213 protein-coding genes and 1 pseudogene are annotated in these 218,417 nt (G+C 65.0%); 112 read left to right on the forward strand and 102 right to left on the reverse strand.

Annotated features, from left to right (window positions below; translation table 11 throughout):
- Positions 1-27: 27 nt before the first annotated feature.
- Positions 28-2,193, reverse strand: coding sequence for a thiamine pyrophosphate-dependent enzyme (locus AO057_RS07280; RefSeq protein ID WP_057675002.1), 2,166 nt, complete (start codon positions 2,191-2,193; stop codon positions 28-30).
- Positions 2,194-2,288: 95 nt separating this feature from the next.
- On the opposite strand from AO057_RS07280, the gene AO057_RS07285 reads away from it, so the two are divergent.
- On the forward strand, positions 2,289-3,197 hold the full coding sequence (locus AO057_RS07285) for a LysR family transcriptional regulator (protein ID WP_057675003.1): 909 nt from the start codon (positions 2,289-2,291) through the stop codon (positions 3,195-3,197).
- Positions 3,198-3,237: 40 nt separating this feature from the next.
- Positions 3,238-3,813, forward strand: a complete 576-nt coding sequence (gene dcd, locus AO057_RS07290; RefSeq protein ID WP_057675004.1) for a dCTP deaminase — start codon at positions 3,238-3,240, stop codon at positions 3,811-3,813.
- A 6-nt stretch (positions 3,814-3,819) separates the two neighbouring features.
- Here the strand turns inward: dcd and AO057_RS07295 are convergent, their stop codons facing one another.
- Positions 3,820-4,728 (reverse strand): delta(1)-pyrroline-2-carboxylate reductase family protein, encoded by a 909-nt coding sequence (locus tag AO057_RS07295; protein ID WP_057675005.1) that lies wholly within the window; start codon positions 4,726-4,728, stop codon positions 3,820-3,822.
- A gap of 189 nt (positions 4,729-4,917) precedes the next feature.
- Between AO057_RS07295 and AO057_RS07300 the strand changes: the two genes are divergently transcribed.
- The gene (locus tag AO057_RS07300) at positions 4,918-6,354 is read left to right on the forward strand and encodes a DEAD/DEAH box helicase (protein ID WP_057677205.1); all 1,437 of its coding nucleotides are present in this window, start codon (positions 4,918-4,920) and stop codon (positions 6,352-6,354) included.
- A gap of 6 nt (positions 6,355-6,360) precedes the next feature.
- Here AO057_RS07300 and AO057_RS07305 read toward each other — a convergent pair whose 3' ends face one another.
- Positions 6,361-7,212 (reverse strand): symmetrical bis(5'-nucleosyl)-tetraphosphatase, encoded by an 852-nt coding sequence (locus tag AO057_RS07305; RefSeq protein WP_057675006.1) that lies wholly within the window; start codon positions 7,210-7,212, stop codon positions 6,361-6,363.
- Between the two features lie 170 nt (positions 7,213-7,382).
- Here AO057_RS07305 and AO057_RS07310 point away from each other — a divergent pair, with 170 nt between their 5' ends.
- Together AO057_RS07310 and AO057_RS07315 are read left to right on the forward strand one after the other, a co-directional pair.
- Positions 7,383-9,995, forward strand: coding sequence for a CHASE2 domain-containing serine/threonine-protein kinase (locus AO057_RS07310; RefSeq protein ID WP_082605449.1), 2,613 nt, complete (start codon positions 7,383-7,385; stop codon positions 9,993-9,995).
- Positions 9,996-10,038: 43 nt separating this feature from the next.
- Positions 10,039-11,334: a hemolysin family protein gene (locus tag AO057_RS07315; protein ID WP_057675007.1), complete on the forward strand. Its 1,296-nt coding sequence runs from the start codon at positions 10,039-10,041 to the stop codon at positions 11,332-11,334.
- Here the strand turns inward: AO057_RS07315 and AO057_RS07320 are convergent.
- The 3 genes from AO057_RS07320 to AO057_RS07330 form a co-directional block, all read right to left on the reverse strand.
- The gene (locus tag AO057_RS07320; protein WP_156404491.1) at positions 11,321-12,925 is read right to left on the reverse strand and encodes a GGDEF domain-containing response regulator; all 1,605 of its coding nucleotides are present in this window, start codon (positions 12,923-12,925) and stop codon (positions 11,321-11,323) included. The genes AO057_RS07315 and AO057_RS07320 overlap by 14 nt on opposite strands.
- 165 nt (positions 12,926-13,090) lie before the next feature.
- Complete coding sequence (locus AO057_RS07325) at positions 13,091-13,552, reverse strand: hypothetical protein (RefSeq protein ID WP_057675008.1); 462 nt, start codon at positions 13,550-13,552, stop codon at positions 13,091-13,093.
- Between the two features lie 61 nt (positions 13,553-13,613).
- A complete protein-coding gene (locus tag AO057_RS07330; protein ID WP_057675009.1) occupies positions 13,614-14,381 on the reverse strand; it encodes a YdcF family protein in 768 nt (255 codons plus the stop codon).
- Positions 14,382-14,414: 33 nt separating this feature from the next.
- Between AO057_RS07330 and chrA the strand changes: the two genes are divergently transcribed.
- The 5 genes from chrA to AO057_RS07355 all read left to right on the forward strand — a co-directional run bounded on the left by chrA (position 14,415) and on the right by AO057_RS07355 (position 19,842).
- Complete coding sequence (chrA, locus tag AO057_RS07335) at positions 14,415-15,764, forward strand: chromate efflux transporter (RefSeq protein ID WP_057677207.1); 1,350 nt, start codon at positions 14,415-14,417, stop codon at positions 15,762-15,764.
- A gap of 202 nt (positions 15,765-15,966) precedes the next feature.
- A complete protein-coding gene (gene ahpC / locus AO057_RS07340) occupies positions 15,967-16,530 on the forward strand; it encodes an alkyl hydroperoxide reductase subunit C (RefSeq protein WP_057675010.1) in 564 nt (187 codons plus the stop codon).
- A 103-nt stretch (positions 16,531-16,633) separates the two neighbouring features.
- Entirely contained in the window at positions 16,634-18,211 is a 1,578-nt protein-coding gene (ahpF, locus tag AO057_RS07345) for an alkyl hydroperoxide reductase subunit F (RefSeq protein WP_057675011.1), read from the forward strand.
- A 120-nt stretch (positions 18,212-18,331) separates the two neighbouring features.
- Entirely contained in the window at positions 18,332-18,907 is a 576-nt protein-coding gene (locus AO057_RS07350; protein ID WP_057675012.1) for a LemA family protein, read from the forward strand.
- Positions 18,908-18,942: 35 nt separating this feature from the next.
- Positions 18,943-19,842 (forward strand): GIDE domain-containing protein, encoded by a 900-nt coding sequence (locus AO057_RS07355; RefSeq protein ID WP_057675013.1) that lies wholly within the window; start codon positions 18,943-18,945, stop codon positions 19,840-19,842.
- A gap of 7 nt (positions 19,843-19,849) precedes the next feature.
- Here the strand turns inward: AO057_RS07355 and AO057_RS18010 are convergent, their stop codons facing one another.
- Positions 19,850-20,011 carry a hypothetical protein gene (locus AO057_RS18010; protein WP_168163356.1) on the reverse strand — a complete coding sequence of 54 codons (162 nt, stop codon included), beginning with the start codon at positions 20,009-20,011 and terminating at the stop codon, positions 19,850-19,852.
- Positions 20,012-20,148: 137 nt separating this feature from the next.
- Here AO057_RS18010 and AO057_RS07360 point away from each other — a divergent pair, with 137 nt between their 5' ends.
- The 3 genes from AO057_RS07360 to AO057_RS07370 are packed head-to-tail and all read left to right on the forward strand — an operon-like array spanning position 20,149 to position 23,838.
- Positions 20,149-21,531, forward strand: coding sequence for a phosphomannomutase/phosphoglucomutase (locus AO057_RS07360; protein WP_057675014.1), 1,383 nt, complete (start codon positions 20,149-20,151; stop codon positions 21,529-21,531).
- Between the two features lie 19 nt (positions 21,532-21,550).
- On the forward strand, positions 21,551-22,564 hold the full coding sequence (waaC, locus tag AO057_RS07365) for a lipopolysaccharide heptosyltransferase I (RefSeq protein ID WP_057675015.1): 1,014 nt from the start codon (positions 21,551-21,553) through the stop codon (positions 22,562-22,564).
- Positions 22,564-23,838 carry a 3-deoxy-D-manno-octulosonic acid transferase gene (locus tag AO057_RS07370; RefSeq protein WP_057675016.1) on the forward strand — a complete coding sequence of 425 codons (1,275 nt, stop codon included), beginning with the start codon at positions 22,564-22,566 and terminating at the stop codon, positions 23,836-23,838. Before waaC ends, AO057_RS07370 begins: the two co-directional genes overlap by 1 nt.
- Here the strand turns inward: AO057_RS07370 and AO057_RS07375 are convergent.
- From AO057_RS07375 to AO057_RS07400, 6 genes are read right to left on the reverse strand one after another with little or no spacing between them, the layout of a single operon-like run.
- Positions 23,826-25,211 (reverse strand): TolC family outer membrane protein, encoded by a 1,386-nt coding sequence (locus AO057_RS07375; protein WP_156404493.1) that lies wholly within the window; start codon positions 25,209-25,211, stop codon positions 23,826-23,828. The two genes, AO057_RS07370 and AO057_RS07375, sit on opposite strands and share 13 nt — an antisense overlap.
- Before the next feature lie 44 nt (positions 25,212-25,255).
- Complete coding sequence (locus AO057_RS07380; protein ID WP_057675017.1) at positions 25,256-25,600, reverse strand: rhodanese-like domain-containing protein; 345 nt, start codon at positions 25,598-25,600, stop codon at positions 25,256-25,258.
- Between the two features lie 23 nt (positions 25,601-25,623).
- Positions 25,624-26,289 carry a protein-L-isoaspartate O-methyltransferase family protein gene (locus tag AO057_RS07385; protein ID WP_057675018.1) on the reverse strand — a complete coding sequence of 222 codons (666 nt, stop codon included), beginning with the start codon at positions 26,287-26,289 and terminating at the stop codon, positions 25,624-25,626.
- Between the two features lie 42 nt (positions 26,290-26,331).
- Positions 26,332-29,478 carry an efflux RND transporter permease subunit gene (locus tag AO057_RS07390; RefSeq protein ID WP_057675019.1) on the reverse strand — a complete coding sequence of 1,049 codons (3,147 nt, stop codon included), beginning with the start codon at positions 29,476-29,478 and terminating at the stop codon, positions 26,332-26,334.
- 3 nt (positions 29,479-29,481) lie between these two features.
- Entirely contained in the window at positions 29,482-30,636 is a 1,155-nt protein-coding gene (locus AO057_RS07395; protein WP_057675020.1) for an efflux RND transporter periplasmic adaptor subunit, read from the reverse strand.
- A gap of 6 nt (positions 30,637-30,642) precedes the next feature.
- Positions 30,643-31,335: a TetR/AcrR family transcriptional regulator gene (locus AO057_RS07400; RefSeq protein ID WP_057675021.1), complete on the reverse strand. Its 693-nt coding sequence runs from the start codon at positions 31,333-31,335 to the stop codon at positions 30,643-30,645.
- Positions 31,336-31,507: 172 nt separating this feature from the next.
- Between AO057_RS07400 and msrA the strand changes: the two genes are divergently transcribed.
- The 7 genes from msrA to AO057_RS07435 all read left to right on the forward strand — a co-directional run bounded on the left by msrA (position 31,508) and on the right by AO057_RS07435 (position 38,459).
- On the forward strand, positions 31,508-32,062 hold the full coding sequence (msrA, locus tag AO057_RS07405) for a peptide-methionine (S)-S-oxide reductase MsrA (RefSeq protein ID WP_057675022.1): 555 nt from the start codon (positions 31,508-31,510) through the stop codon (positions 32,060-32,062).
- The gene (locus tag AO057_RS07410; protein WP_057675023.1) at positions 32,059-32,715 is read left to right on the forward strand and encodes an ABC transporter ATP-binding protein; all 657 of its coding nucleotides are present in this window, start codon (positions 32,059-32,061) and stop codon (positions 32,713-32,715) included. Before msrA ends, AO057_RS07410 begins: the two co-directional genes overlap by 4 nt.
- Entirely contained in the window at positions 32,712-33,923 is a 1,212-nt protein-coding gene (locus AO057_RS07415; RefSeq protein ID WP_057675024.1) for an FtsX-like permease family protein, read from the forward strand. Before AO057_RS07410 ends, AO057_RS07415 begins: the two co-directional genes overlap by 4 nt.
- Before the next feature lie 3 nt (positions 33,924-33,926).
- Entirely contained in the window at positions 33,927-34,430 is a 504-nt protein-coding gene (locus tag AO057_RS07420; protein ID WP_057675025.1) for a DUF3299 domain-containing protein, read from the forward strand.
- Positions 34,431-34,453: 23 nt separating this feature from the next.
- Positions 34,454-34,831 carry a hypothetical protein gene (locus AO057_RS07425; RefSeq protein WP_205630003.1) on the forward strand — a complete coding sequence of 126 codons (378 nt, stop codon included), beginning with the start codon at positions 34,454-34,456 and terminating at the stop codon, positions 34,829-34,831.
- Between the two features lie 72 nt (positions 34,832-34,903).
- Entirely contained in the window at positions 34,904-36,919 is a 2,016-nt protein-coding gene (locus tag AO057_RS07430) for a TonB-dependent receptor (RefSeq protein ID WP_057675027.1), read from the forward strand.
- 601 nt (positions 36,920-37,520) lie between these two features.
- The gene (locus AO057_RS07435; RefSeq protein WP_057675028.1) at positions 37,521-38,459 is read left to right on the forward strand and encodes an AEC family transporter; all 939 of its coding nucleotides are present in this window, start codon (positions 37,521-37,523) and stop codon (positions 38,457-38,459) included.
- A gap of 9 nt (positions 38,460-38,468) precedes the next feature.
- On the opposite strand, the gene pdxH is transcribed toward AO057_RS07435, so the two are convergent.
- Positions 38,469-39,107 (reverse strand): pyridoxamine 5'-phosphate oxidase, encoded by a 639-nt coding sequence (gene pdxH, locus AO057_RS07440; RefSeq protein ID WP_057675029.1) that lies wholly within the window; start codon positions 39,105-39,107, stop codon positions 38,469-38,471.
- A gap of 190 nt (positions 39,108-39,297) precedes the next feature.
- On the opposite strand from pdxH, the gene AO057_RS07445 reads away from it, so the two are divergent.
- The 3 genes from AO057_RS07445 to AO057_RS07455 are packed head-to-tail and all read left to right on the forward strand — an operon-like array spanning position 39,298 to position 42,946.
- Complete coding sequence (locus AO057_RS07445) at positions 39,298-39,765, forward strand: (2Fe-2S)-binding protein (RefSeq protein ID WP_057675030.1); 468 nt, start codon at positions 39,298-39,300, stop codon at positions 39,763-39,765.
- An 11-nt stretch (positions 39,766-39,776) separates the two neighbouring features.
- Positions 39,777-41,915 carry a xanthine dehydrogenase family protein molybdopterin-binding subunit gene (locus AO057_RS07450; protein ID WP_057675031.1) on the forward strand — a complete coding sequence of 713 codons (2,139 nt, stop codon included), beginning with the start codon at positions 39,777-39,779 and terminating at the stop codon, positions 41,913-41,915.
- 29 nt (positions 41,916-41,944) lie between these two features.
- Entirely contained in the window at positions 41,945-42,946 is a 1,002-nt protein-coding gene (locus tag AO057_RS07455; protein WP_057675032.1) for an XdhC family protein, read from the forward strand.
- A gap of 16 nt (positions 42,947-42,962) precedes the next feature.
- Here AO057_RS07455 and AO057_RS07460 read toward each other — a convergent pair whose 3' ends face one another.
- From AO057_RS07460 to gloA, 3 genes are all read right to left on the reverse strand, one after another.
- Positions 42,963-43,523, reverse strand: a complete 561-nt coding sequence (locus AO057_RS07460; protein WP_057675033.1) for a gamma-glutamylcyclotransferase — start codon at positions 43,521-43,523, stop codon at positions 42,963-42,965.
- Between the two features lie 44 nt (positions 43,524-43,567).
- A complete protein-coding gene (locus AO057_RS07465) occupies positions 43,568-45,526 on the reverse strand; it encodes a putative bifunctional diguanylate cyclase/phosphodiesterase (RefSeq protein ID WP_082605634.1) in 1,959 nt (652 codons plus the stop codon).
- Between the two features lie 186 nt (positions 45,527-45,712).
- Positions 45,713-46,099 carry a lactoylglutathione lyase gene (gloA, locus tag AO057_RS07470; RefSeq protein WP_082605450.1) on the reverse strand — a complete coding sequence of 129 codons (387 nt, stop codon included), beginning with the start codon at positions 46,097-46,099 and terminating at the stop codon, positions 45,713-45,715.
- 105 nt (positions 46,100-46,204) lie between these two features.
- Between gloA and AO057_RS07475 the strand changes: the two genes are divergently transcribed.
- Entirely contained in the window at positions 46,205-46,588 is a 384-nt protein-coding gene (locus AO057_RS07475) for a cupin domain-containing protein (protein WP_057675036.1), read from the forward strand.
- Between the two features lie 58 nt (positions 46,589-46,646).
- On the opposite strand, the gene AO057_RS07480 is transcribed toward AO057_RS07475, so the two are convergent.
- Positions 46,647-48,323, reverse strand: coding sequence for a DEAD/DEAH box helicase (locus tag AO057_RS07480; protein ID WP_057677208.1), 1,677 nt, complete (start codon positions 48,321-48,323; stop codon positions 46,647-46,649).
- A gap of 351 nt (positions 48,324-48,674) precedes the next feature.
- Here AO057_RS07480 and AO057_RS07485 point away from each other — a divergent pair, with 351 nt between their 5' ends.
- Genes AO057_RS07485 through AO057_RS07495 form a run of 3 tightly spaced genes read left to right on the forward strand, consistent with a single transcriptional unit; the run spans position 48,675 to position 54,872 of the window.
- On the forward strand, positions 48,675-50,960 hold the full coding sequence (locus tag AO057_RS07485) for a DUF1631 family protein (protein WP_057675037.1): 2,286 nt from the start codon (positions 48,675-48,677) through the stop codon (positions 50,958-50,960).
- 55 nt (positions 50,961-51,015) lie between these two features.
- Positions 51,016-52,677, forward strand: a complete 1,662-nt coding sequence (gene ettA / locus AO057_RS07490) for an energy-dependent translational throttle protein EttA (RefSeq protein WP_057675038.1) — start codon at positions 51,016-51,018, stop codon at positions 52,675-52,677.
- 41 nt (positions 52,678-52,718) lie between these two features.
- The gene (locus AO057_RS07495; protein WP_057675039.1) at positions 52,719-54,872 is read left to right on the forward strand and encodes a DUF1631 family protein; all 2,154 of its coding nucleotides are present in this window, start codon (positions 52,719-52,721) and stop codon (positions 54,870-54,872) included.
- A 155-nt stretch (positions 54,873-55,027) separates the two neighbouring features.
- On the opposite strand, the gene AO057_RS07500 is transcribed toward AO057_RS07495, so the two are convergent.
- From AO057_RS07500 to AO057_RS07515, 4 genes are all read right to left on the reverse strand, one after another.
- On the reverse strand, positions 55,028-56,338 hold the full coding sequence (locus tag AO057_RS07500; protein ID WP_057675040.1) for a TAXI family TRAP transporter solute-binding subunit: 1,311 nt from the start codon (positions 56,336-56,338) through the stop codon (positions 55,028-55,030).
- A gap of 13 nt (positions 56,339-56,351) precedes the next feature.
- Positions 56,352-57,356, reverse strand: coding sequence for a P1 family peptidase (locus AO057_RS07505; protein ID WP_057675041.1), 1,005 nt, complete (start codon positions 57,354-57,356; stop codon positions 56,352-56,354).
- A 32-nt stretch (positions 57,357-57,388) separates the two neighbouring features.
- Positions 57,389-57,826, reverse strand: coding sequence for a septal ring lytic transglycosylase RlpA family protein (locus AO057_RS07510; RefSeq protein WP_082605451.1), 438 nt, complete (start codon positions 57,824-57,826; stop codon positions 57,389-57,391).
- A gap of 132 nt (positions 57,827-57,958) precedes the next feature.
- Complete coding sequence (locus tag AO057_RS07515) at positions 57,959-58,336, reverse strand: diacylglycerol kinase family protein (protein ID WP_057675042.1); 378 nt, start codon at positions 58,334-58,336, stop codon at positions 57,959-57,961.
- A 145-nt stretch (positions 58,337-58,481) separates the two neighbouring features.
- Between AO057_RS07515 and AO057_RS07520 the strand changes: the two genes are divergently transcribed.
- A complete protein-coding gene (locus AO057_RS07520) occupies positions 58,482-59,570 on the forward strand; it encodes a PA0069 family radical SAM protein (protein WP_057675043.1) in 1,089 nt (362 codons plus the stop codon).
- 16 nt (positions 59,571-59,586) lie between these two features.
- Here the strand turns inward: AO057_RS07520 and AO057_RS07525 are convergent, their stop codons facing one another.
- The 7 genes from AO057_RS07525 to AO057_RS07555 all read right to left on the reverse strand — a co-directional run bounded on the left by AO057_RS07525 (position 59,587) and on the right by AO057_RS07555 (position 64,510).
- Positions 59,587-59,943: a copper-binding protein gene (locus AO057_RS07525; protein WP_082605452.1), complete on the reverse strand. Its 357-nt coding sequence runs from the start codon at positions 59,941-59,943 to the stop codon at positions 59,587-59,589.
- A gap of 28 nt (positions 59,944-59,971) precedes the next feature.
- Complete coding sequence (locus AO057_RS07530; protein ID WP_057675044.1) at positions 59,972-60,445, reverse strand: DUF411 domain-containing protein; 474 nt, start codon at positions 60,443-60,445, stop codon at positions 59,972-59,974.
- Between the two features lie 12 nt (positions 60,446-60,457).
- Positions 60,458-60,943, reverse strand: a complete 486-nt coding sequence (locus AO057_RS07535) for a cupredoxin domain-containing protein (RefSeq protein ID WP_057675045.1) — start codon at positions 60,941-60,943, stop codon at positions 60,458-60,460.
- A 7-nt stretch (positions 60,944-60,950) separates the two neighbouring features.
- Positions 60,951-62,333, reverse strand: a complete 1,383-nt coding sequence (locus tag AO057_RS07540; RefSeq protein ID WP_057675046.1) for a multicopper oxidase family protein — start codon at positions 62,331-62,333, stop codon at positions 60,951-60,953.
- A 2-nt stretch (positions 62,334-62,335) separates the two neighbouring features.
- The gene (locus AO057_RS07545; protein ID WP_057675047.1) at positions 62,336-63,754 is read right to left on the reverse strand and encodes a TolC family protein; all 1,419 of its coding nucleotides are present in this window, start codon (positions 63,752-63,754) and stop codon (positions 62,336-62,338) included.
- The gene (locus tag AO057_RS07550) at positions 63,751-64,044 is read right to left on the reverse strand and encodes a hypothetical protein (RefSeq protein WP_057675048.1); all 294 of its coding nucleotides are present in this window, start codon (positions 64,042-64,044) and stop codon (positions 63,751-63,753) included. The genes AO057_RS07545 and AO057_RS07550 overlap by 4 nt, the downstream gene beginning before the upstream one ends.
- 88 nt (positions 64,045-64,132) lie before the next feature.
- Positions 64,133-64,510 carry a hypothetical protein gene (locus tag AO057_RS07555; protein ID WP_156404496.1) on the reverse strand — a complete coding sequence of 126 codons (378 nt, stop codon included), beginning with the start codon at positions 64,508-64,510 and terminating at the stop codon, positions 64,133-64,135.
- 237 nt (positions 64,511-64,747) lie between these two features.
- On the opposite strand from AO057_RS07555, the gene AO057_RS18455 reads away from it, so the two are divergent.
- Entirely contained in the window at positions 64,748-66,361 is a 1,614-nt protein-coding gene (locus AO057_RS18455) for a methyl-accepting chemotaxis protein (RefSeq protein ID WP_057675050.1), read from the forward strand.
- Here the strand turns inward: AO057_RS18455 and AO057_RS07565 are convergent.
- The 12 genes from AO057_RS07565 to AO057_RS07620 all read right to left on the reverse strand — a co-directional run bounded on the left by AO057_RS07565 (position 66,358) and on the right by AO057_RS07620 (position 77,629).
- Complete coding sequence (locus tag AO057_RS07565) at positions 66,358-69,126, reverse strand: bifunctional diguanylate cyclase/phosphodiesterase (RefSeq protein WP_057675051.1); 2,769 nt, start codon at positions 69,124-69,126, stop codon at positions 66,358-66,360. The two genes, AO057_RS18455 and AO057_RS07565, sit on opposite strands and share 4 nt — an antisense overlap.
- Before the next feature lie 34 nt (positions 69,127-69,160).
- A complete protein-coding gene (soxA, locus tag AO057_RS07570; protein WP_057675052.1) occupies positions 69,161-69,925 on the reverse strand; it encodes a sulfur oxidation c-type cytochrome SoxA in 765 nt (254 codons plus the stop codon).
- Positions 69,922-70,245: a thiosulfate oxidation carrier complex protein SoxZ gene (locus AO057_RS07575; protein WP_057675053.1), complete on the reverse strand. Its 324-nt coding sequence runs from the start codon at positions 70,243-70,245 to the stop codon at positions 69,922-69,924. The genes soxA and AO057_RS07575 overlap by 4 nt, the downstream gene beginning before the upstream one ends.
- Entirely contained in the window at positions 70,242-70,697 is a 456-nt protein-coding gene (locus AO057_RS07580) for a SoxY-related AACIE arm protein (RefSeq protein ID WP_057675054.1), read from the reverse strand. The genes AO057_RS07575 and AO057_RS07580 overlap by 4 nt, the downstream gene beginning before the upstream one ends.
- A 1-nt stretch (position 70,698) precedes the next feature.
- Complete coding sequence (gene soxX / locus AO057_RS07585) at positions 70,699-71,127, reverse strand: sulfur oxidation c-type cytochrome SoxX (protein WP_156404497.1); 429 nt, start codon at positions 71,125-71,127, stop codon at positions 70,699-70,701.
- Positions 71,124-73,325, reverse strand: coding sequence for a xanthine dehydrogenase family protein molybdopterin-binding subunit (locus AO057_RS07590; RefSeq protein WP_057675055.1), 2,202 nt, complete (start codon positions 73,323-73,325; stop codon positions 71,124-71,126). Before AO057_RS07590 ends, soxX begins: the two co-directional genes overlap by 4 nt.
- On the reverse strand, positions 73,322-73,825 hold the full coding sequence (locus tag AO057_RS07595; protein ID WP_057675056.1) for a (2Fe-2S)-binding protein: 504 nt from the start codon (positions 73,823-73,825) through the stop codon (positions 73,322-73,324). Before AO057_RS07595 ends, AO057_RS07590 begins: the two co-directional genes overlap by 4 nt.
- A gap of 110 nt (positions 73,826-73,935) precedes the next feature.
- On the reverse strand, positions 73,936-74,385 hold the full coding sequence (locus tag AO057_RS07600; protein WP_057675057.1) for an RrF2 family transcriptional regulator: 450 nt from the start codon (positions 74,383-74,385) through the stop codon (positions 73,936-73,938).
- Between the two features lie 106 nt (positions 74,386-74,491).
- Positions 74,492-75,721 (reverse strand): NnrS family protein, encoded by a 1,230-nt coding sequence (locus tag AO057_RS07605; protein ID WP_057675058.1) that lies wholly within the window; start codon positions 75,719-75,721, stop codon positions 74,492-74,494.
- Positions 75,718-76,128 carry a group III truncated hemoglobin gene (locus tag AO057_RS07610; protein WP_057675059.1) on the reverse strand — a complete coding sequence of 137 codons (411 nt, stop codon included), beginning with the start codon at positions 76,126-76,128 and terminating at the stop codon, positions 75,718-75,720. Before AO057_RS07610 ends, AO057_RS07605 begins: the two co-directional genes overlap by 4 nt.
- Before the next feature lie 83 nt (positions 76,129-76,211).
- The gene (locus AO057_RS07615; protein WP_057675060.1) at positions 76,212-76,607 is read right to left on the reverse strand and encodes a hypothetical protein; all 396 of its coding nucleotides are present in this window, start codon (positions 76,605-76,607) and stop codon (positions 76,212-76,214) included.
- A 59-nt stretch (positions 76,608-76,666) separates the two neighbouring features.
- Positions 76,667-77,629, reverse strand: coding sequence for a Bug family tripartite tricarboxylate transporter substrate binding protein (locus AO057_RS07620; RefSeq protein WP_057675061.1), 963 nt, complete (start codon positions 77,627-77,629; stop codon positions 76,667-76,669).
- Positions 77,630-77,840: 211 nt separating this feature from the next.
- On the opposite strand from AO057_RS07620, the gene AO057_RS07625 reads away from it, so the two are divergent.
- The 5 genes from AO057_RS07625 to AO057_RS07645 all read left to right on the forward strand — a co-directional run bounded on the left by AO057_RS07625 (position 77,841) and on the right by AO057_RS07645 (position 82,314).
- A complete protein-coding gene (locus tag AO057_RS07625; RefSeq protein WP_057675062.1) occupies positions 77,841-79,547 on the forward strand; it encodes a long-chain fatty acid--CoA ligase in 1,707 nt (568 codons plus the stop codon).
- Positions 79,548-79,562: 15 nt separating this feature from the next.
- A complete protein-coding gene (locus AO057_RS07630) occupies positions 79,563-80,456 on the forward strand; it encodes an ion transporter (protein ID WP_057675063.1) in 894 nt (297 codons plus the stop codon).
- Positions 80,457-80,551: 95 nt separating this feature from the next.
- The gene (locus AO057_RS18460; RefSeq protein WP_057675064.1) at positions 80,552-81,052 is read left to right on the forward strand and encodes a pilin; all 501 of its coding nucleotides are present in this window, start codon (positions 80,552-80,554) and stop codon (positions 81,050-81,052) included.
- Positions 81,053-81,107: 55 nt separating this feature from the next.
- Positions 81,108-81,857, forward strand: coding sequence for a 2OG-Fe dioxygenase family protein (locus tag AO057_RS07640; protein WP_057675065.1), 750 nt, complete (start codon positions 81,108-81,110; stop codon positions 81,855-81,857).
- A gap of 19 nt (positions 81,858-81,876) precedes the next feature.
- Positions 81,877-82,314 carry a universal stress protein gene (locus AO057_RS07645; RefSeq protein ID WP_057675066.1) on the forward strand — a complete coding sequence of 146 codons (438 nt, stop codon included), beginning with the start codon at positions 81,877-81,879 and terminating at the stop codon, positions 82,312-82,314.
- A gap of 214 nt (positions 82,315-82,528) precedes the next feature.
- Here the strand turns inward: AO057_RS07645 and AO057_RS07650 are convergent, their stop codons facing one another.
- From AO057_RS07650 to AO057_RS07705, 12 genes are all read right to left on the reverse strand, one after another.
- Complete coding sequence (locus AO057_RS07650) at positions 82,529-83,068, reverse strand: hemerythrin domain-containing protein (protein WP_057675067.1); 540 nt, start codon at positions 83,066-83,068, stop codon at positions 82,529-82,531.
- 4 nt (positions 83,069-83,072) lie between these two features.
- On the reverse strand, positions 83,073-83,519 hold the full coding sequence (locus AO057_RS07655) for a PAS domain-containing protein (RefSeq protein ID WP_057675068.1): 447 nt from the start codon (positions 83,517-83,519) through the stop codon (positions 83,073-83,075).
- Positions 83,520-83,658: 139 nt separating this feature from the next.
- Positions 83,659-85,491, reverse strand: a complete 1,833-nt coding sequence (locus tag AO057_RS07660) for a tannase/feruloyl esterase family alpha/beta hydrolase (protein WP_057675069.1) — start codon at positions 85,489-85,491, stop codon at positions 83,659-83,661.
- A gap of 38 nt (positions 85,492-85,529) precedes the next feature.
- Positions 85,530-86,435, reverse strand: a complete 906-nt coding sequence (locus AO057_RS07665) for a sugar phosphate isomerase/epimerase family protein (RefSeq protein WP_082605453.1) — start codon at positions 86,433-86,435, stop codon at positions 85,530-85,532.
- Entirely contained in the window at positions 86,432-87,352 is a 921-nt protein-coding gene (locus AO057_RS07670) for a VOC family protein (RefSeq protein ID WP_057675070.1), read from the reverse strand. The genes AO057_RS07665 and AO057_RS07670 overlap by 4 nt, the downstream gene beginning before the upstream one ends.
- Before the next feature lie 21 nt (positions 87,353-87,373).
- Positions 87,374-88,207, reverse strand: coding sequence for a shikimate dehydrogenase family protein (locus AO057_RS07675; RefSeq protein WP_057677213.1), 834 nt, complete (start codon positions 88,205-88,207; stop codon positions 87,374-87,376).
- 46 nt (positions 88,208-88,253) lie between these two features.
- Positions 88,254-89,252, reverse strand: coding sequence for a TRAP transporter substrate-binding protein (locus AO057_RS07680; protein WP_057675071.1), 999 nt, complete (start codon positions 89,250-89,252; stop codon positions 88,254-88,256).
- Between the two features lie 83 nt (positions 89,253-89,335).
- Entirely contained in the window at positions 89,336-90,613 is a 1,278-nt protein-coding gene (locus tag AO057_RS07685) for a TRAP transporter large permease subunit (RefSeq protein WP_057675072.1), read from the reverse strand.
- Positions 90,610-91,173: a TRAP transporter small permease gene (locus AO057_RS07690; RefSeq protein WP_057675073.1), complete on the reverse strand. Its 564-nt coding sequence runs from the start codon at positions 91,171-91,173 to the stop codon at positions 90,610-90,612. Before AO057_RS07690 ends, AO057_RS07685 begins: the two co-directional genes overlap by 4 nt.
- Before the next feature lie 92 nt (positions 91,174-91,265).
- Entirely contained in the window at positions 91,266-91,955 is a 690-nt protein-coding gene (locus AO057_RS07695) for a TetR/AcrR family transcriptional regulator (protein WP_057675074.1), read from the reverse strand.
- Between the two features lie 79 nt (positions 91,956-92,034).
- Positions 92,035-92,499 (reverse strand): type II 3-dehydroquinate dehydratase, encoded by a 465-nt coding sequence (locus AO057_RS07700; RefSeq protein ID WP_057675075.1) that lies wholly within the window; start codon positions 92,497-92,499, stop codon positions 92,035-92,037.
- Positions 92,496-93,503, reverse strand: a complete 1,008-nt coding sequence (locus tag AO057_RS07705) for a TRAP transporter substrate-binding protein (RefSeq protein WP_371258266.1) — start codon at positions 93,501-93,503, stop codon at positions 92,496-92,498. Before AO057_RS07705 ends, AO057_RS07700 begins: the two co-directional genes overlap by 4 nt.
- 100 nt (positions 93,504-93,603) lie before the next feature.
- Between AO057_RS07705 and AO057_RS07710 the strand changes: the two genes are divergently transcribed.
- The 12 genes from AO057_RS07710 to AO057_RS07755 all read left to right on the forward strand — a co-directional run bounded on the left by AO057_RS07710 (position 93,604) and on the right by AO057_RS07755 (position 101,844).
- Positions 93,604-94,413, forward strand: a complete 810-nt coding sequence (locus AO057_RS07710; RefSeq protein ID WP_057677215.1) for an IclR family transcriptional regulator — start codon at positions 93,604-93,606, stop codon at positions 94,411-94,413.
- Positions 94,414-94,458: 45 nt separating this feature from the next.
- A complete protein-coding gene (locus AO057_RS17735) occupies positions 94,459-94,626 on the forward strand; it encodes a hypothetical protein (RefSeq protein ID WP_156404498.1) in 168 nt (55 codons plus the stop codon).
- 73 nt (positions 94,627-94,699) lie between these two features.
- Positions 94,700-95,191 (forward strand): DUF6036 family nucleotidyltransferase, encoded by a 492-nt coding sequence (locus tag AO057_RS17740; protein WP_156404499.1) that lies wholly within the window; start codon positions 94,700-94,702, stop codon positions 95,189-95,191.
- A 118-nt stretch (positions 95,192-95,309) separates the two neighbouring features.
- Entirely contained in the window at positions 95,310-96,194 is an 885-nt protein-coding gene (locus AO057_RS07715; protein WP_057675076.1) for a DUF2167 domain-containing protein, read from the forward strand.
- A 23-nt stretch (positions 96,195-96,217) separates the two neighbouring features.
- Positions 96,218-96,919 carry a hypothetical protein gene (locus AO057_RS18015; protein ID WP_057675077.1) on the forward strand — a complete coding sequence of 234 codons (702 nt, stop codon included), beginning with the start codon at positions 96,218-96,220 and terminating at the stop codon, positions 96,917-96,919.
- Positions 96,916-97,263: a J domain-containing protein gene (locus tag AO057_RS18020; protein ID WP_168163357.1), complete on the forward strand. Its 348-nt coding sequence runs from the start codon at positions 96,916-96,918 to the stop codon at positions 97,261-97,263. The genes AO057_RS18015 and AO057_RS18020 overlap by 4 nt, the downstream gene beginning before the upstream one ends.
- Positions 97,260-97,955 (forward strand): site-2 protease family protein, encoded by a 696-nt coding sequence (locus AO057_RS07730; protein WP_057675079.1) that lies wholly within the window; start codon positions 97,260-97,262, stop codon positions 97,953-97,955. The genes AO057_RS18020 and AO057_RS07730 overlap by 4 nt, the downstream gene beginning before the upstream one ends.
- Before the next feature lie 556 nt (positions 97,956-98,511).
- Positions 98,512-98,940 (forward strand): helix-turn-helix domain-containing protein, encoded by a 429-nt coding sequence (locus AO057_RS07735; RefSeq protein WP_057675080.1) that lies wholly within the window; start codon positions 98,512-98,514, stop codon positions 98,938-98,940.
- 32 nt (positions 98,941-98,972) lie between these two features.
- The gene (locus tag AO057_RS07740; RefSeq protein ID WP_057675081.1) at positions 98,973-99,461 is read left to right on the forward strand and encodes a thermonuclease family protein; all 489 of its coding nucleotides are present in this window, start codon (positions 98,973-98,975) and stop codon (positions 99,459-99,461) included.
- Between the two features lie 241 nt (positions 99,462-99,702).
- On the forward strand, positions 99,703-100,203 hold the full coding sequence (locus tag AO057_RS07745) for a helix-turn-helix transcriptional regulator (protein ID WP_240480749.1): 501 nt from the start codon (positions 99,703-99,705) through the stop codon (positions 100,201-100,203).
- Positions 100,204-100,616: 413 nt separating this feature from the next.
- The gene (locus tag AO057_RS07750) at positions 100,617-101,666 is read left to right on the forward strand and encodes a hypothetical protein (protein ID WP_057675082.1); all 1,050 of its coding nucleotides are present in this window, start codon (positions 100,617-100,619) and stop codon (positions 101,664-101,666) included.
- On the forward strand, positions 101,659-101,844 hold the full coding sequence (locus tag AO057_RS07755) for a hypothetical protein (RefSeq protein ID WP_057675083.1): 186 nt from the start codon (positions 101,659-101,661) through the stop codon (positions 101,842-101,844). The genes AO057_RS07750 and AO057_RS07755 overlap by 8 nt, the downstream gene beginning before the upstream one ends.
- 222 nt (positions 101,845-102,066) lie before the next feature.
- Here the strand turns inward: AO057_RS07755 and AO057_RS07760 are convergent, their stop codons facing one another.
- On the reverse strand, positions 102,067-102,363 hold the full coding sequence (locus AO057_RS07760; protein ID WP_082605454.1) for a transposase: 297 nt from the start codon (positions 102,361-102,363) through the stop codon (positions 102,067-102,069).
- 689 nt (positions 102,364-103,052) lie between these two features.
- Here AO057_RS07760 and AO057_RS18025 point away from each other — a divergent pair.
- On the forward strand, positions 103,053-103,820 hold the full coding sequence (locus AO057_RS18025; protein ID WP_168163358.1) for a hypothetical protein: 768 nt from the start codon (positions 103,053-103,055) through the stop codon (positions 103,818-103,820).
- 394 nt (positions 103,821-104,214) lie between these two features.
- On the opposite strand, the gene AO057_RS07765 is transcribed toward AO057_RS18025, so the two are convergent.
- Positions 104,215-105,024 carry a metallophosphoesterase gene (locus AO057_RS07765; protein ID WP_057675085.1) on the reverse strand — a complete coding sequence of 270 codons (810 nt, stop codon included), beginning with the start codon at positions 105,022-105,024 and terminating at the stop codon, positions 104,215-104,217.
- A gap of 266 nt (positions 105,025-105,290) precedes the next feature.
- Here AO057_RS07765 and AO057_RS07770 point away from each other — a divergent pair, with 266 nt between their 5' ends.
- From AO057_RS07770 to AO057_RS07780, 3 genes are all read left to right on the forward strand, one after another.
- On the forward strand, positions 105,291-105,737 hold the full coding sequence (locus AO057_RS07770; protein WP_057675086.1) for a helix-turn-helix domain-containing protein: 447 nt from the start codon (positions 105,291-105,293) through the stop codon (positions 105,735-105,737).
- A 168-nt stretch (positions 105,738-105,905) separates the two neighbouring features.
- Entirely contained in the window at positions 105,906-107,633 is a 1,728-nt protein-coding gene (locus tag AO057_RS07775; protein ID WP_057675087.1) for an ATP-dependent nuclease, read from the forward strand.
- Positions 107,623-109,035, forward strand: a complete 1,413-nt coding sequence (locus AO057_RS07780; RefSeq protein ID WP_057675088.1) for a UvrD-helicase domain-containing protein — start codon at positions 107,623-107,625, stop codon at positions 109,033-109,035. Before AO057_RS07775 ends, AO057_RS07780 begins: the two co-directional genes overlap by 11 nt.
- A 250-nt stretch (positions 109,036-109,285) precedes the next feature.
- Here the strand turns inward: AO057_RS07780 and AO057_RS07785 are convergent, their stop codons facing one another.
- The 5 genes from AO057_RS07785 to AO057_RS07805 form a co-directional block, all read right to left on the reverse strand.
- The gene (locus AO057_RS07785; RefSeq protein ID WP_057675089.1) at positions 109,286-110,926 is read right to left on the reverse strand and encodes a TniQ family protein; all 1,641 of its coding nucleotides are present in this window, start codon (positions 110,924-110,926) and stop codon (positions 109,286-109,288) included.
- A 1-nt stretch (position 110,927) separates the two neighbouring features.
- A complete protein-coding gene (locus AO057_RS07790; RefSeq protein WP_057675090.1) occupies positions 110,928-111,962 on the reverse strand; it encodes a TniB family NTP-binding protein in 1,035 nt (344 codons plus the stop codon).
- Between the two features lie 212 nt (positions 111,963-112,174).
- Positions 112,175-114,226, reverse strand: coding sequence for a Mu transposase C-terminal domain-containing protein (locus tag AO057_RS07795; RefSeq protein ID WP_057675091.1), 2,052 nt, complete (start codon positions 114,224-114,226; stop codon positions 112,175-112,177).
- Entirely contained in the window at positions 114,226-114,786 is a 561-nt protein-coding gene (locus AO057_RS07800; protein ID WP_156404502.1) for a TnsA endonuclease N-terminal domain-containing protein, read from the reverse strand. Before AO057_RS07800 ends, AO057_RS07795 begins: the two co-directional genes overlap by 1 nt.
- Positions 114,787-115,418: 632 nt before the next feature.
- On the reverse strand, positions 115,419-115,742 hold the full coding sequence (locus AO057_RS07805) for a hypothetical protein (RefSeq protein ID WP_156404503.1): 324 nt from the start codon (positions 115,740-115,742) through the stop codon (positions 115,419-115,421).
- A gap of 38 nt (positions 115,743-115,780) precedes the next feature.
- Between AO057_RS07805 and AO057_RS07810 the strand changes: the two genes are divergently transcribed.
- Positions 115,781-116,560 (forward strand): hypothetical protein, encoded by a 780-nt coding sequence (locus AO057_RS07810; RefSeq protein WP_057675094.1) that lies wholly within the window; start codon positions 115,781-115,783, stop codon positions 116,558-116,560.
- 234 nt (positions 116,561-116,794) lie between these two features.
- Here the strand turns inward: AO057_RS07810 and cadR are convergent, their stop codons facing one another.
- Complete coding sequence (gene cadR / locus AO057_RS07815; RefSeq protein WP_057675095.1) at positions 116,795-117,262, reverse strand: Cd(II)/Pb(II)-responsive transcriptional regulator; 468 nt, start codon at positions 117,260-117,262, stop codon at positions 116,795-116,797.
- 108 nt (positions 117,263-117,370) lie between these two features.
- On the opposite strand from cadR, the gene AO057_RS07820 reads away from it, so the two are divergent.
- From AO057_RS07820 to AO057_RS07860, 9 genes and pseudogenes are all read left to right on the forward strand, one after another.
- Positions 117,371-119,578 (forward strand): heavy metal translocating P-type ATPase, encoded by a 2,208-nt coding sequence (locus tag AO057_RS07820; RefSeq protein WP_156404504.1) that lies wholly within the window; start codon positions 117,371-117,373, stop codon positions 119,576-119,578.
- 26 nt (positions 119,579-119,604) lie between these two features.
- Positions 119,605-120,096, forward strand: a pseudogene (gene lspA, locus AO057_RS07825) (signal peptidase II); the annotation flags it as partial.
- 114 nt (positions 120,097-120,210) lie between these two features.
- Positions 120,211-120,702, forward strand: coding sequence for a DUF2059 domain-containing protein (locus AO057_RS07830; protein WP_057675098.1), 492 nt, complete (start codon positions 120,211-120,213; stop codon positions 120,700-120,702).
- A 75-nt stretch (positions 120,703-120,777) separates the two neighbouring features.
- A complete protein-coding gene (gene czcI / locus AO057_RS07835) occupies positions 120,778-121,131 on the forward strand; it encodes a cation efflux protein, CzcI family (RefSeq protein ID WP_057675099.1) in 354 nt (117 codons plus the stop codon).
- A gap of 129 nt (positions 121,132-121,260) precedes the next feature.
- Positions 121,261-122,631 carry a TolC family protein gene (locus AO057_RS07840; RefSeq protein WP_082605457.1) on the forward strand — a complete coding sequence of 457 codons (1,371 nt, stop codon included), beginning with the start codon at positions 121,261-121,263 and terminating at the stop codon, positions 122,629-122,631.
- Positions 122,632-122,644: 13 nt separating this feature from the next.
- Positions 122,645-123,196 (forward strand): hypothetical protein, encoded by a 552-nt coding sequence (locus AO057_RS07845; RefSeq protein WP_057675101.1) that lies wholly within the window; start codon positions 122,645-122,647, stop codon positions 123,194-123,196.
- Entirely contained in the window at positions 123,193-124,314 is a 1,122-nt protein-coding gene (locus AO057_RS07850) for an efflux RND transporter periplasmic adaptor subunit (RefSeq protein WP_082605458.1), read from the forward strand. The genes AO057_RS07845 and AO057_RS07850 overlap by 4 nt, the downstream gene beginning before the upstream one ends.
- Positions 124,315-124,330: 16 nt before the next feature.
- A complete protein-coding gene (locus tag AO057_RS07855) occupies positions 124,331-127,450 on the forward strand; it encodes an efflux RND transporter permease subunit (protein WP_057675102.1) in 3,120 nt (1,039 codons plus the stop codon).
- A gap of 54 nt (positions 127,451-127,504) precedes the next feature.
- Complete coding sequence (locus AO057_RS07860; protein WP_057675103.1) at positions 127,505-127,888, forward strand: hypothetical protein; 384 nt, start codon at positions 127,505-127,507, stop codon at positions 127,886-127,888.
- Between the two features lie 289 nt (positions 127,889-128,177).
- On the opposite strand, the gene AO057_RS07865 is transcribed toward AO057_RS07860, so the two are convergent.
- The 3 genes from AO057_RS07865 to AO057_RS07875 all read right to left on the reverse strand — a co-directional run bounded on the left by AO057_RS07865 (position 128,178) and on the right by AO057_RS07875 (position 130,708).
- A complete protein-coding gene (locus AO057_RS07865; protein WP_057677217.1) occupies positions 128,178-128,471 on the reverse strand; it encodes a CopK family periplasmic copper-binding protein in 294 nt (97 codons plus the stop codon).
- Between the two features lie 167 nt (positions 128,472-128,638).
- Positions 128,639-130,024, reverse strand: a complete 1,386-nt coding sequence (locus tag AO057_RS07870; RefSeq protein WP_057675104.1) for a heavy metal sensor histidine kinase — start codon at positions 130,022-130,024, stop codon at positions 128,639-128,641.
- A complete protein-coding gene (locus AO057_RS07875) occupies positions 130,025-130,708 on the reverse strand; it encodes a heavy metal response regulator transcription factor (protein WP_057675105.1) in 684 nt (227 codons plus the stop codon). It lies immediately after the preceding gene.
- Positions 130,709-130,861: 153 nt separating this feature from the next.
- Between AO057_RS07875 and AO057_RS17440 the strand changes: the two genes are divergently transcribed.
- The 9 genes from AO057_RS17440 to AO057_RS07910 all read left to right on the forward strand — a co-directional run bounded on the left by AO057_RS17440 (position 130,862) and on the right by AO057_RS07910 (position 136,828).
- Positions 130,862-131,188: a hypothetical protein gene (locus AO057_RS17440; RefSeq protein ID WP_082605459.1), complete on the forward strand. Its 327-nt coding sequence runs from the start codon at positions 130,862-130,864 to the stop codon at positions 131,186-131,188.
- Positions 131,185-132,618 carry a TolC family protein gene (locus tag AO057_RS07880; RefSeq protein WP_057675106.1) on the forward strand — a complete coding sequence of 478 codons (1,434 nt, stop codon included), beginning with the start codon at positions 131,185-131,187 and terminating at the stop codon, positions 132,616-132,618. The genes AO057_RS17440 and AO057_RS07880 overlap by 4 nt, the downstream gene beginning before the upstream one ends.
- A gap of 17 nt (positions 132,619-132,635) precedes the next feature.
- Positions 132,636-134,048, forward strand: a complete 1,413-nt coding sequence (locus AO057_RS07885) for a multicopper oxidase family protein (protein ID WP_057675107.1) — start codon at positions 132,636-132,638, stop codon at positions 134,046-134,048.
- A 23-nt stretch (positions 134,049-134,071) separates the two neighbouring features.
- Positions 134,072-134,566 (forward strand): cupredoxin domain-containing protein, encoded by a 495-nt coding sequence (locus tag AO057_RS07890; protein ID WP_057675108.1) that lies wholly within the window; start codon positions 134,072-134,074, stop codon positions 134,564-134,566.
- 98 nt (positions 134,567-134,664) lie between these two features.
- Positions 134,665-135,009, forward strand: a complete 345-nt coding sequence (locus tag AO057_RS07895) for a copper-binding protein (RefSeq protein ID WP_057677218.1) — start codon at positions 134,665-134,667, stop codon at positions 135,007-135,009.
- Positions 135,010-135,051: 42 nt separating this feature from the next.
- On the forward strand, positions 135,052-135,279 hold the full coding sequence (locus tag AO057_RS07900; RefSeq protein ID WP_240480750.1) for an SHOCT domain-containing protein: 228 nt from the start codon (positions 135,052-135,054) through the stop codon (positions 135,277-135,279).
- Between the two features lie 125 nt (positions 135,280-135,404).
- Entirely contained in the window at positions 135,405-135,917 is a 513-nt protein-coding gene (locus AO057_RS07905) for a hypothetical protein (RefSeq protein ID WP_057675109.1), read from the forward strand.
- Between the two features lie 12 nt (positions 135,918-135,929).
- Positions 135,930-136,199 (forward strand): DUF2933 domain-containing protein, encoded by a 270-nt coding sequence (locus AO057_RS17445; protein ID WP_082605460.1) that lies wholly within the window; start codon positions 135,930-135,932, stop codon positions 136,197-136,199.
- Positions 136,196-136,828: a methyltransferase family protein gene (locus AO057_RS07910; RefSeq protein ID WP_057675110.1), complete on the forward strand. Its 633-nt coding sequence runs from the start codon at positions 136,196-136,198 to the stop codon at positions 136,826-136,828. The genes AO057_RS17445 and AO057_RS07910 overlap by 4 nt, the downstream gene beginning before the upstream one ends.
- 12 nt (positions 136,829-136,840) lie before the next feature.
- Here AO057_RS07910 and merR read toward each other — a convergent pair whose 3' ends face one another.
- Positions 136,841-137,260 carry an Hg(II)-responsive transcriptional regulator gene (gene merR / locus AO057_RS07915; RefSeq protein ID WP_057675111.1) on the reverse strand — a complete coding sequence of 140 codons (420 nt, stop codon included), beginning with the start codon at positions 137,258-137,260 and terminating at the stop codon, positions 136,841-136,843.
- 42 nt (positions 137,261-137,302) lie between these two features.
- On the opposite strand from merR, the gene merT reads away from it, so the two are divergent.
- The 11 genes from merT (at position 137,303) to AO057_RS17760 (ending at position 148,539) form a co-directional block, all read left to right on the forward strand.
- Entirely contained in the window at positions 137,303-137,674 is a 372-nt protein-coding gene (gene merT, locus AO057_RS07920; protein ID WP_057675112.1) for a mercuric ion transporter MerT, read from the forward strand.
- Positions 137,675-137,692: 18 nt separating this feature from the next.
- The gene (gene merP, locus AO057_RS07925; protein ID WP_057677220.1) at positions 137,693-137,977 is read left to right on the forward strand and encodes a mercury resistance system periplasmic binding protein MerP; all 285 of its coding nucleotides are present in this window, start codon (positions 137,693-137,695) and stop codon (positions 137,975-137,977) included.
- On the forward strand, positions 137,974-138,195 hold the full coding sequence (locus AO057_RS18235; RefSeq protein WP_082605461.1) for a GDCCVxC domain-containing (seleno)protein: 222 nt from the start codon (positions 137,974-137,976) through the stop codon (positions 138,193-138,195). The genes merP and AO057_RS18235 overlap by 4 nt, the downstream gene beginning before the upstream one ends.
- 256 nt (positions 138,196-138,451) lie before the next feature.
- Positions 138,452-139,723: a TolC family protein gene (locus AO057_RS07930; RefSeq protein WP_240480751.1), complete on the forward strand. Its 1,272-nt coding sequence runs from the start codon at positions 138,452-138,454 to the stop codon at positions 139,721-139,723.
- Positions 139,720-141,348, forward strand: coding sequence for an efflux RND transporter periplasmic adaptor subunit (locus tag AO057_RS07935; RefSeq protein WP_057675114.1), 1,629 nt, complete (start codon positions 139,720-139,722; stop codon positions 141,346-141,348). Before AO057_RS07930 ends, AO057_RS07935 begins: the two co-directional genes overlap by 4 nt.
- Before the next feature lie 11 nt (positions 141,349-141,359).
- Positions 141,360-144,521, forward strand: coding sequence for an efflux RND transporter permease subunit (locus AO057_RS07940; RefSeq protein WP_057675115.1), 3,162 nt, complete (start codon positions 141,360-141,362; stop codon positions 144,519-144,521).
- A 106-nt stretch (positions 144,522-144,627) separates the two neighbouring features.
- Positions 144,628-144,945, forward strand: a complete 318-nt coding sequence (locus AO057_RS17455) for a heavy-metal-associated domain-containing protein (RefSeq protein WP_082605462.1) — start codon at positions 144,628-144,630, stop codon at positions 144,943-144,945.
- Between the two features lie 52 nt (positions 144,946-144,997).
- Entirely contained in the window at positions 144,998-147,343 is a 2,346-nt protein-coding gene (locus AO057_RS07945; RefSeq protein ID WP_082605463.1) for a heavy metal translocating P-type ATPase, read from the forward strand.
- Complete coding sequence (locus AO057_RS07950) at positions 147,340-147,828, forward strand: hypothetical protein (RefSeq protein ID WP_057675117.1); 489 nt, start codon at positions 147,340-147,342, stop codon at positions 147,826-147,828. The genes AO057_RS07945 and AO057_RS07950 overlap by 4 nt, the downstream gene beginning before the upstream one ends.
- A gap of 1 nt (position 147,829) precedes the next feature.
- Positions 147,830-148,072, forward strand: a complete 243-nt coding sequence (locus AO057_RS07955; protein ID WP_057675118.1) for a DUF2789 domain-containing protein — start codon at positions 147,830-147,832, stop codon at positions 148,070-148,072.
- A gap of 239 nt (positions 148,073-148,311) precedes the next feature.
- The gene (locus AO057_RS17760; RefSeq protein ID WP_205630004.1) at positions 148,312-148,539 is read left to right on the forward strand and encodes a hypothetical protein; all 228 of its coding nucleotides are present in this window, start codon (positions 148,312-148,314) and stop codon (positions 148,537-148,539) included.
- A gap of 9 nt (positions 148,540-148,548) precedes the next feature.
- Here the strand turns inward: AO057_RS17760 and AO057_RS07960 are convergent, their stop codons facing one another.
- Both AO057_RS07960 and AO057_RS07965 read right to left on the reverse strand, forming a co-directional pair.
- Positions 148,549-149,217, reverse strand: a complete 669-nt coding sequence (locus AO057_RS07960) for a hypothetical protein (RefSeq protein ID WP_057675119.1) — start codon at positions 149,215-149,217, stop codon at positions 148,549-148,551.
- Positions 149,214-152,285, reverse strand: coding sequence for an N-6 DNA methylase (locus AO057_RS07965; RefSeq protein ID WP_057675120.1), 3,072 nt, complete (start codon positions 152,283-152,285; stop codon positions 149,214-149,216). Before AO057_RS07965 ends, AO057_RS07960 begins: the two co-directional genes overlap by 4 nt.
- A 124-nt stretch (positions 152,286-152,409) precedes the next feature.
- On the opposite strand from AO057_RS07965, the gene AO057_RS07970 reads away from it, so the two are divergent.
- Together AO057_RS07970 and AO057_RS17460 are read left to right on the forward strand one after the other, a co-directional pair.
- Positions 152,410-153,303, forward strand: coding sequence for a WYL domain-containing protein (locus AO057_RS07970; RefSeq protein WP_057675121.1), 894 nt, complete (start codon positions 152,410-152,412; stop codon positions 153,301-153,303).
- Positions 153,304-153,878: 575 nt separating this feature from the next.
- Positions 153,879-157,025 (forward strand): class I SAM-dependent DNA methyltransferase, encoded by a 3,147-nt coding sequence (locus AO057_RS17460; protein WP_205630005.1) that lies wholly within the window; start codon positions 153,879-153,881, stop codon positions 157,023-157,025.
- 236 nt (positions 157,026-157,261) lie between these two features.
- Here the strand turns inward: AO057_RS17460 and AO057_RS07975 are convergent, their stop codons facing one another.
- Complete coding sequence (locus tag AO057_RS07975; RefSeq protein ID WP_057675122.1) at positions 157,262-160,162, reverse strand: adenosylcobalamin-dependent ribonucleoside-diphosphate reductase; 2,901 nt, start codon at positions 160,160-160,162, stop codon at positions 157,262-157,264.
- Positions 160,163-160,311: 149 nt separating this feature from the next.
- Here AO057_RS07975 and AO057_RS07980 point away from each other — a divergent pair, with 149 nt between their 5' ends.
- Positions 160,312-160,716, forward strand: coding sequence for a hypothetical protein (locus AO057_RS07980; protein ID WP_057675123.1), 405 nt, complete (start codon positions 160,312-160,314; stop codon positions 160,714-160,716).
- 21 nt (positions 160,717-160,737) lie between these two features.
- On the opposite strand, the gene AO057_RS07985 is transcribed toward AO057_RS07980, so the two are convergent.
- Positions 160,738-161,769, reverse strand: coding sequence for an integron integrase (locus tag AO057_RS07985; RefSeq protein WP_057675124.1), 1,032 nt, complete (start codon positions 161,767-161,769; stop codon positions 160,738-160,740).
- Between the two features lie 1,078 nt (positions 161,770-162,847).
- Here AO057_RS07985 and AO057_RS07995 point away from each other — a divergent pair.
- The 7 genes from AO057_RS07995 to AO057_RS08025 all read left to right on the forward strand — a co-directional run bounded on the left by AO057_RS07995 (position 162,848) and on the right by AO057_RS08025 (position 166,754).
- Positions 162,848-163,339, forward strand: coding sequence for a DUF695 domain-containing protein (locus AO057_RS07995; RefSeq protein WP_082605466.1), 492 nt, complete (start codon positions 162,848-162,850; stop codon positions 163,337-163,339).
- Positions 163,340-163,455: 116 nt separating this feature from the next.
- Complete coding sequence (locus AO057_RS08000; RefSeq protein WP_057675127.1) at positions 163,456-163,785, forward strand: DHCW motif cupin fold protein; 330 nt, start codon at positions 163,456-163,458, stop codon at positions 163,783-163,785.
- Between the two features lie 171 nt (positions 163,786-163,956).
- Entirely contained in the window at positions 163,957-164,493 is a 537-nt protein-coding gene (locus AO057_RS08005) for a hypothetical protein (protein WP_156404508.1), read from the forward strand.
- A 286-nt stretch (positions 164,494-164,779) separates the two neighbouring features.
- Positions 164,780-165,181: a methyltransferase family protein gene (locus tag AO057_RS08010; RefSeq protein ID WP_240480752.1), complete on the forward strand. Its 402-nt coding sequence runs from the start codon at positions 164,780-164,782 to the stop codon at positions 165,179-165,181.
- Between the two features lie 35 nt (positions 165,182-165,216).
- Positions 165,217-165,741, forward strand: coding sequence for a DUF7482 domain-containing protein (locus tag AO057_RS08015; protein WP_082605467.1), 525 nt, complete (start codon positions 165,217-165,219; stop codon positions 165,739-165,741).
- 115 nt (positions 165,742-165,856) lie between these two features.
- Positions 165,857-166,303, forward strand: a complete 447-nt coding sequence (locus AO057_RS08020) for an SRPBCC family protein (protein ID WP_057675130.1) — start codon at positions 165,857-165,859, stop codon at positions 166,301-166,303.
- A 34-nt stretch (positions 166,304-166,337) separates the two neighbouring features.
- Positions 166,338-166,754 (forward strand): PaaI family thioesterase, encoded by a 417-nt coding sequence (locus AO057_RS08025; protein ID WP_057675131.1) that lies wholly within the window; start codon positions 166,338-166,340, stop codon positions 166,752-166,754.
- On the opposite strand, the gene AO057_RS08030 is transcribed toward AO057_RS08025, so the two are convergent.
- Genes AO057_RS08030 through AO057_RS08040 form a run of 3 tightly spaced genes read right to left on the reverse strand, consistent with a single transcriptional unit; the run spans position 166,755 to position 167,797 of the window.
- Positions 166,755-167,036, reverse strand: a complete 282-nt coding sequence (locus AO057_RS08030) for a YqjK family protein (RefSeq protein ID WP_205630006.1) — start codon at positions 167,034-167,036, stop codon at positions 166,755-166,757.
- A 49-nt stretch (positions 167,037-167,085) separates the two neighbouring features.
- The gene (locus AO057_RS08035; protein WP_057675133.1) at positions 167,086-167,472 is read right to left on the reverse strand and encodes a phage holin family protein; all 387 of its coding nucleotides are present in this window, start codon (positions 167,470-167,472) and stop codon (positions 167,086-167,088) included.
- A 13-nt stretch (positions 167,473-167,485) separates the two neighbouring features.
- Positions 167,486-167,797, reverse strand: coding sequence for an ElaB/YgaM/YqjD family protein (locus tag AO057_RS08040; protein WP_057675134.1), 312 nt, complete (start codon positions 167,795-167,797; stop codon positions 167,486-167,488).
- Positions 167,798-167,992: 195 nt separating this feature from the next.
- On the opposite strand from AO057_RS08040, the gene AO057_RS08045 reads away from it, so the two are divergent.
- Together AO057_RS08045 and AO057_RS08050 are read left to right on the forward strand one after the other, a co-directional pair.
- Entirely contained in the window at positions 167,993-168,445 is a 453-nt protein-coding gene (locus AO057_RS08045; RefSeq protein WP_057675135.1) for a rhodanese-like domain-containing protein, read from the forward strand.
- Positions 168,446-168,472: 27 nt separating this feature from the next.
- Positions 168,473-168,877 carry a hypothetical protein gene (locus AO057_RS08050; protein WP_156404509.1) on the forward strand — a complete coding sequence of 135 codons (405 nt, stop codon included), beginning with the start codon at positions 168,473-168,475 and terminating at the stop codon, positions 168,875-168,877.
- Positions 168,878-168,894: 17 nt separating this feature from the next.
- Here AO057_RS08050 and AO057_RS08055 read toward each other — a convergent pair whose 3' ends face one another.
- From AO057_RS08055 to AO057_RS08125, 16 genes are all read right to left on the reverse strand, one after another.
- Entirely contained in the window at positions 168,895-170,202 is a 1,308-nt protein-coding gene (locus AO057_RS08055) for an NnrS family protein (protein WP_057675137.1), read from the reverse strand.
- Between the two features lie 16 nt (positions 170,203-170,218).
- Positions 170,219-171,442 (reverse strand): NAD(P)H-dependent flavin oxidoreductase, encoded by a 1,224-nt coding sequence (locus AO057_RS08060; protein ID WP_057675138.1) that lies wholly within the window; start codon positions 171,440-171,442, stop codon positions 170,219-170,221.
- 90 nt (positions 171,443-171,532) lie between these two features.
- Positions 171,533-173,074: a methyl-accepting chemotaxis protein gene (locus AO057_RS08065; RefSeq protein ID WP_057675139.1), complete on the reverse strand. Its 1,542-nt coding sequence runs from the start codon at positions 173,072-173,074 to the stop codon at positions 171,533-171,535.
- 126 nt (positions 173,075-173,200) lie between these two features.
- Complete coding sequence (locus tag AO057_RS08070) at positions 173,201-173,626, reverse strand: bacteriohemerythrin (RefSeq protein WP_057675140.1); 426 nt, start codon at positions 173,624-173,626, stop codon at positions 173,201-173,203.
- A 12-nt stretch (positions 173,627-173,638) separates the two neighbouring features.
- Positions 173,639-175,243 carry a methyl-accepting chemotaxis protein gene (locus AO057_RS08075; RefSeq protein ID WP_057675141.1) on the reverse strand — a complete coding sequence of 535 codons (1,605 nt, stop codon included), beginning with the start codon at positions 175,241-175,243 and terminating at the stop codon, positions 173,639-173,641.
- Between the two features lie 18 nt (positions 175,244-175,261).
- Positions 175,262-176,038 (reverse strand): carbonic anhydrase, encoded by a 777-nt coding sequence (locus tag AO057_RS08080; protein WP_057675142.1) that lies wholly within the window; start codon positions 176,036-176,038, stop codon positions 175,262-175,264.
- A 15-nt stretch (positions 176,039-176,053) separates the two neighbouring features.
- Positions 176,054-176,881, reverse strand: a complete 828-nt coding sequence (locus AO057_RS08085; protein ID WP_057675143.1) for a peptidylprolyl isomerase — start codon at positions 176,879-176,881, stop codon at positions 176,054-176,056.
- Positions 176,878-177,612, reverse strand: a complete 735-nt coding sequence (gene narI / locus AO057_RS08090) for a respiratory nitrate reductase subunit gamma (RefSeq protein WP_057675144.1) — start codon at positions 177,610-177,612, stop codon at positions 176,878-176,880. The genes AO057_RS08085 and narI overlap by 4 nt, the downstream gene beginning before the upstream one ends.
- A 2-nt stretch (positions 177,613-177,614) precedes the next feature.
- Complete coding sequence (gene narJ / locus AO057_RS08095; RefSeq protein ID WP_057675145.1) at positions 177,615-178,295, reverse strand: nitrate reductase molybdenum cofactor assembly chaperone; 681 nt, start codon at positions 178,293-178,295, stop codon at positions 177,615-177,617.
- Between the two features lie 2 nt (positions 178,296-178,297).
- Positions 178,298-179,821 (reverse strand): nitrate reductase subunit beta, encoded by a 1,524-nt coding sequence (narH, locus tag AO057_RS08100; protein ID WP_057675146.1) that lies wholly within the window; start codon positions 179,819-179,821, stop codon positions 178,298-178,300.
- A gap of 10 nt (positions 179,822-179,831) precedes the next feature.
- Positions 179,832-183,632 (reverse strand): nitrate reductase subunit alpha, encoded by a 3,801-nt coding sequence (locus tag AO057_RS08105; protein WP_057675147.1) that lies wholly within the window; start codon positions 183,630-183,632, stop codon positions 179,832-179,834.
- Between the two features lie 42 nt (positions 183,633-183,674).
- Entirely contained in the window at positions 183,675-185,318 is a 1,644-nt protein-coding gene (locus AO057_RS08110; protein WP_057675148.1) for an MFS transporter, read from the reverse strand.
- 28 nt (positions 185,319-185,346) lie between these two features.
- Entirely contained in the window at positions 185,347-186,603 is a 1,257-nt protein-coding gene (locus tag AO057_RS08115; RefSeq protein WP_057675149.1) for an MFS transporter, read from the reverse strand.
- 290 nt (positions 186,604-186,893) lie between these two features.
- Complete coding sequence (locus AO057_RS17765) at positions 186,894-187,343, reverse strand: hypothetical protein (protein WP_156404510.1); 450 nt, start codon at positions 187,341-187,343, stop codon at positions 186,894-186,896.
- 2 nt (positions 187,344-187,345) lie between these two features.
- Entirely contained in the window at positions 187,346-188,023 is a 678-nt protein-coding gene (locus AO057_RS08120; protein WP_057675150.1) for a response regulator, read from the reverse strand.
- A complete protein-coding gene (locus AO057_RS08125) occupies positions 188,013-189,947 on the reverse strand; it encodes a type IV pili methyl-accepting chemotaxis transducer N-terminal domain-containing protein (protein WP_057677222.1) in 1,935 nt (644 codons plus the stop codon). Before AO057_RS08125 ends, AO057_RS08120 begins: the two co-directional genes overlap by 11 nt.
- Before the next feature lie 134 nt (positions 189,948-190,081).
- Here AO057_RS08125 and AO057_RS08130 point away from each other — a divergent pair, with 134 nt between their 5' ends.
- Positions 190,082-190,519: a universal stress protein gene (locus tag AO057_RS08130; protein WP_057675151.1), complete on the forward strand. Its 438-nt coding sequence runs from the start codon at positions 190,082-190,084 to the stop codon at positions 190,517-190,519.
- Here AO057_RS08130 and AO057_RS08135 read toward each other — a convergent pair.
- The 4 genes from AO057_RS08135 to AO057_RS08150 are packed head-to-tail and all read right to left on the reverse strand — an operon-like array spanning position 190,516 to position 194,953.
- A complete protein-coding gene (locus AO057_RS08135) occupies positions 190,516-191,271 on the reverse strand; it encodes an SDR family NAD(P)-dependent oxidoreductase (protein WP_057677223.1) in 756 nt (251 codons plus the stop codon). The genes AO057_RS08130 and AO057_RS08135 overlap by 4 nt on opposite strands.
- Before the next feature lie 17 nt (positions 191,272-191,288).
- Positions 191,289-191,954, reverse strand: coding sequence for an RluA family pseudouridine synthase (locus AO057_RS08140; protein WP_057675152.1), 666 nt, complete (start codon positions 191,952-191,954; stop codon positions 191,289-191,291).
- The gene (locus AO057_RS08145) at positions 191,938-194,013 is read right to left on the reverse strand and encodes a PAS domain-containing hybrid sensor histidine kinase/response regulator (RefSeq protein WP_057675153.1); all 2,076 of its coding nucleotides are present in this window, start codon (positions 194,011-194,013) and stop codon (positions 191,938-191,940) included. The genes AO057_RS08140 and AO057_RS08145 overlap by 17 nt, the downstream gene beginning before the upstream one ends.
- A gap of 22 nt (positions 194,014-194,035) precedes the next feature.
- Entirely contained in the window at positions 194,036-194,953 is a 918-nt protein-coding gene (locus AO057_RS08150) for an adenylate/guanylate cyclase domain-containing protein (RefSeq protein WP_057675154.1), read from the reverse strand.
- Between the two features lie 276 nt (positions 194,954-195,229).
- Between AO057_RS08150 and AO057_RS08155 the strand changes: the two genes are divergently transcribed.
- Entirely contained in the window at positions 195,230-195,775 is a 546-nt protein-coding gene (locus AO057_RS08155) for a cyclic nucleotide-binding domain-containing protein (protein ID WP_057675155.1), read from the forward strand.
- A gap of 170 nt (positions 195,776-195,945) precedes the next feature.
- Here AO057_RS08155 and AO057_RS08160 read toward each other — a convergent pair whose 3' ends face one another.
- Positions 195,946-196,878 carry a MerR family transcriptional regulator gene (locus AO057_RS08160; protein WP_057675156.1) on the reverse strand — a complete coding sequence of 311 codons (933 nt, stop codon included), beginning with the start codon at positions 196,876-196,878 and terminating at the stop codon, positions 195,946-195,948.
- 193 nt (positions 196,879-197,071) lie between these two features.
- On the opposite strand from AO057_RS08160, the gene AO057_RS08165 reads away from it, so the two are divergent.
- From AO057_RS08165 to AO057_RS08200, 8 genes are read left to right on the forward strand one after another with little or no spacing between them, the layout of a single operon-like run.
- Positions 197,072-198,367, forward strand: coding sequence for an NAD(P)/FAD-dependent oxidoreductase (locus tag AO057_RS08165; protein ID WP_057675157.1), 1,296 nt, complete (start codon positions 197,072-197,074; stop codon positions 198,365-198,367).
- Positions 198,364-199,164, forward strand: a complete 801-nt coding sequence (locus AO057_RS08170) for a DUF1365 domain-containing protein (RefSeq protein WP_057675158.1) — start codon at positions 198,364-198,366, stop codon at positions 199,162-199,164. Before AO057_RS08165 ends, AO057_RS08170 begins: the two co-directional genes overlap by 4 nt.
- Positions 199,161-200,384, forward strand: a complete 1,224-nt coding sequence (locus tag AO057_RS08175; RefSeq protein WP_057675159.1) for an SAM-dependent methyltransferase — start codon at positions 199,161-199,163, stop codon at positions 200,382-200,384. The genes AO057_RS08170 and AO057_RS08175 overlap by 4 nt, the downstream gene beginning before the upstream one ends.
- 56 nt (positions 200,385-200,440) lie before the next feature.
- Positions 200,441-200,929 carry a chalcone isomerase family protein gene (locus AO057_RS08180; protein WP_240480753.1) on the forward strand — a complete coding sequence of 163 codons (489 nt, stop codon included), beginning with the start codon at positions 200,441-200,443 and terminating at the stop codon, positions 200,927-200,929.
- A 13-nt stretch (positions 200,930-200,942) separates the two neighbouring features.
- On the forward strand, positions 200,943-202,214 hold the full coding sequence (locus tag AO057_RS08185; RefSeq protein WP_057675160.1) for an MFS transporter: 1,272 nt from the start codon (positions 200,943-200,945) through the stop codon (positions 202,212-202,214).
- Positions 202,211-202,771, forward strand: a complete 561-nt coding sequence (locus AO057_RS08190; protein ID WP_057675161.1) for a DUF3833 family protein — start codon at positions 202,211-202,213, stop codon at positions 202,769-202,771. The genes AO057_RS08185 and AO057_RS08190 overlap by 4 nt, the downstream gene beginning before the upstream one ends.
- 3 nt (positions 202,772-202,774) lie before the next feature.
- Positions 202,775-203,581 carry an SDR family NAD(P)-dependent oxidoreductase gene (locus AO057_RS08195; protein WP_057675162.1) on the forward strand — a complete coding sequence of 269 codons (807 nt, stop codon included), beginning with the start codon at positions 202,775-202,777 and terminating at the stop codon, positions 203,579-203,581.
- The gene (locus tag AO057_RS08200; RefSeq protein ID WP_057675163.1) at positions 203,578-204,006 is read left to right on the forward strand and encodes a nuclear transport factor 2 family protein; all 429 of its coding nucleotides are present in this window, start codon (positions 203,578-203,580) and stop codon (positions 204,004-204,006) included. The genes AO057_RS08195 and AO057_RS08200 overlap by 4 nt, the downstream gene beginning before the upstream one ends.
- A gap of 1 nt (position 204,007) precedes the next feature.
- Here AO057_RS08200 and AO057_RS08205 read toward each other — a convergent pair whose 3' ends face one another.
- Positions 204,008-204,880: an NUDIX hydrolase gene (locus AO057_RS08205; protein ID WP_057675164.1), complete on the reverse strand. Its 873-nt coding sequence runs from the start codon at positions 204,878-204,880 to the stop codon at positions 204,008-204,010.
- Positions 204,881-204,959: 79 nt separating this feature from the next.
- Between AO057_RS08205 and AO057_RS08210 the strand changes: the two genes are divergently transcribed.
- Positions 204,960-205,871 (forward strand): SDR family NAD(P)-dependent oxidoreductase, encoded by a 912-nt coding sequence (locus AO057_RS08210; protein ID WP_057675165.1) that lies wholly within the window; start codon positions 204,960-204,962, stop codon positions 205,869-205,871.
- A 49-nt stretch (positions 205,872-205,920) separates the two neighbouring features.
- Here AO057_RS08210 and AO057_RS08215 read toward each other — a convergent pair whose 3' ends face one another.
- Positions 205,921-206,178, reverse strand: a complete 258-nt coding sequence (locus AO057_RS08215; protein ID WP_057675166.1) for a DUF1294 domain-containing protein — start codon at positions 206,176-206,178, stop codon at positions 205,921-205,923.
- A 49-nt stretch (positions 206,179-206,227) separates the two neighbouring features.
- Positions 206,228-206,455: an oxidoreductase-like domain-containing protein gene (locus tag AO057_RS08220; protein WP_082605471.1), complete on the reverse strand. Its 228-nt coding sequence runs from the start codon at positions 206,453-206,455 to the stop codon at positions 206,228-206,230.
- Between the two features lie 100 nt (positions 206,456-206,555).
- On the opposite strand from AO057_RS08220, the gene gshA reads away from it, so the two are divergent.
- Positions 206,556-208,112, forward strand: a complete 1,557-nt coding sequence (gshA, locus tag AO057_RS08225; RefSeq protein ID WP_057675167.1) for a glutamate--cysteine ligase — start codon at positions 206,556-206,558, stop codon at positions 208,110-208,112.
- Here the strand turns inward: gshA and AO057_RS08230 are convergent.
- Positions 208,074-208,307, reverse strand: coding sequence for a hypothetical protein (locus AO057_RS08230; RefSeq protein ID WP_057675168.1), 234 nt, complete (start codon positions 208,305-208,307; stop codon positions 208,074-208,076). The two genes, gshA and AO057_RS08230, sit on opposite strands and share 39 nt — an antisense overlap.
- A 22-nt stretch (positions 208,308-208,329) precedes the next feature.
- Positions 208,330-208,521 (reverse strand): hypothetical protein, encoded by a 192-nt coding sequence (locus AO057_RS17770; RefSeq protein WP_156404511.1) that lies wholly within the window; start codon positions 208,519-208,521, stop codon positions 208,330-208,332.
- A gap of 452 nt (positions 208,522-208,973) precedes the next feature.
- Between AO057_RS17770 and ylqF the strand changes: the two genes are divergently transcribed.
- The 3 genes from ylqF to AO057_RS08245 all read left to right on the forward strand — a co-directional run bounded on the left by ylqF (position 208,974) and on the right by AO057_RS08245 (position 211,155).
- Positions 208,974-209,963, forward strand: a complete 990-nt coding sequence (ylqF, locus tag AO057_RS08235) for a ribosome biogenesis GTPase YlqF (RefSeq protein ID WP_057675169.1) — start codon at positions 208,974-208,976, stop codon at positions 209,961-209,963.
- Positions 209,960-210,871 (forward strand): DHH family phosphoesterase, encoded by a 912-nt coding sequence (locus AO057_RS08240; RefSeq protein WP_057675170.1) that lies wholly within the window; start codon positions 209,960-209,962, stop codon positions 210,869-210,871. Before ylqF ends, AO057_RS08240 begins: the two co-directional genes overlap by 4 nt.
- Before the next feature lie 80 nt (positions 210,872-210,951).
- On the forward strand, positions 210,952-211,155 hold the full coding sequence (locus AO057_RS08245) for a putative motility protein (RefSeq protein ID WP_057675171.1): 204 nt from the start codon (positions 210,952-210,954) through the stop codon (positions 211,153-211,155).
- Positions 211,156-211,174: 19 nt separating this feature from the next.
- Here AO057_RS08245 and AO057_RS08250 read toward each other — a convergent pair whose 3' ends face one another.
- Complete coding sequence (locus AO057_RS08250) at positions 211,175-211,468, reverse strand: 2Fe-2S iron-sulfur cluster-binding protein (RefSeq protein WP_057675172.1); 294 nt, start codon at positions 211,466-211,468, stop codon at positions 211,175-211,177.
- 436 nt (positions 211,469-211,904) lie between these two features.
- Between AO057_RS08250 and AO057_RS08255 the strand changes: the two genes are divergently transcribed.
- Entirely contained in the window at positions 211,905-212,507 is a 603-nt protein-coding gene (locus AO057_RS08255) for an NAD(P)H-dependent oxidoreductase (RefSeq protein ID WP_057675173.1), read from the forward strand.
- A 6-nt stretch (positions 212,508-212,513) separates the two neighbouring features.
- Here AO057_RS08255 and AO057_RS08260 read toward each other — a convergent pair whose 3' ends face one another.
- The 3 genes from AO057_RS08260 to AO057_RS08270 are packed head-to-tail and all read right to left on the reverse strand — an operon-like array spanning position 212,514 to position 214,923.
- Positions 212,514-213,050, reverse strand: a complete 537-nt coding sequence (locus AO057_RS08260) for a peroxiredoxin-like family protein (RefSeq protein ID WP_057675174.1) — start codon at positions 213,048-213,050, stop codon at positions 212,514-212,516.
- 29 nt (positions 213,051-213,079) lie between these two features.
- Entirely contained in the window at positions 213,080-213,994 is a 915-nt protein-coding gene (locus tag AO057_RS08265; protein ID WP_057675175.1) for an FG-GAP repeat domain-containing protein, read from the reverse strand.
- A 32-nt stretch (positions 213,995-214,026) separates the two neighbouring features.
- Positions 214,027-214,923, reverse strand: a complete 897-nt coding sequence (locus AO057_RS08270) for a LysR family transcriptional regulator (protein WP_057677226.1) — start codon at positions 214,921-214,923, stop codon at positions 214,027-214,029.
- 76 nt (positions 214,924-214,999) lie between these two features.
- Here AO057_RS08270 and AO057_RS08275 point away from each other — a divergent pair, with 76 nt between their 5' ends.
- The 4 genes from AO057_RS08275 to AO057_RS08290 are packed head-to-tail and all read left to right on the forward strand — an operon-like array spanning position 215,000 to position 218,271.
- The gene (locus tag AO057_RS08275; protein ID WP_057675176.1) at positions 215,000-215,887 is read left to right on the forward strand and encodes an amidohydrolase family protein; all 888 of its coding nucleotides are present in this window, start codon (positions 215,000-215,002) and stop codon (positions 215,885-215,887) included.
- A gap of 4 nt (positions 215,888-215,891) precedes the next feature.
- The gene (locus AO057_RS08280) at positions 215,892-216,713 is read left to right on the forward strand and encodes an SDR family NAD(P)-dependent oxidoreductase (protein WP_057675177.1); all 822 of its coding nucleotides are present in this window, start codon (positions 215,892-215,894) and stop codon (positions 216,711-216,713) included.
- A gap of 35 nt (positions 216,714-216,748) precedes the next feature.
- Positions 216,749-217,738, forward strand: coding sequence for a Bug family tripartite tricarboxylate transporter substrate binding protein (locus tag AO057_RS08285; RefSeq protein ID WP_057675178.1), 990 nt, complete (start codon positions 216,749-216,751; stop codon positions 217,736-217,738).
- A gap of 14 nt (positions 217,739-217,752) precedes the next feature.
- Positions 217,753-218,271 (forward strand): carboxymuconolactone decarboxylase family protein, encoded by a 519-nt coding sequence (locus AO057_RS08290; protein ID WP_057675179.1) that lies wholly within the window; start codon positions 217,753-217,755, stop codon positions 218,269-218,271.
- Positions 218,272-218,417 lie beyond the last annotated feature (146 nt).

Here is a 218,417-nt window from a genome sequence, read left to right on the forward strand (position 1 = left end):
AGCGACAAAACACAAACCACCTCACCCTCAAGCAGGTTGCAGCACGCGAACAACGCTACGGCGAATCGAGGCAAGCAAACGCTCATGCCAGCGAGGGTTCTGAACAACTTCAGCCCGATAGAACGAAGGACACAAAGTCGCTGCATGCGCATTGGCCCCGCACAACCCACACCCCACACAGCCATCAATGACAGTAGCCACAGGATCCACCTTCAAAGGATCCGGGTTGTCCTTGAGAGTGAGCGTCGGGCAACCTGAGAGCCGGATGCAGGCATGGTCGCCGTTGCAGACGTCCTCGTCCACCCCGTACTTCACCCGCTCCACGCGCTTGCCCTTTTTCAGCAGGCCAGCCAGCCAGGGCTTGATGCGCCGCTGCCGTTCCAGCTGGCATTCACCCTCGGCGATGATGACCTTGAGGCCGTTGAAGTCGGAGGTGAAGGCGTCGATCAGCGTGCGGCGCACGTTCTCGACCTCGTAGGTGGTGACGGTGCGCAGCCACTGCACGCCCAGGCCCTTGAGCGTGGTCTCGATGGTCTGGTTGGTGTGCACCACGCTGTCGCGCTTGTCGACGGCGCCATCCTTGGCAGCGTCGCCGGGCGTGGAGATGATGTCCTGCGTGCCGGTGGCCGAGGTGTAGCCGTTCTTGAAGATCAGCAGCACAGCGTCGTCGCCGTTGAATAGCGCGCTCTGCACCCCGGTCAGCAGGCCGTTGTGCCAAAAGCCGCCGTCGCCCATGACGGAAAGCACGCGCCGGTTCATCATGGGCGAGACGCCGGCGCGGCTGGCCAGGCTCATGCCGTAACCCAGGATGGAGTGGCCGAAGGAGAAGGGCTCGAAGGTGGCCAGGGCGTGGCAGCCGATGTCGCCCGCGATGTGCACCTGTCCCACCTGCTCCTGCGCGAGCTTGAGTGCCGAGAACACCGGGCGTTCCGGGCAACCTATGCACATGCCCGGCGGACGGGCCGGCAGGGGCTGGCCGCTGTTCTTCGTGATCTCGGTGGCGATGGCGGCGCGGCGGTCGCGGTTGCCCTGCAGCCACTGCGGCACGGTGGCGGGCAGCAGTTCGGAGCGGTAGCGGCGCAGGAATTTCTCCAGGCCACCGGCCATGACCTCGGCCGAGTACTCGCCGGCCAGGGCCAGCATGTCCTTGCCGTGCAGCGGGGTCTGGATATCGGCGCGGCGCAGCATCGTGGCGAGTTCCTGCTCGATGTACTCGGGCTGGCCCTCTTCCACCATCAGCACGGCGCGTTTGCCGATGCAGAACTCGCTCAGTTCCTCGGGCACCAGTGGGTAGGTCACGTTGAGCACCAGCAGCGGGATGTCGGTCTGGCCAAAGGCATCGGCCAGGCCGAACTGCTGCAGGGTGCGGATGAGCGTGTTGTACAGGCCGCCCTGCACCACGATGCCCAGATCGCTGTGTTTGCCAGCGAACAGTTCATTGAGCTGGTGTTCGCGGATGTACTGGCGCGCGGCCGGCACGCGTTGTTCGCTCTTGAGCTTCTCGTGGCGGAAGGTCACGGGCGGATGGGCCAGGCGCTCGTAGTTGAAGGTCGCCGGTTCTTCCATCAGGTCGCGCGTGGACACCTTGGAGATGCGGTTGTCCTTGGCCTGGAAGCTGCCGCGCACATGGCAGGCGCGGATGCGCAGCTCCAGGATGGCCGGCATGTTGGAGGCCTCGGACAGGGCGAAGCCGTGCTCCACCATGTCGACCATACGGCCCAGCTCGGGCCGCGGGTCGAGCAGCACCATGCCGGACTTGAGCGCGTAGGCATGGGTGCGCTCCTGGATCACGCTGGCGCCTTCGCCGTAGTCCTCGCCCACGACGATGAGCACACCGCCCGTGACGCCCGGCGAAGCCAGGTTGGAAAGCGCATCGGCTGCGACGTTGGTGCCGACGATGGACTTCCAGGTCACGGCGCCACGCAGGGGGTAATGGATGGAGGCGCCCAGCATGGCGGCAGCGGAGGCTTCGTTGGAGCAGGCCTCGACGTGCACGCCGAGCTGGTCCATATAGGGCTTGGCCTGCACCATCACGTCCAGCAGGTGCGAGACCGGTGCCCCCTGGTAACCGCCCACATAGGCCACGCCTGACTGCAGCAGGCCCTTGGTGATGGCCAGAATGCCCTCGCCATGAAAGGTCTGGCCCTGGCCCAGCGCCAGGGACTTGATCTCCTGGCTGAATGAAACTTCCACGTGTCTTCCTCGGTGTTTTTTGGGGTCAGCGCGTGAGTGTGGCGCCTGGACGGTCATTCATCAATAAAATAACGTGACTATCGTTTATTAGATATATGCATATCAAGGACCTGGACCTGAACCTGCTGCGCGTGTTCGACGCGGTCTACCGCGCGCGCAAGGTGGGCCGGGCCGCCGAGATGCTGGACCTGACCCAGCCCGCCGTGAGCCAGGGCCTGACGCGCCTGCGCCTGCTGCTGAACGACCCGCTCTTCATGCGCGCAGCGGGCGGCGTGTTGCCCACGCCACGCGCCGAGCGCCTGGCGCCGGCCGTGCGCAGCGCCCTGGGCCTGCTGGAGCAGGCCCTGGGCGAGGCGGCGCAGTTCGATCCGCTGCTCTCGAACAAGACCTTCCGCATCCACATGAGCGACATCGGCGAGGGCCGTTTCCTGCCCGACCTCATGGTGGCGCTGCGTGAACGCGCGCCGGGCGTACGCATCGAGACCCTGCCGCTGCCGGCGGCCGGCATCGCCGACGCGCTGGACAGCGGGCAGATCGACTTTGCCTTCGGTTTTCTGCCCACCGTCAAGGACACGCAGCGTGTGCAGCTGCTCAAGGACCGCTACATCGTCATGCTGCGCGCCGGCCATCCCTTTGCGGTGGCGACGCGCCGGCGCAAGGGGGCGGGCCTGCTGGCCGCCCTGCACGAGCTGGAGTTCGTGGCCGGTCGCACCCATTCGGACACCCTGCGCATCCTGCAACTGCTCAAGCTGGAAGACCGGGTGCGCTTGACGGCCGAGCACTTCATGGTGCTGCCGGCCATCGTGGGGGCCACCGATCTGGCGGTGGTGATGCCGCGCAACATCGCCCAGGGTTTTGCGGCCAGCGGCGCCTATACCCTGATCGAGCCGCCCTTTCCCCTGCGCGACTTCACGGTCTCGCTGCACTGGAGCCGCCGTTTCGAGACCGATCCGGCCAACCGCTGGCTGCGCGAGACCCTCGTCGAGCTCTTTTCAGTGACCTAAGGCGACTGCCTACAATTCCGCATTCCCAGGAAAAACCACCATGAGCATCAAGAGCGACAAATGGATCCGCCGCATGGCCGAGCAGCACGGCATGATCGAGCCCTTCGAGCCGGGCCAGATCCGGCAGGACGCCGCCGGCAACAAGATCGTGAGCTACGGCACCAGCAGCTACGGCTATGACATCCGCTGCGCGCCCGAGTTCAAGGTCTTCACCAACATCTACAGCACGGTGGTGGACCCGAAGAACTTCGACGAAAAGAGCTTCGTGGACATCGAGAGCGACGTCTGCGTCATTCCGCCCAACAGCTTCGCGCTGGCGCGCACCATGGAGTACTTCCGCATCCCGCGCAATGTGCTGACCATCTGCCTGGGCAAAAGCACCTACGCGCGCTGCGGCATCATCGTCAACGTCACGCCCTTCGAGCCCGAGTGGGAAGGGTATGTCACGCTGGAGTTCTCCAACACCACACCGCTGCCGGCCAAGATCTACGCGGGCGAGGGCTGTGCCCAGGTGCTGTTCTTCGAGAGCGACAAGGACGATGTCTGCGAGACCAGCTACAAAGATCGTGGCGGCAAGTACCAGGGGCAGCGGGGCGTGACGCTGCCGAAGACCTAAGAGCTTTTATGCGGGCAGCGCCAGCCGCGCCGCCGCCAGATCCCAGCCGGCCCAGCCGCAGCTTTTGAACAGAACCGGCCCTGGCGGCCGGTTTTTCTTTGCCTGCAGCACATCTTGCAGGCTGGCAAAGCGGCTCACGTCCAGCCGGGCCTGCAGCAGATCGCCGGCCTCGTGGTCGGCGTCGCGGGTGTCCACCACCACCGTTCCGAGTTCCGCCAGGTGGCGACAAAGCTCCGGCGCCAGTTCCACCATGCGCGGCGTGAAGGCGCCGACGGCGGCGATGAAGGCGTCGGGCCGCGGTTCAGTCCGCAGCACCACGCCGCTGGCCGGGGTGCAGGTGACGACCAGCGGGGCTTCAGCCAGCGCGGCGTTGGGGTTGGCGATCACTTCGGCCTGCAGGCCCAGTGTGCGGGCATGGGCGGCCAGGGCTTCGGCGCTGGCCGTGCTGCGCGAGGCGATGAAGACCTCCTTCACACCCAGCCCGGCCGTAAAGGCTTCCAGATGCGCTTTCCCTTGCACGCCGGCCCCGACGATGAGCAGCGGTCCGTCTGGATTCGGCGCCAGGGTCTGGGCCGCCAGCAGGGAAACCGCGGCCGTGCGCCGGGCCGTGACTGTGGGGCCGTCCAGCACCAGGCGGCGTTCGCCGGTGGCGATGTCGAACACCACCACGTCGCCCTGGATGGCCGGGCGCCCCGTGCCGGCATTGGCGGGCGTGAAAGTGATGAGTTTGGTGATGGCCAGGCGGCCGTCCAGGGCCGGCATCACGAACAGGCTGCCGCCCCCGGGCAGGGCTTGGACCAGGCGGGCGGGAACCTGGACGGCCGGATCTTCCAGCAGGGCAGCGATTTCGGCCGCCAGGGCCGGGTAGGGCAGGCGCTCGGCCGTCCGGGCCGGGCTGAGCAGGGTCTCGGTCATAGAGAAGCACTGTAGCCGGGGCGGATGGCCCAGGAACGGGATATCGGGGATAATCGGGGTTTGCCCTTGGATGCAGGGGTGGCCCGCTATCGGTTAGATAGCACTATTTGGCTATGCCAGACCGATTTGAATACTGAACTGACCACCGCTCCCGTGACTTCGAACGAACTCACTGCCGACACCCCCATCATGGCCTTTGCCCAGCTGCAACTGGCCGCTCCGCTGGCCCGCGCTGTGTCGGAGATGGGTTACGAGTCCATGACCCCCATCCAGGCCCAGGCCATCCCCGTGGTGCTGCAGGGGCGTGACGTCATGGGCGCCGCCCAGACCGGCACCGGCAAGACCGCCGCCTTCGCTCTGCCGCTGCTGCAGCGCTTGATGAAACACGAGAACAGCTCTACCTCCCCGGCCCGCCACCCCGTGCGCGCCCTGGTGCTGCTGCCCACGCGTGAACTGGCCGACCAGGTGGCCCAGCAGGTCAAGCTCTACGCCAAGTACACCAATATGCGCAGCACCGTGGTGTTCGGTGGCATGGACATGAAACCCCAGACCCTGGAGCTGAAAAAAGGCGTCGAGGTGCTGGTGGCCACGCCCGGCCGCCTGCTGGACCACATCGAAGCCAAGAACGCCGTGCTCAACCAGGTCGAGTACGTGGTGCTGGACGAGGCCGACCGCATGCTGGACATCGGTTTCCTGCCGGACCTGCAGCGCATCCTGTCCTACCTGCCCAAACAGCGCACCACGCTGCTGTTTTCCGCCACCTTCTCGCCCGAGATCAAGCGCCTGGCCAACAGCTACCTGCAGGACCCGGTGACCATCGAGGTCGCGCGTTCCAACGCCACGGCCTCCACCGTGGAACAGCACTTCTACAGCGTGGGCGACGACGACAAGCGCCACGCCCTGCACCAGATCCTGCGCCAGCGCGGCATGAAACAGGCTTTTGTGTTCGTGAACAGCAAGCTGGGCTGCGCCCGCCTGGCGCGTTCGCTGGAGCGCGAGGGTCTCAAGACCACGGCGCTGCACGGCGACAAGAGCCAGGACGAGCGCCTCAAGGCGCTGGACGCCTTCAAGAAGGGCGAAGTCGACCTGCTGGTCTGCACCGATGTGGCCGCGCGCGGCCTGGACATCAAGGACGTGCCGGCGGTGTTCAACTTCGACGTGCCCTTCAACGCCGAAGACTACGTGCACCGCATCGGCCGCACCGGCCGTGCCGGCGCCTCGGGCCTGGCGGTGAGCTTCGTCTCGCCCAAGGACGCTCGCCTGGTGGCCGATATCGAGAAGCTGATCAAGACCAAGATCGAGCTGGAGCCTGTCGAGTACGACGAGGACAAACCCGACATCCGCCGCCAGGGCCGTTTCAACGAAGGCCGGCGCCTGTACGAGCAGACCGAAGAACGCAGCGAGCCGCGCGGTGAACGCCGCACGGCCCCGCGCGAGAGCCGCCGTCCGTCGGCACCGCCGCAGGACCCCTTCTTCAACCAGCCCTACGAAAGCACGGAGGCGGCGGCCGAACCGGCGCCGTGGGAAGCGGTGGCCAAGCCGGCCGGCCGTGTGGTGTCGGCCAATATCCGGCCCAAGCGCAAGGTGGCGGCGCTGTTCAACAAGAGCGAAGAAACGTCGAGCTGATCGGGGTCAGTTGCCGCGGCCTGCGGGCGTTTGCGCGGCTTCGCACTTCACCTGGACCAGTTCGTGTGCGCGGGCTGGCCCCAGGCGCAGCGCACTGAGGCAACCGCCCCAGACACAGCCCGTGTCCAGCGCCAGCACATCGGGCCGGTCCAGCCAGCCCAGCGTAGACCAGTGGCCGAAGGCCACGGTGATCCCGGCCGTACGGCGCGCTGGCACCTCGAACCAGGGCTGGTAACCCGCCGGCGCACCCTGCGCCCCCTCCTTGCTGGCGAACTCCATCTTCCCTTCAGCGGTGCAGAAACGCAGCCGTGTCAGCGCATTGACGATCACGCGCAGCCGTGCGTCGCCCTGCAAGCTGTCGTCCCAGCGCGCCGGTTCGTTGCCGTACATGCGACGCAGGAAATCCGGCAGGTCGGGACCGCGCAAGACGCTTTCCAGTTCATGTGCCAAAGCTATTGTTTTTGTAGCATCCCAGGAGGGCAGAACACCGGCGTGCACCATCAGGATCTCTTCGCCCTCGAAGGTCTCCCGCAGCGCCAGGTGCTGGTGGCGCAGCCAGTCCAGCAGGGCGGGGCGGTCGGGGGCCTGCAGCACGTCGGCGATCGTGTCGCTGCGGTGCGGCGGCCGTACGCCGTGGGCAATGGCCAGCAGGTGCAGGTCATGGTTGCCCAGCAGGCAGCGCGCAGCCTCGCCATAGCCCATGAGGCGGCGCAGCACGCCGGCCGAATCCGGCCCGCGGTTGACCAGATCTCCCAGCAGCCAGAGCGTGTCGCGGCTGGGCGAGAAGGTGATCTCCTCCAGCAGGCGCTGCAGGACGGTGTCGCAGCCTTGCACGTCGCCGATCAGGTAATGGGCCATGGGGTATTTCTGTGGAGTTACAGGAATTTTCGCATTCCGTGTGCTGCCCCTGTTCCGGGCCCGGCGGCTGCATTAGACTGGACCGCTCGTGGGTCGATGCGGGCGTACCGCCGGGGGCATCCGTGCATCCGCCGGGCCGCTTATACGAAGACAACAACACAGAGGGCGACATGAAAAACGCGTCGTTTTGGCGTAAGGACTGGCTGGTCGGCCTGCTGGTCTCCCTGGTGTTTTTCCTGGCCGCCGGCTCGGACCTGATGCAGAGCCTGGAGCGCAAGGCCTACGACCTCGGTGTGCTGGCCAGCACGCGGGTGCCCAGCGACAGGATCGCCATCATCGCCATCGACGACCAGAGCATCGCCAACCTGGGGCGCTGGCCCTGGCCGCGCGAGATCCATGCGCGTTTGATCGACCTGCTGGCCGAAGGGCAGGCCAAGGTGGTGGGCCATACCGTGCTGTTCACCGAGCCCCAGGTCGAGGCCGGTCTGGGCTATGTCGGCCAGGTCAGCCGCTGGCTCGATGCGTCTTCGATCCGCAACTCCGGCAACCCGGCACACCGCGCCGACCTGGCACGCCTGGAGGCGCTGCTGGAAGACGCTGCGCGCAAGCTCGACAACGACCGCAAGCTCGGCGAAAGTCTGGGCCGCAACGGCAGGGTGGAGCTGGCCATGTACTTCGAGCCCGGCGAACCGCAGGGCAAGCCCGACAAGCCCCTGCCTGACTTTGTGCAACGCAACCGGCTGACCCAGGTTCAGGCCGCGGCCTCGGGCGCACAGCCGGATCCTTCGCAGGGCGTCTTGCTGCCCATCCCCGTGCTGGGCAGCCAGGCGCAGGCCATCGGTCACCTGAACGTCTCGCGTGACGTGGACGGCGCCGTGCGCAGCGAGCCGCTGGTCATGGGCCACTACGGCGACTACTACCCGGCGCTCTCGCTGATGCTGGCGGCGCGCAGCCTGAACCTCAAGACCGAAGACATCCGGGTGCAGCTGGGCAGCGGCGTGCAGCTGGGCCAGCGTTTCATCAGCACCGACCCGACCCTGCGCATGCAGACCTTCTTCTACAGGGACGCCGGCGGCCGGCCGGCCTTCCCCGTGGATTCCTTCTACGACGTGCTCAGCGGCAAGATCCCGGCGGCCAAGTACCGCGACAAGATCGTGCTCATCGGCGCCTCGGCCGCGGGCGTGGGCACGCTGCAGGTCACACCCATCGCATCCAGCATGCCCTCGGTGGTGACATTGGCGCACACGGTCTCCAGCATCCTCAACGGCGACTATTTCCTCACGCCGACCTGGGGCACGCTGGCGCAGCTGGGCATCTTCCTGGCCGTGGCGCTTTACCTCATCCTGTTGTTGCCGCGCCTGAGCGCTGCCACCGGCGCGCTGGTGACGGGAGGCATCTTTGCGGCCCTGCTGCTCGCGCACTTCGGATTGATGACGATGTACGCCACCTGGCTGCCGCTGATGCTGCCAGTCGTGCTGCTGCTGGTGGGCCACCTGCTGCTGACCTCCAAGCACTTCCTGCTGGCCGAGGCGGGCAAGCAGAAGTCCGATGCCGAGTCTGCCGAGAGCAATCGCATGCTGGGCCTGGCTTTCCAGGGGCAGGGCCAGCTGGACATGGCTTTCGAGAAGTTCAGCAAGGTGCCGATGGATGACGGCCTGATGGAACTGCTCTACAACCTGGCGCTGGACTTCGAGCGCAAGCGCCAGTTCAACAAGGCCGAGGCGGTGTTCCGGCGCATGGCCGAATACAAGCCGAAGTTCCGCGACCTGCAAGCACGGCTGGCCCAGTCCAAGGCCATGGCCGAGACCGTGATCCTGGGGGGCGCCACTCGTGGCAACGACAGCACCCTGGTGCTGGACCGTCCCGGCGTGGCCAAGCCCATGCTGGGTCGCTACGAGATCGAGAAGGAGCTGGGCAAGGGCGCCATGGGCGTGGTCTACCTGGGCCGGGACCCGAAGATCGGCCGACTGGTGGCCATCAAGACCCTGGCCCTGGCGCAGGAGTTCGATGCGGACGTGTTGCAGGAGGTCAAGCAGCGTTTCTTCAGCGAGGCGGAATCGGCCGGGCGCCTGAGCCACCCGAACATCGTCACCATGTTTGATGCCGGCGAGGAACACGATCTGGCCTACATCGCCATGGAGTACCTCAAGGGCCAGGATCTGACGCCGCACATCAAGCCCGGGGCCCTGCTGCCGCTGCCGGTGGTGATGGGCATCGTGGCGCGCGTGGCCGAGGCGCTGGACTATGCGCACAAGCAGAACGTGGTGCACCGCGACATCAAACCCGGCAACATCATGTACGACCCCGCGACCGACACCGTCAAGGTGGCCGACTTCGGGATTGCGCGCATCACCGACTCCAGCAAGACCCGCACCGGCATGGTGATGGGCACGCCGTCCTATATGTCGCCCGAGCAGCTGGCCGGGCACAAGGTGAGTGGCGCCTCCGATCTTTTTTCGCTGGGGGTCATGCTCTACCAGCTGGCCTGCGGACGCCTGCCTTTCGATGGCGACTCCATGGCGCAACTGATGTACCGCATTGCCAACGAGGCGCCGGTGGACATCCTGACCGTGCGCGCCGATCTGCCGCCCTGTCTGGTGGCCATTCTGGACAAGGCCCTGGCCAAGCAAGCCGAGGCGCGTTATGCCAGTGGTGCCGCACTGGCCGAGGCGCTGCGCCAGTGCGCAGCCACATTGCCCAAGCCGGCCTGGGAGGCAACGGTGCCGGCGACCCCGGGCACGGGACCGGCCTGGTCCGACACGGTGCCTGGGGGGCCGGAGTAGGGGGAAGGTACAGTCCGGTGATCTCCACTTTGTTACGGGATCCATGGAATTCCTGCTGATCGCCTTGCTGATCGTCCTCAACGGCCTGTTCGCCATGTCCGAGCTGGCGCTGGCCGCCAGCCGCAAGGCCCGCCTGCTGGCCATGGCCGAGGCCGGGGACGGCGGTGCCCAGAAAGCCCTGGAACTGCTGGACAACCCCAACCAGTTTCTTTCCACCGTGCAGGTGGGCATCACCTCGATCGGCGTGCTCAACGGCATCGTCGGCGAGGCCGCCTTCAGCATCGACCTGGCGGTCTGGCTGGAGGAGCTGGGCGCGACCGAACGCGCGGCCGGCATCACCGCCACGGCCCTGGTGGTGGCCATCATCACCTTCCTCACCATCATCTTCGGCGAGCTGGTGCCCAAGCGCATCGGCCAGCTCTATCCCGAGACGGTGGCGCGCTGGATGTCGCGTCCCATGCACTGGCTGGCCATTGCGGCCAAGCCCTTCGTCAAGCTGCTGGCGGCTTGCACCCAGGGGGTGCTCAAGCTGCTGCGCATCCCTACCGACGTCAACCGCAGCATGACGGAAGAGGAAATCCGCCACAGCCTGGAGGAGGGCGTGGACGCCGGCGTGATCGAACAGCAGGAGCACCAGATGGTGCGCAACGTCTTCCGCCTGGACGACCGCCCGCTGACTTCGCTGATGGTGCCGCGTGCCGACATCGACTGGCTGGACGCTTCGCAAAGCGTGGCGCAGAGCCTGCAGCACGTGGGCCAGGCCGGCCAGAGCGGCGCGCATTCCTGGTACCCGGTGTGCCGCTGGTCGCTCGAAGACGTGGTGGGCGTGATCAGCGTGGGCAAGCTGCTGGCGCTGGGGCCGGCGACCGAGGGCACGATCGAGGCGCATGCGCAGCCCGCCGTCTTCGTGCCCGAGACGCTCTCGGGCATGGAACTGCTGGAGCAGTTCCGGCAACGCTCCGGGCGCATGGTCTTCGTGGTCGACGAGTATGGTGTGGTGCAGGGCCTGCTGACGCCGGGCGACCTGTTGGAGGCCATCACCGGCGAATTGCAGCCGGTGGCGCAGGTCGACGCCTGGGCCACCGAGCGTGATGACGGTACCTGGCTGCTCGACGGCATGATCCCGGTGGACGAACTCAAGAGCCGCCTGGAGATCCGGGACCTGCCGGACGAAGAGCGCGGGCGTTACAACACGGTGGCCGGCCTGCTGCTGTCCGTCAGCGGCCACCTGCCGCACACGGGCGAGCGCATCGTCTGTGCCGGCTGGGAGTTCGAGGTGGTGGACCTGGACGGCCGGCGCATCGACAAGGTGCTGGCCCGGCCCGTTACTGCCAGCTGACGATGCGATTGCGCCCGGCGCGCTTGGCGGAATAGAGCGCCTCGTCGGCCTGCTTGATCAGCGCCTGCACGTCGTCCGTTTCGTGCAGCTGGGTCACACCCACGGAGAGGGTGGCCGAGCACCAGGTCTCATTGAAGGGATGCTTGATCTGGCCGAAGTCGTGGCGGATGCGGTCCAGCACTTCCACGGCCCGCGGCGCGTCCGCCGCCGGCAGCACCACCAGGAACTCCTCGCCGCCGTAGCGGCCGATGATGTCGGTCTTGCGCAGGCGCTGGCTGAGGAACCAGGACAGGCTGCGGATCACCTGGTCGCCCATGGGGTGGCCGTAGCTGTCGTTGATCTTCTTGAAATGATCGATGTCGATCATCGCCACCGCCAGGGGGTGTTGCGCGCTGCGCGCCTGCTGGATGGCCGTGGCCAGTTTGTCCTTGGATGTGCGATGGTTGTACAGGCCCGTGAGGCTGTCGCGCTCCATGGCCCGGCGCAGGGCCCGGTAACGTTCGATCTTGCTCTGCACGATGGCGTTGAGCACCACCGGGTTGTAGGGCTTGGTGAGGAAGTGGTCGCCCCCGAGCCGCAGTGCCTCGATCTGCAGCGGCACGTTCGTGTCGCCGGACAGGTAGACGATGGGGATGGAGAGGAACTCCGGGTGCTGGCGTATCACCCGGGCCGCCTCGACGCCGGTGCAGCCCGGCATGAACATGTCCATCAGGATCAGGTCGGGCTGGAACTGGGCCAGGCAGTCCAGCACCTCATGGGGATGGGCGATGGCATGGGTCTCGATGTCGCACATGGCCAGGGTGCGCTGGATCGATTTGCTGGCAGTGATGGAGTCTTCCACCACCAGTGCCCGATAAGGGGCTTCCTGCTTGCCGCTGCACAGTTCGATGAGCTTGGCCAGGATCAGCGGCTGGGCGGTTCCGGCCGGAAAACAGAAGTCGCTGCCGGCCGACAAGGCCAGGCGCAGGCTGTCGAAGTCGCCCGCGAGCTCGTGCACCAGCAGGGTGCTGGCGGCAAAGCGCCCACGCAGTTGCTGGAGCTGATCGACCGTTTGCTGGGTGCTCTGGCCGTGGGCGTTGAGCAGGACGATGGCCGGTTCGTCGCCCAGGCCGGGCAGGTTGCGGACCTGATGAAATTCGGCGTCGATGTTGAAGTAGCCCAGTTGCAGTGCCAGTTCCTGCCACGTGGCACCACTGCTGCCGAACAGCCAGATGCGGTGGCGTGGGGCGACGTCCAGCAGCGGGGTCGTGACGGTCTGGGTACGGCGCTCCATCACCGGCCGGCGCTGACCGTCGATGAAGTCTGCCACCCGTGCCCCGAGTTCCTGCACGCGCTGGTCCAGGTCGGCCAGGGTGGCCGGCGCGATGGTGGCATCGGGGCCGATGTCGAGCAGGGCGAGCGCCTGTTGCTCCAGGCTGCGTGAGATCTGGTTCAGTCCCGACAGTCCCTTGCCATGCAGGAACTCGGTGAAGCTGGAGAGGGAAACGGCAAACTCAAGCAGCGGGTCAGTGCCGGGCGCGGCCAGGAAGGCCTGCCAGCCGGCCGCCAGGGCCGTGCTGCGTTTCAGGAGTTCTTCGGGGGAGCAGGACATGGCCGCGGTGGCGTTCAGCGACCCCGCCGGGCGGATGTCGTCGTCGTGCAGTTGGCCATCTCGGCGCAGGCGGGACCGGCAAACCGGCGGCGTGGGGCTGGAGACGGCTGCATGGACAAAGTATAGGGCGTGTCCGGGGCCACGCGCAGGCGCCGGCCCGGTGGCTCAGTCGGTGCCGGAGGGCTTGCGCAGGCTGTCGAGCAGCGGCTCCAGGTGTTGATAAAGGGACAGCACGAGCCAGATCGCCGCTGCCAGCGTACCCAGGATGAAGAGCCAGTCGTAGATCTTGCGCAACTCGGCGCCGAGCAGGCCGCCGAGCAGCAGCAGCAGCACGGGATGCGCCGCCGGCACGATGATGACGGTGGCCAGCGGCAGCACGAAGCGGCCGGCCTGCAAGTGCCAGCCCCCTTGTTTGTCCAGTTCCAGCGCGGCGCGTTGGCTCAGCAGCCAGAGCAGCATCAGGGCGCTGCCATATCCGAGAAAGCGCACCAGATTGGCGGCCGTGAGCTTGAGCGCGGTGATGCTGGTTTTCTGGAAGAAGGCCAGCTCACCGAGGGCGGCACCCAGGACCAGGGTGACCACGATGACCAGCAGGTAGCGGATCCACCAGGCGGCGTTGTTGTTCATTTCATTGCTCCGAGACGTTTGCACCGGCGCGATTGTAGGGACCAGATGTAGCAGATTTGTATCAGGCGCGACCGGTGAGTCGGTAGACCCACAGGCCCAGGTATTCGTGCAGGGCGGTGTGCCAGCGGGCGGCCCCGTCGGCCAGCCCGTACTGTGTCCAGGGGGTGGCCTGGCCGGTGCGGTAGTCGGCCGGCCAGGGCGTGACGTTCCAGCCGGCCTTCTCGAAGGTGGCCATGGAGCGCGGCATGTGCCAGGCCGAGGTGAGCAGCAGCCAGGGGCGGGTCTTGTCCACCCCCGGTACGGCAGCACTGAGCACGGCGTTCTCGTAGGTGGTGCGTGAGGCCGACTCCAGGATCAGCCGCTGCGCTGGCACACCCATGCTGTCGTAGAAGCGGCGGGCCCGCTCGGCTTCGGTCAGGCCCTTGAAGATCAGTTCACCTTCGCCACCGGTATAGAGCAGCTTGAGTTGCGGCGCCCGCTGCAGCAGGGGCAGGGCGGCAGTCAGGCGCTCGGCCGCGTCATTGAGCGCGGGTTGCGTGTGGCCTTGCCAGACATAGGACGACTCCGTGGCGCCGCCCAGCACGATGACGCCGGCATAACGGCTCAGGTCGATGTCGACGGGTGCCGGGTACTGCACTTCTAGGCGGCGCAGCAGCGCATCCGGCAGCGGCGCCCAGCCCTGCAGCAGCAGCACGGCCAGCGCGCTCCACAGCAGGGTCGTGCCCGTGCGGCGCCAGCGCTGCTGCAGGAGCAGGCCCAGCGCGAGCAGGGCGACAACCCAGGCCAGGGGCTGGGTGAGGAAGGCGAGCAGTTTGGCGAGAACGAACATGAGACGGGTTAGTTGGTGGCTATGATCGGTGCGATGAGCAAGACAGCAGTCGAGGATAGCGCCCCGTCGCCCGTGAGTTTCTGGCAGGCCCTGCGCTTCTGGTTCAAGCTGGGGTTCATCAGCTTCGGCGGGCCGGCCGGGCAGATCGCCATCATGCACGAGGAGCTGGTGGAACGGCGGCGCTGGATTTCCGAGCGGCGTTTCCTGCATGCGCTGAATTACTGCATGGTGTTGCCCGGCCCCGAAGCACAGCAGTTGGCCACCTACCTGGGCTGGCTGATGCACCGGACCTGGGGCGGCATCGTGGCCGGCGTGCTCTTCGTGCTGCCCTCGCTTTTCATCCTCATTGCGCTGTCCTGGATCTACATCGCTTTCGGGCAGACGCCGCTGGTGGCCGGCCTGTTCTACGGCATCAAGCCGGCGGTCACGGCCATCGTGCTGCAGGCGGCCTGGCGCATCGGCTCGCGCGCGCTGAAGAACGGTGCGCTGTGGGCCATCGCCGCGGCCTCTTTCGTAGCGATCTTTGCGCTGAACGTGCCCTTTCCGGCCATCGTGGCTGCCGCGGCCTTGATCGGTTACCTCGGCGGGCGTTTCGCGCCGGCGCGCTTCCGCACCGGAGGCGGACACAGCGGCCAGCAGAAGTCCTACGGCCCGGCGCTGATCGACGACGACACGCCTACCCCGGCGCACGCGCGCTTTCACTGGCCGCACACCCTGCGCGTGCTGCTGGTTGCTGGCCTGCTGTGGGTCGTGCCCATGGCCTTGTTGGCGGCAGTCTGGGGCTGGGGCCATGGCTACACCCAGATGGGCTGGTTCTTCACCAAGGCGGCCTTGCTGACCTTTGGCGGTGCCTACGCGGTATTGCCCTATGTGTACCAGGGGGCGGTGGGCCACTACGGCTGGCTCACGCCCGAGCAGATGATCGACGGCCTGGCCCTGGGCGAGACCACGCCCGGGCCGCTGATCATGGTGGTGGCCTTCGTCGGTTTCGTCGGCGGCTACGGCCAGGCCCTGCTGGGGCCGGATGCGCTCTTCCTGGCCGGGGCGCTGGCGGCCGTGCTGGTGACCTGGTTCACCTTCCTGCCCTCCTTCCTTTTTATCCTGGCCGGCGGGCCGCTGGTGGAGTCCACCCACGGTGACCTCAAGTTCACCGCGCCGCTGACCGCCATCACGGCGGCCGTGGTGGGCGTGGTGCTGAACCTGGCGCTGTTCTTCGGCTACCACGTGCTCTGGCCGCAGGGCCTGGGCGGGCGTTTCGACTTCGTGTCGGCTGCGATTGCCCTGGCGGCGGCCGTGGCACTGCTGCGCTACCAGCGCAATGTCATGCACGTCATCGGCGTGTGCGCCTTGCTGGGCCTGCTGCTCAAGAGTGCGGGCGCCTGAGCCTGCGCTCACTTTCTACCCCCCCGATCTCCCCAGCCCTCCCCCGGACCGCCCCTTTTGGTGCGGCGCAATAAAACTTTCCTATCGTTAGTATTGTTAAATCAACAATAAATTTCGATAGATAAAGACTACAATGTTGTCATCGGTTCAAAAAACCGGTCGATTTAATAAATCCCCTTTATCAATCAACAGGAGTTAATTCATGTCCCTGATCAACACCCAAGTCCAGCCCTTCAAGGCCGAAGCCTTCCACAACGGCCGTTTCGTGCAGGTCAGCAACGAGACGCTCAAGGGCGAGTGGTCCGTGCTGATCTTCATGCCGGCTGCCTTCACCTTCAACTGCCCGACCGAAGTGGAAGACGCCGCTGACAACTACGCCGAGTTCCAGAAGGCCGGCGCCGAGGTCTACATCGTCACCACCGACACCCACTTCGCCCACAAGGTGTGGCACGAGACCTCGCCGGCTGTCGGCAAGGCCAAGTTCCCGCTGATCGGCGACCCGACCCACCAGCTGACCCGCGCTTTCGGCGTGCACATCGAAGAAGAAGGCCTGGCCCTGCGCGGCACCTTCATCATCAACCCCGAAGGCCAGATCAAGACCGCCGAAGTGCATGACAACGCCATCGCCCGCGACGTCAAGGAAACCCTGCGCAAGCTCAAGGCCGCCCAGTACGTGGCCAAGAACCCCGGCCAGGTCTGCCCCGCCAAGTGGAACGAAGGCGCCAAGACCCTGACCCCGTCCCTGGACCTGGTCGGCAAGATCTGATCGTTCAGCTGACAGTACCGCAGCCCGATGGGCCGCGGTCCCACGAGGACCCCGGCCCATCCCACAGCGGCATTGAATGCCCAACCCCAACCAGGAGAACCCCATGCTCGACGACACCATGAAGCAACAGCTGCAGGCCTACCTGGGCAAGCTGCAGCGTCCGATCCGCCTGATCGCCTCGCTGGACGATGGTGCCAGTTCGGCCGAACTGCGCGCCCTGCTGCAGGACATCGCCAGCCTGTCGGACCAGGTGACGTTCGACGAGAGCGGCAGCGATGCGCGCAAGCCCTCCTTCCTGATCGCCCGCGAAGGCGAGACCCGCGGTGTGCGTTTTGCCGGCATTCCCCTGGGCCACGAGTTCACCTCCCTGGTGCTGGCCCTGCTGTGGACCGGCGGCCACCCGCCGAAGGTCGAGGCCGACGTCATCGAACAGATCAAGGGTCTGGACGGCGACTTCAAGTTCGAGGTCTACATGTCCCTGAGCTGCCACAACTGCCCGGACGTGGTGCAGGCGGCCAGCCTGATGGCCATCCTGAACCCGCGCGTGCAGACCACGGTGATCGATGGCGCCCTGTTCCAGGCCGAAGTGGACGAGCGCCAGATCATGGCTGTGCCCATGACCTACCTGAACGGCCAGGTCTTCGCCTCGGGCCGCATGACGGTGGAAGAAATCGTCGCCAAGCTCGACGTGAAGTCCGAAGCGCGCGAGGCGGCCAAGCTGTCCGCCAAGGATCCGTTTGACGTGCTGATCGTCGGCGGCGGCCCGGCCGGTGCCGCGGCGGCCGTGTACGCGGCGCGCAAGGGCATCCGCGTGGGCGTGGCGGCCGAGCGTTTCGGCGGCCAGGTCAACGACACCATGGCCATCGAGAACTACATCTCGGTACTGGAGACCGACGGCCCCAAGTTCGCCGCGGCGCTGGAAGCCCAGGTGCGCCATTACGAGGTGGACATCATGAACCTGCAGCGCGCCGACAAGCTGATCCCGGCCAGCGAGCCCGGCGGTCTGGTCGAGCTGCAGATGGCCAATGGCGGCAGCCTCAAGGCGCGCAGTGTCATCCTCTCCACCGGCGCGCGCTGGCGCAACGTCAACGTGCCGGGCGAGCAGGAGTACAAGAACCGCGGCGTGGCCTACTGCCCGCACTGCGACGGCCCGCTCTTCAAGGGCAAGCGCGTGGCGGTGATCGGCGGCGGCAACTCGGGTGTGGAAGCGGCCATCGACCTGGCCGGCATCGTGCAGCACGTGACACTGATCGAGTTTGCCGACGCGCTCAAGGCCGACGCCGTGCTGGTCAGCAAGCTCAAGAGCCTGCCCAATGTGAGCATCCACCTCAATGCGCAGACGACCGAGATCACCGGTGACGGCGCACGAGTCAACGGCCTGGGCTACAAGGACCGCGTCAGCGGCGAAGTGAAACACGTGGAACTCGAAGGCGTGTTCGTACAGATCGGCCTGGTGCCCAACACCGAGTGGCTCAAGGGCACGCTGGAGCTCAGCCGCTACGGCGAGATCGTGGTCGACGCCAAGGGCCACACCAATGTGGCGGGCGTGTTCGCGGCCGGCGACTGCACCACCGTGCCCTACAAGCAGATCGTGATCGCCGCGGGTGACGGCGCCAAGGCCGCACTCAGCGCCTTTGACCACCTGATCCGCACGCCGGTGGCTGAGGCCGTGACCGCCTGACCTGGCCGTCGCCAAAAAGGGACAGTGCCGTGAGGCCTGTCCCTTTTTTCATGGGTGCGCCTCGCCGTGCCGGGGAAGCTACTCGTATGATGGCCTGCCAACAAAAGTGGAGGGCAGTTCATGTCTATCGGTTCCGCGATCTTCTGGGGTGTGGTCGTCATCGTCGGCGTCTACGTCGTCATGCTCTACAACGGCCTGGTGCAGCTCAAGCACAACGTGGCCAAGGCCTGGGCCAATATCGACGTGTCGCTCAAGCAGCGTCATGACGAGCTGCCCAAGCTGGTCGAGGTCTGCAGGCAGTACAAGCAGTTCGAGCAGGCCACCTTGCAGTCGGTCATCGAAGCGCGCAGCCGCGTGCAGAGCGCGCGCGAGGCGCACGACGTGCCGGCGCTCAGCCGGGCCGAAGGCGCGCTGCGCACCGGCCTGGGCCAGATCTTCGCCGTGGCCGAGGCCTACCCCGAACTCAAGGCCAACGAGCACTTCATGCAACTGCAGCAGCGCATCAGCTCGCTGGAGAGCCTGATCTCCGATCGCCGCGAGCTCTACAACGAATCGGTCAACCTGAACAATGTGCGGGTCGACTCCTTCCCCGACGCGCTGGTCGCGCATCTCTTCCGTTTCCCGCACCACCCGCTGCTCGAATTCGCCGACCACGAGAAAGCCGACGTCGACGTGCGCCAGCTCTTCAACAGCTGAGACGCTGAGCGCCGTCGGCTGCCATGCGCTGGCCTATGTCCTTTGGGCGCTTCGGCGGTTCGCTGCATGCCGGCCTGGCCTTCGGGCAGTTCGTGCTGCTGGCCGTGGGCTTCAAGGCCGGGCGGCGCGAAGTCTGGCTCGGGGTGCTGGCCGGCATGGCCCTGCTGGCCCTCCTGGGCTGGGTGGGCGCCCTGCGGCGGCGCCATGCCATCACGGGCATGCCGACGTCGCGCATCGCCAGCGCGGCCCAGGGGTATGTGGAACTGCACGGCCAGGGCCGGCCGCTGGACCTCAACCCCCTGCATTCACCGCTGAGCGGCGCGGCCTGCCTCTGGTACCGCTACCAGGTCGAGCACAAGACCAACGAGGACAAATGGGAGACGGTGGAGCAGGCCGAGAGCCAGACCAGCTTCGTGCTCGACGACGGCAGCGGCCAGTGCCTGGTCGATCCCGAGGGCGCCGAGATCGTGACGCGGCATTGCCGGCGCTGGAACGAGGGGGACTACCGTTATGTGGAGTGGACGCTGCAGCAGCGGGACCGCATCTACGTGCTCGGCAATTTCCTGACGCGCCACCCCAGCCAGGGCCTCGATGCCGGCGCCGACGTGCGCGAACTGCTGGCGGAGTGGAAGGCCGACCAGACAGGCCTGCTGCGTCGATTCGATCTCGATCGCGACGGGCAACTGGACGAGCGCGAGTGGAATCTGGCAAGACGCCTGGCACGCGGCGAGGTCGAGAAACGTCACCGCGAACTGCGACGCCAGCCCGAGCTGCATCTGGTCGAGGGCGCGCCTTCCAGCCTCTACCTGATCAGCAACCACGAACCCGACAAGCTGGCGCGGCGCTTCCTCTGGATGGCCGCGGGCCAGCTGCTGGTGTTTTTCGCTGCCCTGGGCTGGCTGGCCTGGTGGTGGCAACGACCGCCCGCGCTGTGAGCACGGATCAGGCGTTCAACTCGCGTTTCAGCGCCCTTTGCTGGGCCTGGCGTTCGCTCTTGTGCGATTTGCGGTGTGAGCCCGCCTTGCGCTGCAGGGCCGGCGCCACCAGGGGGTTGCGCGGCTTGTGCTGCTTCAGCTTGAGTTTGGTCTTGCGGGCGGAGTTCATGGGCAGGGCTCTGGGGCCAGGGCTCTGGGGCCAGGGCCTTGCCATTATCGCGTCCGCCCCCCTGGCCGCCTACAATGGCCCACCTGTGCATCACCCCCTGCCGAGTGGGGCGCGCGTCCCGTACCTCCTGATCCACCATGCAAGTTTCCGCCTCGATCTTCAAGGCCTATGACATCCGCGGCATCGTGCCGTCCACCCTCGATGAAAACCTGGCCCTGGCCCTGGGCCGCGCCTTCGGCAGCGCCGCGCGCCAGGCCGGCGAAACGCGCGTGGCCGTGGGGCGCGACGGCCGCCTGAGTGGCCCGGCCCTGAGTGCCGCGCTGATCCGCGGCTTGATGGAAGCTGGCATCGAGGTCATCGATGTCGGCATGGTCACCACACCCATGCTGTATTTCGCCGCCAGCACGGTGTGCAGCAGCGGCATCCAGGTCACGGGCAGCCACAACCCGGCGGACTACAACGGCTTCAAGATGGTGCTGGCTGGCCGCGCCATTTACGGCGAAGAAATCCAGGGCCTGCGCCGTTGCATGGAAGACGAGTCCTGGACCTTGCAGGCCGGCGGCTCTGTGCGCAATCTCAACGTCTACGCGCCCTACCGCGACCGCATCGTGGGTGACATCAAGCTGGCGCGCCCCATGAAGATCGTGGTGGACTCGGGCAACGGCGTGGCCGGTGCCTCGGCGCCGGCCATCCTGCGCGCCATCGGCTGCGAGGTGACCGAACTGCACAGCGCGGTCGACGGCACTTTCCCGAATCACCACCCGGACCCGAGCAAGCCCGAGAACCTGCGCGACGTGATCGCCGCGCTCAAGAGCGGCGATGCCGAGCTGGGCCTGGCCTTCGATGGCGACGGCGACCGCCTGGGCATCGTGACCAAGGACGGCAGCAATATCTACCCCGACCGCCAGATGATGCTGTTCGCACAGGACGTGCTCTCGCGCGTGCCCGGCGGCACCATCGTCTATGACGTCAAGTGCTCGCAGCGCCTGGCGCCGGCGATTGAAGCCGCAGGCGGCCAGCCCCTGATGTTCAAGACCGGCCACTCGCTGATCAAGGCCCGGATGAAGGAGATCGATTCTCCGCTGGGCGGCGAGATGAGCGGCCACATCTTCTTCAAGGAACGCTGGTTCGGTTTCGACGACGGCACTTACGCCGCCTGCCGCCTGCTGGAGATCCTGAGCCGCTCACCTGATGCCAGCGTGGTGCTCCATGCGTTGCCGACCAGCCACTCCACCCCCGAGCTCAATGTCAAATGTGCTGAGGGCGAGCCGCATCGCCTGGTGGCCGAGCTGGTGGCCAAGGCGTCGTTCAAGGCGCCGGCCACGGTCAACACCATCGACGGCGTGCGCGTGGACTGGCCCGACGGTTTCGGCCTGATCCGCGCCTCCAACACCACGCCGGTGCTGGTGCTGCGTTTCGAAGGCCATACCCCTGAGGCGCTGCAGCGCATCGAAGGCGAGATGCTGACCCTGCTGCGCAGCGTCAAGCCGGATGCTTCCTTCGCTGAGGCGGCACACTGAGCGGGACAGGGTTCACCTCTTGAACATCCTGATCGTCAAGCTGTCTTCCCTGGGGGATGTCGTGCACAGCATGCCTGCCGTGCAGGACATCCGGCGCGCCTTGCCGCAGGCGCAGATCGACTGGGTGGTCGAGAAAAGCTTTGCACCGCTGGTGCAGCGTTGTGCCGGTGTGCGGCGTGTGATCCCCTGTGAACTGCGGCGCTGGCGCAAGGCGCCTTTTGCGATGACCACGCGTGCCGAATGGGCCGCGTTCAAGAGCGAGCTGCAGCGCGAGGCCTACGATGCCGTGATCGACCTGCAGGGTTTGACCAAGTCGGCCCTGGTCGCCTGGCTCGCGCGCCTGGCACCGGGCGGCCAGCGTTATGCCCTGGCCAATCGCACCGAGGGATCGGGTTACGAGGCGCCGACGCGCTGGGTGGCCGATGTGGCCATCCGCATCGAACCCCATGTGCATGCGGTCCGGCGCTCGCGCGAGCTGTGCGCCCGGGCCCTGGGCTATACCGTGCCGGCCGAGGAAATCTTTGGCCTGCAACCGCACCTGGGGCAAGGTGAAATTGCTCCTGAAAAGATAGCAATTGGCATGCTGTCGGTTCGTCCCTGCGTGGCCCTGGTGCACGGCAGTTCGCGCGCCGACAAGCAGTGGCCGGCTTCGCATTGGCTGGCACTCGCAGACAAGCTCGATGCCGCCGGTTTTGACGTGGCCCTGCTGCACGGGACCGACGAGGAGCAGCGTCGCAGCGAGACCCTGGCCCGTGAGATGCCGCATGCCGTGGTCTGGCCACGCCTGGCGCTGGACGCGCTGACCGATGCCCTGGCCAGCTGCGCCGGCGTGATCGGTGTGGACAGCGGGCTGAGCCACATCGCCGTGGCGCTGGACCTGCCCCACGTGCAGATCTACAACTTCGATACCGCCTGGCGCACCGGGCCCCAGGGCCGCGCCCGCCAGCGTTGCGTTTATGGGCAGCCCGTACCCACGGTGGGGGCTGTCTGGCTGGCCTGGGCCCAGGTGCAGCCAGCGGGTGGGACCGCCTGATGGCGCGCTTGCTCTATTCCCTGCTGGCCTGGCTGGTGCAGCCCCTGTTGCGGCGCAAGTTGATGCGCCGCGGCCGCCAGGAGCCGGGTTATCTGGTCGCGGTGGAGGAGCGGTTCGGGCAGTACGCCATGCCGGCCTTGCCGGACGATGGCCGCACGCTCTGGGTGCATGCGGTCTCGCTGGGCGAGACGCGTGCTGCGGCCGTGCTGCTGGCCACGCTGCGCGAGCAGTGGCCGGCGTATCGCCTGCTGCTCACGCACGGGACGGCTACCGGCCGTGCCGAGGGCGTGGGTCTGTTGCGTGAAGGGGATGTGCAGGTCTGGTTGCCCTGGGACACGCCTGCGGCCGTGCAGTCCTTTCTCGATCATTTCCATCCGCGCCTGGGCATCCTGCTGGAGACCGAGGTCTGGCCCAATCTGGCGGCTGGCTGTGAACGCGCCGGTGTGCCGCTGGTGCTGGCCAATGCGCGCCTGAGCGAGAAATCGCTGCGCAAGGCTCAGCGACTGGCCTGGCTGTCCGTGCCGGTCTACCGCAGCCTCGCCGCGGTGTGGGCGCAGACGCAGGACGACGCGACGCGCCTGGCTGCCATCGGTGCGCCGGTACAGGGCGTGTTCGGCAACCTGAAGTTCGATGCCACACCCGATGCCGGGCAGGTGGCGCGCGGCCAGGCCTGGCGCACGGCGCTGGGCCGCCCGGTCATCATGTTCGCCAGTTCGCGCGAGGGCGAGGAGGCTGAGTTATTGCAGTGTCTTCGGCAGGCCGGTGAGGCCGCGCGCGCGATCCAGTGGCTGATCGTGCCGCGCCATCCGCAGCGCTTCGACGAGGTGGCCGAACTGGTGACCCGCCAGGGCTTCAGCCTGGCGCGGCGCAGCCAGTGGGACAGCGCACCGGGTCTGGTCGAGATGTCGACCGACGTCTGGCTGGGCGATACGCTGGGCGAGATGGCGCTGTACTACGGCCTGAGCGACGCGGCCCTGCTGGGGGGCAGCTTCGCACCGCTGGGCGGGCAGAACCTGATCGAGGCCGCCGCCTGTGCCTGTCCGGTCTTCATGGGGCCGCACACCTTCAATTTCGACGAGGCGGCCAGCCTGGCACAGGAAGCCGGCGCGGCCCAGCGCTGCAGCGACCTGGCCAGCGCCGTGGCGGCGGCGCAGCGCCTGGTGCAGCAGCCCGGGCGTCAGCAGGCCATGGCACGCGAGGCCTGCCGATTCGCCAAGGCGCACCGTGGCGCTGCCCTGCGCACACGAGAGGCGCTGGCGGTTTACCTGGGTTGAGTGCTTGCGGGGGCCGCCGGCGCCGGTGCCGTGATGGCGGGTGCCGCTGGTGCGAGCAGGGCGTTTACCCCCTGCAGATCCTCGCTCTTGAGCGTACCGCTGGCCTGGCGCAGCTTGAGCCCCCCCACCAGCACGTCGTAGCGGGCCTTGGCCAGCTTGGCCTTGGTGTCGAACAACTGGCTCTGCGAGTTCAGCACATCGATGTTGATGCGCACGCCGACCTGGTAGCCCAGCTTGTTGGCGTCCAGCGCGCTCTGGCTGGAGGCCTCGGCCGCTTCCAGCGCCTTGACCTGGCCCAGACCCGAGACCACACCAAAATAGGAGGCGCGCGTGCCCTGTGCCACGTTGCGCTGGGCGGCGTCCAGGTCGGCGCGGGCCTTGTCTTCCAGGGCCAGCGTTTCCTTGAGGCGGTTCTGCGTGGCGAAACCGGCAAACAGCGGCAGGACGAATTGAACGCCCACGGTCGTGTTGTAGGTGCGCGAGTCGGTGGTCGAGATGGCCGAGCCGCCGACGTTGCGGTTCAAGGTGTGGCTGGCCGTGAGGTCCAGCGTGGGCTTGTGGCCGGCCTTGGCCTTGTCGGTTTCCAGGGTGGCCACTTCCAGGCCGATACGCGCCTGGCGGATCGCCGGATGCTGGTCCTGACTCTGCTGCACCCATGTGTTCACGTCATCGGGCGCCAGCGCGGGCAGCGTCGTGGCCGGGGCCAGAGGGTAAGGCGCCGTGTCGACCTTGCCCACCAGCTGGTTCAGGGCCAGCTTCTTCACGCGCAGGTCGTTGTCGGCGGCGATTTCCTGGGCCGTCACCAGGTCGAAGCGGGCCTGCGCCTCGCGCGTGTCGGTGATGGTCGCGGTGCCCACCTCGAAGTTGCGGCGTGCCGATGCCAGCTGCTCGGCCACGGCGGTCTTCTGGGCCTGCACGAAGGTCAGGCTGTCCTGTGAGGCCAGCACGTCGAAGTAGGCCTGGCTGACGCGCACGATCAGGTCCTGCTCGGCGGTGAGCAGCTGGGCTTCGGCCAGATCGGTCTGGAGCGTGCCCTGCTGGTAACTGGCGAAGTTGGCCGCGCGGTACAGCGGCTGGGTGGCATTGACGCCGACGTTCTGGTTCTCGAAGCTGCGGTCGCTCGTGTTGCCGCCGCTTTCGGTGCGCAGCTGCGTGCTGGAGGCGCCGGCCGTCAGGTTGACCGTGGGCAGCAGGGCGGCCTTGGCCTGGTCGGCCTTGGACAGGTTGGCTTCGTACTGCGACTTGGCCGCCTGGTAGGCCGCATCATGGCCGCGTGCCGCGTCGTAGAGCTCCAGCAGGCTCTGGGCGCGCACAGGGAGGGCCAGCGCGGCGCCGATGGCCAGGGTCAGGGGCAGCAGTCGGTAGGTTTTCATGGTGGCGGGTACTCCGGGGGTGTAGGCGGGAAATGCGGGTTATCTCAATAGCGCGGCACGGTCGGGTCTACCTGCAGGGACCAGGCATTGATGCCACCGCTGATGTTGGCCACGTGTTTGAAACCCTGATACTCCAGAAACTGGGCCACGCGCATGCTGCGCCCGCCGTGGTGGCACATGCAGGCCACCGGGCGCGTGGGGTCGAGTTCATTGAGCCGCGGGGGGATCACCCCCATGGGGATGGCCACCAGATCGTAGGCGGCATCCGGCTTGATGCTGGCGTGCTGCAGCTCGGACGGTTCACGCACATCCAGCACGAGCGGGCGGCCGTGCGCCTGGGCTTTCGCTGCCCAGTCCTTGATATCTCCGGGGTGGATGTGTTCGATCATGGTGCTTGTCGCCAGAGGGCGACTCAGAAGTTGAAGCGGGAATGTTCGGGGAAGCTCAGCAGGCGCGGCGCCAGCGTGTCCCAGCCCTGGCTGGTCAGGTATTCGACGGCGCTGGTGCGGGTGATCAGGGTGGCGCGCATGACGGGTGCGTCGCCCACGATGGCCATCAGGCGCCCGCCGGTCTTGAGCAGCTCCAGCAGCTTGTGCGGCACTTCGGCGACCGAGCCGCTGAGCACGATGACGTCGAAGGGCGCCTCGACCGGCAGGCCCTTGGCGCCGTCGGCCTGGCGCACTTCCACATTGGAGACGCCGGCTTTCTGCAGATTGGTGCGCGCCAGGGTGGCGAGCCCGGGATCGATCTCCAGCGAGATCACGCGCTGGGCACGCTGCGCCAGCAGGGCGGCCATGTAGCCGGAGCCGGTGCCGATCTCCAGCACCTTTTCATGTTTCTGCACGGCCAGGTCCTGCAGCATGCGGGCCTCGACCTTGGGCGCCAGCATGCACTGGCCCGGCTCGCCGCCGGTGCGCAGGGGCAGTTCCATGTCGGCGAAAGCCAGGGCCTTGTGGGCAGCCGGGACGAAGTCCTCGCGGTGCACGACGGAGAGGATGTCCAGCACGGCGGCATCGAGCACGTTCCAGGGGCGGATCTGCTGCTCGATCATGTTGAAACGGGCTTGTTCGAAGTTCATTTCTTATACTCCATGGGGTATTGTAGAGGATCCTGGAAAATTTTACTTGGCAGGCGATTTTTCACCGCGCCAGCGCCGTCCCAGCCACTGGCTGAAGTCGTCCATATAACAGTAGACCACAGGCACCACCACCAGCGTCAGCAGGGAAGAGGTGATGACGCCGCCGATCACGGCCTGGCCCATGGGGGCGCGCTGCTCGGAGCCCTCGGTCAGGGCAAAGGCCAGCGGCACCATGCCGAAGATCATGGCCAGGGTGGTCATCAGGATGGGGCGCAGCCGCACCCGCGCCGCCATCAGCAGGGCTTCGGCGCGCTCCATGCCTTCTTCGCGGGCCCGGATGGCAAAGTCCACCAGCAGGATGGCGTTCTTGGTCACCAGGCCCATGAGCATGACCACGCCGATGATGGAGAACATGGACAGGGTGGAGCGGAACATGAGCAGGGCCAGCACCACGCCGATCAGCGTGAGCGGCAGCGAGGTCATGAGCGCCAGCGGCTGGAAGAAGCTCTTGAACTGGCTGGCCAGGATCATGTAGATGAAGATGACGGCCATGGCCAGCGCGGAGATCGCGTAACCGAAGGACTCCTGCATGTTCTTGGTCGAGCCGCCGAACTGGTAGCGGTAGCCCGGCGGGAAGGCGATGCTGTCCAGCGCCTTGCGGATGTCGGCCGAGATCTCGCCGGCCGAGCGGTTGTAGACGTTGGCGTTGATGGCCACCTCGCGCATCAGGTCGCGCCGGTTGATCTGGTTGGAGCCGGTGTCCTCGACCAGCGCGGCGACCTGGTTCAGGCGGATCACGCGCGAACTGCCGTCGCTGTTGGCCCCCAGCGCGAAGGGCAGGCGCTCCAGGTCGCCCATGCTGTTGCGCGACTCGGGTGCCAGGCGCACATTGACGTCGTAGGTCTGGTCGTCACTGGCGCGCCAGTTGCCCACGGTCTGCCCGGCCACCAGCGTGCGCAGCGAGGTGGCGATCTGGTTCACGTTCAGGCCCAGGTCGGCGGCCGCCTCGCGCCCGACCTGCACGGCGATGGTCGGTTTGCCCGGCTTGACGCTGGAATCGAGGTCGACCAGGCCGGGAACGTCGCGCACCTTCTCCATCACCAGCAGGCTCAGGCGTTCGAGTTCCTGCAGGTCATTGCCCTGCAGCGAGAACTCGATCTGCTTCTGCCCGCCCACCGGGTCGAGCAGGCCCACGTGCGTGACGGTCATACCCGGCACCTGGCGCAGGCGCTCGCGCAGCACAGCGGACATCTGGTCCACGTTGCGTTGCCGGTCCTTGCGGTCGACCAGGCGCACGTAGACGCTTGCATAGTTCTTGCCCAGCGCGTTGCCGGTGTTGAGCGTGGCCAGCGAGTAGCGCACCTCGGGGAAGGTGCGCAGGATGTCCTGCACCTGGCGCGCCTTGGTCTCGGTGGCCTCGATGGAGGAGCCCACCGGCGTGTAGAAGCTGACCGTGGTTTCCGAGAAGTCGGCCTTAGGCACGAACTCGGTGCCCAGCAGCGGCACCATCACGATGCTGAGTACGAAGATGGCAAAGGCGATCCCCAGCGTCGTCAGCTTGTGCTTCAACGACCAGCGCAGGATGGACTGGTAGCTCTCGGCCAGGCTGTCGGTGGCATGGTCGAACCAGCCGGTCACGCGGCCGATGGTCTTGTCATAGAGGTTGCGGGGCTCGGTCTTCTGGCCGTGCGCATGGATGCTGGGGTCGTGCCACAGGCTGGAGAGCATGGGGTCGAGCGTGAAGCTCACGAACATCGAGATCAGCACCGCCGCCACGATGGTGATGCCGAACTCGTGGAAGAACTTGCCGATGATGCCGCCCATGAAACCGATGGGCAAAAACACCGCCACGATGGAGAAGGTGGTGGCCAGCACGGCCAGGCCGATCTCCTGCGTGCCGTCCAGCGAGGCCTGGTAGGCGGGCTTGCCCATCTGGACGTGGCGCACGATGTTCTCGCGCACCACGATGGCATCGTCGATCAGCAGGCCCACGCACAGGGAGAGCGCCATCAGCGTGATCATGTTGATGGTGAAGCCGAACCAGTACATGAACAGGAAGGTGCCGATCAGCGCGATGGGGAGCGTCAGGCCGGTGATGACGGTGGAACGCCAGGAGTTCAGGAAGAGAAAGACGATGAGCACGGTCAGCAGGGCGCCCTCGATGAGGGTGCGGCGCACGTTGTCCACCGCCACGCGGATCGGGCGCGAGCCGTCGAAGATGGGCTCCAGCCGCACGCCCGCCGGCAGCTGGGTCTTGAGTTCGGCCACGGTGCGCGCAAGTCCGTCGATGACGGCGATGGTGTTCTCGTCCTGCGCCTTCTGCACCGACATCAGCAGCGTGCGCTGGCCGTTGTGCAGGGCGAGGGTCTCGACCTCCTGCGGGCCGTCCTGCACGGTGGCGACCTGGGCCAGGCGGATCGGCGTGTTGCCCTTGCGAGTGACGATGATGCGGCCGAAGTCCTCGGGGCGCTGCATGCGCGCGTCGATCTGCACCACCAGCTCCTGCGCGCTGGAGCGCACCGCACCCACCGGCAGTTCCTGGTTCTCGCTCTTGACGGCGGCCACCACCTGTTCGGGCGTGATGCCGTAGGCCTCCAGCGCTTCGGGGCGCAGGTAGAGGTTGATCTCGCGCTTGGTCGCGCCCACCAGGGTCACGGCGCCGACGCCGCGCACATTTTCCAGGCGCTTCTTGAGCACCTGGTCGGCCCAGCTGGTGAGTTCCACCGCACTGAGCGCTTTGCCCGCCTGGTCATCGGGCAGCACAGCCAGTGACCAGATCGCGCGGCTGGCGGGGTCGAAGCGCAGCACGCGCGGCTCCTTGACCTCGGTGCGCAGGCTGGGGCGGATGGCGGCCACCTTCTCGCGCACGTCCTCGGCGGCCTTGCGGCCGTCGATGTGCAGCTGGAATTCGATGATGACCAGCGACTGGTTTTCGTAGCTGCGCGAGGTCAGGGCATTGATGCCGGCGATGGAGTTGACGCCTTCCTCGACCTTCTTGGTGACCTCGCTCTCCACGATTTCGGGCGAGGCGCCGGGGTACTCGGTGCTGATCACCACCACCGGAAAGTCGACGTTGGGGAATTGGTCGACCTGCAGGCGCTGGTAGGAGAACAGGCCCAGCACCACGAAGGCCAGCATGACCATGGTGGCGAAGACCGGGTTCTTGAGACTGACTTGGGTGAACCACATGGCTCAGCGTCCCTGGCTGCTGGCAGCGGCCGGTGCTGCCGCCGTGGTGCGCACGGCCGTGCCTTCACGCAAGGGGCCGACCACACCGGCCAGCACCCGGCTGCCTTCGGCCAGGCCGGTGATCGCCACCATGTCCAGGCCACCGGCCTGGCCACGCGCGCCCAGCGTGACGCTGACGTGGCGCACCTGCTGGTTCTCGACCACCTGCACATAGGGCTGGGGTTTGTCGCTGCGCACGGCCTGCAGCGGCACGGCCAGCGTCTTGAGCTTCTCGGTCCCCAGCGAGCCCTGCACGAACAGGCCCTGGCGCAGGCCGGGCGCCGGCTTGAGCTGCAGATAGACCAGCACGCTGCGGCTGCCGGCCTGGGTGCTGGGGTTGATGCGTGCCACGCGTGCCGGCACCGGCTGGGCGTGGCCTTCGACCTGCAGCAGGGCCTGCTGGCCCACGCGCACGCCCACCGAATCGGCGGCGCTCAGCGCGGCCTCGATCTCCATGCGTGAGAGGTCGACGATCTCGACGATGCGCGTGTCCACCGCCACGCGCTCACCCGGCTGGGCCAGGCGCTGCGCGATGAACCCGGCCATGGGGGCCTTGAGCACGGTGTCGGCCATGCTCTTGCGCGCCACATCGGCGGCCGCCCCGGCGGCCTCGAAGCTGGCGCGGGCGCCGTTCAGGTTGGCCAGGGAGGTGTCCAGCGCGGTTTTGGAGATGAAACCCCGGTCGACCAGGGCCTTGTTGTTGTCGTACTGGCGCTGCGCGATGTCGATCTGCGCCTTGGCCGCGTCGGCCTGCAGCTGGGCCTGGCGCAGCCGGGCCTCGTACTCGGCCGGGTCGATGCGTGCAATGACCTGACCGGCTTTCACGGCATCACCCTCGCGCACGCTCAGGCCCTGCAGTTCGCCCGGTACACGGGCCTTCACAAAGGCCGTGTTGGCCGCCTTGAGCGTGCCCGAGACCGGCAGGCCCCGTTGCAGCTCCTGCATCTGCAGCGGCAGCAGGTCGCCCGCTGCGAGTTCGATCACGGTCTGCGTTCCGCGCGCGGTCTGTTCGGCCAGTGCCGCCTGCTGGGCCTTGCGTGCGCCCAGGGCGCGCAGCACGGCGATGGCCAGCAGGGCCACGACCAGGGCCACCAGGCCCCATTTGATCCAGCGTTTCATCGTCTTCTACTTTCCATTCACAAGAGGGTTGGCGGCAGCGCCGGTCGGGCACAGGCCGTACAGCAGGGTCTGTACCTGCAGTTCGAGGTATTTCTCCGGGTCCAGGATGGCCGAAGGGCTGGCGCAGGCGCCGAAGGAGTGCTTCCAGGACATCAGGAAGATCATCGGGGCCAGCACCACATAGATGGCGTGTTCCATGTCGACGGGGCGGAACTCGCCGCGGTCCACGCCGCGCTGCAGGATGCGCCGGACCAGCTCGTGGCCGGGCTCGATGACTTCCTGCTGGTAGAAGGCCGCGAGTTCGGGGAAGTTGCTGGCCTCGCTCATCATCAGCTTGGTGATGCCCGCCGCCGGGGTGTTGCCCACGCGCTGCCACCACATCATCAGGGCGTAGCGCAGCATCTCCGGTGTGCTGCCGGGGAAGGTGTCGAACTCGGCGTTCCACTCGGCAAAGCGGCCGGCCAGGTTCTCGCGCACCACGGCCTTGAACAGTTCTTCCTTGCTGGCGAAGTAGAGAAAGAGCGTGCCCTTGGAGACGCCGGCGCGCCGTGCCACTTCCTCGGAGCGCGTCGCGGCATAACCCTTCTCGACGAAGAGCTCCAGCGCGGCGGCCAGCAATTCGCCCGGACGGGCTTCCTTGCGCCGTTCGCGTTTGGCCTGCACCTTGGCGCAGGTCTCGGAAAGCAGCTTGGTGATCATGAACAGGCGTTAATGACTGACGGGTTATTAATGTAATCCCGCAGCCCCGGGTCCGTCAAGCCGCATCCTGCCCTTGCTGTGTGAGGCGGGGCCCCGGAATGGGTAAAGCCGGAGTAAAGGGCAGGACGGGATGGCCTGATTAAGATGCGGGGTCATCCTGGCGAAAAGCTTCATGTCCAACGATCCTCCCATTCTTGTCCTAGGCGGCGGCTGTTTCTGGTGCACCGAGGCGGTGTTCGACCGGGTGCGTGGTGTGCTCGACGTCGAGAGCGGCTACAGCAACGGCCACGTCCAGCAGCCCAGCTACGAACAGGTTTGCAGCGGCCACACCGGGCACAACGAGGTGGTGCGCCTGGTCTACGATCCGGCGCAGGTGAGCGTGCGCCAACTGCTGGGCATCTTCTTTGCCACGCACGACCCCACCACGCCCAACCGCCAGGGCAATGACGTGGGCACCCAGTACCGCAGCGCCATCTACACCACCCGCCCCGAGCAGGAGCAGGCAGCGCGCGAACTGATCGCGGAGCTGGAGCAGGCGAAATTGTTCGGTGCGCCCATCGTCACCGAGGTGCTGCCGCTGGCCAACTACTGGCCGGCCGAGGCCTACCACCAGGACTATTACCAGCAGCACCCCGACCAGGGTTACTGCGCCTACGTGGTCGGCCCCAAGGTGGCCAAGTTCCGCAAGCAGTTCAGCGAACTGCTCAAGCCGGAGGTCGGCGCGTGATCGTCACGCGGGGCCTGGCCTGCCAGTACCCCGGCGGCGCGGCCTTGCGCTTCCCCGATGTGTCCGTGCCCCAGGGCGGCACCCTGCTGCTGCGCGGGCGCTCGGGCAGCGGCAAGTCGAGCTGGCTGGCGCTGGCCGCCGGCCTGATGGCGCCCAGCGCCGGCGAGATCGCGGTGGCCGGCCAGGCGCTGCGCGCGCTCAGCCCGGTGCAGCGCGATGCCTGGCGCGCGCGCCACCTCGGTTTCCTTCCGCAGAAACTGCACCTGAGCGCGGCGCTCACCGTCGCGGGCAATCTGGAACTGGTCTACTTTGCCGCCGGCCTGCCGGTGGACCGCGCTGCCATCGCCGCCGCCTTGCTGGCCCTGGGCGTGGCCGAACTGGCCGAACGCCGGCCCCGGCAGCTGTCGGGCGGGCAGGCCCAGCGCGTGGCGCTGGCGCGCGCTATCCTGCTGAACCCCCAGGTCATCCTGGCCGACGAGCCCACGGCCAGCCTGGACGATGCAGCCGCGCGCGAGGCGCTGGCCCTGCTGCTGGGCACGGCGCAAGGCTGTGGCGCCACGCTGGTGATCGCTACGCACGATGCGCGCGTGGTGGTGGCCTTGCCCCAGGCGCAGGTGCTGGACCTGGACCGGCTGCCGGAGACCGCGGTATGAAATTGCTGCAACTCTCCTGGCGCTACCTGTGGGCGCGCCCGCTGGCCACGGTGCTCAACCTGCTGCTGCTCACGCTGGGCCTGGCCGCCATCACCCTGGTGTTGCTGACGCGTGCGCAGCTGGACCGCGCCTTCGAGCGTGACCTGGCCGGCATCGACGCCGTGGTCGGGGCCAAAGGCAGCCCGCTGCAGCTCATCCTCTCGGGTGTGTTCCACCTGGACGTGCCCCCGGGCAACATCCTGTTGCGCGATGCCCAGGCCCTGGCCAGGGACGCGCGCGTGGCCCAGCTCATCCCCCTGAGCCTGGGCGACAGCTACCGCGGCTTTCGCATCGTCGGCACCACACACGACTACCCCGCGCACTACGGCGCGCAGCTGGCACAGGGTCGGCTCTGGCAGCAGCCCATGGAAGTGGTGCTGGGTCACCAGGCGGCGCAGGCCACCGGCTTGCAGCCGGGCCAGCCCTTTGCCGGGTCGCACGGCCTGGCCGATGGAGGCGCTGCCGGCACGCATGCCGCGCACCCCTATGTGGTCAGCGGCGTGCTGGCGCCGTGCGCCTGCGTGCTGGACCGGCTGCTGCTGACGGCCACCGAATCGGTCTGGGAAGTGCACGAGGTAGCCCACGGCAAGGACGACGACCATGACGCGGCGCACGAAGACGAGAAGCGCGAAATCACGCTGGCCCTGGTGCGCTACCGCAGCCCGCTGGCCGCGGCCACTTTCCCGCGCCATGTGAACACCACGACCAATATGCAGGCGGCAGCACCCGCGCTGGAGATCACGCGCCTGCTGCGCATGGTGGGCGTGGGTGCCGACGTGCTGCGCGGTTTTGCGCTGGTCCTGCTGCTGTCGGCGGGCCTGAGTGTCTTCATCGCCTTGTGGAGCGCGGTGCGCGAGCGGCGTGAGGACCTGGCCCTGCTGCGCATGCTGGGGGCGCCACCGCGCCGCCTGGCCGCGCTGCTGCTGTGCGAGGCGTTCTGGCTGGCCGCGCTGGCCACCGGGCTGGGCCTGCTGGGCGGACACCTCTTGACAGGCCTGCTAGGCTATCTCCTGGCGGCCGAGCAATCCCTGCCCATGACGGGCTGGCTCTGGCTGGGCGTGGAACTCTGGGTGCCCGCCCTGGCTCTGACCGTGGCGGTGCTGGCGGCCTTGCTGCCGGCACTGGGTGCCTACCGCATGGAAGCGGGACAACTCTTGAATTCGAGATAAATCATGCGCAAGCTTCTCCTGGTCCTTGTTCTTTCGCTCACTTCTGTGGCACAGGCCCAGCTGGATGCCCCCATCGCTGGCGGCATCCCCAGCGGCAGCGGTGCCGGCGTGCACAGCCCGCAAAGCCCCATTGCGCCCCTGAAGGAGCGCGCCGACGTGCTGCCCTGGTCCTTCCTGACCAACGTCAAGACCAAGGTCGAGAAGAACCGTGTGCTGCCGGTGTTCCCGCCCGAGATCCTGGTGCTGGACGGGAAACAGCAGCGCGTGCAGGGTTTCATGATGCCGCTGGAGCCGGGCGAGAAGCAGACGCACTTCCTGCTCAGTTCGGTGCCGCTGTCCTGCTCGTTCTGCCTGCCCGGCGGGCCCGAGAGCATGATCGAGGTGAAAACGAAAACGCCGATCCGCTACGGCATGGAGCCGCTGGTGGTGCAGGGGCGCCTGGCCGTCTTGCATGACGACCAGTACGGCCTGTACTACCGCATCACCGATGCCGTGCCGGTGAAATAATCACCGCCTAAGCTATCCGTCTCATGTCGTACGCGCGTCCTTTGCATCAGCACACGCTCCGGTCCCTGCCGGGCGTGATGCTGCTCGTGATGGCGCTGCTGTGGGCCCAGCTGCTGGGTCTGGCGCACGGTGTCTTGCACGCCCATGTGGCGCACAACAGCCCGGCTGTCGGGGCGCAGGCCCAGCCGGCGCAGGATCTGCTGGCCCACCTGCTGGCGCCTGCCAGTGACGAAAACGAGTGCCGCCTGTACGACCAGCTGGGTCAGGGCGGCCCGCTGCTGCCGGTGCTGGCAGCGCCGGCCCTGGCCCTGCCGCTGGTGCCGGCCTGGGTCGTGCTGCAGTCGCTGCAGCAGCGCCCCTGCGCCGCCTTCGCGGCGCGCGCACCCCCAACGTCCCGCTGAACCTCCTTAGCTGATCCGCCGCGTCGTCCTTTAGGCCGCGCGGTGTTTTCTGTTGGATTCAACGAGACGACGATGAAACACGAACACAAGACCCCTGATTTTTTCCGCCGCAGCACGCTGGCGACGCTGACCCTGCTGGCCTGCAGCGCCTGGTCCCAGGAAAATGCCACGCTGGCGCCCGTGGTGGTGACTGGCAACCCGCTGGGCGCCACCGAGCTGATCGCCCCGACCGAACAGCTCTCGGGCACCGAGCTGCTGCTGCGCAGCCAGCCCACCCTGGGTGAAACGCTCAACGGCCTGCCCGGCGTGAGCAGTACCTACTTCGGCCCCAACGCGAGCCGGCCCGTGATCCGTGGCCTGGACGGCGACCGCATCCGCATCCTCAACAACGGCGGGGCCAGCGAAGACCTGTCCAGCCTGAGCTATGACCACGCGGTGACGCTGGACCCGCTGCTGATCGAACGCGTCGAGGTGCTGCGCGGCCCGGGCGTGCTGCAGTACGGCGGCAGCGCCGTGGGCGGTGTGGTCAATGTGATCGACGGGCGCATCCAGCGCGAGCCTCTGTTCGGCCCGCAAGGCGGTGTGGCCGGCAAGCTCGACGCCGGTCTGGCCACCGGCAACCAGGAGCGGGGCGGCACCGTGCTGCTGGACGGCGGGAACGATCGCTACTCCCTGCACATCGACGCCATGTCGCGCAAGACCGAGGACGTGGCCGTGCCCGTCGACCTGTCCTGCACGCGCGGCGGTGTCACGAGCACGGCGCGCCGCATCTGCAACTCGGCCAGCGAGAGCATGGGCGGGGCGCTGGGGGGCACGCTGTTTTTCGATCGCGGCTACCTGGGTGCTTCGCTCTCCACCTACGACACCCACTACGGTTCGGTGGCCGAGGACGAGGTGGACATCCGCATGCGCTCCAGCCGCCTGGCGCTGGAAGGCGAGCTGCGCGAACTGGGCGGGTGGCTGCAAAGCCTCAAGGCCCAGTTCAGCCGCAACGACTACCAGCACACCGAGTTCAATGCCGGCGTGCCCGGCACCCTGTTCAAGACCCAGGGCAACGACCTGCGCCTGCAGGCCCGTCACGCCCGCCTGGGCGCGCTCGACGGTGTGATCGGCCTGCAGTTCGATGACAGCGAGTTCTCGGCCGACGGCACCGAAGCCTACGCACCCTACAGCCGCACGCGCAGCAGCGCGGCCTTCGCGCACGAGGAGCTGGCCACGGCCTGGGGCAAGCTCAGCGCCGGGGCGCGGCTGGAGGCTGTGCAGGTCGAGTCCTTCGGTACGCCCGGCGTGGCGCGTTTCACGCCGGCAACGCGCAGCTTCAACCCGGGCAGTTATGCCCTGGGCGCGCTGTGGAACGTGGCGTCCGAGTGGCAGCTCACGTCCAACCTGTCGTGGAACGAGCGTGCGCCCAAGCATTACGAGCTCTACGCCAACGGCGAGCACGTGGCGACCAAGGCCGAGGAGATCGGCAACCCGGAGCTGGGCAAGGAGCGCTCGACCAACTTCGACCTGGGTGCCGCCTGGAAACGCGGGGCCCACCGGGCGCAGCTGCAGCTGTTCCAGCACCAGTTCAGCAACTACATCTCGCTCGAAGGGACCGACCTCACGACCTCGCCGCCGCAGTACACCTACACCCAGGTGCAGGCGCGTTTCATCGGTGCCGAGGCCAGCGGCAATGTGCGTCTGCTGGACGCACAGCACAAGCTGGACCTGACCCTGCGCGCCGACACCGTACGTGCCGAGAACACCAGCACCGGCCAGCCCCTGCCGCGCATTGCGCCGCAACGCGTGGGCGCCACGCTGGTGTGGAGCCGCGCGGCCTGGGGTGCGCGCCTGGGGGTGGACCGGTATGCGGGGCAGGACCGTGTGCCCGAGGGGCAACTGGCCACCGGGGGCTATACCTTGTGGAATGCGGCGCTGAGTTTGCGTGACAAGGTGAGTGGGTTGCCGGCGCTTTGGTATGCGTGGGTGGACAACATCGGCAACACGCTGGCTTATTCGTCTTCGTCGATCCTGACGCAGACGGCGCCGGGGAGGGTGCCCTTGCCGGGGCGGAGTTTGAAGGTGGGGTTGCAGTTGAGCTTCTGAGCTTTTCTTCTTTGTTGCCTGTCCTGGGCTTTCGTTGCAGGCCGGGTCTCGCCCCGGCGGGCGAGGTACTTTTCTTTGCTTCGCCAAAGCAGAGTACCCAAAAGAAAGGCGAGCCGAAGTCAGGGCCGCTACGCGGTTCCTTGCGCTGCTCGCACCGGGCGGGGTCGGGCTAAACTCGCTACGCTCAAACAACGCCCGCCCTGATCCGCCCGCTGCTGCGCTGCTCAGCCCTGCCACACGGCGAGGGGACCCAACAGCCGGACCCCACAAGGACGCGCCATGGCGCGTCCTTGTTGTCTTTGGTACCCGGTCTCCGGCTCCCCCGCCGTCATGAGGAGGCGAGTAGCGCAGGGCTGAGCGGAAAAAGGGGCGCGCATGTTTGAGCGCAGCGAGTTTGCGCGCACCCCGCTCAGGCCGAGCAACGCAGCGTGCCCGCGCAGCGGGTCGACGAATCCGGCTCGCCTTTCTTTGCTTACTTTCTTTGGCGAAGCAAAGAAAGTGAGTGCGCTGTCGGGCGCATCACCCGACACCAAACCCGCCGTCGGAGCGAGACCCGTCACACCACACCGGGTCGTGCAGTCCATGAACTAGCATAGGCACCATGAACCATCCAGTTTTCTCCGCCCTGATCCCCGTCGTGCTGCTGGTGGCCCTGGGTTATGTCGCTGGCCGCCTGCGCTGGATGCGCGCCGATTCGGTCAAGGACCTTTCCAACCTCGTCTTTCTGGTCCTGACACCCGCCCTGATGTTCCGCACCATGGGCAAGGTGGATGTGAAGCAGCTGGAATTGCTGCCGCTGGCAACCTACTTTGTGGCCGTGTTCATACTCTTCGGTGTGAACCTGCTGTGGCAGGGGCTCAACCGGCGTGCCGCCGTGCTGGCCCTGGCCTCCACCTTCAGCAACACGGTGATGATCGGCATCGCCTTCATCGGCCTGGCCTATGGCGAGGCCGGTCTGGTGGTGCTGCTGGCCCTGCTGTCTTTGCATGCCGTGGTGTTGCTGACGGCCGGCACGGTGATCCTGGAGCTGGCCGTGGCGCGTGAGGCCGCGGTGGCCGAGCCCCGCGCCATGTGGCGCACGGTGCTCAGCGCGGTGCGCAACGCCGTGATCCATCCGGTGCCCCTGCCCATCATCGCCGGCCTGCTGTTCGCCCAGACCGGCTGGGCCATCCCCGAAGTGGTGGACCGGCCCCTGCAGTGGCTGGGCAACGCCTTCGGTCCGCTGGCCCTGCTGCTGGTGGGCGTGACCCTGGCCGGCACCACCGTGGGGCCGCATCTGCGCGGCGCGCTGAGCCTCACCCTGGTCAAGAACCTGTTGATGCCGGCCCTGGTGGCGGGCCTGGGCCTGCTCATGGGCCTGTCGGGCTTGCCGCTGGTGGTCATGATCGTGACGGCGGCCCTGCCCATGGGGGCCAACGTCTTCCTGTTCTCGCAGCGTTATGCGGTGGCGGAGGAGTTGGTGACGGCCAGTGTCATCGTCTCCAATGCGGTGGCGCTGCTGACCTTGCCGCTGGTGATGTGGCTGGTCGGTCTGCTGTGAGCTGAGGCCTCAGGGCGCGAGGCGCTCGCGCGTCCACCCGCCCTTTGCGTCGGGCAGATAACGCAGCCGGTCGTGCAGGCGGCTGGGCCGGCCCTGCCAGAACTCCCAGCGCTCGGGCGCCAGGCGGTAGCCACCCCAGTGCGGCGGGCGCGGCGGTTGCAGCAGGAACTGCGCGGCATAACGCGCGGCGTTGGCCACCAGCACACCCCGTCCGCTGATGACCTGGCTTTGCGGGCTGGCCCAGGCGCCGATGCGTGAATCGAGCGGACGGCTCTGGAAGTACTCGTCGCTTTCCTCGGCACTCACCCGCTCCACCCGGCCTTCGATGCGCACCACGCGCTCCAGCTCCACCCAGTGGAACTGCAGCGCGGCAAACGGGTTGCCGGCCAGTTCGCGGCCCTTGCGGCTCTCGTAGTTGCTGTACCAGACGATGCCGCGCGTGTCATAACCCTTGATCAGCACCACGCGCGTGGAGGGCCGCAGGTCGCTGGCCACGGTGGCCACGGTCATGGCGTTGGGCTCGGGAATTTCGGTCTTGATCGCTTCGTGCAGCCACTGGTCGAACTGCTGCAGCGGGTCGGCGTGCGAGGCGTCCTCGCTGAGTTCGGCGCGTTCGTAGCTTTTGCGGAGATTGGCAATCGAGGACATAGGTACAAGAGTATAGGCAGGACCCCGATCGGGGCTGGCCGGTCACGGGCCCTGTCGCAAATTGCAACTATCCCGCGCCGGCCTAGGGCTAACCCGCATGGTGGCGCAGAGGCATGTGACTACGCTGAAACGCTGTCATTCCAACACGGTCGGCATGTTTCATGTCCGGCTTATATAGAGGAGCCTCGCGATGAGTACCACGATGAACGTCAACGGCAAGGCGGTCACCGCCCGGTCCGAGCCCGATACCCCCCTGCTGTGGGTGATCCGCGATGAACTGGGCCTGAGCGGCACCAAGTTCGGCTGCGGCGCGGCCCTGTGCGGCGCCTGCACCGTGCACGTCAATGGCCAGCCGGTGCGTTCCTGCCAGACGCCGGTGGCATCGGTGGCCGGCAAGCGGGTGGCCACGGTGGAAAGCCTCTCGAAGAACAACAGCCATCCGCTGCAGAAGGCCTGGATCAAGCACGATGTGCCGCAGTGCGGCTACTGCCAGTCCGGCCAGCTTATGAGCGCGGCCGCCCTGCTGACCAAGAACAAGAACCCCAGCGATGCGGACATCGATGCCGCCATGAGCGGCAACATCTGCCGCTGCGGCGCCTACCCCCGCATCAAGGCCGCCATCAAGGATGCGGCTGCCACCATGCGCAAGACCGTCTGAGGAGACACACCATGACCACGAACCAGACTTCCCGTCGTGATTTCCTGAAGACCTCTTCGCTGGCCGCTGGCGGCCTGCTGATGGGTTTTGCCCTGCCGGGCGCCAAGGTCGAGGCCCAGGCCGCCGGCACCGTCTACACGCCCAATGCCTGGGTGCACATTGCCGACGACAACACCATCACGCTGATCTCGGCGCGTTCCGAAATGGGCCAGGGGGTCTACACCTCCATGCCCATGCTGATTGCCGAAGAGCTCAACGTCGACATCCACCAGATCAAGGTTGACATCGCGCCGCCGGCCGCCGTCTACGTCAACGCCTTGCTGGGTGCGCAGATCACCGGCGGCTCGACCTCGGTGCGTGACGGCTGGGAGAAGCTGCGCGTGGGCGGTGCCCAGGTGCGCGAGATGCTGATCTCCGCTGCGGCCGACGAGTGGAAGGTGGACCGGAGCAAGCTCAGGGCCGAGCGCGGCATGGTGCTGGGCCCCAAGGGCAAGAAGGCCAGTTATGGCTCGCTCGCCGCGGCGGCCGCCAGGCTGCCGGTGCCCGAGAAGGTGGCGCTCAAGGACCCGAAGGACTTCAAGATCGTGGGCAAGCGTGTCAAGCGCCTGGACACACCGTCCAAGGTCAACGGCACGGCCGAGTTCGGCATCGACGTCAAGCTGCCGGGCATGGTCTACGCCAGCCTGGAGCAGTGCCCGGTGATCGGCGGCACGGTCAGGAGCTTCGATGCCTCCAAAGCCAAGGGCATGCCGGGTGTGATCGACGTGGTGCAGATCAGCGACGGCGTGGCCGTGGTGGCCGACAGCTACTGGCATGCGGTCAAGGCGCGCCAGGCCCTGAGCGTTCAGTGGGACGAAGGGGCCGGGGCCGCGCTGGACCACAACAAGGTGCTGGCCAGCACACGCGCCGCGGCCGACAGCGGCAAGGTGCTGCCCATAGGCAAGCCCATGGGCAATGTGGCCGATGCCATGAAGGGTGCGGCCAGGGTGCTCAAGGCCGAGTACATCACGCCCATGCAGGCCCATGCGCCGCTGGAGCCCATGAACTTCACGGCCAGCTTCGAGAACGGCAAGATCCTGCTGATCGGCCCGACCCAGTTCCAGCAGGGCGCGCATGGCGCCGTGGCCGGTGCGCTGGGGCTGAAGCCCGAAGACGTCACGCTCAAGACCACCTTCCTCGGCGGGGGCTTCGGCCGCCGCCTGGAGCTGGACTTCGTGATCCAGGCCGCGCAGATCTCCAAGGCCGTGGGCAAGCCCGTCAAGCTGCTGTGGACGCGCGAAGACGACATGACACACGACTACTACCGTCCCCTGGGCCTGAACCAGTTGCAGGCCGGCCTGGACGCCAAGGGCATGCCGGTGGCCCTGTCGCACAAGGTCACCTCGCAGTCCATCACGCAGCGCGCCTTCGGCCTGCCCAAGGAGACGCTGGACCCTTTCATGGCCGAGGCCGCCGTGGGACCCTATGCCATCGCCAACACGCAGCACGACCTGGTCATCCACGACAGCGGCATGCGCGTGGGTTACTGGCGCGCGGTGAGTCACAACATGAACGCCTTCGCCAACGAGAGCTTCATGGACGAGCTGGCCGCCTCCGCCGGCAAGGACCCTTACCGGTACCGCATGGCGCTGCTGAAAGACAAGCCGCGTTTTGCCCGCGTGCTCAAGCTGGCGGCCGAGAAGTCCGGCTGGGGCAAGCCGCTGCCCAAGGGGCGTGCGCGCGGCATCGCCCTGATGGAGGGCTACGACACCTATATGGCGCAGGTGGCCGAGGTCTCGGTCAAGAACGGCGAAGTCAAGGTGCACCGCGTCACCGTGGCGGCCGACCTGGGCCGCATGGTGAACCCGGATACGGTGGAGGCGCAGATCCAGTCCAGCATCGTGTTCGGCATGTCGGCCGCGCTGATGCAGGAGATCACCCTGGCCCAGGGCCGCGTGCAGCAGACCAACTACAACAACTATCCGGTGGTGCGCATGCACGAGTCGCCGAAGATTGATATCGTGCTGGTTCCGAGCAAGGAAAAGCCCGGAGGCATCGGTGAACCGGCCACCGCCCTGGTGGTGCCGGCCATTGCGAACGCCGTGGCGGCCGCGACCGGCAAGCGCGTGCGCAAGCTGCCTTTGAGCCCAGAGGCGATCCGCGCGGCCTGAGGGCGTGGAAACCGAGGAGGAGCAAGAAGATGGAAAGTCTTGATCTGCGTGTGCTGGCCGATGCACTGGCCTGGAAGCGTTCCGGCCGCGCCGTCTCGCTGGTCACGGTGGTGCAGACCTGGGGCAGCGCGCCGCGCCCGCCCGGGGCGCTGCTGGCCGTGCGCGAGGACGGCGTGGTCAGCGGCTCGGTTTCGGGTGGTTGTGTCGAGGACGACCTGATCGCGCGCGCCAAGGCGGCCCTGGCCGAAGGCCGGCAGGATCCGGCGGCGGCCAGACCCGCGCTCATCGTCTACGGCGTCAACAAGGAAGAGGCGGCGCGTTTCGGTCTGCCCTGTGGCGGCACCCTGCGCCTGGTGCAGGAGCCCTTGCAGGATGCGGGCTGGGTCGAGCAGCTGCTGGCGCGCACGGCCGAACACCGTCTGGTGGCGCGCACGCTGGACCTGGCCACGGGCCAGGTGACGCTGGCCGATGCGGTGCGGGGCCAGTCCATGAGCTTCGACGACCAGCGTCTGACCACGGTTTTCGGCCCCAAGTGGCGCCTGCTGCTGATCGGCGCCGGCCAGCTCTCGCAGGCGGTGGCCAGCATGGCCAGCCTGCTCGATTTCGAGGTGCTGGTCTGCGACCCGCGTGAGGAATACGCGGCCACGCTGGGCCTGGCTGGCGTGCAGCGGGTGCCGGGCATGCCCGATGACGTGGTGCGCGAGATGCTGCCCGATGCGCACACCGCCATCGTGGCGCTCACGCACGATCCCAAGCTCGACGACATGGCGCTGCTGGAGGCGCTGAAGTCCGCCGCCTTTTATGTGGGTGCGCTGGGTTCGCGCCGCAACCAGGACGCGCGCAAGCAGCGCCTGGCCGAGCACTTCGACCTCAGCGCCGAAGAGCTGGCCCGCCTGCACGGCCCGGTGGGCCTGGACATCGGCGCGCGCACGCCAGCCGAGATCGCCGTCTCCGTGCTGGCGGAGATCGTGCAGGTCAAGAACGCGGCCAGCCGGCGCGTGGCCAACGCGCCGGGCTGCATCACGGCCTGAGAGTCTTGCCCAGGGCTCAGCGGCCCAGGCGGGCGGGGGCGTGCGCCAGCAGTTGTTCCAGCGCCCGGTCGTGGATGCCGTGGGCCTGCAGGCTCACATAGGTCTGGTGCGCATAGTCATGCGTGCTGCCGTAACGACCGCAGGCCTGCGCGAAGATCTGGCGGTACTGCTCCGGGCTCAGTGCCCCGGTGTAGTTGGGGCTGCGGCGTGACAGCGTGAAAGCCAGGGCCGAGACCGGGCCGTGTGGCGTTTCGCAGCGCAGCCAGCGCGGGTCGTAGACGCCGGTGGGCATCTCGCGTTCCCACAGGGTGGCCAGCACGGCCGGGGCCTGCTGCCGGTGCACCCGGAACACCACACCATGACAACTGCCGCCCGTGAGCAGGCCGAAGACCAGGCCGGGCTGCTCCGGCGTGCCGCGGTTCACCCGGCTCCACATCTTCAGCGCACGGTGCCAGCCGCGCACATGGGCCGGCCGCCGTTCCTCGAAATCGAAGTCGGGCCGCCAGATGAGCGAGGCGTAGCCGAAGATCCAGAGATCGCCGTGGCCGCCCCATTGCGTCAGCGTCGCGGCCAGCATGGGGGCCGGATCACGCAGTGGCGGGGGGAGCTTGAAGGTCGGGTTCACAAGGGGCCGAAGAGGCTCGAACTGCGATGGGTGACACGCAGCCACGCGTCCAGGGGTTGCGGATGCGAGTAGAGAAAACCTTGCATGGCGTGGCAGCCGTGGGCTGCCAGGAAGTCGGCCTGCGCGCGCGTCTCCACACCCTCGGCCACCACCTTGAGGCCCAGGTGTTGGGCCATGGAGAGGATCATCGCAACGATGGCGGTATCGCCCGGGTCATGCGGCGTGTCCTGGATGAAGCTGCGGTCGATCTTGAGTTCGTGCAGCGGCAGGCGCTTGAGGTAGGCGAGGCTGGAATAGCCGGTGCCGAAGTCGTCGATCGAGAAGCGGATGCCGCGCGCGGCCAGCGCGTTCATGCGCGGGATGGTGTGCTCCAGATTCTCCAGCAGCAGGCCTTCGGTGACCTCGAAGACCAGCAGGTCGGCCCGGGCGCCGCTGCGATCGAGCACGGCCAGGACCTGTTCGACAAAATCAGCCTGGTGGAACTGGCGCGGGCTGACGTTGAGCGAGACCGGGATGGCGTGTCCTGCGGCCAGCAACTGTCGCTGGGTGTGGCAGGCCTGTTCCAGCACCCAGTTGCCCAGGCGCAGGATCAGGCTACTCTCTTCGGCGATGGGGATGAAACGCGATGGCGCTACCGCGCCGTGCAGCGGGTGCGTCCAGCGCAGCAGCACCTCCACCCCGACCACCGTGCCGGTCGCGTTCACCTGGGACTGCAGGTGCAGCGCCAGCTGCTCCTGGTCGATCGAGCGCGCCAGCTCGCTCTCCAGTGCCAGCTGCTCTTCGACTTCCTTCTGCATGGCCGCTTCGAAGAAGGCGATGCGGTTGCGGCCCGCGGCCTTGGCGCGGTACATGGCGGTGTCGGCGTTGCGCAGCAGGTCCTCGGTGCCCTGTGTGGCAGGCCCCAGCACGACCACGCCGATGCTGGCGCTGGCGCTGTAGGGCTGGCCGTCGAGGATGAAGGGCTGCTCGAAGGCTTCGCGCACCTTGCTCGCCACGACCCTGGCGGCGCGCGCATCGCTGTCGTGTTCCTGCGCCGGGCGGGTCGAGAGGATCACGAACTCGTCGCCGCCCAGGCGCGCCACGGTGTCCTCTTCGCGCATCAGGCCGCCCAGGCGCTGCGCCACGGCCAGCAGCAGGGCATCGCCGGCGGCGTGACCGCGCGCATCGTTGATGTTCTTGAAACGGTCCAGGTCCAGGTAGAGCAGGATGCCGCTCATCGGGCTGCGCCGGGCGATGGCCAGGGCCTGGCCCAGGCGGTCCATCAGCATGCGGCGGTTGGGCAGGCCGGTGAGTTCGTCGAAATAGGCCAGGCGGTTGAGTGCGGAGGCGGTGCGCTGCAACTCCTCGTTGACGCGCTTCAGGTCCTCCTGGCCTTGTGCCAGCGAGCGCGAGATGACCAGCTGGTGCTCGAGCGAGCGTTCGAGCTGCTGCAGCAGCACGGCGCAGGAAATGGTGATGATGGCGTTGATGAAGATGAAGTTGATCGTGATCACGATCCATTCGACGAAGGGCCTGGCCTCGAAGCCGGGTACGTGCAGATCGGTGTTGGCCAGGTAACCCACGGTCATCAGCGTGAGGGCGTTGATCCCGAGCGCCAGCAGGGCCGGACGCAGGCCCAGCAACAGTGCGGCCATGACGGGGAAGGCCATCAGGTAGATCTGGCTGACCGGTCCGATGTGCACCAGGAACCAGACACCCATCAGGTAGATCAGGGCCAGCAGGTTCGAGGCGCGGAAGCGGTAGGGCAGGCTCTTGCGGCGCCACAGGACCAGTACCCAGGCCAGGGCCGCGATGTCGATCCAGGCAATGGCCCACAGCTCGTGGCGCAAGGCCAGCCAGACGCTGGGCACGGCCGTCAGGGCTCCCAGCACGGCGATGAACATCAGGATGGTCGAGAGGATGCGGGCTCGCCAGTCGTGCAGAACTTCAGGCTCCGCCGACGTGGAGGAGAGCATGCCTCGCAGCTTCGCAAACATTCTCAAGGTGCGGGACCTCGTTGGGGATGGTTCACGTCGATGCGGACCGACCGGCCCGCATGACTGCATCCTAGCGTGTGTCGGTACTGGCGGGCTGACGCCAGGCCGGATGTTTCGTGACTTGTCCCGGAAAAGTCACGCCTTGCGCACCCGGCAGCGCCAGCCTCAGGCGTCGCGCTGGATCAACTCGATCTTGTAGCCGTCGGGATCGGTGATGAAGGCGATCAGCGTGTTGCCGCCCTGGACCGGGCCAGGTTCGCGCGTGATGTTGCCGCCCTTGGCACGGATATGCTCGCAGGTGGCGTAGATATCCTCCACGCCCAAAGCGACGTGGCCGTAGGCCCCGCCCATGTCGTAGGTGTCGACGCCGTAGTTGTAGGTCAGCTCGAGCTCGGCCTGATCGGGGTTGCTGGCGTAGCCGACGAAGGCCAGTGTGTACTTCTGCTCGGGACGGTCGGTGGTGCGCAGCAGTTGCATGCCCATGACACGGGTGTAGAAGTCGATGGAGCGCTGCATGTCGCCAACGCGCAGCATGGTGTGCAGGAATCTCATGGCAGTGGTGTAGCGGGGTTGAAACGGCTTTGAGCATACCGCTTCCCCGATCCAGCTGTGCCGCTGGGGAATAATCAGCGGCTGGACACCTCAGCGGGAATCTTCATGGCCACTTTCACCCAAGTCATCCTCTATACCGACACCGACGGCCGCGCCCGTTTCCGCGAGGAGCAGCTGCCACTGGCACAAGGCACGCCGCAATCCATGCTGTCCGAGGTGTTTGCCTCGGGCGGTTATCAGCTGCGCCACAGCCCGGTGGGTTTCCGCAGCAGCTTTCACTGCACCGGGGCGCCGCAGTGGTGTTTCATCCTGCAGGGACAGATGGAAATCGGTTTGCAGGGCGGGGTGTCGCGTGTGTTCGGCCCGGGGCAGCACTTCTACTCGGCCGATCTGCTGCCCGAAGGCGCCCTCTTCGATCCGGCCGTGCACGGCCACTGGAGCCGCCAGGTCGGCCCGGACCCGCTGATCACCCTGTTCGTGCGCGGCTGAGGCCCAAGAAAAAAGGCCTGCACGAGGCAGGCCTTTGTCAGGGACGGGACACGCCTGCTCAATGGCTGATGCGGCCGTAGTTGGTGCGCAGCGGATCGACGCCACCGGGGACCCTGTCGCCACCACCACCGCCCTGGCCACCGCCAGAACGGCCGCGTCCACCACCACCGCCGCCGCCACCACCACGGCGGCGACCGCCCTGGCTCAGGGCATCGGTACCGGTGCGCAGCGGATCGGGCTGGCCGCCGTTGCCGCCGCCCTGGCCCTGACCCCGAGGGCCGTTGTTGCCACGGCGCGGCTCGTTGTTGCGGCCCTGACCGCCTTGACCTTGGCCCTGACCCTGGGCACGTTGGCCCTGGGGTTTGGCCTGGCCGCGCGGCTGACTCTGACCACCACCGGCGCGCTGGCCCTGACCCTGGCCGCCGCTCCTGCTGCGGTCCCCCTGGCCGGCCTTGTTGTCACGCACGCGCTGCAGCATTTCCGTACGCGCAGCCTTGGCCGCAGCGGCCATGACTTCGCGGCTCGGCGGCTTGCCGGCGCCGCCCCAGATGGTCTGGCGGCCCATGGCGATGGGTTCGGCGCGCTCGCCCGGCTCGGGGGCAAAACCCTCGACGACCCGCACTTCAATCTTCTGCTTGGTGAAGCGCTCGATGTCGGCCATGAAGCCTTCTTCGTCCAGACAGACCAGGTTGATGGCGGCGCCATCAGAGCCGGCACGGCCGGTACGGCCGATGCGGTGCACATAGTCTTCGCTGACGTTGGGGATCTCGTAGTTCACCACGTGCGGCAGCTCGTCGATGTCGATGCCGCGCGCGGCGATGTCGGTGGCCACCAGGGCGCGGACGTCGCCGCTCTTGAAGCCGGCCAGCGCCTGGGTGCGGGCACCCTGGCTCTTGTTGCCGTGCAGGGCCATGGCGGTGATGCCGTTCTTTTCCAGGTATTCGGCCACGTTGTTGGCGCCGAACTTGGTGCGCACGAACACCAGCACCTGGCTCCAGTTGTGCTCCTGGATGATGTGGGCCAGCAGGGCTTTCTTCTTGCCGCGGCCCACCGGGTGGATGACCTGGGTGATGCGCTGCACCGTGGTGTTGCGCGGCGTGACCTGCACGCTCTGCGGGTTCTTGAGCAGGCCGTTGGCCAGCTCGCGGATCTCGTCGCTGAAGGTGGCCGAGAACAGCAGGCTCTGCTTGTCCTTGGGCACCAGGGCCAGCACCTTCTTCACGTCGTGGATGAAGCCCATGTCCAGCATGCGGTCGGCTTCGTCCAGCACCAGGGTCTGCACGGTGGACAGGTCCAGGAAACCCTGCTGCTGCAGGTCGAGCAGGCGGCCCGGGGTGGCCACCAGGATGTCGACGCCCTTTTTCAGGCGGCTGATCTGCGGGTTCATGCCGACACCGCCGAAGACGACGGTGGAGGTCAGTTGCAGGTACTTGCCGTAGGTCTGGACCGATTCCTCGACCTGGGCGGCCAGCTCGCGCGTGGGGGTGAGCACCAGGGCGCGGATGCCGGTGCCGCCCCATTTGTTCTGCGCGCTGCGGCTCATGGTGAGGCGGTGCAGCAGGGGCAGGGTGAAGGCGGCGGTCTTGCCGGTGCCGGTCTGGGCGCCGCCAAGCAGGTCGTGGCCCTCGAGCACCAGCGGAATCGCCTGGGCCTGGATGGCCGTGGGGGTCTCATAGCCCTGCTCGCGCACAGCCTTCAGGATGGCCGGAGCCAATTTCAGATCTTCAAAGTTCATGTAGATGGCGCCCATCCGGGCGCTGGGATATCGGCCAGTACAGGTACCTGGGGTACCTGGCCAGTCAAAGGCAGATAGGGTTCAAGGGTGGGACCGTCGGTCCGCGGGACGCGGTGACAAAGCCCCCAGCAGTGTGCTGATGTTGCGCGCAACTGAACGGCAACGGACATCATTGTCGCATGCTTCGGCGGATGGCGCTTGCCAAGCGACGTTATTTGACGGAAATTGTTCCTTCTCGCCATTTTTGTCATACCCGTAACAAAATGTTGTCAGGGCGTGGGCGCTGTCATGTCCTCGGTGGAAAATGTAACAAGCACCGGACCCGAGCCCGGGCAATGATCAATTGAATCCATGAAAAAGTTTCGCATGCGGCGCCTGGGCGTGTCGGATGATCCGACCCTCGAGAAGCCGTCCCTGCACGATTGCATCGAGGCGGTGCTGGAGCAGTCCGGCCCGCTGATCGACGACGTGATCAAGGGCCTGGACCTGGCCATGCAGCAGGTGGGCGGCAAGGTCTCCAAGGTCAACGAGCGCGGCCTGAGCCTGCCCATCGTCGAGGAATTGCGCCGCCAGGCCGAGGCCGTGCGCGCCACCTTCGGCGTGCAGCTGCGCCTGGCGATCTACCGCAGCGGCAGCCATGCCAGCGACCCGGAGGCGCTGGTGCGCTTCGAGGACATCCAGCTGCTCGACGAGGGCCAGCTCGACGCCAACATCGAGTTCGCCATGGCGCAGCAGGAGATCCAGATGGCGGTGGACGAGGTGATGCCGCCGCTCAATGCCCTGATCAGCAGCCTGATGGGCTGGATGTCGGTGCAGGCCCACCTCAACCCCCTGCGCCCCGAGACCTTTGCGCGTGCCCTGCGCGAGACCCTGCTGCAGCACGTGCCCAGCGAGCAGGCGCGCACCGCGCTGATCACCCCGGCCGCCGGCATCCTGGGCCACAGCCTGCGCACGCTCTACAAGGAACTGGGCGACTGGCTGCGTTCGCAAGGGATCGAGCCGGTGGTGCCGCTGCTGACCTCCGCCGCGCCGGCGCCGGGCGGCACGCCGGTCGAGCACCCGGTCACCCGCACCATGCTGACGCTGGACAAGCTGCGTCGCCTGTTGACTGCAGAGATCGATCTCAGCGGCGGGGCCAACCGGAGAACGGATTTCCTGCACACGGTGCCGGCCTCCATGGTGGCGCTGGAAGACCTGCGCATGGTCGAGCCCATGATCAAGCGCCTGAGTGAACGCGCCCTCACGGAGGCCAAGGCCGCGGCCAAGGGACCTGGCAAGAACATGAATCGTGAGCTGGGCCAGCAACTGGGCGAGGAGGTGGTGCGTCTCATGCTGGAGAACCTGGGCAAGGATCAGCGCCTGTTGCCACCGGTGCGGGCCCAGGTCAAGGAGCTGGAGCCTCTGCTGTTGCGCCTGGCCCAGGCTGACCCGCGCTTTTTTAGCGAGCGCAAGCACCCGGCGCGCCAGTTCCTGGACCGCATCACGCACCAGAGCCTGGGTTACAAGACCGAGAACGACGAGCGTTTCCAGCGCTTTCTCAAGATGGTGTCATCGTCGGTGCTCGAACTGCTGGGCAGCGACGGTGAACCCGAGTCCTTTGCCCGGGCGCTGACCATGCTGGATGCCCAGTGGTCGCGAGTGGACCTGGCGCTGCGGGCCAAACAGGAAGATGCGGCGCGTGCCCTGATGCACGCCGAGCAGCGCAACATGCTGGCCCAGCGGCTTTCGGCAGACTTTCAGGAACGCCTGCGCGAGAAGAAGGTCCCGGATTTCGTGGCGGCCTTCCTGTGCGGCCCCTGGGCCCAGGTGGTGGCCGAATCGCAGCTGCGCAACGCCGACGGCACGACCGACGCCCAGGGCTACCTGGACCTGGTGGATGACCTGATCTGGAGCGTGCAGGTCAAGCTGGCGCGACGCAACCGGGACCGCCTGGTGCAGCTGGTGCCCAATCTGCTGGTCAAGCTGCGCCATGGCTTGCTGCTCATCGAATACCCGCCGGAGCGCATCCCGCGTTTCCTGGACCAGCTGATCGCCCTGCACGAGAAAGCCTTCGAGCCGCCCAAGGTCCTGCCGGCCCCGACGCCCACGCCGGCCCAAGCGGCCCGGCCCATGGTGCTGCCCGAGGAGCTGGGCGGTCCGGTCGAAGGCCTGGAAGTGACCGAGCTGGACGGATTTCCCGACGAGCTGCCCCAGGAGTTTTCCCAGGAGACCGGGGAGGAAAGTACCGGTTTCGGCGTGATCGAGGCGGCCGATGCCGACCAGATCTGGATGGCTGGCCACGAGGCCGACGAGGCCGGTTACCTGCCCGAGGGCGATGTCATGCCGGATGCGGCGCCGGCCGGCGCACCGGTGTCCGGCGCCTGGAACGCAGCCGATCTGGCCATCGGCTGCTGGGTCGAGTTGCAGCTCAAGGGCGAGTGGGTGCGCGCCCAGCTGACCTGGGCCAGCCCGCACGGCACCCTCTTCATGTTCATCTCGGGCAAGGGGCTGGCCCACTCCATGTCGCGTCGCACCATGGAGCAGCTGCGCACGCGCGGCCTGATGCGCATCGTGTCCGAGCGCCACATGGTGGACAACGCGCTGGACGCCGTGGCCCAGACGGCCCTGCTCAACGCCCGCAACCAGTCCAAAACCTGAAGGAGCCCGGCAGGCGGGGATAATGCGGGTTTTACCCCCGCAGAATCCACCGTCCATGGCCCAATACGTCTTTTCCATGAACCGCCTCGGCAAGATCGTGCCGCCGAAGCGTTACATCCTCAAGGACATCTCCCTGTCCTTCTTCCCCGGTGCCAAGATCGGCGTGCTCGGTCTCAACGGCTCGGGCAAGTCCACGCTGCTCAAGATCATGGCCGGCGTCGACAAGGAGTTCGAGGGCGAAGCCATCCCCATGGCTGGCCTGAAGATCGGTTACCTGCCGCAGGAACCGCAGCTCGACCCCAATGAAACCGTGCGCCAGGCCGTCGAAGGCGGCATGGGCGAATCCAAGGCCGCGCAGGCGCGCCTGGAAGAGGTGTACGCGGCCTATGCCGACGAGAACGCCGATTTCGACGCCCTGGCGGCCGAGCAGGCCAAGCTCGAAGCCATCATCGCCACCGCCGGCGATGGCGGTGAGCACCAGTTGGAGATTGCCGCCGACGCACTGCGCCTGCCGCCCTGGGACGCCGTCATCGGCCAGCTCTCCGGTGGCGAAAAGCGCCGTGTGGCCCTGTGCCGCCTGCTGCTCTCCAAGCCCGACATGCTGCTGCTGGACGAACCCACCAACCACCTGGACGCCGAATCGGTGGACTGGCTGGAGCAGTTCCTGCAGCGTTACTCCGGCACCGTGGTGGCCATCACCCACGACCGCTACTTCCTGGACAACGCGGCCGAATGGATCCTGGAAATGGACCGGGGCTCGGGCATCCCCTACAAGGGCAACTACAGCGAATGGCTGCAGCAGAAGCAGGCCCGCCTGGAGCAGGAGCAGAAGGGCGAAGAGTCCCGCGCCAAGGCGCTGAAGAAAGAGCTGGAATGGTCGCGCCAGAACCCGAAGGCGCGCCAGGCCAAGAGCAAGGCCCGTCTGGCCCGCTTCGAGGAGCTGTCCGATTTTGAATACCAGAAGCGCAACGAGACCAATGAAATCTTCATCCCGGTGGCCGATCGCCTGGGCAATGAAGTCATCGAGTTCGTCAACGTGACCAAGTCCTTTGGCGATCGCGTGCTGATCGACAACCTCAGCTTCAAGGTGCCGGCCGGCGCCATTGTCGGCATCATCGGCCCCAACGGTGCCGGTAAGTCGACCTTGTTCAAGCTGATTGCCGGCAAGGAAAAGCCGGACAGCGGTGAGGTCAAAATTGGCTCGACCGTGAAGATGGCTTTTGTCGACCAGCACCGGGACGAACTGTCCAACGAAAAAACCGTGTGGGAAGACGTCTCGGGTGGCCTGGACATCCTGAACGTGGGCAAGTTCCAGATGGCCAGCCGCGCCTATTGCGGACGCTTCAACTTCAACGGCGGCGACCAGCAGAAACGCGTGGGCACGCTGTCGGGTGGCGAGCGCGGGCGCCTGCACCTGGCCAAGACCCTGATCGCCGGTGGCAACGTGCTGATGCTGGACGAACCCTCCAACGACCTGGACGTGGAAACCCTGCGCGCGCTGGAAGACGCGCTGCTGGAATTCGCCGGCTCGATCCTGGTCATCAGCCACGACCGCTGGTTCCTGGACCGCATCGCCACCCACATCCTGGCGGCCGAAGGCGACAGCCAGTGGACCTTCTTCGACGGCAACTACCAGGAGTACGAAGCCGACAAGAAGAAACGTCTGGGTGAAGAAGGCGCCAAACCGCATCGCGTGCGCTTCAAGGCCCTCAAATAGGGTACAAAGCGGGCATCGTCCATCTGGCAGGAACCGCACACATGAGCACACGCCCACAACCGGTCGCCCGCAGTGCCCAGCTCGATGGTCTGATACACGAGGCGTCGCGCCGGGGCCTGGACATCATGGACGGCGTGTTGCGCCAGACACGCGAGACCCTGCAACAGCAGATCGACCAGACGCGCGACCTGCTGGCGCGCGATGCCCGCTCCCGCGTGGTCTCGGTCCTGGTGCAGTCCGCGCCGGAGATGCGCGCGCGTTTCCCCGAGACCCTGCAACGCGCCTTCGAGCGTGAACTGGGCGACAACCCCGTGACCACCACCCTGGACGCGGGCCCGTCCAGCATCAAGTTCGAGCAGCTGGAACTCATGGACGAGCAGGACGTGCAGGTGCGCATCAGTGCGGCACGTGGCCTGCAGCAGGCGCTGCAGGACGCCGAGCAGGAGCTGACCGAGCTCAACACCCTGGTCAGTTCCATCCTGGGCTTCGACCAGGTGCGCCCGGAACGCAATCCCTTCCGGCCCGAGATCTACGTCGAGGCCCTGCAGGGCCTGATCAGCGAGATGCAGGGCGACAGCGCGGCGCAGACCCAGTGCCGTCAGATCATGGTGCCTCTGCTGGGCAAGAGCCTGCGCCCGGTCTATCAGGAGCTGCTGGCCTATCTGAAGATGCAGAAAGTCCAGCCGGTGCGTTATGCCATCCAGCGTGGGGCCTTCTCCGGCGCGCCCGTCGTGGGGCATGAGCCTGGCCAGGTCTCGCCCATCCAGACCGCCATGGCGAACGGGCCGGCACCTGTGCCGCCGCCGCAGGGCGGACTCGCGCAGCAGGTCTATGCCGGCCAGCTGACCGTGCAGCAGCTGCACGGCCTCGTCTCGGGTGCGACGCCGGACGCCGACCAGCTGGTGCAGGAAGTGGTCAAGCTCATACTCGCCAGCATCACCGGCGATGAGCGCATCCTGCCGCCGGTGCGCGAGCTCATTGCCGGGCTCAAGCCGGCCCTGCTGCAACTGGCCCGCAGCGACCTGCATTTCTTCAGCGACAAGCAGCATCCGGCACGCCAGCTGCTTGAGGAACTGGCTCAGCACAGCTTTGCGTACGACCGGGCCGAGGCCGAGGGTTTCGCCGAATTCCTGTCGGAGATGCGACAGGCGCTGGCGCACCTGACCCCGGCAGCCGGTGGTGCGCCCGAGACCTTCGAGCGCGTGCTCGTGCGCCTGCGTCAGCGCTGGTCACAGGCCGACAAGCGCCGCCTGGCGCAGCAGCAGGCGGCCGTGCAGGCCCTGCAACAGGCCGAGAAGCGCAACCAGCTGGCGCGCCAGATTGCCGAGCACATCCGCAAGCAACCGGGCACCGTGCTGGTGCCCGACCTCATGGTGGACTTCGCCTGTGGTCCCTGGGCCCAGGTCATGGCGCAGGCCCAGATCGACGGCAAGGTCGAGCAGCCGGGCGCGCCCGACTACGTGGCCCTGCTCGAAGACCTGTTCTGGAGCGTGCGCCCTGACCAGGCGCGCCAGCAGCCGGGGCAACTGGTCAAGATCATTCCGCAACTGGTGAAGGGCCTGCGCCAGGGGCTGGAGAGCATCCACTACCCACCCGAGCAGCTGCAGAATTTTCTCGATCAGCTGTTCGCCCTGCACCAGGGCGGCCTGGACAGCGGGTCCGCCGCACGCAGTCTGAAGCCGGCCGCCCCACCCGTGGCCAGGACCTGGCTGGCGCCCGAGGAAGCGCGCGATTCCGGCTTCATGGACGACCTGGGGGCGGAAGAAACTCCCGACTTTGCCTCCACGGTGCCGGCAGAGTTCCCGGCCGAATTCCCGGCGACCGAGCCCATGGGCCTGGTGGAAGGGGAAAACGACGACGGCCAGGTGCTCCCCGACGAGGGGCCGGCAACGGCGGTGCCGGCGCTCTCACTGGACCAGCTGCAGCCGGGGAGCTGGGTCGAATTGCTGGTCAGCGGGCATTGGATGCGCCTGCAACTGGCCTGGCTGAGCGACAACGCGAGCCTGTGTCTTTTTTCCAGCGCGGGTGGTTCCAACCACTCCATGACACGGCGCATGTTCGACCGCCTGGTCGTTCGGGAGCATCTGCGCCTGGTGACGCAGGGGCCCGTGGTCGAGCGCGCCTTCGATGCCGTGGCCGAACTGGCCATGCGCAACAGCGTCTACATGGATATCCAGGCCGATCCGCCGGCCTGAGAACTTACGAATAAATCTACTGCGCGACCCGATCGCGGCGTTGGGCGGTGCTCGGAATCCTCACGTACATTGAGTACGTTCCGGTTCCTGCGCTCCGTCCGCCTTGCGCTAGGGTCGCTCGCTACGATTTCTTCGCAAGTTCTGAGTGGCGATGTTCAGCTTAGCCGCTTGCGTACCATCTCGATGTAGTTGCGCAGCGCGTAGAGCTCGTCGGTATACGACAGTGGCACCTTCACCCTGGCCGCGCGCCCTTCGAGCTGGTTCAGCGCCTGAAGCAGTTCCTCGCGGCTGCCGTTGCCGGACTGCATGCGTTCCTCGATCTGGCGCAGCTGCCCGTACCAGCGGAACACGCGGGAGCGGATGCGGAATTCGTACAGCGGCGGCACGATGCGGCTCAGCGGCAGCAGGATCGCGATGATGATGCCCAGCGCCAGCCACATGCGTTCCAGCAGATTGGCCAGCGTGAAGGACAGGTAACGCTGCAGCAGTGGTACGCCGTTCTTGAGCGCGCGCTCGGCTTCCTGGGCCAGTGGGAACTCGGTCTGCCCGGCGTTCGGAAATTCGCGGGCCCGGTTGAACCAGCCGGCCGGTCCGTGCAGCTTGAGTGCGGCCTGCGAGAACAGCTGCAGCAGCGCCGGGTGCACGTCGGGCCTGGCCAGCAGGGTGGTGGTGGTGGCGATCAGGTGCACATCCTGGGCCGGAATGTCCCGCGCCAGGTCCACCACGCCGCGTGGCAGCGTGACCGGTGTGAGAAAGGGAAAGCGGCGCGCATAGGCCTCACTCTGGCTGAAGTCCATCAGCCGCACGTCCGGGGTCTGCAGCAGCATCTGCACCATCAGGGATTCGGGCGCCGAGGCCAGCACCAGCGCGTCGATCTCGCCGGCCAGCAGCGCCATCACCGCCGGGGTCTGGTCCAGGCGCGAGAGCCGCATGCTGGCGGGGGCTATGCGGTTGGCCTCGAACAGCCGGTCCATCAGGCGTGGTACGCCACTGCCCTCGGCACCGACGTTCAGGCGCAGGCCCTTGAGCTCGCCCAGCGCGGTCAGCTTGCCCTGGCGGTTCACCTTGCGCGCGGCGTCGGCGCGGTAGAACAGCCAGACCGGTTCGACGAACAGGCTGCCCAGCGATTCGAGTTCATCGTCTTCCGTCGGCGTGGCCGTGCCCCCCTGCACGAAGCCGATGTCCACCTCGCCCGCGCGCAGCAGGGCCAGGTTGTCCGCCGCGCCCTGGCTGGGCCGCAGCGTCACCTGGATGCCGTAGCCCGCCAGCGACTGGGCATAACGCTTGCCCAGCTCGTCATAGGCACTTTGGGCCGGCCCGGTGGCCAGCGTGATGCGCCGCGGCGGCATCGGGTCCAGCCACCAGTAGGCCAGCGTCAGCAGCAGCAGGGCCAGCAGCACAAAGGGCGCGGCCGAGGCCCAGAGGTCGCGCAGCGAGAGCAGGGTGTGGCGCAGGACAGCCGGCATGCGTATGTATGCTTCAGCTCGCTGCAAGTTCGGCCGCGCTGGGCCAGTGCTGCTCGCTAACCGTCAGGCCCTGCGCTGCGTGCACCGCATTGACCACGGCGCGTGCCGTCGCTTCGGCGGCCAGCGTGGCCAGCAGCAACATGTCGGCCTCCTTGCCGCTGGTGCCGGTGCCCAGGGCGAACAAGGTGTCGCCGTCGAGCATGGTGTGCACGGGGTTGATGCTGCGGGCCAGCCCGTCGTGGGCCACCTGGGCCAGGCGCTGGGCCTGGGTCTTGCTCAGTACGGCATCGGTGGCGATCACGCCGATGGTGGTGTTGTTGCCGGCCAGCAGGTGCTGCGGCATGTGCCCGTCCAGCAGTGCGTCACGGGTGTTCTGCAGGGCGTGGCCATCGACCGTGCGGGCGCCGGCGATCACCTGTCCGGTGGCCGGGTCCAGCACGTCGCCCACGGCATTGCAGACCACCAGCGCGCCCACGGTGAAACCGCTGGCACGGACCGAGGCCGTGCCCACGCCGCCTTTCATGGCGCGCGCCATGCCCAGCAGCTTGCCCACCAGCGCCCCGCTGCCTGCGCCCACATTGCCCTGGGCCGGCGTGCTGCGGCTGGCGGCCACGCAAGCGCGGTGGCCGGATGAGGCGTCGGGGCGGATGCGTCCGTCGCCCACGCCCAGGTCGAACACCACGGCCGCCGGCACGATGGGCACCAGGCCGTGGCCGGTGTCCAGGCCGATGTCGTTCTCTTCCAGCCAGCGCATCACGCCGCCGGCTGCGTCCAGGCCCCAGGCGCTGCCGCCGGCCAGCAGCACGGCGTGGACATGGGGCACCAGGTTGCCGGGGTGCAGCAGATCGGTTTCGCGTGTGCCGGGAGCCGCACCACGCACGTCGACGCCACCGATGGCACCATCGCGTGCGATCACGACGCTGCAGCCGGTGGGACGACGTGGATCGGAGTCATGACCGACTTCGATGCCGGCCACGTCGGTGATGGCGCCCGGGTAGGGCAGGTGTAGTGAAGTCATGCGCCAATTATGCGCAGCACAGACACGTGGGTCTAATCGACGACCTGGATGCGCACCGGCGCCACGCCGGCGTTGATGCTGGCGATGGTCTTGAAGGCCGAACTGGAGAGATCAATGATGCGGCCCTTCACGAAAGGCCCACGGTCGTTCACGCGCACCTGCACGCTCTTGCCGTTCTGCGTGTTGGTGACCTTGAGCCGCGTGCCGAAGGGCAGGGTGCGGTGCGCCGCCGTCAGCTTGGCCTGGTCAAAGCGCTCGCCGTTGGCCGTCTTGCGGCCGTGGAACTCATTGCCGTAATAGGAAGCCTGGCCCGTTTCGCTGTGGCCGCTGGCTGCGGATGCGCCACCCCCGCTGCCGGACTTGGGCGTGCTGCTGCAGCCGGCCAGAGCCAGCAGGACGACGGCGCAGAGCCAGCCGGCCAGCAGGCGCAGCGGCGGTGAGGGGGGGACGGTGGCAAGGGTCTGGGACATGGGGTGCTCCGTGGTCGCGATTCACTATACCGAGCCATGCACCTGGGTGGCCCTGCGCAGGCCCCCGGCGCGACGGATTGCCGCATGGACGCGACAGACGGCGTTGCTCTGTGGCGCGGGCCCGATACCGGCTCAGGCGAACCGTGGCCAGAGATGGGGGCCGAAGACCAGCAGCCCGATGACCAGGGCCCCGATGGCGGCGATCAGCACGGCGGCCGCGGCCACGTCCTTGGCCTGCAGGATCAGGGGGTGGAATTCCTGCGTGACGGCATCGGCCAGGAACTCCAGCGCGGTGTTGAGGGCCTCGGCCATCCAGACCAGCGTCATGGCCAGCACCAGCCAGCACCATTCGGCCAGGCTCAGCCCGAAGTACAGGCCGGCGCCGGTCACCAGCACCGTGGCAGCGGCATGGAGCCACGCGTTGTGCTGGGTCAGCAGCAGGGTGCGCAGGCCGGCCAGCGCATAACGAAAGCTGTGCAGGCGCGCGGTGAAGCTGAAGGGCTGGTGCATGGGGTGGGATCGTTCTATACTGTATTTATGTACAGTTATGTTTCAGGGCATGTTCTGACGCTACGGTCCGTCACTCTAACGAGCCGGTGGACGGGCCCGCTCGGGACTTACCCGCGCGGGCGCGGGCCGCAGGGCAGGCCGGACCATGGGTGACTTCAAGATCCCCCTGCAGACCCTCAAGGGGCGGGGTGCGGCCACGCGCAACGCGCATCGCTTCGAGACGGATGCCCGCGCAGCGTTTGACGATGGCTGGTCGACCTGGGACGAGGCCTTGTCGGGGGAGGCGCCGAAACTGCAGACGGAAGTCCGCTGGGAGGATGCGCGCAGCGCGCTGGTCAGCAACGACTCGCCCGACATCGCCTTCGACCAGTCCATCAACCCCTACCGCGGTTGCGAGCATGGCTGCAGCTACTGTTACGCCCGGCCCACGCACAGTTACCTGGGCCTGTCGCCGGGGCTGGATTTCGAGCGCGTGATCATCGCCAAGCGCGGTCTGGCCGAACTGTTGCGGCAGGAACTTTCGGCCAGGGCCTACCAGCCCAGCATGATCGTCATCGGTTCGGTCACCGATGCCTACCAGCCGGTGGAGCGCGAGTTGAAGATCACGCGCTCGCTCATCGAGGTGCTGCGCGACACGCGCCACCCCTTCTCGCTGGTCACCAAGTCCAGCGGCGTGGAGCGTGATCTGGACCTGATCGCGCCCATGGCGCAAGAGCATCTGGCGGCGGTGTACGTGACCATCACCACGCTGGACGGCGAACTCGCACGCCAGCTGGAGCCGCGCGCCGCCTCGCCGCAGCGCCGCCTGCGCACCATTCGCGCCCTGGCCGAGGCCGGCGTGCCGGTGGGTGTGAGCGTGGCGCCGCAGATCCCCTTCATCAACGAAGACATGGAGCAGGTGCTGGAGGCGGCTGCAGCGGCGGGCGCCCAAAGCGCCTTCTACACCGTGCTGCGCCTGCCCTGGGAACTCAACGAGGTGTTCCAGCAGTGGCTCAGCCTTCACTACCCGCAGCGCGCGGCGCGCGTGATGGCGCGCATCCAGGAGATGCGCGGCGGCAAGGACTACGACAGCAACTACGCCACGCGCATGAAAGGCAGCGGCCTGTGGGCCGACCTGATACGCCAGCGTTTCCACAAGGCCTGCGCCCGCCACGGCCTGAACCGCGGGCGCGTGGAACTCGACCTCTCCTTGTTCCGCCCGGGGCTGGCGCGCGGGCAGGGCAGCCTGTTCTAGGCGCCTGCCTTACGCCTTACTTCTGCACCGGCTCGATGGTCAGCACCGTGTAGGCGCCCTTGATCTGGTCGGCGGTGAAGCGCACGGTGTCGCCGGCCTTGACCTTGTCCAGCAAGGCGGGGTCCTGGACCTGGAACACCATGGTCATCGGTCCCATGTCGAGGTTGGGGATCTCGCCGTGCCTGAGGGTGATCTTCTTCGCCGACTTGTCCACCGTGCGCACGACGGCTTCGACCTGGGGCCGTGCGGCCGCAGCCGCCTGGGCGACCTGGACCGGGGCGGCATGGCTGTCATGGCTGGCGCCATGGTTGTGGGCCAGGGCGGAGCCAGCCAGCGTCAGCAGGGTGGCGAGCAGGGCAGTGGTTTTTTTCATGGTGTGCTCAAGGTTGGGTTGACATGAATTATCGATAAGTCTGGAAAACACGGGCCGTGCCGCCGCGCTGCACCAGCAGCACGTCGTAAGCATCCTTCAGGCCGCCATACTCGGGGCCGTCCATGCCAGGCGAACCCACGGGCATGCCGGGCACGGCCAGGCCCACGGCGATGGGCTTGTCTTTCAGCAGACGCTGGATCTCGCGCGCCGGCACATGGCCTTCGATCACATAACCGTTCACCAGGGCGGTGTGGCAGGAGCCGAACTTCTCGGCCAGGCCCAGGCGCTGGCGGATCTCGTTCTTGCGGTCGTTGCTGACGTCATGCGTCTTCACTTCGAAGCCGCTGGCCTGCAGGTGCTTGATCCAGTCCTTGCAGCAGCCGCAGCTGGCGGTTTTCCAGACCTCGACCATGGGGCGCGGGGGCTGGGCGGCCAGCCCCAGGCCGGCCAGCGCTCCGGCCGCGAGGGCGACCGAGGTGTGCAAAAGCTTGCGTCGATTCATGACATGCTCCTTTCAGCGTGGTCGGACGGTGATGCTGCCCTTCATGCCGGCCTGGAAGTGGCCGGCGATCAGGCAGGCGAAATCGAACTGGCCGGCGCGGTTGAAGGTCCAGATGATCTCGCCGCGCTGGGCGGGCGGCACGTGCGCCATATACGGCTCATCGTGTTCCATGGCCGGATGCTTGAGCATCTGCTCGGCGTGGGCGGCGAGCTCCTTGGGTGTACCGAGCACCAGCTCGTGCATGATTTTTCCGTCATTACGCAGGCGCAGGCGCACGGTCTCGCCCTGCTTCACCTCGATGCGGTCGGGTGTGAAACGCATGTCGTCGGTCATGCGCAGCGTGATGGTGCGCTTGACGTCCTTCGCGTCGCCCGCGATGCCCCAGTCCTTCTGCTCCTTGATCACGGCTTGCGGGGTCGCGTGGGGCTTCTCGCCATGGGCCCAGGCCGGGCTGACGGCCAGCAGGGCCGCGCTGATGATGAATGCTGCTTGTTTCATGGTGTCCTCAGTGATGTGCATCGTGTGAATTCGGTTTGACGGCCTTGAGCTCGACCGCTGGCTGGCCGCTGTCCGGTGCGTCAGCGCGGGGTGCCGCGGGCGATTCGCCGGTCCACTCGTAGGCCTGTGTGCCGGCGGGCTGCTGGAACCAGCCCGGATCGCTGTAGTCGCCGGCTTTCTGGGTGCGGCGTACCTTCAGCATCGAGAACATACCGCCCATCTCCACCGGTCCATAGGGGCCGGTGCCCGTCATCATGGGCAGGGTGTTCTCGGGCAGGGGCATTTCCATCTCGCCCATGTCGGCCATGCCGCGTTCGCCCATGACCATGTAATCGGGCACCAGCTTCTGCATCTTCTGCACCAGGCCGCGATGGTCCACGCCGATCATGGTGGGCACGGCGTGGCCCATGGGGTTCATGGTGTGGTGGCTCTTGTGGCAGTGGAAGGCCCAGTCGCCTTCCTCGTCGGCGACGAACTCCACCTGCCGCATCTGGCCCACGGCCACATCGGTGGTCACCTCCGGTGCGCGCGCCGCCAGCGGCCAGGGGCCGCCATCGCTGCCCGTCACCACGAACTCGTGGCCGTGCAGGTGGATGGGGTGGTTGGTCATGGTCAGGTTGCCCACGCGGATGCGCACCTTGTCGCCCAGGCGCACGTTGAGCGTGTCGATGCCAGGGAAGGCGCGGCTGTTCCAGGTCCAGAGGTTGAAGTCCAGCATGGTGTTGATCTTCGGCGTGGCGCTGCCGGGTTCGATGTCAAAGGCATTGAGCAGGAAGCAGAAGTCGCGTTGCACCTCGCTGATGAGCGGATGCTTCGCCTTCGGGTGCGTGACCCAGAAGCCCATCATGCCCATGGCCATCTGCGTCATCTCGTCGGCATGCGGGTGGTACATGAAGGTGCCGGGCCGCCGTGCCACGAACTCGTAGACAAAGGTCTTGCCCACCGGGATCTGCGGCTGGTTCAGCCCGCCCACGCCGTCCATGCCATTGGGCAGGCGCTGGCCATGCCAGTGGATGGTGGTGTGCTCGGGCAGCCGGTTGGTGACGAAGATGCGCACGCGGTCGCCCTCCACCACCTCGATGGTCGGCCCCGGGCTCTGGCCGTTGTAGCCCCACAGGTGTGCCTTCATGCCCGGCGCGATCTCGCGCACCACGGGCTCGGCCACCAGGTGGAATTCCTTGACGCCCTGGTTCATGCGCCAGGGCAGGGTCCAGCCGTTGAGCGTGACCACCGGGTTGTAGGGGCGGCCAGTCTGCGGGACCAGCGGCGGCGCGGTGTCGGCTTTGTCCATCAGCACCGGTTCGGGCAGCGCGGCCATGGCTACCTTGCTGACCGAGGCCGCGGCCACGGCGGTGAGGGCGGCGCCGCTGAAAAAATTGCGTCGGTTCATTTTCAATGTCCTCCTGCGGCCGGGGCCGCAGCGCTGGTGCTTCCACGCAGCTGGGTGAGCGCCCCAGGCGAGGTGGCGGTCAGGGTGAGTTGCAGGTCGGCGTCGGCCAGCCAGAAGTCGCGCTGGGCTTCCAGCGCCTGGTTCACGCTCAGGCTTTGCTGGCGGATCTCGCCCAGCAGGTCCCAGACGCTGGAGAGCATGCCGTTGTAGCGCAGCAGCATTTCATCACCGATGAAACGCCGCAGTGGCACCACTTCCTCGCGGTAATGACGTGCCAGGTCGTATGCCGTACGCCAGCCGAAGTAGGCTTCGCGGGCCTCGCTGCGCGCCAGCACGGCCACGTTGCGCACGCGCACAGCCGACTGCAGGTAGAGCGCCTCGGCCCGGGCGTTGCGTGCGCTGCCCCCGTCGAAGATCGGCAGCGGCAGCTCCAGCTCCCAGCCATGCTTCTGTTCGCGCTCGCCGGCGCCGTCCACGGTGCTGCTGTGCTTGTAGGCCAGCGTCATGCCGTCCAGGTACCCCGTGGCCTTCACCAGGCCCAGGGAGTCGGCGACCCAGCCGGTCTCGGTGACGGCCAGGCGCACGTCCAGGCGCTCGCGCAACGCACGGGCTTCCACGTCGTTCTGCGCGGGGGGCCTGGCGGGCATGTCGGGCAGGCGGGGGCTGAGGGTGAACTGAGCCTGCACCCCCCACAGCCCCAGCAGGCGTGTGAGCTTCTCGCGCTCGCCGTGGGCGCGCTGCTGCGCGCGCGCCACCTGGGCCGCAGCGTCGGCCACCAACACCTGCTCGCGCGCCTGTTGCAGTTTGCTGAAGTTGCCCACGCGGGTCATGCGCCGGGCCAGCTCGGCGCCGGCTTCGGCAGCGTCCTGGACGTCGCGCAGATAACGCAGGCTCTGCTCGGCCGCCACGGCGTTGATCCAGGCCTTGCGTACCTCGGTGGCCAGGCGGGCGATGTCCTGGGCCGCCTGCAGCTTGGCCAGTTCGTGCTGGCGGCTCTGCCACTCGCTCTTCCAGGGCAGGAAGAGCAGGCCCACCAGATCGAAGCGCAGGGCGCGTTCGATCTCGCGCTTGTCGCCTTCGGCCAGCTCGGCGATGGAGAAATGCGGGTTGGGCAGCCGGCCGGCCTGTACGCGCAGCGCGTCGCTGAGGTCCAGCGTGACCAGCGCCTGCTGCACGGCCGGGCTGCCCAGCAGCGCGATGCGCACGGCGTTTTCGGCGCTGAGCGGCTGCCTGAGCAGTTCGGCGACCACGGCTTCGTGGTCCTTGCCGGGGCGTTGCAGCTCCACCGCCACACCGGCCGTGCGGCCCTCGGTGAGTTGCTGCACATCGGCCAGGTTCTTTTCGGGCGCCAGCGTGGCGCAGCCGGACAGCAGCAAGGCGGCCAGGGCCAGGCTGCTGTGGTGCAAGGGGCGGCGTTTCATCGCGGTGCCTCCGGTGGCGGCTTGGCTGCGGCAGGGGCCGGTGGCTGTGCCTTTTCCCACTTGACGATGTCCCTGTGACCGCGCGGGTACTGGCCGACCGCCGCATTGGCGGCCTTCCAGTCCTGCACCTCCTGGACCAGCGCGCTGGCACCCACGGGCGCCATGGGCTGGTAGCGCAGGGGGGATGCGCTGGCCTGCGGCCTGGCAGCCGCAGCCGCCTGCTGCGGCACGGTCTGCGCCGCACCCAGCAAGGGAGCGGACAGCGCCAGCAGCGCAAAAAAATGTTTCATGAAAGTCTCCTGCACAGCCTGAAAAACAGGTCACGCGCACACAGCCACCGGCTTGCAGCCTGCTGCGGACGCACCTAGGGTGTCAGGGTCAGGAAATAGGCGGCTTGAAACCGGGCGCGCGTTCGGCGCTGGCGTGCAGGACCGCATGTGTGTGCGGTGCGACCGTGGGCAGTGCGGCTGCCGTGACCAAGGGGAGAAGACTGGTCAATGCCACCGAGTGGCAGATCTGGCAGACCGTGCAACTGGCGCAGTCGCCACCGGCATGGCTGCTGTCGTCTACGCCAGTCGGGGCGGCGTGGGCGTCACCCGCATGTTCGTGACAAGGCTGCGCTTCATGCTGGCCTTGGTGCATGGATTCAGCGGCATGCACGCTGCTCAGCGCTCCCGAAACCTTCTCCATCGCCATGACATCACCCACCCAGCCACGCAGGGGCAGCAGGGCGATCATGAGGGCGAGCAGCAGCATGCGCATGGTCCGGATGATACGGCCTGGGGCTGGAAAGTTCCTGCCAGCGGCCCGCCAAGACCACAAATTGAACCTTGATTTGCATCAAGTATTCATGTTCAAGCCAGCCTGGGTGTGGATTAGTTCATTGACGCCCCGGTGAATGGGCCTTACGCTGTCTTCATTGAGTCGACGCGGTTTCACCGTGCATGTGAGTGCGATCAGGGAGTGGTCTGCCAGCTGGAGTTTCCATTTCCCATGAACCATACAGAATCAAGCTCGTTTGCGAATTCGTCAGGCAGTTCGGCGCAAGCCCTGCTGGGCGACAAGATCATGTTGGCCGCCATCGGCCTGAGCGCCCTGGCCGCCGTGGTGCTGGGCGCGAGCTTCGTCGAATCAGGCATGGCCTGGATTTCCTCAGTCGTCCTGGTGGCGGCCGCCCTGGGCGTGTACGCCACAGCCAAGGGCACGCTGACCTCGAGTCTGGCGCTGGCGGTCATCCAGTCGCTCTTCGTCGCGCTGCACATCGACCTGGCACGCGGCATGACCGAGCTGCACTTCGGTGTGTTCGTCACGCTGGCGCTGCTGCTGGTCTATCTGGACTGGCGCCCCATCGTGGTGTCGGCGCTGACCTTTGCCGTGCACCACGTCCTCTTCGACCGCCTGCAGGCGGCCGGTTTCGGCCTGTACTGCCTGACCGAACCCAATTTCGGGCTGGTGGTGATCCACGCCGTGTACGTGGTGATCCAGACGGCGCTGGAAGTGGTGCTGGCCGTCATGATGGGTCGCACGGCGCGCGAAGGTATCGAGCTGGGCCAGCTGGTGTCGGCGGTGGATCGTCCGGATGGCATTGCGCTGGACATCGTGGATCAGGTGCCAGTGACGACGCCGGCCGCCCAGACGCTCAAGTCCACGCTCCAGCGCATGCAAACCGCGGTATCAGCGGTGCGTTCCTCGGCCAGCAGCATGGACGTGGCCTGCGCCGAGATCGCTTCCGGCAACCACGACCTCTCGGCTCGTACGGAGAGCCAGGCCAGCGCGCTGCAGCAGACGGCGGCTTCCATGGAGCAACTGGGCGCCACCGTCAAACAGAACGCTGACAACGCCAAACAGGCCAATCAGCTGGCGCAGAGCGCGAGCACGGTGGCCGTGAAGGGCGGCGAAGTGGTGACCCAGGTGGTGGACACCATGAAAGGCATCAATGATTCGAGCAGGAAGATTGCCGACATCATCAGCGTGATCGACGGCATCGCCTTCCAGACCAACATCCTGGCGCTCAACGCGGCCGTGGAAGCCGCGCGCGCGGGTGAGCAGGGCCGCGGTTTTGCCGTGGTGGCCTCAGAGGTGCGCTCGCTGGCCGGCCGCAGTGCCGAGGCCGCCAAGGAGATCAAGACCCTGATCAACGACAGCGTGGGCCGCGTCGCGCAGGGCACGGCGCTGGTGGACCAGGCCGGCGCCACCATGACCGAAGTGGTGGCCAGCATCCGCCGCGTGACCGACATCATGGGCGAGATCAGCGCTGCCAGCTCCGAGCAGACCACCGGCGTGGCGCAAGTGGGCGAGGCCGTGACGCAGATCGACCAGGCCACGCAGCAGAACGCCGCGCTGGTCGAGGAGATGGCGGCCGCGGCCAGCAGCCTGAAAAGCCAGGCCCAGGACCTGGTGCAGGCGGTCAGCGTCTTCAAGATGTCGCAGGGCCAGTCCTCCGGTGGCGCCCCGGCCCCGGCCCCGGCGCCGCGCTACAGCCCGCCTGCACCCCGTGCGGCTGCTGTGGCCCCGCGCCGTGTGGCCGCGACACCTGCACCGGCCGCACGGCCTGCGCTGGCCCCGGCCAGCAAGGCGGGTGGTGGTGACGACTGGGAGAGTTTCTAGGCCACTGCCCTGAGCAGGCGCTCGATGTCCTGGGCAGGAACCGGCCGCGAGTACAGGTAACCCTGGGCGGCATCGCAGCCAAAGGTCTGCAGGCGGCGGCGAATGTCGTCGGTTTCCACACCTTCGGCGATGGTCTTGAGGTTCAGGCTGCGTGCCATCTGGATGATGGCGCGCACGATGGCCTCGTCGTCCGGATCGGTGGCCAGGTCGCGCACGAAACTCTGGTCGATCTTGAGCTTGTCGATGTCCAGGCGCTTGAGGTAGGACAGGCTGGAGTAGCCGGTACCGAAATCGTCGATGGCCAGCTTCACGCCCATCTGCTTGAGCTGGCGCACGCTGGTGAGCACGCTCTCCACGTTCTGGAGCAGGATGGATTCGGTCAGCTCCAGCTCCAGCAGCTGCGGCGCCAGGCCGGATTCGGCCAGCGCGCGTGACACGGACTGTTCCACATTGCCGCGCTTGAACTGGATGGCCGAGAGATTGACCGCCATGGTCAGCGCTGGCAGGCCTGCCCGTTGCCATGCCATGGCCTGCGCGCAGGCCTGGCGCAGCACCCAGTCGCCCATGGGAACGATCAGGCCGCTTTCCTCGGCCACGCCGATGAAGCGCCCCGGCGCCACCAGGCCAAGCTCGGGGTGCATCCAGCGGATCAAGGCTTCCACCCCGGTCAGCGCGCCGCTGGTCAGCTCGTACTGGGGCTGGTAATGCAGCACGAACTCCTGACGTTCCAGGGCGTGGCGCAGACCGTTGCGCATGAGCAGGTGCTCGCCGGCCTCGGCATCCATGGTGGGGTCGAAGAAATGGTAGGTGTTGCGGCCGGACTCCTTGGAGCGGTACATCGCGAGATCGGCCTTCTTGCGCAGGGTCTCGAAGTCGCGTCCGTCGTCCGGCGCGATGGCCACGCCCAGGGAAGCGGATGAGGCCAGATCCTGCGTGTCGATCCGCAGGGGTTCCTGCAGCCGCTCCATGATCTTCATGACGATGGCCTGGACGACCTCGCTGTCGGGCAGGTCGCGCAGGACCAGCAGGAATTCGTCACCGCCCTGGCGGCTGATGGTGTCACTGTCGCGCACGCAGCTGCGCAGGCGGCGTGCCACTTCCTTGAGGAATTCGTCGCCCGCCGCGTGGCCCAGGGTGTCGTTGATGGACTTGAAGTTGTCCAGGTCCAGGTAGACCAGTGCTACCTTGGTGTTGCTGCGTTCGGCCTGGGCCATGGCCTGCTCGAAGCGGTCCTGCACCAGGAGGCGGTTGGGCAGACCGGTCAGGGTGTCGTGGTAGGCCAGGTACTCGATGCGCTGCTCTGCACTTTTGCGGTCGGTGATGTCCGAGCCGATACCGCGGTAGCCGGTGAAGATGCCCTGTTCGTCGAACATGGGGACACCACTGATGGAGAAGGTCCGCAGTTCACCCTCCATGGTGCGGACCTGGTAGACGAAGTTGCGGAAGGGCTCGTGGCGGTCGAGCATGGCGCGATGCTCTGCCCATTGCTCATCACTGACGCCGACGATGGGCATTTCCCAGCGCGTCCAGCCCAGGTAGGTGTCCACTCCGGTCTTGTCCAGTCCCCGTGACATGAGGGTGAAACGGTAGCGGGTGTCCTGCTCCCAATACCAGTCGGTCGACATCTCGGCCAGGCTGCGAAAGCGCGTTTCGCTGTCCTGCAGGTGCTGGCGCTGCTCGTCCTGCGCTTGCACCATCCTGTTGAAGGTCTGGACCAGGGCGCCGATTTCGCCGCTGGCGGGCAGCCGGAGCTGACGGGCCTCGCCTTGCTTGTGCTGCAGTTCACGCACATGCTGCGTCAGCGCCCCCAGGGGTGCCAGCGCCTTGCGCATGACCAGCCAGATCAGCAGCACGACCACCGCCGTGCCCGCAGCAATGGCCAGCAACAGGAAGCTGCGAGCCTGCTGCAGCGGTTCGGTGGCCTCGCTGACGGGCAGGTTCATGCTGAGGATCCAGGGCACGGTGCTCAGGTGCTTGAAGCTGGTGATGACCTCGACATCGCGCGAATTGGTGACGGTGTCGCTGCCTTCGAAGCCCTCGATCGCACGGTCCACCAGCGGGTTGAGTCCTGGCAGGACGATGGGCTGGAGGATGCGCGTGGGATTGCGGTTGGAGATGAAGATCCGGTCCTTGGTGAACAGCGAAACGTAGCCGGTCTGGCCGAGCTTGAAGTCATTGAGGTCGGAGAGGAAGTTGCGACCCAGCAGTTCGATGCTGCCATGCAGGCGGCCGACCATGGCGCCCTGGGCATTGAACAGCGGGATGGCCATGGTGATGACCGGCCGTCCCATGGCCCGGACCGAGGTGAAGGGCTTGGAGATATAGGGCTGGCGGGTTTCGGTCACTACCTTGAAGACCTCCAGGCCGGAAACATCCCGTCCGCGCCGACCGGGAATGTAGGGCGATTCGGCCACGACGCGCCCCTGCGCATCGATGAGCAGGATGCCATTGGTGAAGAACGCCTTCAGGCTGGTTTTCTGGTCCAGGAACTCCTGCGCCAGCTGCGGCTTGTGCAGTGCCTGCAGGGGCACTTGTGTGGCCACCTGGGCCAGCACGGCCTGGCTCTGGCGCAGCTTGTCGTCGATGGTGTCGGCCAGGGTGCTGGCCAGGACGAACTGCTCGTGGTACAGGTTCTGGCGAAAGCTCTGGTCGAAATGGCGCAGGACCAGCCAGGTCAACAGGCTGGCAAAGCCGATGAAGAGCAGGGCGACGGCAAGCACCACCCGGGTCTTGAGGCTGGACTGTCGAAACCAGGTCAGACGCATGGCCTATATATACCGCGATTCCGGCGTCCAGCACTCAGGGTCTGACGCCGGGGGCCTCCAGGGGCAGGCCGCGGGCGCGAACTCCGAGGAAAAGTTCCAGTTCCACCAGTTCTCTTGCGCCCAGCGGCCAGGCTTGGGCGCGCACCCCGCTCAGGCAGTTGCGCAGGCGGCGCTGCAGCGAGCCCAGGCCCTGCCATTCGAGCCGGTACTGCGGGTAGCTGGTGGGATGGCCCTGCGGGATGGTGGTGCCGCCCAGGCGCTGGCCCCAGCGCTGGTCATGGCATTGTGCGCAGGAGAGGTCCAGCTGCCCCAGGCGTTGCGCATACAGCTGGCGGCCGCGTTCGAGGTGCGACTGCAGGCGCACATCCGCGGGCGGGGTGATGGGCAGGCCGCGCGACTGCAGCGCCACCAGGCTTTCCAGGGCCAGCAGTTCCTCGCTCTCCAGTTTCCAGGGGGCGGCCCGCTGCTGCGACTGCCGGCAGCGGTTGATGCGCTGCGCCAGGTTGACGGGGCCCTGCGTGGGCGTGTCGAAGGCTGGGTAACGCGTCGCTACACCGCGCAGGCTGCTCACGTCGCCATGGCAGCTGGCGCAGGATTTGCCGCTGGCCCCCGCGGCTTGCTGCCACAGCTGCGCGCCCTGCTGGACCCACAGCATGGCCGGGTTGCGTGCATCGTCGCGTTGCATGGCCTGCACGGCGGGCCCCATGAACTCGAAGTCGGAACGACGCTGGGCCTCGGGGATCTGCGCGTGCAGTGACGGCGCCAGCAGCACCAGCAGGAAACGGCAACGCCACCTCATGCGACGCTGATCGCCACGCTCTCGCTGTGACGGAAACCCTGATCGCCTTCCCAGGTGAAGCGTAGCGTGCCGCTGGCCGTGGCCACGGTGTGAAAGGCGACCAGCGGGTTGGCGGCAATGGCAGCCGACAGCTCTGCGCTGAAGACCAGTTCCTCGTTGTAGTGACAGCTGAAGCGCTGGATGATGTTGCGCGCCAGCCGCTGGCCGTCGGCGCCGGGCCGAAAGCCCGACTCCATCGGGTGGCCGATGATGGTGCTGATCTCGATCACCTCGCCGCGGCGCGCGGTCTTGGGAACCTTGATGAGGGTGCGCACCGTCATTCGATCTCCTCCAGGCAAGCCGCCAGCGTGACGATCACCTCGATCGTGTGCTGCCAGTAGCTGCCGTCGCTCAAACGCGCCACCGCACTGAGTTTTTGCGTGGTGGCCAGGCGCATGCGCGTGGCGACGCTGGCGCGGCCGGCGCGCGGACCCAGCGTGAAACGCACCACATCGGGCTGCGGGTTGCGCTGGTTGAAGACGGCGATGGCCACCACATGGTCGGCTGCCGTCATGGGGCTGTCCACCTGCACGGCCAGCGGCACGGTGTTGCCGTTGTCCACCAGCGGGGCGATGTCGAGTTTCACCCGCCCGGTCTGCACCGCAGCGCCGCCGGTCCAGGCACGAATGGCCTCGTCCAGCTGGTCGGCGGCGTGGGCCGGGCGCAGCAGCAGCCAGCCGCCCAGGCCGGCGCCGGAATGCAGCAACTGGCGACGTGTGGTGGCAGGGTTCATTTCAATCCTTCAGCGTGGTGAGATAGGCCACCACGTCCTCGACCTGCTGGGCATTCAGGATGGGCCGGCCTTCCCAGGCGCGGCCCACGCGCGTGAGCCCTTCGGTCCGGTAGTAGGCCGGCATGATGCTGTCCGGGTTGAGGCGGCGCGGGTCGACCAGGCGCAGGCGCAGCTGCGCTGCGGTCCAGCGTTGGCCGGCGCCGGCCAGATCGGGCGCCAGATTGCCCTGGAAGCGTTCCTCGGGAATCGGACCTGCATGGCACAGCAGGCACAGGCCGGCCTGGCGGCTGGCGACGATGGTGCGCCCGCGCGCTGCATCGCCTGCCAGGCCTTCCAAAGCGGCTGGAATGCCGTCACCCACCACGGTCACGGCACCCGCCCCCAGGGGCAGGGCCAGGGCCGTGGCGGCCGCAAGCCGGCGCAGCATCATGCCCGCCGCAGGTCCTGGCTCTTGATCGGCAGCTCGCGGATGCGTTTGCCGGTCGCGGCAAAGATGGCGTTGAGCACGGCCGGTGCGGCCACCGCGATGGTGGGCTCGCCCACGCCGCCCCAGAAGCCGCCCGAGGGCAGCACGATGGTTTCCACCGGCGGCATCTCGGCCAGGCGCATCACGGGGTAGCTGTCGAAGTTCTTCTGCTCGACGGCACCGTCCTTGACGGTGATCTCGCCATACAGGGCGGCCGACAGGCCGTAGACGAAAGAGCCCTCCACCTGCGCCTCGATCTGCTGCGGGTTGACGGCGTGGCCCGGGTCGGTGGCCGCCACGATGCGGTGCACCTTGAGCTTGCCCTCGGCGCTGACCGAAACCTCGGCGCAGGCCGCCACGTAGCTGCCAAAGCCCATGGTCTGCGCCAGGCCGCGGAACACACCGGCCGGGGCCGGCTGGTCCCAGCCCACGCGCTGGGCCACGGCGTTGAGCACGGCCAGGTGCTTGGGGTGCTTGTCCATGAGCTTGCGGCGCAGGGCCAGCGGGTCCTGGCTGGTGGCATGCGCAATCTCGTCGAGGAAACACTCGAGGTAGATCGTGTTCTGGTTCAGGTTCACGCCGCGCCAGAAGCCGGCCGGCACATGCGGGTTGCGCATGGCGTGGTCGATCAGCAGGTTGGGGAAGCTGTAGCCGATGGAGGCCTCGGGGCCGGAGGGGTTGAGGCCCTGGTAGACCACCATGTCCTTGCCGTCGCGCATGGCTTGCGGCGCCACCGTGGCCAGGATGGACTGGCCCGAGATGCGCATGTGCAGTCCGCTGATGTTGCCCTGTGCATCCAGGCCGGCCGTCAGCCTGGCGCTGGTGATCGGGTGGTAGAAGCAGTGCTGCATGTCCTCCTCGCGCGACCAGATCAGCTTGATCGGCGTGCCCGGCATGGCCTTGGCCAGCTGCACCGCCTGCGTGACGAAGTCGCTGCGCCCGCGCCGCCCGAAGCCGCCGCCGAGGTAGAGCTTGTAGACCTCGCATTGCGCCGGCGGCAGGCCCGATGCCTCGGCCGCGGCGGCCAGGGCCGCCTCGCCGTTCTGCGTGGGCACCCAGACGTCGCAGTGCTCGGGCGTCCAGCGCGCCGTGGCGTTCATGGGCTCCATGGTCGCGTGGTTCTGGTAGGGATAGCTGTAGACGGCCTCGATCTTGCGCGGGGCACCCGCGATGGCTGCGGCGGCGTCCCCGTTGCTGTTGCCCACCGAGGTCGCAGCGACGGAGGGGTCGAGACCGGCCTTGAGCGTGGCGGCGATGTCGGCCTGCGAGATGGCCGCGTTGGGGCCGTAGTCCCATTCGATCGTCAGTGCGTCCAGCGCGGTCTTGGCGCGCCACCAGGTGTCGGCCACCACGGCCACGGCGCTGGGGCCGACCTGCACCACCTTCTTCACGCCGGCGCGCCGCATGATGGGCGCGGCGTTGAAGCTCTTCACCTTGCCACCGAAGACCGGGCAGTCCCGGATGGCGGCGTTGAGCATGCCCGGCAGGCGCAGGTCGATGCCGTAGTCCTGCGCCCCCGTGGTCTTCTTGAAGGTATCGAGCCGCGCCATGCGCTGGCCGGCGATCTTCCAGTCCTTCGGGTCCTTGAGCGGCACGCTGGCCGGATCGGGCGGCGTGAGCTGCCCGGCGGCGGCGGCCACGCGGCCGTAGATGGTCTTGCGGCCCGTGGGCGTGTGCGTGATCACGCCGGCGGCGGCGCTGCATTCGGCGGCTGGCACGCCCCAGGCGTTGGCCGCGGCCTGCACCAGCATCACGCGCGCGATGGCGCCGCCCTTGCGCACGTAGTCATGCGACTCGCGGATGCCGCGGCTGCCGCCGGTGGCGAAGTTGCCCCAGATGCGTTTGCGCGCCAGGTTCTGGCCCGGCGTGGGGTACTCGGTGGTCACGCGCGCCCAGCTGCATTCCAGTTCCTCGGCCACCAGCTGGGCCAGGCCGGTCAGCGTGCCCTGGCCCATCTCGGAACGTGCGATGCGGATGACCACGGTGTCGTCGGGCTTGACTACTACCCAGGCGTTGATCTCGGGCGCGTCGGCACGCACCGCACTGGTCTGGGCCTGCGCCAGCGGTACATGGAAGCTCACCATCAGGCCGCCGGCGGCGCCGGCCGTGCCGGCCAGGAAACCACGGCGCGAGAGTTCGGGGTTCGGCAAAGAGGTGCTCATGTTGCGCTCCCTTCGGGGTGCTGGATGGCCAGCTCGGCCTTGCGGGTGCCGCCCCCGCGTGCTGCGGTGTGGATGGCGGCGCGCACGCGGTTGTAGGTGCCGCAGCGGCAGATGTTGGTGACGGCCGCGTCGATGTCGGCATCGCTGGGCTTCGGGTTGGTCTTGAGCAGGGCGGAGACCGCCATGATCATGCCGCTCTGGCAGAAGCCGCACTGCGGCACGTCCAGTGCCTGCCAGGCGCGCTGCACCGGGTGCGTGCCGTTGCGCGACAGGCCCTCGATGGTCACCACGGTCTGGCTGGCCTTGACGGCGCGCAGCGGCATCGCGCAGCTGCGTACCGCGTTGCCGTCGATGTGCACGGTGCAGGCGCCACACTGCGCGATGCCGCAACCGTATTTGGTGCCCGTGAGGTTGAGCTGCTCGCGCAGCACCCACAGCAGGGGGGTATCGGGTGCCGCGTCGAATTCGCGGTCCTTGCCGTTGACGTTGAGTTTCGCCATCGTATGTCTCCTCGAAGGTGTGGCGTGCTGGGCCGGATGATGCCGGCCCATGCTGTTTTATATGCCATTTCGCGCCGCCGTGCAGCGCGGCGAGGGAGACAGGACGGGATTCAGACGGCCTTGATGGCCAGCGTGCGGCGGCGGGACTTGCTGGCTACGGGTTTACCCGGGATCAGATCGGCCAGGGTGTGACCATCCAGATGCGCCATGAAATCCTGGAGTGCGCCGCGGATCACCGCAGCGAGCCGACACCCGCGTGTGATGGTGCAGTCGTTGCCGGGACCGAAGCACTCGACCAGCTGGAAGTCGCTTTCCATGCTGCGCACCACCTTGCCCAGGTTGATGGCCTCGGGCGGTGCGCCCAGACGCATGCCGCCGCCCTTGCCGCGCACGGTCTCGATCCAGCCGGCCAGGGCCAGCTGGTGCGTGATCTTCATCAGATGCGCTTCGGAGATGCCGTGTACCGTGGCGATCTCGGCGATGGTGCACAGGCGGTCAGGCTGCTGCGCCAGGTACATCAGCAGGCGCAGCGCGTAATCGGTCATGCTGGTCAGGCGCATGGAACTCAGTCTTTCCGGTTGTCGGCACGTTCGTCGAACGGGTTCATTCTATGGCCTGTGCCGTTCACCGACATCGGGCGGATGCAGGCTTCGGCAGCGACGCGGCTCACGTCCGCTGGCCCAGCGTGACGGTGGCCACTTGCGGCTTGTGGTCCGGCCGCGGGCGAATCATCCAGGGAAAGAAGCGCCAGAGATAGAGCGCGAGTGCGGCGATCCAGCACAGAGCCGCGCCCTGCAGGAGCAGCAGGACGGGGCCCGACGGGAACAGGCCGGCCAGGCGCAGCGCCACAGCGATGACCATCAGCCAGTAGCTGGCCACCATGCTGCGGTCCACCACCAGCGGTCGGCCCAGGTGGCCCAGCGCCGTGCGCGTGACCATGCCGATGATCATCAGCGTGAAGCCGCCCATGGCGATCATGTGTACATGCACGGCATTGCGCAGCGGCGCACCGGCGGCCTGGGCCGCAGCCACGAGCAGGCCGGCGCCCAGTCCCGCATAGCCGGCGTACAGGATCCACAGCAGCGGCCGGCTGCGCACCGCCAGCGGTTTCCAGCCCAGCAGCTGCCACAGCGGAATGCTGCCGCACACCAGCAAGGCCAGCGCCAGCGGCCACTGCCACTGCAGCAGCACGAAGAGTACGGCCAGCGCACCTGCAGCGAGCTGCACCAGGCCGCTGCGCTCGTGCATGGGGATGGTCAGCCCCGGCACCGCACGCATGGCGAAAAAGGGGATGACGCGCCGCCCCACCAGCAGGGCGATGACGGCCATGCACAGCAGGCCGGCGTTGAAGCGCTGCATCAGCAGGGTGTGATCGCCGCCCAGCGCGGCCAGCAGGTAGAGCACGTCGGTGGTGCCCAGGGCCAGCAGCAGCAGCGGCACGGCGTAGTTGCGCCGGTTGCGCGTGCCGTAGACCGCGCGTGCCATGGCCGCTGCCGACAGCAGGAAGAACGCCGCCTCGGCGCCGAAACCCAGCCAGAAGAGTGCAGGGCTGGGCAACAGCAGGCCGATGCGTGCCAGCAGCCACAAGGCGCAGGCGGCCAGCAGCACGCCGGGCGGCGTGGGGTTCACACCGGTCCAGTTGGCACCGGCCGTCATCAGGAAACCCACCGCGATGGTGGCGACGAAGCCCCACATCATCTCGTGCGCGTGCCAGGCCACCCCGCCCAGCGGCCCCTGCAGCCACTGGGGCGCAAAGATCCACAGCGCCACCGCCACCAGGGCCCAGCCGGTCCCGGCCAGGTAGAGCGGGCGAAAGCCCATTTCCAGGAAGGCCCGCAGCGTGGGCCGGGGCCGGGCCGATGCGGCCGGTTCGTCGATCTGCAGCAGCGTGCTCATGGGGTCAGCTCCTGCAGCCCCGTGCTGGTCTCGGTGGCCGGGTTGGCCAGCTGGTAGCCGTACCACAGGCTGCCGGCGATGCGGTGCGCCAGATGGCTCACCCGCTCCCGCAGGGCCGTGTTGGGCAGGGTGGCGGCCGTTTCATCGAAGAGCTGCAGCCAGTGGCTGAACAGCACGGCCGTCAGCCCGGGCAGGGCCGCGTGCAAGGGCATGGGCGTGCCGTGAAAGCGCCGAGTGCCGCGCAGCGCCGACGACCAGAAGTCGCACAGCTTGGCTTCGTGGGCGGGCCAGTCATGGATGCGGGCGTTGAAGATGGGGCCCAGCTGCTCGTCGCGGCGCACACGCGCATAGAAGCGCTGCACCAGCGTGGCGATCTCTTCTTCGCTGCACAGTTGCGGGTCGGGCATGGCGGTCTCATTAAGATATAAAACTTATATATCTTAACGAAAAAATCCTTCCCCGTCGAACCCTGTCGGGCGCACGGCGTGGTTCATCGCTTGTAGCGGACCATGGTCCGGTTCAGGCCGGTGCGCGCGCATTCGTACTGTCCGGCTTCGCAGGGCGCACGGTAGTTCAGGCGGCCGGCGTGCAGCAGCCAGTGGGTGCCGAGCGTGCAGGCCAGCCCCAGCAGGGCCACGGCCAGCGCCTCCCCGGGGCGGCGCGTGAACAGGGCATAGGGCGCGCACAGGGCCAGGCTGAGGACGGCGGCGGCGATGAGCAGGGAACCCATGTCCGGGTTGCTGAAGTGTTTCCACTCGGCGAACAGCAGGTAGGCAGCATCCGCCGCCGCGACCGGCACGATCAGGATGGCCAGGACGGTCTGCCAGATGGCGCCCGGCGCAGCTGTCCGGCTCTGGGTGTCACCCTTTTTCTTGTCTTTGCTCAAGCTTGTCCTCGGCAGGGGTTCGTCGGGTAATGCGGGTCGGTCGCTGCAGGCGGAAGTCTTCAGTCCAGCCTGGCGCCGGATTTCTGCACGGCGGCAGCCCAGCGCGGCAGCTCGGCGCCCAGGAACTTCGCGAAGTCGTCAGCGCCCAGGAAGGCCGGGTCGGCGCCCTGGCTGATCATGCGGCTGCGCAACTCGGGCTGGGTCATCACCTGGCGGAAGGCCTCGCTGAGTTTGGCCACCACGTCCCTGGGTGTGCCGGCGGGCGCCAGAAAACCGTAGAAGCCCACCACCTCGAAGCCCTTGAGGCCGCTTTCGATGACGGTCGGGATGTCGGGCAGGGCAGGGTTGCGCTCGCGGCTGGTCACGGCCAGCGCGCGCACCTTGCCCTGCTTGTGGTACGCCGCGGCCTGCGGAATGCTCTCGGCCATGAACTGCACCTGGCCGGCCATCAGGTCGGTGAAGGCCGGCGCGCTGCCGCGGTAGGGGATGTGCACCATGAAGAGCCCGGTGGCGGTCTTGAACATCTCGGGCACCAGGTGGCTGATGCCGCCGTTGCCGGCCGAGCCGTAGTTGACCTGGCCGGGCCGCGAACGCGCGTAGTCCATGAACTCCTTGAGCGTGGTCACCGGCACCTTGGGGTTGACCAGCAGGGCCAGGGGCTGCATGGCGGTGCGGGCGATGGGGATGAAGTCCTTCAGCGTGCCGTAGGGCAGCTTGCTGTAGAGCGCGGGGTTGATGACCATGGTGCCGGTGTTGGCCAGCAGCAGGGTGTGGCCGTCAGGGGCGGACTTCATGACCTCCTGCGCGCCCACCGTACCGCCGGCACCGGATTTGTAGTCGATCAGCACGGGCTGGCCCAGCACGGCCTGCAGCCGCTCGCTGAGCAGACGTGCGTGCTGGTCCAGCGGGCCGCCGGCCGGAAAGCCGATCACGATGCGCACGGGCTTGCTGGGAAAGGTCTGGGCCGCGGCCGTCAGTGAAAGCAGCAGGCCTGAGAGCAGGAGGCCGAGGGTCTTGCGCATGGTGAACTCCGTCAGTGATGAATGGCCCGGGCGGGCAGGGGCGAGGCCCGCACCGTGGTGCATGGCCCTATCGTAACGACCCGATCCGGGCAGCGACATCCGGGTAAGTCTTGAGGGCGTGGGGTCGCGTGCGCGACCGGGTATCGGGTGCGACCCGGATGCCGGATCGATGTGCCCGCGTTAGGCTGCCAGCCTGGAGGTAGAGATTCCCATGCGTTCCCACTACAAATTCTGGCCCCACCGTCTGCCGCATGCGATCACACCGCCGGCCACCTCGCTGTGGGACAACCTGGCCGTGAGCGCATGGCGCTACCCGGACAAGCCTGCCCTTGTCTTCTTCGGTCGCGCCTGGTCCTACGCCGAGGTGCTGCAACAGGCCGAACGCCTGGCGGCCTTCCTGCATGGGCTGGGCGTCGGCAAGGGCGACCGTGTGGTGCTGAACCTGCAGAACTGCCCGCAGCTGGTCATTGCGCACTTCGCCATCCTGCGTGCCAATGCCGTGGTGGTGCCGGTCAACCCCATGAACCGCAGCGAGGAACTCAAGCACTACATCACCGATCCGCAGGCGAAAGTCGCCATCACCAGCGCGGACCTGGCCGCCGGCCTGGCGCGTGCCAGCGACGAGCTGCCGCCGGGCCAGGGCCTGGCGCACCTGGTGGTGACGCAGTTCACCGAGGCCTTCGATCCGCAGCAGGCCGGCAAGGAGGCGCCCCCCGAGACCTGGCGCGACTGGCTGCTCACGCAGCACGCGCTGCCCGCGCTCCAGGGTGGGCAGGTGCATGCCTGGGCGCAGGCCCTGGCGTCGCCTGCGCCGCTGCCGGCTCTGCAGGTGGGACCGGGGGACCTGGCCCTGCTGCCCTACACCAGCGGCACCACGGGCCTGCCCAAGGGCTGCATGCACACGCACGCCAGCATCATGCACAACGCCGTGGCCAGCGGCATCTGGGGCAATGGCACGGCCGAAAACGTGACGCTGGCCGTGGTGCCCATGTTCCACATCACCGGCATGGTCAGCGTGATGCACGCGAGCCTCTACATCGGGGCCACGCTGGTCGTGATGCCGCGCTGGGACCGCGACCTCGCGGGGCGGCTGATCTCGGTCCGTCGGGTGACGCACTGGACCAACATCCCGACCATGGTGATCGACCTGCTGGCCAGCCCGAACTTCGCGCAGTACGACCTCTCCAGCCTGGTCAACATCGGCGGCGGCGGCGCGGCCATGCCGCAGGCGGTGGCGCAGCGCCTGTACGAGCAGTTCGGCCTGCGTTACGTGGAAGGCTATGGCCTGACCGAAACCGCGGCGCCCTCGCACACCAACCCGCCGGACGCTCCCAAGCAGCAGTGCCTGGGCATTCCTTTCATGAGCACCGATGCGCGCGTGATCGACCCCCTGACTCTGCAGGAGATGCCTCAGGGCGAGCAGGGCGAGATCATCATCCACGGCCCCGAGGTCTTCCAGGGCTACTGGCGCCAGCCCGAGGCCACGGCGCGGGCCTTCATCGAACTGGACGGCAAGCGCTTCTTCCGCAGCGGCGACATGGGCCGCATCGACGAGGACGGCTACTTCTTCATGACCGACCGACTCAAGCGCATGATCAATGCCTCGGGTTTCAAGGTCTGGCCGGCCGAGGTGGAGGCGCTGATGTTCAGGCACCCGGCCATCCAGGAGGCCTGCATCATCGCCACGAAGGACAGCTACCGCGGCGAATCGGTCAAGGCCGTGGTGGTGCTGCGCGCCAGTCACCAGGGTCAGGTCAGCGGGCAGGACATCATCGACTGGTGCCGCGAGCACATGGCCGTCTACAAGGTGCCGCGTGTGGTGCAGTTCGTCGACGCCCTGCCCAAGAGCGGCACCGGCAAGGTCATGTGGCGCGCGCTGCAGGAGGCCGAACAGGCACAATCGCCCCCATCTTCCTGAGCCGGCCCGACATCCATGAGCACTGACACCCCTGCTGCCAGCAGCACGCATGAAAACGACGCAGGGCGTCCCCAGACCGGCTGGCGCCTCAGTCTTTACACCGTCATCTTCGAGTCCGACACCCGGGCCGGGCGCCTGTTCGACATCTGGCTCATCGCCCTCATCCTGGCCAGCGTGCTGGTGGTGATGCTCGACAGCCTGCCCGGTCTGCCGCCCGTCTCGCAGCTGCTGTTCGACCGCCTGGAATGGGTCTTCACCTTGCTCTTCACCGTGGAGTACCTTGCGCGCCTGGCCTGCGTGCGTCACCCGCTGCGTTATGCGCTGAGCTTCTACGGCATCATCGACCTGCTGGCCCTGCTGCCCACCTGGCTGGCCCTGCTGGTGCCCGAGGTGCACGCGCTGGTCGACGTGCGCGTGCTGCGCCTGCTGCGTGTGTTTCGCATCTTCAAGCTCACCGCCTACCTGGCCGAGTTCCAGGCCCTGGGCGCCGCGCTGCGCGCCAGCCGGCGAAAGGTACTGGTCTTCATCTCGGCCGTGCTGATGATCGTGGTGGTGATGGGCACGCTGATGTACGTGGTCGAGGGGCCGGCCAACGGTTTCACCAGCATCCCCACCGCCGTCTACTGGGCCATCACCACCATGACCACGGTGGGTTTCGGCGACATCACGCCCAAGACCGATCTGGGCCGTTTCATCGCCTCCTTCATGATGCTGCTGGGCTGGGGCACGCTGGCCGTGCCCACCGGCATCGTCACCGCCGAGATGACGGCGCGCCGCATCGGCAGCCAGCCAGTCTCGCGCACCTGCCCCGAGTGCCTGAAAGAGGGGCATGCCCCCGAGGCGCACTACTGCCTGCTGTGCGGCACGGCCCTGCCGCAGCTCGTGCGGGACGGGGAGGGTGTCAAATAAGTCACGCCAGAGGCTGCTTTTTTGCTATCAAATTTGCACTAACCAGCCTGGCTGGGGCACAATCCGGTCATCTTTCCCAGGAACACGGAGTCCCCATGAAAAAGCTGCAAAAAGGTTTCACGCTGATCGAACTGGTCATCGTCATCACCATCATCGGCATCCTCGCTGCCATCGCACTGCCGCGTTACATCGCGGCACAGCAGGATGCCCGTTTTGCCAAGATGCAGGCTTTGTACGGTTCGATCCGTTCTGCGGCCGCTTTGGCCCGTGCGCGTTGCGAGCTGGATATTGCGGCCGGTATCACAACAACTTGCGCTACGGTGGCGATGGATGGCTTGACGATTACCATGACTAACCGTTATCCGGCCGCTAACGTGAACGGCCCGGCGACACTCCCTACGGGCATCTTGGGTGCAGCTGGCATTACCCCTGGTGCCGCTGCTGGGGATGGCATTACTGCAGCCCTCGCCGGTACGACGCTGACGCTCACGGCTACGGGTGCCTCAGTACCTGCCAGCTGCATCATTAGCTACACCAGTGCTCTGGCAAATGCGGCGCCTGTCATCTCGCTGACGGCCTCCGCCGCCAACTGCTGATCCGGCACGTCCCGGCTCCTCCAGGGGGCTGGTCACGGCAGGCACAATGCCTGTCATGACCAGCCCCTTGTTTTTGCCCCCCGTCATTTCGCCCGGCGCACTGGACGCCACCCTGCAGCGCCAGGGCCATGCCGTGCTCGACGCGGCCGGCGTCTGCGCCCTGAGCGCTTGCCGGCTGGAGGACTTGCTGGCCCTGCGCAGCCATTGGGATGACCTGCCCCCGGACAACTACCTGAAGGACGGCGGGCGTTACCGCCGCCGCCGCCATTCCTGCTTCGTGCTCGACGGTGAGCAGCTCACGCAGGTGCCGCACCGCGCCCACTGGCAGCCGCTGGAATACAACGCCCTGCACGGCGGCATGCAGCGCCTGTTCGAGCCCATGGCGCCGGCCATGCTGCAACAGCCGGCCTGGGCGCAGCTGCTGCGCTGGCTGGGGCGCGTGGCCTCGGCGCTCAAGGGGCAACGGCCCTGGTACATCGAGGCGCACCCTTTTCGCATCGACACCACCGACGGCATCGGCCGGCCCACGCCCGAAGGCGCGCACCGCGACGGCGTGGACCTGGTGGCGGTGTTCCTGGTGGAGCGGCGCGGCGTGAAGGGCGGCGAGACCCGCGTGTTCGAGGCCGTTGGCCCCAACGGCCAGCGCTTCACGCTGAGCGAGCCCTGGTCCCTGCTGCTGCTGGACGACGCGCGGGTGGTCCACGAGACCACGCCCATCCAGCCGGTGGCGCAGCCGGCCTACCGTGATACGCTGGTCATCACGCTGCGCGCCGGCGCCTTCCAGGGCGAAGACACGGCCAGCTGATACACCACAAGGAGTCGCCATGTTCAAGCACATCCTGGTTCCCGTCGACGGTTCGCCGACGGCACAGAAAGCGGTCGAGAAGGCCGCGGGCCTGGCCAAGGCCTTCGGCAGCCGGGTCACGGCCATCTACGTGATCGATCCCTATCCCTTCACCGGCCTGGGCAGCGACTTCGCCTACGGCCAGGCCGAGTACCTGAGCGCGGCCACCGTCGAGGCCAAGGAGGCCACCGAGGCGGCGCAGGCCACCCTGGTCCAGGCCGGGGTGCCGGTCACCACGCAGGTGATCGAGGCGCATGCGCCCTGGCGCGGCATCCTGGACACGGCCAAGGCCGTGGGTGCCGACCTCATCGTCATGGGCTCGCACGGGCGGCGCGGGCTGGAAAAGGTGGTGCTGGGCAGCGTGGCCCAGCGTGTGCTTTCGCACGCGCAGCTCTCGGTGTTCATCGTGCGCGACTGAGAACTTGTGAATAAATCTACTGCGCTTGCCCGTCGCCACGTTGGGCGGTGTTGGCTCCGGCCGCTGCGCTTAACTTTCGCAAGCGAAAGTTAGCCTGCGCCGCAACTGCGTTGTCGTCATCCTCACGTACCTGAAGTACGTTCCGGTGGCTGTGCTCCGTCCGCCTTGCGCTTGGGCCGCTCGCTACGATTTCTTCACAAGTTCGGAGCCGCCTTCAGGCGCGCCGTCGCGCCTGCATCTCGGCGCCCATGGCGGCCTGCACGTCCGCGCTCATGGCAGCGCGGGCCGCGGGAAACACCAGGCCTTCCTCGGCTTCGATGTGGCCTGCGTAGATACCGCGAAAGCGGGCGATGGCCTGCAGGGTGTCGGCGGCGACGGTTTCCTGGCAAGCCGGTTCGCGCCAGCGCAGCAGCGCCTCGCGCACCCCGGCCCACAAGGCATCCATCTGCCGGTGGTCCGCCTGCAGGCGCTGCACCGTGGCGCGCAGCGCAACATCGTCTTGCGCCAGCAGCAGCGGGAAGACGTGTTGCTCTTCGTCCTGGTGGTGCAGCGGTGCGGCGAGGTCGAAATAACGCAGCACATCGGCCGCGGCCGAGCGCGTCTGGGCGTCATGGCCCTGGTCCCCGATGTAGTCGACCAGCCGGCCCAGCAGGTCCAGGCTGCGCTGCACCCGCTCGTGGCAGGCTTCCAGCATCTCGTAGGGCGCTTCGAAGCCCACGGCCGGGCTCTCGAAGCCGGGCAGGGCGGTGGCCACGGACTCAGGCCGAAGGCTTGGGCGCCGTCAGGTCGGCCAACTGCTTGCGCAGGGCCTTTTCGTCGTTGAAGCGCTTGGTGGCGTCGCGTGCCACGGCCATGGAACCCAGCATCTTGCCGGCTTCGTCGCGCACCATCTCGAAGCTCATGTCCACGTAGATGAACTCCTCGCTCTTGTGCAGCGAGCGCGTGATCATGGAGGTGCGCCCGGGCTTGACGCCGCCGCGCTCCAGCGCCTGGTTGAAACCGTCCCAGTGCGCCTTGCGCATGCGCTCGGGGATGATGAGATCCAGGCTCTGGCCCACGGCCTCGGCCGCGCTCCAGCCGAAAACCTTTTCGGCACCGCCGTTCCAGACACGGATGACGCCTTCGAGGTCGCAGAAGATCAGCGCCTCCGGCATGTTGCGCAGGATGTGGGCGGCGGTGGATTCAAGGGTGAGGGTTGAGGTCATGGCTGTACTAAAGAAATATCTGAGGAATATCTTAAAGACAGCCATAGCGTAGCCCAAGCCGCGCCAACAGCCAATACTTCGGGAGAACTATGCTCCCGGCCAAGGCTATTGGCGCCGGCTGTCCCGGTCGCGGCCGGCTTCAGCGGCAGGCGTAGCTGCTGGCTTCCCGGGCGGGACCCGTGCCGTTCCAGCTGATCTTCTTCGGGTACACGCAGGCCGGGTAGCTGGTGCTCTTGTCGCGCGATTGAATCACGATGCTCTCCGGGGCGCTGCCGCGCTCCACCCAATCCACCAGCGCGCTGAACAGGGTGTCCTGCTCGCGGGTGGGGTTCTGGTTGCTGTTGCCCGGCAGCTGGGGCATGGGCACGGTGTTGTTGACATTGCCCACGGTCCACGCCCGGCCTTGCGAGCTGTGCGCCATGCCGGGCAGGTTGTACATGCGCAGGAACTGCTGCACCTGCGCCTCACCACCGGCCACAGCCTTGACGCGCTCGTAGTAGTGGATGGCGCCCTGGGCGGGAATCACGTCCTCGGCCAGGCCGTTCCACAGGATCATCTTGCGCTTCAGGCTGGCGAACTTCGCGGCCGCTGCGGCGTTGTCGGTCTGGTAGTCGCGCAGCAGGGGCTGGTCCAGGCCCTGTGTGAGGGCCTGCGCGTAGCTCGCATAAGTGAGGTCCAACCAGCGGTTGCGCACCGGGGTGGAGGCGTTGCGGGTGGCCATGCCCGAGACCACGGCTCCATCGGCTGCATAACGCACGTCGCGTTGGGCCAGGGCCAGCATGTCGGTACTGGCGCGCGTGATCTGCCCGCCGAAATTGGAGCCACGCGTCAGGCTCCACCACAGCTGCTTGCTGCCGCGTACCTGGCCGCTGCGGCCAGCGTCGGTCTGCTGCGGGTCGTAGCTGCCGTCGGTGGTCGGGCCGTACCAGATCTTGTTGAGGGCCAGGGCCTCCTTGGCATTCATGCAGGTCGCGGCATCGGCATTGCTGCCCGTGACACCCTGCCCCACCACGCCCGTGCACAGCGCGGCCGCGTCACGCAGCGGGTCGTAGGCGCAGGCGTGGGGGTCGAGCAGGAAACCGAGTTTTTCCTTGTCGCAAGCGGCCACGGCGCGGGCGTTGACCGCCGCCACTTTGCGGGCGAAAGCGGCGGCCGCGTCCTTGTCCAGTGCGGTGAAACCCAGCTCGCTTTTCATCACCACCTGGGGGTAGAGGCTGGTCAGGCCGAAGCTCGGTGCGTTGATCGCCGGCTGGCCGATCAGGTAGCCGTCGTAGAGCTCGGGGTGCTTCTGCGCCATCTGCAGGCCCTGGCGACCGCCCTGCGAATGGCCGTCGTAATAGCTGTAGCGCGGCGCGCGGCCGTAGTACAGGTCCACCAGCGCGCGTGTCTTCAGCGCCTGCTGCAGGATGGAGCGGTAGCTCATGTCGTTCAGGCTGGGCTCGTTGACCTGGCCGTTGGAGAGGAAGGTGAAGGACGGGTCCTGGTAGGCCGGTTGGCCGCCGTCGTGGGTACCCGTGGCGTAACCCATATTGGCATTGACCAGGGCCGGCAGCTTGCTGCCGATCTTCTGCGGATCGCGGTGGCCGCCGCCGACCCAGCCGCCGCCGCCGTAGTTGCGGATGCGCTCGTTCCAGCTGGCGGGCGCGGGCAGCCAGATCTCCATGCCGATGCCCTCGGTGTAGGAGGGCGCGTTGCGGTCCTTCTCGACTTCGGACGAACCCGGGCCGACGAGTAGCTTGACCAGGCACATGTCCACCGCGGTCGTGACCGCCTGCGGCGAATCCACGGCCACGATGGCCGTGCCCTTGGGGATGGCGCGCACCGAGACCACGCGGGTCTGGGCGTCGGGTTTGAAGGCGGCCTTGATGCCGTCGTCACAGGCCAGGGGCCGGGGTGCGGGGCTGAGGCCAGCGCAGCCGGCCAGGAGAGCGGCCACGGTCAGGCCGCCCAATGTGATGGGCATGGTATTCATCTCGTCTCCTCTTTGTTGTCGTCGAAAAACTGTACGTCTCAGCGCGCCCGCAGCCTGAGCTGATTCGGCAGCGGCAGCGAGCGGCGCAGGATGTCGTCGGCCAGCCAGAGCGCCGATTTGCGGGCGCGTTCGGCCACCATGGGCAGGGGCATCTGCACGAAGTCGTCGTTGAAGACCTCGAAGCTGTAGTCGCCGGCATAACCGAGCCGGTCGAGCTTCTGCACCAGGTCGATCAGTTCTTCGGTGTGCACGCCTTCGCGCGGAAACACGCGGTAGGTGCGCGCCGTCGCCATGCGCTCCTCGAAGGTGGGCGTTTCGCGCCACATGAAGTCGGAGAGCTGGACCAGGAAGATCTTGGCAGGGTCCAGGTCCAGGATGGCGTCCAGCGGGGTCTTGGCAGCCAGGATGTGGTACGAGTCGATGCACACGCCGAGGTTGGGCGCGTCGGCTCGGTTGACCACGTCCCAGGCCGTGGTGTATTCGTTGATGGTGCGGCCCCAGGACAGGCCTTCGTAGGCGATGCGGATGCCGAAGGGAATGGCCAGCATGGCCAGCTTGCGCAGGTCGCGCGCAATGTGGTCCAGGTCCTGCGAGGCGTGGGCCGAGGTGGAGGAGCAGGCCAGCAGCACGTCGCAGCCGAGTTCGGCGCACATCTCCAGCATGGTCTTGGCGATGTCGACCTTGTACTCGTGCAGGTGGCCGCTCAGGCCCTCGAAGTCGCGCAGCACCTGGAAGCCCGTGCCGCGCAGCCCGCTCTCACGCACTTCCTGTGCGGCAGCCTTCCAGCCGCCCGGGTGGCCCACGAGGTCGTTGGCCTTGAGCATGACCTGGCTGAAGCCGGCGTCTTTCATGGCCTGGAGCTTGGCCTGCAAGGGGCCGGCCAGGGTGATGGTGTCCATCCCGAAACCGCGGATGGCCTCTTCCATGCTGCGCCGGTCGTTCATGCCGGCTCCGCTGCAGCGTGCACGAGTTCGAACACCACGCTGCCCAGATAGGTCTTGCTGATCGCGCCGCGTTGCCCGCTGTGGGTCGCCGGGCTTTCGACGAACTCGACGCCCTGGGCACGCAGGGCCTGCACCGCGGCCAGCACGTCCGGCACGCCCAGGCCGATGCGCTGCAGCTGTTCACGCGGATCGGGCGCGTCCACCGCCGGCTCCACCAGCTGGATCATGAAGGACTGGCCGGTGTGCAGCGCGGGCGTGCGCATGAGCTTGCCCGCCGGCATGATGCCGAAGCGCTGCTCGTCGGGGATCAGCGTGGCACCCAGCAGGGTCTGGTAGAACTCGATCCAGTCGTAGCTGCGGCCGATGCCGATGTACTGGACGATGCCGAAGAAATTCAGGCCGGCCAGCACGGGCGGCTGGGCCGTCGCGCCGGGGATGGTGATGAAGTCGACGTCGTAGATCGAGAAGTCCTGGTAGCGGTCGATCAGGTAGATGCGGCTGCCGCCCACGCCGTGGATGGCGGGGATGTTGAGTTCCATCGCGTCCGGATGGCTGGGCACTTCCCAGCCGCCGCGTTCCAGCACGTAATCGCGCGCAGCGCGCGCACTGCGCACCCGCAGCGCCATGGCGCTGATGCTGGGGTGGTCGGTGCCATGGCTGGCGCCCAGCGCGTCCAGCGGGTGGGCGTTGACCACGATGTTCAGCGTGCCCTGGCGGTAGAGCGTGACTTCGCGCGAGCGGTGGCGCGCCACGGGCCGAAAGCCCATCATCTCCAGCACCTGGCCCAGGGCCTGGGGCTTGAGCGTGGCGTACTCGATGAATTCGATGCCGTCCAGCCCGATGGGGTTGGAGACATCGCTGAAAGAATCCTGCAGCGGTTCGCGCGCATGTTCGGGTTGTAGCAACAGGTCGCTCATGGGCGGTCTCCAGCAGGGGTGTCAGTTGTTCAGGCGGGCCACGGTGCGCAGCTGGTCGGCTGTCGCGGTGGGGTAGCCGAAAAACTCCAGATAGGCCGGGATCATCTCGAACAACATGTCCGAACCCACCTGGATGCGGCAGCCGCGCGCCTGCGCGGCGGCCAGAAAGGCGGTCATCTCGGTGCGCATGACGACTTCGCCGACAAAGGTCTTCGGGGACAGGCGTTCGACGTCGACCGGCAGCGGGTCCCCGGGGTTCATGCCCAGGGGCGTGCCGTTGACGACCAGGTCCATGTCGGCCGGGTCCCGGCTGCCGGTCGACACGCCGAGCAGCGGGTATTCGGTGCGCAATCGGCCGGCCAGTGCCTCGGCCGAGGCCGCCTGCACATCAAACAAGGCCAGGTGGGCCACACCGGCAGCGGCCAGCGAGGCCGCAATGGCCGAACCCACGCCGCCGCAGCCCACCACCAGGGCCCGCGTGCCTTCCAGCACCAGGCCCTTGCGACGCACGCCGCGCACAAAACCTTCGCCGTCGAACATGTCACCGACCAGGCGGCCGTCCGGCAGGCGCTTGACGGCATTGCAGGCGCCGGCCACGCGCGCGGTGCGCGTGACTTCGTCGAGCAGGCCCACGGTGCTCACCTTGTGCGGCATCGTGATCAGCGCGCCCCGGATGTTCTCCAGGCGGAACAGGTTGCGCAGCACCTCGGCAAACGCGTCGGGCTTGCAGCCCATGGGCACCACCACCGCATTCACCCCGACCGACTCGAAGTAGGGGTTGTAGATCAAGGGGGCCTTGAAGCTGTGCGTGGGAAAACCCAGATGGGCGATCATCTCCGTATCGCCGTTGATCAGGGTGCCCTGGAAGGCTCGTGCGTTCATCGCGGTGCTGCGCTTCTCTTTACTTGCGGATGCGGGCCAGCTCGGCCATCATCGCGTTCACGGTGGCCTCACCCACGGTGGCGGAGTGCTTGGCAATCACCGGCTTCATCTTCTCGCGCAGCTTGGCCACTTCGGCCGCCGGCAGTTCGGTGACCTGCATGCCGTTCTTCTTGAGTGTGTCCAGCAGGCTGCTGGCCAGGGCGCGCGACTGCTGGCGCTGGAACTTGATGGACTCGTTCACGGCGTCCTGCACGACCTTCTTCTCGTCGGCCGACAGACCGTCCCAGACCTTCTTGCTGATCACGATGGATTGCGGGTTGTACTGGTGGCTGGTCAGGGCCAGGTGCTTCTGCACTTCAAAGAGCTTGGCGCCGTTGATGGTGGCGACCGGGTTTTCCTGGCCGTCGACAGCCTTCTGCTCCAGCGCAGCGTAGAGCTCGGGGAAGGGCAGGGGCGTGGGGTTGGCGCCCAGGGCGGAGACCCAGTCCACGTTGATCGGGTTGGGGATCACGCGCAGCTTCAGGCCGGCCAGGTCTTCCACCTTGTTGATGGGGCGCTTGCTGTTGCTGATGTGGCGGAAGCCCAGCTCGTAATAACCCAGGCCGACCAGGCCCTTCTCTTCGAGTTTGGCGTGCAGGCTCTTGCCGAAAGAACCGTCGACCACGGCGTCCGCTTCAGCCGGGTTGGCGAACAGGAAGGGGAAATCATAGATGGCGAAATCCTTCACCAGGCTGGCGAAGATGCCGGAGTTCATGGAGGCCATCTCCAGCGTGCCGCCCTGCAGCGCGGACACATTGGCCTGGTCGCTGCCCAGGGCGCCGCCGGGATAGACGGTGACCTTGAGCTTGCCGCCGGACTTGGCTTCGACGATTTCGGCAAACTTGTCCATGCCCAGGACGATGGGGTGGCCCTTGGCGTTCTGGTTGACGAACTTGAGGGTCTTGGTCTGGGCCTGGGCCAGGCCGAAGGCCGTGACGCAGATGGCGGCGACCAGGGTCTTGAGGACGAGTCGTTTCATGGTTTGTCTCCGTGGATATGTGCGGGACGCCTGTGAAGAGGACAACTGCGGTGGCGTACCCTGGTGCCGCAGCCGTTTGGAAATCAGTAGAACCAGCGCGCCGGCACCATCACCAGGGCCGGGAACAGCACCAGCAGGAACATCAGCGCGAACTGCGCCAGCATGAAGGGCCACACGCCCTTGGTCACCTCGTCCATGCTCAGCTTGCCCACGCCGGCCACGGTGCTCAGCACGGTGCCTACCGGCGGGGTGATCAGCCCGATCGCGTTGTTGATCATGAAGATCACGCCGAAGTACACGGGGTCGATGCCCGCGGCCTTGACCAGGGGCATGAAGACCGGCGTGAGGATGACGATGGTGGGTGTCATGTCCATGGCCGTGCCCACCAGCATGGTGATGAGCATCATCACGATCAGCAGCAGGGTGGGCCGGTCCAGCAGGGGTTGCAGCAGCGAGATCAGCTCGCCGGGCAGGTTGGCCACCGTGATCAGCCAGGCCACGACCATGGCGGCGGCCACCAGGAACATGATCACGGCCGTGGTCTGGGCCGCCGACAGGAACAGGCCGAAGAGCTGGTTGAGCTTGAGTTCCTTGTAGACCAGTGTGGAGATCAGCAGCGCGTAGACGGCGGCGACCACCGCGGCCTCGGTGGGCGTGAAGACGCCGAACTTCAGCCCCACGATCACGATGACCGGCAGGCCCAGGGCGAGGGTGGCGTCCTTCAGGGCGCTCAGCACCTCGGCGCGCGTGGCGCGCGGTGTGAGCGCGACATCGCTCTTGCGTGACAGCAGCCACCAGGTGATGGCCAGGGTGAGGCCCAGCATGAGGCCCGGCACGATGCCCGCCAGGAAGAGCTTGGAGATCGAGACATTGGCGGTCACCCCGAAGATGACGAAGCCGATGCTGGGCGGGATGATGGGCGCGATGATGCTGCCCGCGGCGATCAGGCCGGCCGAGCGCGCGCGGTCATAACCGGCCCGGTTCATGACGGGCAAGAGCAGTGCGGCCAGGGCGGCGGCATCGGCCACGGCGGACCCCGAGAGCGCGCCCATGATGACGGCGGCCATGATGCCCACGTAGCCCAGGCCGCCGCGCAGGTGGCCCACCAGGGTGGTGGCGAAGGCGACGATGCGCTTGGACAGGCCACCGGCGTTCATGATCTCGCCGGCCAGCATGAAAAAGGGCACGGCCAGCAGGGGGAAGCTGTTGGCCCCTTCGATCATGTTCTGGGCCAGGATCTGCGCGTCGAACATGTTGAGGTGCCACATCAGCGCGGCACCGGTGACCAGCAGGGAGAAGGCGATGGGCACACCCAGGGCCATGGCGCCCAGCAGGACGGCGAGAAAGATGGTGATGGTCATGCGCGCTCCTGCGGCTGTGTGGAGGCTGCGCCCGGGGCGATGCCATGGGGCATGTCGTCGGAAGTGGCGATGCCTATCAGTTCGGTGTCCGGCAGGCGGCCGCTGAGGAACTTCCAGAGCTCGAAGGCGATGATCAGCGCGGCCAGTACGGAAAACACCAGGCCGGCACCGTAGAGCCAGGCCATCGAGACCTCCATGACGGCGCTGGTGGACTGCAGGTTGATGAGGGCCTGCTGGCGCGCACCGTCGAACATGAACCAGCACATGGCCAGCATCAGCCCGTGCGCCAGCACGAAGCAGACCTTGCGGCCCCTGGCGGGCAGGCGCGAGAGCAGGGCGTCCGTGCCCAGGTGGGCGTGCTGGATCAGGCCGACCACGGCCCCCAGGAAGGTCATCCAGACGAAGAGCCAGCGCGACAGCTCTTCCGACATGGTGATGCTGGAATTGAAGCCGTAGCGTAGCACCACGTTGCCGAAGACCATGACGACCATCAGGCCCAGGCAGGCAACCATGAGCAGGCCGAAGGCCCGGCCGATGAGGTTGATGAATTTCTGTATCACGGGAATGTCTCCATGGATCTTATTTTGTACGAACTGGTTAGTTTTTATTTAAGGGAAAACCCTGACATTTCGGCCGCCGGGGCCTTGTCTGCTCAGATCTTGCGCACGAAACGCACGATCATTTCCACCACGTTCTCGCGCCGCTGGGTGATGTAGGCGCGCGACGTCATGTCCAGCTTGAAGATGATGCCGAAGGTGTGCCGGTTGGACACATTGAAGAAGCTCAAAGCCGAGATCGAGGCATGGATATCGACCGCATCCAGGCCCTTGCGGAACTGGCCGGCCTTGACGCCGCGCTCGTAGAGATTGCGGATCGCGGCAATCGCCGGCACGTTGAGTTCCTGGATGCGCTGGCTCTGCGCCAGGTACTGCCCGCGGTGGATGTTCTCGGACATCACCAGGCGGATATAGCTCTCGTGGTGCAGGTGGTGGTCGAAGGTGAAGGCCACCAGGCGGCGCAGGCCTTCTTCGGGTTCCAGGTCCTGCAGCTTCAGTTCGGACTCGACGTCGCGCACCCGGCGGTAGGCTTCCTCCAGCACGGCCAGGTACAGGCCTTCCTTGCTGCCGAAGTAGTAATAGATCATGCGCTTGCTGGTGCGCGTGGCCTCGGCGATCTCGTCGATGCGCGCACCCGCCAGGCCCTTTTCGCCGAACTCGGTCTCGGCCACCTGCAGGATGTTGGCCCGGGTGCGCTCGGGGTCGTTGGTGCGGCTGGGCGCCTTGCGCGCCGGGGCCGCGGCGCGGGTCGTTCGGGTCCGGTTTTTTTGTACTGGTTCGTTCATTCGCGAAGTATAGGCCGGCCCCGGGCCCGGCGGCAATGCCCGGTGTCGGCCCTGGCCTGCGGCGCATGAGCGGCCCGTTTCAGGCGCGCGGCGCCTGGGCTTCCCGCACGGTCTCCACCAGTGCCCGCAAGGCCGCCGTGTACGAGCGCCAGCCCAGGCCCTGCACCGTGGCCTTGACGGCCGGGCTGATGATGGAGTGGCTGCGCCAGGGCTCGCGCGCGGCGATATTGCTCATGTGCACCTCGACCACCGGGAAGGGCATGGCCTTGATCGCATCGTGCAGCGACACACCGTGCTGCGTGAGCCCGGCGGGGTTGAGCAGCGCACCGGCAGCGGTGTCGATGACCTCGTGCAGCTTGTCGACCAGGGCCCCTTCATGGTTGGACTGGAAAGTCACGAGCTGCACGCCCAGCTCGGCGGCGAGTGCGCCCAGGTACTCGTTGATCTGCGCCAGCGTGGTCGTGCCGTAGATGTGCGGCTCGCGCCGGCCGAAGAGGTTCAGGTTGGGGCCGTGCAGCACCAGGAAGGTCGGCTGTGCGGTCATTTGCTCACCCTGGCCAGTTCGTCGCGGTACAGCTTCACGATGGCGGGGTCGTAGCTGGCCGCAAATTTCTCGGCCACCGGCGCCGCGACGGTGCGCATGCGCGCCTGCTCGGCGGGGCTGAGCTCGTTGTACGACATGCCCTTGGCCTGCAGCTCGGCCACGGCTTTCTGTGCCGCGGCGCGGCTGACCTGCCGCTGGTAGGCGCGGGATTCGTTGGCCGCGTCGTTCATGATCTTCTGCTCGACCGGCGAAAGGCGGTCCCAGAAACGCTTGCTCACCAGCATGATGTTGGCCGCGTAGACGTGGTTGGTCGCGCTGACGTACTTGTTCACTTCGAAAAACTTGTTCGACAGGATCACGGCAAAGGGATTCTCCTGGCCGTCCACCGCCTTGGCTTCCAGCGCACCGTAGAGCTCGGCAAAGGGCATGGGCACGGGGTTGGCCTTGAAGGCCTTGAAGGTTTCCAGGAACACCGGGTTGGGGATCACGCGCAGCTTCAGGCCGTCCAGGTCTTCCGGTTTGGTGATGGGGCGCTTGCTGTTGGTCACGTTGCGGAAACCCAGGTCCCAGTAGCCCAGGGCCACCAGGCCTTTTTCCGGCAGCCGGGCCAGCAAGGCCTGGCCGAAGGGGCCGTCGAGCAGGGCGTCGGCCTGGGCAAAGTTGCTGACGGCAAAGGGAAAGTCGACCAGACCGAACTCCTTGACGATGCCGGCCAGCGAGGTGGTGGCTGGGGCCGACATCTCCTGCACGCCGCCTTGCAGGGCGGACTGCTGCTGCATCTCGTTGCCCAGCTGCGAGGCCGGAAATTCCTGGACCTTGAGCTTGCCGCCGCTCTTGGCCGCCAGCAGCTCGGCGAAGCGTTTCACGCCCAGGCTGACCGGGTGATCGGCATTGTTCAGGTGGCCGAACTTGATCACGCGGTCCTGGATGTCTTGTGCCGAAGTGGTCGCTGCAGCCAGTGTGAGCGCGACGCCGATCAGGCCGGTCATGAGTTTCTGTTTCACGTGTGTCTCCTGTAGGAATGGGGCCACCCGTCGCTGCGGGTGTGTCGCCATGGTAGAAAGCCGTTTTGAATCCCGTTCCAAAGAGGAATCCTGTTTCACCATGTCAAATGACACCGGGCGCTTGGCCGTCGGCGCGGTCGACCGCGCCCTGCTCATCCTGGAAACCCTGGCCGCCCAGCCCGAGGGTCTGGCCCTGGCCGCGCTGGCCGACGACCTGGCCCTGCCGCGCAGCGCCTGCCATCGCCTGCTGCAGGAGCTGGTGCGTTGCGGTTATGTGCGGCAGCTGCGCGAGCAGGGTGAGTACGCGCTGACGACCAAGCTGCCGGCCCTGGGCTTGAGCTTCCTGGGCAGTTCGGGCATCGTCGACCTGGCCCAGCCCGTCATCGACCGGCTGGCCGCCACCTCGGGTGAACTGGTGCGCCTGGCCCTGGTGGACGGCGACCGGCTCACCTTCGTGGCCAAGGCCCAGGGCGCGCGTTCGGGCCTGCGCTACGACCCGGACATGGGCATGGCCGTGCCCTTGTCCTGCAGCGCGGGCGGACACGCCTGGCTCATGACCCAAAGCGAGGAGCGCGCCACGGCCTTGGTGGCGGCGCAAGGCTTCGCCAATCCCAAGCAGTACGGCCCGAAGGCGCCCACCACCTACAAGGCCCTGATGAAGATCCTGGACGAGGACCGGCGCCGTGGTTACAGCCTGATCGTCGAGTCCTACGCGCCAGGCATGACGGCCATGGCTGCGCCCATCCTGCGCCGCGGCGCACAGGCCGTGGGGGTCATCACCATCGCCGGGCCTTTGCAGCGGCTCACGCTGCAGCGCATGCAGGAACTGGGCCGCCCGCTGCTGGAAGCGGCGGGTGACCTGGCGCTGGTCAGCGCGTCCTCGCCGCTGTTTGCGCGGAGCGGGCGCTAGCTGGCCCCTTGGGTCCGCACCGCCCTGATAGACCAGGCACGAGCCATGGTCGATCGTTGGCAATCAGAACAACTGTGCAGCGACGACTACATCGCGCGCTGGCGTTCCTGGCTGAGCATGCCGCCGGCCGATCTGGCAAAAGCCATGACGAGCTCGGATGACGTGTGGGCCACGCCCATGCGCCAGAACTCGCCTTTCATCCTGCCAGCATGAGCGCCGCCCGGCCGCCAGCAGGCGCTCGCACCGCAGTGCGCAGCACGGAGGTCACCCGATGAGGCTCGCATCCTTGCTCAGCCTGCTCTCGCAGGCCAGAACCTCCTCAGGGCATGCCGAATTTGTCGTGATTGGCAGTCTGTCGATCCTTGGGATGGAGCCCACGGCAGAGATCCCGCCTGGCATGTCCATGTCTATCGACGTGGGTGCCTACACCAGGGCCGACCCCGAGCGCATCTTCGACCTTCTGCCGGAACTGGGCGAAGACAGTCCATTCCATCGCGCCCATGGCATTTATCTCGACGGCGTGACGCCAGCCCAACGATCTGCGCTGGGTCCAGGAGGGTGTGCGCTGCGGACTGGTGTCTGCGCCGCTGGTGCGAGCAAGATTCGCTACGACCCGGTTCCTCGATGGCGAAGAAGAACAGCGGGCCAGGCACGGGCTGGAACAGGCAACGGGCTGACAGGGCAGAAGCGACTCCCTGCTGTGCAACAAATCGTAAAAGACTGCAACACCAGCCTGGCTGCCCATGGGGGTAACGGTTTACATACGCCCTATGGGTAGTGTGGAAAACCTTGCCATGACGACACAATGGTTTTTGTGTCGCTTGCTGCCAGTGCGGACGGGGGGGCTGCGGGCTTCATCTTTCATCTTCAGACCAATCAACAAACAAGGAGAAAAGATGCTGAAAAGTAGCAAATGGATGCTGGCCGTCCTGGCGCTGGCGCTGGGCGCCACCGCCTGGGGCGCGGAGGGCGAGAGCACCCGGGAACAGCGGCGGGCCGCGGTCCAGGCCCTCAAGTGGCAGGAGGGGCCCGCCACGGCGGCCTTGGGCGGCAACGCCACCCTCAAGCTGCCGGCCGGGGCCCGTTTCCTCGATGAGACCGAAGGCGCCAAATTTCTCAAGCTCACCGGCAACCTGCCGTCGGCCAACAGCATTCTGGTCGGCGACAACTGGTGGGCGGCTTTCTCGTTCAGCTCAGTGGGTTACGTCAAGGACGACGAGAAGATCGACGCCGATGCCCTGCTCAAGAGCATGAAAGAAGAAGATGGCCCGGCCAACGAGGAGCGCCGCAAACTGGGCATGGGCGAACTCCACACCGACGGCTGGCACATCGCGCCGCACTACGACTCGGCCACCAAGCACCTGGAGTGGGCGCTCAGGTTGCGCGCGCCGGGCAGCAACACCCCCACGATCAACTACACCGTGCGACTGCTGGGGCGCAGTGGCTATGAAAGCGCCACCCTGGTCTCCGATCCGTCGACCCTGGACGCGGATGTGAAGGCGTTCAAGGCCGTGCTGAAGGACTTCGACTTCAAGTCCGGCGAGAAGTACAGCGAGTTCAAGCAGGGTGACCGCGTTGCCGAATTCGGCCTCATGGCCCTGGTGGCCGGCGGCGCCGCCGCCGTGGCCACCAAGACCGGCTTCTGGAAGGTGATCGTCGGCTTCTTCGCCGCCTTCTGGAAACTCATCCTCGCGGGCGTCGTGGCCGTGTTCTGGGGCATCGCCAAGCTGTTCGGCAAAAAGAAAGAGCAGAACGCGCCGCAAGACCCGCAAGACAAGTGAGGCTCTCGTCCGAGGCTGTGCTGATGCTGCTGGCATCGGCGCTCTATGTCTATGACGCTCTGATCCTGCTGGCCAGCAACGAGGCAGTGCTGGTGCGGCAGGGGCGGGGCTGGCGCGCCGTGTTCGGTTCCTTCCGCTGGCGTCTGGCCGGCAAGGAGCCCTGCGCTCCCGGCCTGCTGGCGCCGCACCGGCCCATCATCCGGCTGGCCTGGCAGTTTGCCGGCCAGCCGGCCGCCGTCGTGCCAGGCCAGCGCGTGCCGTTGCCGGTCGGCCTGGGCGGCCTGGCGCTGTGCGCCTGGCTCTCGGGCCTGACCCTGTTCGTGTTGCTGCCCACCAGCCTGTTCCTGGGTCTGGGCTCCTGGGTCACGCTGGGCGTGATCAGTCTGCTCTACGCTGTCAATCTCACCGCGCTGGTGCTGCTCTACCGCATCCACCGGCGCCTGCAGGTGCCTGCGGGCAAGTACTGGTCGGTCGCCTTCGAGTGTCTGGTCTGCCCGCCTTTCTGTATCAACCTCGTGCGCCGCGCCTGCGAATGGCAGGGCGTGAGGGACGATTTTCTCCAGGCCTGCCAGGCTTTGCTGCCGCCCGAGGCCCTGGCCGAAGTGCACGCGCAATGCCTGCTGCGCATCGACGAGCAGATCGCCTTCGAGGACGAGCAGAGCAGCCGCATGGCCGCGCTGCAGCGTGCGCGCGAGCGTTTCCTGCCCCAGGGACCCCAGCCATGACAGCGACTGAAATCGGCGTGACGGCCGTGGGCCTCCTGCTGGGCTACTGGCTGGTGTCCTTCTTCCTGAAATCGGGCCGCCCGCCGCCGCGTGCGGACGCGCCGGCGACGCCACCGCCGACCGAGCCGATGGCCGGCCCCGCGCCCTGGCATACGGTGCTGCAGCTCGCACCCGAGGCCACGACGCAGGATATCCGCGCGGCCTACTTCCGGCTCGCCGAGCAGTACCGGCCCGACAAGGCGCAGGCGCTGGGCCCCGAGATCCGGGCGCTGGCGGCGCAGCGGCTGGCGGAAATCGAAACCGCCTACCAGGACGCCCTGCGCAGCGTCGGGGGCCAGGCATGAAGACCCTGCTCGCACTGCTGATGGCCGGCAAGCTCGGCAAGGTGCTGCTGTCCGGCGGCACCATGTTGCTGTCGATCTTCGTCTACGCCATCAGCTTCGGCTGGGCCTATGCGGTGGGGGTGGTGGCCATGCTCTTCCTGCACGAGATGGGCCATTTCGTGGCCGCGCGCAACCGCGGGCTGGACGTCGGCGCGCCGGTGTTCATCCCTTTCGTCGGCGCCTGGGTCGCGCTCAAGACCACGGAACTGGACCCCGAGACCGAGGCCTATGTCGGTCTGGGCGGCCCGCTGCTGGGCACGGCGGCGGCCTTCCTGTGCTACCTCTACGGGCTGGAAAGCGGCGAGCGGCTCTGGCTCGCGGTGGCCTACACCGGCTTCATGCTCAACGTCTTCAACCTCATCCCGCTCTCGCCGCTGGACGGGGGCCGGATCGTGCGCGTCATCTCGCCGAAGATCTGGTTTCTGGGCGTGCCCATCCTGATCGGCGCGTTTCTCTGGAAACCCAGCCCGCTGCTCCTGCTCATCGCCATCCTGGCGGCGCCCCAACTGTGGGCGGCGTGGAAGGGCGAGGACGCGGCGGTGCACCGCATCACGGCCACGCGCGTGAAGTGGGCCTACGGCGCCCAGTACCTGGTCCTGCTGGCGACACTGGCCCTGCTGGCCTTCGAGGTGCATGAGCGGCTCGGCGCATGAGCCGGCGCACGCTGCGCCGGCGGCCCCTCACGCCGGTGTGGGGTAAATCTTCAGTTGCAGTCTAGTTCTCATATAAATCAACGACTTGCAAAACAACCAGACAGTTCTCGATGAGACTCATTTGCTGTTAACGGTAAGACTTTCGGGTACGGTTTACCTTAGCGATGAGCTTTATCAGCAGCCATCGAGCAATTGAGCCCAAACTTCCTGCAATGTATTGATTTGACTGAGGTTTTTGAATGGAGAAATGCAATTTTTGAGAAATCCGTGACTCGAATCGTAATGAACAAGATCCGGTCTTAGTTAAGCTAATCAAGCTTGAGGTCTGCGGCATTCTGGAAATTGACTTGGCGATTCAGTGCATAAACCGTCGAATAGGACACTCGCGGGATGCACTTCAGGCTGACTGCAATGGCTTGCGGTGGTCTCGTTAAGTGTCGGCTTCCGATGAAGCAGTCACTTGACCGGGGATTCTGAGCGTCATCTCTTGGCCGATAACAGCCCTCCCATATGTTGATTTGTAAGATAGCTGGGCACTCCATCCGCAAAGACCGACATGGCCAACATTGCAAACCTCCTCAAATCAGAAATCACCCGCATCGCACGCAAAGAGATCCGAGCCGAAATCCAGACCCTCAAGAAAGCTTCGGCTCAGTACCGTAGCGACATCGCTGCCCTTAAGCGGCGCCTGGCCGAGCAGGATCGTCTGATTGCCAAACTCCGCAAGAACAGGCCGGCTGCCGCTGCTGATGGCAAGGCGGAAGAAGCCTCACAACTGCGCTTCCGTGCGGATGGCTTTGCCAGCCTGCGCAAGAAGCTGAGCCTGTCGGCCGCCGAAATGGGCAAACTGCTCGGCGTTTCGCTGCAGACGATCTACCACTGGGAAAAGGGGCAATCCAAGCCCCGGGCGAACCAGCTGCAGGGCATCGCCGAAGTGCGCAAGCTCGGCAAGCGTGGTGCTGCGGCTCGTCTGGCTGAAGCCTAATCACCAGCCGAGTGCCCAAAACGTAGTGACGCATGCGCGCAATTCTTCTACTGGCATTCGCGCTTCTCGCTTCGTCAGTCCAAGCAAGGTTAGTCAGTGGGCGTGTGGTTCGTGTCGCGGATGGCGACACGATTACGGTCCTCGATGCCAGCAAGGTCCAACACAAGATACGTCTTGCAGGGATTGACGCTCCGGAAAAGGCCCAGGCTTACGGGCAGCGCTCGCGAGAGTCTCTTGATGAGCTCGTTGCGGGCCGGACTGTCATTGTCGAAACAACCAAGAAGGACCGTTACGGGCGATTTGTTGGAAAAGTCCTAGTCAATGGCCGTGACATCAATATCGAGCAGATTCGACGTGGGATGGCCTGGTTCTATAGGCATTACGAGAAAGAACTGACGGATTCCGATCGGCAGAGTTACGACCGCGCTGAAGTGGAGGCCAAGGACTACCAAAGAGGGTTGTGGGCCGACAGGAGTCCAACTCCGCCATGGGAATTCAGGCAGACGAAGCGAGGTCAATAACCAATTTAAGTCTGTCTGAACGAAATTGGCCAAGAAGGGGCAGCGGTCGGCGCCATGATCGAAACCGGACGGTCTATACGCCGATAGGCTGATTGTTGCCAAGCCACAAATACGCGCCCATGAGGCCAGCACCGTCATGCTTATCCCGAGAGCACCGTTCGTCCTATAGGGACCTAGCTAGACCTGCTTATCTTTCTTATATATCGGACAAAAGCTTAGTTTTGCCTAATATGTTGGAAAAATGAGCACCCCCGGAATCACCTCCGTCCTGGATCTCCATCTGCTGCATCAGTTGGGAGACCGACTGCAACGCCTGCGCAAGCAGCGAGGGCTGGGGACGGTAGAGTTGGCGAAGCAGGTGGGTATTTCGCGCTCGACGCTTCATGCGGTGGAGTCAGGCGACCCTAGCACGGGCATTGGGACTTATCTGCGGGTGATGTCTGCTCTTGGGATCGGCGGTGAGCTGGCCATGTTGGCAAGCGACGCAATCCAGCCGGCGCCGCCGTACTCTGCGGTCGCAAGATCTCGCAGACCCCGTCCCTCGGACCAGGTAGCGGTCTCGGCCGACACGATGGAGCATCAAGTGCAAGACCTGCAAAGCCTGGCGATGCATGCGGCGGCCGTTCGACTGATCAAGGACAACGACGAGCTGCGTAGGCGTGCCCGCGCGACGCTGGAGAGCTGGCTGCAGAAAGACCCGCAATCCCGCTCTGCGCGCCTATGGAAGGAGTGGGGGCTGTGATCCTGTCTAAAGGGACCTATCGCCTGGCGCTAAGTCGTTCTGCGCACGCCCAGCAGCTGCGACAGGCCTCACCACTGCCGACCATTCTTCCTACGGAGGTTCGCAGTTCTTTGCTGGAGGATGTGCGCAAGCTCAAGTCCGGGGTGATTCTGGGCGATCCGCCGAAGGCGATTGACGCATGAAGCACTAGGACCGGGGGCGCATCATCCGCCTATGCAGCTTGGACCGCAACGGCGTGCGGAGCTCGAAGAGAAGGTCGACGAGCTGTTCCGGTATGGTTCCAGCGACATGTGTCTCCATGACTTCGCTTGTTTTGAGCCAATATTCTCAACAGCACGTCCACTCTGATATTGCTTGATTAACCTGCATGTTAAATTTAATATGCAGGTTAATTAAAACACGCAGGTTAAAAGATGGCAAAAACATCCGAAACCAGACCGCTTTCCACCTGGCAGCAGACTATCCCTGCAGGTCGTCTCAATCTCGAGGTCGCCCAGGGCATTTCCACCGCGCGCGACCTGCGCACGCTACTGCTCGATGCGGCCTACTCACTGCCTGCCACCTCATCTGAGGGCTTCCTCATCCCTGAGGGCTTCCTCATCCTCCTCTACAAGAGCTTGCTGAGCAAGGGGCGTCTGGCCGACGAGATGGCGGCCTTTCGGTCCATTGTTCGACCCGACATCGCGCATCGGGTCGATGTGCGAGCGATGGCCAGCCTGGAGGAGCTGGCGCAGCTGGAATTCATGGGGTTGGACATTGCCCAGCTGCGCGAGCGTGTGCGAGAGGAACTGTCCATGAAGCCGAGGTCGGCAAGTCGTGAGGTGGTCGTGGGCATGCTGCTGCACCGCTGGCTGAGCTTGGAAGATCCGATCAGGTTGCCAGAGTTGGCCGCGGCCGCCGGCGCCAGCCTGCCCACGGTCTACAAGGCCATCGAGTCCATTCGGCCAGAGTGCTTGATGCGCGCCGATGGCAAGCGCGTCGGGATCTCCCGCTTCGCAGCCGAGGACTGGAAGCAATGGCTCGATGCGGTGTCCGGTGGCCCCAAGGCGAGGTATGTGGATCGGTCCGGGTCTCCCAGGTCGCCAGAGAAGCTCGCGCGCAAGCTGTTCGATCAGGGGCGCAAGGACGTGGCTGTTGGCGGCGTGCTGGGCGCGCGACACATCCTTCCCGCTCTGGACCTGGTCTCTGCCCCCCATCTCGACATCCTTGTGCATGGCGGGCCCAACACTGATCTGTCGTTTGTGCAAGACCTCGACCCCGGGCTCGTGCGCGACGATACGCAGACGAGCCGCCCCCACGTCGTGGTGCACTACATCAACCGACCCGTGAACCTATTCCGTTTGGAGGGCCCTGCGGTATGGGGTGACCTCCTCGACTGCATGGCCAACCTGTGGGCCGCGGGACTGACGCACCAGGTTGAGGACATCATCAAGAGCGTCGCTCCGGGAGGAATGCATGAGTGAGCCGATCACGCCCCGCGACGTGCTCCAGAGTGTGGCCAGCGCCATACCGCAGGATCTGCGCGGAGACATCATCATCGTGGGCAGCCTGGCCGCCGCCTACCAATTGCTGCGAGACCAAGCCCAGACCATGCGTGTCGTTGGAAGCATAGCTGTGCCGGTTGAAGCAGAAGGAACCTAGGTGTGGGAGGTTATGGCCAAAAGAGGACAGTAATCGACCGGGGGAACGGGCGCGCAACGAGGCTGTCCATTAACCCCAATTTCACGGGGTCGCCCTTGCCCCTGCACACCTCGCGGGGTCAGGATTGTCTTGATCGTGCAGTTCACAGTTTGGAGGAGCTTCACGTCGCCATTGTGCCCGTGATGCGGCGTTTCGGGGCCTCTTGGGGCTGCGCGTTTGCCCTTATTGCCGCCACCCGCTGTTGGCCAGTTTCTCGATGTCGTGCACCATGTAGTACAGCTGCCACTGCGAGTTGACCTTCTCGCGCCCACGCAGATTGAACCGCGTGAGGTGTTTGTTGTGCTGGATGTTGCCAAACACCGGCTCGACCGTGCCCAAGCGCTGGCTGTACAGCTTGCGGCCTTTGTCCGAGTCGATGGCCAGGCGCATACGCTCGCTGGCCTCGCTCCTCCAATTCTCATCACTGAAGGCATTGAGTCGATCTTCATCGGCACCAACGAGTTCTCGTTTACAGGACATTCTTACCACGTCCCCAACGGCATCATCGCTGACGACATCGTCGAGGCTGCGGATTGGCGACGCCTCCCGACAGGTACTATTTGATTCGCCGGCTGAAGGACCTCTAGTGGGCATGAAATGATGGGCTCGACGAGGAAACTTCGAGACAATGTGTTGGCCGCATTGTCGAAGGGAGAACGACCGCAATGGGGTGAGTCCTGTCCTAGTCGAATTGGTCAATATCGGCCAAGAGATGACGCTCAGAATCCCCGGTCAAGTGACTGCTTCAGGCTGGTTGCCGTCAATTGGTTTCGGAGCGCCAATGACTGCTGCCATCGCTACCAGTCGTTGAGCAACTCGCCGGCTGGCTGCCCGCTTCAGAGCGCCAAGCCGTCGTTCCAGGCGATGGTGTCGCTGACGGCCCAACTTGGACCCGCGGGTGTCCTTGGGCTTGAACGGCGCCTTCTGCCCAACGATCTTGCCCTTGTTCCACGGCTCGCGATGAGTGGTATTTCCTACTGCTTCCATGAAGGTCTCCCGTCGAGTTGAGGGGCATGTAGGATGCGCTTCGGAGTCGCCGCAGTGCTACTATCTTTTGACACCAGCGCTCACTTCTGAGCGGCGCTAACCTATTGCTCCAGGCGGACGCTTTGCCGGAGAGCCGGCTTCGCGTCTCTGAGCAAGTGAGGTAGGTGGGAAAGGAGGATCGCATGAAACTCTGTGTCAGTGTCGTCGCGGCGCTTTCACTGTCACTGGCTTTACCAGTGGTGGCCCAATCCGATCTAGACAAGGCCAAGAACCTGGTGTCGTGCCTAGAAGGCAGGCACCCTGCCCTGTGCAAGCGCAGTTGGCTTACTCCTCAGGAGCAGCAAAAGGTGGACGTCGCCGAGCGGCGGGAGAAACTAAAGGTTTGCCTCAACGGCAGATATCCGACACTGTGCAAGAAGGATCGGCTCTCGCCAGAGGAGTTGAAGCAGGTCCAACTGGCAGAACGGCGCGAAAATCTTAGGACTTGCATTTCTGGGCGATACAAAAACTTGTGCAAGAAGAACCTCCTGACCGAACCGGAGCTAAAGCAAGTACTCGCGGCAGAGGCTGCCGAGAACTTGAAAACTTGCCTGACTGGTAGATTTCCTTCGCTCTGCAATCACTCCCTCCTGACACCTCCACAGTTCGCCCAAACTCAGGCGGCCGAGAAGAATGATGCAGCCGCGAAGCAGCAATACTCTCGGCGGCCGGCGCCAAGACTTGCTGGACGAGGTGGTGGGGCTAGTGGCTGCGAGGACGGGCATTGGATTGAATCTGTTTCGAGCGATGGAAGCATCGTCAAACTCGAAGACGGTTCCGTCTGGGAGGTAGATGCAGGAGACGCTGTGGACTCCGCTCTCTGGCTTCCTGTGTCAGACATCGTGGCGTGCGACGACAAGCTAATAAACACCGATGACAACGAGTACGTGTCAGCGACGAGAATTCGATGACGCGTGCTCCGGCAGTCGAGACCTGACTCTACGTTGAGCGTCTGCGTTCTCTACTTGGCTACGTCGGCAGCGGGTCGAACAGCCCCAATGACGCGTGGGACGTCGCCAATATCGGCTGTACATCTGAAACCTGCCGTCGGGCTGGAGAAGGTGCTGGCTCCCGGGTGAAGGCTGCGGAGCAGAAACCGTAAGGTCACGATGCGACCACAGCCGACCGCAATCGCTGCAATCCGGCCCTTGACCTGTGGGTTGTTGGGGTGCAGCAACTAAGGCAAATGAACACCAGAGGCCGTTAGCGCCGATGACGCTCAACCAAGCTCGGAGCCAAAGTCTGTCGTTCCATGCCGCATTTGGAGAATATCCCCCTAGGCTGAAGATTGAAGGCCAGTTGTTGCTAGATCACGACCAGGTAGCTGGCCTGATAACCAGGATTCTCCAATTGAAGCGACTCGCGCCCTGAGAACCTGCCGCGGGGACTCAGCGAATAGCCAGCCGGGTTCGAGACCACCCTGCATCGCCCCACCTGATAGTCGAAACTGTCATGCGCATGCCCATGGATCCAGAGATCCGTCCGATACATCAGCTCCGATAGGTCGGAGGCAAAAGCGGGTGTCAATGGATGGCCAACGTACTTGCGGTGCACGCTCAGGCGATGGGGTGCATGATGGCTGATCACCACCGTCTTTCCGACGAATTCATGTCCTAGTTCGCCTTCGAGCCAGGTACGGGATGCCAGGTGATCCGCCAGCATCAGGGCTGGCGTGATCAGCTCCGTGGGGGCCTCGGCTGATCGGGTACGGATCTCGAAGAAGTCCTTCAGATACGTCCCCGCCAACTCCATGGCGCTGGGTGCCGGACGCGCCCTATCGATGGCGAAGTCGGTCCAGAGGGTCGTTCCAAGAAAGCGGACACCGCCGATAACGCAGGCGTCGTTGTCCAGGACCTGGATGAGCGTGCCGGAAGTCGCCTCCCGCAAACTCTCCCGGACATCTTCCCAGGTCTGTCCATAGAACTCATGGTTTCCCGGGACATAGAGTACGGGGACAGGCCAGTTGCGGAAATGCCGTATGGCCTCAACGCCGGTATGGATGTCTCCTGCCAAGATCAGTAGCTCGGCGTCCGGGTGGGGGTCGACCAGGAGCTCTACCCTCAGATCCTCAGGCAGAAGTTCCAAATGCAGGTCAGAGGCGACTTGGATTCTCAAGCGTGTTCAACCAATGTAAGGATTGGTACTCCAGCCCTATCTCCCAATATAAGAGCTTCATGCATGTGCCAGCTGCACTGTGCTTTCCGGGTTGACAAGGTCATTCTCCCCTAAAGAGGGGCTTGATGCTCGACGTGTTCTTGCTCCGGAGCTCCGCCTCACCAATTCTGTAGTACAGCTGAGGAATGTGCATTGTGTCGCACGCAGCAACAAATGCCATCCTGCACTCGTTCAGATGGGGCACTCGATAGCACTCAGAGAATGAAATGGCCAACTTTGCCAGCCAGCTTAAGGCAGAGATCTCCCGTATTGCCCGTAAAGAGATCCGCGCCGGAACCCAAGCCTTGAAGAAGGCGTCAGCCCAGTACCGCACTGATATTGCGGCACTCAGGCGGTGCAGTGCCGAGCAGGATCGCGTGATCGCCAGGCTGCGTAAAGGTAAGCCTGTGGTCGAGACCAGCAGGACGTCGGAGGAAGGCCTGCGGCTACGTTTCCGCGCAGATGGCTTTGCCAACCTGCGCAAGAAGCTGGGCCTGTCGGCGGCCGATATGGGCAAGCTGCTGGGGGTGTCGCTACAGACCGTCTACCACTGGGAAAAGGGGCAGTCCAAGCCCAGAGCCGGCCAGATGCAGCGTATCGCCGATGTTCGCAAGCTCGGCAAACGTGGCGCGGCAGTGCATCTGGCTAGCTCCACAGCGCCCAAACTCACTTGAACATCGTCTTCAGGCTGGAAGCGGAAGCTGAACAAGGTCCGCTTTTCGACGTTGCGGCGTTTGCAAGGTGTCTAATGGGCTACGGCATGAATATCTAGTCAGTCCGGCTGACCGCCATATGGGAAGGTGCTGAGATACTTCCGGAATAGAAGTACATCAGGAGGAGCCATGGGGAAGATTTGCCAACTCGAGATCCAAAATTTCCGATCGATAAAGGAGATGTCCTGGGCGCCGTCTGCCGGTATCAACTGCTTGGTCGGCCCGGGTGACAGTGGGAAGTCGACCATCCTTGACGCGATAGACCTGTGTCTTGGCGCGCGTCGCAGCGTAGCTTTCGGCGACACAGATTTCCACGACCTGGACGTCACCCGACCCATCGTCATCTCGGCCACGCTAGACGGTTTGCCTGATGAGTTGCTGAACCTTGATTCCTACGGCGACTTTCTCCGCGGCTTCGACCCAGCGACGAGCCGAGTCGAAGACGAGCCCCGTGAAGGTATTCCCACCGTCCTGACGCTACGCCTCCGGGTCGCGGCCGACCTCGAACCCGTTTGGGCCCTGTATTCAGAACGCGCTGAGCGTGATGGTCTTGAGCGCGGCTTGGCATGGAAGGAACGCGCGCTACTGGCGCCGGCTCGCATCGGAAGTTTCGCGAACAGTAACTTGTCGTGGTCGCGTAACTCAGTGCTGAACCGCCTAACGGAAGACCGGGCTGACCTCGGCGCGCAGCTTGCGGCGGCTGCGCGGCAAGCCCGTGCCAACTTTGGCGACCAGGCTGATGCTCAGCTAGCTGACACATTGGCAACCGTGACGCAGGTTGCCAACCGCTTAGGCGTTTCGGTCGGCATATCCGCCAAAGCACTACTTGATGCACATTCGGTGTCCATCGGGGATGGCGCGATAGCGCTGCACAACGAGGACGGGATCCCCTTGCGCTCGCTCGGTACCGGGTCGTCTCGACTGCTCGTTGCTGGTTTGCAGCGCGAGGCGGCAGATTCGGCGTGCATTGCCCTTGTCGATGAAGTCGAGTACGGCTTGGAGCCACACCGCTTGGCACGGCTGCTGGACTCGCTCGGCGCGAAGGAAGGAGCGCCAACCCTGCAGGTCTTCATGACAAGCCATTCGCCGGTGGCCTTACGGGAGCTGGCCGCTGATCAGGTTTTCATCGTACGGTCGCGGCGCGGCCGTCATTGCGCGCAGCGAGTCGGGTCGGTAGACGGCATTCAGGGAATGCTGCGCAAGGATGCAGAAGCGTTCCTGGCCAAGTCAGTGGTCGTATGCGAGGGGGCATCAGAGGTTGGGTTTGGACGTGGCCTGGACCAGTTTTGGGTCGGGGAGGGCCATACCTCATTCTTCGCGCTGGGTGGCGCCTATGTGGACACCGGCGGCAGCGAGCCGGACCGCTGCTTCGAGCGAGGTAGCGCACTTCTGAAGCTAGGGTACCGGGTGCTGGTGCTGGCAGATTCGGACAAGCCCCCGACTCCCGCCGTGGTAAAGGGGTTTCACGATGCTGGCGGTGAATCGGTCGTCTGGCGACCCGCGCGTGCCCTCGAAGATGAACTGTTCCATAGCCTGTCGGACGAGGCTATCGATGCGTTACTCACCAAGGCGGCGGCAAACCTCGGGCGGGATTTGGTCAACGAGCACATCAAATCGAAGTCGGACGGTAAAGTGGATCTAAGCGCTGTCGAGCTCGAGCGGATTCTTGACGGGTTCTCGGTCGAGACGAAGACCCTGCTCGGAATTGCGTCCAGAACGAAAGGCAACGGCTGGTTTAAGTCGGTGACCGCGTTCCAGGAGGTTGCGAAGGAGGTTGTTGGGCCGCACCTGGCTACCGCTGACGCCGACTTCCAAGCACTCATCAACAAGCTCCGTGCCTGGATTCATGCCGCCTGAACTCGACCTCCTTGCGGTTGACCGCGGCTCGGTAACCGCACCTGCTGGATGCGGCAAGACTCATCTCATCGCCGACACGTTGGCGCTACACGTCGGGCCGAAGCGCGTCCTGGTCTTGACCCACACCAACGCTGGCGCCGCTGCGCTGCGCCAGCGCCTGAAGAAGGCCGGCGTCGGGTCAGCCGCCTTTCGGGTGTCGACGATTGATGGCTTCGTCATGCGCCTCATCGCGATGTTTCCGATGCGCAGCGCCATCGACCCACGTATTCTTGAAATCAGCAACCCGGGCCACGACTACCCCGCGATTCGTGATGCCGCCCTTGGTCTCTTACAGGCCGGTCACCTTTCCACGGCGTTGCATGCGACGTATGGGCGAGTCATCGTCGACGAATATCAGGACTGCAACCTCGTCCAACATAGCATTGTCGACGCACTCGCCGCTGAACTGCCAACGGTTGTCCTTGGCGACCCCATGCAGGCCATCTTCGGCTTTGCGGGCAATCGACTGGTCAGCTGGGGCAGGGATGTCGTGCCTCGATTCCCGCCCATCGGCGAACTTGCGACGCCATGGCGATGGATAAACGCAGGCACGGAAGAGCTTGGGCGATGGTTGCTTTATGCCCGTGCCGAGTTGGAAGCTGGCCGCGCTGTCGACCTGCGAGCAGCCCCGACTGGATTGCAGTGGGTTCAGCTCGACGCTGCAAACCGGGAAAACGGTCGGCGAACCGCTGCGCACACGCGCCTTCAGGATGGCGAGGAGACTGTCCTCATCATCGGCGACGCTCGCAACACAAGGGGGCGGCATCAGCTAACCAGCCAGACGCGCGGAGCTACGTCCGTCGAGACGGCGGACCTGGGCGACCTGACCAGCTTCGCGCGTCGCTTTGACTTGGCCCGGGCTGACGCACTTGAGCACTTGGTCAACTTCGCGGGCGACGTCATGACCGGCGTCGGCGCGGCAGCTTTCCTTGGTCGGATCAAGACCCTCCAGGGCGGTCGAGCCAAAAATCCAGCCACCCAGGCTGAAGCGGCAGCACTGGCGTTCGCCGCGCGTCCAGAGCTAAGCGCGGCCTTGCATCTGCTTCAACAGCTGGAGGGCCAGGAAGGCACGCGGGTTTACAGGCCGGTGATGCTGCACTGCTGCCGGTCGGCCATGCGTGCCGTCTCCGTGGACCGCACCTTCTTGGAAGCGGTGCTACAGACCCGTGAGAGGAATCGACATCACGGCCGTCCAGTCTCGCGCAGGGCGGTTGGAAGTACCCTCCTTTTGAAAGGGTTGGAAGCTGACGTTGCGGTCATCCTGCAGCCAGAGCAGATGGACGCATGCAACCTTTACGTCGCGCTGACACGCGGCGCCAAGCGCGTTCTGATCTGCTCAGAGAGCAACGTGCTGAGGCCTTGACGTCCGGGCTGTCGGCGACTACTTCTTGGCTTTTGATGCTGAGGGCTTGTTGTCCCGGTTGGCGCCGACGAGGATGATGTCTGGGTTGTCCGCATTGGGGCTGCGGCTTTTTCCGATCGACTGACTGCTCTCGCAGTCGGAAGCGGACAAAGGTGAATGGGTGATATCGACCAGAATCAGAATTGCGCTGGATGGGAAACGGATGCGTAGTTTTGAGCTACGAGGCAATGTTTGGATTGCCCGTGGCTGTTCAGCCGATTGAATGGGTAGACATATGCTGCAATGTTGTCCGCGCGTTCGCATTCTCTGGCTTGTGTTGGCGCCCTTGGTGGGGCGGGCTGCGCCTGATTGCCGCTTGGTTGATCAATTTCTGATCGCGTAGGCAGTCGAGATCAGATTTTTTTATCAGAATCGAGGAGATACGGTCGTCGTGACGCCCGAGAGGATGTACCTCCCCGGTAAGGATTGCCGCCAGGAGCTGCCCTTTGATGGTTTTGTCCCTAGGGTGTGAGAGCTTCAAGAACCGACCTAGAACCAAGACGGACTCGGGAGCCGGAAATGTGCCAGTCGAAATCAGTTGCGCCTTGTCGAGGAGCTGCTGTCGGACCCTTTCCAGATCTAACCGAAAATACCCGCGCCGCTGCAGCCTGGGATCACGGGCGCCCAAAAGGCAGTTCTCTTTGAGAAACTGCAGCGCGCTGACAGGAATCCCCAGATAGGCGGCCGCGGCCCGGGTCTCCAGGATATCAACGGTGCCTTCTGAATTGGCTGCGGCTTTCAAATTGTCCGAGTCGAAGCCGTAGCGTCTGGATCCCGTGCGGACATACATCGTCTCGTCGATCATGCCAGCGCGCATCCATTTACTTAGCGTGCCGGCGCTGACCCCCAGGACGCTGGCTAGTTCATGCCGGTTGAGTCGCTTCTTCTTCTCCTCAGTCTGGGCCACAAGGCGCGCATCGACAGCTGCTCCATTCCACTCCCTGACGCCAAAGTCCAGGAACGCTTGACGTATCCAGGGAAGCTCTTGGCCTGAGCGCCTGCGGCCTGATTTGACGAATTGCTGATAGAAGCGGTTATAGAATTTCAAGAAACTGGTCTCATCAGGATTGCGCTTGGCCATCTCGCCGCGCAAAAAAGTGGACAGACCATTGGGCCAGTCCGACAGCAGATTGGCCACCGCGAGGACGGAGTCTTGCGCCGGGACCTTCCCATAGGGCTCGTTGAGTACAAATGCTCCCAGGCGGAACAAATGCACCATCAGTGATCGCAATGGAAGCTCCAGCAGGTGATCGATAGGCAGGCCAGTAGTCGTGTTCTCCAGGATTGTGCGTTCGTCATGCAGACGCGCGTACAGAACTTTCATCAAATCCACCTCGCCGGCACTGGCTGCTTCCATAGGGGCGCTGGCGAGGTCCGTTCCGCATTTGCAAATAAGCGGTGCCGGTCTGAACTGCCGCAGGGGAGATAGGCATGTGGGGCACTGCATCAATGCTTGGCAACCATGAAATGGGCAGGCCGTGGCGATGCGTAGGTCCCAGAATACGTCGACATAGCCTGACTCCTGCGCGCACAAGGGGCATAGCCCTTGCTGCGCCAGGCGGAATGGACGTGTCATCAGACCGCTTCCAAGGTCGTGCCCCGCAATCTGGTAGGTGGTGTCGCCTTCGTCGCTTGTGCGTGTATAGGACATCGCTTCAATTCGGGCGACGTCCTGCCCCAGTACACCTGCCAGCTTGTGTGCGGACAGGCAGGCCGTGTTCATTTCGCCCTGCTCCAGGCCCGCATGGCGATAGATGTGCCAAGGCGAATCGTAGCCATTGGCCTCGGTGATTCTCAGCATATAGCCGAGCAGGCCTTCGCGAGGTTTGGGTTCGGGTGTGACGACCAACATGTCAGGCTCCAAAGGCGTCGTTGTAGCCGCCGCGCGCGCTTCGCTTTCCAGCGCGCTTGGTTGCCTTTGGCGGACGCGGCGCTGGGCGGCCGACGCTCTGGGCCCACAGAAGAAGTTCATCCCGTTTGTATTGCTTCAAGAAATCCTGTGCAAAGGGGTTAGGCATGACCGGGGTGGATTGGCCCGTGGCTGGGGTATCCCTTTGGATAGACCAGATCGATTGGGTATGCGCTTCCTGCAGATCTTTCAGCGTCAGGGCCTTGCGGTCGGCGGTCGAGGCGTTCCAGACCAGTTGGCGCAGGAACTTGGACAGGATGCCAATCAGCCCGCCGCAGGTGCAAAAGCAGCGAAACGCCATCTCCTCGGCCGCCAGAGCGGGGCAGTCCAGGACGCCGGCTATCACCTCGTCAAAAGCCTGCAGGATTGCCAAGAACTCCTGCCGCTCTACTTCGACTGTCCAGTTAAGGCGCGGCATGATGACGGGTGCTGCGAAGCGGCCGGCCAGCTGCTCATTCTGGTCAATGACTGCCCTGCAGGTCGGTAATCCCGCCACCACAAGCGCGCAGCGGGTTTCGTCGGCCAAGATCTTCAGCCAATCGGCCACCTGATGCATGACCATCTGGGAGCCTTTGTCAAAAAAATGCTGAAACTCGTCGAGAACCACCATATAGGTGCCGACCTTTTGCATCAGGTGCTTCAGACGCATCGTCTTGGCGTTCTCCGTACCCGTCGTGAACCGCGGGTCGCCTATGGCTCCCAGTAGCAGTTCCACCAGTCCTTTGACAGTGGGGTATGAAGGCGTCTTGACGCGCAAGATCGGAATCGAGAGACCTTGCTCCAGACGCGTTGGAGGATGGCGGTGGCAAAACTCTTCGATAACCCGACTCTTGCCGGTTCTTGACTCACCGATTAGCGCTATGCAAACGGGTTCGCTGGCGCCTGGGGCGTAGGCGTAGCACTGCTCCAGCTTGTCGATCGCGTGATCGAAAGCCGAATGAGGAACGAGAATGCTGTCAATGATGTATTTAATGTCCATGGGCTGAAATGGCTGAAATGGCTGAAATGGCTGAAATGGCTGAAGTGGCTGAAGTGGCTGAAGTGGCTGAAGTGGCTGAAGTGGCTGAAGTGTGGAATTGCAGATGGGGTTGTGGCTGGTGATCCCATGAAGACAAGCCCGGCAAAAAGAAAGAACCCCTGAAGCGCGTTCTTTCTCGGTCCGGACCGCTTCATGGGGATGAGGGCGTTCTGTCAGGGCGAAGCACGCCGGTCCCGCAGCAGCGGCCCAAACTGCTTGGACGCGGAAAACTGCGGTAAGTCGACGTTCGCTTCGACATCCGTGGGTTTCAAAGCCGGCTGCTGCGTCGAGTCCGACTCCTGGGTCACAGCAGGGGCGGACGTCGGCCGTACGGCCTTATGCTCGACGCCTTTGGGAGAACGCGGGCGTGCTTGGGGGGGCGAGGTTTCGCGAGTCGGAATCTCCTTGTCGCCCGCATGGAGGAAGCGAGCGCCCCGACTCATCGTCTTGCGCGACTTGCCCAAGCCAAGCCGTTTGAGAACGATCTCGCTGATCTGGTGCTTCGCTTCGCGCCAACCCGTATCGTCGTACTGTCCCAGGATGCGGGCCGCGTAGCGCCGGATGATCTTGTGCTGCCAGCGGGTCAGGCCCTTGGTGTAGTCACTGTTGAGCGCGGGGACCTCGTAGATTTCGCCATCCGAGCCTATGACATGAAGACTGCCGATATCCGAGTCGTTGACACGGATGTCCACTTCAAGCTGCGCGCCAAAGCGTCGACGCAGGTCGGTCATCTCCGGCGAGTTGTAGAACAGGGAGTCGAATTCAATCCCTTGGTGGCTCAGCTTCCTAGTGTAGGGGCGGCCAAGCAGCGCGTCCAGACGCTTGGGGTCGTCGGGCAGGGGAATTTCGTCGATGGCGATCGAATTCTTCCATGCCGCGGCAGGCGCCGTTTTAAGCCCACGGTGCGGACGCTGGTGGTAAACGTCGACGATCCAGTGGTGGATAACCTCCTTCATGACACTCAGACTCACGACGGCGTGGCGCGCGGGGTTGTAGTCTTCTCGCGCAAGGATGTTCTCGAAGGTCGTGCCCGGCGCGATGTGGGCTACTTCCCGGTTCAGCGTACCCTGGAAGCGTTCGATCTTGCCTTTGAGCCAAGGTGTCTTGCGCGGCGTGTAGTGGATTTCGACGCCAAACGCTTCGCAGGCGAGTTCCAGTGCGCTGCTGTGGAATTCAGGACCGTTGTCCACAACCAGGGTGGCCATCACCCCGTGTGCTTCCCATGCATTGCGGATCTCTGGGTAGCACTGCGCGAGGTCCGTCTTAGGCAAAAAGGCGTGACGCAGACACTTGGCGACAGAAAGATAGCTCGGAGGCTCGAAACCGATGTAAATCCCCAGGATGCAACGGGTGTGGCAGTCGATGCAGACCGTGAGGTAGGGACGTCCCAGAGGCAAGCCGCTCTGGTCATCCACCACGATCAGATTGAGGATCGTGTGGTCGATTTCCACCCGCTCCAATGGCGCCAGCGTCGCATGATGATTCAGTACGGCCCGAAACTTGCGTTTGGCATAAGTGTCGCCGTGGCGGGCCGCGCAACGGTCGTACGCAGGGATGGCTTCGATGAGGCGTCGCAACAGGCGCCGTGTCGGGCGGGGGAGCTGCAGCTGTTGTGGGCGCAGTTGGTTTTCCTTGTCGACGGCGACGATGGCGTGGTTCAGGGTCTCCTCGATGGTGATCCGCTCTGGCTTCAAATAGAAATCGTCGATGACCTGATCAATCAGGTTCAAGACTTCCTGCGGATACCTCGGTTTGCGGTGAGTGCCTTTGAGAAATCCCGGTGCTAGGCTATGGATGTCTTCTCCGCAAGCGAAGTAGCGGTCGTGCCAACGCAAAACCGAACTCGTGCTCGGTTTTGGAGTGGAGACATTCAGCAACTTGTGGACGTGTGCTATGGCGTTGGCGATGACCTGCCGGGTGCGTGCAAGTCCTTTGACGGCTAACACGTAGGCGCGGCGTGTCTTGGCAATGAGCCAGTCTGCATCGCTCATGGTGACCGGCGCTTTGACCCGTTTGAAGGTCCTGACGGCCTGGTCATAGTCCGACAGAAAAATCAGACGACCTTGCATGTACAGCGCCTGCAGTTCTACTTGGGACAGCTCGGAGATGCGCCGTGTCGTGAACTCCTCGATCTGCCAGATACTGTCGCTGACCTTGCGAACCAGATGGTGTTCACGGTCGTCGATTCGGATGCGCGCGTTGGCGCTGAAGGTATGCTTGCCCATTACCGGCTTCCCTTCGAATCCGCGGACCAATGTAAAACCGTCGAAGCGCCCAGTTCTTTGTCCAAGTCGAGGGTCACACTGCCCTCCAGCACTAGTCGACAGGCCAGAGCCACTCCCCTGGCACCCAGAGCACCCCCCTGAATGTCGTTCCAGCACAGGTGGCCCTCTTGGGCAAACATGCGTCTTGCCCACTCTCGGGCATGGGCGTGGATCGGTTGCCGACCGTAGCGCGCCAGATACGAGCAGGTTTTCAACCGGGGTTGGAGGGCCAGGTCTTCCGCCAGGAGCAGCCGGTATCGGTAACCAAAGCGCGGCAGCTCCTCTTCCATGAGCGCTGTGCGTACTTGAACTTCAGGGTCCTGGGCTTGCTTGGCAGGCTTGATTTCCAGAAACTCTTGGTGACTTTCATACTGGACCCACACGTCAGGGAAATGCCGAAAGCTGCGGCCCGCGACCTCATATTGAATGACCGCGGGCTGCTCTTTGTAAGTGCGTACCCGCGTATCGCAATCGAGCAGGACGAAGGCATTGCGCTCATTCAGCGATTCCCACTGCGTCATGCGGCCAGTCTTCCAGCTCGGCCATTTGCCAGTGCAGAAGGACTTGGAACGGGTTACAACCTTGCGGGCGAGTATGTCCGTCGGCGCTAGGGTGACAGATTGGATGTGCATATGCGAAATCCAGGTTAGGTGAGCTGGGCATAGCCCAGCGAGATCAGGCGTAGGGTGCTGCCTGGACGTTCCGTCATCGCCATCTAGGCAGGATGAACGCGGAGGTCTTGGCAGTGGGCGGTAGCCAGGGCGGCCATGGGCCGGTCCCGCAGAAGACGCCGCAGCGTGCTTGGCCATCAAGCGGCGCGCGGCGTGCCGGCATCGTCCGATGCGGTAGTGATGCTTTCAGGCGGCACGTCTCCCTCATCGGTACTTTTGGACCGTTGACAGAGAAGCAAACCTGGGGGATACTGTGGGCACCAAGTCGTTCTTCAACACTTGTGTGCCCACGGCCCGATTCTGCGTCAACAGCTTCGGGCCGTTTTCTTTTTCCCCACGCTGGGCAGCTATGAGCTATTGAGCATTGCGGCTCCTTTCATGATTTGACTAAACACGGAAGTGGGCGGTTGAGTTCTTGCCCTGTCGGTCGCGGGTACAAGCGGAGGACTGGCAAGCCACTGGGTAGGGGCGTCCCGCAGCCCTCACCCTTGGAACAATCCCGATTCGACCAGCAACTTAGCGACGTCCTGGGTCGCCGCGACCCTGCGACGTCCAATGGTGACCAGCTTGAGATCCAGGCGATTGCCGTCGACGGCTCGGCGCAGCGCCGTCGAGCTGGGATATTTCAAGAGGGGAGCCAGCTCCTTGAGCTCGACGAGCTCGCCATAGCGCTCGAGCAGGCGGGAGAACAGATCGGTCGTTTGGGGCACTTTTGATGACGATTCGGGCAGTTGAATGATTTCCGCGGAATGTGCATGAAAACGACCTGAACTGGAAGGGTTAAATTTGGTGTCAAATTTGTCCAAATCACGAATCGCGCCTCTCTCACCGCACCCCCTCAGGCATGGCGAACCGCAAGACCACAGAACTCGACCGACTCAGAGCCCAGACCTGGGTCCGGAATCTCTTCCTGGTTGCCGGCGTGAGAGGGCGAAAAAATCTGGAGGAGAAACTCTACGAGCGCGCCGGGCTGCAACGATTCGAGGCGAGCAATCGGCTGGACCGCTATTACCGAGGGAAGCACAGTGTCCAGATTCCGCGGCGGCCTGGCGGTCGCGGGGATTGGGTTGAATATGGAGAGCTTGCCTATCCAGGATCTGCAGCCTGGTTTGATACGCCGGTCTGGTACCTGCTGGAACCCGGTCCGTTCTACGCGCAGGAGGTACTGGAGTGCGTGAGGCTGCTTCCCCCGCAGTACCTTGAGATCATGCTCAATATAGACATCCCAGGCCCCTCCGCAGGACTTGTGCTCCAGGACCTGTGGGAAGACCGGATATACGAGTTGGCGTCCAGGCCATCGGTCTGGTCGCTTGGGGCGCTGGCTTGCGCCCTTCGGCGGGCCGAGTTTGCGGGCCAAGCCGCAGTGTTCCGATTCGCGGTGATCGGCATCTTGTGGACACTGGATCAACTGATTGCGTCAGAGCCTGAGTTGCTGCAGGAGCCGCTGGTCAGATTTCGTCAGCTCGCGGCGGACTATTTCGCGACGTTATTGGTTCCACTAAGCGGCACCTACCGGATCGGGATCTCGGCGAGGGACTTCGAGAGATTTTCTGACTCTGTTAACAAATTTCTCCTGCGGGAGGCGGAGATCGAAATGGAGACATGGAATCTCGTCAATGGCTAATCACGCGAGTAAAAGAGGTTTCTGGTATTCCGTGCAACTAAAGTCAAAAAACACGGACCGTGCATCCATGCGGCTTACAACCTAGAGAATCAGAGCACCGTAAACCGCAAAGTAATAAACAGAAAGAATCGCTGTGGCTGCCCATACCCTGGTTGTTGACGCCTAAGGTGGCGGCCCCGCCGAAGACGCTGGCTGTACACAGGGCGCTGTCCGTTGCTTGCAACAGGTCTTCAGTCAAAGTTTTCGTGCCACATATACGTGAGATTTATGGACGTGACTATGTGGGAAGACTTTTGTATCTGTATCGCTTGTCGGTCGAGACAGCTCACCAAGAATCCCGCAGTTGGCAGCCGGCTGGGCCTCGCGGCAACGCTTACGCAGACTCTTGAGCTGCCTCTCAAGCGCCCGCAGTTCCCGGATCCGGTCGGCCACATGGCCGATATGCGCATCCAGAAGTGCATTTACGTCGCCACAGTCCGATGCAGGGTCGTCCTTGAAGCGCAGCAACTGCCGGATTTCATCCAGGGTCATGTCTAGACTGCGGCAGTGACGGATGAACGCCAGCCGCTCGGCATGGGCCTCCCGATAGATCCTGTAGTTGCCTTCGGTACGACTGGGCTCGGGCAGCAGGCCCTCGCGCTCGTAGTAGCGGATGGTCTCGACCTGGGTTTGCGTCAATTTCGACAGATCACCGATCTTCATGCTTGATCTCCGCTGCAGGTGAGGGACGAGTCTCAACTCCCACAAAGTATAGGTGCTTGACTCTATAGCCGCTACAGGGTTTCTAATTAAATCCAACAAGGAATGGAAATGCAAGGACAGAACACCTTAGAACAGGACAAAACCCCTGGATGCGCTTGCGACAGCGCCTGCAGCGTCACGCCCTTACCCGTCCGCGTCGAAACCGAACAAACCGGGGCATCAGGCGCGGTTTTCCGCATCCCGAGTATGGATTGCGCTTCTGAAGAAGGTGAGATCCGGCAAGCGCTGGCTGGTATCCCGGGAATTCAGGGACTGAACTTCCAGCTGTCTACGCGCACCCTGTGCATCGATGCCCCCGCCGAAGTCCTGCCGCGCGCCCTGGACGCCATCCGCCAGGCCGGCTTTGATCCCCAGCCCGTGGCACCGCTGGAACAGGGTGATCAGCACGCCCCCATGTCCGAGGGGCTATGGCGTTTGGGCGCGTCCCTGCTTCTGGCGATCGCGGCCGAATTGCTGGACTTCTTTGCGCCTGAGACAGCTGCCTACAAGGGTGCGGGCATGGCCGTGGCGGCGGCGGCCATCTGGCTGGCTGGCTTCTCAACCTATCGCAAGGGCTTTACCGCTCTGAGGCAGGGGCGGCTGAACATCAGCGCCTTGATGACGGTGGCCGTCACCGGCGCCTTCCTGATTGGTCAATGGCCAGAGGCGGCGATGGTGATGGCGCTCTACGCCATCGCTGAGGTCATCGAAGCGCGGGCCGTGGACCGGGCACGCAATGCCATCAAGAGCTTGCTGGACCTCACGCCTGACACGGCCGAAGTCCGGCAGCCTGATGGCGAATGGAAGGAGCTTGCCGCGGCCGACGTTGCGCTGGAAGCGATCTTCCGGGTCAAGCCTGGAGCTTGCATTCCGCTCGATGGTGTGGTCATGGCGGGCAACAGTGCGGTCAACCAGGCCCCGGTAACGGGCGAGAGCATGCCGGTGGACAAGGATGCAGGCGATCCGGTATTTGCAGGCACCATCAACGGCACCGGCGCACTTGAAGTGCGTGTGACCGCTGCCGCCAGCAACACCACGCTGGCCCGCATCATCCAAGCCGTCGAGCAGGCCCAGGGCAGCCGGGCGCCGACACAGCAGTTCGTTGATAAATTCGCAGCCATCTACACCCCAGCAGTGTTCGCGCTCGCCGTGGCCGTGGCGCTGTTGACGCCCTGGCTCATGGACCTGAGCTGGATGGAGGCCCTGTATAAGGCCCTGGTCCTGCTCGTCATAGCCTGCCCCTGTGCACTGGTGATTGCCACGCCCGTCACGGTGGTCAGCGGACTGGCCTCGGCCGCTCGCCGTGGCATTCTCATCAAGGGTGGGGTCTACCTCGAAGGCGCCCACAAGATCAGGGTCATTGCGCTGGACAAGACCGGTACCATCACCGAAGGTAAGCCCGTGCTGGTTGCCACCGAGGTGCTGCCCTCGCCGATCCCGGAAGCACAGGTGCTGCGCTGGGCGGGCGATCTGGCGGGCCACTCAGACCACCCGGTGTCCAATGCCATCGCCCAGGGACTGGATCGCAGCAATGGGCAGCTGGAGAAGTTCACGGCTCTGCCTGGCCGGGGTATTCAGGCCCGCACGGATGGCCAGACGCTGATTCTGGGCAACCACCGCATGATCGAGGAGCGGGGCCTGTGCAGCCCAGCCATCGAGGCACGGCTGGCCGAACACGAGGCACAGGGGCGCACGGTGACGCTGCTGGCCATGGACAGCCAGGTGCTGGCCATCTTTGCCGTGGCCGACACCATCAAGGAGAGCTCTCGTGAGGCTTTGGCCGAACTGCACGCCCTGGGAGTGCGCTCGGTCATGCTGACGGGTGACAACCCAGCAACCGCGCAGACCATCGCCCGACAAGCCGGCATCGACGATGCCCGGGGCAATCTACTGCCCGACGACAAGTTGTCAGCCATCGAGGACCTGCAGACGCGTTACGGTACCACTGCAATGACTGGCGACGGTATCAACGATGCGCCAGCCCTGGCGCGCTCCGACATCGGCATCGCCATGGGCGCCGCAGGTACGGACACGGCGATGGAGGCAGCCGACGTGGTCATCATGAACGACGACCTGCGCCGCATTCCCGAGCTGATCCGACTCTCTCGCCGCACCCGGGCCGTGCTCTGGCAGAACATCTTGCTTGCCTTGGGCATCAAGTCGGTCTTTCTGGTGCTGTCGATCCTGGGCAGCGCCACCATGTGGATGGCCGTGTTCGCCGATATGGGTGCCAGCCTGATCGTGGTGTTCAACGGCTTGAGGCTGTTACGCAAATGAACTTCATGCCGATTTCAAACTGTCGCTGGCATGGCCTGGCCTTGGTTGCTGCGATGCTGGATCAGGCGAGCAAAAGCTTGATCACCAAGATCCTTGCTCTTGGAGAGCAAGTCCCTGTCACCACTTATTTCAATCTGGTTTATGTACTGAATCCTGGCGCTGCCTTCAGCTTTTTGGCTGACGCGGGTGGCTGGCAGCGCTATTTCTTTATCGTGCTGACGCTACTTGTATCTGCATGTCTGGCGCACATGCTGCGAACACAGCGCCCGCGCTGCGAGTCGCTGGGCTTGAGCCTGATACTTGGCGGGGCCGTTGGTAATGTCCTCGACCGCATTACAAGGGGAAAGGTCGTGGACTTTCTTGATTTTTATTGGAATGAAATGCATTGGCCCGCATTCAATCTCGCCGATGTCTTCATCAGCATGGGCGTGTGGGCGCTGATCTGGGCATCCTTTCGAGAGAAACAATCAAAAACCACACCGGACCGTGAAGCTCAGACCAGCCCTCATGGTTCATGAATTTCAAGATTGACAAGAGTCCCCGCTGCGCCTGGGCAGCTGGCTGTGCGTTGACGAATATTGGTCATCGGAGTAGTGTCATTTCCCCATTAGGGTTTTCAAGGAGATTGCAAAATGAAACTAGCAACACTGACAGGGGCCTTGGTCTTGGGACTCATGGTTGGGGCCCCCGCACATGCACAGCCATCCGGCAACGCCGACAAGAACGCGCAAGCGCAGTCCAAAGCGCCCAATCTCACAGACTTTGACAAGCAGACGGCACAAGTCCAGGAAAACATCCAGAAGATGCAGGAGCAGATGGACAGGATTCGTCAGACACAAGACCCCCAAGAAAGGCAAAAATTGCTCCAGGAGCACTGGGCGACGATGCAAAACAGCATGGGGATGATGCAAGGCATGTGGGGGCCTGGTGGGATGATGGGCGGCCATATGAGAGGAGGTCCGATGATGGGTTGGCGTGGAATGGAAGGCTACTATTCCAGGCTCACCCCGGAGCAGATGAAGCAACGTCAGTACATGACGGATCAATACATGGTGATGCAGCAGCAGATGATGAATCACATGATGATGCATCAGAACTATATGTGGAGACAACCATCCAAGTAAGCGCATGCCGGCGCATGTGGCAGTGATTGCATTGACCGTCAATCTTTCAAATACTCTTCGGCTAGAATCGCCCTCATGCGCCGCTGGTTCTTCATCTTTCTGCTGGCCCTGCTCCCGCTGCAACTCAGCTGGGCGGCAGTGAGCGTGTATTGCCAGCACGAAACCGGCGCGGCGGCCCAGCACTTCGGTCATCATGAGCATCAGCACCATACCGATGAGAAGGCCAAGGACGACAACGGCCCCAAGGCCCTGAGTGCCGTTGATACCGATTGCCCGGTCTGCCACGCAGGCTGTGCCACCGCCCTGCATGCGTCCCCTGCCATGCCCGTGATGTACTCGGCCTCCGATGTGCACATTGGCCCGCAATTCCCGCTCTCTTCGCCTCATCCCACTCTGCCTGAACGGCCCAACTGGGCCCGCCTCGCCTGATCGGCGAGGTAGGCATCCCTGCCCACTTCTGTGACTTGGCGCATCGCTGATGCGTTTGGTACACCTGTAGCGATCACCTGATCGCGCCTCGCCGATTCCCCAAATGTTTCCCCCACATTGGAGAATCGCATGCCGCGAATCGAACGAAATTTATGCATCGCACTGGCCGTGCTGGGCTGGAGCTTCGGCGGTGCCTGGGCCCAGCTCAAGCCGCCTCAAGCCGCTCCTGGCCCTGCTCATGCCCTCAACTTGGCACCAGCGCTTCAACCCGGGCTTCATCTGGCGCCACCACCGACATCGGCGAACACCCCGGTCCTCACACTGACCGAAGTTTTCGATGCCGCCTGGCAGCGCCAGCCTGAAGCCAGGTCACTGCAGGCCCGTCAGGAAGCAGCCGCAGCGCGCAAGGAAGCGGCTGCCAGCTGGACGGCGGAGCCCGTAGCCCTGGAGTTGTCAGGCCAGACCGATCAGATGAACAACAACCTGGGCCGCCGTGAATACACGGCGGGCGTGGCTGTCCCGCTTTGGCTGCCGAACGAGCGGGCTCGCAGCATGGCCGTCGCGGAGGCCGAACAACGGGCGACCGCAAGCAGCACCCTGCTGGCGCAACTGCAAACGGCTGCCGAGGTGCGTGAAGCCTACTGGTCGTGGCAATCGGCCCGTATCGGCTTTGTATTGGCGCGCGAGCGCCTGCTGAATGCCCAGCAGCTCACGGCCGATGTCAGCCGGCGTGTACGTGCCGGTGATCTGGCCCGTGCCGATCAACATCAGGCCGAAGGCGCACAGGCCGGTGCCGAGGCCGAACTGGCCGAGGCCTCCAGCGCCCTCGCGGCCGCAGCTCAGCGCCTGCGTGCATTAAGTGGCCTGACCTTGCCCGCCGATATCACGGCGCAGTCCGAAGCCTTGCCGGCCGAGCCTGCGCCGGAGCGGGTGCAGGACGCGGCGGCCCTGGGTGACCGGCACCCTGCGGTGATTGAGTGGCTCAACCGCGCGGAGATCGCTCGTAAAGCCGCAGAACTGGCACAAGCCAGGACGCGGGCCACGCCTGAGCTGATACTGGCCACGAGCCGAGATCGCGGGGCGTTCGGTGAAAACTACCAGCAAAGCGTCACGGTTGGTGTGCGTTTTCCTTTCGGCTCGGACAGTCGCAATCGCGCCAGCATTGCGTCCGCCCAGGCCCAGGCCATCGAAGCCGAAACGCAACTCACCCTGGAACGAGACCGCATCCAGGCCGCGCTGGACAGCGCCCAGGTCCGCCTGGAATCGGCCCGCACACAGCTGACAGCCGCCGAACGACGGGCCCAGCTGGCCCGCGAGTCTCGCGCTTTCTTCGAAAAGTCCTTCCGCGCCGGTGAGACCGATCTGCCCACCCGATTGCGCATCGAGCTGGAAGCCATTGCTGCCGAACGGCAGGCCGCCCGCTCCCGTGTCGAACTCGCCACCGCCATTTCGGCCCTGCGTCAGGCCCAGGGCCTGCTGCCCCAGCAAAGCCCCCAGTGAAACGGAAACAACCATGAAACGACTCCAACAACTTCTTGCCCTGGGCCTCACGGTCCTCACCCTGGGCATCACCCCGTCCAGCTGGGCGGGCCCCGGCCATGACCATGGCGATGCACCCCTCGCGTCAGAAGGAGCTGCCTCCCCGCGTTTTGCTGCGATGTCCGAGAGCTTCGAGCTGGTCGGCATCCTGCAGGGCAAGCAGCTCACGCTGTACCTGGACCGCAGTGCCGACAACAGCCCCGTGCCCGACGCACGTCTGGAACTTGAACTGGCCGGGCAGAAGATTCCCGTCCAGGCCCAGGGCATCGGCGAGTTTGTCGCCACCCTGGCGCAGGAACTCCCACCTGGACAGCATGCCGTCATGGCCACGGTGGTCACCACCCGTGAAACCGATCTGCTGGCGGGCGAGCTGGATCTGCATGAGGAGGAACACGACCATGCGCAAACCGGTTTGCACGCCTGGCTGCTTTATGCCGGCCTGGCTCTTGTGGTTTTGGTCCTGCTCGTCTGGGGCCTACGTCGCCGATTTGGCCGTCGTCCTTCTTTCCTGGGAGGTGCAGCATGAACACCCGATACCTGAAACACATTCCGTCCTTTGCCGCAGCACTGCTGCTGGCGCTTGGTCTGCCCCTGGCCTGGGCTGGCGAAGGACACGACCATGGGGATGCCCCCGCAGCCGTCAACGGCAACGGCCCCAAGCGGCTGCCGGATGGCAGCGTCTTCCTGCCTAAACCAGCCCAAAGGCAGTTGAACGTGCGCACCACCACCGTCAGTCTCGCCGAGCTGCCCCGCTCGATCGAGCTGGCTGGCAAGGTGGTCATGGATCCCAATGCTGGCGGCAAGGTCCAGGCCATGGTTGCGGGCCGTATCGAGCCTGGAACGCGCGGGCTTCCCAATGTGGGGCAAAGCGTGCGCAAAGGCCAGGTGCTGGCATACGTGATCCCTTCGACTGGACAGATCGAACGCTCCAATCAGACAGCCCAGTTGGCCGAGTTGCGCGCGGCCAAGAGCTTGGCAGAAAAACGCTTGGCACGCCTGCAGGAGCTTGCGGACACCGTGCCGCGCAAGGAGCTGGAAGCCGCAGAGAGTGAAGTCATCAGCCTGGGTGAGCGGGTGGCCGCCGTTGGTGCGGGCCTAAGCAATCGCGATGCCCTGGTGGCCCCGGTGTCCGGCGTGATCGCCTCCAGCCATGTGGTTGGTGGCCAGGTCGTGGATGCTCGTGAACTGGTTTTCGAGGTCATCAATCCAGCGCGCCTGCGCATTGAGGCCCTGGCCTATGACGCTGAAGTGGCCCGCAATGTGGCCGGCGCCACCTTGGCCATCGGGACGCAGTCCATCCGTCTGAACTTTGTCGGTGCAGCCCGCAGCCTGCGCGAGCAGGCCTTGCCCATGCTGTTCCAGGGCGAAGGCGCAGCACTTTCCAGTCTGGCCGTGGGCCAGCCTGTGAAGGTCTACGTCCAGACCACGACGCGCGTGAACGGCCTGCGTGTCCCTGCAGCCTCCCTCATGAAAAACCCTGCCAACCAGTCCGTGGTCTGGGTCAAGAAGGCTCCGGAGCAGTTCGAGCCGCGTGTGGTGACGGTTGAACCGCTGGATGGCGCCTCTGTGGCGGTCACGTCCGGCCTGCAGGCTGGCGACCGGGTGGCCACCCAGGCTGCAGCCCTGATCAACCAGATACGCTGACCGGGAGCCCCGCATCATGTTCAAGTGGCTACTCGATAACAGTCTGGGCAACCGGCTGCTGGTGATCATCGCCAGCCTGGTCCTCATGGCCTATGGCGCGTTCACACTCTCACGCACCCCCGTGGATGTGTTCCCCGACCTCAACAAACCCACGGTCACCATCATGACCGAGGCTGGCGGCATGGCCGCAGAGGAGGTGGAACAGCTCCTCACCTTCCCCCTGGAGACGACCATGAACGGTCTGCCAGGTGTGGAGAGCGTGCGGTCCGTCTCCAGCGCGGGCCTGTCCTTCATCTACGTCACCTTCGACTGGAGCACGGAAATCTTCCGGGCTCGGCAGATGGTGTCGGAGCGGCTTTCGGCCATGGAGGAAGGCCTGCCGCCGGGCGTGACCCCGCGCATGGGCCCCATCAGCTCGATCATGGGCGAGATCATGCAGATTGCGATTCCGATCGACACCAGCAAGATCTCACCCATGCAGGTGCGCGAGTACGCCGACTGGGTGCTGCGCCCCCGCCTCATGGCCATTCCCGGGGTGGCGCAAGTCATCCCCATCGGGGGTGAGGTGCGCCAGTTCCAGGTCCAGCCCAACACTAGCCGCATGGGGGAGCTGGGCATCACGCACGAACAGCTGGAGACCGCGCTCAAGGGTTACTCCTCCAACACCTCGGGCGGTTTCCTGGAACTCAATGGCCGCGAATATTTGATCCGCAACCTGGGCCGCACCTCGCGCCTGGACGACCTGAAGAATCTCGCGCTCACAGCCCGCAACGGCCAGCCTATCCTGCTGCGCCAGCTGGCCGACGTGACCTTCGCCCCAGCCCTCAAACGCGGTGATGCGGGCTTTGAAGGCAAGCCCGCTGTGATCTTGGGAGTGCAGAAGCAGCCGGCCGCGGACACCATCCACCTGACCCGCTCTATTGAGTCGGCACTGGAAACCATGCGGCGCTCCCTGCCAGCCGGCATGGACAGCCCGAAAGTGACCTTCCGGCAGGCCAGTTTCATCGAGGCCTCCATCACCACGCTCCAGGGCAAGTTGATCGGTGCTTCTATTTTTGTAGCACTTATTCTTTTCTTCTTTCTGGGAACGCTGCGACCGACCCTCATCGCCTTGACCGCCATCCCGGTGTCGATCTTCATCACCGCTCTGGTGTTCCGATACTTCGGTCTGTCCATCAACACCATGACACTGGGCGGCCTGGCTATTGCCATCGGGGGCCTGGTGGACGATGCCGTGGTGGGCGTGGAGAACGTGTTGCGCCGCCTCAAGGTGGATCGCGCACAACACCCTGAGCGTCGCTTGCACCCCCTGGAACTCGTGGGGGCAGCCACCATGGAGGTACGTTCGGCAATTCTCTACGCCACCGTCATCATCGTGCTGGTCTTCCTGCCGCTGTTTGCACTGCCGGGCATGGAAGGGCGCCTGTTTGTGCCGCTGGGCATCGCCTTCATCGTTTCCACGCTGGCCTCGTTGGTTGTCTCGGTGACGGTCACGCCGGTGATGTCCTTCTACCTGCTTCCGCGCATGAAGTCTCTGGACCATGGAGACACCCGCCTGCTGGCCTGGCTCAAGCGCAAGTACCAGACCAGCCTGCAGACCGTTCTGAACCGGCCGCGCGTGGTGCTGGCAACTGCCGCGGTCGCAGTGTTGGTGTCTCTGCTGGCGGTGCCATTCTTTCCCAAGACTTTCCTGCCGCCTTTCAATGAGGGGACACTGCTAGTCGGGCTGCGTCTTAACCCGGGCGTGACTCTGGCGGAATCCTCCGCCTTGGCACAACAGGCCGAGACACTGGTCAAGCAAGTGCCCGAGGTCGTCCATGTCGGCCGACGCAGTGGTCGGGCCGAGCTGGATGAGCATGCCGAAGGGGTGCACGTCAGCGAACTCGACGTGGGCCTGCTCCCTGCCGGTGAGCTGAAACGCTCCATGGGCGAGATCTCCGCTGACATCCGTTCGCGTCTGATCAACCTGCCGGCTGCAATCGCCATCGGCCAGCCGATTTCACACCGTATCGACCACATGCTCTCGGGTGTGCGTTCCCAGATCGCCATCAAGATCTTTGGCGACGACTTGGATACCCTGCGCGGTCAGGCCGACGTGCTGCGTGGCCGCCTGGCCGCCATTCCGGGCATCGCTGACCTGGAAATCGAAAAGCAGGTGCTGGCGCCGCAGATCAAGGTACGGGTGGATTACGCAGCGGCGGCGCAATACGGCGTGCCGGCCCCGCAGATCCTGACCACCCTGCAAAGCCTGGTCGAAGGAGAAAAGATCACCCAGATCGTTGAAGGCAGTCGGCGCTTTGCCCTGGTCGTGCGCTTGCCCGAATCCGCACGCTCGGTCGAGGGCCTGGGCAACATACTGTTGGAGACCCCCTCCGGACGGGTGCCCTTGTCACGCATCGCGACCATCGAAGAGGCTGACGGCCCCAACCAGATCAGCCGTGACGACGGCAAGCGGCGCATCGTCATCTCGGCCAATGCTCAAGGCCGGGCCCTGTCGGAGATCGTGACCGACATCCGTCGGGTTGTTGCCGAAAGCCGGCTGCCCGAGGGCTACTTCATCACCCTGGGGGGGCAGTTCCAGGCGCAGGAGGAAGCCTCACGCCTGGTCGGCCTGCTGTCCATCGTCTCGCTGGTGCTGATGTTCGTCGTGCTGTACAGCCGCTACAAGTCTGTCATCCTGTCAGCGCTGATCATGGGCAACATTCCGCTGGCCCTGGTGGGCGCGGTGCTCGGGCTCTGGCTCTCCGGCCAGCCCTTGTCAGTGGCGGCGCTGGTGGGCTTTATCACGCTGGCTGGCATCTCGGTGCGTAACGGCATCCTGAAGGTCAGCCACTACCTGAACCTCATGCGCACCGAGGGTGAAAGTTTCGATCACAAGATGATCCTGCGCGGTTCGATGGAGCGGCTGAGTCCGGTCCTGATGACGGCGCTGGTCACGGCTTTTGCGCTGGCACCACTGCTCTTCGAGGCCGAGCGCCCGGGCACCGAGATCCTGCACCCCGTGGCGGTGGTGATCTTCTCGGGCCTGATCAGCTCCACCCTCCTCGACACCTACCTGACCCCCGTCATGTTCTGGCTCTTCGGCCGCAAGGACGCCGAGCGCCTGCTCGATGACCGCAATGCCGAGGCGTTCTGAATCCATGCAAACCGAGTTTTCCCCTGCAGTCCTACCTCAACGAAAGGAAGTGCCATGAAGTTAATAGCATCAGCATCCATCACAGCGCTTGCGCTTTTCTCGGGCGTCGTGGCACATGCTGCGGGCCCACACAGCCATGGTGAAAAACCTTTGCATGGTGGCGTGGTCGCCGAAGCCAGGGACATGGACTTTGAGCTGGTGGCGCAGAAGGACAAGCTGCGCCTCTACCTGCGCGATCACGGCAAGAAGATCGACGTGAGCAACGCGACCGCCACGTTGACCTTGCTCAACGGCGCCGACAAACAGGAGGTGTCCCTCGTGCCCCAGGGCGAAAGGCTGGGCGCGGCCGGGGATTTCAAGGTTGCCAAAGGAACCAAGGCAGTGGCGGTGGTCAAGCAGGCCGGGAAGACTATAACGGTCAGGTTCGTCCTGCCATAAGGCCACAGCGATTCCGGCAACTGGGGTTGTCGGTGGAGGGTTCTGCCGGACGGACGTCAGTTGCCTGTTTCAGATCCGTGGGTACTTGAACTTGAACCCGCGCATGACATACAGATCAGACCATAAAAGATGGCCGTCATCACAGTGATCAGATCGACCCGTTGAAACTTTCGGGCAAAAGGAATGCCACGAGTCTTGGCGAGATCACTGGATCGTCGGCAAGGCTCGTGAGGTACAGATTCAAAGGGGCAAAGGCATTTCCTCAAACCGGGTATGCCTAAATGACAGGTCAGTTCTCGTGACCTTGGCGCAGCTGGAAGTCGAGACGCGCACTTTCGCTGCTGGTCATGACGATCTTCTGACCGTCAGCCGTTTCCAGGACTTGGCCTTTGGGGAGATGGACGGCGCGGTCGAACTTGTCGGCCACTGCCATCTTTCCGTCCTTGAAAACGAATACAGTGCCGCCGTCCTTCAGGCGGTAGGTCTTGTCGACATTGTTTGCCAGCGAGTCGGTGGCAAAAGTGGTCGATGCCAGGGTACTGAGCGCGACGGCAGCGAAGAGCGAGGTGATTCGGGTGTTCATATCAGGGCCTTTCTTGAAATACAGGTGCAATGTCAATCAATGCACTTTGTGCGAATGCACGTTATGTATTCTGTCGATCAGCCCTGACATGAAGATGTGCCGGCGATTACATTTGCGTTAGTTCCAATGCGCCGCTGCCTGAGTAAGGGTATTGTCTGAGTTCATACTCATGTAAGGCTGACTTTTCTGAACTCCAGAGTAAATCTTGTTCGGCCCTGAGCGGACGAAACTTCGATCTTCCCTCCGTGTGCTTCAACAATTGCTCGCGTGATGGCGAGTCCCAATCCGGTTCCGTCAGAGTCCGGCTGTGCTCGTGATGGATCCGCACGATAGAAGCGGTCAAACAGCCTGGGCATGATTTTCGGATCAATGCCGTCACCCGTGTTCTCCACAGAGACTTGGGTTGAATTTTCGGTATCGCTGATCTCGATGCAGACCTCCCCAGCCATCTTCGTATGCCGCAAGGCGTTGGACAACAGGTTGCTCACCGCTCTGCGAAACATCAGCCGGTCGCCCAGGATGTTGCCGCTGCCGTGCAGGCTCATGCGTACGTTTTTTTCCTCGGCCACGGCCTCGTAGAAGTCCAGCAAAGCCTGAGCCTCCTGTTCGGCCGAGAAAAGCTCTTTGCTGGGGAGCTGGAGCCCTCTTTCGGTCTTGGCCAGAAAGAGCATGTCGGACACCATGCGTGCCAGGCGCTGGAACTCCTCAGCGTTGGAGGCCAGGATGTCGCGATAGGTGTCGGCATCACGCCGGTTGGACAAGGCCACCTGCGTCTGCGTCAGGAGGTTGCTGATGGGCGTGCGCAGCTCATGCGCCAGGTCGGACGAAAAATCGGACAAGCGCTGGAAATCCTGCTGCAACCGATCCAGCATGTGGTTAAGCTCATTGGCCAGATCGGCCATTTCGATGGGCACGGCTTCGACCTGCATGCGTTGATTGAGCTGCTGGCCACTGACGACCGAGGCTCTCGATTTCATGGCGCGCAGAGGGGCCATGCCTTGGTGAGCGGCGAACCAGCCTGCAAACCCGCTTGCCAGGGTGGCGAGCACGGCATAAAGCGCCAGAGTGTGCTGCAGCTGCGCCATGAAATGAGTGTGGTGCTCGGTGTCGATGGCAACCAAGATCAACATTTCAGTAGATTCACCGTGATTGGACTTTGACCACTGTGCAAGACCGTGGTAAGCGCGCTCTCGACTGCTCCAGCGCAGGGATTTGGGGGTGCTCCCGGGTTCGGGGAGTGCCGCCGCATCGGGCAAGTTGAAATCATCCGATTCGAAAAAAACGCGGCCATGCACGTCTTTGATAAGCACATAGAGACCGTGATGATGGTCCAACGCCTCCTTCAATCGAACTTGAGCGTCTTGTGTTGAGCTGGACCTGGCGAGCAACTCTCCAACCAGACGCTGTTTGTCTTGCAAAACAATGTCGTCAAGGTCAATGAAATGACGTTCGGACGCCACCAGAAAAATGACGCCCAGGCCCAAAACGATCGCCGCGGAGAGCAGCGTGAAGAACAGGGTGAGACGGGAGGTCAGAGACAGAGACCGAAGCACTCAGGACTCCTCCGGGACTTCCAGCACGTAGCCCATGCCGCGCACCGTCTGGATAAGCTTGACCTCACGGCCCTCGTCGACCTTGACCCGCAACCGCCTCATGGCTACCTCGATGACATTGGTGTCCCCATCGAAGTTCATGTCCCACACCTGGGAGGCGATCAGGGAGCGCGGAAGGACCTCGCCCCGGCGACGCATCAGTAACTCCAGCAATCCGAACTCTTTGGCGGTCAGATCGATTTTCCGCCCCCCCCGAGCGACACGGCGACGCAGCAGATCCAGCTCCAGGTCGGCCACCAGCAGCGTGGTTGGCTCTGTGCCACTGCGGCCGCGTCGCAGGATGGTTCGCACCCGGGCGAGCAACTCGGCGAAGGAAAACGGCTTGACCAGATAGTCGTCGGCGCCAAGTTCGAGCCCCTTGATGCGGTCTTCCACTTGGTCGCGCGCCGTGAGAAACAACACTGGCATCTGCAGCCCGCGTTTGCGTATGGCCTGAAGGACTTGCCAGCCATCGATGCCAGGCAGCATGACATCCAGGATGACCAGATCGTAGGGCTCCTGGAGGGCTTGGTGCAACCCATCCGTTCCATCTCGCGCCAGATCGACCACAAAACCAGCCTCCCCCAGACCCTGGCGCAGGTACTCCCCAGTTTTGTGCTCGTCTTCAACGATCAATATCTTCACGCATGCACTCCACAGCCGACTGGGCGTCAGTTTGACAAGTTTCTGGCCTTCGTCAGCAAGATTACAGAAATGTAATCCGTAAGTCAGCTTTCTGACGGCGTCGGATTCTCAGAATCACCCCCTGAAATCAGCGAGTTACCCCAAGAGGAATCCATGACCATCCCTACCCACAGCCTGTCCTTCGGAAAATTGCTTCCCTGGACGATGGCGCTGCTTGCCGGCTCAGCCATGGCGCAGATCACGGCCGAGCAGACCCCGCCACCGGCACCCCCGGCCCAACTGACCTACACCTCGCCCCTGAACGGGTATCAGGCCTACGCTGACCAACCGGTCCAGTCCTGGCGGGAGGTTAACGACACCGTTGGCCGTATCGGGGGATGGCGTACTTATGCCAAGGAAGCCAGAACGGCTGAGCCTGCCAATGACACGGCACCTTCGTCTGCGGCCCATGAAGGGCATCACGGAGGTTCCAAGCGATGAGACGCACTCTGCAATCGAGCGGAGCCAGGCTCGCGATATCGGCCGTTACTCTGGCGGTTCTGTCCGGCTGCGCCAGCGTCAGTCTCGAACAGAACGTCAGCCGCGTGAACGACGAGGCTAGCAGCTTCACGGAGAAGAAACTGGCACTTTCGCGCACGGAGCAGGAGCGCAAGGAGCGGGCTGACGCCGCCCAGGCACTCCTCACCCAGCCTCTGGGGCAGCGCGAAGCCGTACAACTGGCCTTGGTCAACAGCCCCTCCCTGCAGGCCTTGTTGGCCCAGGGCTGGGCGGAATCGGCCGACGCCGCCCAGGTTGGCCGGATCGCCAACCCAATTTTCAGCTACGAGCGCATGGTCGCGGGCGATGAGCTGGAAATTGGACGCGCTCTGTCGTTTGGTCTGCTGGACCTGCTGACGCTGCCGACCCGCCAGGGGATTTCCCGCTACCGCATCGAGCAGTCGCAGCTGCGCCTGACCAGCGAAGTGGTAGACCAAGTCACGCAGGTCCGCCAGGCCTGGGTGCGTGCCGTTGCGGCGCAGCAAACCCTCCGGTATGCCCGTCAGGTGTACGAGAGTGCAGAAGCCACCGCCGAGATTGCCCGGCGCATGCAGGCCGCGGGCAACTTCAGTCGCATCAGCCGTGCCCGCGAGCAGGCCTTCTACGCAGATGCTGCCACACGCTTGGCCACGGCCAATCATCAGGCCGCGGCAACGCGGGAGGAGTTGGTCCGCCGGCTGGGGCTCGATGAAGCACAGGCCCCACTGCTCAAGCTCCCCGAGCGCTTGCCTGATCTGCCCAAGCAGGCCATGGATCCCCAGACCGCAGGTTCGTACGCCACGCGCAACCGCCTGGATATCCGGCTCGCACAGACGAACTTCGAGGCTTATGCCAAATCTCAAGGTTTGACCACGGTGACCAGCCTCACCGACATCGAACTCACGGCGCGTCGCAATACCAAGACCGACAGCGCAACGGGAAGCCGTTCAGATCCGCGTGGCTATGAAATCGGGGTACGGTTGCCGATTTTCGACTGGGGTGGCATGCAGCGCGATGCGATGAGCGCGCGTACGCTGGCCGCAGCCAACCAGCTGGAAGCCACAATTCGTGCGGCCGGATCCAGCCTGCGCGAGAGCTATTCCGGCTACCGCACCGCCTACGACGTGGCGCGCCATCACCGCGATGAGGTCGTGCCGCTGCGCAAGGTGATCTCAGACGAGAACCAGCTGCGCTACAACGGGATGATCATCGGAGTTTTCGAGCTGCTTGCCGACGCCCGTGATCAAGTCAATACGGTCATTGCCGCCATCAACACAGAGCAACAGTTCTGGCTGGCTGACGCAGCCTTGCAGGCTTCCCTCATCGGGCGTCCGACCAGCACGACGCTATCCGCAGCAGCACCCCCTTCCGGTGCCGCCGCCGCCGGCCATTGATTTCCAGGGAATCCGCAATGACATCCAGAAGAGACTTTTTCAAGTTAGCAGGCGTCGCTGGTGGTGCTGTGGCAGCGGCCTCGGTCAGCCGAGTGGCCATGGCGGCCTTGCCCGAGCCGGTCATCCAGACCAGCCCAGACACCATGGCCCCATTGATTCCCAACAGCGGCAGACCCTACAACCCGGTGGTCACGCTCAACGGCTGGACCCTGCCCTGGCGCATGAACCAGGGCGTCAAGGAATTCCACCTCGTGGCTGAACCGGTAGTCCGCGAGATGGCACCCGGGTTCAAGGCCCATCTCTGGGGCTACAACGGTCAGAGTCCCGGGCCCACCATCGAGGTGGTCGAGGGCGACCGAGTGCGCATCTTCGTGACCAACAAGCTGCCGGAACACACCAGCATCCACTGGCATGGTCAACGGCTGCCCAACGGCATGGACGGCGTTGCCGGCCTGAACCAGCCAGCGATTCAACCCGGCAAGACCTTTGTCTACGAGTTCGTGGCGCGCCGGCCGGGCACGTTCATGTACCACCCACATGCCGACGAGATGACGCAGATGGCCATGGGCATGATGGGCTTCTGGGTGACCCATCCCAAGGTCAAGAACCCGCTGATCGACGAGGTTCAGAGAGACTTCTGCTTTCTCCTGAACGCCTTTGATATCGATCCTGGGAGCTACACCCCCAAGATCATGACCATGCTGGACTTCAATCTGTGGTCCTGGAACAGCCGTATCTTCCCCGGCATCGACTCTCTGAATGTCCGCCTGAACGACAAGGTCCGGATCCGGATTGGCAATCTGACGATGACCAATCACCCCATCCACCTGCATGGCCATGAGTTCCTGGTGACTGGAACCGATGGCGGGCCCACACCGAAAAGCACGCGCTGGTATGAGGTAACCACCGATGTCGCGGTTGGCCAGATGCGCCAAGTTGAGTTCCTCGCTGACGAGGAGGGCGACTGGGCCTTCCACTGCCACAAGAGTCACCACACCATGAACGCCATGGGGCATAACGTCCCGACGCTGATAGGCGTGGACCACAGCGGCCTCTCCAAGAAGATCAACAACCTGATCCCGGACTACATGGTCATGGGGGAGCGTGGCATGGCGGACATGACGGAAATGGAGATGCCCATACCGGACAACACCGCCCCCATGATGACTGGCGAGGGCCCGTTTGGTTCGGTGGAGATGGGTGGCATGTTCAGTGTGCTCAAGGTTCGGCGCGATCAGAAACCCGGGGACTACAAGGACCCGGGGTGGTTCAAGCATCCCGAAGGCACTGTGGCTCACGAGTACGAGGGCCCGCTCAGCGAGCCTGCGAGGTTCAAGGCCGAAGGCGGCCAATCCATGCCTCGTGCGCAGACCCCCAGCCAACCGACCGAAGTCAAAGTTCGCAAGCCTCAGTCCCACAGCGGGCACTGATTTTTTACCCTAAGGAGACATCCATGACGCACAAGACACAGACCCTGGCCAAAGTGATGGCCCTGATGGCGATTGCCCTGTCCAGCTCGGCTTTCGCTGGTGGCAACCATGCCGGCGGCCACGGCCACGACGATGAGGAGACGGCGATCGGCAAGCCCGGCGTGGCTGCACGGGTCAACCGCACCATCACCATCGAAATGAACGACAGCATGCGCTATACGCCCGCAGACGTTCAGGTCAAGCAAGGCGAAACCGTCAGGTTCGTGGTCAAGAACGTCGGCAAGGTCAAGCACGAACTCAGTCTTGGAACGCAGCAGGAACTGATGGAGCATCTGGAGCAGATGAAGAAGTTTCCCGATATGGAGCACGACGAGCCCAGCAAGGTCACGCTGGCTCCTGGGAAGCAGGGCGAGATCATCTGGCAGTTCACCAAGGCTGGCACCGTGAATTTCGCCTGTCTGATGCCTGGCCACTATGAAGCAGGGATGAAAGGTGCGGTCAAGGTCTCCAGAAAATGATACCCATCCGAAGGCTCGGCCTGCACGATCTGCACCAGGTCGTGCAGGCCACCAAGAAAAGTCGCAACAGGTTCTCAGCAATATCTCGCGAGGAAATCATGAAAAACATCAAACATATTCTTGCCATTTCGTCTCTCGCAATGGGCATGGCTTTGCCTATGAGCAGCATCGCGCAAACCATGATGATGGACGAGAGCAAGATGGGTATGTCGCAATCCGCGTCCATGACCGATGGAGAAGTCCGCAAGGTCGATCGTGAGACTGGCAAGATCACCATCAAGCACGGCGATATCAAACATCTGGACATGCCAGGCATGACCATGGTCTTCACGGCAAAGGACAAGAGATTGCTGGCCAACTTGAAGCCTGGCGATAAGGTCAAGTTCATGGTCGTCAACGAAGGCGGCAAGATGCGCGTTACGGACATCCAGCCGGCACCGTGATCGTTTTCGGTCTAAAGATTCGTTCTGGAAAAAGGAGTCCCTATGTTCTTCAACGATGGCTACTACATGGTAGGCATGCATGCGTTCTGGTGGCTGTTTTGGGTGCTCCTGATCGTGCTGGTGCTGTTTGGCAGCAGACCACGATCAGGGGAGCGTAGAGAGCGCCAGCGTGAAACGCCCATCGATATTCTGCGTCGACGGCTCGCCAATGGCGAGATCAACGCGCAGGAGTACGAGGAAATCATGCTAGTGCTCAACCGGGATAAGTAAAGCCGTCGCGCTCTGGCTCAGAGCGTAAGCGTCGGAAGCCTCATCCGATTGATGGTCTCGGAATGATCTCGGAGGAGAGAGCGTTTTTTGTGTGCAACTTGTGTTTCTACATCTAGGAGGTTTCCATGAAAGCAGTACGTTCCCTGGTCGCTTTGTCCCTGGTGGCCTGTGTGACCACGTTGAGTTGGGCGGCCCAGCCTAACTCTCAAGAGGATGATCCTCATCACCCCGCTAGCGCTGCGTCGGCGCCGACGTCCAAGACGCTCGGGGCCAAACCGGCCGCGACGAAGCCATCTGCTCCCAGGCCATCGGTGGCCACAAGGCAGAACATGGTTCAAATGGACAAACAGATGATGATGATGGGGGAAATGCATCAGAAGATGATGAACGCCAAGACCCCCGAGGAGCGTGGGGCCCTGATGGGTGAGCACATGAAGATGATGCAAGACAGCATGTCCATGATGAACATGATGGGTGGTTCCGGCATGGGCGGGCCGGGTATGGGCGGTACGCAAGGCGGCAAGGGTTCTGCAGGCAGCATGGAGGACCGTCAGCAGATGATGGAGAAGCGCATGGACATGATGCAAATGATGATGCAGATGATGATGGACGCCCAACCAGCTCCCACCACGAAGTGAGCAGGCCAGGCCATGAATCGCGAACATCAGCAACATGAGCGTCTCCCGTCATTCTGGGGTTCGCGATATTCGATCGGTTTATTCGTGATCGGGGCCGTTGCTGGCTACTTCCTGCTGAAGGAGCACCTGGTACACGTCGCTACCGCTTTGCCTTACCTGTTTGTGCTCGCGTGTCCCATCATGCATCTGTTCATGCATGGTGGGCACGGCCATGGACACGGAAGTCACAAGGATGGCTTGTCGAGTTCGTCGGATCCGAACAAGAAGGGAGACGCGCCATGACCAATCCCGAGCCTGCCTATGGACTTTGGCTGCTGGCGGCTTTGAACTCGGCCGTCTTCATCATGTTCGCCTTCAGCTTCTTCAAACCCGCTACGGCGCGGGATTGGCGCACCTTTGGTGCCTTCACCGCCTTCATCGTTGCGCTGTTTGTCGAGATGTATGGTTTCCCGCTGACGATCTATCTTCTTTCTGGCTGGTTGCAGACGAAGTTCCCTGGTCTGGATCTGATGTCCCATGAATCCGGGCATCTGTGGCACACCTTTCTGGGTGAAAAAGGCGATCCCCATTTCAGCGCGCTGCATATTGCCAGCTACGCCTTTCTCGGTTTTGGCTTCTTTCTGCTCTCTTCGGCTTGGAATGTTCTTTACCACGCGCAGCGGAGAAATTCATTGGCAACGGCCGGACCCTACGCCCGGATCAGGCATCCCCAATACGTGGCCTTCGTGATGATTCTTCTGGGTTTCCTTTTGCAGTGGCCGACGCTGCTCACGCTCGTGATGTTCCCGTTGCTTCTGGTGATGTATGCAAAGTTGTCGATGACCGAGGAGGCTGAGATGCGCAAGCAGTTTGGCGAAACGTACGAAGCTTACGCACTTCGTACGCCACGGTTCATACCGCGATGGCGATAGATCTTCTTGCCGTCAATCGTCCAGTCCTCCCGCCTGCAGTGCGGCAATCAGCGGACAGCGGATCTTTCCTCTCACCGAATCGCAGCGCTCTATGAGTCCCTGCAGCGCATGCTCGATGCGCTGCAGGTCAGCCAGCTTGATGCGCACATCCCTCAGCTTGAGCTCAGCCTGTGCTCGCGCCGCGCTGCAATGGCTGCCGTCCTCTAGCTTCAACAACTCGGCCATTTCGTCCAGACTGAATCCCAGCCGCTGTCCCGCCTTGATGAAGCGCACCCGTGCCAGATCGGCATCAGCGTAGCGCCGGATGCTGCCTAGAGGCCTCTCGGGTTCGGAAAGCAAACCCCTGCGCTGGTAAAAGCGGATGGTTTCGACGTTCACCCCAGCGGCGTCAGCCAAAGACCCGATAGTGAAGTGCTGTGGTGGGATGTTCATGGCGCTTGACTCCGTACTTAAGTACGGAGGTAAGCTTAACCCATGACAACAAACTCATCCAGTAAATCCAGATCTGCACCTGGCCTTGGGGCACTGGTGGCCGGCGGACTGGCGGCGATCCTGGCGTCGGCGTGCTGCTTGGGGCCGCTGGTTCTGCTTGCGCTCGGCATCTCCGGTGCGTGGATCAGCAACCTGACTGCGCTCGAACCCTACAGGCCTATTTTCATCAGCGCAGCGCTTGTGGCGCTGTTCATGGCCTGGCGACACATCTGGCGCCCTGCGCGGCCTTGCATACCAGGACAGGTGTGTGCTGTGCCGCAGGTCCGGCGCCTCTACAAAGTGCTGTTCGCGGTGGTGGTGGCGCTCTTGCTCACGACACTCGGTTTCCCCGCCGTTGCTCCCTGGTTCTATTAGGAGAAAAAGGTGACCCCCTTGAAGAAAACTTTTGTATTCGCTCTTGCACTGGTACTTGCCGGCCATTCCTGGGCTGCCAACAAGACCGTGACGCTTTCCGTCCCCGGCATGTATTGCGCCACATGTCCGATCACTGTCAAGAAGGCATTGAGCCGGGTGCCCGGCGTCAACAAAATCGTGGTGAACCTGGAGAAACGCCAGGCCATCGTAAGTTTCGACGATGCCAAGGCCGACGTTGAGGCCCTGACCTGGGCTACCCAGGAGGCGGGTTATCCGTCTCAACGGCTAGAGAGTGCGCAATGACCGCCTTCATACCAGATTCGACGCTGACCTGTCCGGTTTGCGGACACAGCAAACGGGAGATCATGCCTGTCGACGCCTGCCAGTGGTTCTACGAATGCGAGCAGTGCCACACCGTGCTCCAGCCCAAGCCGGGCGACTGCTGCGTCTACTGCTCATACGGCACCGTGCCTTGTCCGCCGATTCAGGAGCATGAAGAGAGTGGTGGGTGTTGCAAGTGAGGTGAGATGCGCACCGCATTGGGTCATGGGCTTATCGAGTGCAAAGCACCTCACGCCGCAGCCAAAGCCTGCCTTGCCGTTCATGTTGGATCGACACGCGTCAGCTCGTGTGTCATTCACCAATCGCCTCCAGAAAGATTACAAAAATGTAATGTAAATGTCAGGCATTTGTTGGCTCCGAACTCTGATACTGGCATTCAGTATGCGGTCGGGCTCAGGCTGATCGCGCCACAAGAATCTCGTAACGATGGTGGGTATGAAAACGAGCCTCCGGTTTTCCCTTTATGTAATCGTCTCGTGGTCGTTGTTGGGTCTCCCGGCCGCCGCGCAGGAAATTGGTCTTGGCACGACGCTTGAAGGCTTGCTGGATTACGCCCGCAAGGGCAATCCAGAGTACGCTGCCATGCGCGCCGAGGTGGACGCGTCGACCCAGCGCATCGAGTCAGCCGGGGCCCTGCCCGACCCGCGTTTCCGCGCCGAACTTCGGGACGTGACCCGCCAGGGGGACCAATCCCCCCTGCTTCTTCCAGGCCAGGTCGGCAGCACGCGATATCTCCTGATGCAGGAGTTCCCCTGGTATGGCAAGCGGGGCCTGAAGCGAAACATTGCCGAGCAGGATGTAGAGGCAGCTAGGGGGCGCAGCCAGGGAACCTGGATCGAGATTTCAAGCCGCATCAAGGCTGCCTATGCACGACTCTACCTGCTGTATCGCAGTGAAAGAATTGCGCACGAGATCATCGACTTGATGACCCGTCTTGAGAGCGTGACGCAGGCCCGCTACGCCGGTGGCCTGGCGGCCCAGCAGGACGTAATCCGGGCCCAGCTCGAACAATCTGCCTTGCGCAATGAACTGATCGCGCTGGAGGCTGAACGTCGTCAGCTACAGGCACGCCTGAATGGCTTGCTGGCCCGGCCCGCCGGAGCATCCCTGGCAGAACCGGTGGCACTGCGGCCTGTGCCGTCGCACGAACAGTTGAACCTGACAGGGCTGGAGGAGCGTGCGATAACGCGCAATCCGCAACTCAGTAGCGAGGAATCCCGCATCAGGTCTGCCCAGTTGAGCCGGGATCTCGTGCTAAAGAACCGCTACCCCGACATCACGCTGGGGGTGTCACCCATTCAGTACCAAGGAACCGTGAAGGAATGGGAACTTATGATCGAAATGAATATACCTCTGCAGCAGTCATCCCGTCGTGCTCAGGAGAGGGAATCCGAAGCCATGCTGCAGGCAGCCCAGGCGCGCAAGGAGTCTGCGACTCGGCAACTGCTGTCCGAACTTTCGGAGAACGTGGATGCGATCGATGCCGCCCGTCGTACGGAGAACCTCGTAGCGACCCAATTACTTCCCCAGTCGGAATTCACCTACCAGGCAGCTTTGGTGGGGTATGAGAACGGCAAGGTGGACTTTGCGACGCTGCTGGATGCCCAGCGGCAGATCCGCAAGGCCAGACAGAGTCAGCTGGAGTCCCAGGTAGAAGCGCAATTCCGGCTGGCTGAAATCGAACGAATCATTGGAGAAGATCTATGAGTGTCCGGTCCAAATGGCTGATCGCCGGTCTGGGCGTCAGTTTGGTGGTCCTCATTGCGCTTGAAGTCCGCTATGGCTTCCTGTACCGAGGCCACGAGCTGCAAGCGGCTGCCACAGCGAGTGGGGTGGAAACGCCGAGTGCCGAAACGTCCAAACCTGCACGCAAGCTTCTTTTCTACCGCAACCCCATGGGCTTGCCCGATACCTCTCCCGTGCCGAAGAAGGATCCCATGGGCATGGACTACATCGCCGTCTATGAGGGTGAAGATCAGGAAGACAGTTCGGGTCAGACGGGCCTGATCAGGATCAGCACGGAAAAGATCCAGAAGCTGGGTGTTCGGACCGAAGCGGCGCGTGTCCAAAAACTGGAACGCACGGTTCGCGCGGCGGGAAGAGTCGAACCCGACGAGCGCCGGATCTACACCATCTCGCCCAAGTTCGAGGGGTATGTGGAGCGCCTGCATGTGAACGTGACCGGTCAGACGGTGGCCAAGGGTCAGGTGCTCTTTGAGGTCTACAGCCCGGAACTGATCTCCGCGCAGCGCGAGTACCAGATCGCTTTGCAGGGCTTGCAGTCGACGCAAGGATCTGCGGATCAGGTGCAGTCGGGGATGCGTCGTTTGGCCGACTCCAGTCTGCAGCGTCTGCGCAACTGGGATATCTCGGAAGAACAGATCTCCGGCCTGGCGCCGTCGGGGGAAGTCCGACGCACGCTGGCATTCCGTTCCCCGGTCCAGGGCCTGGTGACAGAGAAAAAAGCCGTGCAAGGCATGCGCTTCATGCCGGGCGAAGCGCTGTACCAAGTCACAGACCTCGGCGCTGTCTGGGTAGTGGCCGATGTATTCGAACAGGACATCGGTCTCGTGAAGACCGGCGCCAAGGTCAAGGTGGCGATCAATGCCTATCCTGAAAAGGCGTTTTCGGGCATCGTCACCTATGTCTACCCCACGCTCAATCCCGAGACACGGACGATTCCCGTGCGCATTGAGCTGTCCAACCCTGGCATGCTGCTCAAGCCAGCCATGTTTGCGCAGATCGAACTTTCGGTCGGAACACGCACACAGACAGTGACGGTGCCCAATTCGGCCGTTATCGACAGCGGTACGCGGCAACTCGTGCTCGTCCAGGTCGGGGAGGGGCGCTTCGAGCCGAGGGAGGTCCGCCTAGGGCGGCGCGCCAGCAATGAGGTGGAAGTTTTGGAAGGCGTGCGCAGCGGCGAATCCGTCGTCGTCTCTGCCAACTTCCTGATTGATGCCGAGAGCAATCTCAAGGCAGCTGTGAGCGGTTTTGGTCAAGCGGGCCATGGTGCCAGTACAGACCCCGGGCAGAAGCAATCGAGCGAGATGCCGAAAGCGGCAACGACAGGTCACCGGGCGGAGGGGGCAATCGAGACCATCGATCTGAAGAGTGGCACGGTCGAAATCAGCCATGGTCCGGTTCCCAGCCTCAAATGGCCAGCCATGTCGATGGAGTTCGCTGTCGCCAATGGCGGCCTGCTGCAGGGTTACAAACCTGGCGACATGGTGGCGTTCGAGTTTGTCGAGCGTAAGCCCGGTGAGTGGGTGGTGACGGCATTGCGCCGTGCCGCACCCGCGCATGATGCAGCCGCACACAAGAGTCGCTAACGGGAAGAAAAATGCTCGCCAGAATCATCGATTGGTCGGGGCGCAACCGCTTCCTGATCCTTCTTGCCACCCTGTTCGTTGTCGCGGCCGGCATCTATGCCGTGATCCGCACACCGCTGGATGCCCTGCCTGACCTGTCCGACGTCCAGGTCATCGTCTACACCGAGTATCCGGGACAGGCCCCGCAGGTGGTCGAGGACCAGGTTACCTACCCTTTGACAACAGCCATGTTGTCGGTGCCCCGATCCAAGGTGGTGCGGGGATTCTCCTTCTTCGGTGCCTCCTTCGTTTACATCATCTTCGAGGACGGCACCGATATCTACTGGGCACGCTCGCGCGTGCTGGAGTACCTCAACTTCGCCGCCGGACGCATGCCCAAGGGCGTGACCCCGCAGATCGGGCCCGACGCGACCGGCGTGGGGTGGGTGTACCAATACGCCTTGCTGGCGAAAGACCGTAGCTTGGCCGAGTTGCGCAGCCTGCAGGATTGGTATCTTCGTTATCAGCTGACCAAGGCCCACGGGGTCTCTGAAGTAGCCTCCATCGGAGGCTTCGTCCAGACCTATCAGGTCACGGTCGACCCGGTAAAACTGCGTGCCTACGGCATCCCCTTGAGCCGGATTTCCCAGGTGATCCGCGATTCCAATCGGGACGTGGGCGGACGGGTCATTGAGATGGCCGAGACCGAGTACATGGTGCGCGGCAAGGGCTATCTGCGCGGTGTGTCGGATATCGAAAGCCTGGCGCTACGCAGCGAGAAGGGCACACCGGTTCTGGTGCGCGACGTTGCACGGGTGGAACTGGTCCCCGACGAGCGCCGCGGCCTGACCGAACTCAACGGCGAAGGCGAGGTGGTTTCCGGCATCGCCATGGCGCGTTATGGCCAGAACGCCCTGGAGGTTATTCACAATCTGAAGGAAAAGGTCGCCGAGGTCTCCTCGGGCCTGCCTGAGGGGGTCACCATCGAGGCCGTTTATGACCGCTCCGACCTGATCCACCGGGCCATCGACACCTTGAAGCGGACCCTGCTGGAGGAGTCGCTCATCGTCGCCCTGGTGTGCGTGGTGTTCCTGCTCCACGTGCGCTCGGCACTGGTGGCTATTCTGATGCTGCCCATCGGCGTCCTGATCGCCTTCATCGCCATGCGCCTGCTGGGCATGAATTCGAACCTGATGAGTCTGGGGGGGATTGCGATTGCCATCGGCGCCATGGTCGATGCCGCCATCGTGATGATCGAGAACGCGCACAAGCACTTGGAGCGCCTGCCGCCCGAGCATACGGCGGCCGAGCGTGTCGATGCGATGTTGGTTGCCTGCAAGGAGGTTGGGCCGGCCTTGTTCTTCTCGCTGCTGATCATCACAGTTTCGTTCCTGCCGGTCTTCACGCTGGAATCTCAGGAAGGTCGGTTGTTCTCGCCTTTGGCTTACACCAAGACATTCGCCATGGCCGGAGCGGCCATGCTCTCGGTGACACTGGTTCCGGTCCTGATGCTTTTCTTCATCCGCGGCAAGATCATGCCTGAGGCGAAGAACCCGGTGAACCGTTTCCTGATCTGGTTGTACCGCCCCATCATTGCCTGGGTGATGATCTGGAAAAAGACGACCATCGGTCTTGCGCTGCTGGCGCTGGGTATCACCCTTTATCCGGCGTCCAGGCTTGGATCCGAATTCATGCCGACGCTCAACGAGGGAACGCTTTTGTACATGCCGTCTTCGTTGCCCGGCATGTCCATCACCAAGGCTGCCGAACTGCTGCAGACCCAGAACAAGATCATCAAGAGCTTCCCGGAGGTTACCTCCGTATACGGCAAGGCTGGCCGCGCCAACACGGCGACCGATCCGGCCCCAACCGAGATGTTCGAGACGGTCATCAACCTCAAACCAACCTCAGAGTGGCGGGACGGCATGACGACGGACAAGCTGATCGCAGAGATGGACAAGGTGCTGCAGTTCCCTGGTGTTTCCAATGCCTGGACCATGCCGATCAAGGCGCGTATCGACATGCTCTCGACCGGCATACGCACACCGATAGGTATCAAGGTGTTCGGCAAGGATCTGGCCGAGATGGAGCGTCTGGCAAAGGAGATTGAAGCGGTCGTCAAGACGGTACCCGGCACCAGTTCGGCTTTCGCCGAGCGCATCACTGGAGGTTACTACCTGAACATCGAGCCCGATCGCCCGCAGCTGGCACGCTATGGGCTCAATGTGGGTGAGTTGCAGGAAGTCATCGGTACGGCGCTGGGCGGCGAAATGGTGACCACCACGGTCGAAGGGCGCGAGCGCTTTGGCGTCACCGTGCGCTACCCGCGTGAGTTGCGCAACGATCCGCAGCAGATCGCGACACAGGTTCTGGTGCCGACGCCGGGCGGCGCCATGGTGCCGCTGGGGCAGGTGGCGACTCTTTCGATAGCCAAGGGTGCGCCCGGTATTCGCACCGAAAATGCCTTGCTGTCCGCGTACATCTATGTGGACATCCGGGATCGGGACATCGGTGGCTATGTGGCCGATGCCAAGAAGGCCGTGGCCGAACGGATCAAATTCCCGCCGGGATATTACGCAACCTGGAGCGGCCAGTTTGAGTCCATGGAGCGGGCCATCCAGAAAATGAAGGTGGTCATCCCCGTGACGCTGGCGCTGATCTTCCTGTTGCTGTACCTGAACTTCAGGCGTCTCACTGAAACTCTGATCGTGATGCTCTCCGTTCCGTTTGCCCTGGTCGGCGGGATCTGGTTGATGTGGCTGCTGGATTACAACCTGTCGGTTGCCGTGGCTGTGGGCTTCATCGCTCTGGCCGGGGTAGCAGCAGAGACCGGAGTGGTCATGCTGATCTACCTGGATCACGCTTGGGAAGAGGTGAAGGCTCGGCGCCAAGCGGAGGGGAAGACCCCCGGGGCGGCCGACCTCTACGCGGCGGTTATGGATGGTGCCGTTGAACGGGTACGGCCCAAGATGATGACCGTGGTGGCCATCATGGCGGGTCTTTTGCCCATCATGTGGGGCAGCGGCACCGGTTCCGAGGTCATGAGCCGTATTGCCGCACCCATGGTCGGGGGCATGATTTCCTCGACCATCCTCACGCTGGCCGTCATCCCGGCCATCTATGCCCTGGTAAAGCAGTGGCAGCTACGCCACGAAATGGATGGTGTATTACCGCTGGGGGTAAAGCCAAACTGAGTCGGCGGGGGGATGATCAAGCCTCGGGAATGGCGCTTGACATGGACACGATGGGAAGGTTTATCTTGGTGTCTGCGTCAATAGAGGCGCCTAACAGGAGAAACTTATGAGTTCGATGGAACTGTCAGTAGAAGGTATGACCTGCGGCTCTTGTGCCAACGCCGTGCGCAAAGCGTTGACCCGCGTTCCTGGTGTCGGTCATGTTGACGTGGATCTCGCGCGAGGACGGGCGACGGTCGCGTTTTCAGGTGAAGGGAACCATCTGCAGGAGATGCTGGATGCGCTGACAGAAGCTGGCTACAAGGGGGAACTGGTTTCAGATTCGCCGGCATCAGTCAGCGAAGATTCGCCGAGCCCTAGCTCGGGGCGCTGCGCCAGCGCCAAAACCACGCAAGGTCAAGGTGGTTGCTGCTGCGGCCGTTGACTGAACTGCCGCTGCGCCAAGATTGTTTGAGAACAGAAGGGAAGTTGAAGCCATGGATGAACATGCTCATCACGAACACCATCATCATGATGGGGAAAAACCAGCCTCGACATCACCGACGCAGACAGCTGGTTTGAAAGACCCGGTCTGCGGCATGGCCGTCACCGCGCAGTCAGAACACCACCTCAGCCACCAGGGGCAGAGTTACTTTTTCTGCAGTGCGAAGTGCCAAGGCAAGTTCGCCGCTGATCCAGAGCGCTACGCAAGCCGGGTAGTCGCCGCACCGGTGTCAGCGCCGGCGCCCATAGGTACGATCTACACCTGTCCCATGCATCCGGAGATCCGGCAGGACCATCCGGGCTCATGCCCCAAGTGCGGCATGACCCTTGAGCCTTTGCTACCGGAGCTGGAAGAGGAGGACAACCCAGAGCTGAAAGATTTTCGGCGACGCTTCTGGTGGACGCTCCCGCTGACAGTGGTCGTGACGGTGTTGGCCATGTTCGGCCACCAGCTCAACTGGTTTGACATGGCGCGACAGAGCTGGATCGAACTGGTCCTCTCCCTGCCGATCGTGCTGTGGGCGGGCTGGCCGTTTTTTGAGCGCGGCTGGCAGTCGGTGCTCAACCGCAGTCCCAACATGTGGACTTTGATCGGCCTGGGCACCGGTGCCGCCTTTCTTTACAGCCTGGTAGCTACCATCGCGCCGGAAGTGTTCCCAGCCTCCTTCGTCGCCATGGGCCGTGTGGCCGTCTATTACGAGGCCACCGCGGTCATCATTTCGCTCACGCTGCTGGGGCAGGTGCTCGAATTGAAAGCCCGGTCCCAGACCTCGGCCGCCATCAAGTCGCTGCTGGGTTTGGCGCCCAAGACTGCACGGCGCATTCGGGCCGATGGTTCGGAAGAGGACGTGCCCTTGACCCATGTGCATGTGGGCGACCGGCTGCGTATCCGGCCCGGAGAAAAGGTGCCGGTGGACGGCGTGGTGGAGGAAGGGAGTAGCGCGGTTGACGAATCGATGCTCACTGGAGAGCCGGTGCCCGTGACAAAGCGGGTCGGCGACAAGGTGATCGGCGCCACCATGAATACCAGCGGCGCCCTGGTCATGCGCTCGGAAAAAGTCGGTTCTTCGACCATGTTGGCGCAGATTGTTCAGATGGTGGCGCAGGCCCAGCGCTCCAAGGCGCCGATGCAGCGCATGGCGGACATCGTGGCCGGGTATTTCGTACTCATGGTCGTTGCCATTGCGCTGCTGACCTTCTTTGTCTGGGGGTTCTTTGGGCCTCAACCCAGCTGGGTCTATGCGCTGATCAATTCGGTTGCCGTTCTGATCATTGCCTGTCCCTGTGCGCTCGGACTGGCGACGCCCATGTCCATCATGGTGGCTACGGGCAAGGGCGCCACCCGTGGTGTGCTGTTCCGCGACGCAGCGGCCATCGAGCACATGCGTCGGATCGACACGCTGATCATCGACAAGACTGGCACCCTGACGGAAGGTCGGCCGGCCTTCGACCGCGCGGTTGCGGCACCCGGTTTCGAGGCGGACGAAGTGTTGCGGCTGGCGGCCAGCCTGGATCAGGGCAGCGAGCACCCCTTGGCCGACGCCATCGTGCGCTCCGCCCGCGAGCGAGGGCTTGCTCTGGACAAGCCGGATCAGTTCGAATCCGGATCCGGCATAGGCGTGCGCGGACTCGTTGGTGGACAGCAGCTGGCGCTGGGGAATACCACCCTGATGCAGCAATTGGACGTATCTGTCGATTCCCTGGTTCCCCAAGCTGAAGCGCTTCGGGCAGAGGGCGCAAGCGTCATGCATCTCGCAGTTGATGGCCGCCTGGCCGGTCTGCTGGCTGTCTCCGATCCCATCAAGGCCAGCACGCCTGAGGCACTGGCGACGCTGAAGGCCGCCGGCATGCGCATCGTGATGGCCACCGGCGATGGCCTGACGACCGCCAAGGCGGTTGGTGCCCGCCTGGGGATATACGAGGTGCATGGTGAAGTCAAGCCGGCTGACAAACTCATCCTCGTGGAGAAGCTGCAACGTGAAGGCCGAGTCGTCGCCATGGCGGGCGACGGTATCAACGACGCGCCAGCACTGGCGAAGGCGGATGTCGGCATTGCCATGGGCACCGGCACCGATGTGGCGATGAACAGCGCGCAGATCACGCTGGTCAAGGGCGATCTGCGCGGGATTGCGGTGGCACGTACCTTGTCGGAAGACACCGTGCGCAACATGAAGCAGAACCTCATGTTTGCCTTCCTGTACAACGCGTTGGGTATTCCGGTGGCCGCCGGCGTCTTATATCCAGTGACCGGATGGCTGCTTTCCCCCCTGATTGCCGCACTGGCCATGAGCTTCAGTTCGGCGTCGGTGATCGGTAATGCATTGCGTCTACGGCGATGAGTCAACAGCGAGAGAGACATGCCGAGGCTGTGGCGCTGATCCATGCAGCGCCGGAGCAGATCTTTGCCAGTCTGGACGACCAATGCCGACTCGCGGTGCACATGACCAAAGCGTCGTGGATGACCTTGGGCTCGAAATTCAGTTTCGAGCTCGATGAGTCCCAGGGGCATCGTGTCGGCTCGGTTGTCCGCATGAACGGGCGTATCGCCGGCATTGAGCTCGGGCTGGACGAGATCGTGAATGAATATGAGCCACCCTTACGCAAGGCGTGGGCCACGCTCGGCGAGCCGCGCTTGCTTGTCATTGGAGCCTATCGCATGGGATTCAACCTGGCAGCAGAAGGTCAAGGTGCGCGCCTGCAAGTCTGGATTGATTACCAACTGCCCAGCCGGGCGGCCCTGAGATGGCTGGGATGGCTCCTGGGCCCCGTCTACGCAAGTTGGTGTGTACGCGAAATGGTTGAAGACGCAAGAAGAGGTTTTTGAAATGGATGCTTTCTATCACCGATTCTCTGAGCTTTTTGCCCAGATTGGCCTCTCGCGCGAGCCAGCCGATATCCGCGCATTTATCGAGAAGAATTCACCGCTGTCTGCCGAGGTGCGATTAGAGGACGCGCCGTTTTGGAGTGCTGCGCAAGCCACCCTTCTTCGGGAAAAGCTTCAAGACGATGCTGATTGGTCAGAGGTTGTCGATCAACTCAATGCCGCACTCCGTGCGATGCACAATTAACGGCATTAGCAAGTATGCGTCATGTATTGGCGCCGTGACAGCACGAGCAGCGAGTAATGCGCTAAATCGGGTTGAAACGGAACTGGACACGAAGCGAATGCCGCCAGCTTGAAGTCGCTGTTCGACCGACAAGGAGCCGCTGGGTCGCTCGATGCTGAATCGATTTCGACGGCTATGACTATTTCCGCCAGCGGTACTGGGACGGGAGCGCACCATCTAACTACTTCACTGACCCGAGGATGATGGCCGCCTTTGCCGCTGAAGTGCTGCCGCTGTTGAGTACGGCTGCCAGCAGCCTACGGCACGGTCGTCGCCTGTTTGCTCATCGTCTTGCGGGACAGGAAAAACCATGTTCCATGGCAACAAGTGGCCGCACCACCTGGAATGTCAGCAGCTCAATTTCGATCACGAAACCCAGCGCTATCGCGCTGAACGACGCCAGAAAAAGCATCTCGGCGTGTGCTTGACGGCTTTCGTCAGGACGGAAAATCAAGGAAGAGGTGGCAGATTCGCACATACCCGACGGGTGGCTGCTTGTCGGTCGGCCTCAGGTGCTCCGTGTCGAAATGGGCTTCGTGGAAGCCTTGCGACGGCTCGATGATCCGTGCGGCGCTGCGCCAGTTCAACTTCTCGCAGCGATTGGAGGCTAAAGTCGCTTTCAGCGTGTTGACGCAAGCAGCTTTTGGCGAGATCACGATGCCGGCCATCAGCACCACCGGCTGCTTGATCGCGTAGTCGCCGTCGATGAAGCGCCCCATGCCGTCGGCGCCCCAGTACTTCGTCAATGTCCGAGGGTTGTTGCCGTCAATCTTCTTGAACTCGTAAACGAGCTTCAACGTCGGCGTCGAACGGTTGGAGAAGTACTCGATGTCGGTGCGGTAGCTGGTGATTCGCTTGCCAGCCGCTGCGTCGATCTTGCCGAATGGGTTCTCTTGGCCCCAACGCCCCGTCAGGCGCCCAGTGGCTTCGGAAATGTCCTTCAGATGCTCGCAGAGGAGGTCCGTGAGCTTAGGTTCGGACAGCGAGGACCTGAAGGCGGTACCGGCCGAACTGGTGAGCTGCGCCCAGGCTTCGACAAGCAGTTTGGTGGCGATAGCTGATTCGTCTGTGGGGAATACGCCTCCCCAACTCAGCCCGCCGCTCATGCCGCCTCCGCCCGCGGTATTTCCCCAACGCCACGGGCGGTCTGCACGATCCGCTGGGCGTCCTGCAGCGCACTGCGGCGCAACCACGCTCGGCGCTGCATCGGTTTGATGATGTAGGCCGACGAATCGACCAGCAGCACGACATCGGCGGCCAGGAAAATGTTGGAAGTCACTCGCATGGGGAGGAGTTGGCGGTCCTGAAGCATCCGGATGGTCGCTTGGACGGCTTTGTCTGCCTCAACAGCGGGAGCGGCTTTCGCGTTGCCAGCTGCAGCGACCAGGTTCACACGCACGACGGCAAAGCGGCCCTGGCCGGCTGTGGCAGCCTGCACGGTGACCTCAAAGTCGCCCCGTCCGGACGTCGCGTCACGCCAGGCCACCAATTCGGCGCGCAAGGCCTCCGCGTAGTCGGACAACTTGTCCAGCGGCGCGTCCAACTGCAGCTCAGTGCGCAGCGTGCTGAACCCGCGCGGCTGGATGGACGGAATGACGTCGCGAACCACTTCCTGCACGAGCAGCGTCTCGCTCTGGCTCAGGCCGAAGTACTGGAAGATCAGCTTTTGCAGCTTCCGGCGCAACTGCTGATATCGACGGTCCTGCTCGAACACATCGCAGCCTTGAACGTCCGCAACGGCCTGCGCCGCCTCCGCCACGATTGCGCGCGCCTTCTCTGGATTGGGATGCCGCGCAGGCGGCATGAAGGGCAGGCTCTTGATGTCCTTCAGGGTTATGCGATCTTGCGCGACCAGCACCGAGTACTGGCTCATGACTACAAAGTACCGCACTAGGTCGGACCGTAGATAGACCGCCAAGAATTTCAGTAAATCCGCATCTTCCTCGGGGCCGCTAACGACGCCAACGCTGCTGGTGAAGGACGCGCTGGCCGAGATGAAATGCGCGCGCACTTCCAAGCCCGGCGACGGGCCATCAGGAAAGACGACGCGGGGACCACTGAACACCGCAAGTAGCTCTTTGTCTAGGCCGACGACCTTCTTCTGCTCGCGCGGGAAGTTGTCGAGCAGACCCTCGTCGACAAAGGGAAGTGATCCCTGGACGATCTTCACCGGGATGTGCGGCATCGCGTGAAGCTTGGTGGCACTCTGCAGAGGGCGGGATGCGTCGTTGAGATGGACACCTTTGCGGATTTGCCAGGACCCGAAACGGCCATTCGCCATGTCATCCAGCCGGCCGTGCAGGCGCAAACGGGCACAAAGTGCGATGTCGACCGGCCCGCCCCACGACAGGGTGGTCAGCGCCTGGTTACTGGAGACGATGCGTTGGGTCTGTACCCATTGCCTGTCCTCTCCTCGCAAGGTCAACCTTCCCATGGCCAGGCTGGTGTCAGCCTTGGGCACCCAATACTCGAACTGCTCGGCCACGGGGACGAACTGCTGATTCCTTGCTCGCGGTGTAGCCAGTGCCACCACGCAGGCGTGGTGAGCGCGATCGAACAAGAGATCGCGTAGGTCACCGAAGTTGATCAGCCGGTGCAGCTTGACCTTCCTGAGCCACTCGGAAACAAAGCGCTGGCTGGTCGGCGCGAGAAATAAGCTCACCGGGAGGATCAGACACAGCCGACCGGTCGATTCAACGCAGTCCAGCGCGCGGTGCGCAAAGGCGGCTGCCATCTGACGGCGCACGACCGCGCCGCCCTGGCTCTCGGTCCAAGTGTCCGCCGACGATTGTGCCCCCTTCTTTGGCTCCTTCCAGGGTGGGTTGCAGATGAAAACCGTGAACGACGGCTTGGACACCAGCTTGTTCTTGGTATCGAAGAAGTCGCCCGCTGCGCCACTGAAAAGGTTCTCTCCCCGCAGCTTGGGCAGCTTGACGCCCTCGCCGCGTTCCAGCTGAGCCAGGTCGGCTGGCTGAAGGCGCTCGAGCAGCGACAAGTACAGACTGAACGCCGTCATCTGGCAGGCGGCCTTGCTCACGTCGCTGCCAAAGATACATGACTTGAGCAGTGTAATTCGATCAGCTAGGGGTAACAGTTGTCCGCGCTGCGCCTCCACGTGGGTGAGGATCCGCCTGAAGGCAGTCGTCAACAGGATGCCCGAACCACATGCGCCGTCATATATGCGCTGGGCGCCGAGATCCTCGCAATTGCCGAGCGCCTGGTCGATGACCAAGTTGGCCAGGTTCCGCGGCGTGTAGAAGGCGCCGAGCTCGTCCTGTTCATCGCGAAGGAACGACTCGTAGATGCCCGAGATCAGCTCGACTGGAAGGAAGCTGAAGTCGTAGCCCCACAGGCGCCGCTGTCCGCTGGACATGTCCTCGCCAGACAGGAAGCGCTGGGCCACGGCATAGCCACTAGGTTGCAGGTTTTTCCAGACGGGGTCCTCGCCCGCGCTGGGCTCCAAGAAGTCACCGTTGAAGTCCGACTTCAGCTGCTTGAGAAGGCGCAGGATGCCGACACTATCTTGCTGCGTCACTAGATCGCCCATCCGCGCCACCTTGCGCTCGCGCCGGTACACGTCGGTGACGATGCCTCTTTCCTCAAGGTAGGACACGAACAACAGCTGTCCCACGAGTTGCTGGGCCTGCTCATCGGAGAGGCCTGCGACTTTGGTGAGCTGACGTACTGCCTCGTTCAAGTTGCGAAGCAGGTAGGAGTCCACACGCTCTTCATGCCGGAACCAGTCGGCGTGCCGGGCGTAGAGATCGCCCGACTGGACATCCGCGGCACTGAAGAGTCCGTGAGAAGACGCAGCTGACTGCTGCACCGGCGTCCCCACGTTTGCACGCCTGGAGACTGGCACCGGGGTAACTGTGCTCCCGCTCAGTACCAGGATGATGCTGACGAGATTCTGGTTCCAGATCCTGCGACGGATGTCATTGAGCCGCTGCGCATCACTGAGCAGGCCATCGTCGTGAAAGAAGCAGACCGTGGGAACGCCTTCGACGTCGAAGACCGCATGCGCTCGGATCGGCCCAGCCGGATCCAAGAGCACGTCCAGTTCCGGCCCGTAACGATGCTGGCCCTTTAGGCCGTCCGCTGCTCTATGCAGGAACACAGAACCGCTGTCGTAGCCCAACCTTTCCAGCCACTGATCACTGTCGTGCGCGGTCATAAATGTGGAGGAAGCTGTGCGTTGATGGTGGTTTGCGGATACGATTGTAACACTACTCATTTTGATGACGACAATCAATATAATAGTAGCATCTATTATGATGATAAGTTGTAAAATGGGAACTATGGAAGTCTTTGCCGACGTCGCGTTCGCTCAGCGTCAACGGCTCCACTTCATCGAGACGCTCGCGTTGTGGGACGGCACAGTGCAGCGTGAGCGCGTGTCCGCGTCATTCGGAGTAGCGCCGACGCAAGTCACGCGCGACTTCACCACTTACCGGGACCGGTGTCCTGACAATCTCACATACAACAACCGCCTGAAGATCTATCAGCCGACGGCGCAATTTCAGCCAGTGCTAGCCACTGGTGATCCGGAGGAGTACCTGGCGCTCCTCAAAGCCGGTATCCAAGCCAAGACGGTCAAGCAACTTCCCAGTCTCGGCCTGCACCCTGATCTTGCCCGACACGCATCGCTTCCGGTTCCTCGAGCGCGGGTGCTGCCTGAGGTGCTCAGGCAGTTACTGTTCGCCATTCAGCGCGCCCACGGTCTGGAGGTGGTCTACCTCTCGATGGAAACCGCCAAGCCGAGGCCCCGAATCCTTTGGCCGCATGCACTGTTCTTCAGCAGCGAGTGGTGGTACGTGCGTGCCTATGACTCCAAGCACATGGCCTTCCGCGACTTTGCCTTGCACCGCTTCGACGAAACACGCGCACACCATGCCATCAGTCCGGCGACTGCGGATGACGACAAGGAGTGGAACTCGACGGTGGAAGTCATTGTGGTGCCGGATGCACGGTTGATGGCTGCGCAGCAAAGCCTTGTCGCCCGTGATTTCGGCATGGCTAGAGATGCCCAGGGCTGGGCGTGGAAGGCTCAGATCAAGAAGTGTCTGGTGGGCTACTTCGCCGCGCAGTACTGGCTGGACGTTCAACTGAACCGACCGCGACGGACACGGGTGTCGTTGCGAAATCGCAGCGACTTGGAGCGCTATTTCTTTCGGGCAGGGGCAGGTGATTAACCAGATCGGCTCGGTCATGCAAGTCACGACGGTGCTATGGCTGCGCTGAAGAGGCTGACTCACACAAGGTCACCCCTTGCTGTTATCGACTTCTGCCATGAATCGGCGGCGTGATTTCGCCGAGTTGAGTATTAGACATTCCGCATACCGACAACGCCGGCGTGCGTAAGTTGCAGCCGGCAATGTCCGTGGCCTATCGCAGACCGGGCATAGACCGCAGCAGCGCACGGGCTGTTCAATGACAGCAAGGCAGCCAATACTGGAATTCGCGCGGCTACGACAGGCAGCACCCGCTGCTGAGCCGACATGAGTTATGCAGAGGTGGAAGTCCGCAACGGGGGTCGATGGCCGACGTTCCCTAAATGCCTCCCTTGGCTAGATTCCGCCTAGCGAGTCATTGTCAATCCCGCAAAGGGGAGTGGTTAGGGGTTCTAGTTGCTACCAACTTCCTAACACCGGTCATTCCATCGACTCATCCGGCATGGCTGGCTGGACTCTTTGTCGGTCCAAATGCATGACTATCCATACAGTAAATGTGGTGTATTGGCACCATTTGAGGACAGACAACCTCCTGGATGCTTGACCAGAAGCCACCACCGCCAGCACTATCAAACGCCCAGATCTTCGGGAGGTGGGCAATGGCTGCGGTTCTTTCTGAACATCGAAAGCGAGGAAGTACAACCTTTGACGCCAGAGCTATCAGCGTCAACGAGTTCATCAAAAAATGGGGCCCGGACGGGAGATCCTATCGTCTTGGAGAGCGCGCAGGTGCGCAACCTCATTTTCTGGAACTATGCGGCATCCTTGGTGTGCCGGTTCCGGACGATCCGGACAGCTACTGCTTTGAGAAGGGGTTCCGCTCAGGGGCAAGTCGTGGCTACGCAGATGTATGGAAGCGCGACCACTTCGGATGGGAGTACAAAGTACCTGGTGGCGATCTCAACGCGGCACTGAGACAGCTAATTCAGTATGCCCTCCCTCTAGACAACCCGCCATTACTGATAGTCAGTGATCGAATATCCTTCGAGATTCATACACACTTTACCGGCCATCCGTCAGTACGAACCGTCATCCAGCTAGATGAACTCCGAGATCTTGCGCAACTCGATCTCCTGAGGGCAGCATTCGTTGATCCTTACCGCTTCAGGCCGGAGAAGACGGTACAGCAACTTACAGAGGATGTTGCCAGCACCTTTGCTCTGATCGCAGATCGACTGCGTGCTCGTGGCGTCCAGCCGAAGCAAGCGGCCCACTTTTTAACGCAGTGTGTGTTTTGTTTCTTCGCTGACGATGCAGGCCTTTTGCCGGCAGATGTCTTTAAACGACTCATCCAAAAGAAGATCACGCCAAAGAGTCTGCGCAAATCGCTGAGTGACTTGTTCTACATAATGCAAGCGGGGGGCAGCTTCGGCGTTGACGATATTCCTTGGTTCAACGGAGGCTTATTCAAAGAGATCGAAGTTCCAGAACTTGACGAAAAGGACGTTCAGATTCTGGCTACTGCTGCGCGTGAGAATTGGAGATTCATTGATGCCGCAATCTTTGGCGTACTGTTTGAACGCGGTCTAGACCCATCAAAGAGGGCACAACTTGGTGCTCATTACACGGATTCAGAGACCATCATGCGAGTCCTGGAGCCCGCAATTCAGCGCCCGTTGACGGATGAATGGGCGGCGATTCGCGAAAAAATAGCTACTCTTCTCAGTAGAAGGGACTACTTTCGAGTTCGAGCGAAAGGTGTTTCGAGCAAGTCAAGCGAACTTCGTGACAGGTATGCCAGGTTGCGCAGTAAAGCGAATGAGATTGAGCGAGAGGCTACGGGCTTGTTTTCGGGATTTCTGGATCGCTTGCATGCGTTCAGAGTACTCGACCCAGCTTGCGGAAGTGGGAACTTTCTCTATATGGCGCTCAAATGCCTGAAAGACATCGAACATACGGCGAATATAGAAGCGGAGCAACTGGGGCTGGAGCGGCAAATTGCTGTGACGGGACCACACAATCTGCTAGGAATAGAGATCAATGAGTTCGCAAGTGAGTTAGCCAAGGTCACTGTATGGATCGGCGAGCTTCAATGGCTGCGGGAGCACGGGTACACGATAAACGAAACTCCCATATTGCAGCCACTCGAAAATATCCAGACATCAGACGCTCTCCTGACTACTAATGGTGATCCCTCGATATGGCCAGAAGCAACGGTCATCGTGAGTAACCCCCCATTTCTTGGCACAAAGAAGCAATGGAAAGAGCTTGGGATTGAGTATGCCGAGCGTCTTCGAAAGGCATACAGCAAGCGTGTTCCGGCGTTTGCCGATCTGGTTTGTTATTGGTTCGACAATGCTCATGAGGCGCTCATAAAACAGCGTGCGGCAGTTGTTGGTCTGGTGGCAACAAGCTCCATCAGAGGAGGTCGGAACCGGTTCGTTCTAGATGCGATTGCTGCTGATAGCGTCATTTTTGATGCCTGGGACGAGTTGCCATGGATCAACGAGGGAGCCGCGGTTAGCGTTTCTTTGGTGACCTTTGCCCTCAAGGGGCACGGGCTGCAGGTCCGCCTGAATGGAAAGCCCGTCAGCGTCATCAACCCAGACCTCAGTTCGGGAAGTGACATATCAAAGGCGGATGTGCTGACCGAGAATGCCAACTGCTGCTTTTGTACGACCGTGAAAGGCGGCGCGTTTGAATGCGATTCGACTTTAGCTCGACAATGGCTTCAACAACCCAACCCAAGTGGACTGTCTAATGCTGAGGTACTCCGGAGATGGGCTAACGGGCTCGATATCGTTCGACGACCGTCAGACAACTGGTTGGTAGATTTTGGGTGCGACATGAGGGAGGCTGACGCTCAGTTGTTTGAGAAGCCGTATCAGCACGTTCGCAAGAACGTTTACCCTCAACGCCAGAAAAGCAATAGAGAGAGTTATAAGAAATATTGGTGGCTATTTTCTGAGCCTGTACCGACGATGCGCGCCGCTGTCGCCAACCTCAAGCGGCAATTGGTAACGGTGGTTGTTGCGAAGCATCGCATATTCACTTGGCTTGATCAGCGGATATTGCCTGATCATGCACTAGCTGTTGTAGCCAGAGAAGACGATTGCACCTTCGGAATACTACAGTCTCGATTTCACCGTGTCTGGTCTCTTAGGCTTGGTACCTCTCTCGAGGATCGCCCCAGATATACGCCAACGACGTGCTTCGAGACATTTCCGTTTCCTATTGGTCTCACACCTGTAGACACCTCAAATCAGGAGACGGAGACTGCCGAAGGAGCCACTATTCCTGTTGGACTGCGTCCCTCCATCAAGACTAAAGCTATACGTGTTGCCCGGGCTGCCAATCGCCTTTACGAGCTCCGGGAGCGATGGATTAACCCGCGGGAATGGACCATCGCGGTTCCCGAGGGCGTCCCTATCGGGATGACCGCTTCACCTTATCCCGACAGAATCGTTGATCGCCCAGGACTCTCTGCGGAAGACTCAAAAGAATTGAGTCGGCGTACGATGACAAATCTTTACAACACATTCCCTGACTGGTTGCGATCAGTGCATGAGGAGTTAGATCAAGCAGTCGCGGCATGCTATGGCTTCGAGTATGACCCATCGCATTCCGATGAACACGTCCTAACGGCTTTACTTCGAGAGAATAAATCTCGTAGCTTGTCGTCAAAACGGGGGAGCGATTCGCTTCCGGCGGAAGGAGGGGGACGCAGATTTCGTATGAATTGACAGTCCTTCTTGCGTACAGGGAAAAGTCTTTCATGGTTTAAGAAAAGAAGCCATGAACTAGCCCCTAAGGGCTTGTCCATGGCTTCAAATTGGCAGGAAACCGGCCTAGGTTGACTTTAGAATGTTACTAAACCCGGTTTCCCGGCTCTGTTTCATCCTGAAGTGGCAAGAGTTTCAACTTATCGGTCAAAAGTTTCATCTTTACTGTCAACCCACAGCCGGCCCGCTGAGGCCACTCAGCCGCACTGTCCCACGTAGCCGCAGGCGGTGCAGAAGTCGCAGCCGTCTTTCTTGATCACCGTGGGGTTGCCGCACTCGGGGCAGGGGCGTCCGGCCATGGCGGCGGGCTCCTCGCCTTCGGCATGTTCGCCCGGGCTCTCCAGCACGCCCATCTCGCGCAACGGGAAACCCTCTTCGTCCAGCACGCCCAGCATGGCGTAGCGGTGGATGATGAGGCGTGCCATGTACGCGACGGTGGAGGGCCAGGTCTGCTGGCGGCGTTCGCCGTGCGGCAGGCCGGGCACGAAGGCCATGAACTGGCCCAGGGGCTCGGCGTAGTTGAGCAGCTTGCGCAGCTTCATGCCGATCCAGGCCGGGTCCACCACGCGCATGTCCAGCGAGAGGATGCGCGCCAATCCATCGAGCGCGCGCGGGTAGTTGCCCGAGAAGCCCACCGCGCACGGCCGCGTGACGCTGCCGCCTTCGGGCGCGGGCAGGGTGACTTCCTTGAGCGTGAGCGTGAAGGCCTCGCCCGTGGCCGGGTTGTCGATGTCCACCGCCCAGGCCAGCGTGCCCGAGGGGCCGGTCAGCGGCTCCTCGCGGCTGAACATGGCGTCGAGCACCGGCGTGGCCGGTGCCTGCGCGCCCGGACCCCGATCCCGCCATACGCCCAGCTGTTCGCAGCGCCAGCGCACCACCGCGGCCGTCGCGGCCACCACGCCGGGGAAGAGGCGGCGCTCGCCGTGCGGCGGGAAGGGCATCTCGAAGGAGCGTTCTTCGGCCACCGTGGCCAGCGCATCGAGCTTGAGCCTGAGCCAGGCCGGATCGTTGGAGCGCAGGTCCATGGACAGGGTCTTGGCCAGCGCACCCAGGCCGCGCGGCTGTTCGGCGCCGTTGACCCAGACCTCGAAGGGCTGGGGCGGCCCGCCTTCCTCGCCCGGCAGTTCACCCACGAAGAGCGCGAACTCGCCATAGGGGTGGTGCACCATGAAGCTCCAGGCCAGGTTGCCGCCGGGCAGCTCGGGCCGGCCCGGCCAGCGCAGCGAGGACAGCACGGGCGCAGGCAGGCGCTCCAGCGCCAGGCGCTGGTTGGCGTCGTCCAGCTGCAGCGGCGCGGCGGGAGTGGGCGTCACGCTGAGCACCGAACCCAGCACGCTGTTGGGCCGGTAGGTGGCCAGGCCCTTGAGGCCGGACTGCCAGGCCTGTTGGTAGAGATCCTGGAAATCGGCGTAGGGGTAATCGGCCGGCACGTTGACCGTCTTGGAGATGGCCGTGTCGATGTAGGGCGCCACCGCCGCCACCATGCTCGCGTGCGCCTGCGCGCTCATCTCGAGAGCGGTGACAAAAGCGGGGGTGAGCGGCGCGGCCGCGCCCTTGAGGTGACGGTACAGGCGCCACGCGTGGTCTTCCACCGCGTATTCCTTGAAGCTGCCGTCGGGCATGCGCTTCTTGCGCGTGTAGTGCCAGCTGAAGGCCGGCTCGATGCCGTTGCTCGCGTTGTCGGCAAAAGCCAGGCTGATGGTGCCCGTGGGCGCGATCGACAGCAGGTGCGAATTGCGCAGGCCGTGCGCACGGATCTTGTCTTTCAGCGCCGCGGGCAGGCGCGAGGCGAAGCGCGGGCTGCTCAGGTACAGGTCGGCGTTGAAAAGCGGGAAGGCACCGCGTTCGCGCGCCAGCTCGCACGAGGCATCGTAGGAGGCGTCGCGCAGCGCTTCCGAAATCTTGCGCGCCATCTCGCGCGCTTCCGCTGTGTCGTAACGCAGGTTCAGCATCACCAGCGCGTCACCCAGGCCGGTGTAGCCCAGGCCCACGCGGCGCTTGCTGCGCATCTCCTGCTCCTGCTGCGGCAGTGGCCAGACGGTGGCGTCCAGCACGTTGTCCAACATGCGCACCGCGGTGCGGCACAGTTCGGCAAAACCGGCGAAGTCGAATCGGGCATCAGCCTCGAATGCTGAATGCACCATGCGCGTCAAATCGATAGAGCCCAGGCAGCAGCAGCCATAGGGAGGAAGCGGCTGTTCGCCGCAAGGATTACAAGAAGCGATGCTCTCGCAGTACGACAGGTTGTTGTCGCGGTTGATCGTGTCCAGGAAGAGCACACCGGGTTCGGCGTGGTCGTAGGTGGAGCGCATCACCTGCTCCCACAGGTCGCGCGCGCGCAGCTTGCGGTAGACCCACAGGCCCGTGTCCTTGCTGAGGTAGGCGCCCTCGGCCTTCTGGGCCGCGCCGGCCTCGGCGTGGTGCACCAGCTCGATCTCGCCATCGGCCACCACGGCCTGCATGAAGGCATCCGTCACGCCGACCGAGATGTTGAAGTTGCGCAGGTCGCCCGAGTCCTTGGCGTGGATGAACTCCTCGATGTCCGGGTGGTCGCAGCGCAGCACGCCCATCTGTGCACCGCGCCGGCTGCCGGCCGATTCCACCGTCTCGCAGGAGCGGTCGTACACGCGCATGTAGCTCACCGGGCCCGAGGCACTGCTCTGCGTGCTGCCCACCCAGGCGCCGCGCGGGCGGATGCGCGAGAAGTCGTAGCCCACCCCGCCGCCACGGCGCATGGTCTCGGCGGCCTCCATCAGCGCCACGTAGATGCCGGGGTGGCCTTCGTCGTCGTGCGCGATGGAGTCCCCCACCGGCTGCACGAAGCAGTTGATCAGGGTGGCCGTCAGGTCGGTGCCTGCGGCGGACTGGATGCGCCCGGCCGGCAAAAAGCCCTGCTGCAGCGCGTGCAGGAAACGGCCCTCCCAGTGCGTGCGCTGCTCGGGGGCTTCCTGGGCGGCCAGGGCGCGCGCCACGCGCTGGTTCACCTGCAGGATGCTCTGCTCATCGCCCTTGGCGTACTTCTCCAGCAGCACCTCCTCGCTGATGCTCTGCGGGGCCAGGGCCTGGAGGGCCGGTGTCGGGTGCGTTGTGTCGCTCATGCATGTCTCCGTGGGTGTTCCAGGGGGATGCTAGGGAAGTGCCGGTTTGGGGATTTGATTTGCCGCAAACCCTGGCGCCATCCCCGACAGGCGTTGTTTCGAGGGGAACGCACTTGCCAGTGTGGCACGGTCTTGAGGAAAATCAAGCCATGACCATATCCACCTTCGATGACCTGCTGGCCACTGCGCGCCAGCAACGCGAGCCGCAGCGCCTGCTCTTCGTGTTTGCCGCTGCCGAGCTGCCCGAGGGCAGCACGCCCGAGCAGGCCGCGCGTTTTGAGGCAGGTCAAGGCGGGGCACTGGTGCCGCAGATGTGCGTGGACAAGACACCGGAAGAAATTGCCTCGTTCGCGGCCCTGGCCGGTGAAGCGCAACAGTTCGGCCAGGCCTGGAAACTGGTTTTCGTGGCAGCGCTGGGCGGCAGTGACGGCATCGCCCCCAGCAGCCAGGATGCCGACGCGCCCCTGCAGCGCATGGTGGAAGACATCAAGCGCGGGGCGCTGGGGAACTACATTCCCTTTAACGCCAGGGGCGAGGCGGTTCAGCTGGGGTGACGGGTAGATCTGCATGAGTGATCAGGCGGCGGCGCAACTCAACGCATCCAGCGGGCTGGTCGTGCCACCTGCTGCCACCTTGAGGATGTGCGTGTAGATCATGGTGGTGCTCACATCCGAATGGCCCAGCAGTTCCTGCACGGTACGAATGTCGGTGCCGGCCTGCAGCAGATGCGTGGCAAACGAATGGCGCAGGGTGTGCACGGAGACATGCTTGTGGATGCCGGCCTGGGGCAGGGCCTTCTTGATGGCACGTTGCAGACGTTCTTCGTAAAGATGGTGCCGACGTTCGATGCCGCTGCGCGGATCTGTCGAAAGGGTAGGCGAAGGGAACACCCAGTGCCAGGCCCAGGTCTGGCCAGCGCGTGGATACTTGCTGTCCAGCGCATGGGGCATGTACACACCGGGACGCTGAGCCTCGCGGTCGCCCGCCCATAGCGCATACGAGGCAGCCATCTGGTCTTTCAGGGCAGGGATCAGCGATCGCGGCAGCATCACCACGCGGTCCTTGCCACCCTTGCCGTTACGGACCACGATCACATGGCGGTCGAAATCCACATCCTTGACCCGCAGGTTCAAACCTTCGGCATGGCGCATACCCGTGCCATAAAGCAGCCGGGCCAGCAGGCCCGTTTCTCCCCGAATCAGGTCCAGCATCTTTTGCACTTCCTCGCGCGTCAGCACGGTGGGTATGCGTTTGTGCGGCACGGGACGGCCGATGTCCTGCAACCAGGGCAGCTCAATGCCCAGCACCTGCTGGTACAGGAACAGCAGCGCACTCAGCGCCTGGCGGTGCGTGGACGGCGACACCTTGCGCTCATTGGCCAGCATGGTCAGGAAGCGTTCCACTTCCTGCTGCCCCATGTCTTTGGGGTGACGCAGATCGTGAAACCGGATGAACCAGCGCACCCAGTACACATAAATCTGTTCTGTGCTCAGGCTGTAGTGCAGATAGCGGATGCGCTCACGCATCTGGTCCAGCAAGCGCCCGGACTGCAGGGGCGGGCGGCCGAGCAAAGTGCGGGTTTTGGCGGTTGTGTTAATACTGTTCATAAAAACAGTATCACGATTATTCCCAATAAAATCAAGGCTTCTGGAGCATCAGCCAGACCTTGTTAGTCTGCGGCCGACCCTGTTCATACGACAGGTTTGCCGGTTTACGCAGTTTTGTTCATGGTTTCCCCGTTGAGGCAAAACGGTTGAAACCCGATATATTTCAAGCACTTAAATCAATAAACGGGAGGCACCATGAACTTTGTTATGCCGACAGATCTGCGGCCTATATCAAGTTAGAACGCACAAATCCTTTGAGCGAATCGGAGAGATCTTCTCCAGCAGCTTTCCCTTCGATACTGCGGCGCAATCGAGGAAGCAGTCCGTCCAAGTGGGCAGCACCGAAGTCATCGGGTCGGAAGCGCCGATCGAGCGAGCCATCGAGATCAATCGCAAGTCCGGTTCGAGTCGCGGTGCCTGGACGTCAAGGTCGCGGTCTAGATGGCCGGCTCGTGAAATCTGGCGGTTAAGGTAAGCGGTGTTGCGCCGCTGCGTCATCGGCGGCATCCTGCGCATCAGCTTCGGTGAGGGCCCTTCGATCGGGTGTCACGGATGGGCGCGAAGCGCCAGATAGGTAGTGCCAAGGGACTTAAATGGCTTCGGAGAACTCAGACGTGTGCGTTCTAACACTTCGCTGCAGCGGACGCGCCCACCATCAAGTGCCAAGCTCGCGCGCCTGCGTGCGCGCCGCTGAGCTCAAACGTTAAACCGCATGTATCCAGTCCCAGCACTAGCGCAACAGATTGAGCGGGAGTGGGCCTCCGAGCTCGGGGCGTACTTTGGGCGACCATCTGCAGAAGTTCTGGAGCGAGTTCGGCCGTGGTTCCAATTCCCCGATGGGGAAGTAAGGGTCGAGCTAATGGATGGTTCGGTTGTTCAGTTCGCCAATGCGATTCATATCGTGAGTGAGACAAAGAGAGCAATAGCCGTATTCACCGAGCACTGCGGGAACCATGTATTCCCGTACCATGAAGCGAAAGTACATTGCAACGGGGAGTTGGTCTATGAACATGCGGTTTAACTGGTCGGCCAAGCGGCGATCGCCTACGGCGTCGCCTTGCCTTTAACGTTGTGCCGCATGAATATTGCCGCCCGAATTCTCTGCTTCCTTGCGATGGCTACGCTAGTTTCAGCCGCCGCGGCCACTGAGTATCCGGAAGGGAAGCAGAAGTGGTTGGTTCTTGAACGGCAAGGCGCGAAGTTGCCTGAGATCGTCACAGTATTGGCAACCCTCCCTGCACCTGAGGTGCGGGCCAGATTTCCGGTCCTTCTGCAAGTTTTATGGGGCTACGCCCCGCTTGCGAATGGGTTGCCCACGGAGGAAGAAATCGCTCGTGGGCGAGATCTGTATGCCAACTTGGACCGCATTTTTGGACAGGGCGGAATATATGCAATGAGCCGAACGGGTGCCGGTGGCCGCACGATGTACTACTACGTTGCGAACCCTGGGTCTCATGCGGAGGCACTGCGCCAGTACTTTGACTCATTGCCGCCAACCTCAGTGAAGGTGACGAAACACAGCGACCCTGAGTGGAATTCCATTCGCGATGTACTCAATGGGGTCAATTAGCGCTCGGCACAACATGTCGTTCAACACTGACGCCTTGCTGCGTCCTGCCGCTTCGCGGCTCGGCGCCGCAAGGCGCTGGTCACCTTCACGTTAGGCCTTTTTAGAAAGCCCCGTCTATGCAGATGTCAGGAATTCCCTTCGGAACAACCGATTGGTCTGCGGTTGAGCGCACGGAGCACAAAGGAGAAACTGGTGTGGCCTTCTGGCGCACAAAGCACTTCGGAAACATTCGCGTCCGGATGGTCGAGTACACGCCTGGCTATCTGGCAGATCATTGGTGTGTCAAAGGTCACGTCCTGCTCTGCACTGAAGGCGAGCTTCATACGGAGCTAGAAGATGGCCGCAAGTTCACACTGAAGCCAGGCATGAGCTATCAAGTTGGCGACAACGCAGAACCTCATCGGTCGTATACGGAAGTTGGAGCGAAGCTCTTCATCGTCGATTGAGTGTTTCCACAGGGAGTATGGAAAGTCAAAGAAGGCCCGGCAGCTAGGCAGCCGACTGGGTCTAGAAAAGACTCGGACGAAGTGCACGAAATGCCGAACCCTTTCATCGAGAGGGGTGTCCAAGGGCCATCGTCCTTGGATACCCCCTCATGGCAAACGGTGGACCCCACGATGAAGCGTGTTGCCCTGACCATCATCGAGTACTTGCTAGGGTTCCTTGCGCTCGCAGCGTTTGCCGCCTTGGCGTTCTCCGGTGGAGCACCCAGCGACGAGCGCTTCATTTTCGCCTTCAAGGTCGCAGGGTGCATTGCGCTAGCTGAGCTTGCAGCTCTCTACTTCCGCGCCGCCCCAGCCAACAGGCTCATCGTTGGCGCCAATCTCTGGCTTCTCGCCGGTAGCCTCGCGGCCTTCACCGGGCAATGGTGGTTGCTCAAGGGCTATCAGCGTCTGGGTGAGTCCGGGCTGTTCATCAGCATGTTGCTCGTCGGGCTTTCCACCACTGCTTTCTCTGCAGTCGGGTTCGTTGCCGTCCAAGGAGAGCGACGCCGGGTTCTCATCGCTTCAGCCGTGCTCCTGGTGGCCGTGCTCGCTGCACTGCTTGCGTCGGTTTGCTTCCGGGGCACAGTCCAGTGGGCAGCAGTGGTTCCGGTTATCGCACTGTCCTGGCTTGACAGGCTCCTCAAACGGTTCGTCAGCGCAAGAAACTGACCGATTGGGGACCTAGGGGTAAAGCGCCTGCTTCGTATCTCCGGCATCTGGGGTGGGATCGACAATGTTCCGTGCCGACATGGAATCTGCGTCACCGCCAAGGCTGTCAATGCCAGCGGCTGCATAAGAGCCGGACGCGCTGCCAGCTGATATAAACAGTGCTCATGCGTCGCCGGGGCTCCGCCCGATGGATGCCCGGCCCTGCTGTTTTGCACTTTGAATGATCATGCGGTTTCTTGAAACCAGAATCCCCGCCCCTTTTGTTGCCATCGCGATTGCCGCTGGCATGTGGCTGCTGCCCCGCGCGCAGGCCCTGCCCGATGCCATCGATGTGTTGCGCCTGGCCACCATCGACCTCAGCATGAACCTGAGTGCCGTCGTCGCGCTGGCGGCCTTTGCCGGGTTCTGGAAGGCCCGGACCACCATCAACCCGCTCAAGCCCGACCGCGCATCGGTGCTGGTCACGCATGGCATCTATCGTTTCACGCGCAATCCCATGTACCTCAGCCTGCTGCTGCTGCTCGTGGCCTATGCCAGCGAACTGGGGTCGTGGGTGGCATTCGCCGGGCCCGCCGTGTATGTGGTCTACATCACCCGCTTCCAGATCGTTCCCGAGGAGCGCATCCTGGCGTCGAAATTCGGCGACGAGTTTGCCCAGTACAAGCGCCGTGTGCGCCGATGGATCTGAAGTCTGTTTCCAACGCCACCCATCGAGGAGCTCCGATGACACGCCACCTGCTTCCTGTTTTTCTCGCCGCCAGTCTGCTGCTCGCTGCCTGCGCCGGCCCGGCTCCCGGCGCGGGTGTCACGGAGACCACGCTGCCCCTGAACCGCGCCTGGGTCGATGGCCGGCGGGTGGAGTACGTGACCACCGACATCTCGGACGCCGGCATGGCGCGGGAGGCGGGCGCGAATTTCGTGCCGCGCCTGGCGCTGGCCATCCCGGCGCCGGGCCGCCCCTCCATCGTGGAGCGGGTCTACAAGTTTCCGGGCAAGGAGCAGATCAGCGTCTTCCAGTCGGCACCCCTGCCCACGGGTGGGGCCAACGCCGACCGCAGCTACAGCCCGCTGTGGCGCATCGTCATGGTGCGCTGGCTCAAACCTGCCGCCGTGCGCGAGCTGCGCTCCGAAGAAGAGGTGCTGGCCGCCCAGGAGCGTGGCGAGCTGGCGCTGCAGATCACCGACATCGTGGCCAACTGTCCCATCACCCGTTCGGTGGATGGGCTGACGCTCAAGGGCGTGCGCTGAGCCTGTCGAAACCGGCCCGGCCCGTTCGTCGTACAGTTCAGGGACCCGTCTGCATGACGGAAGTTATGCAGAGGGTCCCTAAGGACTTCCTCGAACCATCTGAAGGGAACGACATATGAGCACCAACACCGTCCGTCTGCACCGCGTGCTGCGCGCCCCGCCCGAGCGCATCTACCGCGCCTTCCTGGACCCCGATGCCATGGCCAAGTGGCTGCCGCCGCACGGCTTCACGGGCAAGGTGCACCAGATGGACGCCAGGGTGGGCGGCAGCTTCCGGATGTCGTTCACCAACTTCGGCAACGGGCAGAGCCATTCTTTCGGCGGCAAATACCTGGAGCTGGTGCCGGGCGAGCGCATCGTGCACACCGACAGCTTCGACGACCCGAACCTGCCCGGCGAGATGCGTGTCACGGTCACGTTCAAGGCCGTGTTCTGCGGCACCGAGCTGAACGTGGTCCAGGAGGGCATCCCCGCCGTCATTCCTGCCGAAGCCTGTTACCTGGGCTGGCAGGAATCGCTGACTTTGTTGACCCAGCTGGTCGAGGCGGAGATCCCCGGCTGAGGCCAGGCCCCTCAACACGCACACAGGAGTTTTCATGAATGCCCACGATTTCAACCAGCGTGCCGCGGCCATGCTGCCTGGTCACCTGGGCATCGTCATCACCCGCGTGGAGTCGGGCGAGGTGCATGCGGAGATGCGGGTGCGGCACGAGCTGATGGCGCCCAACGGCTTCCTGCACGCTGGCAGCCTGGTGACGCTGGCCGACACCAGCGCGGGCTGCGGCGCCCTCGCCAGCCTGCCCGAGGGGGCGAACGGCTTCACCACCATCGAGCTCAAGTCCAACCATCTGGGCACCGTGCGCGACGGGGTGGTGCTGAGCGTGGCCAAGGCCGTGCACCTGGGCCGTACCACCCAGGTCTGGGACGCCACGGTGACGCACCGCGAGAGCGGCAAGACACTGGCGCTGTTCCGCTGCACGCAGATGGTGCTGTACCCCAAGGCAGGTGCCTGACTAGGGCTTGCGGGCCGCGGTGCTGCCCAGCCAGTCGCGCAGTTGCAGGTAGAGCTGCCAGCCGCCCAGCAGGCGGGGCAGCCAGCGCAGGATGCGGCGCGGGCGCCTGAACACCAGCAGTCCCAGCGCAGCCAGCGGCCAGACCGGATGCTCGCGCAGCCAGTGCCCCCCGGCACGCAGCCGGTCGGCCAGTGCCAGCGGTGACTGCAGGGCCCGGGCCTGGTGGGCCAGGGTGTGGCGCAACCCGGCGCTGCGCAGCAGCAGTTGCTGCTGTCGCTGCATGAGCAGGTGGTGTCGACGCCGGTGCATGGTACGGACGTTGGGGCCGGGCTTATTCGCCCGTATCCAGCCCGGCGCGGTCGCGGCCAAGTTCGGCCACGCTGCTGTTGAACAGGCCGCCCGGGCTTTGCAGCCGGGCCCGCGCCATGAACAGCAATGCGGTGCCGGCGCCCAGGAACAGCAGCGTGAGCGTGCCCAGGGCCAGCAGGCGGTGGCTGTCCCAGAACAGGACGACGATGAAGGCGCAGAGCAGCAGCGCGCCCAGGCCCAGCAGCAGCAGGGCCAGTCCGGCCCAGAGCAGGCCGTCGAACAGCCGCAGTTTCTCCTGCTCGATCTCGTTGCTCAGCAGGGCCAGCCGCACCTGCAGGGCTTCCATCGCCGTGCCCAGCAACTGGCGCAGGGAGGCGAACAGCCCCGGCTCTTTGGCAGGTTCGCTCATGGCGGACCTGCGCTCAGCGGCGTGCGACCAGCAGGCCGACGACCAGACCGATGGCGGCGGCGATGCCGATGGATTTCCAGGGGTTTTCGTGCACGAATTCGTCTGTGGCGTGGCTTGCGGCCTTGAGCCGGGCGGTGGCTTCTTCCTGCAGGCTGGCCAGTTCGGCGCGAGCCGCCTGCAGCCGGTCCTGGATACGGCTGCGCACTTCGGCGGTGCCGTCGCCGACCTGGTCGACCGTCATGCGCAGCAGCTCCTCGGCATCGGCGATGACCAGCTGGAGGTCGTGGAGCAACTTGTCGCGTTGCGGTGCAGCGGTTTCAGACATGGCATCTCTCCCTTGCGGTCGACATGACCGAGAGACAGGATAGCCTTCTCACGGCGGAATGCAATCATCCGGTGCAAAAACAGGTTGCCCCTTGCATCAGCCCCGTCATGTGCCTTCGAGCCCCAGGGTGTCCGTTGCGGCGGACCGGGGCGCACTGTAGGACAATCAGTCCGGTACCGTTTGCGAGGGCCTGTCATGAACACCGAAGCTCCCCTGTCCGACGAAGAGCGCGCCACGCTCGAAGTCACCCTGCCCACCGCGCTGGAGTTGTGCCGCCTGGGCCTGGGCACGCTGATCGACATCCGCCAGACTTTCGAGATCGAGATGAAGGGCGCGATTCCCGGCACGATGCATATCCCGCTGTTCGAGGTCAAGCGCATGCTGGGCCATGCACTCTCCGAGGACGAACAGGACATCCTGGACGCGGGCAAGCCCAAAGACATGGACGTGATGACCTTCTTCACCATGATCAACCAGCTGCACCACGGGCGCGACCACCTGCTGCTGTGCATCTGCAACAGCGGCCGGCGCAGCCTGGCGGCGGCGGCGCTGCTGCGCCAGATGGGGTATGGCAAGGCGCTGTCGGTGGCCGGCGGCTTCCAGGCCTGGAAGAAACTGCAGCCGGCGGCACCGCTCGCCGCGGCCTGATTCTGGACGATTGCGAAAGGCTGAGACATGGCGACAGGTTTGTTTTCCGTTCTGCGGCTGGTGCCCTGGGGCGAGGTGATCCGTAACGCCCCCAAGGTGGCCGAAGGCGCCAAGGATCTCTGGGGCAAGGTGTCGGGCCGGCCTGCGGCGCCACCACCACCACCGGTGGACGACAAGGTGCAGGGCCAGTTGCAGGCCGAGGCCCATGCGATCGCGAAACTGCGCTCGGAACTGCAAGCCATCGGGACCGCGGTGGCCGAACTGCAGGCGCAGATGCTGGCGGCCACGGAACTGATCAACGACCTGGCCGACCAGAACGCCCAGCTGGTGCAGGGGGTTGAAACCCTGCGCCGGCGCCTCGCCTGGCTGGCCGGGGCCGCCGTGCTGCTGGGTGGAGCCGCCGTGGCAGCACTACTGCTGCTGCGCGGCTGAAACCGGCGTGCGCTGCGTCAGCCGGGTCGCCCATCCACCCGCGGCCGGCCGAACCAGCCGCCGTAGCGCAGTGACCAGCCCAGCGTGGCTGCCGCCCAGGCCAGTACACCGGCCAGGGTGAGTGCGGTGGTGGCGGCCGGCCACAGGGCGGCCACCACGCGCAGCAGCACGGCGGTCTGCAGCAGCCAGTACAGGGCCCAGGCGGTGTTGTCGGCGGCCAGCGGGCGGCCGCCATGGCCGCTGCTTACCCGGGTGGCCATGGCGAACAGGGTCGCGCCCAGGTAACCCATGGTCATGGCATGCAAGGGCGCCAGGCCCAGCGAGAGCTCGCCAGTGCTCAGGGCCATCAGGGCATGCGAGAGGGCGTTGAGCGCCAGCGCGATACCGAGCCAGAGAAAACCGCCGTGCAGCATGGCCAGCAGGCGGATCTTCAGGCTCTGCACCAGGCCCCAGCGCACGGCCAGCCACAGCAGCAGCAGGGCGGCTGGCAGTTCCAGCGCCACCTGCGCCCAACGCAGCAGTGGCGGCAGCGGCCACCACCAGAGTTCGGCCAGCGCGGGCAGCAGCTCCAGCCACATGACGGCCACCAGCATCCAGAGCAGCCACATCGGGCGCCAGGCATCGAGCCGGGGCACGGCACTGGCGCTGAAGAAGGGAATCATGCGGTGCGACACGGTGACAAACACGGTGGCCACGAAGCCCCAGAGCCCGAGCTGCGTGGCGCTGCGCAACAGCGTGATGTCGTTCAGCGCCAGCGCCGCTGCGGCCAGCCACAGGCTGATAGCGCCCATGCCGCAGGCCACGGCCACCACGCTGGGGTGCACGCGGTCGTCCACGCGGCTGCGGCGCAGCAAGGCGATGAATCGCAGGCACAGCAGGCTCCAGCCGACGGCCACCGCAGCAATGCCGGCACTGGCCAGCAGGGCCTGCCAGTGAAAACCGGGCACCGCCAGCAGCCAGCCGGCCAGCATCAGTGCCACGGCGGGCAGCAGGCTGCGGGCCTGCACTTCGGGCAGGCCCAACCATTTCGGCCCGGCGGTGAAAAGAAAACCGGCGATGAACAGGGGGGTGAAGCCCAGGGCCATGAGCAGGCCATGGGCCGCGGCCGGTGCGACCGCCCAGGCGATCGGGTTGCCCAGGGCGCGGGCCAGCAGCATGGCCGCCCACCACAGCGCACTGAGGGCCATCATGAGGGCGGCAGCAAAAAATCCCAGCCGGTGCGGCGCGGCCAGCAGCCAGGCTGGACGCCAGCGCGCATCGACCGGCGGCACGCGGGCCCGAGCCGGTCCCGTTGGCGGCAGGGGGCGAACGGGGATGGTCTTCATGCCGTGCCTGCGGGGATCAGGCCGGCATCAGCGCCTCCTGGCGCGTCAGCAGCCGCTCCACCAGATCACGCACGCTGCGGATCTGCGCGCCGAAGGGCAGGGCCCCCACGCCGCGGAAGAACAGGCCTTTCCTGACATCACCGCGCAGCGCGGCGGCGAGCTGGTTGTCGATGCAGAACTGGCCCCAGCCGGGCAGGCCGTCGCGCAGGCCGCACTGGGCCAGGCAGTCGAAGCTCTTGGTGCAGCGGTTCTTGTGGTGCACCACGGCCTGCAGCTTGTGCTCGATCTTCAGGTAGGCGCGCAGCCAGGGGGTGGCCACCGCGCGCGCGGGCAGGCCGGCCACGCTGGTGAACTCCACCATCTCGTCCTCTTTCGCCTCGGCGAGGATGCGCTTGAACTCGGGGTGCGCGTCGCCCTCGCTGGTGACGGCAAAGGGCGTGCCCAGCTGCACGCCCGCCGCGCCCAGCGACTGCAGGCGCGCGATGTCGGCGTGCGTGCGGATGCCGCCGGCGGCGATCAGCGGAATCTCCTGTTCGATGCCGGCGCTGCGCAGGAAGGCCAGCGACTGCGGAATCACGTTCTCGAAGTCGAAGCGCGGGTCGTTGAGGTCGGCGATCCTGGCTGCGCCCAGGTGGCCACCGGCCAGGCGCGGGTGCTCAATGACGATGGCGTCGGGCAGGCGTTTCTTGCGCTCCCACTTCTTCACGATCAGCTGCACGCCGCGCGCGTCCGAGAGGATGGGGATCAACGCGGCCTTGGGATGGTCCTGCGCCAGGTCGGGCAGGTCCAGCGGCAGGCCGGCGCCCACGACCACGGCGTCGATGCCGGCTTCGAGGGCGGTGGTGACGGAATGTGCGTATTCGCTCACGGCGCGCATGACATTGATGGCCAGCAGGCCGCGGCCTTGCGAGCGTTCGCGCGCGGCGCGGATCTCGCGTTTCAGCGCTTCGAGGTTGGCGGCGTTGATGGCCATCTTGGCGGCGTCGCCGGCTTCCAGGTGGCCGGTGGCGTCCATCAGGTCCGGATAGTGGCGGCGCAGGTCCACGGAAGAGAGCGTGCCCACGCCGCCGAGCGCAGCCACGCTGCCGGCCAGACCGTGCGCCGAAACGCCGATGCCCATGCCACCCTGCACCAGGGGCAGCAGGGTGCGCCCGCCCAGGTTCAGCGGGCGCAGGCCGCTACGTGCCAGCCAGAGGGCGCTGTCGGCGGGGATGTGGGGGGAGGGGAGCGCAGCATTCATGAACGGGCAGGCCGCCACGGCGGCCGGGAAAAAGACCAGCCGCCAGCTTAAGGACGATGTCCGCGCCGGGTTTTGCGCTGTGTCAAGAAATCAGCGCAGGCGCAGCGGCGCGCTGCCCAGGCGGTAGCCGCCCACGTTGCCGGCCAGCTGGCGGGCCTGCTGCTCCAGGGCCTGGGCCGAGGCGGCCGAGCGGTCCAGCACGGCGGCGTTGTTGCTGACCATCTGCTCCAGCTGCGAGATGGCGTCCTGCAACTGGCTGAAGCCCTGGTCCTGCGCCTGGCCGTCGCGTGTGATCTGCGCCATGGTCTCGGCCACCTGGCGCACCTGGCCCACCACCTCCTGCATGGTGCGGCCGGCCTGCTCGACCAGCTTGCCGCCTTCGGCCACGCTGCCGACCGAGGCCTCGATGAGCTGCTTGATCTCCTTGGCCGCGGCGGCGCTGCGCCCGGCCAGCGAGCGCACCTCGGTGGCCACCACGGCAAAACCCCGGCCCTGCTCGCCGGCACGCGCCGCTTCGACTGCGGCATTGAGCGCCAGGATGTTGGTCTGGAAGGCGATGCCGTCGATCACGCCGATGATGTCGGCGATGCGGGCGGACGATTTGCGGATGTCCTGCATGGTGTCCACCACCTTGCCCACCACGGCGCCACCGCGCTCGGCCACCTTGGCGGCTTCGGCCGCCAGGGCCTGGGCCTGGCGCCCGCTGTCATGGCTGTGCTTCAGGGTGCCGGCCAGGGCCTGCATGCTGGTTTGGGCCTGCTCCACGCGTGCCGCCTGCGGGCTGCGCCGGTCTTCGGCCTGTTCGGGGGCGGCCAGCGCGCGCGTGCTGCTGGCCAATGCCTCGGCGTCCTGGTGCACCTGCGTGATCAGCTGCTGCACACCCTGCTGGATGCGGACCAGGGCGGCCTGCACCTGGCCGCTTTCGTCGTGCGTGCGCACGGCGATGGGCGTGTCGAGTTCACCGGCGGCCAGCTGTTGCGCCGCGCGCAGGTTCTCGCGCAGGCCGCGCGCGAGTGGCAGCAGCAGCCACAGGCCCCAGAGTGCGGCCAGCAGCACGGCGGCCACGCCGCAGTAGAGCAGCAGGGTGCGCGCGGCGGCGATGCTGCCGCGCTCCACGCTCTTGCGCTGCAGGGCGGTCAGGGTCTGGATGGACTGCTGCAGGGCGTTGAGCGCGGGCAGGGTCTCGCCGATGAACAGCAGCGAGGCTTCGGGCCGCAGGTTTTCGTCGACCAGCTTGACCACACGCTCGGCCGATTCCGTATGGGCGACGCGGTGGCGCTTGAGATCGGTCAGCACCTGGGCGTCGCTGCGCGAGCCCAGGCGCTCCAGCGTGGCCAGGGCCTGGTCGATCTGGCGGTTGGCGGCCGTCTGTTGTTCGCGGATCTGGCCCGTGGGCGCGGCGATGGGGGCGGTGATCTGCTGCTGGGTCAGGCGCGAGAGCTGCTCGGTGCTGGCGGTGACCTGCAAGGCGGCCTCGGTCTGGGCGCGGTCGCTGGCACCCATGCGTTCGCTGGCAATGCCGACCTGCTGCAACTGCTGCAGGGCCAGCAGGGTGAGGCCTGCCAGCAGCAACAGGGGCAGGCCCAGGGCCAGCGTCAGGCGGGTCCGGATTCTCCAGTCAGCGATGCGCATTCGAGTTGTCTCCTTGCACTGCAGCGGCATGGGGGCCGATGGCAGTCGTCAATGCCATGGAACAGCGGTCTGCCCATTGTGGCATCAGCACGCGCGCGTGGTCCAGCCCCGCCCGGGGCGCCGGTTTCAGCCGCGGGGGGAGGTCGGCGCGCCTGGCTTGCGGCGCATGAATTCCAGCAGTTCGCGATCGTTGCGGCGGATGTGGATCGAAAGCCAGTCGCGCAGCACGGTGGAGAGCTGCGCGGCCACCGCGATGCTGCCTTCCTGGTAGCGGCGCTGCAACTTTTCCAGCTGGTTGACGAAGGCCTGGTGGCCGATCTTGTGGCGCTCCAGGTTGGGAAAGCCGGCCTGCTCCATGGTGTGCTCTTCCTTGCGCAGATGGTCGGCGGTGTACCGGGTCAACTCCTGCAGGATGTTGCCCACCACCTCGCGACCTCGGCCCTCGGTGGTGGCATCGTGCAGGGTGTTGACCAGTTGTACCAGGTGCTTGTGGTCTTCATCGATCGGACCGCCGTCGATGACCATGTCCTGGGCCCATTCAAAGTAAGCCATGGTGTCTGCTCCTCAGGCGCTCAGGGCCAAGGGTGCCGGTGCCGACAGCCGGGCGGGGCCCGGGGCCGTGTGGCTGCCCAGCCGGAACACGCTGACCACCTGTACCAATCCCATGGCCTGGTGTTCCAGGGATTGCGCGGCGGCAGCGGCCTCTTCCACCAGCGCAGCGTTCTGCTGCGTGACCTGGTCCATCTGGCCGATGGCCTGGTTGATCTGATCGACGCCGGTGGTCTGCTCGCGGCTGGCGGTTCGGATCTCGCCCATCAGGTCGGCCACGCGGCGCACGTGCACCACGATCTCGTCCATGGTGCTGCCGGCCTGCTCCACCAGCTTGCTGCCTTCGCTGACGTTGCCCACCGACTCGTCGATCAGCTGCTTGATCTCCTTGGCGGCGGTGGCGCTGCGCCCGGCCAGGCTGCGCACCTCGCTGGCCACCACGGCGAAGCCGCGGCCCTGCTCACCGGCGCGCGCCGCTTCCACGGCGGCGTTGAGCGCCAGGATGTTGGTCTGGAAAGCGATGCCATCAATGATGCCAATGATGTCGGCGATCTTGCGCGAGGACGTGTTGATGGCCTCCATGGTGTGCACCACCTTGCCCACCACGTCGCCGCCCTTGACCGCCACCTGCGCGGCCGATTCGGCCAGCTCGTTGGCGTGGCGGCCGCTTTCGTAGTTGTTCTTGATGGTGGCGGAGAGCTGCTCCATGGAGGCGGCGGTCTGCTCCAGTGCGCTGGCCTGCTCTTCGGTACGCGAGGACAGGTCGAGGTTGCCGGCGGCGATCTCGCGGGTGGCCGTGGACATGCTCTCCGAGCCCTGGCGCACCTGTTGCACGATGCGCGCCAGGCTGTCGTTCATCTCCTGCAGGGCCAGCAGCAGCTGGCCGGTCTCGTCGCGGCTCTCCACCCGGATGTGGCTGCCGAGGTCGCCGCTGGCCACGGTACGGGCCACCTGCACGGCCTGACTGAGGGGGCGCGTGATGGAGCGCGTGATCCACCAGGCTGACAGCGCGCCCAGCAGCAGGCCCAGCAGACCCAGCACCGCCATGAAGGCCTGGGCTGACACGATGCTGCGCTGAACTTCGCCGCTGCTGGCCACGACGATCTTCTTCTGCAGCTCGGTCAGCTGGTCGATCGGTGCCTGCAGGGCGTCGAGCAGGGGCAGGGTCTCGGTGTTCATCAGGCGCGTGGCTTCCTCCCGGTTGCCTTCTTCCATGAGCCTGGCCACCTTGCCGAAGGAGGCGACGTACTGGCCGCGCGTTTCCTTCAGGCGGGCCAGCAGGGCCCGTCCCTCGGGCAGGTAGATGAGCCGGTCCAGCGTTTCCAGCGCCACGTCGATGGTCCTCTTGTTCTCGGCGATGCGCTCCTTGATCCGGGCCAGCTGCGATACATCGTTCACGATGATCAGCTCCATGGTGCGGCGCGCATTGGCCCGGGTGGTGGCGTTGATCACGTTGGCGGCCTCGGCCTTGACCCAGTCCTTCTCGATGATGCGGCTGTTGACCTCGCCGATCTGGCTGAAGCGCAGCAGGGCGAGCAGGATGACGGCGAGCAGCATCACGATGAGCAGGCCGAAGCCCAGGCCCAGCCGGGTGCCGATTTTCAGGTTGGCGATGGTCATGGTGGTTCTCGGAAATACTCAGCTTGATCGGGGCCTGGCGTAACTGCCGTCGATTTCATTGAACAGGGGGCTGGCCATGGTGTCGGTATCGGCATCGGCGTAGGGGCCGGTGCCGCTGTGCGTGGCGCTGGAGGCCGGCACGAATTCCCCGCTTTTCACGTCGAACACATGCACTTCGCCGTCTTCGATCACGTAGTGCCAGCCGTGCAGGGCCAGCTGGCCGGCTTCCACGCGCTCGCGCACCATGGGGTAGCCCATCAGGCGCTCCAGTTGCAGGATCACGGCGCGCTGTTCGGTGCGGCGCAGCGCTTCGGGCGACATCTGCACGGGCAGCACGGCTTCGCGGCCCAGCTCCAGCCAGGCGGCCAGGTTGATGGCATCCTTCGGAGCCCCTTCGTAGAGCGCGCGGATGCCGCCGCAGTGGCTGTGGCCGCAGACGACGATGCGCGAGACCTTGAGGTTGAGCACGGCGAACTCGATGGCCGCGGCCGTGCCGTGGTAGCCGGTGAAACGCCGCGCGGCGCCCAGATAGGCCCCTTCGGGGGACATGTCCCCCGAGGGCACCGTCGTCATGCCGTCGTGCGGCGGCACGAAGGCGGCCACATTGCGCACGATGAACAGGTCACCCGGCCCGGTGCCCGTGAGCAGGTAGGGCACCAGGCGCGAGTCGGAGCAGCCGATGAAGAGGATGGTGGGGTGCTGGCCGCGCTCCACCAGATCCTGGAACTGGTCCTGGATGCCGGGGAAAGTCTGGTCGTGAAAGCGGCGCAGTCGCTCCAGCAGTTCGTCGGGCATCGGCGCGCTTTCCGTTTACTGGACCAAGGGCGTGTCGGCCGCGTCCAGTTCCACGCCTTCGAGCTCGGCCTGTCCGGCCAGCAGGGCCAGGTACTGGCGCAGCGCGGTCACGTAGGTCTGCTGGCGCAGTGTCATGGCCACGGCGCCATGCACGGATTCGAAGGGCTGGTCAACGCCGGCCTCGCGCTGGCGTACGTCCACCACGTGCAGGCCGAAACGGCTGTGCACCAGGCGCGGCAACACGCCCACCTCGCTCTGGCCGAAGATCTCGCGCGCGAACTCGGGCGCGCAGTCCTGCGCCGTGAGCCAGCCCAGCTCGCCGCCTTCGGCACCGCTGGGGCAGTTGGAGAGCTTGCGCGCCGCCTCGACGAAGGGGTCGCCCGTGCCGTCGTGGCTGCGCACATCGAGCAGGGCGCCTTCGGCGCGCTTGCGCAAGGCGACCACATCCACGCCCGGCGTCACCGCGAACAGGATGTGGCGCACGTGCGCGCGCTCGCCGATGCGGTAACGCGCAGCGTGGGCGGCGTGGTGGCGGCGGCAGGCTTCTTCCGAGGGCTCGGGGATCTGCAGGCTTTGTTCGAGCAGTTGCTCGATGGCATCGACCGCCGCCTCGCTGGGCACACCGTCGGCCGCGCTGTCGTCCGCGGCCAGCAGGCCGGCGCGCTGCGCGGCCTGGCGCAGCAACTCGGTGCAGGCACGCTGGCGCAGCTCGTCGTCACTGAGCTTTTCATCGGCAAGGTGCAGGGCGACGCCGTTGACCCGCGCGATGGCGACGGGGGTTGCAATGGCCGTATCGGCCTCGGCACTGGCGCAGCCGCAGCTGGAGGAGCAGGGGGTTTTCATACACGGGCTCCCGGCTGGCGCGGCAGGTTGTGGCCGGCGGGAACATTGAGCCGGCGGCTGCGCACGACCTGGTAGGGCCGCATCAGGTAGGTCACCGAGGCAAAACCGCTCCAGACGTGTACCAGACGCGTGAAGGGGAAGATCAGGAAGATGCTCATGCCCAGGAACATGTGCGCCTTGAAGACCCAGCTGGCCTGCAGCAGCAGCTCGGGGGCGCCACTGCGGAAGGTCACGATGCGTTGCGCCCACTCGGCCAGTTGCATCATCATGCCGCCGTCCAGGTGCTGGGCCGACAGCGGGATGGTGGCCAGGCCCAGCGCGAACTGCAGCCACAGCAGGAGCAGCAACACGATGTCACCGGGCTTGCTGGTGGCACGGATGCGCGGTTCGAACAGGCGGCGGTGCAGCAGCAGCGTGACGCCGATGAACCCCAGCACCCCGAACAGGCCGCCCGAGACCATGGCCAGCAGCTGCTTGGCGCCGGCCGTCATGAAGGGCTCGTAGAGGAAGTGCGGCGTCAGCATGCCCACCGTGTGGCCGAAGAAGAGGAAGAGGATGCCGACGTGGAACAGGTTGCTGCCCCAGCGCAGCTGGCCGGCCTTGAGCAGCTGCGAGGAATCGCTTTTCCAGGTGTACTGGTCGCGGTCGAAGCGCACCAGGCTGCCCAGCAGGAAGACCGTGAGGCAGATGTAGGGATAGATCCCGAAGACGAACTGGTTGAGGTAGTTCATGCTCATGCTCCTGGCGCAGTGGGCTGCGCAACATTCCTGACGATGCGGATGGGCTGGGGCTGGCCGGGTTTGGCCTGGCCCTGGGTGGAGCAGCCGTCAAAAGCCATGGGTTCCTCCCAGGCCTGGTCCAGCGGCTCGTCTTCCACCACCTTCACGGCCTGGGCCCGCTCACCGGCGACCTCCAGCAGGGCGCCCAGCACGCTGGCATAGGGGCTCTCGCGTTTCACCAGGGCGCTGAAGATGGCGTTGAGGATGTGGGCGATCTCACCCAGGAAGGCGCGCGCCTCCTTGGCCGGCTGGGTGGAGACGAACTCCAGCACCACCGGCAGGTAGTCGGGCAGCTCGCCTTCGGCGAGATACAGCCCGGCCTTCTCGTAGGTCTGGGCCAGGTCGATCATGGCCGGGCCGCGGTCGCGGCTGTCGCCATGCACGTGCTCGAACAGGTGCAGCGAGGTGGCGCGGCCGCGGTCGAACAGCTGCACGTAGTCGGCTTCCATGTCGATCGGGTCGCGCGTGCGCATGGACTTGAGCAGCGCGTCGAGCTCGCCCAGGCGGGTGGCGCCCAGGGCCTGTTCACTGTGCAGCGCGGCGCTGAGGTCGCCCAGATGGCCGCGCAGTTCGGCGTCGGGGTAGCCCAGCAGACGGGCCAGCACGCGCAGGGTCAAAGTAGCGTTGTGGGTCATGATCAGACTCCTGCCTTGATGGGGATGGTGCGGCGTTTGCCGCTGCCGAAGAGGCTGGCTTCGCTGGCGCCGTCGGAGCAGCCGTTGCCAAACGAGAAGCCGCAGCCGCCGCGCATGTCGAAGGTGTTCTCGGCGTACTCGCGGTGCGAGCTCGGGATGACGAAGCGGTCCTCGTAGTTGGCAATCGCCATCACGTGGTACATGTCTTCCACCTCGGCCTGCGTCATCTGCACCTGCTGCAAGGCCGTGGTGTTGATGCGGCCTTCGACGTGCTTCTCGCGCTGGTAGGCGCGCATGGCGAGCATGCGTTCCAGGGCGCGTTCCACCGGCATGGTGTCGCCGGCGGTCAGCAGGTTGGCCAGGTACTTGACCGGGATGCGCAGCTGCTTGACGTCCGGGATCTCGCCGTTGATGCCGATGTCGCCGGCGTTCGCTGCCGCCGTGATGGGCGAGAGCGGCGGCACGTACCAGACCATGGGCAGCGTGCGGTACTCGGGGTGCAGGGGCAGGGCCACCTTCCACTCCACCGCCATCTTGTAGACCGGGCTCCTGCGCGCGGCGTCCATCCAGGCATCGGGGATGCCGTCGGCACGGGCCTGCTCGATCACCTTCGGATCGTTGGGGTCCAGGAAGATGTTGAGCTGGGCTTCGTAGAGGTCGCGGTCGTGTTCCACGCTGGCCGCTTCCTGGATGCGGTCGGCATCGTAGAGCAGCACGCCCAGGTAGCGGATGCGGCCCACACAGGTCTCGGAGCAGACGGTGGGTTGCCCGGCCTCGATGCGCGGGTAGCAGAAGATGCACTTCTCGGCCTTGCCCGATTCCCAGTTGTAGTAGATCTTCTTGTAGGGGCAGCCGCTCACGCACATGCGCCAGCCGCGGCACTTGTCCTGGTCGATCAGCACGATGCCGTCTTCCTCGCGCTTGTAGATCGAGCCCGAGGGGCACGATGCGACGCAGGCCGGGTTCAGGCAGTGCTCGCACAGGCGCGGCAGGTACATCATGAAGGTGTTCTCGAACTGGCCGTAGATGTCCTTCTGCACGTCGTCGAAGTTCTTGTCCTTCGAACGCTTGCTGAATTCACCACCCAGGATTTCTTCCCAGTTCGGGCCCCACTCGATCTTCTCCATGCGCTGGCCGGTGATCAGGCTGCGCGGACGTGCCGTGGGCGCGGCCTTCATCTCGGGCGCCGACTGCAGATGGTCGTAGTCGAAGGTGAAGGGCTCGTAGTAGTCGTCGATCTGCGGCAGGTTGGGGTTGGCGAAGATCTTCATCAGCAGCTTCCACTTCGCCCCCTGGCGCGGCTCGATGCTGCCGTTCGATTTACGGACCCAGCCGCCGTTCCACTTGTCCTGGTTCTCCCATTCCTTGGGGTAGCCGATGCCGGGTTTGGTCTCGACGTTGTTGAACCAGGCGTATTCCATGCCTTTGCGGCTGGTCCAGACGTTCTTGCAGGTGACCGAACAGGTGTGGCAGCCGATGCACTTGTCCAGGTTGAGCACCATGCCGATTTGAGCGCGGATTTTCATGGTCGTCTCCTTAAGCGTGTGCGCCGGCAGGGGTGGAGGCGGCAGCCGGGGTGTCCAGCCAGTCCACCTTGTTCATCTTGCGCACCACGACGAACTCGTCGCGGTTGGTGCCGATGGTCCCGTAGTAGTTGAAGCCGTAGCTGAACTGCGCGTAGCCGCCGATCATGTGCGTGGGCTTCAACACGATGCGCGTCACCGAGTTGTGGATGCCGCCGCGTGCGCCGGTGATCTCCGAGCCCGGGGTGTTGATGATCTTCTCCTGCGCGTGGTACATCATGACCATGCCGTTGTTCACCCGCTGGCTCACCACCGCGCGCGCCGCGATGGCGCCGTTGATGTTGAACAGCTCGACCCAGTCGTTGTCGACGATGCCGGCGCTCTTGGCGTCGTCCTCGCTGAGCCAGATCACCGGGCCACCGCGATTGAGCGTGAGCATCATCAGGTTGTCGCTGTAGGTGGAGTGGATCCCCCACTTCTGGTGCGGCGTGATGAAGTTCAGCAGGATCTCGGTGTTCCCGTTGGGCTTGATGCCGTGGATGCCGGCCGTGGTCTTCAGGTCCACGGGCGGCTTGTAGCTGGACAGGTTTTCCCCGAAGGCGGTCATCCACGGGTGGTCCAGGTAGAACTGCTGGCGGCCGGTGAGGGTGCGCCACGGTATCAGCTCGTGCACATTGGTGTAGCCGGCGTTGTAGGACACGGTCTCGCTCTCGATGCCGCTCCAGGTCGGGCTGGAGATGATCTTGCGCGGCTGGGCCTGGATGTCGCGGAAGCGGATCTTCTCGTCCTCGCGGTACAGGGCCAGGTGTTTGTGCTCGCGCCCGGTCTGCTTGGACAGCGCTTCCCAGGCCTTGACGGCGACGTGGCCGTTGGTTTCCGGGGCCAGTTGCAGCACGACCTCGCAGGCGTCGATGTCGGTCTCGATCTTCGGCATGCCGCAGGTGGCGCCTTCGGCACGGACCACGCCGTTGAGTTCGCCGAGCTGCTTGACTTCGGTCTGGGTGTTCCAGGCGATGCCCTTGCCGCCATTGCCCACCTTGTTCATCAGCGGCCCCAGGGCCGTGAAGCGCTTGTAGAGGTTGGGGTAGTCGCGCTCGACCACGGCCATGTTGGGCGCGGTCTTGCCGGGGATGAGCTCGCACTCGCCCTTTTTCCATTCCTTGACGTCGAAGGGCTGGGCCAGCTCGGCCGGGCTGTCGTGCATCAGCGGGCTGAGCACCATCTCGCGCTCCACACCCAGGTGGCCCACGCAGAGTTCGCTGAACTTCTTGGCGAAACCCTTGTAGATGTCCCAGTCGCTTTTCGATTGCCAGGCCGGGTCCACCGCGGTGGACAGCGGGTGGATGAAGGGGTGCATGTCGCTGGTGTTGAGGTCGTTCTTCTCGTACCAGGTGGCCGTGGGCAGCACGATGTCGGAGTACAGGCAGGTCGTGCTCATGCGGAAGTCCAGCGTGACCAGCAGGTCCAGCTTGCCCTCCGGGGCCTGGTCATGCCACACCACTTCCTCGGGCTTGGCCTCGTCACGGCCGAGGTCCTTGCCCTGCACGCCGTGGCTGGTGCCCAGCAGGTGCTTGAGGAAGTACTCATGGCCCTTGCCGCTGGAGCCCAGCAGGTTGGAACGCCAGACGAACATATTGCGCGGCCAGTTGGCCGGGTGGTCCGGGTCCTCGCAGCTCATCTTGAGCGTGCCGTCCTTCAGGCCCTTGACCGTGTAGTCCTTGGGGTCCATGCCGGCGGCGGTCGCGTCCTTCACGATCTGCATCGGGTTGGTCTGCAACTGCGGGGCGCTGGGCAGCCAGCCCATGCGCTCGGCGCGCACGTTGTAGTCGATCATGCTGCCGCCGAAGACCTTCTTGTCGGCCAGCGGCGAGAGCACCTCGCCCATGGTCAGCTTCTCGTAGCGCCACTGGTCGGTGTGGGCGTAGAAGAAGCTGGTGCTGTTCATCTGGCGGGGTGGGCGGATCCAGTCCAGCGCGAAGGCCAGTGCGGTCCAGCCGGTCTGCGGGCGCAGCTTCTCCTGGCCCACGTAGTGCGCCCAGCCGCCGCCCGATTGGCCGATACAGCCGCACATCATCAGCATGTTGATGATGCCGCGGTAGTTCATGTCGCTGTGGTACCAGTGGTTCATGGCCGCGCCGATGATGACCATGGACTTGCCCTTGGTCTTGTCGGCGTTGTCGGCGAACTGGTGCGCCACGGTGATGAGCTGCTGGCGCGGCACGCCGGTGATCTTTTCCTGCCAGGCCGGGGTGTAGGGGGTGTCGTCGTCGAAGCTCTTCGCGGCGAGTTCGCCCGGCAGGCCGCGGGCGATGCCGTAGTTGGCCGCCTGCAGGTCGAACACGGTGGCCACCAGGGCCTCGCGCTTGTCGCCTTCCTTGCCCAGCGAGATGCGGGTCACCGGCACGGTGCGCACCAGCACGTTGTTGGCTGCGGCGCCCGTGGTGTTGTTGGGGAAGTGCTCGCTTTCGATGCCGCCGAAGTAGGGGAAACCGATCTTCGCGGTTTCGGTCTTGGCGCCGCCCTCCATCGCAGAGAGCTTGAGCTTCACGTCATTGCCGTGGCGCGCTTCCTTGGCCTCCAGGTTCCACTGGCCGGCGTCGGCGCGGCCGTCCGGGCCCCAGCGGAAGCCGATGGCGCCCTTGGGACAGACCACCTTGCCGTCTTCGTTGATGGCCACGGTCTTCCACTCGGGGTTGTTGGCCTGGCCGAGCTTGCCGTTGAAGTCGCTGGCGCGCACGTAGCGGTCGGGCACCAGGATCTTTTCGCCGCTCGGGCTGGTCTGCTCCTTGAGCATGACCAGCATGGGCAGGTCGGTGTAACGGCGCGCGTAGTCGTCGAAGTAGGCGCTGGGCTTGTCGAAGTAGAACTCCTTCATGATGACGTGGCCCATGGCCATGGCCATCGCCGCGTCCGTCCCCTGCTTGGGGTGCATCCAGATGTCGGCCAGCTTGGAGATCTCGGCGTAGTCGGGTGTGACCGCCACGGTCTTGGCGCCCTTGTAGCGCACCTCGGTGAAGAAGTGGGCGTCGGGGGTGCGCGTCTGTGGCACGTTGGAGCCCCAGGCGATGATGTAGGTGGAGTTGTACCAGTCGGCCGACTCGGGCACGTCGGTCTGCTCGCCCCAGACCTGCGGGCTGGCGGGGGGGAGGTCGCAGTACCAGTCGTAGAAGCTCATGCACACGCCGCCCAGCAGCGAGAGATAACGCGAGCCGGCGGCGTAGGACACCATGGACATGGCCGGGATGGGCGAGAAGCCGATCACGCGGTCCGGGCCGTGTTTCTTGACGGTGTAGATGTTCGCCGCGGCGATCATCTCGTTGACTTCATCCCAGCTGGAGCGCACGAAACCGCCCAGGCCGCGCACGCTCTGGTATTCCTTGCGTTTGGCGTTGCTGTCGGCGATGGAGGCCCAGGCCTCCACCGGCGCATGGACCAGCCGGGCTTCGCGCCAGAGCTTGAGCAGGCGCCCGCGCACCATGGGGTACTTCACGCGGTTGGCGCTGTAGAGGTACCAGCTGTAGCTGGCGCCACGCGCGCAGCCGCGCGGTTCGTGGTTGGGCATGTCCCAGCGGGTGCGGGGGTAGTCGGTCTGCTGGGTTTCCCAGGTGACGATGCCGCCCTTGACGTAGATCTTCCACGAGCAGGAGCCCGTGCAGTTCACGCCGTGGGTGGAACGCACGATCTTGTCGTGGGCCCAGCGGTCGCGGTAGGCGTCTTCCCAGGTGCGGTCTTCACCCGTGGTGACACCGTGGTCCTTGGAGAAGGGCTCTTTCGGTTGCGAGAAGTAGCTCAGTCGGTCGAGAAAATGGCTCATATCAGCCTCCTAGATAGTCGTTGTGACGCGCTTGCGGTGTGATCAGGGGTTCTTGACGTAGGCGTTCTTGCGCAGGTAGAACCACCAGTTCAGTACCAGGCACAGGGCGTAGAAGACCGCGAAGCCGTACATGGCGAACTGCGGCGTGCCGGCCTTGATCTGGGCGCCGATCACCACCGGGGCCACGAAGGCGCCGTAGGCGGCGATGGCCGAAGTCCAGCCCAGCACCGGGCCGGCCTGCTGGCGGTCGAAGATCACGGCGATGGTGCGGAAGGTCGAGCCGTTGCCGATGCCGGTGGCGGTGAACAGCACCACGAACAGCACCATGAAGGTCAGGAAGTACTGCTCGGGCGTGGCCGATTGGTAGGCCTGCAACATGATGTAGCCCACGGCGCCCGAGGCCACCACCATCACGGCCGAGATGATCTGCGTGACGATGGAGCCGCCCACCTTGTCCGAGATCCAGCCGCCGATGGGGCGCACCGCGGCGCCGACGAAGGGGCCGATCCAGGCATAGGTCAGCGCGCTGGGGGCGTTGGGGTTCTTGGCATGGACCCAGGCGTTGGTGGCCACATCAAACATGTGCGTGCTGCCGAAGATCACGGTGATGGACAGGGGCAGCGCCATGGAGAAGCCGATGAAGGAGCCGAAGGTCACGATGTACAGCGCCGTCATGGACCAGGTGTGCTTGTCCTTGAAGATGGCGAACTGCTTGTCGATGTTTTCCTTCATGGTGCCGAAGGCCGTGAGCTTCATCACCAGCAGGGTGCTGATGATGATCAGCGGCATGGCCAGCCACATGTTCAGCAGGCCCAGGCCGGTGGGCGCGGGCAGGTAGAGGTAGAGGCCCAGGCCGGCCGGCAGGAAGGACAGGGTGTAGAGCCAGACGATCTTGATGAAGGCGCTGATCGTGCTGCCGATGCTGTTGTCCACGCCCGGCGTGACGGTCTTCAGGTTGTTCATGCCGAACCAGCACAGGATGGACAGCGGCACCAGCGAGAGCAGCCAGGCGAAACCGGCGTTCTGGATGAAGGTGGGCGTGCCGGCGGCGATCTTGCCGAGAATCCAGCCGCTGTCTTTCACCAGCGTCATCGACTCACCGCCGATGGCGCCGAAGAGGCTGACCGTCATCACCAGCGGAATCACGACCTGCATGGTGGTCACGCCGAAGTTGCCCAGGCCGGCGTTCAGGCCCAGCGCCGTGCCCTGCAGGCGCTTGGGGAAAAAGGTGCCGATGTTGGACATGGAACTGGCGAAATTGCCGCCGCCCACGCCCGACCACAGGGCCATGAGCTGGAAGGCCCACAGCGGCCAGTCTTTATGCTGCAGCGCGATGCCGGTGCCGATGGCCGGGGCCAGCAGCATGGCGGTGGTCAGGAAGATGGTGTTGCGCCCGCCGGCCAGGCGGATCAGGAAGCTGGCCGGGATGCGCATGGTGGCGCCGGCCAGGCCCGCGATGGCGGTCAGCGTGAAAAGCTCGGCCTGGGTGAAGGGGAAACCCAGGTTGAGCATCTGCACGGTGATGATGCCCCACATGCCCCAGATGGCGAAGCCGCACAGCAGGGCCGGCACCGAGATCCAGAGGTTGCGGTAGGCGATCTTCTTGCCCGTGCTTTCCCAGAACTTTTCGTCCTCGGGGCGCCAGTCGGTGATGGTGGCACCCGATTCCCTGGTGGTGTTGTTCATGATGGTTCCTTAGGAAGGGGAGAAGGGGTCAGCCCTTGAGGCTGAAAGCGGTGGCCTGCGAGCCCATGACCTGGGCGCGGCGCACTTCGGTCCAGTACATCCAGATCAGCGAAACCCAGACCACGCCGTACATCAGCATGAAGGCGCTGGAGCGGATGCCGGTCAGGTCGAGCAGCACGCCGAACAGGATGGGCAGCACGAAGCCACCCAGGCCGCCGGCCAGGCCGACGATGCCGCTGATGGCGCCGATGTTGGTCGGGTAGTCGTCGCTGATGTACTTGAACACGCTGGCCTTGCCGAAGGCCCAGGCGATGCCCAGGATGAACATCAGGCCGGTGAAGGCGTAGACGTTGAGGCCGAAGTGGAAGGTCTTGGGGCCTTCGATGGTGGTCACGGTGAAGTCGAACTGCGGGTAGCTCAGCAGGAACAGGCAGATCCAGCTCACCCACATGACCCACCAGGTCACGCTGTGGGCGCCGTACTTGTCGCTCAGCCAGCCGCCCACCGCACGCAGCACGCCGCCGGGCAGCGAGAAGCAGGCCGCCAGGAGCGCGGCGGCGCGGATGTCCAGGCCGTATTCACCCACGTAGTACTGCACCATCCACAGCGAGAGCGCCACGTAGCCGCCGAACACGATGCTGTAGTACTGGCAGTACTTGATGACCTTGGGGTCCTTCAGGGCCTTGAGCTGGTCGCTGAACTTGACATGGCTGGGCACCAGGTGGGCCGGGTCGCTGTGGCTGAACAGCCAGAAGACCACCACCGTGCCCAGCATGATGGCCGCATAGACCTGCGGCACCATGGCCCAGCCGAAGGCGACCACCAGCGCCGGGGCGATGAACTTGTTGACCGCCGCGCCCGAGTTGCCGGCGCCGTACACGCCCATGGCAAAACCCTGGCGGTTCTTGGGGTACCAGCGCGCCACATAAGGCGTGCCTACCGAGAAGGAACCGCCGGCCAGGCCCACGAAGAGGCCGATCACCAGGAAGTGCCAGTAGGCGGTGGCATAGGCCATCAGCCAGATGGCCGGCACGGTGGCGGCCATCAGGATGGCCATGACGATGCGCCCGCCGTACTTGTCGGTCCAGATGCCCAGCGGCACGCGGATCAGCGAGCCGGTGAGCACCGGAGTGGCCGTGAGCAGGCCGAATTCAGTGGCGTTGAGGCCCAGCGTCTTCTTGATCGGGATGCCGATCACGCCGAACATCATCCACACCATGAAACACACGGTGAAGGCCAGCGTGCTGACAATCAGCACCGAGAGGGCTTGTCTGTTTCTGTCCATGTACATCTCCTTTGGGGATGTGTGGACTGTAGAAATCAGCAGCTTTGCCCGCCATCCTTCATAGGTAGCGGGAGGGGGGATGGGCATCCTCCGAAAGAACTAGTCGGGCGGTTTAATCGCGCCAGGCTTGAGGTGGATCAAATGTCGGGCGTGCCGGATTCAGAGGTGTCAGATGATGGGTATTCCCTGGGAGAGGGACAGTTAGATGCTGTCCCTAAGGAATTTCTGAGCGGTGTGCTGGGGCTCAGTATGTTCACGTTTAGAGGGCTGTGCAGGCGTTACTGCATAAGTTAATTGCTGAACAACGCAATAGCACGGGCTAATAAATCGTTCTTTGCGGCAAAAAAACCTAGGCTGAAAGTGCCGGCTACCAGACTTCCCGCAGTAACCCAGCCGCCTACGGAGACATGTTGAAACAACCACTTCAACGTAATTTTTTTAGGAGGTAGAAGCTCGACTTTGGCAATTTTTAATTCGTAGCTCATAGCATTGAGTACCCGACGAAGTCTTTCAATACCTTCGTTCCAGTGCACACGATTCATGTAGTGCCCTGTGTTGTAGATGATGTCGTTTGGCCTAAACAGAACGTACTCAAGCTCTGCAACGTGCGGGCTGTCCGTACCGAAGAGATTGCGGGAAAGCGCCATTGCGTTGCGCAGAACAGCGTCAGCCGCCGGAAAATCAAACTCCACAAGTGAGTTTGTTCTGGTAAGCAGAGATTCGATTTCAGCGGAACTCATATTCAGCTCACACCCGCACTCGTCGCCAGCACCGCCGCCTGCACCCGCGTGCTCACCGCCAGCTTGCGCAGCACGTGCTGCACGTGGATCTTGACCGTGGTCTCGGCGATGCCGAGTTCGGTGCCGATCTCCTTGTTGCTGGCGCCGCGCGCGATGCCGCGCAGGATGTCGCGCTCGCGCGGCGAGAGTTGCCCCAGCAGGGTCTGGGCCGGGCTGGGGGCGGGCGTGGCCGCTTGCGATGCTGCCCCGCCATTCTGGAAGGCGGCCACCAGCTTGCTGGTCATCTCGGGCGCCACCACGCTTTCGCCGCGCATGACACGGCCGATGGCCGTGGCCAGCGCGTCGCCTTCGATGGTCTTGAGCAGGTAACCTGAGGCGCCAGCCCTGAGGGCCGTGCCCAGGTCCTGCTCGTCCTCGCTCACGGTGAGCATGAGCACGCGGGCCTTGGACGCGGCTTCGCGCAGGGCGGGCAGGGCATCGACGCCGCGCACGCCGGGCAGGTGGTTGTCCAGCAGGATCAGGTCGGGCTGCAGTTCCTGCGCGCGGCGCTGGGCCTCGCCGGCGTCGGCGGCGTCGCCCACCACCTCGAAGTGGGGCTCGCGCGAGAGCAGGGCGATCAGGCCGCGGCGGAACAGGGTGTGGTCGTCGACCACCAGGATGCGGATGCGCTCAGGCAACATGTTCAAGGGGACCGGGTAGCGGGAGGGTGGGGGCCGGTGCGCGGGCGGCGACCAGCTGGGCCGGCAGGGTCAGCACCATGGAGGTGCCGGCGCCCGGGGTGGAGATGAGTTCGACGCGTGCGCCGATGCGCTCGGCGCGTTCGCGCATGATGCGCAGGCCCACGTGGCTGTCGTCGATGCTGCCGTCGCGGGTGTCGAAGCCGCTGCCGTCGTCGCGCACCTCGAAGCGCCATTCGGGCTGCTGCTGCACGTCCAGCCAGACCTGCGAGGCGCGCGCATGCTTGCGCACATTGGACAGCGCTTCCTGCACGATGTGCAGCACCTGGATCTGCAGGTCGGGCGCCAGCGGCAGGCCCTGGCCCTGCATCTGCAGGTGGGCCTTCAGGCCGCTTTGCAGCTCGAACTTGTGCAGGGTGGTGGTGATCGCGGTCTCGATGTCTTCGGTGTTGGTGCGGGTGCGGAAGTGCATCAGCAGCTCGCGCACGTCGCCGTAGCTCTCGCGCACACCGGCGTCGATTTCTTCCAGCACCTTGGCCATGTCCTGGTGGTCGCCCGCGGCCAGGGCGTCGCGCATGAGCTTCACCTGGATCTTGAGGAAGGCCAGCGACTGGGCGATGGAGTCGTGCAGTTCGCGCGCCAGCAGGTGGCGTTCCTGGGACACCGCGGCTTCCATGTCCAGCGCGTTCAGGCGCAGGTTCTCCATGGCGCCGGCCAGGTGGCTGGCCAGGGCTTCGAGCAGCGAGCGCTCGGCGGCCGAGGGTTCGGTGCGGGCGTGGAAGAACAGGTCCACCTCGCCCATGAGGCGCTCGTGCAGGCGCACCGGGATGTTGACCAGCGACTCGAAGCCGGCCTGCCCGCACAGGCGCTCGCGGGTGTCGCCCAGCGCGTGGATGGGGATGACCCGCAGGCCGGCGCTGGTGGCCGTACTGGCGCCGCAATCGCAGTCGCCCTTGTGGATGCAGTGCTCGGCCTCCACCATGTCGGCCGGCAGGCCCTGGGCGGCCAGCATGAGGTAGCGCTGGTTGGCCTGGTCGGACCAGCGCAAGGCCACGCCGTCGGCATGCGCAATGCGCTGGATGCTGCGCACGAAACCCTGGGCCAGCTCGTCCAGCGATGTGCTGCGCGCCACCAGTGCGGTGATTTCGTAGAGGCTCGCCAGGCGCTCGCGCTTTTCTTCCAGCTCGGCGGTTTTCTCGGCCACCTTGGCTTCGAGGTTGCGGTACATGGACTGCAGGTGCGCGGCCATGTCGTTGAAGCCATCGGCCAGGGTGCCGAACTCGTCGCTGCTGACGCGCTCGACGCGCGCGTCGAAGTCGCCGCCCTGGATCTTCTCGATCGCCCGCTTGAGCAGGCCCACGGGCTCCAGCACCAGCAGCTGGCCGACGTAGAGCATCACCACCGCGCCCAGGATGACCAGGGCCATCAGCGTGGTCTGCAGCAGGTGCAGGATGGCGGTCCAGCGTGAGATGTGGATCTCGATGCTGCGCACGAAGGCGTCGATATGGGTGACGAAATCGATGGTCACGTCGCGCAGCAGCTGCGGCCGTCCGGCCCCGGCCGGCGTGCCGAGCAAGGGGCGAAAGCCCTCCCAGTCCTGCTCGATCACGCCGAAATACTGCTGCACGCTCTCGTCCCAGGGCACGAAGAGCGGGCGTTCGGGGTCGCCGTGACGCAGCACGGCCAGGCTGCCCTCGAACTCCTGCACCAGCTGTGGCAGCTCGGCGGTCTGGCCGGTGCTCAGGCTCAGGGACATGCGGTAGGCCTGCATGCGCATGCGGCCGGCCTCGTTGACGGCGGCGGCGCCGCCGTCGAGCTGCCAGGACACCCACAGCGTGGCCGCCGTGGCCAGCAGGGCCAGCAGCAGGAAGGGGGTGGCGGCCAGCGTGAGTTTGGCGGCCAGGCTGCGTTGCTTCGGGGGTGTCATGGTCGTCGCGTTGCGGGGTTCCAGTGTGCGGTCAAAGCGGCCGGCCGGGTGGACCTGAATCTTGATACGGATCAAGCCGGCGCGCAATAGCCGGTCTAAAGTGAGGCGGTACTTGCTTCGATCAGGAGGTTTCCATGTTCCAGCATATCCTGTTGCCCACCGACGGTTCCGATCCGGCCATGCGCGCGGTGGCGCGCGGCGTCGAGCTGGCCCAGCGCCTGGGGGCCCGGGTCACGGTGATGACCGCACTCGAACACTTTCCGGCCGGCATCATGGCCAGCGGCTACCGGCCCCATGACGAACCCCAGGAGGTGCCCGGCCTGCAGGCGGCCCATCACTGGCTGGAGCAGGCCGAGGCGGTGGCGCGCGCGGCCGGCGTGCCCTGCGAGCGGCTGCTCATGCGCGAGCAGAAGATCGTCTACCGCGCCATCCTGGATGCGGCGCAGCAGTGCGGCGCCGATCTCATCGTCATGGGCACGCACGGCATGGGGCTGATGGAGCGCCTCTTCGTGGGCAGCCAGACCCAGCGCGTGCTGGCGCACACCACCATCCCGGTGCTGACGCTGCACTAGGCTCGTACGTCGGCCACCGGCTCGCTGCCGAAGTCAGGCCGGTTCAGATACGCCAGCACCTTGCGTGCCGCAGCCTCGGGGCTGTCGAGCTGGCCGCCATTCTTGAGTTGCTCGAAGCGTGCGCGGTCCGGAAAGGCCGCGGCATCGGCGCCGCGCAGCTGCACCTGCATGTCGGTGTCGATCACGCCGGGCGCCAGCGAGCAGACCTGGGCACCCTTGGGCTTGTGCGCCTCTTCCAGCGCCAGGCAGCGGGTGTAGTGGTCCATGCCGGCCTTGGCCGCGCAGTAGACGGCCTGCGAGGCCATGGGCCTGCGGCCCAGGCCCGAGGAGATGTTGAGGATGCGGCGCGGCACGCCCCAGCCTTCGGTGGCGGCGAGGAAGGCGGCGCAAAGCGCCATGGGCGCTTCCAGACCCACGCGCAGGGCCTGGGCCAGATCGTCGGGGTCCATGTCCGACAGCGGGGCAATGCGCGGGATCATGCCGGCGTTGTTGATCAGCGTGGCACCGGCATGGCGCACACCGGGGCGGCCCAGCCATTGCCGCAGCATGGCCGCGGCTTCGCGGCTGTGCGCGAGGTCCAGCGGCCACTGCTCCAGCTTGCAGCCGGCCTGTGCCGCCTGCGCGGCCAGCGCCGCGTTTTCCTTGCGCGAGATGCACAGCAGGGTGTGGCCGGGCGCCAGCAGCTGCTGTGCCATGGCCAGACCCATGCCGCGCGAGGCGCCGGTGAGGATGTAGAGATGGGTGTCGGCCATGAGGTTCTCCGTGGACATCAGAAGGGGGGCGGGCTGTGCCAGTGCAGGGCTTCGCCCGTGGCAGGGTGCGTGAGCGCCAGCTCGCTGGCGTGCAGTTGCAGGCGCGGGCAACGCGCCTGGGTGTCGGCATCTGCATAGAGTGCGTCGCCCAGGATGGGGTGGCCGATGGCCTGCAGATGCACGCGCAGCTGGTGCGTGCGGCCCGTCACCGGTTCGAGTTCCAGCCGGGTCTGCGGCCGGCCCTGGGCATCGTGCTCATGCGCCAGCACGCGCCAGCGCGTCCGGCTGGGTTTGCCGCGGGCGTCCACCCTCTGGCGGGGCCGGTTCGGCCAGTCGCTCATGAGGGGCAGGTCGATCTCGCCCCCCTCAGCGGCCGGCGGCGGCAGGTGGCCGGCGACCAGCGCCACGTAGCGTTTGCGGACCGAGCGTGATTCGAAAGCCATGCTCAGCGTGCGCTGCATCCCGGTGCCGCGCGCCATCAGCAGCAGGCCCGAGGTGGCCATGTCCAGCCGGTGCACGATCAGCGCGTCGGGCCACAGCGCCTGGGCGCGGGTGCTGGCGCAGTCCTGCTTGTCGGCGCCGCGTCCGGGCACCGAGAGCAGGCCGGCCGGCTTGTCCAGCACCAGAAGGGCATCGTCTGCGTGCAGACAGACGATGCCCTGTGTGTCAATGTTGGCCTTCACCCTGGATCAATCGCTGCACGGTGTCGCACAGCTCCGAGACGTCGTTGGGCTTGTGGATCAGGGCGCGGGCACCGGCTTCCAGCGCGCTGGCCTCGATCTCGGGCGTGATGTAACCCGAGGCCAGCGCCATGGGGAGCTGGGGCCGGATGCGGTGCGCGTCCTTGAGCAGCTCGACGCCGCTGTAACCCGGCATGTTGTAGTCGGTCACCAGCAGGTCGTAATCGTCGGGTTGCGCGCGCAAGGCGGCCAGTGCGGCCTGCGGGTCGGTGTAGGCGCTGACCTTGAAACCTCGCCGCACCAGCACGCGCTCGACCAGGAAGGACAGGGCCTGGTCGTCATCGACATACATCACGTGGCGGCCGAAGCCCATGGCGGTCTGCAGGCGCGTGGGCTCGGCCGGCGTCGGGACGATGTCGGCTTCGGCGGCGGGGAAATAGAGCGTGAACTCGCTGCCGCTGCCGGGTGAGCTGCTCACGTCCACCGTGCCCAGGTGGGTGCGCATCACGCCGTGCACCACGGCCAGGCCCAGGCCCGTGCCCTGGCCCACGGGCTTGGTGGTGAAGAAGGGTTCGAAGATGCGCTGCAGGGTCTCGGCCTCCATGCCGCTGCCGCTGTCGCGCACGGCCAGGGTCACGTAGGGCCCTTCGGCCAGTCCCAGGCGCTGGCACTCCAGCATGTCGGGGTGGGTGCTGGTGAGTTCGATGCAGACCGTGCCGCGCGCGCTGCCGATGGCGTGGATGGCGTTGGTGCACAGGTTGATCAGGGCCTGTTCGACCTGGGTCGCGTCGGCCAGCACGGCCGGCGTCTCGCGCAGGCGCACCTGCAAGTCCACCGTGGGCGGCAGGGTGACCTTCATGAGGCGCACCGATTCCTGCACCACCTCGACCAGCTGGATGGGGTGGCGCTTGGGCGGCTCGTTGCGGCTGAAGGTCAGGATCTGGCGCACCAGGTCACGCCCGCGGCGGCCGGCCTTCTCGACTTCGGTCAGGCAGACCTGCACCGGCGAATCGGCGCCGGCGTCCTGGCGGGCGAGGGTGACGTTGCCCAGGATGGCGCCCAGGATGTTGTTGAAGTCGTGCGCGATGCCGCCGGCCATGGTGCCGATGGCCTGCATCTTGTGCGCCTCGCGCAGCTGCGCTTCGAGGATGTTGCGCTGCACTTCCATCTCGCGGCGTGTCGTCAGGTCGCGCGCGAAGACGGTGGTGATGTCGCCGTCGCCTTCGGGCTGGCGTTCGCGCGAGACGCTGACTTCGAGCATCAGGGGGCGACCTTCGACGGTGCGGCCGATGACTTCGCCCAGCGTGGCCTGGGTCGAGAGGCGCGTGGCGGCGATCGCCTCGATGGCCTCGGGCAGGAAGCGGCCCAGCGAGGTCTTGAGCGCCTGCTCGGGCGGGCACTGGAAGAGTGCGGCGGCGGCCGGGTTGAAGACGGTGATGCGCTGCTCGCCGTCGACGCAGATGATGGCGTCGAGCGAGGAGTTGATGATGGCGGCCAGGCGGTTTTCGCTCAGGCGCAGTTCCTCGTTGCGCTGCTGCAGGGCCAACGCGCTTTCCTGCAGCGCGCGCCGGCGTTCCTGCAGCGCGCGCCGCTCGGTCAGCAGCGGGCCCTGGTCGATCACGGCGCAGATGAAATGGGTCAGGTCGCGGTCCTGCGAATACTGGATGCGCGCGATGTGCAGGTCGCCGGTGAAGCGGGCTTCCAGACCGCTGGAGAACACCACCTCGTTGGTGTCGCTGTGGCCATGGATCTTGGCCTCGTCCAGCGACTGCTGCACGCGCTCGATGTGGTCGGGGGTGACCAGGGGCAGCAGGAAGTTCAGCGGGGGGTCGGATTCCTTGGGCCGGAACAGCTTGAGCGCCATGGCGTTGCTCTGTTCCACCATGCCGAACTCGTCGACCACCATCAGCCCCAGCGGCACGTTGGAGAACAGCGATTCGAAACGTTCGGAGGCGCCTTCGGCGGCGATGCGGCTGAATTCGAGCGCGCTGTTCTGCGCTTCCAGTTCGGCCTGGTAGGCGCGCAGATCGTCGATCAGCTTGGGGAGGGCCCGGCGGGTCATGGCGAGGACTTGCCCACGCAGTTCAGTTGTTCTTGTTGGTGAACCAGAAGCTGACGATGGGGGCGGTCGGGTCGTCGAAGGAGGCCCCCAGCGCCATCTCGCCCTTGTCCAGCAGCACGCATTCCTGGCGTCGCAGGGAGATCACGGCAGAGGAGCCGGCGAAGCGCACCCAGGTGCCGTAGCTGCTGATGTCCGAGAGCACGAAGAGTTCACCGCGGCGGTCCAGGCGGGCGTGCAGGCGCGAGACGCGCGGGTCGAGCACGGCAAACTGGGCGTCGTTGCCGCGGCCCAGGAAGACCGGCATGTCCATGGCCTCGAACAGGATGTTGTGCTCGCGCCAGGTCAGCTCGATGGTGCTGGGCAGGCGGCTGCTGGGCGCGCCGACCGTCTCCAGGCCGGCCTGCATGGTCATGATCTCGGAGGTGGTCTCGCGCTGCCAGTCGATGCGGTAGACGATGGCCGGTTCGCTCTTGCCCCGGATGTCCATGGGCCCGAGGTTGCGGTAATTGATCTCGCCGTCGTGGTACAGCGCCTCGATGACGCTCTCGGAAGCGAAGATCTGTTCGGCGCCCGACAGGTCGCTCAGGCGCGAGGCCATGTTGACGGCGTCACCGAAGCAGTCGCCGTCCTGTTCCACCACCTCGCCACGGGCCAGGCCCACCTTGACCTGCATCTTGCTCATGCCAGGCAGGCTGCTGCTGCGCTCGCGCTGCATGCGCTGCATCTCGACCATGGACAGCACAGCGGCCTGGTTGTCGACAAACGAGGCCAGCACGCCGTCGCCCAGGTACTTGATGACACGGCCGCCGCGCGCCTGGAAGGTCTTGCCGATCCAGTGCGTGGTGCGGGTCACCACTTCAGCCGCCCTGGCATTGCCCAATGCCTCGAAAAGCCCGGTACTTCCGGTCAGGTCGGCAAAGACGATGGTGAGGACAGCCATGCGATCGGGATTTTGGAGAAGATGAGTGTGCTCATTATGCCGGCCCCGCCACGGCGGTAAGCTGTCAAGGAGGCCGACCTGTCAGGCACCAAGTATACGGGTCGCCCGGGTTCAGGACGGCAGGGCGGCGCCCCGGCGCACGCGCTGCCGGCTCGGCAGCGCGGGGCGTTGAATAAGGGGCCATCGTGCGCAAAACTGCCACGCCGCCGCCTTCGCTGCTGTGTAAGATGTGCCATGTACCGCCAGCAGGCGTTACACCACAGGGGACACAAGAACATGGGTATCAATCCTGCCATCGTCCAGAACATCGCCGAGCGGGTGCGTGCCGAGGTGTTGCCCCAGCGCGCGGCATCGGCGCTCAAGCTCGACCCGGCCATCATCCAGAAGATTGCGCAGAAGGTCCCGATCTTCTCCGGCATGAGCCAGCCCTGCCTGCTGGACACGCTGGCCACGGGCGAACATTTCACGGTCCAGGCCGGCGAAGCGGTGTTCCGCGAAGGCGACATGGGCAACTCCTTCTATGTGCTGATCGCCGGCGATGTGGTGGTCGAAAAAATGCGCGACGGCAAACCGGTCGAGCTGACGCGCCTGGGCCCGGGCGAGTGCTTCGGCGAGATGGCCCTGGTCGGCAACGACGTGCGTTCGGCCACGGTGCGCGCCACCGGTTCGCTGGTCGCCATGCGCTTCTACCGCGAGCTCATCGATGCCAACCCCGAGAGTGCCTCGGCCATCTACCGCAACATCGCCCGCATCCTGGCAGGCCGCCTGGGCGAGTCCAGCCTCATGCTGGCCGACCTGAAAAAGCGCGACAGCGCGGCCTGAGTTCCTTAGGGCTACGCTGAACAAGTCCCCGCCGCGTGCTGCATCCCAGCAGCGGGCGGTCTGCGGCGTTGCAAATCCTCGCCATAGCTGGGGCTATGGCTGTGGTTTGCGCCTTGCATCCCATCCCGATGCAGGGCGCAGCCCATCGCCAGGACCTGTTCAGCGCAGCCTCAGGCGGCTGGCTGCGGCTGGCTGTCGCTCCACCGGGACAACAGAGCCCCGATCTCCTCCAGCCTGGGCACCGGGGTCACACCCTCGGGGGCGCGGCGTTGCAACACCGGGTGAGTGCCACCGGCCCAGATCTCGGTCCCGGCGGGTAGCCGGCTGCGCAGATCCTGCAGGCCGCGCTGCAGCAACTGCGCATTGAAGGCGGGGCTGAAGCTCAGGCCCACGATCTGTGCGCGGTTGGCCTGCGCCGCGCGCACGATCTCGGCCACCGGGGTCTGGGTGCCCAGCGAGACGCATTCGCAGCCCTCCAGCACCAGCGCGATCTCGGCCATCAGCAGGCCCAGCATGTGGGACTCCTGCGGAAAGGTCGCCAGCAGCACCCGTGGGCGGCCCGGCCGCGGCATGGAGGCCATGCTGCCCAGGGCGCTGCGCAGCACGGCGGTCACGCTCTCCGTATACATATGTTCCTCGAACACCTGGATCTCGCCGCGCACCCAGGCTTCGCCCACCTGCACGTTCAGCGGCGCCAGCAGTTCGGTCAGGAAGCGGCCCAGGCCCAGGCGCAGCACGGCCTGGTTCAGCGTGCGGCGCAAGGCCATCACCTCGTGGCGGCGCACCAGTGCCAGGAGGGCCTGCAACTCGGGGGTGAGGGGGGCATTCGTCGCCGCCGGGGCCGAGTCCAGCAGCAGTTGCTGCAACTCGGCCATCGACAGGGGCACCACGCGCCCGGGGCGCTGGCCGGCCCCCAGCAGGCGTGCGATCAGGCGCAGGCGCTCGACCTGCTCGGACGGGTAGAGGCGCTCGTCGAAGGCGTCGCGCACGGGCTGCGGGAAGCCGTAACGGCGTTCCCAGACGCGCAGCGTGTCCTTGGAAAGACCCGTGTCGCGCTCCACCGCGGCGATGGGCAGGTCGGTGCCGGCCGTCTCGCCTGTCATTCCTGACTCATCTGTATGGTCTTTCACTGTAAATCTTTTTGTCTAGGACAAACGTAGATAATCTTCCAAAACAACGCGATATTAACTGTTTAACCTAAGTTTTGTCCATGTCAAAAATTCTTCCCAGCTTATCCCGCAGGTTTGACAGCCCTACCGTCCAGGGCGCCATGGCCCCGTGGAAGCGAGTCTGCGCATGAAGGTCGCCATCGTCGGTTCCGGCATCTCCGGCCTGGCCGTGGCCCACGCCCTGCAGGGCCATGCCGAGCTGACCCTGTTCGAGGCGGGGGACTATTTTGGCGGTCACACCCATACGGTGGATGTGACCTTGCCCACCAGCCATGGGCCCGTCACCTGGGGCGTGGACACCGGTTTCCTGGTCTTCAACGAGCGCACCTACCCCAACCTGATCCGCCTGTTCGGCGAGCTGGACATCGCCACCGCCAAGACCGACATGTCCTTCTCGGTGCAGGCGGGGGACCCCCGGGGCCGCCGGCTGGAGTGGAACGGTGCCAATCTCAACAGCGTTTTTGCCCAGCGCCGCAATCTGCTGAACTGGCGTTTCCTGCGCATGCTGCGCGAGGTGCTGCGCTTCAACAAGCTGGCGACGACCCTGGCCGAGGCCGGGGCCGATGCGCAACTGGCGCAGCCCCTGGGCGAGTGGCTGGACGCGCAGCGCTTCAGCGCCGAATTCCGCGACTGGTACTTCCTGCCCATGATGGCCTGCATCTGGAGCTGCCCGACGGCGCAGATGCTGGAGTTCCCCGTGGCCACCATGATCCGCTTCTGCCACAACCACGGCCTGATCCAGGTGAACGACCGGCCGCAGTGGTGGACGGTGAGCGGCGGCGCGCGCCGTTATGTCGAGAAGATCGTCGCCCGCATTCCGGACAAGCGTCTCAATACCCCCGTGCGCGCCATCGAGCGCGACGACCACGGTGTGACCCTCACCACCGACCAGGGCGCCCAGCGTTTCGACCAGGTCGTGCTGGCCACCCATTCCGACCAGGCCCTGGCCCTGCTGCGCCGGCCCTCGGCCGAGGAAGGCCGTGTGCTGGGCGCCATCCGCTACCAGGCCAACCGCGCCGTGCTGCACACCGATGCCTCGGTGCTGCCCGAGCGCCGCCTGGCCTGGGCCGCCTGGAACTACGAACGCGCCCCGGCGACCGAGCAGGAAAGCAGCCGCGTCTGCCTGCACTACCTGCTCAACCAGCTGCAGCCCCTGCCGTTCGAGCAGCCGGTGGTGGTCAGCCTCAACCCGCTGCGCGAGATCGCGCCGCAGCATGTGCTGGGCGACTACGACTACGCGCACCCGGTGTTCGACCTGGGCGCCATCGCCGCACAAAAGGAGTTGCCCAGGCTGCAGGGCCGCCAGCGCACCTGGTACGCAGGCGCCTGGACCGGCTACGGCTTTCATGAAGACGGTCTCAAGTCGGGCCTGGGCGTGGCGCAGCAACTGCTGGCCTTGCTGGCCTACCGGGAAGCCGCATGAGCCAGCCCGGCGTGCCCCTGATCGGCAGCGGCCAGGTGCGCCACACGCGCCTGCGCCCGGCGCGCCACGTCTTTGCCTATTCCACCTTCTTTCTCATGCTGCCGCTGCGCGGCATGCGCCGGTTTGGCGCCGGCGAGCTGGCGTACAACCGCGCCGGCTGGCTGAGCTTCCATGACAGCGACCACGGCGACGGCCGCAGCGCCGCGCAGGGCGGAGCGCTGGGCTGGATGGAGGAGTTGCTGCAGCGCGAAGGCATCACCGATGCCGACGGCGAGGTCTGGCTGCACTGCTACCCGCGGGTGCTGGGTTACACCTTCAAGCCGGTGAGCTTCTGGTACTGCCACCGCAGCGACGGCACGCTGCGCGCCATCGTGGCCGAGGTCAACAACACCTTCGGCGAGCGCCACTGCTACCTGCTCGATGCGCCGCGCTACGGCCACGAGCAACACGCCAGCAAGGTCTTCCACGTCTCGCCCTTCTGCCGCGTCGAGGGCGAGTACCGCTTCCGTTTCATGCGCACCGAGCGCGACGGCATGGAGCGCACCGTGGCCTGCGTCGACCTGCTGGATGCGCAGGGCCTGCTGCTGCAGACCAGCGTCAGCGGCGTGCTGCAGCCCTATACCGCGCTCAGCGCGCGTCGTGTGCTGTGGCGCCAGCCGGCCATGACGCTGGCGCTGATCGCCCACATCCACTGGCAGGCCCTGCGCCTGTGGCTCAAGCGTGTGCCCTTTTTCTCCAAGCCGGTGCCACCCGCCGACTTCGTCACCCGTTCCATCCCTCCAGCCTCCACGCCATGAACACCACCACTGCCCCCCGCCTCGTGCTGCCGCGCAGCGCGCCCGCCAGTGCCCGTTCCGTCCTGCGTCTGCTCGAACGACTGCGGCACGGCACGCTCACCCTGCAACTGCCCGATGGCACGCAGCTGCGCTACGGCAACGGCGACGCTCCCCATGCCAGCCTGGTGCTGCACGACTGGGCCGTGTTCGGCGCCACGCTCAAGTCCGGCGACATCGGTTTTGCCGAGAGTTATATGGCCGGCCAGTGGACGACCTCCGACCTGGCTGCGCTGCTGCGCCTGTTCATCCGCAACCGCCAGGACCTGGAGGACGTGATCTACGGCAGCTGGCTGGGCAGCCTGTTCTACCGCCTGCGCCACCTCTTTCACCGCAACACCAGGACCAACAGCCGCAAGAACATCCACGCCCATTACGACCTGGGCAATGCCTTCTACCGCCTGTGGCTGGACGGGACCATGAACTATTCCTCGGCCTGGTTCGAGGGCAATATGGCTGGCGACATGGTCGCCGCCCAGCAGGCCAAGGTGCGGCGCGCGCTGCGCCTGGCCGGGGTGCAGCCGGGTGACCGCGTGCTGGAGATCGGCTGTGGCTGGGGCGCGCTGGCCGAGATGGCCGTCACCGAATTCCAGGCCTCGCTGACCGGCGTGACGCTGAGCACCGAGCAGCTGGGCTGGGGCCGCGAACGCATGGGCCAGCTGGGCGCCGAGGCGGCCGCACGCGCCGACCTGCGCCTGCAGGACTACCGCGACATCAGCGACGGCCCGTACGACGCGATCTGCTCCATCGAGATGGTCGAGGCGGTGGGCCAGGAATACTGGCCGACCTACTTCCAGAGCGTGGCGCGCCTGCTCAAGCCCGGCGGGCGGGCCTGCATCCAGAGCATCGTGATCGAGGATCGCCTGTTCGAGCGCTACCTCCACTCGACCGACTTCATCCAGCAGTACATCTTCCCCGGCGGCTGCCTGCCGTGCCCGGCCGAGTTCCGCCGCCAGGCCGAGGCGGCGGGCCTGAAGGTGGTGGATGAGCTGTCCTTCGGCCCCGACTACGCCGAAACCCTGCGTCGCTGGCGCCGCCAGTTCCTGGCGGAGCGCAGCCGCATCCTGCAACTCGGATTTGACGAAAGGTTCATGCACCTATGGGAGTTCTACCTCGCCTACTGCGAAGCGGCCTTCGACGAAGCCAATATCGACGTGATGCAGTTCACGCTACAAAAAGCGTAGCAAATGTCATCGGGCTCGTCCTGCTGCTGGCCGCCGCCCCGGCGCTGGCCGAGATCGTGCCGCCGCCGGCTCGCGTCGCCTCGCCCCTGCTGGCGCAGCCGCGCCAGGCCGGCAGCGGCCTGTACACCTGGTGGGGCTTCGAGGTCTACCAGGCCAGCCTGTGGGTCGAGCCCGGTTTCGATGCCGCGGCCCTGCCGCGCCAGCGTTATGCGCTGGAGTTGCACTACCGGCGCGACTTCAAGGGGCGCGACATCGCCCAGCGCTCCATCGACGAGATGCGTCGTGTCGGCCCCATCAGCGAGACGCAGGCGCAAGCCTGGCTGCAGGCCATGGCGGCCGTCTTTCCAGACGTGAGTACCGGCGACCGCCTGACCGGCGTGAACCTGCCGGGCCGCGGCGCGCAGTTCTACGCCAACGGCAAGCCCACGGGGGAAATCGCCGATCCCGAGTTCGCCCGCCTGTTCTTCGGCATCTGGCTGTCGGAGCAGACCTCGGCACCCAGGTTGAGGCTGGCCCTGCTGGGCCAGTCCGCGAGCGCCCGCTGAACGGCATGCCTGCATGACGACCTCCACCACACTCTCGGTCGCGCAAGCCTGGCGTTACGGCCTCATGGGCCTGCCGCTGGCGTTCGTGGCGCTGCCGCTGTATGTGCTGCTGCCCAACCACTACGCGCGCGAGTTCGGTGTGCCGCTGGCCACGCTGGGTGCCTTGCTGCTGGCCACGCGCCTGGCCGATGCGCTGATCGATCCGCTGCTGGGCCGCGTGAGTGACCGGCTCTACCGCCGGTCCCCGGCCACACTGCTGGCCTGGGCCGCGGTCGCATGCGGGCTCATGGGCGCGGGTTTTGCGCTGCTCTTCTTTCCTCCGCTGCGCAGCGGGGACGGCCTGCTGGTCGTCAGCGCCGTGCTGCTGATGCTCACCTACGCCAGCTTCAGCGCGGTGACCCTCTCGCACCAGGCCTGGGGTGCCTTGCTCGGGGGTGACTCCGTGCGCCAGAGCCGCCTGGTGGCCTGGCGCGAGGGCCTGGGCCTGGTCGGTGTGCTGCTGGCGTCGGTGGCGCCCGTGCTGTGGGGGCTGGACGTCATGGTCGGCCTGTTCTGGGCGGCCTTGCTGCTGGGCTGGCTGGCCTGGCGCGCGGCGCCGCGCCCTGCGGCCGATGCGATCACGGGCACGGCGGCCGAGGCCGGCCATCTCTGGCAACCCTGGCAGCGCGCGCCCTTTCGCCGCCTGCTCGCGGTCTTCATGCTCAACGGCATTGCCAGCGCGGTGCCGGCCACGCTGGTGCTGTTTTTCGTGCAGGACCGGCTGCAGGCTTCGGCATCCATGGAGCCGTTTTTTCTCGGCAGCTATTTCCTGAGTGCTGCCTTGTCCATGCCGCTGTGGCTGGCCGCCGTGCGCCGCTTCGGCCTGGCCCGCAGCTGGCTGGGCGGCATGGGGCTGGCGGTGGCCGTTTTCGTCTGGGCCAGCACCCTGGGCAGCGGGGATGCCTGGCTCTTCATCGGCATCTGCGTGCTTTCGGGCGCCGCTTTGGGTGCGGATCTCGTGATGCCCGGCGCCATGCTGGCCGGCCTGATTGCGCGCGCCGGCGACCTGGGCCGCACGCAAGGCGCCTATTACGGCTGGTGGAACTTCGCCACCAAACTCAACCTGGCCCTGGCCGCCGGCCTGGCCCTGCCCCTGCTGGGCTTCTACGGTTATGCGCCCGGCGCGCGCGAGCCCCAGGCGCTGCAGGCGCTCACCGTCGCCTACTGCCTGCTGCCCTGTGTGCTCAAGCTGGCGGCGGGTGCCCTGCTGTATTCATCTTTTATCCATCGCAAAGGTTCATCATGAAACGACGTCTGCTGCTTGCCGGTGCCACCGCGCTTGGCGCCACCACCCTGGCCGGCTGCGCCTCGCCTACCGTGGCCGATTACGCGGAGGAGAAACCCGAGCTCGACCTGCGCCGTTATTTCAACGGCACGGTGGATGCCTACGGCGTCTTCACCGACCGTTCGGGCAAGGTCGTCAAGCGTTTCACCGTGGTCATGAACTGCAGCTGGAGCGGCGAGAGCGGCCGCGAGGTCGGCGTGCTCGACGAAGACTTCACCTACTCCGATGGCACGACACAGAAGCGCATCTGGACGCTGCGTCGCCGCCCTGGCGTGGGCAGGCAGGGGCTCTATGTCGGCACCGCCGGCGACGTGGTAGGCGAGGCGAATGGCGAGGAGCGCGGCAACGCCTTCTACTGGGCCTACAACCTGGACCTGCCGGTGGACGGGCGCAACATCGTCGTACATTTCGAGGACTGGATGTACCAGATGAACGATCGCGTCATGCTCAACCGCGCCACCATGAGCAAATGGGGTGTGCGCCTGGGCGAAGTCACCCTGTCCTTCACCAAGCGCTGAGCCATGGCCCTCAATCCTCCCCTGCGTGACTGGGCCGGCAAGACGGTCTGGCTGGTCGGTGCCTCCAGCGGCATCGGCCAGGCCTGCGCCGACCTGATCCACGCACAAGGTGCCACGGTGTTTGTGTCAGCCCGCAAGGCGGCGCAACTCGATGCCTGGGTGGCCGCGCATCCGGGCGCCGATGCCCAGGGCCGGCCGCGTGCCGTGGCCCTGCCGCTGGATGTCACGGACCGCCGCGCCCTGCAGCTGGCCAGCGACGCCATCGCCGAGCGCGGCCCGCTGGACCTGGTGGTGTACTGCGCCGGTTATTACCTGCCCGTCGACGCCCAGTCCTACAGCCTGGAGGAAATGCTGCGCCACGAGCAGGTCAACTACGTGGGCGCGCTCTATCTGCTGGAGGCCGTGTTGCCGCATCTGAAGCAGCAGGCCGCGGCGGGCCAGGGCGGGCACCTGAGCCTGGTCAGCAGCGTGGCGGGTTTCCGCGGCCTGCCCAAGAGCCTGGCCTACGGGCCGACCAAGGCCGCGCTCATCAACCTGGCCGAAGCCCTCTACCTGGACCTGCGTGCCCTGGGCCTGGGTGTAAGCGTGGTCAACCCCGGTTTCGTCGAGACGCCGCTGACCGCGCAGAACGATTTCAGGATGCCGGCGCTCATCACCCCCGAAGTTGCGGCGCGCGAGATGCTGGCCGGCTGGGCACGTGGCGACTTCGAATTGCACTTTCCCAAACGCTTCACGCGCTGGCTCAAGTTCCTGCGCCTGCTGCCCTACCGCCTCTACTTTCCCCTGATCAGAAAATTCACCGGACTATGAGCCACGCTGTCGAAAAAATTGCCGTCTTCTTCGAAACGCTGACACCGCAGAGTGTCGAGCGTTTTCCCGAGTTCTATACCGAGGACGCGTATTTCAAGGACCCCTTCAACGAGGTGCGCGGCATCCTGCCCATCCAGCGCATCTTCCGCCACATGTACGTCAACCTGCACGAGCCACGGTTCGTCGTGACCGGCCGCGTGGTCGAGGGCGAGCAGGTCCTGCTGACCTGGGATTTCCATTTCCGCTTCCGCAAGTTCAGCCCCGACAAGCCGCAACTCATCCGCGGCGCCACGCACCTGCGCCTGGCGCAGGACGGACGCATCCGCTCGCACCGCGACTACTGGGACGCGGCCGAGGAGCTCTACGAGAAGCTGCCGCTGGTGGGTGGGCTGATGCGCTGGCTCAAGCGTCGCGCCAATTCCTGAGTCAGAGAAAGAGCGCCTCGAAGCCGCCCTCGGGCTGGAAGCGCTTGCTGCTGTAGCGCAGACGTGTGGGGCCGGGCAGGGCGCGCTCGCGCACGCTGTGACGCGGGTCGCCGGGGTAACACAGCACCCGCACGCCGTTCTCGTCATCAAAAGGCTCGGGCTGCACCAGGGCCGGGCTTTTGCTGCGGGCCTCGGCCAGCACGCCGGCCACGCTGCTGTGCCGCGCCAGATGGGCCAGGCTCATGATCTGCGGTGGCGCCAGATCGATGATGCTGTCGCGGTATTGTTCCAGCGCAGCGCGCGGTGCCACCCACACGCTCTCGGTGGCTTCATGGTTGTCATGGCTTGCCGTCTGCACCGCCGGCACGGCGGCCACGAAAAAGCGCGTGTCGAAGCGCTTGGAACTCACCGAGGCCATCCTGGGCGTGACCCAGCGCGACCAGGGCAGCACGCTGCGCGTGTCCAGCTTCAGGCCCAGCTGAAGCAGCAACTCGGCAAAACCATGGCCCTCGCGCAGCAGCGCAGTGGCCTGCGCCACCTGATCGGCGCTGGCGCCATGCGCGTACAGCACGCCCGATTCCTCGAAAGCCTCGCGCAGCGCCGCCACGTAGCAGCTGGCGGCCAGCTCGGCCGCCGTGTCGGGCTCGCCCAGCGCGCCGTGCAGCGCGGCCAGGGGCTGGTCCAGCTGGGGGATCAGCGCGGCGTCTTGCGCATCGATCTTGCCGCCGGGAAACACATAGGCGCCGCCCAGCACGTCCGAGGCGCCGTGGCGCTTGAGCAGGAAGACCTCCAGCCCGGTGGGCGCATCGCGCAGCATGACCACGGTGGCCGCGTCGCGCGGCGGGGTTTCGATGAGGGTGTGGTTCAGTTCCATGGTGTCGTGTGCAGGACTCGGCTGGTTTTATTCGTCCATTAAGATTTGAGCATACGCTGACAAACACAGAGGAGACAGCATGATCGACTTCAAGGGCCGGGTGGCCATCGTGACCGGGGCCGGTGGCGGCCTGGGCCGCCAGCACGCGCTGGCTTTGGCCCAACGCGGTGCCAAGGTGGTGGTGAACGACCTGGGCGGTGCCCGTGACGGCTCGGGCGGTTCGGCCAGCGCCGCGCAGCAGGTGGTGGACGAGATCCGTGCGGCCGGTGGCGAGGCGATGGCGAACGCCGCGTCGGTCACCGACTTCGAGGCCGTACAGGCCATGGTGCAGCAGGCGGTGGAGACCTGGGGTCGCGTGGACATCCTGGTCAACAACGCCGGCATCCTGCGCGACAAGACCTTTGCCAAGATGGAGCTGGCCGACTTCCGCCTGGTGCTGGACGTGCACCTCATGGGCGCCGTGCACTGCTGCAAGGCCGTGTGGCCCCACATGATCGCGCAGAAATACGGCCGCATCGTGATGACCACCTCGTCCAGCGGCCTCTACGGCAACTTCGGCCAGTCCAACTACGGCGCGGCCAAGCTGGCCCTGGTCGGGCTGATGCAGACCCTCTCGCTGGAAGGTGCGAAGAACGACATCCGCGTGAACTGCCTGGCCCCCACCGCCGCCACCCGCATGACCGAAGACCTGATGCCCGCCGAAGTGCTGCGCGCCCTGCAGCCCGAGGCCGTGGTGCCCGCCATGCTGGTGCTGGCCAGTGCCGATGCACCCACGCGCACCACGCTCTGTGCGGGTGCGGGCAGCGTCGAGGCGGCCCACATCACCCTGACGCATGGCGCGTGGATCGGCATCGACGAGAACGCCGACGTACGCCTGCAGCAGCACCTGGCCGAAGTGCTGGACCGCACCAACGAAACGGTGCCCGGCAGCGGCAGCGCCCAGGGCACGCACGAGGTGGGGCGGGCGATGGTCATGCTGGGGCAGGGCTGAGCAGCCTTTGCGTCGATCCAGAAGCCCGGGCCTGCCGGGCTTGCTCTTTTCAGCCTGGCCCCTGTGCGCCATGGCGTGACGCGACCAGCAGGATCAAGCCGGCGATGTTGAGCAACACCATCAGCCAGAACACCATCAGGAAGCGTGGCTTGCTCGTCTTGTGCCGCAGTTGCCGCTGCGCCAGCAGCGCACCGGGCCAGCCGCCCAGCAGGGCCAGCAGGTGCAGCGCGCGTTCCGGGACACGCCGGCGTTTCCTGCGAGCGGCTGACTTGTCCAGGGCGTAGACGGCATAAGCGACGAGGCTCATGCACCCATAGATCAGTCCGGCGAGTGCGGTCAAAGTCACGTCGGCACACTCAGTCTTGCAGTACCTGCTCGGCCTCTGCCTGCCAGTAGGCGGCCGCTTCATGAAAGCCTTCCCACACGCAGCCGTTGCAGCCGCGGCCACAGCAGCCCGTGGGCAGGGGCGGGGGCTTGCGCAGGGTCACGCCGGCGACAAGGGCGCGCTGCTGCAGCGCGGCAAACATGGCCAGGGTGTCGGCCAGTGGTCCTTGGGGGATGGCGTTGCTCGGGCTGTCGTTCATGCAGGGTGATCGGCGTCTCTTGACCCCGCGCAGCAGGGTTTATCCCGGCATGGTAACTTCCGGGTCCGACTACAAATAGAACAACCGCAGGATCTCCCGCATGAGCAGTCCCGTCGCCCACCCTCTCCTGGCCTCCGAGCGCCTGCTGGGCATCCGGCGTGGCATCGAGAAGGAAAGCCTGCGCGCACTGCCTGACGGGATGCTGGCGCTCACGCCGCATCCGGCGGCGCTGGGCTCGGCGCTCACGCATCCGCACATCACCACCGACTATTCCGAGTCCCAGCTCGAACTCATCACCGGGGTGCATGCCGGCGTGTCGGCCTGCCTGGACGAACTCACCGAGACCCACCAATACACCTACCGCACCCTGCGCGAGGCCGGGGAAGAAATGCTCTGGGTCTCCAGCATGCCCTGCGGCCTGCCCACCGACGAGACGATTCCCCTGGGGCGCTACGGCTCTTCCAACATCGGGCGCGCCAAGAGCGTCTACCGCATGGGCCTGGGCCATCGTTATGGCCGGCGCATGCAGACCATCTCGGGCATCCACTACAACTGGTCGCTGCCGGGCGTGAGCAATGCAGAGTACTTCGCGCTGATCCGCAACTTCCGCCGTCACGCCTTCCTGCTGCTCTACCTGTTCGGCGCCTCGCCCGCCGTGTGCCCGACCTTCGTCGAAGGCCGCCAGCACGAGCTGCAGTCGTTGGACGGCAAGGCCCTGTACATGCCGCACGGCACCTCGCTGCGCATGGGGCGCCTGGGTTACCAGAGCGACGCGCAAGCCTCGCTGGCCGTCAGCTACAACAGCCTGGAGGGCTACGCCGCTTCGCTGCACGACGCGCTCACCCGGCCCTGGCCGGCCTACGAGGCCCTGGGCGTGCTGAACCCCGGCGGCGACTACATCCAGCTCGCCACCAGCCTGCTGCAGATCGAGAATGAGTTCTACGGCACCATCCGCCCCAAGCGCACCATCTTCCAGGGTGAGCGCCCGCTGCACGCCCTGCGCGAGCGGGGCGTGGAGTACGTGGAAGTGCGCCTCATGGACCTGGACCCCTTCGAGCCCGTGGGCATCAACGCGCAGACCATGCGTTTCCTGGATGTCTTCCTGCTGCACTGCCTGCAGAGCGAGAGTCCCAATGACACGCCGCAGGAAATCGCCGAACTCGCGCGCAACCAGCACCTCACGGCCGCGCGCGGGCGCGAGCCGGGCCTGCAGCTGCTGCGCGGAGGCCAGGCGGTCACGCTGCAAGACTGGGGCAGCGAACTGGTGCAGGCCTGCGAGCCCATCGCGCGTGCGCTGGATGCCGCGCATGGTTGCACTGACTACAGCGCGGCCCTGGCCTCGGCTCGCGCCGGCCTGGCTGATCCTTCAACCCTGCCTTCGGCCCGTGTGCTGGCCGAGATGGCCAGCGGGTACGACAACTCTTTCCTGCGTTTTGTGCGCGCCCGTTCGCAGCAGACGCGGCAGGATTTGCTGGCCCGGCCCTGGACCTCGCAGCAACAGCAGCGTTTTGAGGCGATGGCGCGCAAGTCGCTCGAAGACCAGCGCGCCATCGAGGCGGCCGACACCATGCCTTTCGAGATCTTCCGCCAGCAGTACGTCTCGCCCTCGCGGCTGGGACTACCTTCTCGCGCGGCGGCGCAGGAAGTACTGGCCTAAAAAGGCAATTCCGAGGACGAGGGCGAACCAGCCCACCACCTGGCCACCGGTCAGCAACTCCTGTACCGCTGGCGAGCGGGCGAAGTAGGGGCCCAGCAGGATGACTGCGCCGATCAGGGCGATGGCGATGCCTTTGAAGAGGAGTTCCTGGTCGGCTTTACGGGCCTGGGCTTCTTGTTTTGCTGGGTTCGTCATGGCGGCAATTATCGTTGTCGGCCTAGTTTTCTCGGTTCTTTTCTTTTGACGTGGCGTTGCCGGGATGTGCCCCCGGCAGGGCAGTAACTTTCTTTTGCTTCGCCAAAAGAAAGTCACCAAAGAAAAGGCGAGCCGGATTCGTCGCCCGGCTGCGCCGGTACGCTGCGTTGCTCGGTCTGAGCGGGGTGCGCGCAAACTCGCTGCGCTCAAACATGCGCGCCCCTTTATCCGCTCAGCCCTGCGCTACTCGCCTCCTCATTACGGCGGGGGGAACCGGATACCAAAACCGAATCCCACAAGGACGCGCCATGGCGCGTCCTTGTTTGGCTGTTCTGTTCTTGGCTGTTGGCTCCCGGCTGTCCGGACCCCATGCCGTGTGGCAGGGCTGAGCAGCGCAGCAGCGGGCGGATCAGGGCGGGCGTTGTTTGAGCGCAGCGAGTTTAGCCCGACCCCGCCCGATGCGAGCAGCGCAAGGAACCCCGAAGGGGCCCTGACTTCGGCTCGCCTTTCTTTTGGGTACTTTGCTTTGGCGAAGCAAAGAAAAGTACCTCGCCCGCCGGGGCGAGACCCGGCCTGCCACGAAAGCAGTCGCCTATCTAAGATGCCAAGCCGTCTCGGCGACAATCCTTACCGGCACCGATTCCCGCGAAGAAAGAAACTGACCCTATGGCCGTCCAGTGGTTCCCAGGTCACATGCACCTGACCAAGAAGACCATCGAGGAGCGCATCAAGCACATTGATGTGGTCATCGAGATGGTCGACGCGCGTCTGCCGGGCTCCAGCGCCAACCCCATGCTGGCTTCGCTGACCAGCAAACGGCCCAGCCTCAAGGTGCTCAACAAGCAGGATCTGGCCGACCCGGGCTGTACCGCCCTCTGGCTGGCGCATTACAACGGCCGCGAGGGCACGCGTGCCATTGCGCTGGACACCACCGATGGCAATGCCGCCAAGCGACTGATCGCGCCCTGCCGTGAACTGGCGCCCACACGCGGCAACAGCATGGCGCGCCCGTTGCGCGTGATGATCTGCGGCATTCCCAATGTGGGCAAGTCCACGCTGATCAACCGGCTGGTGGGCAAGAGCGCGGCCAAGGCGGCCGACGAAGCCGGTGTGACGCGTAACGAACAACGCATCGTGCTCGAAGACGGCTTCTACCTGTTTGATACACCGGGCATGCTGTGGCCGCGCATCATCGTGGCGCAAAGCGGTTACAACCTGGCCGCCAGCGGCGCCGTGGGCCGCAACGCCTTTGACGACCAGGAAGTGGCGCTGGAGCTGCTGGACTACCTCAAGCCGCACTACGCGACTGAGCTGGTCGCGCGTTACGCCCTCAAGGACATCGATGCGCTGCAGAGCGAGGAACTGCTCGAAGCCATCGGCCGCAACCGTGGCTCGCTCATGGCCGGCAACAAGGTGAATATGCAAAAGGCCGCCGAGCTGCTGATCCACGATTTCCGCGTCGGCGCGCTGGGTCGCATCTCGCTGGAAACACCGCAGGAATACGCGCGCTGGCTGGCCGAAGGCAAACAGCTCGACGCCGAGCGCCAGCTGCGCAAGGAAGAGCTCCAGAGTGCCGGCCATATCCGTACCAAGCCCGCCGCCAAGAAATCAGCGCCTCCCAAGGCCATCCCCCGTCCCAGGAAACCCGTCCGATGAAAACCCTGCTGCCCCAGCAACTGCTGGTCCACCCCGACCGCCACGATCCCTCGCCGCTCATCCTCTACCACGCACGCTGCGCTGACGGTTTTGGTGCCGCGCTGGCCGCCTGGCTGTATTACGAGGGGAAGGCCGAGTTCCGCCCCTGCGACCACGGCGATGTGAAGACCGTGGACGACCTGCCGGCGCTCGATGGCCGCGCGGTCTACATCCTGGACTTCTCCTTCGCGCCCGAGCTCATGCAGGCCATCGAGCAGCGCGCGGCCAAGCTCGTGATGCTGGACCACCACAAGAGCGCGGCCGAGAAGCTCACGGGTTTTGCCTGTCGTTGTGGTGTGGTGCATTTCGACATGAGCAAGTCCGGCGCGCGCCTGGCCTGGGAGTTCTTCCAGTCCGACCGTGCCTTGCCGGCCCTGGTGCGCTACATCGAAGACCGCGACATCTGGGCCTGGAAATTCCCCGAGAGCGCGGGTTTCCTCGCCGCGCTCGACATGGAGACCATGGAGTTCGAGCGGTGGGCGCAGATCGCCTCCTGGTCCGAAGACGAACTGGCGACCTTCATGCAACGCGGCCAGGCCATGGACGAGAAGTTCAGCAAGCTGTGCGAAGACATCGCCGCGGGTGCCGAGCCCGTCGTCTTCAACGGCCAGGCCGGCCTCATGGTCAACGCGCCCGGCATGTTCCACAGCCTGGTGGGCGAACTGCTGAGCAAGAAGAGCGGCACCTTTGCGCTGATGTGGAGCGCCAGCAAGGGTGGGCTCATCAAGGCCGGCCTGCGTTCGCAGCGCAGCTTCGACTGCATCCCCCTGGCCGAGAGCATGGGCGGCGGCGGCCATGCCCAGGCCTGCGGTTTCCGCATGGGGGCCGAGCGCCTGCCCGAGCTGCTGCGCGGCACGCTCAACGCCTGATCGCCGGCTCCGGGTTCACGTCCGGGGCTCAAGTTGCCAGCTGGCCTGCCGATAAAGGGTTGAATCACCCGATATCGAACATGGACGGCATCAGCAAGCAGATCATCGCCATCGCCAGCCAGCTGCAGTCGGCGCGGCTGGCGCAGAACGTGCAGGTCTACGTCTTGCGCCAGGCCATGGACATGCCGCAGAGCAGCATGCAGATCCTGTTGCAGCCGGCCACGGGGCCGCAGCCCCTGGCCACCTCGGGCAGCCTGGGCACGCGGCTCAACGTGCTGGCCTGAAGCCGAGCGACGTTTCTCTTCAGTAGCCCTCTTTGAGCACCACGTCCGAGCAGGGGTGGGCCACGCAGGGCAGCACATAACCCTCTGCCTTCTCTTCCTGGCTCAGGCCGGGCCACTCGATGTCGTAGCGCACCGTGCCGCTGACGAGCTGGCCGATGCAGGTGCGGCAGTTGCCGTTGCGGCAGGAGCTGGGCCAGTCCACGCCACCTTCTTCCATGGAGCGCAGCAGCGGCCGGTCGGTCCAGGCGTCGAAGGTCTGGTCGAAGGCCTCGGTGCGGCCGGTGTAGAAGAGGGGGGTGTCGTTCGGATTCATGGGAGCGTAGAGAGTCTGTCTCCATTCTAGGGACCCTCTGCAAAACTCGCGTCGCGCGCGGCGTGGCTTTTGCGGGATGAGCCGCAAGGCGCAAAACCCAAGGCAAGCCTATACGGCTTGCCTGGTTTTGCAACGAAGCGGATCGCCCGCAAAACCACGCCCCTTCGGGTTCGAACCAAAACGGGCCCTTTGCCCACCAAACTCCTTGCGTGTGCTACAGCACACGCTGCGTGGTGTTGGCGGTCAAATCATCCCGTTTTGGACTCGAACGCGCATGACGGGAGTTTTGCAGAGGGTCCCTAGGCAAGGCCCAATAGGCCCGCTGCGGCACGGGACAAGTCCTGTTTGCTATGAAAAACAGAGCATTTGCGCCAGGTCATGGAAGCTTGTAGGCTGTCGTGGCAGCATCACGCGACCGCATCGCAGGAGCCACGCCATGGACAGCCGCCGTATCCTCATCCTCCAGGGTCACCCCGACGCCTCGGCCCCGCACCTCTGCCACGCCCTGGCCGCGGCCTATGCCGAGGGCGCGCGCAGTGCCGGCCACGAGGTGCACATCGTCGAGATCGCGACGCTGGACTTTCCCCTGCTGCGCAGCCAGCATGAGTGGGAACACACCGCGCTGCCCGCCGGCCTGCAGTCCGCGCAGGACGAGATCGCCTGGGCTCAGCACCTGCTCATCGTGTTCCCGCTCTGGCTGGGTGACATGCCGGCCCTGCTCAAGGGTTTCCTGGAGCAGGTGGCGCGCCCGGGTTTTGCCTTCAAGGGCGACGCGGCCGAGCGCGGCAGCAACCCCTTCATGTTCAAGGGCCTCAAGGGCCGCAGCGCGCGCATCATCGTCACCATGGGCATGCCGGCCCTGGTCTACCGCTGGTATTTCCGGGCCCGCGGTGTGGGCCTGCTCAAGCGCAACATCCTGGGTTTCGTCGGCATCTCGCCGGTGCGCGACAGCCTGATTGGCATGGTGGACAAGCTGGGCGAGACCGGCGTGCGCAAGTGGCAGGACAGGCTGCGCGTGCTGGGCGCACGGGCGGTCTGAGCGGGGTCAGACCGCCCCGGTGTACTCGCCGCGGGCAGGGTAGTCCTTGCTGATGGCAAAGTCGATGGCGCCCAGCAGTTCGTCGAAATGCGGCCGTGCAAACGGCATGGTCTGCACCGCACCGTAATACAGCGTGCCGTCGGGCCGCACGATGAACACACCGGGTTCGGCGAACAGCGCGGGCTCCTCGATGCCGATCGAGGTCTTGCCCCGGCTGGTGGAGATGTACAAGCCCCATTCACGCGCATTCGCCAGCGCCAGGCCATGGCCGAAGCGCAGCGCAGGCGAACCCACCTTGGTGGCCATTTCGCGGGCGCGTTCGGCGCCGTCGCTGGAGAGGGCGATCACTTTCACGCCGCGCTGCTCGAACTCGGGCTGCAGCCGGCCGAGCTCCAGCAGGTACTTGGCGCAGATCGGGCAGTGCAGGCCGCGGTAGAACACCAGCAGGGAAAAACGCGCGGGTGCGTCACTGACCAGGTCATAGGCACCGTGGTCCAGGGTGGGTACCCGCAGGGCGGGAACGGCTTGTCGGGGCAGCAGCATGAAGTTTCTCCTGGGTTGAAATTCGGGTGTCAGGGTGCCAGCGTCACGCGCCACCAGCTGCCGTCGGCCAGCCGCAGGCAGCCTGCGCCGTCCAGCGGCGTGAAGCGCTCGGCGCGCGCGGGCAGCGCCAGGGGGCGGGCCAGTTCGGTCCATTGCCCCGGGGCATCCCAGCGCAGGGCCTGGAGCGCCTGCAACTGCGTGTCGGGGATCAGGATGGCCGGCCGCTGGCCCGGCTGCGTCACGATCACCGCCAGTTGCTGCTCCAGCTCGCCCATGCGGTGGTTGGAGACCTCGGTGGCGCGTGCATAGGGTTCGAGGCGTGGCGGGCGGTAGTGGTGCAGCGTGAGTACGCCGCCGATGTGGGGGGTGGTCACGCTGGCCAGATCGAGGTGGCCGTCACCGTCGAAATCGGCCACGCCGACCGGGTTGAGCCAGCGAAAGGTCGATCCCGCATGCGGGCCGCGCGCCAGTTCGACCAGCACGCCATCGCGCAGCCCGAACACCACCAGCGCCGCACCGCGCAGGGCATCGGCTTCCACCAGGAAGATCTCGTCACGCCCGTCGCCGTCCAGGTCGGCCAATCGGGGCACACGGTCCTCGAACACACGATGCAGGGGCAGCGTGTAGGTCTGCGGCTGCGGCGGGCCCGTGGTGCTTGCCGGCAGCACATGCAGGCTGGCGGCATGCAGCGTCGAGCCCAGGGCCGCATGCGGGTAGCGCGCGGTGGGCGAGCCCAGCCAGGCCCAGGCGATGTCGCGTGCCCCGGAGGCCGGCTGGCTTTGCGCCAGCCGGTGCTGTGCGGCCGGTGGCAGCGGGGCCTGCGCCGCGGCCGTGACGCCACAGGCCGGGCTGGCCGGCGTCAGTGTCAGCGTGCTGGCCTGCAAGCCCACAGGCAGCAGTGCGCACAGCAGGGTCAGGCGTAGGGCAAGGGGATACGGCAGCATCGGGAAGATCAGTCGTCTGCCGCGCGAATTTCTTACAGATCCGGGGCCTGGAAGTGGGCCGAGACCAGTTCGCGCAGCGCCTTGGCAACGTAGCGGCTCAGGCGCGTGGCCGGGCGGGCGGTGGGCACGGCCAGTACCAGCTGGTTGCGCATGGCCGGCGTATGGATGGCTGCCACGTTCAGGGCCTGCGGGTAGGTCCAGGCGCGGATGGCGCCCAGCGGCAGCACGGTGTCGGCCACGCCGCGCGCCACCAGGCTCAGCACCGTCTGCACCGAATCCACCTCGGCCACCAGCTTGAGCGGCAGGCCGCGCGGGCGTGTGTGCTGCTCCAGCAACTGGCGCAGCGCATTGGGTCCGCTGGGCATGACCAGCGGACGTAGTGCCACGTCGGCCAGCCGCATCCGTTTGGGCAGGGGCTGCACGCTGATCAGCACCAGCGGTTCGCGCAGCAGGGTCTCCTGCTGGAATTGCGGCGAGGGCGGGGGATCGAACATCAGGGCCACGTCGATGCGACCGGCCAGCAGCCATTCGCGCAGGCGGATGCTCAGCCCTTCCGCCACGGTCATGGTGGCCTCGGGGAACTGGGCGTGGAAACGTTCGATCAGGTCGGCTGTCAGCACATGGGCCAGGCGCGGCGGCAGGCCCACGGTCAGGCGGCCGCGCGGGCTGGCCTGGCGCTCGCGCATGTCCACGCGGGCGCGCTCGGCGAGGTCGAAGATGCCGCGCGCATGCGCCAGCAGGGCCGTGCCGGATTCGGTGGCCTGCACGCCGCGGCCGGTGCGCTCGAACAGGCGCTGCCCCAGTTCCTCCTCCAGCAGCAGCACCTGCCGGCTCAGTGCCGGCTGCGACATGTGCAGGGCGGCCGCGGCGCGGCTGAAGCTGCCGGCCTCCGCCACGGCCACGAAATACTGCAGGCGGGTCAGGTCCATGAAATGCATTCTACGGATAGCTGGTATTGACTAATGATTGAACTAAAAGCGGCCGGGCCGCACCACAATCAGCGACATGCTCGATCTCCAGACGCCCGTCCAGACCTACCGGACGCAGCCTTCCCGTCCCACCTTGCAACTGCCCCCCGGCGCCTGCGATGCCCATGTGCACGTGTTCGGCCCGGCGGCCCGCTTCCCCTATGCACCCGGGCGCAACTTCACGCCGGTGGATGCGCCCAAGGAAACGCTGTTTGCCCTGCACCGGCAACTGGGCATCGAGCGCTGCGTGATCGTGCAGTCGGCCGTGCACGGTTTCGACAACCGTGTGGTCGAGGACGCGATCCAGGCCGGGCAGGGTCGTTACCTGGGCGTGGCGCTGGTGCCGGCCAACGTGGCCGATGTCGAACTGCAGCGCCTGGCCGCTGCGGGTTTTCGCGGCGTGCGTTTCAACTTCATGAAACACCTGAGTGCCGCAGCCAGCGTGGACGAGGTCGTGGCACTCACCCCCCGGCTCCAGGCCGCCGGCCTGCACCTGCAGGTGCATTTCGAGAGCAGCCTGGTGCACAGCCTGGGCCCGGTGCTCTCGCGCAGCGCCGTGCCCGTGGTGATCGACCACATGGGCCGGGTCGACGCCACGCTGGGTGCCGACCATGCCGATTTCGCGGCCCTGCATGCACTGCTGGCCAATCCGCTGTTCCATGTGAAGCTCAGCGGCATCGACCGTATCAATGCCCAGCCTGCCGCCGCGCCGGCTTATGCACAGGGCGTGGCCCTGGCTCGTTTGCTGCTGGAGAGTTATCCCGAGCGCTGCCTCTGGGGCACGGACTGGCCACACCCCAACCACACGCACGTGCCCGACGACGGCGCGCTGGTGGACGCGCTCGCGCGCATCGCCCCCGACACCACGCAGCGCGAGTTGCTGCTCGTGCGCAACCCGCAGAATTTCTACCGCTTCGAACACTGAATCCATGAACAAGACTTCCACCTCCCTCAACGGCCGTCTGGCCGGCAAGGTCGCTTTCGTCACCGGCGCAGGCTCGGTCGGCCCCGGCTGGGGCAATGGCCGCGCCATCGCCGTGCGCTTCGCCGAAGAGGGCGCCAGCATCTTCGGCCTGGACCGCGACCTGGAGCGCATGGCCGAGACCGAGCGCCTGGTGGTCGCTGCCGGCGGGCGTTTCATCGGTCTCGGCTGCGACGTCACGCGCAGCGAGGCCATCGCCGAGGCCGTGGCCCGTTGCATGGGCGCGTTCGGTCGCATCGACGTGCTGGTCAACAATGTGGGCGGTTCGGCCAAGGGCGGCCCGGTGGAGATGAGCGAAGAGGTCTGGGATGCGCAGATCGACCACAACCTCAAGAGCGTGTTCCTGAGCTGCAAGCACGTCATCCCGCACATGCTGGCGCAGGGCAGTGGCGCCATCGTCAACATCTCGTCCACCTCGGGCCTGCGCTGGACCGGCGCCGCGCAGATCGCCTACGCGGCCACCAAGGCCGGCGTGATCCAGTTCTCGCGCGTGCTGGCCGTGCAGTACGCCAAGCAGGGTATCCGCGTGAACACCGTGGTGCCCGGGCAATTGCACACGCCCATGGTCGAGGTGCGCCTGGCCGGCCAGCGCGCGGGTGGCGACGTCGAGGCCCTGCTGCAGCAGCGCCAGTCGCGCATCCCGCTGCCCTTCATGGGCGACGGGCGCGACACGGCCAACGCCGCGCTCTTCCTGGCCTGTGATGAATCGCGTTTTGTCACCGGCACCGAGATCGTGGTCGACGGCGGCATGTCCGTGCGCTGCGATTGAAGGGCATCACATTCCATAAAAACGAGGAGATCCAGATGAAGCTGCACTACCCCATCCACCTCCGCCGTGCCTGCACGCTCGCCCTGGCCTGCGCATCCCTGCTGCTGGCCACGACGACACTGGCCCAGCCGGCCAAGGTCACCCGCATCATCGTGGCCTTCCCGCCGGGCGGCCCGGTGGATTTCGTCGCGCGCACCCTGGGTGAGCAGCTGGGCAAGGAACTGGGGCACCAGGTCATCATCGAGAACAAGGCCGGCGCCAATGGCGCCATCGCGGCCGAATACGTTGCGCGCTCGGCCCCTGACGGCCAGACCTTGTGGCTGACCAGCGTGGGCGCGGTCGCCATCAACCCCGCGCTCTACGACAAGCTTTCCTACGATCCGCAGCGCGACCTCACGCCCGTCTCGGTCGTGGTCAACAACGTCGAGGTGCTGGTGGTCGGCGCCAATGCGCCCTACAACACCGGCGCCGAATTCGTTGCCGCCAGCCGCCAGAACCCGGGCAGGCCGCTGAGCATGGCCTCCTCCGGCACCGGCAGCGTGCCGCACCTGGCGATGGAGCTGTTGAACGATGCCGCGAAGATCAACCTCATGCACATCCCCTACAAGGGCGCCGCGCCGGCCATCAACGACGTCATCGCCGGCCACGTGCACGGCTTCTTCGGCGACATCCCCGGCCTGATCGGCCACATCAAGGGCGGCCGCCTCAAGGCCATCGGCCTGGCGGCCACCAAGCGCCATCCGCTGCTGCCCGAGGTCCAGACCTTCGAGGAGATGGGCGTGCCCGGTGTGGACTCCGACAACTGGTACGCTCTGTTCGCCGCCAGGGGCACGCCTGTGGCCGAGGTCGACCGCGTGAACCAGGCCGTGCGCCGCACCCTGGGGCACGAGGCCGTCAAGTCCAGGCTGCAGGCCTCCGGCGCCGAGGTGGCACCGTCCACGCCGGCCGCACTGGCCGCGCTGTTGAAGAACGACATGGCCAAGTGGACCCGTGTGGTCAAGGCCAAGAACATCAAACCCGACTGAGATTTCACACCCCCATGCGCATCGCCCCCGTCATCCCCGGCACCCGGCCCGAACTCGCCGCCCAGGAGGCGCAGATCCAGGCCGAGCGCGGCCGCATCTCGCCGCTGTACCAGGTGCTGCTCAACAGCCCGCCCATCGCCCACGGCTGGGAGCAGATGCTCTCGGCCGTGCGCAACCGCAACAGCCTGCCCGCGGGCCTGCGGGAGATGGTCATCCTGCGCGTGGCCGTGCTCAACCGCGCGCCCTACGAGTTCGATGCCCATGTGCCGCACGCGCTGAAAGCCGGTGTTTCGCAGGTGGTCATCGACGGCTTGCGCACCGTGCCGCTGGCGGCCGATCTGCCCCTGTCGCCGGCCGAGCGTGTGGCGCTGCGCCTGACCGATGCCATGACACGCGACATCGATGTGCCCGAGGCGCTGTATGACGAGGTGAAGCAGCACTTCGATGCCCAGGGCCAGATCGACCTGGTGGCCACCGCGGCCGCCTACAACATGGTGTCGCGTTTCCTGGTGGCACTGCAGATCGGGCACTAGGGCCTGTTCACACTGATTTCTCAAGATGCGTTGCGGATCAAAAAAGTCATGCGGTAGGCGCGTGGACGCCGCCGGGGTCAGCCCCGGCACGTCCGCGCAACACCCCGCATGGCCTTTTTGGCCGCAACCCGGAGGGAACGTGGGGG

The organism is Curvibacter sp. PAE-UM (assembly GCF_001432305.1).
Taxonomy (GTDB): Bacteria; Pseudomonadota; Gammaproteobacteria; order Burkholderiales; family Burkholderiaceae_C; genus Hylemonella.

Excerpts from the sequence above, each read along its gene's own strand:
- AO057_RS07285 (WP_057675003.1), top strand. The coding sequence starts at position 2,289 with ATGCATATCAAGGACCTGGACCTGAACCTGCTGCGCGTGTTCGACGCG.
- dcd (WP_057675004.1), top strand. The coding sequence starts at position 3,238 with ATGAGCATCAAGAGCGACAAATGGATCCGCCGCATGGCCGAGCAGCAC.
- AO057_RS07295 (WP_057675005.1), bottom strand. The coding sequence starts at position 4,728 with ATGACCGAGACCCTGCTCAGCCCGGCCCGGACGGCCGAGCGCCTGCCC.
- AO057_RS07300 (WP_057677205.1), top strand. The coding sequence starts at position 4,918 with ATGGCCTTTGCCCAGCTGCAACTGGCCGCTCCGCTGGCCCGCGCTGTG.
- AO057_RS07305 (WP_057675006.1), bottom strand. The coding sequence starts at position 7,212 with ATGGCCCATTACCTGATCGGCGACGTGCAAGGCTGCGACACCGTCCTG.
- AO057_RS07310 (WP_082605449.1), top strand. The coding sequence starts at position 7,383 with ATGAAAAACGCGTCGTTTTGGCGTAAGGACTGGCTGGTCGGCCTGCTG.
- AO057_RS07315 (WP_057675007.1), top strand. The coding sequence starts at position 10,039 with ATGGAATTCCTGCTGATCGCCTTGCTGATCGTCCTCAACGGCCTGTTC.
- AO057_RS07320 (WP_156404491.1), bottom strand. The coding sequence starts at position 12,925 with ATGTCCTGCTCCCCCGAAGAACTCCTGAAACGCAGCACGGCCCTGGCG.
- AO057_RS07325 (WP_057675008.1), bottom strand. The coding sequence starts at position 13,552 with ATGAACAACAACGCCGCCTGGTGGATCCGCTACCTGCTGGTCATCGTG.
- AO057_RS07330 (WP_057675009.1), bottom strand. The coding sequence starts at position 14,381 with ATGTTCGTTCTCGCCAAACTGCTCGCCTTCCTCACCCAGCCCCTGGCC.
- chrA (WP_057677207.1), top strand. The coding sequence starts at position 14,415 with ATGAGCAAGACAGCAGTCGAGGATAGCGCCCCGTCGCCCGTGAGTTTC.
- ahpC (WP_057675010.1), top strand. The coding sequence starts at position 15,967 with ATGTCCCTGATCAACACCCAAGTCCAGCCCTTCAAGGCCGAAGCCTTC.
- ahpF (WP_057675011.1), top strand. The coding sequence starts at position 16,634 with ATGCTCGACGACACCATGAAGCAACAGCTGCAGGCCTACCTGGGCAAG.
- AO057_RS07350 (WP_057675012.1), top strand. The coding sequence starts at position 18,332 with ATGTCTATCGGTTCCGCGATCTTCTGGGGTGTGGTCGTCATCGTCGGC.
- AO057_RS07355 (WP_057675013.1), top strand. The coding sequence starts at position 18,943 with ATGTCCTTTGGGCGCTTCGGCGGTTCGCTGCATGCCGGCCTGGCCTTC.
- AO057_RS18010 (WP_168163356.1), bottom strand. The coding sequence starts at position 20,011 with ATGAACTCCGCCCGCAAGACCAAACTCAAGCTGAAGCAGCACAAGCCG.
- AO057_RS07360 (WP_057675014.1), top strand. The coding sequence starts at position 20,149 with ATGCAAGTTTCCGCCTCGATCTTCAAGGCCTATGACATCCGCGGCATC.
- AO057_RS07370 (WP_057675016.1), top strand. The coding sequence starts at position 22,564 with ATGGCGCGCTTGCTCTATTCCCTGCTGGCCTGGCTGGTGCAGCCCCTG.
- AO057_RS07375 (WP_156404493.1), bottom strand. The coding sequence starts at position 25,211 with ATGAAAACCTACCGACTGCTGCCCCTGACCCTGGCCATCGGCGCCGCG.
- AO057_RS07380 (WP_057675017.1), bottom strand. The coding sequence starts at position 25,600 with ATGATCGAACACATCCACCCCGGAGATATCAAGGACTGGGCAGCGAAA.
- AO057_RS07385 (WP_057675018.1), bottom strand. The coding sequence starts at position 26,289 with ATGAACTTCGAACAAGCCCGTTTCAACATGATCGAGCAGCAGATCCGC.
- AO057_RS07390 (WP_057675019.1), bottom strand. The coding sequence starts at position 29,478 with ATGTGGTTCACCCAAGTCAGTCTCAAGAACCCGGTCTTCGCCACCATG.
- AO057_RS07395 (WP_057675020.1), bottom strand. The coding sequence starts at position 30,636 with ATGAAACGCTGGATCAAATGGGGCCTGGTGGCCCTGGTCGTGGCCCTG.
- AO057_RS07400 (WP_057675021.1), bottom strand. The coding sequence starts at position 31,335 with ATGATCACCAAGCTGCTTTCCGAGACCTGCGCCAAGGTGCAGGCCAAA.
- msrA (WP_057675022.1), top strand. The coding sequence starts at position 31,508 with ATGTCCAACGATCCTCCCATTCTTGTCCTAGGCGGCGGCTGTTTCTGG.
- AO057_RS07415 (WP_057675024.1), top strand. The coding sequence starts at position 32,712 with ATGAAATTGCTGCAACTCTCCTGGCGCTACCTGTGGGCGCGCCCGCTG.
- AO057_RS07420 (WP_057675025.1), top strand. The coding sequence starts at position 33,927 with ATGCGCAAGCTTCTCCTGGTCCTTGTTCTTTCGCTCACTTCTGTGGCA.
- AO057_RS07425 (WP_205630003.1), top strand. The coding sequence starts at position 34,454 with ATGTCGTACGCGCGTCCTTTGCATCAGCACACGCTCCGGTCCCTGCCG.
- AO057_RS07430 (WP_057675027.1), top strand. The coding sequence starts at position 34,904 with ATGAAACACGAACACAAGACCCCTGATTTTTTCCGCCGCAGCACGCTG.
- AO057_RS07435 (WP_057675028.1), top strand. The coding sequence starts at position 37,521 with ATGAACCATCCAGTTTTCTCCGCCCTGATCCCCGTCGTGCTGCTGGTG.
- pdxH (WP_057675029.1), bottom strand. The coding sequence starts at position 39,107 with ATGTCCTCGATTGCCAATCTCCGCAAAAGCTACGAACGCGCCGAACTC.
- AO057_RS07445 (WP_057675030.1), top strand. The coding sequence starts at position 39,298 with ATGAGTACCACGATGAACGTCAACGGCAAGGCGGTCACCGCCCGGTCC.
- AO057_RS07450 (WP_057675031.1), top strand. The coding sequence starts at position 39,777 with ATGACCACGAACCAGACTTCCCGTCGTGATTTCCTGAAGACCTCTTCG.
- AO057_RS07455 (WP_057675032.1), top strand. The coding sequence starts at position 41,945 with ATGGAAAGTCTTGATCTGCGTGTGCTGGCCGATGCACTGGCCTGGAAG.
- AO057_RS07460 (WP_057675033.1), bottom strand. The coding sequence starts at position 43,523 with ATGCTGGCCGCGACGCTGACGCAATGGGGCGGCCACGGCGATCTCTGG.
- AO057_RS07465 (WP_082605634.1), bottom strand. The coding sequence starts at position 45,526 with ATGCTCTCCTCCACGTCGGCGGAGCCTGAAGTTCTGCACGACTGGCGA.
- gloA (WP_082605450.1), bottom strand. The coding sequence starts at position 46,099 with ATGAGATTCCTGCACACCATGCTGCGCGTTGGCGACATGCAGCGCTCC.
- AO057_RS07475 (WP_057675036.1), top strand. The coding sequence starts at position 46,205 with ATGGCCACTTTCACCCAAGTCATCCTCTATACCGACACCGACGGCCGC.
- AO057_RS07480 (WP_057677208.1), bottom strand. The coding sequence starts at position 48,323 with ATGAACTTTGAAGATCTGAAATTGGCTCCGGCCATCCTGAAGGCTGTG.
- AO057_RS07485 (WP_057675037.1), top strand. The coding sequence starts at position 48,675 with ATGAAAAAGTTTCGCATGCGGCGCCTGGGCGTGTCGGATGATCCGACC.
- ettA (WP_057675038.1), top strand. The coding sequence starts at position 51,016 with ATGGCCCAATACGTCTTTTCCATGAACCGCCTCGGCAAGATCGTGCCG.
- AO057_RS07495 (WP_057675039.1), top strand. The coding sequence starts at position 52,719 with ATGAGCACACGCCCACAACCGGTCGCCCGCAGTGCCCAGCTCGATGGT.
- AO057_RS07500 (WP_057675040.1), bottom strand. The coding sequence starts at position 56,338 with ATGCCGGCTGTCCTGCGCCACACCCTGCTCTCGCTGCGCGACCTCTGG.
- AO057_RS07505 (WP_057675041.1), bottom strand. The coding sequence starts at position 57,356 with ATGACTTCACTACACCTGCCCTACCCGGGCGCCATCACCGACGTGGCC.
- AO057_RS07510 (WP_082605451.1), bottom strand. The coding sequence starts at position 57,826 with ATGTCCCAGACCCTTGCCACCGTCCCCCCCTCACCGCCGCTGCGCCTG.
- AO057_RS07515 (WP_057675042.1), bottom strand. The coding sequence starts at position 58,336 with ATGCACCAGCCCTTCAGCTTCACCGCGCGCCTGCACAGCTTTCGTTAT.
- AO057_RS07520 (WP_057675043.1), top strand. The coding sequence starts at position 58,482 with ATGGGTGACTTCAAGATCCCCCTGCAGACCCTCAAGGGGCGGGGTGCG.
- AO057_RS07525 (WP_082605452.1), bottom strand. The coding sequence starts at position 59,943 with ATGAAAAAAACCACTGCCCTGCTCGCCACCCTGCTGACGCTGGCTGGC.
- AO057_RS07530 (WP_057675044.1), bottom strand. The coding sequence starts at position 60,445 with ATGAATCGACGCAAGCTTTTGCACACCTCGGTCGCCCTCGCGGCCGGA.
- AO057_RS07535 (WP_057675045.1), bottom strand. The coding sequence starts at position 60,943 with ATGAAACAAGCAGCATTCATCATCAGCGCGGCCCTGCTGGCCGTCAGC.
- AO057_RS07540 (WP_057675046.1), bottom strand. The coding sequence starts at position 62,333 with ATGAACCGACGCAATTTTTTCAGCGGCGCCGCCCTCACCGCCGTGGCC.
- AO057_RS07545 (WP_057675047.1), bottom strand. The coding sequence starts at position 63,754 with ATGAAACGCCGCCCCTTGCACCACAGCAGCCTGGCCCTGGCCGCCTTG.
- AO057_RS07550 (WP_057675048.1), bottom strand. The coding sequence starts at position 64,044 with ATGAAACATTTTTTTGCGCTGCTGGCGCTGTCCGCTCCCTTGCTGGGT.
- AO057_RS07555 (WP_156404496.1), bottom strand. The coding sequence starts at position 64,510 with ATGCTGCTGCTCGCCCTCATGATCGCCCTGCTGCCCCTGCGTGGCTGG.
- AO057_RS18455 (WP_057675050.1), top strand. The coding sequence starts at position 64,748 with ATGAACCATACAGAATCAAGCTCGTTTGCGAATTCGTCAGGCAGTTCG.
- AO057_RS07565 (WP_057675051.1), bottom strand. The coding sequence starts at position 69,126 with ATGCGTCTGACCTGGTTTCGACAGTCCAGCCTCAAGACCCGGGTGGTG.
- soxA (WP_057675052.1), bottom strand. The coding sequence starts at position 69,925 with ATGAGGTGGCGTTGCCGTTTCCTGCTGGTGCTGCTGGCGCCGTCACTG.
- AO057_RS07575 (WP_057675053.1), bottom strand. The coding sequence starts at position 70,245 with ATGACGGTGCGCACCCTCATCAAGGTTCCCAAGACCGCGCGCCGCGGC.
- AO057_RS07580 (WP_057675054.1), bottom strand. The coding sequence starts at position 70,697 with ATGAACCCTGCCACCACACGTCGCCAGTTGCTGCATTCCGGCGCCGGC.
- soxX (WP_156404497.1), bottom strand. The coding sequence starts at position 71,127 with ATGATGCTGCGCCGGCTTGCGGCCGCCACGGCCCTGGCCCTGCCCCTG.
- AO057_RS07590 (WP_057675055.1), bottom strand. The coding sequence starts at position 73,325 with ATGAGCACCTCTTTGCCGAACCCCGAACTCTCGCGCCGTGGTTTCCTG.
- AO057_RS07595 (WP_057675056.1), bottom strand. The coding sequence starts at position 73,825 with ATGGCGAAACTCAACGTCAACGGCAAGGACCGCGAATTCGACGCGGCA.
- AO057_RS07600 (WP_057675057.1), bottom strand. The coding sequence starts at position 74,385 with ATGCGCCTGACCAGCATGACCGATTACGCGCTGCGCCTGCTGATGTAC.
- AO057_RS07605 (WP_057675058.1), bottom strand. The coding sequence starts at position 75,721 with ATGAGCACGCTGCTGCAGATCGACGAACCGGCCGCATCGGCCCGGCCC.
- AO057_RS07610 (WP_057675059.1), bottom strand. The coding sequence starts at position 76,128 with ATGCCCGACCCGCAACTGTGCAGCGAAGAAGAGATCGCCACGCTGGTG.
- AO057_RS07620 (WP_057675061.1), bottom strand. The coding sequence starts at position 77,629 with ATGCGCAAGACCCTCGGCCTCCTGCTCTCAGGCCTGCTGCTTTCACTG.
- AO057_RS07625 (WP_057675062.1), top strand. The coding sequence starts at position 77,841 with ATGCGTTCCCACTACAAATTCTGGCCCCACCGTCTGCCGCATGCGATC.
- AO057_RS07630 (WP_057675063.1), top strand. The coding sequence starts at position 79,563 with ATGAGCACTGACACCCCTGCTGCCAGCAGCACGCATGAAAACGACGCA.
- AO057_RS18460 (WP_057675064.1), top strand. The coding sequence starts at position 80,552 with ATGAAAAAGCTGCAAAAAGGTTTCACGCTGATCGAACTGGTCATCGTC.
- AO057_RS07640 (WP_057675065.1), top strand. The coding sequence starts at position 81,108 with ATGACCAGCCCCTTGTTTTTGCCCCCCGTCATTTCGCCCGGCGCACTG.
- AO057_RS07645 (WP_057675066.1), top strand. The coding sequence starts at position 81,877 with ATGTTCAAGCACATCCTGGTTCCCGTCGACGGTTCGCCGACGGCACAG.
- AO057_RS07655 (WP_057675068.1), bottom strand. The coding sequence starts at position 83,519 with ATGACCTCAACCCTCACCCTTGAATCCACCGCCGCCCACATCCTGCGC.
- AO057_RS07660 (WP_057675069.1), bottom strand. The coding sequence starts at position 85,491 with ATGAATACCATGCCCATCACATTGGGCGGCCTGACCGTGGCCGCTCTC.
- AO057_RS07665 (WP_082605453.1), bottom strand. The coding sequence starts at position 86,435 with ATGAACGACCGGCGCAGCATGGAAGAGGCCATCCGCGGTTTCGGGATG.
- AO057_RS07670 (WP_057675070.1), bottom strand. The coding sequence starts at position 87,352 with ATGAGCGACCTGTTGCTACAACCCGAACATGCGCGCGAACCGCTGCAG.
- AO057_RS07680 (WP_057675071.1), bottom strand. The coding sequence starts at position 89,252 with ATGAAACGACTCGTCCTCAAGACCCTGGTCGCCGCCATCTGCGTCACG.
- AO057_RS07685 (WP_057675072.1), bottom strand. The coding sequence starts at position 90,613 with ATGACCATCACCATCTTTCTCGCCGTCCTGCTGGGCGCCATGGCCCTG.
- AO057_RS07695 (WP_057675074.1), bottom strand. The coding sequence starts at position 91,955 with ATGAACGAACCAGTACAAAAAAACCGGACCCGAACGACCCGCGCCGCG.
- AO057_RS07700 (WP_057675075.1), bottom strand. The coding sequence starts at position 92,499 with ATGACCGCACAGCCGACCTTCCTGGTGCTGCACGGCCCCAACCTGAAC.
- AO057_RS07710 (WP_057677215.1), top strand. The coding sequence starts at position 93,604 with ATGTCAAATGACACCGGGCGCTTGGCCGTCGGCGCGGTCGACCGCGCC.
- AO057_RS17735 (WP_156404498.1), top strand. The coding sequence starts at position 94,459 with ATGGTCGATCGTTGGCAATCAGAACAACTGTGCAGCGACGACTACATC.
- AO057_RS07715 (WP_057675076.1), top strand. The coding sequence starts at position 95,310 with ATGCTGAAAAGTAGCAAATGGATGCTGGCCGTCCTGGCGCTGGCGCTG.
- AO057_RS18015 (WP_057675077.1), top strand. The coding sequence starts at position 96,218 with ATGCTGCTGGCATCGGCGCTCTATGTCTATGACGCTCTGATCCTGCTG.
- AO057_RS18020 (WP_168163357.1), top strand. The coding sequence starts at position 96,916 with ATGACAGCGACTGAAATCGGCGTGACGGCCGTGGGCCTCCTGCTGGGC.
- AO057_RS07730 (WP_057675079.1), top strand. The coding sequence starts at position 97,260 with ATGAAGACCCTGCTCGCACTGCTGATGGCCGGCAAGCTCGGCAAGGTG.
- AO057_RS07735 (WP_057675080.1), top strand. The coding sequence starts at position 98,512 with ATGGCCAACATTGCAAACCTCCTCAAATCAGAAATCACCCGCATCGCA.
- AO057_RS07740 (WP_057675081.1), top strand. The coding sequence starts at position 98,973 with ATGCGCGCAATTCTTCTACTGGCATTCGCGCTTCTCGCTTCGTCAGTC.
- AO057_RS07745 (WP_240480749.1), top strand. The coding sequence starts at position 99,703 with ATGAGCACCCCCGGAATCACCTCCGTCCTGGATCTCCATCTGCTGCAT.
- AO057_RS07750 (WP_057675082.1), top strand. The coding sequence starts at position 100,617 with ATGGCAAAAACATCCGAAACCAGACCGCTTTCCACCTGGCAGCAGACT.
- AO057_RS07755 (WP_057675083.1), top strand. The coding sequence starts at position 101,659 with ATGAGTGAGCCGATCACGCCCCGCGACGTGCTCCAGAGTGTGGCCAGC.
- AO057_RS07760 (WP_082605454.1), bottom strand. The coding sequence starts at position 102,363 with ATGTCCTGTAAACGAGAACTCGTTGGTGCCGATGAAGATCGACTCAAT.
- AO057_RS18025 (WP_168163358.1), top strand. The coding sequence starts at position 103,053 with ATGAAACTCTGTGTCAGTGTCGTCGCGGCGCTTTCACTGTCACTGGCT.
- AO057_RS07770 (WP_057675086.1), top strand. The coding sequence starts at position 105,291 with ATGGCCAACTTTGCCAGCCAGCTTAAGGCAGAGATCTCCCGTATTGCC.
- AO057_RS07775 (WP_057675087.1), top strand. The coding sequence starts at position 105,906 with ATGGGGAAGATTTGCCAACTCGAGATCCAAAATTTCCGATCGATAAAG.
- AO057_RS07780 (WP_057675088.1), top strand. The coding sequence starts at position 107,623 with ATGCCGCCTGAACTCGACCTCCTTGCGGTTGACCGCGGCTCGGTAACC.
- AO057_RS07785 (WP_057675089.1), bottom strand. The coding sequence starts at position 110,926 with ATGTTGGTCGTCACACCCGAACCCAAACCTCGCGAAGGCCTGCTCGGC.
- AO057_RS07790 (WP_057675090.1), bottom strand. The coding sequence starts at position 111,962 with ATGGACATTAAATACATCATTGACAGCATTCTCGTTCCTCATTCGGCT.
- AO057_RS07795 (WP_057675091.1), bottom strand. The coding sequence starts at position 114,226 with ATGGGCAAGCATACCTTCAGCGCCAACGCGCGCATCCGAATCGACGAC.
- AO057_RS07800 (WP_156404502.1), bottom strand. The coding sequence starts at position 114,786 with ATGACGCAGTGGGAATCGCTGAATGAGCGCAATGCCTTCGTCCTGCTC.
- AO057_RS07810 (WP_057675094.1), top strand. The coding sequence starts at position 115,781 with ATGGCGAACCGCAAGACCACAGAACTCGACCGACTCAGAGCCCAGACC.
- cadR (WP_057675095.1), bottom strand. The coding sequence starts at position 117,262 with ATGAAGATCGGTGATCTGTCGAAATTGACGCAAACCCAGGTCGAGACC.
- AO057_RS07820 (WP_156404504.1), top strand. The coding sequence starts at position 117,371 with ATGCAAGGACAGAACACCTTAGAACAGGACAAAACCCCTGGATGCGCT.
- AO057_RS07830 (WP_057675098.1), top strand. The coding sequence starts at position 120,211 with ATGAAACTAGCAACACTGACAGGGGCCTTGGTCTTGGGACTCATGGTT.
- czcI (WP_057675099.1), top strand. The coding sequence starts at position 120,778 with ATGCGCCGCTGGTTCTTCATCTTTCTGCTGGCCCTGCTCCCGCTGCAA.
- AO057_RS07840 (WP_082605457.1), top strand. The coding sequence starts at position 121,261 with ATGCCGCGAATCGAACGAAATTTATGCATCGCACTGGCCGTGCTGGGC.
- AO057_RS07845 (WP_057675101.1), top strand. The coding sequence starts at position 122,645 with ATGAAACGACTCCAACAACTTCTTGCCCTGGGCCTCACGGTCCTCACC.
- AO057_RS07850 (WP_082605458.1), top strand. The coding sequence starts at position 123,193 with ATGAACACCCGATACCTGAAACACATTCCGTCCTTTGCCGCAGCACTG.
- AO057_RS07855 (WP_057675102.1), top strand. The coding sequence starts at position 124,331 with ATGTTCAAGTGGCTACTCGATAACAGTCTGGGCAACCGGCTGCTGGTG.
- AO057_RS07860 (WP_057675103.1), top strand. The coding sequence starts at position 127,505 with ATGAAGTTAATAGCATCAGCATCCATCACAGCGCTTGCGCTTTTCTCG.
- AO057_RS07865 (WP_057677217.1), bottom strand. The coding sequence starts at position 128,471 with ATGAACACCCGAATCACCTCGCTCTTCGCTGCCGTCGCGCTCAGTACC.
- AO057_RS17440 (WP_082605459.1), top strand. The coding sequence starts at position 130,862 with ATGACCATCCCTACCCACAGCCTGTCCTTCGGAAAATTGCTTCCCTGG.
- AO057_RS07880 (WP_057675106.1), top strand. The coding sequence starts at position 131,185 with ATGAGACGCACTCTGCAATCGAGCGGAGCCAGGCTCGCGATATCGGCC.
- AO057_RS07885 (WP_057675107.1), top strand. The coding sequence starts at position 132,636 with ATGACATCCAGAAGAGACTTTTTCAAGTTAGCAGGCGTCGCTGGTGGT.
- AO057_RS07890 (WP_057675108.1), top strand. The coding sequence starts at position 134,072 with ATGACGCACAAGACACAGACCCTGGCCAAAGTGATGGCCCTGATGGCG.
- AO057_RS07895 (WP_057677218.1), top strand. The coding sequence starts at position 134,665 with ATGAAAAACATCAAACATATTCTTGCCATTTCGTCTCTCGCAATGGGC.
- AO057_RS07900 (WP_240480750.1), top strand. The coding sequence starts at position 135,052 with ATGTTCTTCAACGATGGCTACTACATGGTAGGCATGCATGCGTTCTGG.
- AO057_RS07905 (WP_057675109.1), top strand. The coding sequence starts at position 135,405 with ATGAAAGCAGTACGTTCCCTGGTCGCTTTGTCCCTGGTGGCCTGTGTG.
- AO057_RS17445 (WP_082605460.1), top strand. The coding sequence starts at position 135,930 with ATGAATCGCGAACATCAGCAACATGAGCGTCTCCCGTCATTCTGGGGT.
- AO057_RS07910 (WP_057675110.1), top strand. The coding sequence starts at position 136,196 with ATGACCAATCCCGAGCCTGCCTATGGACTTTGGCTGCTGGCGGCTTTG.
- merR (WP_057675111.1), bottom strand. The coding sequence starts at position 137,260 with ATGAACATCCCACCACAGCACTTCACTATCGGGTCTTTGGCTGACGCC.
- merT (WP_057675112.1), top strand. The coding sequence starts at position 137,303 with ATGACAACAAACTCATCCAGTAAATCCAGATCTGCACCTGGCCTTGGG.
- AO057_RS18235 (WP_082605461.1), top strand. The coding sequence starts at position 137,974 with ATGACCGCCTTCATACCAGATTCGACGCTGACCTGTCCGGTTTGCGGA.
- AO057_RS07930 (WP_240480751.1), top strand. The coding sequence starts at position 138,452 with ATGAAAACGAGCCTCCGGTTTTCCCTTTATGTAATCGTCTCGTGGTCG.
- AO057_RS07935 (WP_057675114.1), top strand. The coding sequence starts at position 139,720 with ATGAGTGTCCGGTCCAAATGGCTGATCGCCGGTCTGGGCGTCAGTTTG.
- AO057_RS07940 (WP_057675115.1), top strand. The coding sequence starts at position 141,360 with ATGCTCGCCAGAATCATCGATTGGTCGGGGCGCAACCGCTTCCTGATC.
- AO057_RS17455 (WP_082605462.1), top strand. The coding sequence starts at position 144,628 with ATGAGTTCGATGGAACTGTCAGTAGAAGGTATGACCTGCGGCTCTTGT.
- AO057_RS07945 (WP_082605463.1), top strand. The coding sequence starts at position 144,998 with ATGGATGAACATGCTCATCACGAACACCATCATCATGATGGGGAAAAA.
- AO057_RS07950 (WP_057675117.1), top strand. The coding sequence starts at position 147,340 with ATGAGTCAACAGCGAGAGAGACATGCCGAGGCTGTGGCGCTGATCCAT.
- AO057_RS07955 (WP_057675118.1), top strand. The coding sequence starts at position 147,830 with ATGGATGCTTTCTATCACCGATTCTCTGAGCTTTTTGCCCAGATTGGC.
- AO057_RS17760 (WP_205630004.1), top strand. The coding sequence starts at position 148,312 with ATGATGGCCGCCTTTGCCGCTGAAGTGCTGCCGCTGTTGAGTACGGCT.
- AO057_RS07960 (WP_057675119.1), bottom strand. The coding sequence starts at position 149,217 with ATGAGCGGCGGGCTGAGTTGGGGAGGCGTATTCCCCACAGACGAATCA.
- AO057_RS07965 (WP_057675120.1), bottom strand. The coding sequence starts at position 152,285 with ATGACCGCGCACGACAGTGATCAGTGGCTGGAAAGGTTGGGCTACGAC.
- AO057_RS07970 (WP_057675121.1), top strand. The coding sequence starts at position 152,410 with ATGGAAGTCTTTGCCGACGTCGCGTTCGCTCAGCGTCAACGGCTCCAC.
- AO057_RS17460 (WP_205630005.1), top strand. The coding sequence starts at position 153,879 with ATGCTTGACCAGAAGCCACCACCGCCAGCACTATCAAACGCCCAGATC.
- AO057_RS07975 (WP_057675122.1), bottom strand. The coding sequence starts at position 160,162 with ATGAGCGACACAACGCACCCGACACCGGCCCTCCAGGCCCTGGCCCCG.
- AO057_RS07980 (WP_057675123.1), top strand. The coding sequence starts at position 160,312 with ATGACCATATCCACCTTCGATGACCTGCTGGCCACTGCGCGCCAGCAA.
- AO057_RS07985 (WP_057675124.1), bottom strand. The coding sequence starts at position 161,769 with ATGAACAGTATTAACACAACCGCCAAAACCCGCACTTTGCTCGGCCGC.
- AO057_RS07995 (WP_082605466.1), top strand. The coding sequence starts at position 162,848 with ATGAATATTGCCGCCCGAATTCTCTGCTTCCTTGCGATGGCTACGCTA.
- AO057_RS08000 (WP_057675127.1), top strand. The coding sequence starts at position 163,456 with ATGCAGATGTCAGGAATTCCCTTCGGAACAACCGATTGGTCTGCGGTT.
- AO057_RS08005 (WP_156404508.1), top strand. The coding sequence starts at position 163,957 with ATGAAGCGTGTTGCCCTGACCATCATCGAGTACTTGCTAGGGTTCCTT.
- AO057_RS08010 (WP_240480752.1), top strand. The coding sequence starts at position 164,780 with ATGTGGCTGCTGCCCCGCGCGCAGGCCCTGCCCGATGCCATCGATGTG.
- AO057_RS08015 (WP_082605467.1), top strand. The coding sequence starts at position 165,217 with ATGACACGCCACCTGCTTCCTGTTTTTCTCGCCGCCAGTCTGCTGCTC.
- AO057_RS08020 (WP_057675130.1), top strand. The coding sequence starts at position 165,857 with ATGAGCACCAACACCGTCCGTCTGCACCGCGTGCTGCGCGCCCCGCCC.
- AO057_RS08025 (WP_057675131.1), top strand. The coding sequence starts at position 166,338 with ATGAATGCCCACGATTTCAACCAGCGTGCCGCGGCCATGCTGCCTGGT.
- AO057_RS08030 (WP_205630006.1), bottom strand. The coding sequence starts at position 167,036 with ATGCAGCGACAGCAGCAACTGCTGCTGCGCAGCGCCGGGTTGCGCCAC.
- AO057_RS08035 (WP_057675133.1), bottom strand. The coding sequence starts at position 167,472 with ATGAGCGAACCTGCCAAAGAGCCGGGGCTGTTCGCCTCCCTGCGCCAG.
- AO057_RS08040 (WP_057675134.1), bottom strand. The coding sequence starts at position 167,797 with ATGTCTGAAACCGCTGCACCGCAACGCGACAAGTTGCTCCACGACCTC.
- AO057_RS08045 (WP_057675135.1), top strand. The coding sequence starts at position 167,993 with ATGAACACCGAAGCTCCCCTGTCCGACGAAGAGCGCGCCACGCTCGAA.
- AO057_RS08050 (WP_156404509.1), top strand. The coding sequence starts at position 168,473 with ATGGCGACAGGTTTGTTTTCCGTTCTGCGGCTGGTGCCCTGGGGCGAG.
- AO057_RS08055 (WP_057675137.1), bottom strand. The coding sequence starts at position 170,202 with ATGAAGACCATCCCCGTTCGCCCCCTGCCGCCAACGGGACCGGCTCGG.
- AO057_RS08060 (WP_057675138.1), bottom strand. The coding sequence starts at position 171,442 with ATGAATGCTGCGCTCCCCTCCCCCCACATCCCCGCCGACAGCGCCCTC.
- AO057_RS08065 (WP_057675139.1), bottom strand. The coding sequence starts at position 173,074 with ATGCGCATCGCTGACTGGAGAATCCGGACCCGCCTGACGCTGGCCCTG.
- AO057_RS08070 (WP_057675140.1), bottom strand. The coding sequence starts at position 173,626 with ATGGCTTACTTTGAATGGGCCCAGGACATGGTCATCGACGGCGGTCCG.
- AO057_RS08075 (WP_057675141.1), bottom strand. The coding sequence starts at position 175,243 with ATGACCATCGCCAACCTGAAAATCGGCACCCGGCTGGGCCTGGGCTTC.
- AO057_RS08080 (WP_057675142.1), bottom strand. The coding sequence starts at position 176,038 with ATGCCCGACGAACTGCTGGAGCGACTGCGCCGCTTTCACGACCAGACT.
- AO057_RS08085 (WP_057675143.1), bottom strand. The coding sequence starts at position 176,881 with ATGAAAACCCCCTGCTCCTCCAGCTGCGGCTGCGCCAGTGCCGAGGCC.
- narI (WP_057675144.1), bottom strand. The coding sequence starts at position 177,612 with ATGAACTACCTCAACCAGTTCGTCTTCGGGATCTATCCCTACATCTGC.
- narJ (WP_057675145.1), bottom strand. The coding sequence starts at position 178,295 with ATGACCCACAACGCTACTTTGACCCTGCGCGTGCTGGCCCGTCTGCTG.
- narH (WP_057675146.1), bottom strand. The coding sequence starts at position 179,821 with ATGAAAATCCGCGCTCAAATCGGCATGGTGCTCAACCTGGACAAGTGC.
- AO057_RS08105 (WP_057675147.1), bottom strand. The coding sequence starts at position 183,632 with ATGAGCCATTTTCTCGACCGACTGAGCTACTTCTCGCAACCGAAAGAG.
- AO057_RS08110 (WP_057675148.1), bottom strand. The coding sequence starts at position 185,318 with ATGAACAACACCACCAGGGAATCGGGTGCCACCATCACCGACTGGCGC.
- AO057_RS08115 (WP_057675149.1), bottom strand. The coding sequence starts at position 186,603 with ATGGACAGAAACAGACAAGCCCTCTCGGTGCTGATTGTCAGCACGCTG.
- AO057_RS17765 (WP_156404510.1), bottom strand. The coding sequence starts at position 187,343 with ATGAGTTCCGCTGAAATCGAATCTCTGCTTACCAGAACAAACTCACTT.
- AO057_RS08120 (WP_057675150.1), bottom strand. The coding sequence starts at position 188,023 with ATGTTGCCTGAGCGCATCCGCATCCTGGTGGTCGACGACCACACCCTG.
- AO057_RS08125 (WP_057677222.1), bottom strand. The coding sequence starts at position 189,947 with ATGACACCCCCGAAGCAACGCAGCCTGGCCGCCAAACTCACGCTGGCC.
- AO057_RS08130 (WP_057675151.1), top strand. The coding sequence starts at position 190,082 with ATGTTCCAGCATATCCTGTTGCCCACCGACGGTTCCGATCCGGCCATG.
- AO057_RS08135 (WP_057677223.1), bottom strand. The coding sequence starts at position 191,271 with ATGGCCGACACCCATCTCTACATCCTCACCGGCGCCTCGCGCGGCATG.
- AO057_RS08145 (WP_057675153.1), bottom strand. The coding sequence starts at position 194,013 with ATGACCCGCCGGGCCCTCCCCAAGCTGATCGACGATCTGCGCGCCTAC.
- AO057_RS08150 (WP_057675154.1), bottom strand. The coding sequence starts at position 194,953 with ATGGCTGTCCTCACCATCGTCTTTGCCGACCTGACCGGAAGTACCGGG.
- AO057_RS08155 (WP_057675155.1), top strand. The coding sequence starts at position 195,230 with ATGGGTATCAATCCTGCCATCGTCCAGAACATCGCCGAGCGGGTGCGT.
- AO057_RS08160 (WP_057675156.1), bottom strand. The coding sequence starts at position 196,878 with ATGACAGGCGAGACGGCCGGCACCGACCTGCCCATCGCCGCGGTGGAG.
- AO057_RS08165 (WP_057675157.1), top strand. The coding sequence starts at position 197,072 with ATGAAGGTCGCCATCGTCGGTTCCGGCATCTCCGGCCTGGCCGTGGCC.
- AO057_RS08170 (WP_057675158.1), top strand. The coding sequence starts at position 198,364 with ATGAGCCAGCCCGGCGTGCCCCTGATCGGCAGCGGCCAGGTGCGCCAC.
- AO057_RS08175 (WP_057675159.1), top strand. The coding sequence starts at position 199,161 with ATGAACACCACCACTGCCCCCCGCCTCGTGCTGCCGCGCAGCGCGCCC.
- AO057_RS08185 (WP_057675160.1), top strand. The coding sequence starts at position 200,943 with ATGACGACCTCCACCACACTCTCGGTCGCGCAAGCCTGGCGTTACGGC.
- AO057_RS08190 (WP_057675161.1), top strand. The coding sequence starts at position 202,211 with ATGAAACGACGTCTGCTGCTTGCCGGTGCCACCGCGCTTGGCGCCACC.
- AO057_RS08195 (WP_057675162.1), top strand. The coding sequence starts at position 202,775 with ATGGCCCTCAATCCTCCCCTGCGTGACTGGGCCGGCAAGACGGTCTGG.
- AO057_RS08200 (WP_057675163.1), top strand. The coding sequence starts at position 203,578 with ATGAGCCACGCTGTCGAAAAAATTGCCGTCTTCTTCGAAACGCTGACA.
- AO057_RS08205 (WP_057675164.1), bottom strand. The coding sequence starts at position 204,880 with ATGGAACTGAACCACACCCTCATCGAAACCCCGCCGCGCGACGCGGCC.
- AO057_RS08210 (WP_057675165.1), top strand. The coding sequence starts at position 204,960 with ATGATCGACTTCAAGGGCCGGGTGGCCATCGTGACCGGGGCCGGTGGC.
- AO057_RS08215 (WP_057675166.1), bottom strand. The coding sequence starts at position 206,178 with ATGAGCCTCGTCGCTTATGCCGTCTACGCCCTGGACAAGTCAGCCGCT.
- AO057_RS08220 (WP_082605471.1), bottom strand. The coding sequence starts at position 206,455 with ATGAACGACAGCCCGAGCAACGCCATCCCCCAAGGACCACTGGCCGAC.
- gshA (WP_057675167.1), top strand. The coding sequence starts at position 206,556 with ATGAGCAGTCCCGTCGCCCACCCTCTCCTGGCCTCCGAGCGCCTGCTG.
- AO057_RS08230 (WP_057675168.1), bottom strand. The coding sequence starts at position 208,307 with ATGACGAACCCAGCAAAACAAGAAGCCCAGGCCCGTAAAGCCGACCAG.
- AO057_RS17770 (WP_156404511.1), bottom strand. The coding sequence starts at position 208,521 with ATGTTTGAGCGCAGCGAGTTTGCGCGCACCCCGCTCAGACCGAGCAAC.
- ylqF (WP_057675169.1), top strand. The coding sequence starts at position 208,974 with ATGGCCGTCCAGTGGTTCCCAGGTCACATGCACCTGACCAAGAAGACC.
- AO057_RS08240 (WP_057675170.1), top strand. The coding sequence starts at position 209,960 with ATGAAAACCCTGCTGCCCCAGCAACTGCTGGTCCACCCCGACCGCCAC.
- AO057_RS08245 (WP_057675171.1), top strand. The coding sequence starts at position 210,952 with ATGGACGGCATCAGCAAGCAGATCATCGCCATCGCCAGCCAGCTGCAG.
- AO057_RS08250 (WP_057675172.1), bottom strand. The coding sequence starts at position 211,468 with ATGAATCCGAACGACACCCCCCTCTTCTACACCGGCCGCACCGAGGCC.
- AO057_RS08255 (WP_057675173.1), top strand. The coding sequence starts at position 211,905 with ATGGACAGCCGCCGTATCCTCATCCTCCAGGGTCACCCCGACGCCTCG.
- AO057_RS08260 (WP_057675174.1), bottom strand. The coding sequence starts at position 213,050 with ATGCTGCTGCCCCGACAAGCCGTTCCCGCCCTGCGGGTACCCACCCTG.
- AO057_RS08265 (WP_057675175.1), bottom strand. The coding sequence starts at position 213,994 with ATGCTGCCGTATCCCCTTGCCCTACGCCTGACCCTGCTGTGCGCACTG.
- AO057_RS08270 (WP_057677226.1), bottom strand. The coding sequence starts at position 214,923 with ATGGACCTGACCCGCCTGCAGTATTTCGTGGCCGTGGCGGAGGCCGGC.
- AO057_RS08275 (WP_057675176.1), top strand. The coding sequence starts at position 215,000 with ATGCTCGATCTCCAGACGCCCGTCCAGACCTACCGGACGCAGCCTTCC.
- AO057_RS08280 (WP_057675177.1), top strand. The coding sequence starts at position 215,892 with ATGAACAAGACTTCCACCTCCCTCAACGGCCGTCTGGCCGGCAAGGTC.
- AO057_RS08285 (WP_057675178.1), top strand. The coding sequence starts at position 216,749 with ATGAAGCTGCACTACCCCATCCACCTCCGCCGTGCCTGCACGCTCGCC.
- AO057_RS08290 (WP_057675179.1), top strand. The coding sequence starts at position 217,753 with ATGCGCATCGCCCCCGTCATCCCCGGCACCCGGCCCGAACTCGCCGCC.